We start from the raw sequence: 226,543 nt of genomic DNA on the forward strand, positions 1-226,543 counted from the left end.
GCGGAAGCATGCCCGGCCCACCGGCCGCACCGCTTCGCCGTGGGCGAAGCGACAAGTGCGTCCGGCGATTCCAAAGTCTTGCAGATTTGCCAGGCAAATCTGCGGGAGGGTTGGCTGAAACGGGCCGCCTGCTCGACCGGCCGGCTTGGCCGTAGAGACGGGCTACGACACGCGCCGGCCGGTCGACCATCCGACTCCGTTTGAGCCAACAGAATGCTTCAATCTAACCCGGAAAGGCTCTCCATAATCAGCGGACCTGATCGAGCAGACGTTTGCATTCCAGGAGGTCGTAGAGCGCCTCCTGAAGCAGCGCCCTGTCTTCCTTGCCGACGCTCGATTTGCCGATCGAGACCTCCGGCTGCTCGTCGTCGCCGGCGACGAAATTGAAGAACCGGCGGGTGATCGGCGGCTTGGCGCGGCCGACAATCTGATCCTCCTCCGCCATGCCGACACGCGGTTCCCCGGCGCCCATCTCCTGCGCACCCGAGGCAAGCGCCTCGACGCTGGCGAGATCACCGTGGCCGACCGAGATGACGAACTTGTTGCCGTTGGTCTTCAGAAGCTTCTGCACGCCCTTGATCGTATAGCCGTGATCATAGAGCAAATGCCGGATGCCCTTGAGGAGGTCGACGTCCTCCGGCCGGTAGTAGCGACGGCCGCCACCTCGTTTCATCGGCTTTATCTGGGGAAACCGTGTCTCCCAAAAGCGCAGCACATGCTGCGGCAGATCAAGATCGTCTGCGACTTCGCTGATGGTGCGAAAGGCATCGGGGCTCTTGTCCAACGTCATATGCTACGCAACCTCGCAGGCTCGATCCAACAGCGACTCACCATATTTCAAAGGTTTGGCGTCGACAATTCAAGTCATGTCTCGACGTTGCGCACAGGGGATCGACCAGTGCGAGAAAAAACACCGCTCCAAGAGGAGGAAGGCTGATCTCAGGGAGCCGGATTCTGCGGCTTCAGCTTGATCTTGCGGGCGACATGCGCCTTGAGGATGCGCGTCTTCAGCACGTTCGAAGCCTTGAAAGTCATCACCCGGCGCGGAGAGATCGGAACCTCCTCGCCGGTCTTCGGATTGCGGCCGATCCGCTCGTTCTTATCGCGAACCTGGAAGGTGGCGAAGGAGGAAAGCTTGACGGTTTCGCCACGCACAATGGCATTGCAGATTTCGTCGATGACGGTTTCCACAAGTTCAGCGGATTCGGTCCGGGAAAGACCAACCTTGCGGAAAACGGATTCCGCCAGGTCTGCTCGCGTCACTGTTTTTCCGGTCATGGTTTCCCCGCCCATTACAAAATATTTTTTGAAAGCGAACGAAGAGTATTTGTCTTGCGCCTCACGGTCAAGCTCTTGTTCGCCGCCAGTTTTTTAGGATTCGTGCTTACCAGCGCAGCAGAACAGCGCCCCAGGTGAAGCCGCCGCCCATCGCTTCGAGCATCACGAGGTCGCCCTTTTTGATCCGGCCGTCGCCGGCGGCGGTCGCAAGCGCGAGCGGGATCGAGGCGGCCGAGGTATTGCCGTGCAGGTCGACGGTGACGACGACCTTGTCCGCATCGATGTTCAGTTTCTTCGCCGAACCGTCGATGATGCGTCGATTGGCCTGGTGCGGCACCAGCCAGTCGAGGTCTTCGGCCGTTGTCCCGGTCGAATCGAAAGCGGCCTGAATGACATCGGTGATCATGCCGACGGCATATTTGAAGACTTCGCGGCCTTCCATACGCAGCTTGCCGACGCTGCCCGTCGTCGACGGTCCACCATCGACATAAAGCTTGTCCTTGTGCGAACCGTCGGAGCGCAGATGCGCGGTCAGCACGCCGCGATCGGCAGACGTGCCCTCACCTTCTGCCGCCTCGAGCACGATCGCGCCGGCGCCATCGCCGAAAAGCACGCAGGTGGTGCGATCGTTCCAGTCGAGAATGCGCGAAAAAGTCTCGGCACCGATGACGAGAACGCGCTTTGCAAGGCCGCCGCGGATATAGGCGTCGGCGGTCGTGACCGCATAGACGAAGCCGGTGCAGACGGCCTGGACGTCGAAGGCAAAGCCGTGGCTCATGCCGAGACGGTTCTGGATGTTGACCGAGGTGGCCGGAAAGGTGTTGTCCGGCGTCGAGGTGGCGCAGATGATAAGATCGATATCGGCAGGCGTCAGGCCGCCATTGGCAAGCGCCGCACGCGCGGCGGCTTCGCCAAGCGAGGCCGTCGTCTCGTCGTCGCCGGCCACGTAACGCTGGCGGATGCCGGTGCGCTGGACGATCCATTCGTCCGACGTATCGACGATAGCCTCCATATCACTGTTGGTCATCACGCGTTTCGGAAGTGCGGCTCCGAACCCGCGAACCACTGAACGGATCATATTCGATTGAACCCCATAGCTCATGCCGCTTCCGGGCCAATGGGAGGCAGCCGCTTGGCATGATATTTCTTAAGATCGTTTTCTATTTTCTGATTGAGGCCGTTCTTAGCCATGTCGTAGCCGACCTCGATGGCAGCGGCGATGCCTTCGGCATTCGCCCCGCCGTGGCTCTTGATGACGATGCCGTTCAGGCCGAGAAACACGCCGCCATTGACCTTGCTTGGGTCGAGCTTCTCACGAAGCATATCGAAGGCGCTCTTGGCGAAGAGATAGCCGATACGGGCGAGCAGTGTGCGCGACATGGCGGCACGCAGATATTCGGCGATCTGCTTTGCGGTGCCTTCGGCCGTCTTCAGCGCGATATTGCCAGAGAAGCCTTCGGTGACCACGACGTCGACCGTGCCCTTGCCGAGGTCGTTACCCTCGACGAAGCCGGAATATTCGAGCGAATCGATATTCGCCTCCCGCAACAGCCGGCCGGCCTCCTTGACCTCTTCCTGGCCTTTCACCTCTTCGACACCAACGTTCAGAAGACCGATCGTCGGGCGTTCGATCTCGAAAAGCGCGCGCGCCATGGCGCCGCCCATCAGGGCAAAATCCATCAGTTGCTGTGCATCGGCGCCGATCGTCGCACCGACATCGAGCACGATGCTCTCGCCCTTCAGCGTCGGCCAGATCGCCGCGATCGCCGGGCGCTCGATATTGGCCATCGTGCGAAGACAGAATTTCGCCATCGCCATCAGTGCGCCGGTATTGCCGGCCGAAACGGCGACATCGGCATCGCCCGTCTTCACCGCCTCGATCGAGCGCCACATGGTCGAGACATAGCGGCCGCGGCGCAGCGCCTGGCTCGGCTTCTCTTCCATGCTGACAGCAAGCTCACAGTCGTGAAAGACTGATTTTTCCTTGAGTTTCGGGAACTTGGCGAGAACGGAATCGCACTGTTCCTTAAGACCGTAGAAAACGAAGGAAATATCCGGATGCCGGTCCAGCGCCTTGGCGGCGCCGGGGATGACAACCTGGGGACCAAAGTCGCCACCCATGAGGTCGAGAGATATTCTGATCACGCGTCCCTGATCCTTCTTTTCGCCGAGGGGCGAAATTTCGGCCAAAATACCGGTTTTGGCGTCGCATACAACTGAATTATGTCAAATGCCAGAGGTGCTTCAGTCCTTTTTCCAGTCCTTGAGGACCGCGAAAGCGGAGGGCTTTTTATCGTTCTCGCCGCTATCCTCGATATGGCCCTTGAACTCGACACCCTCCTTGCGGGGATAGGGATCAATGGCGAGCGCGGCGAATTCGGCAACCACCTCGCCGGCATCGATCGTGTCGCCGACAAAGGCCTCGGGCAGGTCGGGACCGTCGGGATCGAGCAGCATCTCGCCGGCGTCGTTGCCGGGCTGGCGGGCAAGCTTGGAACCCTCGGGCACGAAGATCTGCTCGAAACTTTCGTCGATCACGGCTTCGACCGGTTCCAGCGTCACGACGCAGGACTGGACGATCTTCGCCTGTACGCGGCCCTTGACACGCACGCCGTCGCGTTTCCAGCGGGCGATCTGCAGATCGGCGCTGAGATCGTCGACGGAGACAACGCTCCAGGCCTCGGCAAGCGCCTTCAACTCGCTGGCATCGGCCTCGATATGAACCTCGACGGGATTGGCCGAGATGTGGCCGACCTTGACGCGATAGGAGAAGGGAACATCGTCCCGATCGTTCTTCATCGTTTCCTCCTTCAGGCGACCGGCGGCAGCGTTGCCGAACCGCTGGCGATCAGCTCCTCCGGAACGGCGGACAGATGGGATTCTGCGGCCATCATCCAGCTGGCCAGGCCGGACATATCCGCCGGTGTCTCGGTTTCCGGGTGGATATTGCGCATCAATGCAAGCGCCAGCGCCTCGGCGTCGCCGGCGTCCATCGCCTTCGAATAGGTTTCGAGCCGGCCATAGAACATGCCCGCGAGCTTCTTCATGCGTTTCGGCACGCTGTTGTCGCCGATGCCGAGCTCGCGGATCGAATAGTCGATGTCCTGAAAGAAGGCATCGACGATCTCCTGAGCAATCTCCTGGCCGCTGACGGCCGAGGCGCGCGTGCGGCGAAAAAACAGAATCATCACGATCGACAGCATTTCGAAGCGGCCCATGACCGTATCCGGTACATCGAGCTGCTCGTAGAGATCGGGCATGCGCGCGGCTGCGGTCAGCGTCGCATATTGCCTGTCGACGATCGCCTGATTGTTGTTTTTCTTGCGGAAGAGCCCGAGGATCATTGTTTTTTCCGGAAATGCCTCATTCTTCACGCCGGCTAGCGTCCGGCCTTGTTGCATGATTTCGAAAGCTGGTTTACCGAAGCAGGCGCGAATTGCAATGCCGTTCGTGGCCTGCTTCGGGACGACGCCTTCGAGCCGCCAGCGAAGCGAATTCGGGAAACTCGACCCGGAATGGCCACAATGGTTTTGCAGGAGGAAAGCGTGCAAGGCACAAAATGGCTGCTATCGACACCCAAGGGAGTAGATGTCGTTGAAGAAACGGTATTTCAAGTCTGACATGAAATTCTTCAGCAGCGCGGCCATTGCCTTCATAATCGCCTCCACATCAGCTCTTTCAGGCTGCCAGACCGGCACCGTGCTCAACGGCGGCTATGTCGTCGATCAGCAGTCGCTCAATCTCGTTCCGGAAGGTTCCAGCCGCGAACAGGTCCTGCTCTCGCTCGGCACGCCATCGACGACGGCGACCTTCGACGGCGAGGTCTTCTATTATATTTCACAGCGGCGCACGCGCGCCGTCGCCTTCCAGAAGCTGAAGGTCGTCGACCAGACCGTTCTGGCCATCTATTTCGACAAGGACGGCGTCGTCACCCGCCGCGCCAACTACACACTGCAGGACGGCAAGGTCTTCGATACGGTCTCGCGCGTCACGCCGACCGGCGGCAAGGAACTCACCTTCCTGCAGCAGATGCTCTCCGGCGGCAGCGCAGCAAGTGCTGCCCGCAGCCTGTTCGGCGGCGGCGCCGGCGGCACGCCGCAAAATCCGAGCAGCCTGCGCTGATCGGACAGATTTCCAACAAAAACCCGCCGGATCGCTCCGGCGGGTTTTTATATGTTCGGGGTAGCATCCGCGGCGCACCGCGGTGCTTGGACCATCAACCGGCGAGAACGGCCAGCAACAGCAGCGCGACGATATTGGTGATCTTGATTGCCGGGTTGACGGCGGGGCCGGCTGTATCCTTGTAGGGATCGCCGACGGTATCGCCGGTGACGGAGGCCTTGTGTGCATCCGAGCCCTTCATGTGACGCACGCCGTCCTTGTCGACGAATCCGTCCTCGAAGCTCTTCTTGGCATTGTCCCAGGCGCCGCCGCCCGAGGTCATCGAGATGGCGACGAAGAGACCGTTGATGATGACGCCGAGCAGCGATGCGCCGAGGGCGGCAAAGGCCGAGGCCTTCGAGCCGGAGATAAGAAGCACACCGAAATATACGACGACGGGGGCGAGCACCGGCAGCAGCGAAGGCACGATCATCTCGCGGATGGCGGCCTTGGTCAGCAAGTCGACGGCCTTGCCGTAATCCGGCTTTTCCGTGCCTTGCATGATGCCGGGCTTCATCTTGAACTGCCGGCGAACCTCCTCGACGATCGAGCCGGCGGCGCGGCCGACGGCTGTCATGGCGATGCCGCCGAACAGATAGGGAATCAGGCCGCCGAAAAGCAGGCCGGCGACGACGTAAGGGTTCGACAGCTCGAACGAGATTTCGCCTATATTGGCGAAATAGGGATATTGGTCGCCATGAGCCGCGAAATACCGCAGGTCGTTGGCGTAGGCGGCAAAAAGCACCAGTGCGCCGAGACCGGCCGAACCGATCGCGTAGCCCTTGGTGACCGCTTTGGTGGTGTTGCCGACGGCGTCGAGCGCGTCGGTCGACTTGCGCACTTCCGGCGGCAGATGGGACATTTCGGCGATGCCGCCGGCATTGTCGGTGACCGGACCGAAGGCATCGAGGGCGACGATCATACCGGCGAGGCCGAGCATGGCGGTGACGGCGATACCGGTGCCGAAAAGGCCGCCGAGCTGATAGGTGGCCAGAATACCGCCGACGATGACTATGGCCGGCAGAGCGGTCGATTCGAGCGAGACTGCCAAGCCCTGGATGACGTTGGTGCCGTGACCGGTCACCGAAGACTGGGCGATCGAAACGACGGGGCGTTTGCCGGTGCCGGTATAGTATTCGGTAATGACGACGATCAGCGCGGTGACGACGAGGCCGACGAGACCGCAGACGAAGAGGTTGGTACCGGTGACGTCGGCGCCGGCGACCGTGCCAAGCGAGCCCCAGCCGACGGTCAGCGAGGTGGCGGCGCCGAGACCGACAATCGACAGCAGGCCGGTGACGATGAGGCCCTTGTACAGCGCACCCATGATCGAGCCGTTCGAGCCGAGCTTGACGAAGAACGTGCCGATGATCGAGGTGATGATACAGGCAGCGCAGATCGCCAGCGGATAGACCATTGCTGATTGAAGGATCGGCGCGCCGGCAAAGAAGATCGCGGCGAGAACCATGGTGGCGACGACGGAGACGGCATAGGTCTCGAACAGGTCGGCCGCCATGCCGGCGCAGTCGCCGACATTGTCGCCGACGTTATCGGCAATCGTCGCCGGGTTGCGCGGATCATCTTCGGGGATACCGGCCTCCACCTTGCCGACGAGGTCGCCGCCGACATCGGCGCCCTTGGTGAAGATGCCGCCCCCGAGACGGGCGAAGATCGAGATCAGCGAGGCGCCGAAGCCGAGCGCCACCAGCGCGTCGATGACTTCGCGCGAGCCGCTCTCGTGTCCGAGCCCGACTGTCAATATCGTATAGTAGATGGAGACGCCGAGCAGCGCGAGGCCCGCCACCAGCATGCCGGTGATGGCGCCCGACTTGAAGGCGATGTCGAGACCGGCGGAAAGGCTGGCGGACGCCGCCTGGGCGGTGCGCACGTTGGCGCGGACGGAGACGTGCATGCCGATGAAACCGGCAGCACCTGACAGAACGGCGCCGATCAGGAAACCGACGGCGGCAGTGGCGGAGAGAAGCAGCCAGGCTGCGATGAAAACAACGACGCCGACAAGCGCAATGGTTCTATATTGACGCGTCAGGTAGGCTTGGGCGCCCTCGCGGATGTAGCCCGCGATCTCCTGCATCCGGCTGTTGCCCTGATCGGCGGCAAGCACCGACCGGGTTGCCCAGGCGGCATAGACCACCGAGAGCAGACCGGATGCGATTACGCATAAAAGAATGGTCATTTCGCTCTTTCCTCCCATAGGCCGGAGCTCACTCCTTCTCCGGCAGATACGCCGCCGACTCGCCTTCCTCTCCACAGAAATGCACAGCTAAGCGGTGCGGAGATTGCGTGGTCGATCACGTGGCGTCAAGCCCGCAAAGGCCGAAAACCATTGCGGTACGAAGAAAGACGTAGGGAGATTGTTCGGCGGCTAAAGAGTTACTTCTTCGCCTCGCCGCGGACCTGCTTGGCGATGCGGTCGAGCACGGCATTAACGAGCTTCGGCTCGTCGTCATCGAAAAAGGCTCGAGCGATCTCGACATATTCGGTGACGATGACCGCCACCGGGACGTCCTTGCGATCGAGGAGTTCGAAAACGCCGGCACGCAGGATGGCCCGCACCGTGCTATCGAGGCGCGACAGCGCCCAATCATCCTGCAATGCCGCGGCAATCAGGGGGTCGAGACGAACCTGATCACGCACGACGCCGGAGACGATGGAGCGGAACCAGGCGGCATCGGCCTTCAGATAGGTGGCGCCGTCGAGTTCCTGACCGAGGCGGTGCGCCTCGTATTCGGCGACGATTTCCAGAACGCCGGTGCCGCCGACATCCATCTGATAAAGCGCCTGAACGGCCGCCAGGCGGGCAGCGCCCCGCTGGTTCGCAGTCTTGACCGGCCGTTCCGTCTTGTCGTCGTTCATTCGTTATGCACCCAGTTTCTGCTTCAGCGCGATCATCGTCAGAGCCGCGCGGGCGGCAAACCCGCCCTTGTCCTTGTCCGAACGGCGGGCGCGCGCCCAAGCTTGTTCGTCATTTTCGACGGTCAGGATGCCGTTGCCGATGGCAAGGGATTCGCTGACCGTGAGATCCATCAGCGCGCGCGAGGATTCGTTCGATACGATATCGAAATGATAGGTCTCGCCGCGAATGACCATGCCGAGAGCGACATAGCCGTCATAATGCGTGCCGCCATTGTCGTCCCCATCGAGCGCCATGGCAATCGCTGCCGGAATTTCCAACGCGCCGGGAACGGTGACAACCTCATAGGTGGCGCCGGCTTGTTCGAGCGCAAAGGTCGCGCCTTCGAGCAGCGCGTCGGCCATGTCGTCATAGAAGCGGGCCTCGACGATCAAAATATGGGGAGCGGTCTCTCTCGACATTGTTTACCTTCGGTTGGCGGGACTTTTTCCACTCGACAGCCCGCGGTCAAAACATGCCTTCATCAGAATGGCAAGCACTTTCGGCCAGTGCTGCAAAAGCGAAAGAGGAAATATCGACAGCGGGATAGCCGCACCATCCCTGCCGAGCCTGCCAAGCCTTCGAAATCCGCTTTTCCGGGGGCGTGGAAAACGGCAATTCGAAGGCGGTTTTCATGAAGAATTTTTAATTCTTTTTCAGGTACTTATCCCATTGAATCGCGAAAGTGACAACGCCAATTCCATCTCGTGACGCAGACGATCCCCTGCACGACAGCCGACCGTCAAAGCAGATGAAAGGATTAAATCATGAACCGCGTTGTCACAATAACCATCGCCGCAGCCCTCTCCTCACTCGCTTTTGCCGGCGTCAGTCGGGCCGAGAGCTTCAGAATGAACTCCGCCCAGGGCATCGAGCAGACGCTCAGGACCTTCCGGGGCAATGACTTCAATGTCGAGCAGGTCCGAAACTGGCACAATCTCGACGACGAGACGACAGGTCCGCGCTCGGCCCCGGAACGTTCCGGCCAGGCGATACACGGAATCCAGGCCTCGATCCATGCCAACAGATCGCTTGCACACCGTCTGAACAATGAGGGCGTCGATGTACGCAACATCGTCAACGCCGAACAGGCGGCGGACGGAAGCGTGACCTTCTACGTCCGCTGAGATCACAACCTGTTGCAAGCTCGAAGCATGGGCGGCGTTCTCCTCTCCGCCCATGCCGAGGATTTTCCCGGGTCAGCGCGCGATTGCCATTGAATTTTCCGGCAAGATGATAGCTTCTCTTCCTGCAACAGGAGGACATCATGGCGGCGGAATCGAAAGCGATCATCAATATCGCTGATCTCAAGCTCGACCACTGGAAACAGGGCGAGTTCTACGAAGGCGCCGACGTCTCGTTCGGCGCGCTGCTCGGCCTTGCGGGCCTCGGCATCAGCTACAATGAGGTGCCATCCGGCAAATCGAGCTGCCCTTTCCACAATCACCACGTCGAAGACGAGTTGTTCTACGTGATCGCAGGCACCGGCGAATACCGCTTCGGCAGCGAGCGCCATCCGGTCCGGGCGGGCGACGTACTCGGCGCACCCGCGGGCGGGCCGGAAACGGCGCATCAGCTTATCAATACCGGCACAACCACGCTCGTCTATCTCGGCATTTCGACGATGGCGAAAACCGAAATCGTCGAATATCCCGATTCCGGAAAGTTCCTTGCCAAGACCAACAGGGAGGCGACAGAAACCGGGCGCTTCCGCCATATCGGAAAGACTGAAGGCGATCTCGACTATTGGGACGGCGAGCCCGGCGCCTGAACGCGATTTCCCCAAGGACCTATCGTGATCGACATCCCCACCCTAGAAACGGAGCGGCTGACGCTTCGCCCTCACCGCCTCGACGATTTCGAGGCGCATGCGGCGCTGTGGGCGGATGAAACTGTCGTTCGCTTCATTACCGGCGTGCCGTCGACGCGCGAGCAGAGCTGGAGCCGCATGCTGCGCATCGCCGGCATGTGGCACCATATGGGTTTCGGCTTTCTGGCCATCGTGGAAAAGGAAAGCGGCAGGTTCATCGGCGAAGCTGGTTTCCTCGAAGCCCGGCGCGATATGGAACCGTCGATCGAGGGAACGATGGAGATCGGCTGGGCGCTGTTGCCCGCAGCCCACGGCCGCGGTTATGCCACAGAGGCGCTGACGGCTCTGATCGGCTGGGCCGAGGCGCATTTTCCGGGACAGCCGATGAGCTGCATCATCAGTCCCGAGAACTACGCCTCGCTGCGGGTCGCGGCCAAGCTCGGTTTCCGCGAGACCACGCGCACGCAGTACAACGGCGAGATCATTCAGTTTTCGCGTTAGGGAATTCAGCCAAGCGGGGAACGCAACGCAGAGAGTCCACCGCGCAGGCCCAATGCTCGTGGAACGCGGAGTTGCGAATGCCCGAGGGCGTGCCACCTTTCTCCCAGCAATCATTTATCTATCTGGCGAGATCCGCGGCGTCTTTTGCCGATTTTGCCTGTCCTTCCGCGCAAGCCTCGCGTAACGCCCGAGTTCTATGGTGATGGCAAGCCGTCTGCTTCGGTCCTCCGGCGAGGCGATCACCGCTTTCGCCGGCTGAGGCTGGAGAAAAGCGTTTCAAGGGGAGAAACATTTGCCGCGCGTGTCGATCTGTATACCGGCCTACAAGCCTGATTTCTTTGAACTCACCCTGAAGAGTGCAATCGCGCAAAGCTATACGGATGTCGAGATCATCGTCTCGGACGATTGCCCGACGGACGCCATCGAGGCAATCTGTTCACGGTATTCCAGCCTCATTACTTATAGCCGCAATCCCCATCCCGGCGAATACACCAATATCATGAGGCTCGCCGGTCTCGCCGAGGGCGAATACATCAAATTTCTGTTCGATGACGACGTGCTTAGCCCTTTCTGCGTGCAGTTTCTTCTTGAAGCGCTGGAGGCAACGCGCGGCAGAGGGACGAAACTTGCCTTTTCACCGCGGCATGTGATCGACGAGAGGAACAATTTCATCAACCTGATCAACCATTTCCAGGTTGCCCAGGGTTTAAAGGTCATCGAAGGCCGGGATTTCATCCGCTTGACAGCCATGCATCACCTCAACCTTATCGGCGAATATTCGACCGTGATGATGCGCAAGGCGGACTGCTTCGATGAGAACGGCGAGTTCCGGCTTTTCAGACCGGAAAACGGTATCTTCCGCGGCCTTCTTGATCTCTCAGGCTGGATGGAGCTCGCCAAGGAAGGCGCATTCGTCGCCCATCCGCACCCGCTTTCCTATTTCCGGCAACATTCCAATTCCAAATCAAACCATACCACGAACCCGATCTTCATCTACGCCATCATCTTTTACGAAGACATTCTGAATTATGCGCACGCCAACGGCTTCCTCAGCCCGCAGGATTTGCCGGTCTCCTATCGCAATCTGATCAATGTCTACCAGTATTGGCGCGCCGCCTTTCCGGAACTTGAGGCGAGGATCGCTCGCCTGAGCACACTGCTTGATGATACCGGGCGATGGAGCGCGTAGCGGTTTGGGGCCGCTCGATTCCGGAGAGCTTCGCGGTACCCGCAGGTTTCGCACAATTCTCACGATTTAATTGATGGTCGACATGGAGCGATCATGCAGGCAGAGGATTTCAAATGATGCAGTTGATGGATGCTACAATGGCGGGTATCAGCGGACGCGAGCAGATCGTGCAGGCGTCTTTTTCCGTCGTCGTCCCCGCCTTCAACGCATCAAACGTCATTGGGCGATGCCTGCAGAGCCTATTAAGTCAGCAGGGGCAGACGGCATTTGAAATTATTGTCGTCGACGATTGCTCGGCGGACGACACGATCGCTAAAGCCGAAGAGATAGCTCGTGGGCATAATAACGTTAGTGTCCTGCGCCTCGACGGCAACGGCGGACCCGGTATCGCCAGGAATGCAGGGGTACTCAGAGCAAAAGGCGAATGGATTTGCTTTGTCGATGCCGACGACGTCGTCGAGAACAACTTTCTGGAGATGCTTCAAGCATCCGTCGAAGACCTCACGGATATCCTCGCGTTCAACTCCAGCCTTCATGACGCAGAAACCGGCAATAGCCTGAAAGCCAGCATCCGCGAGGATCTCGCCCGAGTCGAGGGCGCCGACAGGCTGGCGGATTATCTTCAGGATCGCGTTGATCGATCAGTCATCTTCCATCTGTTCCGCCGCCGTTTCCTCCTCGACAACAACATCATGTTCCGCGGCGGCCTTCACGAGGACGTCGATTACATGTTTCACGCGCTGATGCGCGCGCGTTCGGTCAAGAGTCTCGACCGGCAGATCTACCGCAAGCTCGATACACAGGGCTCAATCGTCAATTCTCTCAGCACCCGTCACGTCGACGGCTTCTTCGATGCGCTCGACGCCATGCATGCGCTCGTGGCGGACACGCCTATGTGGCCTGACCTGAAAAATCCTTTCCTGACGGGCATCATCAACGTGACCGCGTCTCGCCTGCTCAGGCTGCTGCCCGGCAAGGTGGTCAAGCTCGAGGATGCCGGCAAGATCCTCTCCACGCTTCACGACCGTGTCGTGCGCTCAATGAAGCTTGCCGAGATCGTCTATCCCCTGCCGGTTCCGCCATCCGGCTTCCGCACCAAATACCGGATCACCTTCGATGCCTTCATGAACGGCATGGAAAAAGGCGATACGACCGAAGATATGCTGAAAGTCTTCGCGGAAATCGCGCCGAAGCTCTGGAGCTGCTACGACCTTCATCATTCCATTCTGCTCGGACCCGGCGAGGTGCGCACCTGCTGCAAGCGCTTCACCTATGAAGGCGAGCTGAAAGGCGATGTGGTTCTTTTTGGCGGTAACGGCAAGGACTTCGAGTTCACCTACGGCGATATCAAGCAGGCAAAGGATGCCCTGTTCCTCGAGATCAACCGAGACAACTCAGATGAATGCCGCGGTTGTCCCTTCTTGAGATTCGAGGATTGGGGGCGGCCGCTCAATCAGGGCGTCAAGTATCTTTCCTTCGAGCATCACTCGCTTTGCAACATGCGCTGCACCTATTGCAGCGAGACGTATTTTGGCGGCAAGAAGCCTGCTTATGATGCGGGCGCATTTATTGACACGTTAAAGGATGCCAAGGCCCTCGAGAACATGGAATATATCGTCTGGGGCGGCGGCGAACCGACGGTCGAGCCGCGCTTCGACGAGCTGCTCAGCAAACTGGCTGAGGGCATTTCCAATGTTAAGCAGCGCGTCATCACCAACGCGACAATGTATTCGGAGCCCCTTGCAGACCTTCTCCGGAAGGATCAGGCTCATATCGTTACCAGCATCGACGCCGGAAACAGCAAGAATTTCAACGAGATTCGCAAGTACAAACATTTCGAGCGAGTATTCGAAAACCTCCGCCGCTATGCTGCCTGCTCTTCGCGCAACGTCGTCATAAAATATATTCTCTTGCCGGAAAACAGCTCCTCGGACGAACTCCGGCAATACGCCGACCTGATCGTCGAGAATGGCTTGACCGATTGCAACTTCCAAATCAGCTGCGATTTCAAAACGGATCGCGTGACCGATGAGCAGTTAGTGTCGATCGTAGAACTTCACCATCTGCTGAGAGTTCGCGGCGCGCGTCTCATTTTCCTTGACGATCTCGTCTGGCAGCGGATCTTGACGGTTACGCCGGATACTCTGGAATTGCTGAAATCCAAGTTGGAACCTTCGGTGCTGGAGACGGCATTCGAGCCGGTCCATCCTAAGGGCGTTGTGGTTTGGGGGATTGGCGGACAAGCTCAGATCATTCGCCGCAAGTCGCAGTTCTTCAAAACGAGCAAGATCGCCTATTTCATAGATCCGCGCCCCGAAATGATCGGCCAGAGGCTCGGCGGCATCGAAGTGCGCGCTCCTCATTCGGCCCTGTCGGATGACCTGCCGATCATGATCGGCGCCGTGCAAAGCGCGCCGGAAATCTATGATCAGATTGAGGCCCTCGGCATAAGCCCCCAGCGGATCCTGCAGAAAGTCATCCTGTAGCGCTGAAACACTGATCGAAGCGATTGGAAGTCAACCGCCTCGATCAGCAAGCCTCGGGAAACGCCCGCAGCTTATGATTTTGATCACCGCGTCCGTTTTCGAGTCTTTGAACACCGCAAGCGGATGGAAGAGAGCTGTTAATCTGCAGCTCCAGCGGTTTGATGCGCAACGCCCCTAACTCGTCAGGGGATGTGGGAGGGATTTGAGAATGACCAAGAGAGCATTGCTGGTCGGCAGCAACTTCAGCGCAGTTCCCCTTCTATTTGCCCTGAAGAGGCGCGGCCTGCATATTTCCGTGTGCGGAAACCGGCCGGATGAGCCCTGCCACGCGCATGCGGATCAGTCGCATTTCATCGACTACAGCGATCCGACTGTGTTGCTCTCCCTCGTCGAGAACGGCGATTTCGATTTCATCGTGCCGACCGGCAACGACCTTGCCTATATGTCGACCACCTTCGTCGCCGGAAAGCTCGGATTCCCGCGCTTCGATTCCATGGAAACCGCGACGATCATTCACACGAAGCAGGCGTTCCGCAGCTTCACCGAGCAGTACGATATCCCTGCCCCACGTTCGGTGCGCTTGCATGGCGACTCGCCGGTCGAGACCGGCGAACTGCGCTATCCGCTGCTTGTGAAGCCAAGCGACAGTTTCAGCGGTCGTGGCGTCACGAAGGTTTTCGACAGGACAGAACTTACCGACGCCGTCGCCGACGCCCGGCGCAACTCGCGCGCGGCGGAGATCGTGATAGAGGAATTCGTCGAAGGCAGCCTGCACAGCCATTCCGCCTTCATCAAGGATCAGGAAATCGTCTTCGACGTCTTCGTCGACGAATATTGCACAATCTACCCATACCAGGTCGATTCATCGAATCATCCGTCGCGGCTCTCCGAAACTGTTCGTTCGAAGACGCGTGCCATTATGGCGCGTGTCGTCAAGCTGCTCGGACTGCAGGACGGCCTCATCCATACGCAGTTCCTGTCAAATGGCGACGATGTCTGGATCGTCGAATGCATGCGACGCTGCCCGGGTGACCTTTACGGCTCACTTGTGGATCAGTCTCTCGGCATCGATTATGCCGACCTCGTCATAACGCTGCTGCTGGGCGAGGAATTTTCAGTCAATCCGCGCTTCAAACCGCCGCTGTTTTTTGGGCGCCACACCATCACCTCCGACACGCCCTCGACGCCGTTTTCCTTCTCACATTCCATTCCATCATCCGATGTCCGCATCGCGCAACTCAAGACCACCGGCAAGCCGATGAATTCGGCACCGTTCGACAAGCTGGCCATCCTCTACGCCCGCTTCGAGACGCGAGACGAGATGCTGAAGGTGGTGCCGGATTTCAAGACCTTCATTTCGCTCCAAACGATGCAAGGAGACTTCGCATGAGCCGATCAAGCCAAGGAGTACCGGAAAAGCTGCGCCTCGCGTTTCTGGGCGGCGCCGTCAATTCTGCTGTAGGCCGCGCTCATCGGGATGCAATCGAGCTTGATCAGAAATTCGATCTTGTCGCTGGCTGCTTCAGCCGCCATGAGGAGATCAATCGCGAGACGGCGGAACAGTACCGCATTTCACCGGAGCGCTGCCATGGCGACTTCGATACTTTGCTATCGAAAGAAGCCGGCAACATCGATGCTCTCGTCGTGCTTACGCCGACGCAGCAGCATACGAAGCAGGTTGTCGGCGCACTCGAGGCGGGTATTCCGGTGATCTCGGAAAAGGCTCTTGCCGGTTCGAGCGCCGAGACGCGCACGATCGACAATGCGCGCAGTAATGGGACCTTTTTGGCCGTAACCTACAATTACACGGGATACCCCATGCTCCGCGAAATCCGTGGCATGGTCGAGCATGGTGTTTTCGGCGAATTGCAGCAGATCCATATTGAGATGCCGCAGGAGAGCTTCCTCCGTTTCCGCCGCGACGGGACACCGATGACGCCACAAGATTGGCGCTTGCGCGACGGTCCCGTGCCGACGGTTTCGCTCGATCTCGGCGTTCATGTGCACTCGTTGCTTCATTTTCTTACCCAGCGAGAGCCGGAAGAAGTCTGCGCGACCAGCCAGAGTTTCGGCAACTTCCCGCAGGTGCTCGACAATGTGCAGGCGCTCGTGCGATGCGCCGGCGGCCTGCATTGCAGCATGTGGTACGGCAAGACAGCCCTCGGGCAACGCAACGGCCTGCGTGTGCGGCTCTATGGCTCCAAGGCATCAATCGAATGGCTTCAGGAAACCCCCGAAGTTGCCCATTTCTACGACCGCAACGGCCGCAAGCAGATCCTCGATCGCGCCAGCCCGGATATCATGATCGCCAACGCTAGCCGCTATGAGCGGTTCAAGGCGGGTCATCCTTCGGGCTTCATCGAAGCCTTCGCGAATTATTATGCCGATCTTGCGGACGCCCTCCTGCAGCGCAAGACCAATAGCGCACGCTTGCCCCATCCCTATGTGCTCGGGCTCGATGAGGCGGAAGAAGGACTGCGGCTGCTGGAAGCGATCGAACGCTCGCGGCTGGAAAAGCGCTGGATCGAAATTGAGCCGCGGGGCGTACGGCGCCCTGTGACAGAGCGGCTCGAAATCCAGGCTCCGCAACTGGCACTCTAATCTGTCGTCTACAGGATGAAGAAAACGGCGTGATCGATGGTCACGCCGTTTTCTTGTGAGTTGCCGGCTGCATGCGCGGTTTCGCAATTTCTTGTTTGGCAGGCCCCGCGTTCCAAATCCTGCTGACAAGGGAGGCCGCCTGGCCTATTGGCGAGGGATACCGCATAGCAGATCGTTTCTATCTGCGGTGCGACATGACATCCGGAAGATCGTGTTTTAAACCGACTGGATCAGCCCGCAGACCTTGTCGACGATCTCCATCTCCATGTCCGGATAGATAGGAAGGCAGAGCACCTGTAGTGCTGCTTCGCTTGCGACCGGCAGGTTCGACGGCTGGGCGGAAGGCAGGCTGCGATACATCGAGAAGCTTGAAATCAGCGGATAGAAATAGCGGCGCGGATGAATGCCGTTTTCCTTCAGTAACTCGTAGAGCCCGTCGCGTGAAATGGGATAGCCAGCGCGGACGAGGATCGGGAAATAAGAGAAGTTGGAGACGGTCTCGCCGGAACGGTCCAGGCATTCAATGCCCGCAACGCCGCGGAGCCGCTCGCGGTATGCACCGTCGATGAGCTCCCGCCTTTCGAGTGCAAACTTGATGTATTTCAGCTGCAACAGGCCGAGCGCAGCGTTGAACTCGCTCATCTTGCCGTTCGTGCCCGGCGCCACCACGGTCACTTCATCGACGTAACCGAAGTTCTTCAGCTGGTCGATGCGGGTCTTCGTCTTGATGTCCGGGCAGATGATGGCTCCGCCTTCGAATGTGTTGAAAACCTTCGTCGCATGGAAGCTCAGGATGGAGAGGTCGCCGTGATTGAGAACGCTTCCCCGTTCGTCTTCCACGCCGAAGGCATGGGCGGCATCATAGATGATCTTGAGATTGTAGAGATCGGCGATCTTCTGGATCGCATCGACGTCGCAAGGGTGGCCGTAGCAATGCACCGGCATGATCGCCGTCGTCTGCTGTGTGATCGCCGCCTCGATCTTCGCTGGATCGAGATTGAGGGTCACCGGGTCGATGTCGACGAAGACGGGCTTTAAGCCGTTCCAGAGAAGCGAATGCGAAGTGGCCACGAAGGAATAAGGCGTGGTGATGACTTCGCCCGTGACGCGCAGCGCCTGAAGCGCCGTCAGCAGCGCAACGGTAGCGTTTGAAAAGAGGCTGATGTGCTTCACGCCGAGATGATTGCAGAGCTCCTGCTCAAGTTGCTCATGGAACGGCCCGCCATTGGTCAGGATGCGATTGTTCCAGATCGCTTCAAGCGAAGGAATGAATTCTTCAAGCGGCGGCAGGCTGGGCTTCGTTACGTAGATCTTTTCGTTTTTCATGACGCCGTCCAGGGTTGGGCCCTATCTCGGAAATGGGCCTGGTACGAACATCACGGCTTAACCTGTTGCGAAGCTGACCAGCGAAATTCCTGTCAACAGTGTGGCGCAAGCTTCACGTCCAATAGTCGACCCCCATACGAATGCCGTATCGTGAATCACGAAGACGGCAGCCATTCGCGAAGGACGATACCTTGACGATCAATCAGCCCATTTCTTCTTTGCCGGCCGGTCTTCCTGATCTGGCGCTTCTCACGGAGAAAGCTGCCGGGACGGGATCTGTCATTATCTATCAACCTTATCTCGACCCTTCGCAACGCAGCCAGATCGACGCAGCGGCCATGCCGCTCGATATCTCGTTCAATACGCAGGCCACGACCCGCGAATATGAACTCTTCCGCACCCTGTATCAGCATCACGAGGCGATCGGCCTCGGCGACGACGTATTCTGGGGGCTGCTCTCCAGCAAATTCGAGATGAAGTCGGTGACGAGCTTCCCGTCCTTTGTCACGGAGGCGGAAAAGGCCAGGGCAGAAGGTGCGGACGCCTATCTTTACAATCCGCTGATCGGCCACGCGGCGATCTACAGCAACGTTTGGGAACATTCGCTGCTTGGCGGTCATCCCGGCATGGACCCGATCTTCCTGCATATCCAGAACCTCGGCTATCCGATCGCGCCGCCTCAGGACAAGACTGCCTTCGCGTTCTGCAACTATTTCTGCGGCAACCGGAAATTCTGGTCCGGGTATTTCGCCTTTTGCGAACGCATTCTCGAGTCGCTGGAACACCAAGCGCGCGCCGGCACGCCGGCGGGTACTGCCTATGCCGGCACGGCTCACTATTCGCGCGATGCCAATGCGAAGATGCGCCCCTTCGTGATCGAGCGCCTGCTCGGGCTTTATGTCCAGCAGGCTGCCGCCTCCGGATTGAAAATCGCCGCCTTCGTGCCGGCCCTTGCCGATTTCGAATGGAAATTTGGTATCCGCCTCGGCCGTCTGCTGCATGGGCTCTTCGCCGCCAAGGAAGCCTTTCTGAAGAGCCTTGACGAGGCGCTCCTGACCTCGTGGCAGGAAGGCCGCCAGCCGCTCATCAAGCAGCCGCATCTGATCTGGATGGCTGATGATCCGCCCGCCTGGATGCCGCGCGGCCAGTTCATCGGCGGCCGCGAATTGATGCGCGCCTATGCTCCGCAGGCATCAGGCGCCACCCCGACGCCGCAGCAGCCGATACGGATGGAAAGGCCCGCTATATCAGCCGCGCCGAAAATCGAGCAGCCGCTCCGCAACCCGCTGCAGCCCTTTGCCGGCGGATGGCAGGCGCACAAGGACCGTCACTGCATCTGGATCGTGACGCCCGAAAACTACAATCACAGCCACGCCTTCGACGAAGTCGCGCTCGGCCTGCAAGGCGCCTTCGAGGAACTCGGCGGCTCGGCACCGATCGTCCGCGACATGAACGCGTTCGCAGGCCGTGCGCCGATCATCTACGGCGGCAATCTTCTCCCCGCCGAAATCGCCGCCCATCTGCCGAAGGACAGCGTCATCATCAACCTCGAGCAGGTGTCCGAGGAAAGCAGCTGGATCAATTCGCGCTATATGTCGATCCTGAGGGCGATGCCGGTGCTCGACTACAGCCCGCGCAACCGCGAAAACCTTGCCGCCAAGGGCATCGATCACGCCGGTGTCCTCGAAATCGGTTACAGCGGTTGCCTGAGCCAAATCCAGCACAACCCCGTCAAGGATATCGACGTCCTCTTCTACGGCTCGATGAACGAACGCCGCCACCATATCCTGAAGACGTTGAACGACAGCGGGCTCAAGGTCGCGCATCTCTTTAACATCTATGGTGCGGAACGCGATGCGGCGATTGCCCGCGCCAAGATCGTCATAAACATCCATCATTATGCGAGTGGCGTTTTCGAGATCGTGCGTATTTCCTATCTGCTCGCTAATCGCGTTTGCGTGCTGACGGAAGGTGATAGCCGCGATCCAGACCTCCAGCCCTTTATCGGCGGCTTGGCAATTGAGCGCTATGACGACATGATCGACCGCTGCTACAAGCTGATCGCAGACGCAGACGAGCGCGATGCCACTGCCGCGACTGGCCTTGCGGCCATGCGGAGCCGCTCGCAGGCGGACATGCTGATGAGCGTCATGAAGGCCGCAGAAAAGGTAAGTCATGCGCATTGAGACCGCAGCCATCGAGGGCATTGTTGCAATCACGCCGCCACGCTTCGGCGATCACCGCGGCTACTTCTCCGAGGTATTCAAGGATGCCTGGTTCCGGGAAAATGTGGCCAACGTCACGTTCATCCAGGACAATGAGTCGCTTTCGGCGCAGGCTGGAACCGTCCGGGGGCTGCATTTCCAGATCCCGCCCTTTGCCCAGGGCAAACTGGTGCGCTGCCTTGCCGGTCGGATCATGGATGTCGTCGTCGATATCCGCGAGGGATCGCCGAGCTTCGGCAGATGGCTCTCTCAGGAACTCTCGCCGGAAACTGGCAAGCAGCTCTGGATACCGGCCGGTTTCGCGCACGGATTTGTAACGATCGAGCCGAACAGCGTTATCAGCTACAAGGTAACCGCACCCTACAGCCCGCAGCATGATCGGGGTATCGCGTGGAACGATCCGATGATCGGCATTCGCTGGCCGTTCGATGAGAGAGAGATAGTGTCGTCCGACAAAGACAAGACACTGCCGCGGCTCGCCGATCTGCCAAGCCATTTTTCTTATTCAACACAGCAACCCAAGGATTGATCGTCGATGCGCATACTGGTCACGGGCGGAGCGGGCTTCATCGGATCGGCATTGGTGCGCCATCTTGTCAGCGAGATCGGCGCCGAGGTGCTGAATGTCGACGCACTGACTTATGCCGGCAATATGGCATCGCTGAAATCCATCGAATCGGCGCCGAACTATCAATTCCTGCGCGCCGATATCTGCGACCACGCCAGGATGCAGGAAGCATTCGCGTCCTTCCGCCCTGATATCGTCATGCATCTCGCCGCAGAGAGCCATGTCGACCGCTCGATCTCGGGCGCTGCCGATTTCATTCAGACCAATATCGTCGGCACATTCAGCCTGCTGGATGCCGCGCGGCACTATTGGGACGGGCTGGACGCGCGCAGCAAGAGCGCCTTCCGCTTTCTGCATGTCTCGACGGACGAGGTCTACGGCTCGCTCGGCGACGAGGGCCTCTTCGCGGAGACGACGCCTTACGATCCGTCCTCGCCCTACTCCGCCTCCAAGGCCGCGAGCGACCACCTGGCGGTCGCCTGGCACCGCACCTATGGCCTGCCCGTCGTCGTCTCCAATTGCTCCAACAACTACGGCCCGTTCCATTTCCCGGAAAAGCTCATTCCGCTGATGATCCTGAACGCATTAGAGAGCAAGCCTCTTCCGGTTTACGGCAATGGCGCGAATGTTCGCGACTGGCTCTATGTCGAAGACCACGCCCGCGCGCTTTTCACGATCGCATCCAGAGGACGCCCCGGGGAAAAATACAATGTCGGCGGCCGCAATGAGCGCCGGAACATCGATGTCGTTCATCGCATTTGCGCGATCCTCGACAGCGTCTACGCTGACAAAGCACCTCATGCACATCTGATCGCCAACGTCACGGACAGGCCGGGACACGACGCACGCTATGCGATCGATGCCTCGAAGCTCGAAAGCGAACTCGGCTGGAAGGCGCAAGAGACTTTCGAAACCGGCATCGAGAAGACGGTGCACTGGTACTTGGAAAACGAATGGTGGTGGAGGCCGCTGCGCGAGAACGTCTACTCCGGCGAACGCCTCGGCGTTCTCAAAGGACAATAAGCGATGCGCATTGCCGTCACCGGCAAACAGGGCCAGCTCGTTCAGTCGCTGCTCAGACGTGGCGCCGAAACGGACGTCGACATCAGTGCGGTCGGGCGCCCGGAAATGGACCTCGCGAATCCCACAAGCATTGCGGCCGCCTTCTCGGCTCTGCGCCCAGATCTGATCGTCTCGGCCGCCGCCTATACGGCGGTCGACAAGGCCGAGAGCGAAGCCGAGCTTGCTTTCTCAGTCAACGCGACCGGCGCCGGGGCGGTTGCCGAGGCTGCCGCGCGGATCGAGGTCCCGGTGATCCACATTTCGACGGACTACGTCTTCAGCGGCGACAAGGCCTCCGCATATTCCGAAGAGGATGCCACGGCGCCGATCTCCGTCTATGGGCGTTCGAAACTCGCGGGCGAGAAGGCCGTCGCGGCGGTGAACCCGAACCACGTCATCTTGCGCACTGCCTGGGTCTATTCGCCCTTTGGCACCAATTTCCTGAAAACGATGCTGCGGCTTTCCGAGACGCGCGATCATCTTCGCGTTGTCGCCGATCAGACAGGATGCCCGACCTCGGCACTCGACATCGCCGACGCGATTCTTGCGATCGCAACCCGCATCGTAGCGGATCCTGCGCCATCGCTCCGCGGCACCTTTCACCTGACCGGCAGCGGCGAAGCTAGCTGGGCGGACTTCGCCGAAGAGATATTCGCGGAGCTTCATAAATCCGGCGGCAAAAAGGTCGAGGTCGAACGCATCCCGACGGCGGATTATCCGACGGCGGCGATGCGTCCCGCCAATTCGCGTCTCAGCGGCGACAAGCTCGCCAGAACATATGGAATCCGACTCCCGGAGTGGAAGCAGTCCATGATGGTGGTCATGCAAGACCTTTTGAATAAAGGTCTTTAAGGAGATTGGCATGAAGGGAATTATCCTCGCCGGCGGCACAGGCACACGTCTGCATCCGATCACAGAGGCCGTCTCGAAACAGTTGATGCCGGTCTACGACAAGCCGATGATCTACTATCCGCTGACGACGCTTATGCTCGCCGGCATCAGGGAGTTGCTGATCATCACCACGCCTCACGACGTCGAAGCCTTCAAGCGCCTTCTCGGCGACGGCTCGCAATGGGGAATTTCGCTGAACTATGCCGTACAGCCGAGCCCGGACGGCCTCGCCCAGGCGTTCATCATCGGCGCCGACTTCGTGCACGGCGACAGCTCGGCACTCGTTCTCGGCGACAACATCTTCTACGGGCACGGCTTGCCGGAAATCATGAAATCTGGCACGAGTCGTCGCGAAGGCGCGACAGTTTTCGCCTATCATGTCACCGATCCGGAACGCTATGGCGTCGTCGGCTTCGACGAAAAGATGAATGCGCTGTCGATCGAGGAGAAGCCGAAGGAGCCAAAATCGAACTGGGCGGTGACCGGCCTCTATTTCTACGACCAGCAGGTGGTCGATATCGCCGCCAACCTGAAGCCGTCACCGCGCGGTGAATTGGAAATCACCGACGTCAACCGCACCTATCTCGAGCGCGGCCAGCTATTCGTGGAGTTGATGGGCCGGGGCTATGCCTGGCTCGACACCGGCACGCCGGACAGCCTGCACGATGCCGCGGGTTTCGTCAGCACCCTGGAGAAACGCCAGGGCTTCAAGATCGCGTGTCCCGAGGAAGTCGCCTGGCGCATGGGTTACATCTCGCAGGCCGAACTCGCCAAGCTCGCGGAGAAGCTCGGCAAGAGTGCCTACGGCCAGTACCTGCGGAAGCTGTCCCCGGATTGGTGAACTGTCTGGCCGACCAGACGCGCTGTCCCTTTCAACCCGCATAACTGCAAAATCGACCGCGATTTTCGCAGTTATGCGTTCGTCCGTATGGATCAGACGTTTCCGGCTTCTCGCGCACTCGGAAATTCCGCCAGCCGGGCAGCGTAACGCGCCATGGTGTCGACTTCGAAATTGACAAAATCGCCGGCCTTGCGCTCACCCCAGGTGGTGACGTCGAGCGTGTGGCGGATGAGCAGGACATCGAAATCGGTGCCGTCGACAGCATTGACGGTCAGCGAAGTGCCGTCCAGTGCGATCGATCCCTTGGGGGCGACGAATTTCGCCAGATGTTCGGGCGCACGCAGGCGATAGCGGGTGGCGTCACCCTCCGATGTCACCGAGAGGATTTCCGCCTTGCCGTCGACATGGCCGGAAACGATGTGGCCGCCGAGCTCGTCGCCGATCTTCAACGACCGCTCGAGATTGATGCGGCTTCCTTCTTGCCAGGTGCCGATCGTCGTCAGCCGCAGCGCTTCTTCCCAAGCTTCCACCTCGAACCAGCGGCCATTGCTGCCTTCATCAGGCAGGCCGGTCACGGTCAGGCAGATGCCGGAATGGCAGATGGATGCACCCATATCGATGGTGGAGGGATCATAAGCGGTCGCGACGCGCAGCTTGATGCCCTCCTTCAGGGGGGAAACGGATTCTACTATACCGACATCGGTGACTATTCCGGTGAACATCAAAGCCCTCTTTCATATTCGTCCAGGCGATCGTCGCCAAAGATTCGCGTGCTCATATGCATGAAACCGGATGGTATGTCGGTTGCCTGCAACGGGGATTCAATACCGCCCTCACCGAGGGCGACAGGCGCCTGATAGAGCTGGATGTGGTCGACAAGACCGGCTTCGAGGAATAGCCGCGCCGTCTTTGCGCCGCCTTCGACCAGAAGCGAAGAAATGCCCCGCGTCGCAAGCGCCGGGAGCAAGACCTCGGGGTGATAAGGATTGCAGTAGACAATTTCGACGCCGGCGGCTTCGAGCGCGGTGCGGCGGGAGTCCATGTCGGCGGGGTCAGTGGTCGGCGCCCCAGCATCCGCCCCCAACGGCGAAACCTCTTCCCTCGCCACCACAATCACCGGCACGTCCCGCGCCGTCTGAACCAGCTTGCTCGTCAACGGCAATGCCAGCGCGGGATCAAGGACGATGCGGATCGGCGACTGTGCTTCGAGGCCTGGCGTGCGCACCGTCAAAAGCGGGTCATCTGCTATCGCGGTGCCGATGCCGACGAGGATCGCGTCGGTTTCGGCGCGCAGCGTCTGAACCTCAGCGCGGGCCTCCGGACCTGTGATCGCCACTTGGCCCTTCCCCTCACGGCCGATCATGCCATCGGCGGAAACGGCAAGCTTGAGAGTCACATAGGGGCGGTTCTTCGTTTGGCGGGTGAGATAGCCGGCCAGCGAGCGCCGGCCCTCTGTTTCCAGCACGCCTGGCGTCACCTCGATGCCGGCGTTGCGCAGCATCGCGATGCCGCGGCCCGAGACGCGCGGGTCAGGATCGGTGACGCTGACGACAACGCGGGCAATGCCATAGGCGATCAGCGCCTCTGCGCAAGGTGGCGTCTTACCGTGGTGCGAGCAGGGTTCGAGCGTCACATAAGCGGTGGCGCCACGGGCGAGTTCGCCGGCTTCGGCGAGCGCCTGCGGCTCGGCGTGCGGGCGGCCGCCGAGAGCCGTGACCGCACTGCCGACGACGACGCCGTCACGAACGATCAGGCAGCCGACGGAAGGGTTGGTGGCGGTACGGCCGAGATGCCGGCGCGATAGGCGGATCGCCGCCGCCATGAAACCTTCGTCCTCCGCCGAGACTCTCATGGCTCATCTGTCCAGCGGGTCGCGGGCGATCTTGGCGTTGATTTCGGAAATGACCTTCTCGAAATCCTCGGCAAGCGAGAAATCCCGGTAGACCGAGGCGTAACGCACGAAGCCGACATCGTCGAGGCTCTTCATGGCTTCCAGCACCTGCAAGCCGATTTGCTCGGAGGAGATTTCCGTCTCGCCGGAACTCTCAAGCCGGCGGACGATGCCGGAAACGGCGCGCTCGATGCGATCCCGCTCGACGGGGCGTTTGCGGAGCGCCACTTCGAAGGAGCGCACCAGTTTGTCACGATCGAAGGGCACCTTGCGGCCAGTCTTCTTGATGACCATCAGCTCGCGCAGCTGGACGCGCTCGAAGGTGGTGAAGCGGCCGCCGCAATCCGGACAGATACGCCGCCGGCGGATGGACGTGTTGTCCTCCGCCGGACGCGAATCCTTGACCTGGGTATCTTCCGAACCGCAATAGGGGCAGCGCATCGCTACTCCTTACCCCATGTAGCCATACATGGGGAAGCGGTCTGTGAGGTTGACCACCTTGCCGCGCACGGCGGCTTCAACGGCGGCGTTGCCGTCATCGGAATTGGCGACCTTCAGGCCGTCGAGAACCTCGACGATCAAATTGCCGATCTCGCGGAATTCGGCTTCCTTGAAGCCGCGCGTCGTGCCGGCCGGTGCGCCCAAACGCACGCCTGACGTGACGAAGGGCTTTTCCGGGTCGAAGGGAATGCCGTTCTTGTTGCAGGTGATATAGGCGCGGCCGAGAGCTGCCTCGGCGCGCTTGCCGGTGGCGTTCTTCTTGCGCAGGTCAACGAGCATCAGGTGGTTGTCGGTGCCGCCGGAGACGACGTCGAGGCCGCCTGCGATCAGCGTCTCGGCCAGCGCCCGGGCGTTCTTGACGATCTGAGCGGCGTAATCCTTGAATTCCGGCTGCAGCGCCTCGCCGAAGGCGACGGCCTTGGCAGCGATGATGTGCATCAACGGACCACCCTGCAGGCCCGGGAAGACAGCCGAATTGAACTTCTTGGCGAGATCCTCTTCATTGGTGAGGATGACGCCGCCGCGCGGGCCGCGCAGCGACTTATGCGTCGTCGTCGTCGCGACATGGCAATGCGGGAACGGCGACGGATGCTGGCCACCGGCGACGAGGCCGGCGATGTGAGCCATGTCGACCATCAGATAGGCGCCGACGCTGTCGGCGATCTCGCGGAAGCGCTTCCAGTCCCAGATGCGGGAATAGGCGGTGCCGCCGGCGATGATCAGCTTCGGCTTGTGCTCTTCGGCTTTGCGGGCGACTTCATCCATATCGAGCAGGTTGTCGCCTTCGCGCACGCCGTAGGAAACGACGTTGAACCACTTGCCCGACATGTTGACCGGCGAACCATGCGTCAGGTGGCCGCCCGAATTCAGGTCGAGACCCATGAAGGTGTCACCGGGCTGCAGCAGCGCCAGGAACACGGCTTGGTTCATCTGCGAGCCGGAATTCGGCTGGACGTTGGCGAAATTGACGCCGAACAGCTTCTTGGCGCGCTCGATCGCCAGTTCCTCGGCGATATCGACGAACTGGCAGCCGCCGTAATAACGCTTGCCCGGATAACCCTCGGCATATTTGTTGGTCATGATGGAGCCCTGGGCTTCCAGCACGGCGCGGGAGACGATGTTCTCGGAAGCGATCAGTTCGATCTCGTGCCGTTGGCGACCGAGTTCCTTTCCGATCGCGCCGAAAATTTCCGGATCAACGTCCGCAAGCGAGCGATTGAAGAAGGATTCGGTGGAAGCATTGGTCATGGGCGGGCTCCTCAACTGGAATGCGCTGAGGTATTAGCCTTCCGCCGTGGCAAGGGCAATACGAAGAACGACATTTGCTGAGCAAAGCGCGCGCTCCGGCCATTTTGCGACAGCGCGGCGCCGATGAATGGCGGCCGCATGACGCAGCGCCCTGCCCGGCATAAAAAAACCGCGCCCTCGAGGCGCGGTTCTCAAAATCACGATGCTGAGGTCGCCGCTTACTGAACCGGCTGTTCCATGCCGGCCGTGGTGTCGAGTGCGAGCTCGGCATTGCCGTCCATCTGATAGATGTCGTCGCGAAACTGGACGATGCCGTCGGGCATGCCCCAGGCGGAGATGTAGACGAAATAGACCGGAACTTCGGTGGCGAGCTTGATCGGCGTGTTGACGCCGCTTGCGATCACCTGTTCCATCTGCTGGCGGTTCCAGCCCGGCGTCTCGCGCAGCAACCAGGTCGACAGGTCGCGCACGTTCTGAACGCGGACGCAGCCCGACGATTCGAAACGCATGAGCTTGTTGAACAGGCCCTGCTGCGGCGTGTCGTGCATGTACTCGCCGTTCTTGTTGTAGAAGTTGATCTTCGTCGACGCCATGGCGTTGATCTTGCCCGGGTCCTGGCGAAACATCAGGTTCGGCGCCTCGCCGTTCCAATCGACAGTCTCCGGAGAAACCTCATTGCCCTTGCCGTCGATCAGGCGGATCGCGTTCTTTTCGAGATATGTCGGATCCTTGCGCATCAGCGGCATGATGTCCTTTTCGACGATCGAGCGCGGCGCGGTCCAGTAGGGGTTGAGGATGACTTCGTAGATCTTCGAGTTGACGAGATGCGTCGGTCGGCTCAGACGGCCGACGACCGCGGTGTGGCGCGTCGCAACGCTGCCGTCTTCGACGGCCTCGACATAGGCGGCCGGAATGTTGACCATTAGGTGGCGGCGGCCAAGATCTTCCGGGAAGGTCTGCAGGCGGACCAGATTGGTGTTCAACTGCTGCAGGCGGACATCGGCCGGAATGTTCATCGCCTTCAGCGTGAACTCGCCGAGAACGCCGTCGGACGGCAGGCCGTGACGCGCCTGGAAGCGCTTGACGGCGCCGTCGACATAGGAATCGAAGGCGTTCGACATGCCTGCCTCGCGCGGCAGGTCGCCGGTGATCGCAAGGCGCTGGCGCAGCGCCTGGACGGCGGGAGAGGAAACGCCGAGCTGCAGGCGCTGATCACCGGGATTGACTTCCGGCCAGCCGCCGGCTGCCGCAATCTGCTGATACTGCATGATCGCCTGCTGTGCGCTCGCGACCGATTGGGGACCGAGGATCGGCGTATTGGAAACGACGGCGGTCGCCGTGCGCGAAGCCGCCTTGGCATCGAACTGGTCGTCCCAGTTGCCGCGGCGCGGCGCGTTGATCAGCGTATCGAGCGCCGACTGCGCCAATGCCGGCGCGGCCATAGCGCTGGCGCCAATCGTTGCCGCGGACGCAAGGAAAGCGCGGCGCGAGAGAGCTTCATTTCCGTTTTTCTTCGACATAGTCCCAACCACTGAATGCCGCATGCAAGGAAGCGCGGCGCTTTGCGATATCACTGCGCCGTAACGCAGATCCCTATCCATTCGTTCTCCCGGCACATCGGAAAATCCTGCCCCGCATCACAAGACTGCGATGCGGAAGCCTGAACGTTCCTGGTCCATTGAAAGCGCCGGTTGCTAACCTTCCGCTGCCACACCAATATGGCCAATTCGTGTTGCCGGGACCGCAGATCGCTGCCGATGGCCGAGTCATCACGCAACGAACCATGTGACGAGGTAAATCGTGCCGGTTAATAACGGCTAAAAAACGGCTTGAATACCGGCCCTTACGCTTGCCTGCCATGCGTTGCAAAGATGCCACGCGGGCGCAAACGGCAAAACCGGACGCGCAGGGAACGCATCCGGTTTTCTTCAACCCTGAAAGGAGGTCGAGGGTCTTAGAGGCGATACATGATCGAGTCGTTCCAGAAGCGGTCGAGCCGCTGGAGCAGCTTGTTCATCTGGGTGAACTCGTCGGTGCCGATGCCGCCGACCTTGTCGATCGAGGCGATGTGGCGTTCGTAGAGCTTGGCGACCGTTTCGGCGATGTCCTGGCCGGTGTCGGTCAGGCTGATGCGGACCGAGCGGCGGTCGATGCGGGAGCGCTGGTGGTTGATGAAGCCGAGGTCGACCAGCTTCTTCACGTTGTAGGAAACGTTGGAGCCGAGATAGTAGCCACGGGAGCGCAGCTCGCCGGCGGTCAGCTCGGAATTGCCGATGTTGAAAAGGAGCAGCGCCTGGATGGCGTTGACGTCGCTGCGACCCTGGCGGTCGAACTCGTCCTTGATGACGTCGAGAAGACGGCGATGAAGACGTTCGACCAGATGAAGGGATTCCATGTAAAGATCACGGATGCCCTGATCCTGCTGGTCACGGAAGTTGGATACCGCCTGCGGCTTGATTTTCGTGTTCATATTGACTGCCTCACTGTTTGTTTGGCGGTGTCGTTTTCTTCCCGCCTTGAGTGAGACCCTATCGAATACATATAAAATTCGACTTAAACCGCAGGCTTAATGGAGCCTTACCGGAAACTCCACGTTGTCTCAGGGTAAATCAACACTTACCTGGCGGCGGTGCCGGCGCTTTTCCAGCCAGAGCAACAGGCGGAATATGCAGTAGACCGCGGCGACCATGAGATGCAGCAGAATGATCAGCTTGTTGGGTCCGAAGATATCAGGCAGCAGGCCATACATCAGGATCTGCCCGCCTGCTGCCAGCACCCAGATAACCGGCCCCCAGGAGACGGTAAGCCAGAGGCCGAGGGAGGCGACGGGGAAAAGCACGGCAAGGCTGGTGCTCGCCACCTTCCACGGCAGGTTCAAAAGATCGAAGCGGCCGGCGCCGACCAAGGAATAGCCGACGAGCATCGCCCAATATTGGAGACCGAACCAGAAGCAGGATACGGCCACCAGCCTCAGGAGGAGGATGAAGAGAAGATCCGCCAGCGTGCGTTTCGGTAGTGTCGGGGATTCGGTTTCCATGGCGCAAACATCGGTTCGGGATCGGATCGTTACAAGCAGTTTTTCCGCCGCGGCCAATCGTCCGGTTTGGATTTTCCGGGCGCCATGATAATGAGCGCTCCGATAAATGGAATGGGCCAGGGACAGATATCATGCAAGATAAGACGCATCTCGTCGACGACATCACCGGCCATCGCCGCATGCGGCGCAACCGCAAGGCGGACTGGACGCGCCGGCTGGTGCAGGAGAACCGGCTGACGGTCGACGACCTGATCTGGCCGATCTTCATCGTGCCGGGTTCCGGCATCATCGATCCGATCCCGGCCATGCCCGGCGTCAACCGCATGAGCATCGACAAGGCCGTCGAGGCCGCCCGCGAAGCGGCAGATCTCGGCATTCCGGCGCTGGCGACCTTTCCCAATATCGAGATGGAGCTACGTGACGAGACAGGCTCGAACAGCCTCGAGGCCAACAATCTGATCAATAAGGCCACGGCGGCGATCAAGAAGGCGGTGCCGGAGATCGGTGTCATCACCGACATCGCGCTCGACCCCTTCACCAGCCATGGCCATGACGGCATTCTGAGAGACGGCGAGATCGTCAACGACGAGACGGTCGATCAGGTGGCGCGCGCTGCCGTGATGCAGGCCGATGCTGGCGCCGACATCATCGCGCCGTCGGAGATGATGGACGGGCGCATCGGCGCCATCCGCATGGCGCTCGATGCCGCCGGCCACCAGAGCGTCGGCATCATGAGCTATGCAACGAAATTCGCCTCTGCCTTCTACGGCCCCTATCGCGAGGCGATCTCGACAGGCGGCCTGCTGATAGGCGACAAGAAGACCTATTATATCGACCCGGCCAACGGCACCGAGGCGATCCGCGACGCCGCCCTCGACGTCGAGGAAGGCGCCGACATGCTGATGGTCAAGCCCGGCCTGCCTTATCTCGACATCTGCTGGCGGATGAAGGAGGCCTTCGGCCTGCCGACCTTCGCCTACCAGGTTTCCGGTGAGTATACGCAGATCAAGGCGGCAGCGATGAACGGCTGGATCGACGGCGAGCGGGCGATGCTCGAAACGCTGCTGTCGTTCAAGCGGGCGGGATGCGACGGCATCCTCACCTATTTCGCGGTCGAGGTGGCGAAAATTCTCGCAAAGAGGTGATTTCGGGGCGAATGATTGTATTTCGCCCCGCCGACACCATATCAGCGGCGTCGCTTTTGCGAGAGGAGATCGAGATGAGCTACAACCCCAATCCGCTTTATGCCGCACCGGAGGACTGGCGCGCCTATAGCGGCGTGTTGAGCCGCCGTGTGTTTGCCTTCATGCTCGATTACCTCATCGTGGCGCTGCTGTGCATTCCCGCGGCGATCGTTCTGTTCTTCCTTTCGATCGTCACGCTCGGCCTCGGCTTCTTCCTCTACCCTGCCCTCTTCGTCATCGTCGCCGGCCTTTACTTCGGCCTGACCGTCGGCGGACCGAGCCAGGCTTCGCTCGGCATGCGGGCAATGGGGATTGCGATCGTGCGCGTCGATGGACGGCCGATGGATTTCCTGACGGCGATCGTGCATCTGGCGCTGTTCTGGATCCTCAACTCGGTGCTGACGCCGCTCATCCTGCTTGCCGGCCTGTTTATCGAGCGCAGCCGTCTCATCCACGACCTACTGGTCGGCACGGTGACAGTGCGCACTGCCTGAGATCCTGCTGCCTGGGACCTGGTGGCGGAGACGAAAAAACTCTCCGCCTTCCCTGTACCGGGGATCACGATGCTCCATATCCAAAATTAGAAGACTGAAATGAAGGGCGGAGACCGCCGCGCTGTTGACGTTTTCTATTCTTAGGTCATGCTGTCAGAAAACGGCACTGTCTCGACAAGGAAACTTCCGCGACAAATGAATACGCAGACGACGCCATCCCCGCAGTTTTATCTGACGGCTCCGGCTGCGTGTCCGTATCTGCCGCATGAGATGGAGCGCAAGGTCTTCACCCATCTGGTCGGCCCGCGGGCCGCCGAGATGAACGACATCCTCACCCAGGGCGGGTTCCGCCGCTCGCAGAACATCGCTTACCGCCCGGCCTGCGAATCCTGTCGCGCCTGCGTTTCCGTGCGGATTCTCGCCCAGGAATTCGAACCGACGAAATCGATGAAACGGGTGCTTGCCGCCAATTCCGACGTCATCGCCACCGAATTCGCAGCCCAGCCTTCCAGCGAGCAATATTCACTCTTCCGGCGCTATCTCGATTTCCGCCACCAGCAGGGCGGCATGTCCGACATGACCGTGCTCGATTATGCGATCATGGTGGAAGACACGCATGTGAACACGCGAATCATCGAATACCGCCGGCGCGAGGAAGGCTCCGGGCTGGAGGAGCGGCCGAAGGGCGAACTGCTTGCCGCCGCACTCACCGACACGATGAGCGACGGGCTGTCGATGGTCTATTCCTATTTCAATCCGGCGCTCGAGCGGCGTTCGCTCGGCACATTCATGATTCTCGACCATGTCAGGCGCACGAAAGCGCTCGGCCTGCCGCATGTCTACCTCGGCTACTGGGTTCAGGGTTCACGAAAAATGGACTATAAGACCCGTTTCCAGCCGCAGGAGCATCTCACTCCGCGCGGCTGGGAGCGTTTCGACCCCTCCTCCATGCCCGAAAGCACCCACGATTAGAGCCTTTCCCGGTCAGCTTGGAGCATTCTGTTGGCTCAAACGGAGTCGGATGGTCGACCGGCCGGCGCGCGTCGTAGCCCAGATCTACGGCCAAGCCGGCCGGTCGAGCAGGCGGCCCGTTTCAGCCAACCCTCCCCCAGATTTGCCAGGCAAATCTGCAAGACTAAAAAATCGCCGGACGCACTTGTCGCTTCGCCATGGCGAAGCGGTGCGGCCGGTGGGTCGGGCATCTCTAGCCAGGGCAGAGGCGATCGGCTCGGACGTACTTGGGGGTATGCCCGTCGCCAATCGCTTCTGCCCTGACGAAAACCTGCTCCGGCAGAATGCTTCAAGCTGACCAGCAAAGGCTCTAAATGCTCCCCACCGCTCTTTCCAATCATCGGAAGGGCCTGCTGCTGACGGCGATCGGCGGGCTGGCGCTTTCCATGGATATCCCGCTCGTCCGCCTTGGCGACGGTGACATCTGGTCGATTCTCGGAATGCGGAGCGCAGCAACGGTCGTCGCCACGCTCGTCATATTAGGAGCAATGCGCCTGGTTTCGGGCAAGTGGCCGGTTCTCGTTCCGGGGCGACCCGGTTTGCTCGCCGGTCTGCTCTACGGTCTCTCTTCCCTCACCTTCGTGCTGGCCGTCTTCAATACGGCCACAGCCAATGTCGTCTTCATCGTCGCCTTCAACCCGATGTTCGGAGCTCTTCTTTCCTGGATTTTCCTCAAGGAGAAGCCTCCGGCCGCAACGCTGGTCGCGATGCTGTTCATGATATCAGGCGTCGGATTGATCGTGAGCGAAGGACTTTCCAGCGGCCATGTTTTTGGCGACGCCATGGCGCTTCTCAGCGCGCTCATTCTTGCCGCAGCCATTACGGTCGGGCGTGCCTCTCGCCGGCAAATGGGCTTCGTGCCGCTGCTTGCCGCCATCCTGCCGGCTGTACTCGGCCTCACGCAGGCTCTGCCCTCAGGGCTTGCCATCGTCCATCCCGGCTGGATCCTCTTCAACGGCGCCATCGTGATGCCGGTCGCCTTCTGGTGCCTGGCGACAGGACCACGTTATCTGTCCGCGGCTGAAGTCGGCATGTTCTATCTCTTGGAAACGGTGCTGGCGCCGATCTGGGTCTGGCTGATCTTTGCCGAAACGCCCGCGACCATGACACTCGTCGGCGGCGGCATCCTGACGGCGACAATCGCCGTGCATTCCCTCTGGATGGCGCGACGCAAGAGCGTCAGGCAAGTCTCATGATGTGACGTTGTCGCTTGCCTGGCCCCATGTCATACAACGATGAAGGAGCGACGCGCTTCCCTTGGGACTTCAGCGTGCCGCTCAACCGGTAGCCTTCAACTGCTGCTGTTCCAGTTCCCGGCCGAGGGCTTCGACGACATGCGCCCAGCCTTGCCGCGTTTTCTCCTCGTGTGCGGCCCATTCGGCGCACATTTCGTGGGTCAATGTAAGCCGGCTGCCGCCGCCGAGAGGCTCGATGTCGATTTCGACGCGATCGCAATTGTGGTCGTGCTCCTCGACGGAAAAGCTGAAGACCATGCGTTGCGGGCGCTTCAATTCCAGAAAGACGCCCTGATGAAAGGCGTCGCCGGTCGGGCGGCGGTCAACGACGAAGAAACGGCCGCCGACACGCGGGTCGATGTCGGCACGGATGACATGTCCATCATCGGTCGCAAACAGGAAGCGGCGGGCAATTTCGGGGTTGAGCCAGGCGTCGTAGACCACAGCGGGCGGGGCCTTGTAGGTCTGGCTGACATGCAATTTGATGGTGCTGGCGGGCATCGATTTTCCTCCGGTAGGGGCACGGGCGCCTTCTCGAGGCGCAACGGACCACAGCCGCTCCGTCCGCCCACGCAACCGGCCTTCTCTTATTTTGATAACAGCAATGAGATAGAGAAGTTCCCACGCCCGCCAAGAGCCGAGCGCGGAATTTAATTCGACAGAAAATCAAGGCGTTACGACGGTCCTTTGCGCGCCTGGACAGGTGCGCGGCGCCGTAAAGCCTCAGCCGGCGAATTTGCCGCTGCGCGGGAAGCCCTTCGGCACGGTGCGGCCGGCGCTAGCGCGATCGCCCAGCCATTCGGCCAGCTCGTCCTTGTTCTTCGTGAAGGTGCGGCCGGCGCTGTCTTCCCAGACGAGGCCGTCTGATATTGCGAAGCAGCGGACATCGGAAATGCCGCCATCCTTGTAGCGCTGCAGGCGCACGCCCTTGCCGCGCGACATTTCCGGCACCTGCGCGAGCGGGAAGACCAGCAGCTTGCGGTTCTCGCCGACGACGGCAACATGATCGCCGCTAACCGGCACCAGCAGCTGCGTTTCCTCCGGCAGCGCGACATTCATGATCTGCTTGCCTTTGCGCGTATTGGCGACCAGCTCCGCCTCTGGAACGACGAAACCGTTGCCCGCCGTCGACACGATCAGTTGCTTGCGCGCGGAATCATGGACGAAGGCGGTCAGCACCGCCTGGTCGTTATCCATGTCGACCATGATACGCAACGGCTCGCCGTGGCCGCGTCCGCCCGGCAGCTTGTCACCACCGAGCGTGAAGGCCTTGCCGCCTGTCGTGACGATCAGGATCTTGTCCGTCGTCTGCGCCGGGAAGGCCACCTTCAAGCCGTCCCCTTCCTTGAAGGTCAGCGTCGCGGTGTCGGCGATGTGGCCCTTCAGGGCGCGGATCCAGCCCTTTTCGGATATGACGACCGTGATCGGCTCCTTCTCGATCATCGCCTGCTGGATCGCCTCTTCATCGGCCTCAGGCGCGTCGGCGAACTGGGTGCGGCGGCGGCCGACCTCGGTCGCCTTGGCGAATTTCTTCTTCACCTCGCCGATTTCCCAGGCAACCGTCTGCCACTGCTTGTCGTCCGAGGCAAGCAGCGCCTCGATCTCGCTCTTTTCCTTGGTGAGTTCGTCAAACTCCTTGCGGATCTCGAATTCTTCCAGTTTGCGCAGGGCGCGCAGCCGCATGTTGAGGATCGCTTCGACCTGATTGTCGGTCAGATCCCATCGCGCCATCATGACCGGCTTCGGCTCGTCTTCCTCGCGAATGATCCGGATCACCTCATCGATGTTGAGGTAGGCGATCAACAGACCGCCGAGGATCTCGAGACGCTTGTCGATTGCGGCCAGGCGGAAGCGCGACCGGCGCTGCAGGACTTCGCGACGGTGGTCCAGCCACTCCTTCAGCACATCGTTCAGCGCCATGACTTTGGGGATGCGCCCCATGGACAGAACGTTCATGTTGAGCGGAAAGCGGCTTTCGAGCTCCGTCAGCTTGAACATCGATTCCATCAGGATGGTCGGATCGACGCTGCGGGACTTCGGCGCCAGGACGATGCGAATGTCCTCGGCCGATTCATCGCGGATGTCTTCCAGCAGCGGCAGCTTGCGGGCGATCAGCAGCTCGGCGATCTTCTCGATCAGCCGCGATTTCTGCACCTGAAAGGGAATTTCGGTGATGACGATCTGATAGCCGCCGCGACCGAGATCCTCCGTCTGCCATTTCGCCCGCACGCGAAAACCGCCGCGGCCGGTGCGGTAGCTCTCGATGATGCTGTCGCGGCTGTCGATGATAATGCCGCCTGTGGGGAAATCCGGGCCGGGAATGAATTCGACGAGCTTTTCGATGGTCGCATCGGGATGCTTGATCAGATGCAGGGCGGCGTCGCAAAGCTCATGCGCATTGTGAGACGGGATCGAGGTCGCCATGCCGACGGCGATGCCGGAGGAGCCGTTGGCGAGCAGGTTCGGGAAGGCGCCGGGAAGCACGACCGGCTCGGAATTCGATTCGTCGTAGGTGTCGCGGAAATCGACCGCATCCTGATCGATGCCTTCGAGCAGCAGTTCGGAGACCGCCGTCATCTTCGATTCGGTGTAACGCATGGCGGCGGGGCTGTCGCCGTCTATATTGCCGAAATTGCCCTGGCCGTTGACCAGCGTATAACGCTGCGAGAAATCCTGGGCGAGACGGGCAAGCGCGTCGTAGATCGACTGGTCGCCATGCGGATGGTAGTTACCCATCACTTCGCCGACGATCTTGGCGCATTTTCTGAAGGCCGAAGTAGGCCTCAGCCCCATCTCGTTCATCGCGTAGACGATGCGGCGATGGACAGGCTTCAGCCCGTCGCGCACGTCAGGCAGCGCGCGGTGCATGATGGTCGACAGCGCATAGGCAAGGTAACGCTGCTCGAGCGCCGCCTTGAGGTCGACCGGCTGGATGTTGTCGTCGTCTCCGCCGGAAGGCGGCAAAATCTCTTGTCCCATGGGCCTTGACTAGCCCAGAAGTGGCCGGCGGGCAAGGAATCCGGCCTATTGCAGCTGTGGATGAAGTCTTGGGGGCGACATCAAAGGATGAGACAAACGTTCCGCCGCAATTTGGACTTCGTTTGCCGTTCCCTTCAACAGAAATTTAGAAGTCCGCAAATATAAAGCGGCCCCAATCCGTAGTAGCGTAACTGCAGATTTCCAAACCGCCACACGCCACCAGAGGAATCACCCTTATGAACATTTATCGGACAACGCGGCTGATGCTGTCGGGCGCAGCCTTTTTCTCGCTCGCCGGCTCGGCCTTGGCCCTCGACGGCAATGATCTGCTGAAGAAGCTCAATGCCGCCTATGCCGCACAGGGCGGAACGATTTCGGCTGACGGCGTCGATATCAATGGCACCACCGTGACCTTAAAGAAAGTCAGCATCAAACCGGCCGGCAACGAGAGCTTCGCCATCGGCGAAGTCACCCTGTCCGGCGTGGAGGAAGATGAGGAAGGTGGCTATTACATCGAAGAGGCCGCCTTCCCCGATATCAACACGACGAAAGACGGCGTCACCATGACCGCACAAGAGCTGACGCTCGGCGGCATTTCCATTCCGGCGACAGCCGGCGGCGACAGCCTCGACACAATGATGCTCTACGAAACCGCCCATACCGGCCCGCTGAAGGTGGTCAAGGACGGCGCGGAAGTGTTCTCGCTACTGCAAAGCGACATGAACCTGACGCTGCGCGAGGACGAATCCGGCTTCGATTTCGACGGCGCCTTCAAAAGCATGAAGGCCGACCTCACCAAGGCCGACGATCCGCAGGGCAAGGATGCGATCGAGAAGCTTGCGCTACAGCACGTCCAGGGTGACATCACCATGAAAGGGGCCTGGGAGCTCGGGCCCGGCACGTTCGACGTTTCGGAAATCGCCTTCGACTTCACGAACATCGGCAAGCTCAACCTCGGCTTCAAGATCTCCGGCTATACGATGGCCTTCATGAAATCACTGCAGGATGCGGTGAAGGAATCGGAATCCAATCCGAACACGGAACAGTCGCAGCAGGCGCTCGGCCTTGCCATGCTCGGCCTGATGCAGCAGCTGTCCTTCGAGGGCGCTCACGTGCGCTTCGAAGATGCCTCGATCACCAAGCGGGCGCTCGATTACGCCGGTTCGCAGCAGAACATGTCAGGCAAGCAGATGGCGGATTCGCTGAAGGCGATGACGCCGATCATGCTGGCGCAGCTCAATATCCCGGAACTGCAGAACGCCGTTTCGGCCGCCGTCAACACCTTCCTCGACGACCCCAAGAGCTTGACGGTGAAGGCCGCTCCTGAAAAGCCGGTGCCGTTCCCGACGATCGTCGGCGCCGCGATGGGCGCTCCGAACACGCTGCCGCAGGTGCTCGGCGTCAAGGTTTCGGCCAACGACTGATCGCTCAAATTGCAAGAAAGGGCCCGACAGTTCCGCTGCCGGGCCCTTTCTTGTTTCAAATCAGACGATCCGCGCAAACAAAAGGCCCGGCGTTTGCGGCCGCCGGGCTTTTCCATTCGACGCTGAGCTGAACTCAGTCCTTCTTGACCGGCGGGATCGGCCGGATCGCGAGTTCTCGCAGCTGCGTCGGGGTTGCCGGGGTCGGCGCGCCCATCAGCAGGTCCTGGGCCTGCTGGTTCATCGGGAACAGCGAGATCTCACGCAGGTTCTTGGCGCCGACGAGCAGCATGACGATTCGGTCGATGCCGAAGGCGGCGCCGCCATGCGGAGGCGCGCCGTACTGGAAGGCGCGGTAGAGGCCGCCGAAGCGGTCCTCGACGTCCTGCTGGCTGAGACCGACCTTCTCGAAGGCGGCGACCATGGTTTCCGGCGACTGGTTGCGGATCGAACCCGAGGCGATCTCGAAGCCGTTGCAGACGGCGTCGTACTGGAAGGCCTTGATCGTCAGGGGATCCTGGTTCCTGAGCGCATCGAGGCCACCCTGCGGCATCGAGAACGGGTTGTGGGCGAAATCGACCTTCTTTTCCTCGTCGTTCCATTCGAAGAATGGGAAGTCGACGATCCAGCAGAGCTCGAAGCGGTCGCGGTCGACGAGGTTGAGTTCTTCGCCGGCCTTGGTGCGGGCCTCACCCGCAAACTTGTAGAATTTTTCCGGCTCTCCGGCGACGAAGAAGCACGCGTCGCCGTCGCCAAGACCAAGTTGGGTCCGGATCGCATCGGTGCGCTCCTCGCCGATGTTCTTGGCAAGTGGTCCGGCGCCTTCGAGCTTCTCGCCTTCCTTGCGCCAGAAGATGTAGCCGAGGCCCGGCTGGCCCTGGCTCTGCGCCCAGGCGTTCATGCGGTCGCAGAAAGCACGCGAGCCGCCTGTCTTGGCCGGGATCGCCCAGACCTGGACCTTCGGGTTGGAGGCGATCATGCCGGCGAAGACTTTAAAGCCCGAGCCGGCGAAATGTTCGGTCACCGCTTCCATGACGATCGGGTTGCGCAGATCGGGCTTGTCGGAGCCGTATTTGCGGATCGCCTCGTCATAGGGGATGCGCGGCCATTCCTTGGTGACCGGCTTGCCTTCGGCAAACTCTTCGAACACCTTGGTCATCAGCGGACCCATGGTGTCCCAGACGTCTTCCTGGGTGACGAAGCTCATTTCGAGGTCGAGCTGGTAGAATTCGCCAGGCAAGCGGTCGGCGCGCGGGTCTTCGTCACGGAAGCACGGCGCGATCTGGAAGTAACGGTCGAAACCTGCGACCATGAGCAGTTGCTTGTACTGCTGCGGCGCCTGCGGCAGAGCGTAGAAGGTGCCGGGATGAATACGGCTCGGCACGAGGAAGTCGCGCGCGCCTTCGGGCGAGGAGGCTGTGAGGATCGGCGTGGTATATTCGGTAAAGCCCGCGCCGCCCATTTCACGGCGCATGGCCGAAATCACCTGGGTGCGCTTGACGATGTTTTTGTGCAGGGTTTCGCGGCGAAGATCGAGGAAGCGATACTTGAGGCGAACGTCTTCCGGATAATCAGGCTCACCGAAGACCGGCAGCGGCAATTCCTTGGCGGCGGAGAGCACTTCGATCTCCTGCGCGTAGAGCTCGATCTCGCCGGTCGCCATGTTCTTGTTGACGGTCTCTTCGGTACGGGCTTTGACGAGGCCGTCGATGCGGATGACCCATTCGCCACGCACGGTTTCCGCCGTCTTGAAGGCAGGGCTATCCGGGTCGGCGACGACCTGGGTGATGCCGTAATGGTCGCGAAGGTCGATGAAGAGAACGCCACCATGGTCGCGAACGCGATGGACCCAGCCGGCGATGCGGACGGTCGAGCCGACATCCGTCTTGCGGAGGGCGGCGCATGTGTGGCTGCGGTAGCGATGCATGATCTCAAATCCTGGCATGTGGCTGAAGACGGCAGCAGGGGTTCGAAGACCCTCCCGCGCCGACAAGAAAATCGGGCGGAAAAGCGCATGGACGCTCCGATTTGTCAAGGCTTGGCGCGCCCCGCCCCTGGGTTTGGCATGCGTTTATGGCAAGGCTGCGACCCGCAGGCTGCGGCAGTTTGGCCGCATTTCCCATATTGATGAAGATGCGGCTCAACTTTAAAAGGATCAGCATTCCCATCCTGGAGCCGCCGCATGCCTCTGCTGACCCGCCGCAACCTTCTGAAGGCATCCGCCGTCGCGGGCGCATATGGCGCAGGCATGGCCATTGCGGGCAAATTCGGACTGGCCGAGGCGGCGTCGGAACCGCAGCTGCTGACGGCTGTGAAAACCGAGGCCATCCTGACCGAGGCGAGTCCGACTCGGGATGTCATGAGCTGGGGCCATGACGGCATGCCGCCGGTTCTGAGAATGACCAAGGGGCGGCCCTACGCGGCAAGGCTGAAGAACGGACTCGATGAGCCGACGACGATCCATTGGCACGGGCTTCGTATCGACAACCGCATGGATGGCGTGCCCTTCGTGACGCAGCCCTATATCTATACCGGCGACAGCTTCGACTATGCCTTCACGCCGCCCGATGCCGGCACCTTCTGGTACCATCCGCATTGCAACACGCTGACGCAGATGGGACATGGCATGACCGGCATGCTCGTCGTCGAGGATCCGGCTGATCCGGAATTCGATGCCGAGGTGTTGCTCAATCTGCGCGACTGGCGTCTCGGAGGCGACGGGCAGTTCATCGCGCCCTTCCGGCCGCGCGACGCTGCCAAGAGCGGCACCTACGGCACGGTGCGCACGGCCAACTGGCGCCAGGAGCCGCAATATGACGCCCCGGCCGGCGGGTTGGCGCGGCTGCGCATTGCCATCACCGACGTGACGCGCATCTTCTTGCTGAAGATGGCGGGCGCAGATGCGACCGTCATCGCAATCGACGGCAATCCGGTGCCGAAACGCTTCCCCCTCGACCTCCTGCAGATCGGGCCGGGCCAGCGGCTCGATCTTGTGGTGCGCATGCCGGACGATGAAGGCGCCGTCGCGACACTGGAAGACATTCGCGGCACGGCGCCGAAGACGATCGCCAGCCTGCGTGCGGTCGGGGCATCGCTGAAGCGCGACATCGGCGATCTCGGGCCTCTTGGCCAGAATCCTGTTCCGAAGGCCGATCTTTCCGTTGCCGAACAGATCCCGCTGGTCTTGAGCGCCACTGCGGAAAATGCCGCCGTGGAAAGCATCTGCGGCACGCTCGGCTACAGCTTCTGGGCGATCAACAAGGTGCCGTGGCCCGGAGACACGCCCGATCCGACGGCGCCGCTGGCGGAACTGAAGCTCGGCAGAAGCTATGTCTTCAACCTCGAGAACACCACGCCGCACGCGCATCCGATCCATCTGCACGGGATGAGTTTCACGGTGATCTCCTCCTCGGCGCGGGAGGCGATGCCGCTGGTGTCCGACACCTACCTCGTCCAGCCGGACGAGAAAGTGCAATTGGCTTTTGTCGCCGACAATCCCGGCGACTGGGTGCTGCATTGCCACATCATCGAGCATCAGAAGACGGGAATGACCAGCTATATCAGAGTGAGCTGAAGCATTCCCTGTGCCTCAGTTTGGACGTGATTCTTCTTCAGCAATGCTTGAAGCGTATGCTGTTGTATTGACATATCGAAGCGAAAGGAGAAGGAAGGTTCAACCAACCTTTTCCTTGCGAATGAAATGATATGATCGAAACCACCGCCGATTTGGCGGCCGCCTGCAAAGAGCTGGCCAAGTCCGACTTCATCACCATCGACACCGAATTCCTGCGTGAGACGACGTTCTGGCCGGAGCTCTGCCTGATCCAGATGGCAAGCCCGACATTGGAAGTACTCGTCGACCCGCTGGCGAAGGGCATCGATCTCGCTCCCTTCTTCGAGCTGATGGCGGACACCAAGGTGTTGAAAGTCTTTCACGCGGCGCGTCAGGACATCGAAATCATCTTCAATCGCGGCAATCTCATTCCGCATCCGATCTTCGACACGCAGGTCGCCGCCATGGTCTGCGGTTTCGGCGACAGCGTCTCCTATGACCAGCTGGTCAGCCGCATCAAGAACGTCCATATCGACAAGTCGTCGCGCTTCACCGACTGGAGCCGCCGGCCGCTCTCCGAAAAGCAGCTGGAATATGCGCTGGCCGACGTCACCCATCTGCGCGACGTCTACCTGTCGCTGAAGGCGGAACTCGATCGCGAAGGCCGCACGTCGTGGCTGCGCGAGGAAATGGACATTCTCGAGGCGCGCGAGACCTACGACATGCATCCCGACGACGCCTGGCAGCGTCTGAAGATGCGCCTGCGCAAGCCGCAGGAGCTGGCAATCCTGAAATACGTCGCCGCCTGGCGTGAGCGCGAGGCGCGGGCCCGTAACGTGCCGCGTTCGCGCGTTTTGAAGGACGATGCGATCTATGAGATCGCCCAGCAGCAACCCAGGGATTCCGAAGCGCTCGGCCGCCTGCGCACCATTCCGAAGGGCTGGGAGCGTTCGGCCGCCGGGACGGCAGTCGTCGAAGCGGTCAATGCGGCGCTCGCCCTTCCGAAAGCCGAGATGCCGCATGTGCCACGTCAGGCACAGGCCCCGGAGGGCGCAGCTGCCGCCGTCGAACTCTTAAAGGTGCTGCTGAAGCTGATCTCGGAAAAACATGGGGTGGCGCCGAAGGTGATCGCCAACAGCGAGGATCTCGACAAGATTGCCGCCGATGGCGAGAAGGCCGATGTCGCTGCCCTGCACGGCTGGCGGCGCGATCTTTTCGGCGAGCCGGCGCTGCAGCTGATCCAGGGCCAGATCGGATTGCGATTCGCCGGCCGGAAGGTTGAAACCGTCGCACTCTGACACCAAATCGAATTCGCTCAACGCCATTTTCCCAACCGAAAACAATGGCGGAGACACTGCGAAGCGAAGGGCGCGGCATGCGGGAAATTTCTCCGACGCAGAACTGGATCCTGATCGTCATCGTTCTCGCGGCGAGCGGCGTCGTCTATGATTCGATGTTCTATTCGGAGCAGACGCCGGTCGTCGGGGCGATCTTCGCGCTGTTCATCGGCATGCCGATCATTGCCTTCGAGCGCAAGGTGCTGTTCCGCGGACTCTACAGACGCATCCAGAAGCTACCGACCTTCGCCTTCATCATAACCGAACTGGCGATCTACGAAATTCTGATGAGCATTGGCTTTGCCTGCGCCGGGCTGCTGCTTCGCTCGGTCGGCGTGCTGAAGCCGACGTCGCTCCTCGATCTCGTCATCATGCCGTTCGACGTCTTCCTTTATGCACTTGTCGTCTGCTTGGCGCTGATCTTCATCCTGCGCGTGCGCGAACTGCTCGGCCGCGAAGTATTCACCAGCATGCTCATCAGCCGCTATCGCAATCCGGTCAAGGAAGAGCGGGTCTTCCTGTTCATCGATCTCGTCGATTCGACGGCTTTTGCCGAAAAACACGGCGACCTCAGGGCGCAGCAGCTGCTGAGCTCGCTGTTTGCGACTTTCGCCGAGCCGGTCAGACGCCACAAGGGCATGATCAACGACTATGTCGGCGATGCGGCGATCATTACCTGGCCGCTGGCCCGCGGCGTCAAGGATGCGCGCTGCGTTCGCTGCATCTTCGATATCCTCGCCGATATCGAAGCCAATGCCGCCGGCTGGCGGAAAAATTACGGCCAGGTGCCGAAGCTTCACGTTGCACTTCATGGCGGCGAGATCATCACGGCGGAAGTCGGCGTCGACCACCACAAGATCAGCTATTTTGGCGATACGGTGAATACGACCGCCCGGCTGGAGACGCTCTGCCGCAGCCTGAACCGGCAGGTGCTGATCTCCGCGGAACTGGCCCGGCGCATGACCTTTCCCGATGACATTTCCTGCGAGGATCTCGGGATCCATGCCGTCAAGGGACGCGGCCAGGCACTCGGCGTCATGGCGCTGTCCTCGCGTGCGGTGACCGTTCTGAACACGCCCGCAGTCGTTCTGCACGGCTGAGCAAGTCCATTTATCACCCGTCACCAAAGCTTCACCCAACCGTCAATTCGCTGACACGGAAGCCCTGTTAAGCGGAAGCCATTCGCATCCGTCCATGGGGATATTATGAAGAACGTCCTTTTTGCTTCCATATCGCTTTTCATCCTGATTGCCGGCCCCGTTTCGGCCGACCAGCAGCAGTTCCCGGCCAAGCTCACCGGCCAGGCGATCCTGCCAGCCAATACCATGGTTCCGGCTCCGGCCGACGCCCCCGAATTTCTCAAGCATTCCGGCAAGTTCACGACGCCGGACCGCAAGCGCAGCGAAGCTCTCGGCGCCGTTCCAGGCAAGGACGGCGCGCGCGTGACCGACCTCAAGCTTCCGTTCGACGGCCAGCCGATCCAAGGTTTCTCAGGCATCAAGACGATGGCTGACGGGACCTTCTGGACGCTCTCCGACAACGGCTTCGGTTCGAAAGCCAACTCTTCCGACTCCATGCTGTTCCTGCATCAGATGAAGTTCGACTGGACTGCCAACAAGGCTGAGGTCGTCAAGAACCTCTTCCTCTCCGATCCAAACAAGATCGCCCCGTTCCCGCTCGTGCTCGAAGGCACGGAAAAGCGTTACCTTACCGGCGCCGACTTCGACATCGAATCGATCCAGCCGGATGCCGACGGCTTCTGGCTGGGCGACGAGTTCGGTCCCTATCTCCTCAAGGTCGATACCGAAGGTCGCCTGACGGACGTGATCCCGACGATGCTCGACGGCAAGCCGGTGCTTTCGCCCGACAACCCGCTGATCCAGCTGCCTGGCAATCCGGCCGCCAAGATGCCGGTCTTCAACCTGAAGCGCTCCGGCGGCTTCGAAGGCCTTGCCATGTCGAAGGACGGATCCAAGCTCTACGGCCTGCTCGAAGGCGCCATCTACGAGGATGACGGCACGATGGAAACGGCTGACGGCCATACGGCCATCCGCGTCATAGAATTCGACGCTGGCTCCAAGAAGTGGACAGGCCGCAGCTGGCTTTATCCATTCGAAGACAAGGGTGTATCGATCGGGGATTTCAACATGCTCGACGACTCCACCGCTCTCGTCATCGAGCGCGACAGCGGCGCCGGCACCAGCGACAAGGCCTGCTCCGACCCGAAGCAGCCGAAGCCGGATTGCTTCGAAGCTCCGGCGGTGCTGAAGCGCGTCTACAAGATCGAATTCAACGACGCCAACCTCGGCAAGGCCGTCCGCAAGATCGGTTACATCGATCTCCTTGATATTCAGGACCCCGACAACAAGAAGCAGGCCGGCAGCAAGGATGGCGTCTATGACATGCCGTTCGTCACCATCGAAAACGTCGACCGCGTCGACGCCACCCACATCATCATCGGCAATGACAACAACCTGCCCTTCTCGGCCGGCCGCGCTGTCGACAAGGCCGACAATAACGAGTTCAGCCTGCTCGAGGTTGGCGAGTTTTTGAACGCGAAGTGAGCAGAAAACCCTGAGGACATCCGGAGGGTGGTGCGGTCAGCGCCGCCCTTTTGCGTATGGCACTACTTCGACCTCCCTCATTCCTGTGCTCGTCACAGGAATGAGGGAGGTCGAACGGTCCGCACCGCGGGAAGAGCCCGCGGAAAGAATGCCTCTCTACTCGAACCGAAACGCCAGCCTCTTGTTCGTCAACCGCGACAGCTGCTGCAGGCGGCCGTCCAGGCGCTCGCCGGCGAAATCGCGGTATTCCGGCGGCACGACGAATTCGAGGTCGAAGTCCGGATTCGACGATTTGCGGAAGGTCAGGTGCTTGACGATGCCGGGCATGGAGGCCGAGAAGAGATAGACGACGCGCAGCATGCCGCCGAGCAGTTTGGCGCGGTCGATGAACTGAGGGGTGGCGATCTGCGCCAGCGGACCGGTGGCGCCGTCGTCGTGCAGGCCCTCGAAACGGTAATAATTGGTGAGCGCGATGAAGGCGCGGCCGGGATGGCTGATGCCGACGAAGGAGGAGTGGGCGATGACGTTCAGTGCCTGCAGGCCACGATAATCAGGATGGGCGCGCCAGCTGATATCGGCAAGCAGGCAGGCGGCCTGACGATAGCGGCTTTCCTCTTCGGTTTCCTGGACGCCGAACAAGGGCATCATGCGGCCGGTCCATTCCGCCAGTTCGCGGGCATGCTCGGGCGAACGGGCACGCAGGATCGCTAGTTCGCCAGCGGCAGCCAACAACGGATCGGCGCGGCGCTCGGCCTCAGACAGCAGCGAATAGAGATAACCCTCGCGCACGCCCTGTGCCGAGAAGGAGATCACGGACGGCTTCATGACGCTCAAGACTTCCTTCATGGCGATGGCGCCGAAAGGCAGCAGCGAACGGCGATGCTTCGAGACGGCCTGGAGGGCCGGTTCCTTGGAATCGCGCGCGGTCACCACCTGATCGAGGAACAGCATCATCGCTTCGAGGGATACCTCATAGCCCTGCATCATATGCAGCGGATAATGGGTGATCTCCATGTGCAGCTTGGCGATATTTCGCCAGGTGCCGCCGACGGCATAGAAGGTGCGCCCCTCGCCTTTCGCCAGGAGTTTTGCCGTCTTCACCTGCTTGCGGGCAAAAGTTCGCGCCTTGGAGAGCGAGCCGCCGGCATATTCCGACAGGCGCAGACCGCCGAGCGGCAGCGTAATGCCCTTGCCGACCTCCTTGCCCTTGATGTCGATCAGTTCAAGAGAACCACCGCCGAGGTCGCCGGCAATGCCGTCAGGATTGAAGAAGCCACTGATGATGCCGAGCGAGGCGAAACGAGCCTCCTCCTCACCTGAAAGCACCCGGATGTGGCGCTGCAGGATCGTCTCCGCCTGATGGATGAAGTCGGGGCCGTTGCTCGCCTCGCGGGCGGCGGCCGTCGCCAGCACATACATGGTGGCGGCCCGCGCCTGATCGGACAGGGCCTTGAAACGGTGGAGCGCTGCCAGAGCCCGGGCGACGCTCTCTTCATCCATCTTGCCGGTGATGGCTATGCCCTTGCCGAGGCCGCAGAGGACCTTTTCGTTGAAGAGGATCGTAGGCGAACGGGACAGGCCTTCGTAAACGACAAGACGAATGGAATTCGATCCGATGTCGACGACGGAGACCGGGGCGATCCCTGGAAGGCGCCCCTGGGCTTCAGATTCAACCATATGGTCCAGTTTTACTTGTTGTTGCGGCCTTCGAGCAGGCCGGCGATCAGTTTCGGCGCGCTTGATTTCAGAGCTTCACCACGGCCTGACAGGCTCGGATTGGTCATGAAATACTGCTGCGCATTGAACGGCTCCTCGCCCCTGCGCACTTCCATGCGCCGCGACGTACCGTCGGGCAATATCTCGTAGCTTTGTTGATTGTCAATCACGTTGCCGAGCATAATCTGTGACAAGACCTGCTCATGAACAGTCGGATTCGTCAACGGAACCATGGTCTCGACGCGGCGGTCGAGATTTCTCGGCATCATGTCGGCAGAACCGATGTAGACCAGCGCCTTGTCCGACGGCAGGCCATAGCCGTTGCCGAAGCAGAAGATGCGGCTGTGTTCGAGGAAGCGGCCGACGATTGATTTGACGCGGATCTTCTCCGAGAGACCGGGCAGCTGCGGACGCAGGCAGCAGATGCCGCGCACGACGAGATCGATTTCGACGCCGGCATGGCTGGCGCGATAGAGCGCATCGATGATGTCGGGGTCGACAAGCGAGTTCATCTTCATCCAGATCGCCGCCGGCGCGCCGTTCCTGGCATGCTGAATCTCTTCCTCGATGTGACGCAGGATGCGCGAGCGCAACGTATAGGGCGAGACGGCGAGCTGCATGCCCTCTTCAGGTTCGCCATAGCCGGTGATGAAGTTGAAGATATTCGCCATGTCGTGGGCAATGACGGGATTGCAGGTGAAATAGGAGAGATCCGTATAGATCTTGGCGGTGATCGGGTGGTAGTTGCCGGTTCCCAAGTGACAATAGGTCCTGAGCTTCCCTTCCTCGCGGCGGACGATCATCGACATCTTGGCGTGGGTCTTGAGCTCGATGAAGCCGAAGACGACCTGCACGCCGGCGCGCTCGAGATCGCGCGCCCAGCGGATATTCGCCTCTTCGTCGAAGCGGGCCTTGAGCTCCACCAGCGCCGTCACCGACTTGCCGGCCTCGGCGGCGTCGACCAGAGCGCGGACGATCGGGCTGTCGTTCGAGGTGCGGTAAAGCGTCTGCTTTATCGCCAGAACGTCAGGATCGCGCGCAGCCTGGAGAAGGAACTGGACCACCACGTCGAAGGATTCATAAGGGTGATGGACGACCATGTCCTTCTCGCGGATCGCGGCGAAGCAGTCGCCGGCATGTTCGCGGACACGCTCGGGAAATCGCGCATTGTAGGGCTGAAACCTGAGATCGTCGCGCGGCGCCTTGGTGATCTCCGACAGAGTGTTCAGCGCCAGGAGCCCCGGCAGAACGGCGACGCGATTTTCGGGGATGCTGAGCGCCTGCACGACGAACTGACGCAGCGAGGCCGGCATTTCCGAATCGGTCTCGATGCGGATGACCTTGCCGCGACGGCGGCGCTTGAGTGCCGTTTCGAAGAAGCGCACGAGATCCTCGGCCTCTTCCTCGACTTCGATATCACTGTCGCGGATGACGCGGAACGTACCGGAGCCCTGCACCTCGTAACCCGGGTAGAGCCTATGGATGAAGATGTTCGCGACGTCTTCCAGCGTGATGTAGCGGATCGTGTTTCCATCGTCGGGCAGCCGGACGAAGCGGTCGAGCGCCGGCGGCAGGCGCAGCAGCGCCGTCATCGGCTCGCGGCCGTTCTTGCTGACGAGCTGCAGGCCGATCGAGAAGCCAAGATTGGGGATGAAGGGGAACGGATGGGCCGGATCGATGGACAGCGGCGTCAGCACCGGGAAGATCGCCTGTTCGAATTCGGAGGCGAGCCACTGGCGGTCTGCATCGCTCAAGGCGCCCGGGCGCACGATCAGAATGTCTTCCTTGGCGAGGTACTGCTGCAGCACAGCGAGCGAAGCCTGCTGCTCCATCTGCAGATGGTCGATCTCCTGCAGGATCGAATCGAGCTGTTCGGCCGGTGTCTTGCCGTCGGGGCTGCGGATAGCGATGTTCTGGCGCACCTGGCCCTCGAGGCCGGCGACGCGCACCATGAAGAACTCGTCGAGGTTGGCCGCCGAGATCGACAGGAAGCGGACGCGCTCGAGCAGCGGATGTTCGGTATTCAGCGTCTCTTCCAGGACACGGCGGTTGAACTGCAGCCAGGAGAATTCGCGGTTGATGAAGCGCTCGGGGCTTGCCAGCAACTCGTCCAGCGGGGGGATATTGTCGTTGGTTTCCGGAGTGAGTTCCTGATGTTCTGCGACTGCGCTGTCCATGGTCGGCTTACCCCGTTTTCAATCGCGATGGCAATTATATCAGTTTCACGACGGAACTGTGACAGTCAATCGGCCGGCTCCGAATTTCCCAATTCATTCAATACTTCAGCGGCAAGAGTGCGGGTGATTTTCGTGCCCCGCGACAGGGCCAGCCGGTCGAGCCGTTCGACGATTGTCTGGGCCGCGTTCAGCGACCGCTCCATCCGGTTGACGATATAGAGCACGAGTTTGTCATCTATATAAAGCTGCCGGTCGGCGAAGAGCTTGACGATCACCTGCGACAACAGGGCTTCATCCGGCTCGCCGATCTCGACGACGGTGGCGGCCTTGAGGCGAGAGCGCAGATCCGGCAGCAGAACCGGCCACGACATCGGCCAGAGACGGCTTGTCATCAGCAGGCTGGTGCCGTTTTCGCGCACGCTGTTGATGACATGGAAGAGCGTGTTGTCGTCGAAGCCGAGACGATCGGCATCCTCGAACAGGACAGGGCCGTTCGCCGCCCTGACCGCGGCATTGGAACCGGCCTTGGGGTGAATGATCTCCGCTCCGCTGTGTTCTCTCCAGATGCCGGCCAAGTGCGATTTTCCCGAGCCGACCGGGCCGGCAAGGATAACGACCGGCGACGCCCATGCGGGCCACGCATCGACGATCGAGACGGCGGCGGCGAGACGCTCCGAGATCAGGAGATCGTCGCGCCCGCTTGCGGCATCATGCGAAAACACCAGCGGCAGCTGCTCTTCGGCCTTGCGCTTCGGATCAGCGTTCTTCACGTCATTCATTGGGTACTGATTTCGTCTTCCGGGCGTGGCCGTCTGCTGACCCGCCAAAATAAAGATCGCTCTGAAGGTAACGCGAAAGCGCGAAGCGGACAAGGACGCCGACGGCGGCGGCAGCCGGCACGGCGACCAGAAGCCCGACGAAGCCGAAGAGCGCGCCGAAGGCAAACAGTGCAAACATCAGCCAGACCGGATGCAGGCCGACGCTGGAGCCGACGAGCTTCGGCTGCAGGATGTTGCCTTCGAAAAACTGGCCGCTGAAGAAGACGACGAGCACAAGTCCGATCCAGGGATAATCCGGCCAGAACTGCACGATTGCCACGCCAACGGCAAGAACGAGGCCGACCAGCGAGCCGACATAGGGAATGAAACTGATCATGCCGGCGAAGAGGCCGATCAGCAGGCCGAAGTTCAGCCCGACGAGGGAAAGGCCGGCGGCATAATAGATGCCGAGGATAAGGCAGAGGGAGCCCTGACCGCGGATGAAGCCGGCGATCGCCTGATCGATCTCGCTGGCGATCTGGCGGACATCGCTGACGTAATCGCGCGGGATCCACTGGTCGACCTTGGCGACCATGCGGTCCCAATCGAGCAGGATATAGAAAGCGACGACGGGAGTGACGACGAGCAGCGAGATGACGTCGACAATCGCCTTGCCGGAATTCCAGATCTGCGCGAAGAGTCCCGTCAGGAACCCCATGCCTTCGGAGAGGATGCCGGAGAAATTATCCTTGATCGTGCCGACTTGGCTCCTGATCCACGGCGGCAGCAGCGAATGCTGCGACTGGGCGATGAATTTCTGCAGCTGGCTGATATAACTCGGCAAGCGCTCGGCGAAATCGTTGAACTGGCTGATCAGCACGGGAATGAGGATCATCAGCGCCAGCGCAAAGACGATGACAAAGGCGATCAGAATGCCGACCGTCGCCATCAAGCGGCTGAGGCCCAGGCGCTCCAGCCGGTCGGCGACGGGATCGAGGAAATAAGCGATCGCCATGCCGGCGATGAACGGCAAGAGGATCGAGCTGAAGACATAGAGAAAGGCGATGAAGAAGACGAGCACGGCCAGCCAGAAGAAGATCTGGCGCTTCAGACTGTTGCCGCTGACATGCTGTGGCATTGCTTCCCCATTTCGCTCGCCGCCGCCGAACGCCGCCTCTTGTCCGACGCGGCCATTCAGCACATAGGATGCAGGCGCAAAGATGGTCAACCCTGTCACGCCAAATCCCGGAAAGGCCGATTAAAGACATGGGAAATTGGAGGCTTTTGCCATGCGACGCTTGCATAAAGGCCCCTGTCATGCAATTGCGACCGGCAGATGACGCGGCGCGTCTGCCGCCTGGAAATAGCCATCGGAGACCAGCATGAGCCAGTCTGGAAAAAACGGCCTGACCTATAGCGATGCGGGCGTCGACATCGATGCCGGCAACCTCCTCGTCGAGAAGATCAAGCCGGCAGTGCGCTCGACGCGTCGGCCGGGCGCTGACGGCGAGATCGGCGGCTTCGGCGGGCTCTTCGATCTCAAGGCGGCGGGCTTTACCGATCCGGTTCTCGTCGCCGCCAATGACGGCGTCGGCACCAAGCTGAAGATCGCGATCGACGCCGATTACCACGACACCGTCGGCATCGACCTCGTCGCCATGTGCGTCAACGACCTCGTGGTCCAGGGCGCCGAGCCACTGTTCTTCCTCGATTATTTCGCAACCGGCAAGCTCGATCCCGACCAGGGTGCGGCGATCGTCGGCGGCATTGCCGCCGGCTGCCGCGAGGCAGGCTGCGCGCTGATCGGCGGCGAGACGGCCGAAATGCCCGGCATGTATTCCTCCGGCGACTATGATCTCGCCGGTTTTGCGGTCGGTGCGGCCGAACGCGGCAAGCTGCTGCCGTCAGGCGATATTGCCGAGGGCGACGTGATCCTCGGCCTTGCCTCCTCCGGCGTTCATTCCAACGGCTTTTCGCTTGTGCGCAAGATCGTCGAACTGTCCGGCCTCGGCTGGGACGCGCCGGCGCCCTTTGCCGAAGGCAAGAAGCTTGGCGAAGCGCTGCTCGAGCCGACCCGCATCTATGTGAAGCCCCTTCTGAAGGCGATCCGCGAGACCGGCGCGCTGAAGGCGCTCGCCCACATCACCGGCGGCGGCTTCCCCGAGAATATTCCGCGCGTGCTGCCGAGGCATCTGGCGGCCGAGATCGATCTCAATGCCGTCAACGTGCCGCCGGTCTTCTCGTGGCTCGCCAAAACCGGCGGCGTCGAAGCCAAGGAAATGCTGCGCACCTTCAACTGCGGCATCGGCATGATCGTCGTTGTCGCTGGGGAAAATGTCGCCGCGGTATCGAAGGTGCTCGAAGCCGAAGGCGAAAAGGTTATCACGCTCGGCCGGATGATTGCGCGCGACGAAGGCGCTGCCGGCACGGTCTACAAGGGCACGCTTGCCATATGAGCATGAAGCGCAAACGCGTCGTCGTCTTCATATCAGGCAGTGGCTCCAACATGATGGCGCTGGTTGCGGCGGCCAAGGCCACCGACTACCCTGCCGAGATCGTCGGCGTGATCTCGGACAAGGCGGATGCCGGTGGACTTGCCAAGGCGGCGGCCGAAGGCATCGCCACCTTCGCCTTCCCCCGCAAGGACTACGCCAGCAAGGAAGCGCACGAGGCGGCGATCTTTTCCGCGCTCGACACGCTCTCCCCCGATATCCTTTGCCTCGCAGGCTACATGCGGCTGCTGACGGCGACCTTCATCCAGCGTTATGAAGGCCGGATGCTCAACATCCACCCTTCCCTGCTGCCGCTGTTTCCAGGGCTGCACACGCATCAGCGCGCCATCGACGCCGGCATGCGCATCGCAGGCTGCACGGTGCATTTTGTCACCGAAGGCATGGATGAGGGACCGACGATCGGCCAGGCCGCCGTTCCGGTTTTTTCCGCCGACACCGCCGAAAGCCTGGCCGCACGGGTGCTGACCGTCGAGCATCAGATCTATCCGAGGGCGCTGCGGCTCTTTGCCGAGGGGCGTGTGGCGATGGAGGGCGGCAAGGCCGTTGGCTTCGAGGCTTCAACGGCGGCGCCTAAGGCCCAGCTGATTTCGCTGATCGGCGACTGCGGTTAGATATCGGTATTGCTGGTTCTCCCCCCGAACCATCGCTTGGTCAGCAGAACCATATTTCCAATGATGACGTAGGACGACAAAAACAACATCGGAAGGTGGATCGCAACCGAGCCGTAACTTCCCCTCTCGCACAGCGTCACTGTCGATGATTCACTTAGAACAATCCTGGCTCCACCCCACATGGCAGCAAATGGATAGCTAAAAAATATGACACATATTGTAATAAAGATAAATATACCTCTGTCATGGACACAACAGAAAATTACCGAAATAAATGAGATAATGAGAAGAGCCAAACCGGGATATTTGTATACCAAGACAATGGCCTTCAACAAAGAAGCAACCGACTTTTCGCATTCTATATACTCTCCACCTACATAGACATACGAAATTCCGTATTGGTTATCGTAGTAAATCGATATGATGAATACAGATATCGTCCCAATTCCACTCAAAACGAGCGGCAGGAGCCCCCATTCCTTGTGTAGCAACCGTGGCTCAGATGACATCTTGATTCCCCATCCTTGCCAGTCTTGTTCCGGAGAAATGTGATAGTCGGGCACCGCCGATGAGAAAGCTCGCCTCGGAGGTATCTCGTCATCGACGTTCAAACCTGCAGCTAAGCCGCCAGCGCCCGCAATGGATGCAGGGTGCCGTCGCTATACACGAACTGGCCGGCGCGGAAGGTGGCGCGGATGCGGTTGATCTCGCCCCGCTCGACGACGACCAGATCGGCGCGCTGACCGATGGCGATTTCGCCGCGATCGGAGAGTCCTGCCGAGCGGGCCGCGTTGCCGGTCGCCATGGCGACGGCGGCCGGCAGGCCGCCTTCCACCGTGTCGGCGAGCTTGAAGATGCCGGGTACGAAGGCGGCCGGGTGATAATCGGCGGCGATGACGCCGAGCAGGCCGGCCCTGGCGGCATCGAGCGCGCTGAGATTGCCCGACATCGACTGGCCGCGCAGCGCGTTCGGCGCGCCCATCAGCGTCCAGAGGCCGCGGCGGCGCGCTTCTTCGGCCGCGGGTGCGGTGACCGGAAACTCGCTGATGGTGACGCCGAGATCGTGCATTTCTGCGACCTTCTCGACGCTGTCGTCGTCATGCGAGGCGAGCGACAGCTTGTGCTTCAGCGACAGCGCGACGATCTCCCGCAGCTGGGCCTCGATGTCAGGATTGCTGCGCATGGCGATGCGCTTGGCGACGATCTCAGCGGCCATCTCCTCGGAGATGGCGCGGCGCTCGGAAATGCTGAGGATATAGCTCTGCAGGTTGTTGTACTGGCCCTGGCCCGGCGTGTGGTCCGTCAGCGAAACCATGTCGATCTGGTGGGCATTCAGCAGGCGCTCGAGCGCAGGTGCTGCGCCGACATTGGTGATTTCATAGCGGGCGTGAACGCGGTGGTCGATCAGCAGATCGTTACGCAGACGGTTGATGCCCTCGATCACCGCCGAAGTCGTCTCCAGCGAGCGGACATGGCCGTAGACGCTTTCGGTGGCGAAGGAGACCGCGGCAAAGGCGGTGGTCACACCGGCAGCGGCAAGTTTCTTGTCGAGCTCGTGGATGCCGAAATCGATCGGCATCGTCGCGTTCGGCCGCGGCGCGATCTCGCGCTCGATCATGTCGCCGTGCAGGTCGACGAAGCCCGGCATCAGCAGCCGCCCGCCGCCATCGATCGCAGCCCCGGCAACCGGCTCCGGCCGGATTTCGGCGATGGCGCCGTCCTCAACAAGCACGGAACCTTCGCTCACCACCTCGTCTGGGAGAACGAGGGTGAAATTGCTGAGCCACATGGGCTTTCTCCTGACTGCATCCGATGATCGACAAACCGCAGCGGATAGAACCGCTTCGTGACAAACGTATGAATTTTCGAGCGCTGGCGGCTCAATGCCGGAGCCATCATGGGCAATCGAAAGATCACCCCTGACGGCTCGCCCCATTATCCGATCCTATCCCGGTTCAACGCGGCCCATTGCAAAAGCATGATCGTCTTGGCGTCGAAAATCTCGCCGGTCTCTATCATCCGGGCGGCTTCGTCGAGAGGAATTTCCAGAACCTCGATGTCCTCATGCTCCTCGTCCAGCCCGCCGCCTTCGGCCACGCGGTCGGCGGTGTCGATCAGGGCTGCGAAGACGTGGACGACTTCGCTGATTGCGCCCGGCGACATGTAGCATTTGAATAGGAAGCGCGCCTCACGCAGGCGATAGCCGGTCTCCTCCATCGCCTCACGGCGGATCGCCTGTTCGGGATGGTCATCGTCGAGCAGGCCGGCCGGCACTTCGATCACCCAGGCGGGGTCGCCGTTGAGATGCACGGCAAGACGGAACTGGCGGACAAGGACGACGAGATCGCGTTTCGGATCATAAAGTAGAATGCAGGCGGCCGGCGTGCGGTGGTAGACCTCCCGCTTCAACCGCTGGGTCGCGCCGTTACGGTCGATATAGTCGAGCAGATAGCTGGCGAGCCGCGTCCACCCATTCGACAGCGTTTCCTCGCTGACAATCCTTACCCGTGATTTCGGCTGCATCATGCTGCGTCCTTGCGAAGCCAGACCTTGTTGTCGTGAACGGCCGCTCCGCCATAGGGCGCGACCGGGTCGGCGCCCGTCAGGACGTTGATGCCCTCGCCGTCGACATGCGCCTTGTTCGGCCAGAGGCCCTCGGCGATCAGCACGCCCGGCTTCACCTCGGTGGTGATACGGGCATGGATGCGGAGATCACCGCGGCTGTTGCCGATGCGGATGAGATCGCCATGGGCGACACCGTTGGCTTCGGCATCGACAGGATTGATCATCACCTCGGGACGGCCTTCTTTCTGACGAGACGTCTTGGTCTCCGAAAAGCTCGAATTCAGGAAGTTGCGCGCCGGCGACGTGGCGAGACGGAAGGGATGCTCTGGATCGGCAACTTCGATGATATCGACCTGATCGGGGAAGGGCGGCAGTTCGGCATGCGGCCCGAGCGCGCCGATTGCGGCCGGCGGCTTGTTCGGCGCCGGCTGGTTGATCCAGTCGGGGCGGAAATGGAACCTGCCGTCCGGATGGGCAAAGCCGTTCAGGAAATGGGCGTCCTCGAAAGCCGGCTGGCGATCGAACCATTTGTGTTCGAGGAAATGGTCGTAGTCCGGCAGGTCGCTCGATTGGAGGATGCGGTCGATCATCTCGCGGGCGGTAAGGCCGAAACCGGGGCGATCGGCGACGCCGAGGCGGCTTGCCAGCTCCTCGATCACGAAGAGATTGGTGCGCACGGTCGGTGGCGGCTCGACCAGCTTCGGTCCCAGCAGAATATGGTTCTGGCCGCCGGCTCGATAGATATCGTCATGCTCGACGAACATGGTCGCCGGGATGACGATATCGGCGACCTCGGCCGTTTCGGTGATGAACTGCTCGTGGACGGCGACGAAGAGATCGTCGCGGGCGAACCCGCGCCTGACGAGGCGCTGCTCGGGAGCAATGTTGGCGGGATTGGTGTTCTGGATCAGCATCGCCGTCACCGGGCCGCGATGGCGCAGCGCCACCGGATCGCCGGTCAGCACGCGGCCGATCTGCGACTGATCGAGCATGCGGATATCGCCGTCCTTCATCGACCGGCCGGTCAGTTCCGCATTGTTCATGCGGAAGATATCGCTGTTCGAATGGAAGGCGCCACCGCCCTCATATTGCCAGGAGCCGAGAACGGTGGCGACCGAGGCGGCCGCATGCATGGCGACCGCGCCGTTGCGCTGGCGGGTGAAACCGTAGCCGAGGCGGAAGAAGGTCTTCTTCGTCATGCCGACGAGGCGGGCAAAGGCCTCGATCTCCTCGACCGACAGGCCGGTGATGGCAGCGGCCCATTGGGGCGTCTTCGTCTTCAGATGCGCTTCCAGACCTTCGGGATCGTCGGCATATCTCGCCATGTAGTCACGATCGGCATAGCCGTCGCGGAAGGCGATGTGCATTGTGGCGCAGGCGAGCGCGGCATCAGTGCCCGGCTTGACGATCAGAGCCATATCGGCCTGCTTCATAGTCGGGTTGTCGTAGATATCGATGACGACGATTTTGGCGCCGCGCTCCTTGCGCGACCTGATGGCATGGGTCATCACGTTGACCTGGGTCGAGACGGCATTGGTGCCCCAAATGACGACGCAATCGGTGCGGCCCATCTCGCGCGGATCAGGCCCGCGGAGCACGCCGGTCGCCATGGTGAAGCCGGTCCAGGCCGGGTTGGTGCAGATCGACGAGAAAAAGCCGGAATAGCGCTTGGCGTGACGCAGGCGATCGATCGAATCGCGCTGCACCCAGCCCATGGTGCCGGCATAGAAATAGGGCCAGACCGCCTCGCTGCCGTCCCTCGCCTCGGCCTTCACGAAGGCTTCGGCGATTTCATCCAGCGCATCGTCCCAGGAAATCTGCTGCCACTGCCCTGCCCCCTTGGGGCCAGCGCGGCGCAAGGGGTGCATCAGCCGGTCGGGATGGTAGAGTCGCTCGGCATACCGGGCGACCTTGGCGCAGATGACGCCCGAGGTGTAGGAATGGTCGCCGGCGCCGCGCACGCGGCCAATGCGGCCGTCCTCCGATATCTCAACCTCCAGCGCGCAAGTGGAGGGACAGTCGTGCGGACAGGCCGTGTGGCCGATCTTGCTGCCCAGCTTCGGGGATTTGGCGTTGATGGGGGTCGCAATGTTCATGGCATTTGTATATGCCAAGGCCTGCATGGCCAAAAGCCAGAAAAACTCCCCATGATACGAATTCATACGGGCATCAGCGAAAATGAACTACCGCCATATCTACCACGCGGGCAATTTTGCCGATGTGTTGAAACATGCCGTGCTGGCGCGGCTGATCCGCTACATGCAGAAGAAGGAAGGCGCCTTCCGCGTGCTCGACACGCATGCCGGCATCGGCCTCTACGACCTCTCCTCCGAGGAAGCGCAGAAAACCGGCGAGTGGCAGGCTGGCATCGGCAAATTAATCGTGGCCGAACTCGGGCCTCAGGTCTCCGAGCTGCTGGAGCCCTACCTCTCGGCCATCCGCGAACTCAATCCCGAGGATGGCATCCGCTTCTATCCGGGCTCGCCGAAACTTGCGCGCATGCTGTTCCGGCCGCAGGACCGGCTGTCGGCGATGGAGCTGCATCCCGAGGATTACGCCCGCCTGCACCGGCTATTCGAGGGCGATCACCATGCCCGCATCACCGAACTCGACGGCTGGCTGGCGCTCGGCGCGCATCTGCCGCCGAAGGAGAAACGCGGCATTGTGCTCATCGATCCGCCCTTCGAGGAAGAGGACGAATATCAGCGCCTCGCCGCCGGGCTGGAAAAGGCCTATCGCCGCTTTCCCGGCGGCACCTATTGCCTTTGGTACCCGTTGAAGAAGGGCGCGCCGATCAAGGAATTCCACGAGACTCTGCAGGCGCTCGACATCCCGAAGATGCTTTGCGCCGAACTCAGCGTGCGCAGCGACCGCGGCATTACCGGACTGACCGGCTCCGGCCTCGTCATCGTCAATCCGCCCTTTACCTTGAAGGATGAGCTGCACCAGATGCTGCCGGCGCTGAAGGACCATCTGGCGCAGGACCGTTTCGCCTCGCACCGCGCCTTCTGGTTGCGCGGTGAGAACAAGATGGTCAAGGCCGATTGACCGGGCAACCGGCTTCGGAAATAGTCGGCACCGCAGCTCCACAGTCTCGCCAGGTGCCCCATGAAACTTCTCTGCTCGCCCGCCTCGCCCTACTCCAGCAAGGTGCGCATGGCCGCGCATTTTCTGAGCATCGAACTGGATGCCATCCGGGTCGACACCAACACCGGGCCGGCGATCCTCGTGGACAACAATCCGCTCGGCAAGATCCCGACGCTTCTGACCGATGACGGGACCTCGATCTTCGACAGCGTGGCGATCATGCATTATTTCGACCGGCTGACGGAAGGCGGGCTCTATCCTGCCAAGAAAAGCAAGCGGACGGATGCGGAAGTGCTCGAAGCGCTCTGCGACGGCATTTGCGACTGCCTGCTCACGATCGTCTACGAGCGCCGCTTCCGTGACGAGGAGAAGGTTCACCAGCCCTGGATCGACCGGCAATGGAAGAAGGTGACGGCCGGACTCGCCCATCTCGGCGCCAAGCCGCCAAAAACAGGCAAGAAGCTCAATGGCGGACATTTCGCGCTGGCCGCCACGCTCGACTATCTCGACCTGCGTTTTAAAGACCAGTGGGAAGCCGAGCATGCGCCGCTGATCGACTGGCTGGCTGAGTTCGAAAAGAAATTCCCGGCTCATCGCGAGCTCAAGGCCAGCGCCTGATCCGGAGCCGAAACGGAGCGCCTGCAAACCATGAGCGGACAGCAAAAAGCCGGGCGATGAGCCCGGCTTCTGCATGTTCGGAAGGGTCAATCGGCTTAGAACTTGACGCCGATACCGAGCTTGACGCTGTTCTCGTCGTAACCGCGCGAGAAGCTGCCGGAGTCGAGGTCGTAGTCCTTGCTCTGGTAGTCGGTGTAGCGATATTCGAGGCGGGTCGTGATGTTGTTGGTCACGAAGGCTTCGACACCGGCGCCGACCGTATAGCCGTAGTTCGTCTTGCTTTCGTCCGAGGTGCCGTCGGAAACCTTGACATTGCCGAGGGCAAGACCAGCCGTACCGTAGAGCAGGAAGGGATTCATGTCGTAGCCGACTCGGCCGCGGACGGAGCCGTTCCAACCATACTTGTTCTTGACGCCGCCCGAGGAGACGTCATCGCCGCTGTAGCCAAGATCGGATTCAACGCCGTAAACGATCTGGCCTGCTTGCCAGTTGTAACCGGTGAAGACCTGGCCGCCGAAACCGTAGGTGTGGCGATCGGAACCGAAGTCACCCATGTTGTAGGTGCCGGCGCCGCCGAGATAGAAGCCTTCCCAGTTGCCGGCCGGCTTGACCGGGGCGTCCTGGGCGACCGGTGCTTCCGGAACCTGGTCGACGGCATCAGCCGCCTGAGCTGCCGAAACGCCCGCGATTGCAAAAGCAGAGGCCATGAGGCCAGCAATGAGTACACGCATACTTTTCTCCTTTCAGTCCCGCGCCGCTTTCATCTGTCTATCAGCGAAGCATTGGCGGGGAAATTGCCAGATGTCCCTTCCGGATCGAGACTGAAATTGGAACTGAAATGCGGATTTGAAAGAGCCAAATTGTGATATCATTGTGGCTGCCGGATGGCGGAAATTCGATGTTGCTTGAGAGCAACATAGGTTTCATTAACCCTACCTAATGGTTAAACTTAAAATACTTATTTTAAGAAATCACATTATTAAATAATACATAGAATATCCCAACCGCAGATGCAACCGTGGCTGCCTATTTATATAATCTCCGCCCGCCCTTATATAGGCTGCACACAGACTCGCGGGATCAGAAGGCAAGATTTTGAACCACAAAAGACTTCGCTCAGCCCTGATAACGGGGGCGGCCAAGAGAATAGGCCGGGCAATCGCCGAAGACCTTGCTGCAAATGGCTTTTCCGTTGCGATCCACGCCAACAGCTCCCTCCGCGAAGCGGAAGAGCTGGCGGCGGAATTGCGGCGAAAGGGACAAAGGGCGGCCGCATTGCAGGCCGACCTTACCGATATCGGCGAAGCGGGCGAACTGATCGCGAAGGCGTCGGAAGCGCTCGGGCCTCTCGATCTGCTCGTCAATAATGCGTCGGTCTTCCAGCATGATTCCGCACGTAGTTTCAACGCCGACACATGGGCGCTGCACTTCGACCTGCATGTGCGTGCGCCGTCGATCCTTTCGGCAGCCTTCGCGCAGCAGGTGCCAGCTCAGGCAGCGGGGATGATCGTCAACATCATTGATCAGCGGGTCTGGGCACTGAGGCCCAGCTTCTACTCCTATACGCTCTCCAAGTCCGCGCTGTGGACGGCAACGCAGACGCTCGCCCAGGCATTGGCGCCACGTATTCGCGTCAATGCGATCGGCCCCGGCCCCTCGATGCCGAGCGAGCGGCAGTCACTGGAGGACTTCCAAGCGCAGGTCTCAGCCCTTATCCTGCAGCGAGGGCCGGCACTGGAAGAATTCGGACAAACGATTCGCTTCCTTTACGACACGCCCTCGATCACCGGCCAGATGATTGCCCTCGACGGCGGCCAGCACCTTGCCTGGCAGACGCCCGATGTGGCGGAGATTAAGGAATGAACGGACGAAAGCTGCCTGATGGCGGCGTTCTCTACGACGATACGGATGAGAGCGAAGACGAAATCGAGGTGGAAGGCGAGGTTTCCGCCGCCCCTCTGGCGGCTGCGGTCGACTGGAATGCCGGCAGCCTCAACGAGACCGGGCTTGTCGGCGCCGAATTGATCGGCGAATTCGTCAAGCGGCTGCCGAACAGCCCCGGCGTCTATCGCATGTTCAACGCCGAAGGCGATGTGCTCTATGTCGGCAAGGCGCGCAGCCTGAAGAAGCGCGTCGCCAACTACGCCGTCGGCCGTGTACATTCCAACCGCATCGCCCAGATGGTCCGCCAGACGGCGAATATGGAATTCGTGACGACGCGCACGGAAACCGAAGCGCTGCTCTTGGAAGCGAATCTGATCAAGCGCTTGCGGCCGCGCTTTAACGTGCTGCTGCGCGACGACAAGTCGTTTCCCTATATTCTCATTACTGGGGATCACCGGGCGCCGGCCATCTTCAAGCATCGCGGCGCCAGGGCGCGGAAGGGCGACTATTTCGGGCCTTTCGCTTCGGCCGGCGCGGTCGGACGCACGATCAATTCGTTGCAGCGGGCCTTCCTGATCCGCACCTGCACTGACAGCGTCTTCGAAACGCGCACGCGGCCGTGCCTGCTCTACCAGATCAAGCGCTGTTCGGGGCCTTGTACGCATGAGGTCAGCGATGCCGGTTACGCCGAGTTGGTGCAGGAGGCCAAGGATTTCCTGTCCGGGAAGAGCCAGAAGGTGAAGTCGCACATGGCCGAAGCCATGAACCAGGCGGCCGAGGATCTCGATTTTGAGCGGGCGGCGATCTATCGCGACCGTCTGGCCGCTCTGTCGCATGTGCAAAGCCACCAGGGTATCAATCCGGCCGGTGTCGAAGAGGCCGACGTTTTCGCCATCCATCATGAAGGCGGCGTCTCCTGCATCCAGGTTTTCTTCTTCCGCACCGGGCAGAACTGGGGCAACCGCGCCTATTTCCCGAAGGCCGACCCGCAGCTTTCAAGCGCCGAAGTGCTGAATGCCTTTCTCGCGCAGTTCTATGACGACAAGCCGGTGCCGAAGCAGATCATGCTGTCGGAAACGGTCGAGGAACTGGAACTTCTCGCCGCGGCCCTCAGCGAAAAGGCCGGCCACAAGGTTTCCATCCTCGTGCCGCAGCGCGGCGAGAAGCGCGATCTCGTCGAGCATGTGGTCGGCAATGCGCGCGAAGCGCATGGGCGAAAGCTTGCCGAGACGGCGTCGCAGTCGCGGCTGCTCGAAGGATTCAAGGAAACCTTCGGGCTCGCCTATGCGCCGCAGCGCATCGAGATCTACGACAACTCGCATATCATGGGCACCAACGCCGTCGGCGGCATGGTGGTGGCGGGGCCGGAAGGCTTCGTGAAGAACCAATACCGCAAGTTCAACATCAAATCGACCGACATCACTCCCGGCGACGACTTCGGAATGATGAAGGAGGTGATGACGCGGCGCTTCTCGCGGCTGATCAAGGAGGAAGGTATTCCCGATCGGACGGCGCAGGCAGCAGCTGCCGACGCCGCCGACATGCCCTTCCCCGCCTGGCCGGATGTGATCCTCATCGACGGCGGCCAGGGGCAGATGACGGCGGTGCGCGCCATCCTGGCCGAGCTCGGCATCACCGACAGCGTGACGGCGATCGGCGTCGCCAAGGGTGTCGACCGCGACGCCGGGCGGGAGCGCTTCTTTGCGCCGGGACGCGAGAGTTTCACATTGCCGCCGCGCGATCCGGTGCTCTATTTCATCCAGCGCATGCGCGACGAAGCGCACCGGTTCGCGATCGGCTCGCACCGGGTGCGGCGAAAGAAGGAAATGGTCAAGAACCCACTCGACGAGATCGGCGGCATCGGCCCGTCACGCAAACGCGCGCTGCTCCAGCATTTCGGCACGGCGAAGGCGGTTTCGCGTGCCGCTTTGTCCGACCTCATGGCGGTGGAAGGTATTTCGGAAGCCGTGGCAAAGCAGGTCTATAACCATTTCCACGACGACGCCGCGAAATAAGCGGCGGCCGTCGCAAATTCCACGCAATGGCGGTGAAAAGACAGAAAGAATGTTGACGGTCGCCGGCCAAAGCCGTCATCTACATCGACCCGAAAATCGGAATCGGTTTTCGTAAAGACGCGGCGCGGCAGCGGCGCTTCAATTCAGAGAAACGATCCATGGCATCGCGTGCGTACAGCCTTCCCAACCTTTTGACTTACGGCCGCATCCTCGCCGTGCCGCTGATCGTTCTCTGCTTCTTCGTCGAGGGCAGGCTGTCGATCAGCAATACGGCGCGCTGGGTAGCGCTGTGGATCTTCATCATCGCCTCAATCACCGATTTTCTCGACGGCTATCTCGCGCGCATCTGGAACCAGACGTCGAATATCGGCCGGATGCTCGATCCGATCGCCGACAAGCTGCTGGTCGCCTCGATCCTCCTGCTTGTCGCGGCCGACCAGACCATCGCCGGCTGGTCGATCTGGGCGGCAATCATCATTCTCTGCCGTGAGATCCTGGTTTCCGGCCTGCGCGAATATCTGGCGGCGCTGAAGGTCAGCGTGCCGGTGACACGGATCGCCAAGTGGAAGACGACGCTGCAGCTCGTCGCCATCGCCTTCCTGCTTGCCGGCCCGGCCGGCGACGAGATCTTCCCCTATACGACGCAGACCGGCATCGCGCTCTTGTGGATCGCGGCACTGCTGACCATCTATACCGGCTACGACTATTTCCGTGCCGGGCTGAAACATATCGTGGATGACGAGGAATGACGCGGCTTGTCTATTTCGCCTGGGTGCGCGAGCGCATCGGCAAGGGTGATGAGGAGATCGACCTCCCCTCCTCCGTCGTCACCGTCGCCGATCTTCTAAATCATTTGAAGACGTTGGGCGAGGAATATGAAGCCGCACTTCAATATCCCGAGGTGATCCGCGTGGCGCTCGACATGGAGCATGTTGAGCATGACGAGCCGATCGGCGCCGCACGCGAGATTGGGATTTTTCCGCCGATGACGGGGGGGTGATTGCCGCCCCGTCGGGCTTTGGAAGCATACAATGGCTAGGACTGCGCCTTCGTTTCTCTCCCTCATTCTTGTCCTCGGGCTTGACCCGAGGACAAGAATGAGGGAGTGCTGCGTACCGGTGACCTTCCAAATTGACGGAGGTCTGTGAGGTGACCACCCCCACCATCCGCGTCCAGCGCGAGGACTTCGACCTGCAGGCCGAGGTCGACCGGCTCTCTAAGCACAAGCCCGGCATCGGCGCCGTCGTGACCTTCTTCGGCCTATGCCGCGATGAAGGCGGCACGCTGGCCGCCCTCGAGCTCGAGCATTATCCCGGCATGGCCGAAGCCGAAATGACCCGCATCGGCGAGCTTGCCATCGCCCGTTTCGGGCTACTCGGCCTCACCGCCATTCACCGCTATGGCAAGATCGCCGCTGGCGAGAATATCGTGCTCGTCGTCGCAGCCGCGCCGCATCGGCAAGCGGCGTTCGACGGCGCCAATTTCGTCATGGATTTCCTGAAGACCGCAGCCCCCTTCTGGAAGAAGGAACACGGCAAGGATGGCGCCGCCGGCGACTGGGTCGCGGCGAAAGACGCCGACGATGCCGCGCGCGACAAGTGGAAATAAGTTAGAGAACCACGCGTTCCCTGCGGCTCATGACCAGAAGCAGGACCAGCAGCGAGAAGATCACTAGGTCTCGCCAGACGAAGGCGCCATAGGCGCCCCACATGGTTTCGATGACGGCAAGCCCGGCAGCACCGCCTGCCGAACGCAGCGGATCGGAATAGCCGCCGACGGCTGCGATCAGCAGTACCTTGAGCCCGAACATCAGGCCCGCGCCGAAATCCATCGAACCGTAGTAAAAGGTGGCGAGGATGCCGCAGAGGGTGGCGACGAGCGCGGCTGCCGCATAGGCGACAAGGAAGACAAGGCTGGCGCTGGTGCCGCAGAGCTCGGCGGCCAGCGGATCGTCGGTGACGGCGCGCCAGAGGCGGCCCCAGGCCGTGCGCCTGAGGATCAGCGCACCGATCGCGACGATGGCCGACATCAACGCCGTGTCGATCAGCTGGATATAGGTGAGCGTCACCTTGAACGGACCGTCGCTCCAGAAGACGACGACGTCGTTCAGGAACGGCGGCAGCCAGATCGCCCTTGTATCGGCTGCAAGGCGCGCGCTTTCCATCAACACGATCATGATGCCGAGGGCGGCAACGATCACGGTATTCGGCGATTTGCTGGCGAGCGGCAGCATGATCGAGCGGCCGATCCAGATGCCCGCCGCCAGCGAATAGACAATCGCGGCGCAGGCGCCGATGGCAAGGGCGGCCGGCAGCACCAGCCAGAACCTGACATAGGCGAGCTCGGTAAAGAGCAACAGGATCTGGCCCGAGAAGGCGAAGATCGCCCCATAAGTGATGTCGGCCCGCTTGGTCACGCCGAAGGCAACGGCATAACCGAAGGCGAGCGCGGCATAGAGGGCGGCAAGCGGCACCGCATTCGCCAGCTGCTGCAGAAGATAGGCCATTCCGAGAACTCCGCGTCAGCAAATTATAACTGGTAAAACCTATTTCGCCAGTTATAATTTCATCATGAGCTTTTCCTGGACCCCTCACCGTTTTGCCGGCGGCGCGCTGGCGCTGGATGTCGCCAACAGCGTCGTGCTGCGCGACGACCCAAAGCGGCGGATCGACCGCTTCGCGAGCCGCGAGCAGATGCGGAACTTCCCGCGCGCCGCCGCCGAATTCTGCGCCGAACGGGCCTTGTTCGGCGAGATCGCACCGCTGGCAGCACAAGACGAGGCCGATTTCTTCGCGCTGAGGGAAGCGATCGACCTCTATTTCCGCAAGCGTATACTGGACGGCAGCGACAACCAATTGCTGGCCGGGCTACTGGAAGCGGTGGCCAATATCTTGCGTGGAACCAATCCCGGCAATCTGGCCGCGGCGACCGCCCATTCGGCGCTCAGGCTGATTGCCATGCCGGATCCCGAGCGCATGAAGATCTGCGGCAATTGCGGCTGGCTGTTCATCGACCGCAGCAAGAACAGGAGCCGCGCCTGGTGCGACATGGCGGTCTGCGGCAACCGCGCCAAGGCGAACCGTCACTATCGCCGCAAGAAGGAGGAGACGCCATGAGAAAACATCTGATCGTAGCGGCGGCTGCCACGGGGCTTCTGCTTTCCGCCTGCCAGCGTCAGGCCGAAAACCTCGTCGAAGTCACCGGCCACCTCTTCGTCTTCAACTATCGGGTGGCGAGCGCCACCTATCTGCTGACGCTGAAGAAGACAGGCCCGATCCCTGATGGCTCGGTCATCATCGCCGAATTCGAAAACCCCGTGGGCGGCGCGCCGCTGATATTGAACCAGAAAATCTACCCGATCGACGACAAGATCGCGCTGCAGAGCGAAAACCTGCACTGCGTGCGCAAGGACCGCCCCTATTCGGTGAATGTCCGGCTGGTCGACAAGGACGGCAAGGTGCTTCAGCAATTGAAGACTGAGTTCCGCTCCGACCTCGACCAAACCGTACTGCCGAGCAAGCCGCTCGTCGTCGGCGCGCTTTATGACAAGAACCCGGAAGTCTTCAAGCCTGACGGCAGCGTCGATTTCTCGAACACCGACAAGTGTCCATCATAGAAAAAGCCGGAGCGACACCCCGGCTTTCAAGAGTCAATTCAAGGTATTGCGAGGCAATGCCGAAGCGCGGCCTCAGCCGACGATTTCGGTGTCGGAGAACCAGTACTTGATTTCCTGGGCAGCCGTTTCCGGGGCATCGGAGCCATGCACGGAGTTTTCGCCGATCGACAGCGCATGGACCTTGCGGATCGTGCCTTCGTCAGCGTTGGCCGGGTTGGTCGCGCCCATGATTTCGCGGTTCTTGAGGATCGCGCCTTCGCCTTCCAGAACCTGGACGACGGTTGGACCGGAGGTCATGCCTTCGACGAGTTCGCCGAAGAAGGGGCGATCCTTGTGAACGGCGTAGAAGCCTTCAGCTTCGCGGCGGCTCATCCAGACACGCTTGGAGGCGACGACGCGCAGGCCGGCATCTTCGAGCATCTTGGTGATGGCGCCCGTCAGGTTGCGCTTGGTTGCGTCCGGCTTGATCATCGAGAAGGTGCGTTCAATCGCCATAGTCAGATCCTCTGTTTTCTCGGGAAAAGTGGGCGGTCTTTACCCGCCCCAACGCCCGAAAACAAGGGGTCGGCGGCAATTTCACGCCGCTGTCACAGTCCTGCCGCGGCTTTCGTGAAGATCGAGGCAGCGTTCGAACCAGGCGACGACGGGATCGTCGGCGGCCAGCATGGCCAGCCCTGCGGACACGCGCAGCCATTGCAGCGCGCCGAAGACGATATAATCGGCAAAGAGCGGCGATTGCCCGCCGATGAAGGGCTGGAACTTCAGCATGTGACGGAGCGGCTCCAGCTTGGCGCCGAAGGCAGCCTTCTCCGCCTCGCTGTCGGCAGCAAAGACTTCCAGCGGCTTGCCGAGTCTGACCTCGCGGCTCTGACGAAAGTACGCCTTGTCCCCTTCGTCCAGGATCGCGTGGATATCGAGAAGGGCGATCCGCATGATCGCCGGGTGGATGATCATCTGCGAATAGCCCTCGACCATGCGCGACACCGCCTTGCCGCCCTCGCCATTGAACAGCGACGGCCGCTCCGGATATGCCTCTTCGAGATAGAGCGCGATGGCAAAACTGTCCGAGATCAGCCGGCCGTTATCGTCGAGCACGGGCAGGGTCGACGAGACGCCGCCGCCGATTTCGCGGATGCGGGCATAGGTTGTGGGGAGCTCCTCGAAATCGAGCCTCTTATGCGCGAGCGCCATCACCGCCTTCCAGCAATGGGGCGAAAAGAAGCGCCGTTCGTCGGCGCCGCAGAGGGAATAGAGGGCTCTGGTCATGATAATCCTTTCGAGGTCTGATCTGCCTGCATTCGACGACAGAAAGCGAGCGTGATCAAATCAGGAAATTTCATGGCGCCATCACTCGGATTACTTGGGAAACCGGCTAGACTGCTCCAGCAACGTCAGGGGAAATATATGCTTAGACATTTCAGGATGTTCGCGGCCTATAACCGCTGGGCCAATGCCCAAGTCTATGAGGCTGCGGCCGAACTCAGCGAGACGGAATTCCGCAGGGACCGCGGCGCCTTCTTCGGCTCGCTGCATCGCACGCTCAATCACCTGCTCGTCGCCGACCGGATATGGATGAGGCGTTTCACCGGCATCGGCGAAGCGCCGGCGACTCTCGATGCCGTGCTTTTCGAAGAGCTGGATGCGCTTGCCGCCGCGCGCAAGGCGGAGGACGAGCGCATCATTGCCTGGACAAGTACGCTCGATGAGGCGAGCCTTGCCGGTGACTTCACCTATGCCCCGGTGACGGAGCCGATCCGGATCACTCAGCCACTGTCGAGCGCGCTCGCGCACCTTTTCAATCACCAGACGCATCACCGCGGCCAGTGCCATATGACGCTGACGGCGTTGGGCAAACCGAGCCTCGGGCTGGACCTTATCTACTTTCTGCGCGGCGAAGGCCGCGAGTGGATGTGAGGCAGCCGTCTCCATCAAGACTGAATTAACCGCCTTTGCCGGTTCCCATCGCCAATCCGGCGCTTCCCTTCGTAAATTCAGCCTCTCTTAAAAGCTTGCGAGCATAGCAGACGTGAGAGTAATGAGACCGGGCGCGAGGGGTTCGTCATGCAGAATGCAAGTACAAAGGCACTGGTGGCGCGCGAGCCTGTACGCCCAGGGTCAATGACGGATATCCAGAAGATCGCCCAGCACATGGCGCGGCTCAACGTCGCCGCACTGCCACGCAACTACGAACTCTTTCATGAGGCGATCATCGGGCACAATCCTGGTCTTGCGCAGGATATCGCGGCGCTCGGATCGCAGCCGCAGCAGTCGATGCTCGACGAACTCGGGCTGAAATACCGCCTCGTCGGCCATTGCGGGCTGGCGGGCGAGACGTCGCGCAACGAGGCCAGCCGGACGCTGCGCGCGGTGGCGGAAAGGCTTGCCGAAGGATTGCGGCACAGAGACGCCTTTGCTCGCGCCTGCGGCACGATCCTGAGATCTGTCGGTGGTCACGAGGACCAGAGCCTTGCCGCCTTCATCGGCGAGGTCGATTACCTCTCCGCCTCGCTTGCAACGGTGATGTCGGCGGAGATGGAAATCGGCGCCAGACTGCAGGACGACATCAACAGGCTGGAAACGTTGGAGCGCGGCATTTCGGCGATGCAATCGGCCACCGTCGCCGACAAGATTACCGGCCTTGCAAACCGCATCGCGCTGAACCGGCAGATCACCGAACTCTACGAACGTGAAGAGGGTGCCGCCGGCAGCGCGCTGATCATGGTCGATATCGACGATTTCACCGAGTTCAACGACAGATACGGCACTCAGGCAGGCAACAAGCTCTTGAAGAAGCTTGCCGCGCTCTTTCGGAAGTCGGTGAAGAAGAACGACTTCGTCGCCCGCACAGAGGCCGACGAATTCGCCTTGCTGTTTGCCAATGTCGGCATGCAGGATGCGATTGCTATCGCCGAGCGCCTGCGCGCCTCCGTCGAAGAAAATCTCGTCTTCGCCACCTCCGACAAGGGTGATAGCGGCAGACTGACCATCTCGGTCGGCCTGGCGCTCAGCGCCGGTGCGGCAACACCGGGACAGCTCCAGGCCAACGCCCGCGTCGCGCTGCTTGCCGCGCAATCGAACCGCCGCCTGCCGGTCCAGGCTTTCGGCCGCTCAGGCGTTTGAGTGCTGTCGGCGCGGACGAGCGAGCTCGCCGGGGGACGAGCGTGTTCGCCCGGACGAGCAAGCTCGCCGGGGGATAAGCGGTCTTGCCTTGGCGGGCAGTTTCGGCCAAAACGCCGGCCATGATCACGATTACCGACATTTCCGCCCGCATCGCCGGACGCCTGCTTCTCGACAATGCCAGCGTTTCGTTGCCTTCGGGCACGAAGGCGGGGCTGGTCGGGCGCAATGGCGCCGGCAAATCCACGCTGTTTCGCGTCATCACCGGCGATCTCGGTTCGGAGACCGGGGCGGTGTCGATCCCGAAGGCGGCGCGTATCGGTCAGGTGGCCCAGGAAGCGCCGGGAACCGAGGATTCCTTGATCGAGATCGTGCTTGCGGCCGATAAGGAACGGGCGGCCCTGCTTGCCGAAGCGGAAACGGCAAGCGACCCGCATCGCATCGCTGAAATCCAGATGCGCCTCGTCGATATCGATGCGCATTCGGCCGAAGCGCGGGCTGCGAGCATCCTTGCCGGTCTCGGCTTTGACCAGGCGGCGCAAGCCCGCCCCGCCTCCTCCTTCTCCGGTGGGTGGCGCATGCGCGTAGCGCTCGCCGCCGTACTGTTTGCCGAGCCGGACCTGCTTCTGCTCGACGAGCCGACAAACTACCTCGATCTCGAAGGCACGATGTGGCTGGAGGACTATATCCGCCGTTATCCGCATACGGTCATCATCATCAGCCACGACCGCGATCTCCTGAACAATGCGGTCAACTCCATCGTTCATCTCGATCAGAAAAAACTCACCTTCTACCGCGGCAACTACGACCAGTTCGAGCGGCAGAAGGCTGAGGCCGACGAGCTGCAGACGAAGGCAAAGGCAAAAAACGAGGCGGCGCGCAAACATCTGCAGAGCTTCATCGATCGCTTCAAGGCCAAGGCTTCCAAGGCCCGGCAGGCACAGTCGCGCGTCAAGGCGCTCGAGCGCATGGGAACGGTCGCCGCCGTGATCGAGGACCATGTGCAGCCGATAACCTTCCCCGAGCCGGAGAAGCAGCCCGCCTCGCCGATCGTCGCAATCCAGGGCGGCGCCGTCGGCTACGAACCCGGCAAGCCGATCCTGAAGAACCTCAACCTGCGCATCGACAACGACGATCGCATCGCCCTGCTCGGCTCGAATGGCAACGGCAAGTCGACCTTCGCCAAGTTCATCTCAGGGCGATTGTCGCCGGAGAGTGGCGAAGTAAAGGTTGCGCCGAGCCTGAAGATCGGTTTTTTCGCCCAGCATCAGCTCGACGACCTGATCCCCGAGCAGTCGGCGGTAGAACATGTGCGCCGGCTGATGCCGGCCGAACCGGAGGCCAAGGTGCGCGCCCGCGTTGCGCAGATGGGGCTGGCGACCGAAAAGATGGCTACCGCCGCCAAAGACCTTTCCGGCGGCGAGAAGGCACGTCTGCTGATGGGGCTTGCCGCCTTCCATGCGCCGAACCTGCTCATTCTCGACGAGCCGACCAACCATCTCGACATCGACAGCCGCCGTGCCCTCATCGAGGCGCTGAACGATTATGACGGTGCAGTCATCCTGATTTCGCACGACCGCCACCTGATCGAGGCAACCGTCGACCGGCTGTGGCTGGTCAACGGCGGCACTGTCACCACCTTCGAAGGCGACATGGACGAATACCGCGACCTCATCGTTAGTTCCGGTAAGAAAAAAGAAGAGAGGCCGCAGACCAGCGACGATACGACCTCGAAGGCCGACCAGCGCAAGCTCAATGCCGAAAGGCGCGCCTCGCTGACGCCGCTGAAGAAAAAGATCAACGAAATCGAATCCTTGACGGCGAAGCTGGAGAAACAGATTCAGGCTCTTGATGCGGAGCTTGCGGATCCTGTTCTCTATGAGAAGACGCCTGCCAAAGCCGCGGAAAAGGCAAAACAGCGTGGCGAGGCAGCGGCAAAACTGACTGCTGCCGAGGAAGAGTGGCTGATGCTGTCAACCGAATATGAAGAGGCAATGGGAGGCTAGCCACAGTCTTTTGGGAAACGCGGCGGAGCGCGGCGTCACCACAATTTCTGCCGATCTCAACCGATCGTTAACCATAATTCGAAAGGTTGTCTCAACATTCATTACTGATTTGTTGAGCCCTTTCCATGCATCGATTTTTCGTTCTTTCCTGCATCGCCCTTGCGGCCGCCCTCTCCGCCTGCAGCACGACCAGACAAGCCCCCGACACCTCGATCAAAACCGCCTCGGTGATTGCGCCGGAGGGACGGACGTTTTCCGGCAAGCGCTCCGAGGATGATGAAGCGCCGCGCATGACCGGTTGGCACCATCTGGCCGGGCGGACGCTGGAGGTTTCCTCGCTTGCCGATCTCAAGCTGCAGGACAAGGAAGTGATCCTGAGCTTCGACGATGGCCCGATCCTCGGCCGGACGAACAAGGTGCTGGCGATCCTCGACCAGTTCGGCGTCAAGGGTGCCTTCATGATGGTCGGCGAGATGGCCGAGATGTATCCCGCGCTGGCGCGCAAGGTGGCGATGGACGGCAATGCGATCGGCAGTCACACCTATGACCACGCCAACCTGAGTTCGCTCGATTTCGACGCGGCGATGGCCGAGGTGATCAAGGGCGAATTGGCGGTGACCAAGGCGACGGGAACCGACGTCGCCTTCTTCCGCTTCCCCTATCTTGCCGAAAGCCACAGACTGCGTGCCGCGATCGCCATGCGCGATATGGTGGTCATGGATGTCGATATCGACAGCAAGGACTATTTCGCCACAACGCCGCTCTCCGTGACTCAGCGGACGATGGCCCTGCTGCACAAGCGCGGCCGCGGCATCATCCTGATGCACGACATCCATAAACGTACGGTAACCATGCTGCCGACTCTGCTTTCGGATCTCGAAGCCGAGGGCTACAATGTCGTGACGCTGAAATTCAAGAAGCCGGAGGCGCCAAGCAACCTCGTCGCCTCGGCCGATCTGGTGATGACCCGCTAAGGCGGCTTGCCAAGCCGGGACCGGCTGCCTAGATCTGGGCGACGTCAATGCACGCGGCAGGTCAGCTATGAACCTTCACCTCGAAACGGACGATGATCCGCGCACCCGCCAATTCATCACCGAACACAATGCGCTCTCCGACACGGTATTGAGAACGCCGCAATTTGCCGAAGATCGTGAGGCGATCAAGGCGCTGATCGAGCGGCAGGACAGGCTGATCGTGCCGATGCGCCGCGGCGGTTGGCTGTTCGATTTCCGGCAGAGCAAGGACAATCCGCTCGGGGTCTGGCTGCGCCTGGCAGCCGGCCAGCAGCCGTTGCCGGAGGCCGATTGGGAGCCAGTCTTCGATCTCGACGCCTTCTGTCTGGACGAAGGCAGGCGCTGGAGCTGGCGCGGCGCTGTCACCTGCCCGTGGGAGCCGACGCGCGTTCTGCTGATGCTTTCGGACGGCGGCTCAGACCTCATCCGCCTGCTCGAATTCGACGCCGAGGGCAAACAGATCGTGAAGGGCGGTTTCGACACGCCCGCCGCGCGGTCGCATGCCACCTGGCTGAGCCGCGATGAGATCTGTTATTTCGGCTCGATCGACCGATTTTCGGCCACCCGCTCGGGATGGCCGCGCGTCGGGCGGCGGTTGAAGCGCGGGCAGCGGCCGGAAGATGCCGCCATCATGTTCGAAGCCGCCGATGAGGATGTGTATGGCTTCAATCTCGTTATCGACCCTGCCCTATTTGGCGCTTCGGCGAATGCCGGGCTGATCGACATTTTCGTCACCAGCCACGAAATCGGCGTGGCCAGCGCTTTCCTCATTGCCGATGATGGCGGGCAACGGCGCATCGATCTGCCCAAGGAGGCAGATTTTCAGTTCAATCATAATCATTGCCTCTGGCGGGCAAAGACCGATGAGCGCGTTGCGACCGGCAGCCTCGTGCTGCAATCCTTCGATCCCGCCTCACGGGCGCTGCTCGGGCCGGAACGGATCCTGTTTCAGCCTGGCGAGGGCCAGTCTATTTCGCAGATGATGCTGATGCGCGAATGGTGCGTGTTCATCGTTTCCGACCGGCTGCGCCCGCGTCTTCTGGTGCTCGACCTGACAAAGCCCGATGCCGAACAGCGGGAAATCGTGCTGCCGGCGGAGATGCAGACGGCTTATGTCAGGCCGCTCCATGCGGATCTGCATCTTGGCGACGACACACTCCACATCGTCGGCCAGGGTTTCCTGCAGCCGCCGACCTGCTACCGCCTCGAACTCTCCGATCGCAGCAGAGAGCCGGAGCCGATCTTCATCGCGGCAGCGCCGAGCTATTTCGATGCGACCGATATGTCGTCGGAACTGCTGGAGGCTGTGTCCGAGGACGGAACCAGGGTCGTCTACCAACTGGTGCTGCCGCGACAGTGGACCAAGGGAGCGCTGCCGGTGCTGATCTACGGTTATGGTGGCTTCGATGTCTCGCTATCGCCGAATTACTCCGGTGTAATCGGCCGCTGGCTGGAGCAAGGCGGCGCCTATGTGCAGGCCTATATCCGCGGCGGCGGTGAATTTGGCCCTGACTGGTATCGCAGCGCCAAGCGGCAGGGGCGAGACCGGGCCTTTGCCGATTTCGTCGCCATCGCCCGCGATCTCGTCGCTCGCGGCTACACCGTGCCATCGCGGATTGCCTGCCAGGGCGGCAGCAATGGCGGCCTGCTGACGGGTGTGATGCTGACGCGCTACCCGCACGATTTCGGCGCGGTCTGGTGCCAGGTGCCGGTGCTCGACATGACACGCTTCCACCTGTTCAGCGCCGGCCAGGCGTGGATGGACGAATATGGCGATCCGGAGACGCCAGCGGACCGGGAGTTCATGCTCGGCTATTCGCCGCTTCACAATATCAGGCCGGCCGGCGAGGTCACTTATCCGCCGATCTATATTGAAAGCTCCAGCAATGACGATCGCGTGCATCCCTCGCACGCACGCCGTTTTGCCGCGAGGCTGGAGGAAGAAGGACATCAGCTGCTCTTCCACGAATTCGGCTTGGGCGGGCATGGCGGCGACGGCAGTTCCGAGGAGCGCGCCGCCCGCGCGGCGATGGGTTACAGCTTCCTTCGCGAGACCATCATGCAATAGGTAGAGGAGCAGAGCTTGTCGGCGCTCTTCTTTCTGCTACAAGAGGCCTAATAAATCATACTTTTCATACAGACACGAGCGAAACACCATGTCCCCTATCAATCTCGCCATCGTCGGCGTCGGCAAGATCGTCCGCGACCAGCACCTTCCTTCCATCGCCAAGAACCCGGATTTCAAGCTCGTCGCCACGGCAAGCCGTCACGGCACGGTCGAAGGCATCAACAGTTACATCACGATCGACGCGATGCTCGACGCCGAGCCTTCGATCGATGCCGTTTCGCTCTGCATGCCGCCGCAGTACCGCTATGAAGCCGCCTATAAGGCGCTCGTTGCCGGCAAGCATGTCTTCCTTGAAAAGCCGCCGGGTGCAACACTGAGCGAAGTGGCCGACCTCGAGGCGCTGGCGAACAAGCAAGGGGCGTCGCTCTTTGCCAGCTGGCATTCACGTTATGCGCCGGCCGTCGAAGCCGCCAAAGCGTTTCTTGCCTCGACGACGATCAAAAGCGTGCATGTGATCTGGAAAGAGGATGTCCGCCACTGGCATCCGAACCAGGACTGGATCTGGCAGGCCGGCGGCCTCGGCGTTTTCGATCCCGGCATCAATGCGCTGTCGATCGTCACCCATATCCTGCCGCGGCAGGTCTTCATCACCGGGGCTGTGCTCGAATTCCCGGAAAATCGTGATGCGCCGATCGCCGCCGACATTCACTTCCGCGATGCCGACGGCCTGCCGGTTCATGCCGAATTCGACTGGCGCCAGACCGGCAAGCAGAGCTGGGACATCGTCGCGGAAACGGCAGCCGGCCAAATGGTGCTCTCCGAGGGCGGCGCTAAGCTTTCCATCGACGGTAAGCTGACATTCGCCGAACCGGAACAGGAATATCCCTCGCTCTATCGCCGCTTCGCCGAAATCATCAAGGCGGGCAAATCGGATGTCGATCTCGCCCCCCTGCGCCACGTCGCCGACGCCTTCATGCTCGGCAAGCGGAAATTTGTTGACGCTTTCCACGACTGAGTGATTGGGCGGTCCTTGCCTGTCGGCTCCGACGGCAGGCACCCGCTCAGGCCTTCTTCTCCCACCGCCCTTCCGGTGTCTGCTGCCAATAGGTGAGGTTATGCCCCTCGCCTTTCAGTTTCTTCCATTGTGCGCGGGCAGCTTCCAGTTGCTCCTGGTCGTGGCCGTCGAACATGAAGACGACGCGCTCATAGGCATCGGCCGGCGGCGGCTCGGCGCCGTCGACAATGAAACGAACCGTCGCCGCATTGGCATTGTCCGACGTGACCGTCAAAAGCACCGGCTGGTTTTCGGCGAAATCAGCCGTGTCGATCCCATGCGGCAGGAAACTCTCCTCGCGAAACGTCCAAAGATGCGCATCGAGTGCATCGCGCCGCGCGGCCTCGCTCGTCTGGACGACGACGCGCCAGCCGCGCTCGATGCTTTTGTCGAGGAGCGGCGGAAGCGCGTCTTCCAGCCTGGTTTCGGTCAGATGATAAAAGAGAATGTCGGTCATCGGGATTCATGATGGGCGCGAACGAGCTCGTCGAGCAGGCGCACCCCGAAACCGGAACCCCAGGACTGGTTGATCTCATCCTGCGGCGAACCCATCGCCGTGCCGGCAATGTCGAGGTGCGCCCAGGGCGTGTCCTGCACGAAGCGTTTGAGGAAATGCGCCGCGGTGATCGAGCCGGCCTGACGGCCGCCGGTGTTCTTCATGTCGGCGAATTTGCTGTCGATCAGCTTGTCATAATCCTTGCCGAGCGGCATGCGCCAGAGTTTCTCGTTTGTGGAAAGGCCGGCCGCCGTCAGCTGGGCGGAAAGCTGGTCGTCATTGGAGAACAGGCCGGCATGCACGTTGCCAAGCGCCACGACGATTGCGCCGGTCAAGGTGGCCAGATTGATCATGAACTGCGGCTTGAAGCGATCATTGCAATACCAGAGCGCATCGCAAAGGACGAGGCGGCCTTCGGCATCGGTGTTGATCACCTCGATTGTCTGGCCGGACATTGAGGTGACGATGTCGCCCGGACGCTGGGCGTTGCCATCGGGCATATTCTCGACCAGGCCGATGATGCCGACGGCGTTGACGGCCGCCTTGCGGGAAGCGAGCACGTGCATCAGGCCGGTCACGGCTGCGGCACCGCCCATATCGCCCTTCATGTCCTCCATGCCGGCGGCCGGCTTGATCGAAATGCCGCCGGTATCGAAGACGACGCCCTTGCCGACGAAGGCGACGGGACGGTCCTTGCTCTTGCCACCCTTCCACTGCATGACCGCCAGACGCGGCGGGCGCACGGAGCCCTGAGCGACGCCGAGCAGCGCGCCCATGCCGAGACGGCGCATTTCCTTCTCGGTCAGGATTTCCACCTCGACGCCGAGCTTTTCCAGCTCCTTCGCCCTGGCGGCGAATTCGACAGGTCCAAGCGCGTTCGGCGGTTCATTGACAAGGTCACGGGCGAGATTGACGCCGCCGGCGATCGCTTCGGAATCGGAAAACGCCTTTTTGGCGCCGGCCGCATCGGTGGTGATGATCGTCACCCTGACCGATTTTGCCGGCTTCTCCTCGTCGTCGTTCTTCTTTGTCTTGTAGGCATCGAAGCTATAGGCGCGCAGCAGCATGCCAAGCGCGAAATCGGCGGCGGCGCGTGCGTTCGTCTCAAGGCCGGGCACGTCGATGAAGATGGCGGCCTTGTCAGTATTCTTGATTTTCGATGCCGCAGCACCGCCGGCCTTCAGCCAGTCATGGGCGGCGAGTTCGCCGGCCTTGCCAAGCCCGATGACGACGATGCGATCGACGGGTGCGCCTTCCGGGGCCACAATATCGAGCGCAGCCGTGGATTTCGCGGAGAATCGGGCGATCTTCGCAGCCTTGGCGATCACGCCTGCCGGATCAGCCGTTTCGGCGCCTGCGGCGCTGCCGGCCTCGGCAGTCTTCAACAGGATCGCCAGCCCGCCATTGAGCTTTGCCGACTTCGAGAATGAAATTTCGAACTTTACTGACATGTCTTCTCCGCTGGGATTCTTGAAATCCGTCCCAGGCGGATAATTTCGCGTTTGGCGGGTCTGTCAATGGCTCGCGACTATTGTTATGGTCGCCCGCGGCTGTCCAGGCCCTCATGTTTTCGTCAGTTTTGCAGATATTCGCGTTGACAGTTTTTTCGAAAAATCGATGGCGGAGACCGGTGATCCGCCTGCCGAAAACGACTTTCGGTGCATTCCTGCTTCTGTTCTGGGCGTGGTGGGCGCTGCTTGCCATCTTTCGCGCCTTCCCTGGAATAGACATTTATTTTTCCCAGCTTTTTTTCGTGGGCGCAGATTGTGACGCGACTGCCGCTGCCGGGAGCATCTGCGGCGGCTTTCCTTATCGCGACTCGGGGAATTTCGACCTGCTGCGAACCATCTTCTTCCGCCTGCCCTACGTCGTGGCGATCGTCATGGCGTGGAAATTGATCGAATGTTACCAGCAGCACGGCGCGACCTTCAACGCCGAGCGGGCGCGCAAGCTCAAAGTCGCACTCGGAACGATGCTGATCGGGCCGGTGCTGCTCGTCAATGTTATCCTGAAGGAACATTGGGGTCGGCCGCGGCCGGTGCAGACGGATATTTTCGGCGGGAGCCTGCATTTTGTCGAGGCAGGCTCGCTTGCCGGCAAATGCGTGTCGAACTGCTCCTTCGTCTCCGGCGAGGCGGCGAGCGCTGGATGGCTGTTCTGCCTTCTGCTCTTCGTGCCGAAATCGATGCGTTACGCGCTGGTTCCGCCCGTCGCCGCGATCTCGATCCTGACGCCAGCCTTGCGGCTATCCTTCGGCGCGCATTATCTTTCCGACGTGACGCTCGGATGGCTCTCCTCGCTTGTCGTCTTCGCGGCGCTGCTGGCGTTAACTGAGTCGCAACAGGACCAAAAAAATTCTGAAATTTGAATGAATTTTTGACACCTGCTTGTCGCAAAAGCGCGACAAAGAGCGTAGAGGGATTCTCCTGCAAGCCGTTTGGGCGTGCAGGTGCTTTCAAGGGCCGGCATGAAACTACTCGAGACATACATATTGCGGCGCGTCGGCCAGATGTTTCTCGTGGCGCTCCTGCCCGTGCTGGCGATCATCTGGACGACACAGGTTTTGCAGCGCATTAACCTCGTCACCGACAGCGGCCAGTCGATCGGCTCGTTCGCCAAGCTCGCGACGATGATCCTGCCGTCGATCATTCCCGTGGTGCTGCCCTTCGCCCTCGTCATCGCCATCACCCAGACGCTGACGACGATGAACAACGATTCCGAGCTAACCGTCATCGACGCAGCCGGCGCACGGCGCAGCATTCTGGTCCGGCCGATCCTGCTGCTTGCCGCCATCATCAGCGTCTTTTCCTTCTTCGTCGACAATATCGTCGAGCCACGGGCAAAGACCGTGGCGCGTCAGATGATCGCCGAAACCTACGCCGATCTCCTCTCCTCGGTCATCGAGGAAAAGACCTTCCGCAAGCTCGACGAGGGTCTCTATGTGCAGATCTCGCAGCGCCTGGCCGGGCGCATGCTGAAGGGCCTGTTCGTCGCCGACGAGCGGGACCCGGCCTACGAGCTCATCTATTACGCCAAGGAAGGCGCTGTCGACGATACCGGCACGACGCTGATCATGCACGACGGCGAGGTGCATCGCAAAACGCCCGACGGCAACGTCTCGGTCATCAATTTCGATTCCTATTCTTTCGACCTCTCCGACATGACGGAGAGCCGCGGGCAGGCGACGCTGAAAGCCAGCGACCGTGACCTGTGGTTCCTGTTCAATCCGGATCCGAACGACAAGGACTATACGATCCGCCCGCAGAGCTACCGCGCCGAACTGCATCGACGGCTGACGGACTGGATCCTGCCCGTCGTCTTTGCATTGTTCTCACTGGCGATCGCCGGCGATGCGCGCTCGCACCGGGAAGCGCGGCTGCATCCAATGGTGAGCGCGCTCGGCTATGCTTTTGCGCTACGATGGGCTGCCTTCTACGCCGCGAACCAAATCGACACCGATCCGGAATATATCGCAGTTCTCTACGCCATTCCGATCGTCAGCAGCCTCGTCTCGATCATCTTCCTCGGCCTACACAAGCGGCTGGTCATGCCTTCGTTCGTCTGGGACCGGATATCGGCTTCCTGGAGACGGATGCAAGAAAGACTGCTTACCGCGACCAGCAGGTCCGGCGGGGGCACGGCCCAATGATGTTCGGGACATTGTCGCGTTATTTCTTTCGCCGTTACCTGGCGACGACCTGCTGGTTTCTGATCGGCGTGTCGGCGATCGCCTTCCTCCTTGATTTCAGCGAGACGGCGGGACGCATGTCCGGCCTGCCTGGCTACACGATCGGCGGCGGCATCGTGATGACCGCCGTGCGCCTGCCGCTCATCCTGCAGCAGACAATCCCCTTCGTCGCCCTCTTCGTCGGCATGACGGTGCTGATCGGGCTCAATCGGAAATATGAGCTCGTGGTCACGCGTGCGGCAGGCATCTCTGTCTGGCAATTCATGTTTCCCTTCATCGCCGGCTCAATTGCGCTCGGCGTGCTGACGATGACGGCGCTCAACCCGCTTGCCGCCTGGGGACAGCGCCAGGCGCTGCTGGTCGAGTCCGACTGGCGTGGCGAAAACGCAGTTCTGCGCAAGGCGCCGCAGATCCCATGGCTGCGCCAGATCAGCGGCCGCGACGATGTCATCATTGGCGCCCAGACGGTCCAGGAGAACGGAACCAAGCTGGTCGACGCCGTATTGATCCATTTCGATTCAAGCGGCCGAGTCATTCTGAGACAGGATGCCGCCACGGCAAAGTTGGAAGATGGTTACTGGCAGCTTAACGGCGTCGTCGAGCGCAAGCCTGGCGAAATCCCGCTGCGCAAAGCTTCGGTCCAACTTCGCACCAATCTGAAACAGGATTTCGTTCAGGAGCGGCTGACAGCGCCGGAAACAATTGGTTTCTTTGACCTTTCCAATCGCATTGCAGCGGCAAAGTCCTTCGGCATCTCGACCAAGGCATTGGAGACGCAATTCAACTCTCTGTTGTCTCAGCCATTGCTGCTGGTGGCCATGACTCTCATTGCTGCAACAGTGTCCCTAAAATTTAGCCGGTTCAACCAATCCCGCTCCGTGATTCTGGGTGGAATCCTGTCAGGCTTCATGCTTTATGTCATCACCGTGCTTGTTAAAGCATTCGGAAGCAGTGGAGTCGTGCCTCCCTTCGTGGCGACGTGGATACCGGTCGTCGTCGCGTTGGCCTTGGGCGCGACTATTTTGCTTCATCAGGAGGACGGCTAGTGGCGGTAGGCGACCGCAAGTACTTTAGTAAACAGTTGGTTGCCCTGCTTGTCGGTGCGGCTCTATGTTCCTATTTCGGCAGTGCCCCGGCCTCCTATGGCCAGGCCAGCACGCCTGAACAAAATATCGAGAATAAGATTCCCGAAGGGGCCAAGCTTCTGCTTTCGGCCAATGAACTCGTCTATAACCGTGACGCCGAACTCGTGTCGGCGATCGGCGGCGTGCAGATCAACTATGGCGGCTATAAAATGGTCGCACAGAAGGTCGAGTACAACCAGAAGACTGGCCGGATGATGGCGCTCGGCAATGTCGAACTCGTCAGTCCGGACGGCAACCGCATCTATGCCGACAACCTAGACGTGACCGACAATTTCGCCGACGGGTTCCTGAACTCGCTGCGCATCGAAACCGCCGACAATACGCGTATCGTCGCCGAAAGCGGCGAGCGGGTCGGCGGCACGAAGATGATTCTTAACAAGGGCGTCTATACCGCCTGCCTTCCCTGCGCCGAAGATCCGAAGCGCGCACCGTTCTGGCAGGTCAAGGCAAAGCGCGTGATCCAGAACGGCGAGACCCATACGATCCGTCTGGAGCGGGCGCGTTTCGAGCTGCTCGGCTACCCGATTGCCTTCGTGCCGTTCATCGAGGTTCCCGACAATACGGTGAAGCGTAAGTCCGGCTTCCTGTTCCCGACGATGAGCCTGTCGCAGAACCTCGGCTTCGGTCTTTCCATTCCTTATTATTATGTGATCTCGCCGAGCATGGATGCGACGGTCACGGCGACCGGCTACACGGCCCAGGGCTTCCTCGTCGAAGGCGAATTCCGTCAGCGCTTCGAGAACGGCACGCATATCCTGCGCGTCGCCGGCATCAACCAGGCAAAGCCGGGCAATTTCAGCTCGGGCACCAGCGATGCCGAAGCCGAGCAGCGCGCCATGGTGGCGTCAAAGGCGGAATTCCGCATCAATCCGCGCTGGACGTTCGGCTGGGACGTCATGGTGCAGAGCGACAATAATTTCTCGAAGACCTACAAACTGCGCGGCTTGAGCGGCACGGATCGCACGAACCAGATCTACCTGACGGGGCTCGGGAAACGGAATTATTTCGACATGCGGGCGTTTTATTTCGACGTCCAGGATGCCGACCGGACGAACACGGCCGAAAAACAGCAGGCCATCGTCTATCCCGCGCTTGATTATCACTATGTCGCGCCTCAGCCGCTTGCAGGCGGCGAACTTTCTGCGGACGTCAATTTGACGAATATTTCGCGCACACACGACGACTTCTATACTGTCGACGGATTCGACCGCTTCCGCGGCCTGAAGGGCCAGACTTCGCGCCTGACCGCCGAACTTCAATGGAAACGCACCTATGTCACGCCGACCGGTCTGGTGATCACGCCGCTTCTGGCCGCGCGCGGCGACGCTTTCGCGCTGAACATGAACGACCCGACCGGTTACGCCGGCAATTATCTTGACGACGAATCCGCCACCCGCTCGATGCTCACCGCCGGGCTGGAGATGCGGTATCCGATCCTGATGACGACTGATAACAGCACGCATATTCTGGAGCCGATCGTCCAAATCTATGCACGCCCCGACGAGCAGCTCGCCGGCCGGCTGCCGAACGAGGATGCACAAAGTTTCGTTTTCGATGCCACCTCGCTCTTCGACCGCGATAAATTCTCAGGTTACGACCGCGTCGAGGGCGGCACTCGCGCCAATGTCGGCTTCCAATATACCGGGACGTTTGACAGCGGTTACAAGCTGCACGGCATTTTTGGCCAGTCTTATCAGATTGCCGGCCAGAATTCGTTCGCGACCGATGACCTCGTCAATGTCGGCGCGGATTCGGGCCTCGAAACCGATCGCTCCGACTATGTCGGCCTCGGCGGCGTCGAAACACCCTATGGTGTTTCCGTTGCGGCCTCCTACCGGCTCGACGAGAAGGATTTCGAGTTTCGCCGTGGCGACCTGACGACAGGCTACCAGAACGACACCTTCCAGACGCAGGTGACCTACACGCATCTCAGCGCCCAGCCGGCCTATGGCTTCGCCGAGGACAACGACGAGATCCAGACCAGCAGCAGAGTCAAGTTCAAGGACTATTGGTCGATCTTCGGCGGCATCGCGTGGGATCTGAACAACGATGTGATCAGCCGCCGGACGCTCGGCCTTTCCTATGAGGACGAATGCACGATCTTCACGATCGCCTATACGGATAGCAGGGATTCCGACGACGAGTCGGCAAGCGACTGGACGATTGGCGCGCGGCTGACGTTCCGCACGCTCGGCGACATCAAGATCGGCTCCGACACTCTCTCCAACTAGCGGGCGGACGGCGTAATCATGGCCTCAAGTCATTCTTTCGCCGTAAGCCTGTGCAGGACATTGCCGCCAGTCGATATCAGAGGCATAGGAGTTTCGCGCCGCCACGGAAGCGATTTCCGCGTGTCTCGCACTGTGGTAAGGACGCCGCGATCAACCTCTCGCGGCGCAATTGGGAGGTCAACAGATGATTGACGCAAAAAAAGCCATAACCGCCTTTCTCGCCGGCGCAGCGATTGCCTTGCTGACGGGCCTTGCTGGCCCGGCGCTTGCAGCAAGCGGAGTCCAGGCCGTGGTGAACGGCACAGCCATCACCAGCGGCGATGTCGCCAAGCGTCAGGCCTTCCTGCGCCTGCAGCATACCAAGGCCGACGCCAAGACCGCCACGGAGCAATTGATCGACGAGACGCTCAAGCGCCAGGAGGTCGCCCGCGTCCATATGTCGGTTTCGCAGCAAGACGTCGATGCGTCTTTCGCGCGCTTTTCGGCCGGCAACAAACTTTCCGTGGAACAGATGTCGCAGATTCTCGATCGCGCCGGCGTCGGCGTCGACCATTTCAAAGGCTTCATCGCCGTGCAGATGAGCTGGCCGCGCGTCGTCAATGCGCGCTACGGCTCGACCTCGCGGCTGTCGAACTATGATCTCGTCTCGCGCATGATGCAGAACAACAAGCAAAAGCCGGTAACAACGGAATATATGCTGCAGCAGATCATCTTCGTCATTCCCGAGGCCAAGCGCGGCGCCGTCACCGGCAAGCGCAAGGGCGAGGCCGAGGCATCGCGCTCAAAATTTCCTGGCTGTGATCAGGCAAAGACCTTTGCCGCGACAATGCGCGATGTTTCCGTGCGTGACCTCGGCCGCATGCTCGCTCCCGAGATCCCGCCGGACTGGAAACCTCTGGTCGAGCAGGCCAAGGGCAACACCACAGGCACCCGCGTCACCGAGAAGGGCGTCGAATATCTGGCGATCTGCAGCCAGCGCCAGGTCTCCGACGACCAGGCCGCCGAAATGGTCTTCCGCCAGGAGGACCTCGACAAGTCCAAGGCCGGCAAGAATGGCCCGCCGGAAAACGAAAACAGCAAGAAATACCTGGACGAACTGCGCAAGAAGGCGCAGATCGCCTATCGCTGACCGACGATGGCGATACCCTTTTCACGACCGCTTGCGCTGAGCCAGGGCGATCCCGCCGGCATCGGACCGGATATCACCCTGATGGCTTGGCTCCGGCGGCGTGAAATCGGGCTTCCGCCTTTTTTCCTTATCGGCGATCCGGATGTCTTGGCTCTGCGGGCCCGCCAGCTCAATCTGGCGGTTTCCATTCGTGAGATCGACACGGCGGGCGAGGCCACCGGCATATTTGCCGATGCGCTGCCCGTCATGAGCGTCCCGGCCGGCATTGAGGTGGTGCCCGGCGAGCCGCATGCGGCAACGGCGAAGGGCACGATCGCGGCGATCGAGAAAGCAGTCTCGCTTGTCATCGGCGGCGAGGCACTCGCAGTCGTCACCAATCCGATCGCCAAGGCCGTGCTCTACGAGGCGGGTTTCCGGTTTCCCGGCCATACCGAATTTCTCGCCGATCTTGCCGCCAGGGCGACCGGCAGTCCGGTGACGCCGGTCATGATGTTGTCGGGACCGAAAGTCAGGGCCATTCCCGTTACCATCCACATTCCTGTCCGCGATGTGCCGCAAGCACTGACCGGCGAACTGATCATCGAAACCTGCCGGATTGCCGATGTGGATCTCAGGCAGCGTTTCGGAATCGACGCGCCGCGGCTTGCCGTCGCCGGCCTCAACCCGCATGCCGGTGAAGGCGGAGCGATCGGCTCGGAGGATGAGGACATCATCCGCCCGTCGATCGAGCAGCTGCGTGACGAGGGTATCGATGCGATCGGCCCCCTGCCCGCCGATACGATGTTCCATGACGAGGCGCGGGCGCGATATGATGTCGCCATCTGCATGTATCACGATCAGGCGCTGATCCCCGCCAAGGCCCTCGGTTTCGATGACAGCGTCAACGTCACGCTCGGACTTCCCTTCGTGCGAACCTCGCCGGATCACGGCACCGCTTTCGGCATCGCCGGCAAGGGACTGGCGCGTGAGCAGAGCTTGGTTGCGGCACTGAAGCTTGCCGCCCAGCTCGGCCGCACCGCCGAAGGCCGCCGCTGATGGCAGCACTCGATGGCCTGCCGCCGCTTCGCGACGTCATTCAGCGTCACGGCCTCGATGCGCGCAAGGCGCTCGGGCAGAACTTCCTGCTCGACCTCAACCTTACGCAGAAGGTCGCCCGCACGGCAGGCGCGCTCGAAGAGACCACCGTTTTCGAGGTCGGCCCCGGTCCCGGCGGGCTGACCCGCGCGATTCTGGCGCTCGGCGCCAAGAAGGTCATTGCCATCGAGCGGGACGCGCGCTGCCTGCCGGCGCTTGCCGAGATCGCCGATCGCTATCCCGGCCGCCTGGACGTCATCGAAGGCGATGCGCTGAAGACGGATTTCGAATCATTGGCGCCGGAAGGCCCCGTCAAGATCATCGCCAACCTACCTTATAATGTCGGGACGCAACTGCTGGTCAACTGGCTGCTGCCGAGGGCCTGGCCGCCATTCTGGCAGTCGCTGACGCTGATGTTTCAGAAGGAAGTCGGCGCGCGGATCGTCGCCGGCGAGGACGACGACCATTACGGCCGTCTCGGCGTGCTTTGTGGCTGGCGAACGGAGGCACGCATGGCCTTCGACGTACCGCCGCAAGCCTTCACGCCGCCGCCGAAGGTAACTTCGACAGTGGTGCATCTTGTTCCCAGGGCGAACCCCATCCCCTGCGCTGTCGCCAATCTGGAAAAAGTAACGCAGGCCGCCTTCGGCCAGCGCCGCAAGATGCTGCGCCAGAGCCTGAAGCCACTCGGCGGCGAAAGCCTGCTCATCAAGGCGGGAATCGATCCGGCGCGACGGGCGGAGACCCTTTCAGTCGAAGAATTCTGCCTTCTCGCAAATAGCCTTTAGCGCCACATCTGCTGTTGGATGCAGAAGGACGCGCCTTAGGTCTAAGGCCGTCCTTTCGCACTGGCGATCGGACGCCAGGCTTGATGAGGCGCACTTTGCTTGCAGATCGCCTGGGCAAGAAAGCCGCGCATCGCATCGCCGAAGGGCGGCCGCATCATATGCTTCGCCTCCACCATCTTACTCCGGTGATAAACGGCGCGCGGATGCGAGAAGGCGAGGAAACCGCGGTCTGGGCGACTCCTCCTCAAACACAGAAGTCAGTTCTTTCAGCGACCTATACACCAACTCGCTTCGCGATATTACCGCAGAAAGTTACTCTGCAACGTTGCGCTTTGCCTGATGTCCCGACGCGCGACACTGTCTGAAAGTCTTGCCAGAGCCGCAGGGGCAAAGGTCGCTGGTACGCCGTTGCAGCCGACCGATCAGCGGCAACAGAATGGTCTTAGGCAAAAATGTGGCAATTGCTATTGTTATCTTCGCCGAAAACCCGGGAACTACGAACCCGCGGCCGGCCTTAAATCCGTGCCAGGCCTTTTCCGCGACGTATTCCGCGCTGACCTTAGGCAAAATCTTGAACAAGGCGGCGCGGCCTGCACCTGAGCTACGGAGAAACTCAGTCGCCACAGGGCCTGGGGTAACGCAAGTCACGGTGACGCCCGTTCCGCGAAGCTCTTCATTCAGCGATGTTGAAAAGGAACGCACGAAGCTCTTGCTGGCATAATAAAGCGCCATGTTTGGGCCCGGCAAATAGCCGGCGACAGACCCGAGGTTGATCACTCCGCCCCTTCCTCTCGCCGCCATCGCAGGCAGAAATCGCAGTGTCAGTTCTGTCAATGCGCGAATATTGAGATCCACGATGCCCAACTGGTCGGATCTCGGGATGATCGTCGCTGCGCCACGTATGCCGTAGCCAGCGTTATTGACGAGCACATCACAAAACAAACCGCTCTCGTCAAGAAACATTTCCAGCCGCTGGGATGCCCCAGGTGCGGCAAGGTCCAGCTCGAGTGTCACAGCGTTACCGCCGGCTGCTCGTACGTCCGCCGCTGCCGCCGCCAATCCTTCGCCTGAGCGGGCAAGAAGAACAACGGTGGCGCTCTCGCCTGCTGCGATCTTCGCTATCGCGCGACCTATACCTCGCGACGCGCCAGTGACAACGACGCTTGGTTGAGGATTTTTATCCACTTTCATTGTTATTCCCGCGAGGATTCGTTGACACATCCGCGTCTTGAGCAGGTGCGCTTACCTCGTTAGCGATCTCCCCATTGAGGATCGCCTCGAAGCGTTGCAAAGCTCGTGCGACGATCGCGCCATCCATGACCCGGTGATCGTAAAGGATGCGGACTGTGACGGTTGCGTCCTCGCTGATCGGCCCATAATTGAGTAAAGTGGTCAACGGCGTCAGGGGATTTAATGATTCCGCTCCCAGCCCTGAATAGACCGAAAACTGAAAAGTGCCGAAAAAGCGCGGCCGCTGCCGACCGAGATTGAGCCCGATCCACATAATAAACCAGCGAAGCGGCGCCGGAAGCCGAGCGAATTTCAGACTGCGGCGGAATTGCTTGATCTCCGTGACTGGTCGTGTACGTGCGTCCCGGATCAGTGCATCGAGTTCGGCGATGGACTTGCGTTCGGGGCGCCGGATGGGACACAAAAGGACGATACGCTCACCCTCGTATTCGCGCTCATGGGCCACCGACGCCACACTTTCGGGATATTCGTAGAACTGAGGCCGTGGGAGCTTCACATAGGCGCGGCGGAATTCGGGAACTTCAAGGGCAAGAAGCCCATAACCTTTTATGAAGAGCGCCGTCCATGAGGGACGCTCCGGCCGAGCTCGCCGTGCTGCCACCAATGGAGCAAGGTTCATTTGCCGCTGTACGGTCACCCTCGGCACGCGAATCGAGAATCGCATCAGGTCTCCGACAAGACGCCTAGCTGCCGAAAGCTTGATCGGTTTGCCCCGCATGAAGTTCACTCAATAGAGATAGGGGATGATGCGCTTGGTCCTGTCCATGTAATCGCGATACTGCGGGCCGAAGAATTCGATCATCATCTTCTCTTCTCTATGCACTCTCAGGAAGAACAGGAATGCGAAACCGATCAGTCCCGCCATTCCGACAAACCAATTTGCCAGCAAGCATGCTTGGCCGAGCGCCATCAGCAGGAATGACGTGTACATCGGGTGGCGTATGACGCTGTATGGGCCAGTCGATATCAGCTTGTGCTCCTCGCGGATCTCCAGCGAAATCGACCAGTTTCTGCCAAGTTCCTTATGCGTTCGGCGGAAAATCCATATCCCCGCGGCGTAGACGATTGTGCCCAGCGCAAGGACCCAGCCGGCCAATGGATAGTCAAAGTGAGCTGGAAATCCCGAAAAGACATATATGCCTGGAATGACTGCGAGACCGATGATAGCGGCGACAAGACCAAAGCTGTCCCGCGCGGACCGTCTATTGTTGACTATCGCATTGCGCTTGGCGCGCCTCGCGGCCGGCCGGCGGACGAAGTACCAAGCGATGATTCCCAGTACCCAAATCGTCTTACCAAGCGTAATCAGCGAAAGGCTCACAGGGATCACCCACTACGTTGCGGGCCGCTGATCGCAGAAAACGTGTCGGGCAAACAGCCCAATCGCCCATACGCCAACGAGCAAACAGAACGCAAGCTTACCCAGCGCAGGCGACCTAGGCAAGACGCCGACGCGCTCAGCCCGTATTCATTTCTCTAAGCTGAGTAATGTATTGTTGTGGTCTGAGCCAAATGCCGGGAGTTTTGTATCCCATGTGGCGAGCGATTTGCCCGGTCCAGGCGTTGCAATTATTGACGGTCGCCTCCCAGGTTTTGGACGTAGCCTGTAGCTTGCGAATGTAGGCGACAACATTGCTGTATTCCACCGGGCTGAGCAGCACACGCCAACTTGCAGATCGATATTGCTCTTCAAGATCCCCATCGGTCCACCCGGTCGAAGCCGGGACGGGCACGAAATGGCCAAGCACATAGTCGGCCGGACTGTGAGAAGCCGGGGCAAGTCCTGCCACCTCTGGATTGATCATGTTGCCGCTCTGGTCCAACTTGCCGAAAACCACATAAGTGTGGCCGTAACTCAACGCATATCTCGAGCGAAATTCGATGAAATACTGATTCCCTACAACCCTACCGGTTGTTGCGGCAGCGTTCTTACTGACGGATGTAAAGCGCGGTTGTTGAGGCTTATCTGTTCCTTGGCAAGAGACCAGCACACCTACCATCAGAATCGCCAGCCACGAGCGACCATTTCCAAAGAGCATCAATACGCTCCATTTGCTTGCCCTGCCACGCAGGCCGGAAATTACCGACCACTCTTGAACGTCGAGCATCGAAAACCGACGAGCAAGCCTGACGGATTTAAAGGAGGGAAGGACTATGTCAGCCCTCCCCTACTTAAATCGCATTTACTTATAGACAGCCGCAGCGGGCGGCGGCGCCTTACCTTTTCCCTTGCCAATGGTCCCGCAGGCACTCAGATTGGCAACAGCAAGCACTGCAAAGATCACGACTACGATTCTGCTCATCAAGAAGTCCTCTGCTAGTCTGGAGTGGCTATCAACAAAACGAATCAAAGTTTAGCGGCAAACCGGTTCCTGACTAGTGCATAAAGAACACAATCTGCAACTTCGCTACATTAGCAGCTTGAAATGCGAATAGCCAACCCTTCAGTTCAGATGGTTAACGTCGTCAAATTACCACTACCCGAGTACCCACCGGGACGCGATTGAAGAGATCAACGATGTTTGCGTTGGTCATCCGTATGCAACCATTTGAAACAGCCTGACCGATCGACCAGGGCTCGTTCGTCCCGTGCACGCGGAACAAGGTGTCTTGCCCGCCCTGATAAAGATATAGCGCCGCAGCGCCAAGCGGATTAAGCGGTCCACCGGGAACGCCGTTGGCATATTGTGCCAGTCGCGGCTTGCGCCGCATCATGTCCTCGGTCGGCCTCCAAGATGGCCACTCCGCTTTCCGCCCAATGATTGCTTCGCCCTTGAAGCTTAAACCTTCCTGACCGACAGCAATACCATAGCGTGTCGCCCGTCCGCCGGACTCTACGTAGTAGAGAAATCGTTCCCTGGTGTTAACTATGACAGTACCTGGCGCTTCCCACCCGTAGTAAGCTACCTCCTGTTTGCGATAGCGCGGATCTTGATCGGGATTACCAGCGAAGACTGACCTTATCGTCCAATCTTCCGGAGCGCCACATCCAGAAACTATAGTTGCCAGTCCACCCAAGATGATTGCCCGGCGCGTAATGTGGTCTATCCCCATTTCCACCTGCTGCCTTCTTATTCTCTCTCCGCAAGCTATCATTGCAGAATACAGTGGCCATGCCAAGTGATGGTCCTGTAACAGCATTTTGAGAATTATAGGTTATTCGCTTGCGATGTGTTGTTATCTTCTCAATGAAGTGCGATGAGCCTCACGTCGCGGTGACAAGGACCAGCAGATGAAACTTGGCCTTCAGGGAAAGATTGCGGTTGTGACCGGCGGAGCTTCAGGAATAGGGGCCGCAATCTGCCGACAGCTTGGCAGCGAAGGTGTGGCCGTGGTGATCGCCGATATCAACCTGGCTGGGGCAAGCCGCGTTGCACAAGAGGTTCGCTTGGAAGGTGGCATCGCCTTCCCCTTCTTTGCCGACGTCACCGATCCCCTTTCGGTGGAGCAATTGATGGCCTTCGCTGAAGCGGAAGGCGGCGGGATCGATCTGGCCGTCAACAACGCGGGAATTCGCGGCCCCCACAAAGCGACGAGAGACTATCCGATCGAGGAGTGGCATCGGGTGATCAAGGTCAATCTCGATGGGGTCTTTTACTGCATGAAAAGCGAGATCGCAGCGATGATGGCGCGCGGCGGCGGAGCAATTGTCAATGTTTCATCCATTTTAGGCGCTGTTGGCTTACCGTTAACATCAGCTTACACAGCCGCCAAACACGGCGTACTCGGACTGACAAAAGCCGCAGCCCTTGAATATGCCAGGTTTGGAATCCGCCTGAACGTTGTCGGGCCGGGCTGGATCGAAACGCCGTTGCTGACAGAACAACAGGAACTTCCGATGCAGAAAAAAATCGAGTCCCTCCAACCGATGGGTCGGCGCGGCAAACCCGAGGAGGTTGCAGCCCTCGTCTGCTTCCTTCTCTCCGAGCAGGCGAGTTTCATCACAGGTAGCTACCATGCGGTCGATGGAGCCTACACCGCGCACTAAGTGCAAAGGCCGCTAGCAACAGCCTCGGCCACAACCTGATTGTTGGGCCGTAGGGGCCGCGACGGCTGTTGAATCGATCGCCCAGGCCTACTGCGATGTTTCGGGCCGTCGGTGCAACGCCGCACGCATTCCAGGGTCGATCTGCGGGAGGAAGAAGGATACTCATGTCAGGCCGAAGGCATTCCTTTCTGCTGGCTTGATGAGAAGCGCTTTACTTGCGGATCGCTTCGGCCAGAAAGCGGCGCATCGCCTCGCCGAAGGGTGGCCGCATCATATGTTCCGCCTCAACCATCTTGCTCTGGTGGTAGACGGCGCGCGGATGCGAGAAGGCGAGGAAACCGAACTTGCCATGATAGGCGCCCATGCCGGAATGACCGACGCCACCGAACGGGAGGCCTTCAGCCGTAACATGGCTCATGCAATCGTTTATGGTCACGCCGCCGGAGGTCGTATTGTCAAGCACACGACGCTCCTCTTCGCCATCCTGGCTGAAGTAATAAAGGGCGAGCGGCCGCGGCCGGGCGTTGATGCGATCGATAACGTCGGCGACATCGCGATAGGGAAGAACCGGCAGAACCGGCCCGAAGATTTCCTCCTGCAGCGCGCGCATGTCGTCGCTGGGCTCGAGGATCAGGGTCGGCGGCATGCGGTGGGCCGGTTGCTGGGAGAGGTTCTCTCCTGCCGGATTGATTTCGACGACGCGGGCGCCCTTGGCCCTGGCGTCGTCGACCAGGCCCTGCACGCGGTCATAATGACGGGCATTGACGATCGAAGTGTAATCAGGATTGTCCTTCAGCGTCGGATACATCGCACCGACCGCCGCGACCGCATGTTCGACAAAGGCTTCGACGCTTTCCTCAGGCACGTAGACATGATCCGGAGCCAGGCAGATCTGGCCGGCGTTCAGCGTCTTGACGGTCATGACACGGCGCGCCGCGTCTGCGATATTGGCCGAACGGCCGACGATGACGGGCGACTTGCCGCCGAGTTCGAGCGTCAGAGGCGTGAGGTTTTCCGCCGCGGCCCGCATGACCTGATGGGCAATCGCCGTGCCGCCGGTGAAGATCAGATGGTCGAAGGCGAGCGAGGTGAAAGCGGTGCCGGTCGCCGGTCCGCCCTGCACCACCGCAATTTCCGTTTCGTCGAAGGAGCGGGCAACGAGTTCGGCCATCAGCGCGGCCGAAGCCGGCGTCACCTCCGACGGCTTGATCATGGCTCGGTTGCCGGCGGCGAGAATGCCCGCAAGCGGGGCAAGGGCGAGCTGATACGGGAAATTCCAGGGGCTCAGGATGCCGACCACCCCCTTCGGCTGATAGACTACCTCGGCAACAGCGTCCGGGAACAATGCCTCGTGCTGCTCGGGTCTCAGCCATTCTGCAAGATGAGCCTTGGCATATTTGAGCGAACCGACGCAGGTGAAGACGTCGAGAAGCAGGCTCGCCTCGACGCTGCGACTTCCGAAATCCTCCGAGAGAGCCGCCGCAATGGCATCCTTATGATCGACGAGAAGGGCGACGACACGGTCGATGCGATTAATGCGGGTCCCGATATCAGGCGGCCCCTCCTTGAGGAAGGACGCCCGTTGCCGGGCAAGCAGCGCCTTCATGGCGTCAGCACTGTTATCGGTGGCGATTGGGGTGACGGTGTTCATTGGTTCCTCCCTTAAAACGATGTCAGGCGGCCGGCTGGCGCACGACCGGTTTCAGCACAACGCCTCTTTCCGAGTCCTCCACCGCGCGGTTGATGTCGGCGAAATCGTAGAAGCTGACGAGCCTGTCGAACGGGAAGCGCCCTTGGCGATGAAGGTCGATCAACAAGGGGATCAGCACGTCGGGATTGGAATCGCCCTCGACGATGCCGCGCACCCGGCGTCCGCCGGACAGGATATGGGTGAGATCGAGCGTCAACGTTGCACCGTGAGGCGAGGCCCCGACGATGCCGCATGTGCCGCGCGGCGCCAACACCCGCACGCACTGGTCGATGACGGCGGGCACACCGGAGGCATCGATCGAATAGTCGACGCCAGCACCGGTCAGCGCCATGATCGCGGCGGCCGCGTCGCACGCCTTGCCATTGACGATGTCGGTCGCCCCGAGTTCCGCTGCAAGCGCCAGCCGCGTCTCGTTGACGTCGACGGCGATGATCCGTGACGCACCGACGACCCGCGCCGCCATCACGGCGGCCAGACCAACAGAGCCCATGCCGAAAACTGCAAGTATTTTTCCAGGCTTGACGCTGAGGGCATTCATCACCGCGCCGGCGCCGGTCTGGATACCGCAGGCGAGCGGGCCAAGCAGCGCCAGATCCGCATCTCTCGGCACTTTCACGATATTGCGTTCATGGCAGAGCGCGTGGCTTGCGAAGGACGATTGTCCGAAAATGTTGCCATGAATACGCTCTCCTTCGCATGAGAGCCCGCTCGAACCGTCGGCGCGCGCACCGAAGAAGTTGCGCGGGAAGAACTCGTGGCAGTAGGTTTCTTCATGATCGTTGCAGCTCGGGCAATGACCGCAGGAATTGAAGGTCATAACCACGTGATCGCCCGGGACCACCTTGGCAACGCCCGGCCCGACACGTTCGACGATGCCGGCGCCCTCGTGGCCGAGCACGACCGGCTGCGGCACCAGCAGATGCTGGTCCCGCATGACGATATCGGTATGGCAAACGCCGGTCGCTATGACGCGAACCAGGATTTCCCCCTCGCGCGGCTCCTCCAGATCGAGACTTTCCAATGAAAACGGCATATGCGGCGCACGCGCCACCGCGGCATGAATCTTCATTCTATCCCCCTCCCGAGATCAATCCGCGCCCTCAGCCGCGCTTGTAGGCGCCGAGCCCCGGCTGATAGGTCTTGTCGTCGAGGAACTGCTTCAGCCCCTCATCGCGCCCTTTGGTCTTGTCGAGAAACAACATCTGCTCCAACTTGGCGTAGATGTAATCGTCGGCGAGATCCCACGGCAGGTTGCGCACCCGCTTATAGGTGTCCTTGGCGGCCTTCAGCGTCACCGGGTTCTTTTCGAGCAGGCTCGCGCAAATCTTGCGAACCCGGTTTTCGAGCTCGGCGAGCGGCACGGCCTCGTTGACGAGACCCATTTCGGCAGCCTTGCGCCCGCCGAAGAGTTCGCCGGTCATGATGTAGTAGAGGGCGTCGCGATGGCGCATCACCTCGGCCACCGCACGGGTGACATTGCCACCCGGCAAGATGCCCCAATTGATCTCGGAAAGGCCGAAATTCGCCTCCTCGGCGGCGATGGCAAGGTCGCAGGAAACGAGCGGTGTGAAGGCGCCGCCGAAGCACCAGCCATTGACCATGGCGATCGTCGGCTTTTCGAAATACATCAGCCGACCCCACCAGCCGCCGGACTGGCGCCGCGCCTTCAATGTGGCATCGCGCGGCTTGTCGTCATTGTCGCGAAAGTATTCCTTGAGATCCATTCCGGCGGACCAGGACTCGCCGGCGCCGCGCAGGACGAGCACGCCGCAGCGCTCATCGCCCTCGAGCTCGTCGAGCACCTCCAGCATCCGTGCATTCAAGGCCGGATTCATCGCATTGCGCTTTTCCGGTCGGTTGAGAGTCACGAAAGCGATGCCGTTATCGAACTCGACCAGAACCGGCGATTGGTCTTCAGTCATGAGGTCACTCCATTGGTTTCGGCGTGATTGCCGAGGGCCGTTTCATCAGGCCTGTCGTTGACGGGTTTCGTCGGCATGAAGCTGGCGCAGAACATGTTTCTGCACCTTGCCGGAGGCGGTGCGGGGAACGGCTTCGACGAAGAGGATGTGCGCCGGGCGCTTGAAGGCGGCGAGCTTCGCCGCGCAATGGCCGGCAATCGCCTCGCCCGTCACCACGGCACCCGGCCGCAGCACGACATAGGCAACGCCGCATTCTCCCCACCTGTTGTCGGGAAAGCCGACGACCGCGACGTCGAGGATATCGGGATGGCTTGCGAGTACGGCCTCGACTTCGGCCGGATAGACATTCTCACCGCCGCTGATATACATATCCTTCAGCCGGTCGACGATGCGATAGAAGCCGTTTGCTTCGCACCGGCCGAGATCGCCGGTACGGTACCAGCCATCGGTGAAGGCGGCGGCGGTTTCCGCAGGCTTGTTCCAGTAGCCCGGCGTCACCGCCGGTCCACGCAGCCAGAGTTCGCCGATCTCGCCGCGGCCAACGTCGTGGCCACCCTCGCCGACAATGCGGATGTCGACCAATGGTGCGGGAAGACCGACGCTGCCAAGATTGTCCTGCACCGCGCGCCGGTCGATCGGCACATGCAGCACCGTTCCGGCCTCGCTCATGCCGTAACCGTTGACCAGTACAACGCCGTCATCGAGATAGCTTTCGATCAGCGCCTGCGTCAGCGGCGCGCCGCCGACGAAGAGCGCCTGCAGGCCAGAGAGAGCCGCGGCGCTATAGGCGGGATCGTTGCGCAGAGCGAGGGCGATCTGCGGCACGGCGAAATAATGGGTGACGGCACGCTCACGCAAGACGGCCAGCGTGCGCGCCGGAGTGAAGCGGTCGCAGATGACGAGCGTACCACCCAGCATCAATGTGGTTCGAGCCACGGCAATGAGCCCGATCGTGTGGAAGAACGGCAGATCGCACAAAGCGACCGATGCCGGCCCGATCTCTCCGACGAAGGAAAAATTGATGGCGGCAAAGAAAGCATTGCGGCCGGTAATGACGACGCCCTTCGGCCGCCCTGTCGTGCCCGAGGTGTAGAGAAGGACGCACGCCCGATCGGCATCTCCGGACACCGGATCGGCGGAGGCGCTCGCCTCGATGCGGCCCGCAAGCCCGGCTGGGCCATCTGCCGTCGAGATCACCGCCATGTCAGGATCGGTATCGGCAAGGGTCGCCGCAACAGCCGAAAACTCCTCGTCGCAGACCAGGAGCGCCGGCGCGCAATCGGCAAGGATCGGCAGCAGTTCGGCGGCGCCGAGACGCCAGTTGAGCGGCACATAAACGGCGCCGACGCGCTGGCAGGCAAAAGCCAGCACGATCGAATCGATCGAGTTGCGCGCCAGCATGGCGATCCGCGCCCCGTCCCGGCGCGCTCCGAGCATATCATCGAGGAAACCGGCGCATCGGGCGATCCGCATATCGAGCTCGGCATAGGTAAGCTCCCGGCCGGTCGCGATCTCGAAGAGGGCCTGTCGATCCGGCGCGACACGGGCGCGGTAAAGGATGGGGTCATCCGCCACCAGTCCGCATTCGACGGACGAAGACTTTCCGGAAAGGCAATGCGCCATTTTTCCTCCCATGCCAGCCGCTCCTCCGCGGCCGACAACTTTGTATGTAACACATACTAATATCTTTTTAGGAGGATGCAAGAGGCTGCTCGCAGCAAATCCATCCACTCCGACAAGCTCTGGGAAATCTTCGGGGCGGATATTGACTAACCTGCTGATTTTGATGGTTATGGCGCCTTGACTGGGCGAGAATGAATAATGGCCGGAAAACCACCGCATGATGATTTTGAGAGCCAGGATGTTCCGGCGACCCCGTCACTCGACGTCGGCCGGCTTGGCAATCTCCTCGGTTTTCATCTGCGTATGGCGCAAGTCGCGATCTACCGCGACTTCGCTGAAACCATGGAGGAGCTGGGGCTGACGCAAAAACAGCTCGCGGTGATGGAACTGCTTGCAGTCAATGCGGGTGCATCACAGATCGACCTTGCCAATACGCTCGGCACCGACCGCGCGACCATGATGGCCCTCGTCAACCGGCTCGCAGGCCGCGACCTCATCGAGCGCCGCCCTTCAGCTACGGACCGGCGCCGCCAGGAACTGCATCTGACGATGGCCGGTCACGCCATGCTCGCGCGGGCGCGCAAGCTGATCGATGCGCACGAACAGCGTTTCATCGACCTGTTTTCGCAAGATGAAATGGATGCTCTGCTGGCTGCGCTGAAGCGGATATATAAGCGCGACTGAAACTCGCTTCCGCCCTTTGCCGGCTTGCCAGAGCAGAACAGGAGCCTTGGCAACTCCGGCGAAGCAATGCGCGCAGACCTAAGGCCAGTCCGCATAACCCGAGGAGAGCATACTGTTTTCCGAGCCGGCGGAAGCGCGGGCGATCTCTCTGTAGCCCGCAGGGGAAAGGCCGGTCCTGCGCTTGAAGAAATGGCTGAAATAGGTCGGGTCGCGGAAGCCGAGGCTGTCGGAGATTTCCTGGATGTTGCGGGCCGAGCGCTCCAATCTCAGCTTTGCCTCCTGCACCACGCGCTCGTGCAGAAGCTGGATCGGCGAGCGGCCGAGCGTCCTTTGACAGATCGAATGCAGCCGGTCGGCGGTGACGCCCAATTCCGCGGCATAGTCGCTGATCGGCCGGTGCTGGCGGAAACCGGCCTCGACCAGCTGGCGATAGCGCTGCAGGATCGATCCAGTTTCGCCCTGCCCACGCGGCTCACTTCTTTCGCCGTCGCTGCCGCGCCACAGCGTCATCAGGATCAGCCTGAGATAGGCCGAGACCACCATCCAGGAGGCCCGGGAGGGATCGCCGAGTTCCCGCACGAAGCCCGAAATCAATGGACCGATTTCGGCCACCAGCAAGGGATCCCGTGCCTCGACCAGCTTGCGCTGCTCGATGAGGAGGCGCAGCGAGTAGGATTCCACCTTGTCGCCGATCGCGTCGACCATGATCTGCGCCGAGGCGCCGATGAGATGGGCGGCACTCCCGGCAGCAATCGACAGATCGCAGCGTGCCTGCGGCGGTAGGAAGGCAAGCAGCGGCCCGTGCAGCGGCCGATCTTCGCCGCTCTCGAAATGAAGCTCGGCGGCGCCTTCGCCGAGAAGCAGGAAATGATGGAAATCGGCATAGAGCCCTTTTTGCAGACGGATGCGCCGATGCGACAGCGACGGCGCGTGCCACTCGCCCCTGGCATAGTGATGAATGCCTCCGTCCGTGGCCAAAGCCGCTCCTCCGCTTCTGTCAAATAGTGCCGCAATCGCCAGATAATGACAATATTAACCCAATAAATCGCATTCCATCCGCCATCGATCGGCGTAACCTTCTCGTCATCAGCCTTTGGGAGGAGGCATTTCATCAGACGCACGAACGCTTAAGCGGCCTCTAGGCCGTCGCGTCCGCTCGTCTTTTCCCGTGGCAATAATGCAGGCGTCAGCACTTGGCGCCAGCATGTGACGAATGGGTGAAACCGTGTTTTCGGCAAAGCTGATGATCAACAACGAGGCGATGGATGCGTCCGAGGGGGCCACCTTCGAACGCATCGATCCGCTGACCGGCGACGTCGCGACGATCGCTTCGGCAGGATCCGTCGCCGACATGAGGCGGGCTGCCAATGCCGCCGCTGCCGCCTTTCCCGATTGGTCGCAGACCGGCCCGGGCGAACGGCGCAGACTGCTCAACGCCGCCGCCGAACTTCTCGATGCCCGTTCGCCGGAACTGATTGCCGCCATGACCGGCGAAACCGGCGCCACGAGGCAATGGGCGGCGATCAATTGCCGGCTCGGCGCCGATATTTTCCGCGAGGCGGCGGCGATGACCACGCAAATTTCGGGTGAACTCATTCCATCGGGCATTCCCGGAAACCTTGCCATGGCGGTGCGCCAGCCGGCCGGCGTCTGCGTCGGCATCGCGCCCTGGAACGCGCCCATTATTCTCGGCACCCGCGCCGTCGCCATGCCGCTTGCCTGTGGCAACACCGTCATCCTGAAAGCCTCCGAACTCTGCCCGAAGACCCACGGCCTGATCGGCGACATCCTCCGCGACGCCGGCTTTCCCCGCGGCGTCGTCAACGTCGTCTCCAATGCGCCGAGCGATGCCGCCGCCGTCGTTGATGCCCTGATCGCCCATCCGGCTGTGCGCCGCATCAACTTCACCGGCTCCACCCGTGTCGGCAGGATCATCGCGGAAAGCGCGGCACGGCATCTGAAGCGCTGCCTGCTCGAACTCGGCGGCAAGGCACCATTCATCGTTCTTGCCGACGCCGATATCGACGAGGCAGTGGGTGCCGCCGCCTTCGGCGCCTTCATGAACCAGGGCCAGATCTGCATGTCCACAGAGCGGATCATCCTGATGGACGAGATCGCCGATAATTTCGTCGGCAAATTCCGGGCGAAGGCCGAGACCCTCGTCGCGGGCCATCCCGGGGACGGCAATACGCCGCTCGGCACGCTGATCAACGCCGAAGCGGCGCGCCGCGTGAAGTCGCTCGTTGAGGATGCCATGCAGAAGGGCGCGGCGCTCGTCTGCGGCGGCCGGCCCAACGGCACGCTGATGGATGCGACCGTCATCGATCACGTGACGCCTGCCATGCGCATCTACCGCGAGGAAAGTTTTGGGCCGGTCGCGGCGATCGTCCGGGTCGGCAGCGTCGACGAGGCGGTGACGGTTGCCAACGACAATGAATACGGGCTCTCGGCGGCGGTTTTCAGCGCCGACATCAATGCGGCGATGGCTGTTGCCATGCGGCTTGAATCCGGCATCTGCCACATCAACGAGGCCACGGTTTCCGACGAGCCGCAAATGCCGTTCGGGGGCGTCAAATCAAGCGGCTACGGCCGCTTCGGCGGCAAGGCCGCAATCGATGAATTCACCGAGCTCAGATGGATCACCATGGCATCGGGAAAACGACACTACCCGATCTGACTTCAGATCGGGATGAACACAGGGAACGGGCTGGGAGGCCCGCATCAGGAGGAGGAACGATTTCATGAACGGCATTTTCCGCAACGGCAAACTCAACGCGGCAACTCTCACCCGCCGCTCTTTCATCGCATCGGCTGCCGCAGGCGGTGCGGCGCTGGCGCTTTCCGGCCGCACGGCTTTTGCCCAAGGCGGTACGCTGAAGGTCGGCTTCATCAGCCCGCGCACCGGCCCTCTCGGCGGCTTCGGCGAGACCGACGGCTATGTGCTGGAACTGGCGCGCAAGGCGCTGGCGAACGGCCTGCAGGCGGGCGGCAAGACCTGGAAGGTGGAGATACTCGACCAGGACACCCAGTCAGATCCCTCCCGCGCCGGGCAACTGGCGAAAGACCTGATCAACAATGAGGCGATCGACCTGATGCTCGCCGTCTCGACGCCCGAAACCATCAATCCGGTGGCCGATGCCTGCGAGGCGGCAGGCATTCCCTGCCTTTCCACGGTCATGCCCTGGGAAGCCTGGTATTTCGGCCGCGGCGCCAAGCCCGGCGCGCCCTCGCCCTTCAAATGGACCTATCATTTCGGCTTCGGCGTCGAAGAGTTCCACAAGGCCTATGTCTCGCAGTGGAGCCTGATCGAGACCAACAAGAAGGTCGGCGTCATGTATCCGAACGATGCCGACGGCAATGCGATCCGCGCCCATCTGGCTCCGGCACTTGCCAAGGCGGGCTTCACCATTGTCGACCCAGGCGCCTATGAAACCGGAACCACCGATTTTTCGGCGCAGATCGCTCTCTTCCGGCAGGAGGGTGTGGAGATCTTCAACTCCTTTCCGATCCCGCCCGATTTCGCCGCCTTCTGGCGTCAGGCGGCACAGCAGGGCCTGACCCAGCAGATCAAGATCTGCCAGGTCGCGAAAACCGGCCTCTTTCCATCCGACATCGAGGCGCTCGGCGATCTCGGCCTCAACATCGGCAGCGCCGCCTACTGGCACAAGGCCTTCCCTTACAAATCGACGCTGACCGGCGTCTCCGGAACCAAACTTGCCGACGGCTATGAAACGGCCAGCGGCAAGCAGTGGACGCAGCAGCTCGGCGCCAGCCTGGCGCTGCTCGATGCCGGCTTCGATGCGCTGAAGGCGAGCACCGACGTCAAGAGCAAGGAGGCGGTCGCCAAGGCGCTCGCCACGCTGAAAACCACGACGATCGCCGGCAAGGTCGACTTCACTAGCGGTCCCGTCGCCAATGTTTCTCCCGGGCCGATCATCGGTACGCAGTGGGTGAAGGCGCCGGAGGGCTCGAAATTCGCGCTCGACTACGTCGTCACCGAAAACGCCACCGATCCCAATGTCCCGGTCGGCGCCAAGCTGACCGCCTACAACGGATAACAGCAGTGCAGAGGCAAGAAGCGCAAAGACGGCCGGGGGAAGCTTTTCTCTCGGCCAAGGGGATCCACAAGCGGTTCGGCGCGCTTGTCGTGCTGGAGAACCTGGATTTCTCCGTGGGCGACGGCGAGGCGGTCGGCATCGTCGGGCCGAACGGCGCGGGCAAGACGACGTTGCTCAGCGTGCTCGCCGGCGCCTCCCCGCCGAGTGCGGGAACCGTCGTCTTCGACGGCGCCGACGTCACCAACCGGACGGCGGCGGAGCGCTGCCGTTCCGGGCTCGTGCGGACGCATCAGATTCCCAAGCCCTTTGGCGGCATGACCACCTTCGAAAATGTCTTCGTCGCCGCCTCGCACGGCAATGCGGCAAGCCGGGACGAGGCCTATGAGCGTGTGGTGGATTCGCTGTCGCTCTGCGGCATGCTCGGCGTGGCTAACCGTTCCGCCGACACGCTCGGCCTGCTCGACCGCAAACGCCTGGAGCTTGCCCGTGCGCTCGCCACGCAGCCGAGGCTGCTGTTGCTCGACGAGATCGGCGGCGGCCTGACCGATGGCGAGGCGAGCGAACTCGTCGAAACCATCCTGGAATTGCGCCGCCGCGGCATCGGCATCGTCTGGATCGAGCATATCGTCCATATCCTGCTGCAGGTGGCGGAACGGCTGATCTGCATGGATGCCGGCCGGATCATCGCCGACGGCGAACCGAAGACTGTCATGAGCGATGCGGAAGTGGTCAAGGCCTATCTTGGAGGGGCGCCCGCATGAGCCTGCTTTCCATCGACAATCTCGACGTCCGCCACGGCCTGCTGCAGGCGGTGCGCGGGGTCAGTTTCGACCTGGCCAAGGGCGAGGTGCTGGCGCTGGTCGGCGCCAATGGCGCCGGCAAGACGACGCTGCTGAGATCGATCGCCGGCGCCCACCTGCCCGCCGCCGGCCGCGTTCTTCTCGGCGATGAAGACCTGGCTGCAGTCCCCTCCCACAAGCGGATCGCCAAGGGCATCGCCCTGGTCCCGGAAGGCCGGCGCCTGTTTGCGCAGATGACCGTCGAAGAGAACCTGCTTCTCGGCAAGAGCTGCGGGCGCAAGGGCGAGTGGAACATCGACCGTGTGCTCGACGCTTTTCCGAACCTGAAACCCCGCCGGCACGCCAAGACCGGGCACCTCTCCGGCGGGGAGCAGCAGGCGACCGCCATCGGCCGGGCGCTGATGAGCAATCCCGATATTCTTCTCTTGGACGAGGTCTCGCTAGGGCTTTCGCCTCTCGTCGTCGACCGCGTCTATACCCAGCTGCAGGCGCTCCTGACTTCGGGAACAACGATCGTGCTGGTCGAGCAGGATCTTGGCCGCGCCATGAGGGTCGCCGGCCGGGTCATCTGCATGCTGGAAGGCCGCATCGTGCTCGACAGGCCGGCAGCCGCCGTCACCCGCGACGAAGTCACCAAGGCCTATTTCGGACTGCACCGGACAGCCGGCGAAAGGAGCGCATCATGATCAACACCCTGATCCAGGGCCTCCTGCTCGGCGGTTATTACGCCGTCATCGCCTGCGGCCTGTCCTTCATGTTCTCCGTCATGCGGATCATCAATCTCGCCCATGGCAGCCTGGCGGTCGCCGCCGCCTACGGGCTGTGGCTGCTCGCCGCCAAAGCCGGCATCCCGCCTTTTGCCGGCCTGCTGATCGTGCTGCCCGTCATGGCGGTGATCGGTTGGCTGCTGCAGCGCTTCATCCTCGAACGCAGCGCCCGCGGCGGCGCGCTGCTGCCGATTCTCACGACCTTCGGCCTGTCGATCGTCATCGACAATCTGCTGTTCGAACAGTTCGGCGCCGACACACGCTCGCTCGCGCCCTTCATCGGTAATCTCTCCTACGCATCCTGGCAGCTGCCCGGCCACATCTTCGTCGGCGAGCTTGCCGTGATGATGATGGTTACGGCGATCCTCATTCTCGGCGGGCTGCAGTTCTTCCTCGGCCGCTTTGCGCTCGGCCGCGCCATTCGCGCCACCGCCGAAGATCCCGATACGGCAGGGCTCGTCGGCATCGATGCGCGCAGGGTGAATGCGGTCGCCACCGCCATTACCATGGTCACGATCGGCATCGCCGGCGCCTTTCTCGGCATGCGGGCGACCTTCAGTCCCTATGCCGGCGGCCCGCAGCTGCTCTTTGCCTTCGAGGCCGCGGTCATCGGCGGAGCGGGATCGCTCTGGGGCACGCTTGCCGGCGGCATCGTCCTCGGCCTTGCCCAATCGCTCGGCGCGCAATTGCATCCCCAGGGCTTCCTGATCGGCGGCCATGCCGTGTTCCTGCTGGTGCTTTTCATCCGGCTGTCCCGCTCCCGCCCGCTGGTTCTCGACAAGATCGCAGCGCTTCTGAAACCCCGCGCCCTCCTCAACCCTCGCGCACGCCATCGGAGCCCGACATGACATTCGTCGCCAACGGAATATCGATCGAGCGCTGGACGACCTCGTCGCGGGTGGCGCTTGGCTCCATGGCCGCGGTGTTTGCGCTGCTGATCCTCGCCCCCGCCGTGCTTGGTGCCGGTGCGATCGACCGGATGACCGCCCTGTTCATCTATGTGATCCTGGCCGCCATGTGGAATGCGCTTGCCGGTTTCGGCGGGCTGGTCTCGGTCGGCCAGCAGGTGTTTTTCGGCCTCGGCGCCTATTTCACCATTCGGCTCGCCGATGCGGGGCTCGATCCCTTCGTCTCGGTCTTTGCCGCGGCGATCGTGATCGGCGCGCTGTCGATCCCGCTTTCGCTGTTCATGCTGCGGCTGAAGGGCGGCGAGTTTGCGATCGGCATGTGGGTCGTGGCCGAACTCGCGCATCTGCTCGTCAATCTCGACCGGCTGATCCAGGGGGAAACGGGAACCTCGCTGATTTCGCTCAACGTCTATGACAGCGGCACGCGGCGGGCGGCGATCTATTGGCTTGCCCTCACGTCCATGGCTGCCTTGCTCGGCGCGCTCTTCATGCTGATGCGCAGCCGCGCGGGTGCGGCGATGCAGGCGACCCGCGACAATGAGGAGGCGGCGGCCTCGGTCGGCGTGCGGGTGACCGCCACCAAGCGGCTGCTCTTCGTACTCGCCGCCTTCGGCATCGCCATCGCCGGCGGCTTGTGGCTGGCGACCGCCACGACCTTCCAGCCGAAAACCTATTTCAGCGTCCAGTGGACGGCCTACATGATCTTCATGGTGCTGGTCGGCGGGATCGGCAGGTTCGAGGGCGCGATCCTCGGCGCCATCCTGTTCTTCGTCATCGAGACTTTCTTCGGCAGCGCCGGCGTCTGGTATCTGATCGGGCTTGGCGCCACCGCGCTGATCTTCTCGCTCTATCTGCCGCGCGGCCTTTGGGGCGAAGTCGAGCGCCGCTTCGATTTCCAGCTTCTGCCCGTCGGCTACCGGCTGAAACTGCCCGGGCCGACGAAAATCAAATGGGAAGAATGAACCTACCTGCTTCCCGTTTTCTTGCGAAAGGTGAAATCCATGCTTTTTGGTAAAACAATCCTGGTGACCGGCGTCGCCTCCGGCATCGGCGCCCGGACGGCGGAACTGGCCGGCCAGATGGGCGCCGAGGTCATCGGCGTCGATGTGCGCGAACCGGCAAATGCAAGTGCCGCCTTCATCAAAGGCGATCTCTCCACGCCATCGGGCGTTGCCGAGATTGTCGCGCAGCTGCCGTCGCGTCTCGATGCGCTCGCCAATGTCGCCGGCCTTTCCGGCAATACCGGCGTCGTCTCGACGCTCGCCGTCAATTTCTACGGGCTGCGCGCCCTGTCGGAAGCCGTGGCACCCCGCCTGCGCGAAGGCGGCGCCATCGTCAACGTCGCCTCGATCGCCGGTTACGGCTGGCGCGCCAATCTCGAGCGGGCCAAATCGCTGACCTCGATCGAAGGCTTTCCAGATGTGGCGGCCGTTGCCGCCGAACATGGCCTCAAGGACGAGCAGGGTTATCCGCTCTCCAAGGAGCTGCTGCTGCTCTGGACCATGCGCGCCGCCCACCAGCCCCTGTTCAAGAACCGCGGCATCCGCGTCAATGCGGTGAGCCCCGGGCCGGTGGAAACGCCGATCCTCAAGCAGTTCCGCGCCGTGCTCGGCGACGCCAGGGTCGACAGCGACATCACCCGCGTCGGCCGCGCCGGCACATCAGCCGATATCGCGCCCGCCGTGCTCTTCCTCTGCTCGGATGGCGGACGCTGGATCAATGGCGCCAATCTTGCCGCCGACGGCGGCCTCGAAGCATCGATCAATGCCGAGGTTCTCGGCTTCTAGTTCTTTCTCAAGGAGACACACGATGAATATTTCCCTGCTCATAAACGGCGCCGACCGGGCCGCCACCAGCGGCCGGACCTATGACCGGATCGACCCCTTCACCGAAAAGCTTGCGAGCCGCGCGGCCGCCGCGAGCCTCGAGGATGTCGCTGCGGCCGTCGACGCCGCTTCCGCCGCCTTCGGCGCCTGGTCGAAGACCGGGCCCGGCCAGCGCCGCGCCATCCTGATGAAGGCCGCCGACATCATGGATTCGAAAGCGGCCGAATTTACCCGGCTGATGATCGAGGAAACCGGCGCCACCGCGCCCTGGGCCGGCTTCAACGTCATGCTCGCCGCCAACATTCTGCGCGAGGCGGGCGCCATGACGACGCAAATTTCAGGCGAAATCATCCCGTCCGACAAACCCGGATCGCTTTCCATGGGCGTTCGCCAGGCGGCCGGCGTGTGCCTCGCAATCGCGCCGTGGAATGCGCCCGTCATCCTCGCCACCCGCGCCATCGCCATGCCGATCGCCTGCGGCAACACCGTCATCCTCAAGGCATCCGAACAATGCCCGGGCACGCACCGGCTGATCGCCACGGCGCTGACCGAAGCCGGCCTGCCGGCCGGCGTCATCAATGTTCTGACCAATGCGCCGGAGGATGCGCCTGAGATCGTCAACGCACTGATCGCCCATCCGGCCGTCAGGCGCGTCAACTTCACCGGCTCGACCAAGGTCGGCAGGATCATTGCCGAGACCTGCGGCAAATATCTCAAGCCCGCCTTGCTCGAGCTCGGCGGCAAGGCGCCGCTGGTCATTCTCGACGACGCCGATATCGACGGCGCCGTCAATGCCGCGATCTTCGGCGCCTTCATGCATCAGGGCCAGATCTGCATGTCGACAGAGCGGATCATCGTCGACACGGCGATCGCCGATCAGTTCGTCGCCAAACTGGTCGCCCGCGCCAGCCAGCTGCCGGCCGGCGACCCGCGCGGCCATGTCGTTCTCGGTTCACTGATCAGCCTCGACGTCGCCAGGAAAATGGAGGAGCTGATCACCGATGCCACCGCCAAGGGCGCAAAACTCGTGGCCGGCGGCAAGCGCTCCGGCACCGTGGTCGAGGCGACGCTGCTCGATCACGTCACCCCCGACATGCGCGTCTATGCGGAGGAATCCTTCGGCCCGGTCAAGCCGATCATTCGCGTCGCCGGCGAGGAGGAAGCAATCCGCATCGCCAACGACACAGAATACGGCCTGTCATCCGCCGTCTTCAGCCGCAACATCCAGCGGGCGATGGCGGTTGCAGCCCGCATCGAATCCGGTATCTGCCACATCAACGGCCCGACGCTGCACGATGAAGCGCAAATGCCCTTCGGCGGCGTCAAGGGCAGCGGCTACGGCCGCTTCGGCGGCAAGGCAGCGATTGCCGAATTCACCGACCTACGCTGGATCACGGTGGAGGATTCTGCCCAGCACTATCCCTTCTGAGGGGGCAGGCGCGCCCAGCGAATTTTCCGAGGTAGCGAGCGCGCCATTTCAATGCCGTGGTAGGTGACCTGGCGCGATGCTGTCTCAAACCTGATGTCAGCGAATTCCAGTGTCGACCTGGCTGTCACCGGCGAGCGCCGCATCAGGACACGAACTCGCGCAATCGGCTCGCTAGAGCGACGGCGTCTCTTCCAGCAATTCGCGGACGAAATCGAACATGCCGTGGCGGCGGTCACGGCGCAGGCGTTCGGCCTTGACGATCGACTGGACGGCGTCGAAGGCGGTGTTGAGATCGTCATTGACGATGACATAATCATATTCGCGCCAGTGGGCAATCTCGGCGCGGCTGTTGGCCAGACGCGTCTGAATGACCGCCTCGGAATCCTCGGCACGGCGATGCAGTCGCGACTGGAGCTCCGTCATGGTCGGCGGCAGCACGAAGATCGAGACGACGTCGGCCGACATCTTCTCCTGTAACTGCTGGGCGCCCTGCCAATCGATATCGAAGAGCATATCGCGACCTTCGGCCATGGCCTGCTCGACCGGCTCGCGCGGCGTACCGTAGAAATTGCCATGCACTTCGGCCCATTCGAGCAGTGCGTCGCTATCGCGCAACCGCTCGAACTCGCGCACGCTTTTGAAATGGTAATGCACGCCTTCGACCTCGCTCGGGCGGCGTTGGCGCGTGGTGACGCTGACGGAGAGGCCGATATGCTTGTCGGTCTCCAGAAGCGTGCGCGCAATTGTGGACTTGCCGGCGCCGGATGGCGACGAAATTACAAGCATCAGACCGCGACGGGCGATCTGTACGGGCGAGGATTTCGCCGGTTTCATGTCCTACTCCAAATTCTGGACCTGCTCGCGGAACTGGTCGATCACGACTTTCAGTTCGATGCCGGCGGCAGTGACCGCCGAGGCATTCGACTTGGAGCAGATGGTATTCGATTCTCGGTTAAATTCCTGTGCAAGGAAGTCCAGCCGGCGCCCGGCAGGCCCGCCTTTCTCCAGGAGATCGCGCGCGGCGGCGATATGTGCCTTCAGGCGATCGATTTCTTCGCGCAGATCCGCCTTCGTCGCCAATAAAGCGGCCTCGGCGTGCAGCCGGTCACGGTCGAGGGCGGCCATGCCGTCCATCAGCAAGGCGACCTGTGCCGCAAGCCTAGCCGCGATCTCAGCCGGCGAACGTGAGGAATCCATCTCGATCGTCCGGGTCAGACCCTCGATCGTCGCGACGTGATCGAGAAGGATGCGGGAGAGCGCCGCCCCTTCCTGTGCGCGCATTGCCTTGAGATCGGCAAGCGCGGCGAGCAGGCCGGCAATAATTTCTGCGTCACGGGCGGCAAGCGCCTCCTCGCCATCCTCGCCTTCACGGAACTCCACGATGCCGCGCACGAGAAGCAGGGTATCGAGCTTCAACGGCGCAGGATCGATCACGTCAACCAGTTGCTCGCGCATGGCAAGCACGGCAGCGAGCGCCTCTTTGTTCAGCACCGCCTCGAAACGGTTCTCGTCGGCAGTGACCGATAGGGATGCCTGCAGGTTGCCGCGGCTGAAGGTTTCGCCGGCAAGGCGGCGGACCTCCGCCTCCATGCGTTCGAGGCCGGGCGGCAGGCGCAGGCGCAGGTCGAAACCCTTGCCATTCACCGAGCGCAGCTCCCATGCCCAGCGCCAGCGGCCGCTCGTTCCCTCGCGCCGCGCAAAACCGGTCATGGACTGCAAAGCCATCCGAGCCTCCCGAAAACTGTCAATTGATCTTCTTTTTCTTCGGCGGCACGACAGTCGCGCCGTTGTCGCCCGGCTGCTCTTCCGGCTGGCCGTCGACGGCGATGTTCGGATCCGAACCCTTGTCGGCCTCGAGCTTGCGCCAGCGCTTGACGTTGGCATTGTGCTCCTCGAGCGTCGCGGCAAAGACGTGGCCGCCGGTGCCGTCGGCGACGAAATAGAGATCCTGGGTCTTCCAAGGGTTGGCAACGGCTTCCAGCGCATCCTTGCCGGGATTGGCGATCGGCGTCGGCGGCAGGCCCTTGATGACATAGGTATTGTAAGGCGTGTCCCGCTTCAGGTCCGACTGGTAGATCGGCCGGTCGGCTGGTTTTCCCTGCCCACCGAACAGCCCATAGATGATCGTCGGATCCGACTGCAGACGCATGCCCTTGCCAAGCCGGTTCAGGAAAACGGAGGCGACATGGGCACGTTCGTCTGGAATACCGGTCTCCTTTTCGACGATCGAAGCGAGGGTCACGAATTCCACTTTGGATCGCAGCGGCAGCGAGGCGTCGCGCTTATCCCAGATCTGATCGACGAGCTTCTGCTGCGCAGCCGCCATTTGCTCGATGATTTCCGAGCGCTTGGTGCCGCGCGAGAATTTGTAGGTGTCCGGACGCAGGCTGCCTTCTGCCGGCAACGCGGCCGGCAGGTCGCCCTCCAGGACCGGATCCTGCAGCATGCGGTCGAACATCTGGCGGACCGTCAGGCCTTCCGGAAAGGACACCGAATAGAGGATGGACTTGCCCGATTTCAGCAGCTCCATGATATCGCTCATGGAGGCTCTCGCCTTGATCTCATATTCGCCGGCCTTCAGGCTCTCGCCGGCGGAAAGATGAGTCGCCGTCAGATATCGGAAAATACGGGCGTCGGAGATGATCGCGTTGCGCTCGAGGTTCGTGGCGATTTCCGCCAGACCCGCACCGTTGCGGACGATGAAATTGGTGTTGGTTTGCAGCGGGCCCGGGCTCTGATAGGTCGAGGTCGCGTAGTAGAAGCCGATGACGGCGAGGACGCAGACCAGCACCGTCATCGTCATGATGAAGTTCAGGAAAAGAACGATCTGGCTGCGGGCGTTCCTGGAGCGTTTCGGCGGCTCCGGAACACGTTCCGGACGCAGGGCTTCGCTCGGCGACTTCGGGATGATCGGTCCCTTCTGCGCCTGGGTGTCGTTGCTCTGGTTCGTCGTATCGCTCACCGGCAATCCTCTATAACTCAGCCCTCATTCCGCTATTTCGCGAAGCAATGCGGCAAAAGCAGGTTCTGCCGCCGTTCAACGAAGCCGCTGCCGGTCGTTGTGCTTTCACCCGGCCTGCTACGACGGTACCCTTATTGTGCGTATCGGCGCAGCACGAGCGATGCATTTGTGCCACCGAATCCGAACGAGTTGGACAGCGCCACATTGATTTCTCGCTCACGCGCCTTGTGCGGAACAAGATCGATCGCCGTTTCGCGTTCGGGATTGTCGAGATTGAGCGTCGGCGGCGCGATATTGTCACGGATGGCAAGTGTCGCGAAGATCGCCTCGATCGCGCCGGCAGCACCGAGAAGGTGTCCCGTCGCCGACTTGGTCGAGGACATGGAGATCTTCGACGCCGCGTTGCCGACCAGGCGCTCGACCGCGCCGAGCTCGATCGTGTCGGCCATGGTCGAAGTACCGTGGGCGTTGATGTAATCGATGTCGGCCGGCGTCAGCCCGGCGCGCTTCAGCGCCATCGCCATGCAGCGGCCGGCACCCTCGCCGTCTTCGGAAGGCGCGGTAATGTGATAGGCGTCACCCGATAGGCCGTAGCCGACGATCTCGGCGTAGATCTTGGCGCCGCGGGCTGTGGCATGCTCCAGCTCTTCGAGCACGACGATGCCGGCGCCCTCGCCCATGACGAAGCCGTCGCGATCGCGGTCATAGGGGCGCGAAGCCTTCTGCGGCTCGTCATTGTGCTGGGTCGACAGCGCCTTGCAGGCGGCAAATCCCGCCAGCGAAATGCGGCTGACGGGAGATTCCGTGCCGCCGGCGACCATGACGTCGGCGTCACCAAGCGCGATCAGCCGCGCGGCATCGCCGATCGCATGCGCGCCCGTCGAGCAGGCGGTGACGACCGAATGATTGGGTCCGCGCAGCTTGTGGCGGATTGAAACCTGGCCGGAAACGAGGTTGATCAGGCGGCCGGGAATGAAGAAGGGGGAGATGCGGCGCGGGCCCTTGTCACGCAAGGTGTAACCCGCCTCGACGATGCCTTCGATGCCGCCGATGCCGGAGCCGATCAACACGCCGGTGGCAATCTGATCCTCATCGGTTTCGGGATGCCACCCGGCATCGGCGAGCGCCATATCGGCGGCGGCCATGCCGAAGATGATGAAGGGATCGACTTTGCGCTGCTCCTTCGGCTCCATCCACTGATCGGCACTGAAGGTGCCGTCGGTACCGTCACCGATCGGGATACGGCAGGCGATCTTGGCGGGAAGGTCGTCGACTTCGAATTCGGTTACAAGACGAGCGCCGTTCTGGCCGGCAAGCAGCCGCGACCACGCCACCTCAGTTCCGCATCCCAAGGGTGATACCATGCCGGTACCGGTGATGACGACACGTCTCATCGCGTGCTTTCCCCCGTCTCTTATGTTCTATGGAGAAATATGCCGAAAAGAAAAGGGCGGACTCCAGGCCCGCCCTTTCTCAAATATATAGGATCAGGCCTGGGCCTTCTCAATAAACTTCACTGCATCACCGACCGTCAGGATCGAGTCGGCTGCGTCGTCAGGAATTTCGACGCCGAATTCTTCTTCGAATGCCATGACAAGTTCGACCGTGTCGAGCGAGTCAGCGCCCAGATCGTCGATAAAGCTGGCGCTCTCGACGACCTTGTCGGCATCAACGCCAAGATGATCAATAACAATTTTCTTTACGCGTTCTGCGATATCGCTCATGTCGGTTTCCTCGACCTTATGTCCTGATCGGAATGCCGTTGCGGCATCCCTACCCTGTTTCAGCCTGCGATGTTTTCAGACATCCTCGGCAAACTCGTTCACCCGGCTTCAGAGATGTCCCAGGCTTGCGAAAAGCCCGCCGGTCCGTCTGCTTTCTCGGGACGACTGTTCACAGTCATTGGCCCGCTTAACATGGTTTAAGCCTGCCGCAAAGCCAGAAAATCAACGCTTCGTGATTGCTCAACATGCTATTGCGGGAAATATCCCCGTGCCAACAGTTTGTCGTTTCAGATCATCGCCATGCCGCCGTTTACGTGCAGCGTCTGGCCTGTCATGTAGGCGGCTTCGGAGGATGCAAGGTAGGCAACAGCCGAAGCGACCTCGCCGCCGGTGCCCATGCGCTTCATCGGGATCGCCCCCATAATCGCTTCCTTCTGCTTGTCGTTCAGCTTGCCGGTCATGGCGCTTTCGATGAAGCCGGGCGCGACGCAGTTGACCGTCACGTTACGGGTGGCAATTTCCTGCGCCAAGGACTTGGTGAAACCGATCATGCCAGCCTTGGAGGCGCAGTAATTGGCCTGGCCCGGATTGCCGGTGACGCCGACGACGGAGGTGATGTTGATGATACGGCCATAGCGGCGGCGCATCATCGGATGCGTCAACTCGCGCGTCAGGCGGAAGGTCGCCGTCAGATTGATCTCGATAACCGCATCCCAGTCCTCGTCGCTCATGCGCACGAACAGGCCGTCCTTCGTGATGCCGGCATTGTTGACGAGGATATCGACACCTTCGAGCTCGGCCTCGGCCTTCTGGCCGAGCGCCTTCACCTCGTCACGGTCCGACAAGTTGGCCGGGAAGATCTTCACGCGCTCGCCGAGCTCGGCCGCCAGCGCTTCCAGCTTCTCGACACGGGTGCCGTGCAGACCGACGATGGCGCCCTGCTTATGAAGAAGGCGAGCGATTTCCTCGCCGATACCGCCCGATGCGCCGGTGACGAGAGCCTTGCGGCCGGAAAGATCGAACATGGAAAGGTTCCTTATATCTGGAGATATCAATCAGGCCATGAGGGCGGCGACGGTCGTGTCGATATCCGAGGGACCATTGACCGAGACGCCGTTGATTGTCTTGTCGATGCGGCGGGCAAGGCCGGTCAGCACTTTGCCGGAACCGAGCTCGTAAAGCGTCGTGACGCCGTTTGCGGCGAACCATTCCACCGTCTCGCGCCAGCGGACCTGGCCGGTCACCTGCTCGACCAGGAGGCTGGCGATCTCGTCGGCGCCGGTCACCGGCGCGGCGCGGACATTGGCGATCAGCGGCACGACCGGATCGGACTTGGCGACCGTTACCAGCGCCGCGCGCATGGCCTCGGCCGCAGGCGCCATCAGCTTGGAATGGAAGGGAGCGGAGACCGGCAGCAGGATGGCGCGCTTGGCGCCCTTGTCGGTCGCAAGCCCGGCGGCCTTTTCGACAGCTGCCTTCTCGCCCGAGATGACGATCTGGCCGCCGCCATTGTCGTTGGCGATCTGGCAGGCGCCGATGGCGGCCGCCTCCTCGCAGGCGGCAACGACATCGGCATGTTCGAGGCCGATGATCGCGGCCATGGCGCCGACGCCGACGGGGACGGCCGTCTGCATGGCATTGCCGCGAATACGCAGCAGCCGCGCCGTATCGGCGAGCGAAAAAGTGCCGGCGGCGCAGAGTGCCGAATATTCGCCGAGCGAGTGGCCGGCGACGTAGGCAACATTGGACTTCAGATCCAGCCCCCTGGCCTGCAGAACACGGACGACGGCGATCGATACCGCCATCAGCGCCGGCTGGGCGTTCGCCGTCAAGGTCAACGTGTCCTCAGGCCCGTTGAACATGACATCGGAAAGCTTTTCACCAAGTGCCTCGTCAACCTCTTCGAAAACGGCGCGGGCTTCGGCGAAATTCTCGGCGAGATCCTTGCCCATGCCGACGGCCTGGCTGCCCTGGCCGGGAAAAGTGAAAGCGATGGTCATGTTCATGTCCCTGACTGTGCCCCTCAAGGCTGTTTTGCCTCCAATTGACATTCTTTCCGGCAGAGTCAAGTGGCGCGCCATTCTCCGCAAAGCCTTTCGCGCCCGCGCAAAAGCCCGGATTTTGCTCTTGCGCTCCGTCAAATCCGGCCTAGATTTGCCCAGACCCTTCCAAGGCTTCCCTCTCTCTCCCAAGGTTTTTCCATGAAGTACAATTCCCTAGGCCGAACCGACATTTCCGTCTCAGAAATCTGCCTCGGCACCATGACTTGGGGCTCGCAGAACAGCGAAGCCGACGCTCATGCGCAGATGGACTACGCCGTCGAGAAGGGCGTGAATTTCTTCGATACCGCCGAACTCTACCCAACCACACCGGTTTCGCCCGAAACACAGGGCTGGACCGAAGACTATATCGGCAGCTGGTTCAGCAAATCGGGCAAGCGTCGAAATATCGTGCTTGCGACCAAGGTCGCCGGCCGCGGCCGCGATTATCTGCGCGGCGGCGAAGGCGCGGATGCAAAGAACATCCGCCAGGCGCTCGAGGCCAGCCTGAAACGGCTGAGGACGGATTACGTCGACCTCTACCAGATCCACTGGCCGAACCGCGGCCATTTCCACTTCCGTCAGAACTGGAGCTACAATCCCTTCACCCAAGATCGAGACAAGGCTGTCGCCAATATGGTCGAGATCCTGGAAACACTGGGCGCGCTGGTGAAGGAAGGCAAGATTCGCGCGATCGGCCTTTCGAACGAAACCACCTGGGGCATCCAGAAATATCTGACGCTCTCAGAACAGAAGGGTCTACCGCGCGTCGCCAGCGTACAGAACGAGTACAATCTGCTCTACCGCCATTTCGACCTCGATCTCGCCGAACTCTCGCATCACGAGGATGTCGGGCTGCTTGCCTATTCGCCGCTCGCCGGCGGTATCCTGACCGGCAAATATGTCGATGGTCTGAGACCGAAGGGTTCGCGCGCGTCGATCAACCCCGATATCGGCGGCCGGTTGCAGCCGCTGCAGGAGCCGGCGACCAAGGCCTATGTGGCGCTCGCAGCCCGGTACGGCCTCAATCCGACAGCCATGGCGCTTGCCTTCTGCCGATCAAGGCCCTTCATGACGTCGGTCATCATCGGCGCGACGTCGATGGAGCAGCTCGATACTGACCTGAGTTCCGTCAATCTCAAGCTGTCGATCGAGGTTTTGGCTGAAATCGAAAAGGTTCACCGCCAGTACCCGATGCCGATGTGAGGCAAACGGACATCCCACAATCGATGCGGCCATTCGTGGTCGGATCCGCTCCCGGCGGAGCGTACATCGCCTGGCCCTCGCACCACGCACTGCAACGACGAGGTCAAGCTCCGGAGGCGATTTCGCTTCTCCGTTCTCGGCATTTCAGCTAGATTTATATAGTGCCGGCAGCGCCGCAGGAGCGCTCACCCCGTGGAACGAAAGCTCGCAGTGATACTTGCCGGCGACGTTGCCGGTTACAGTCGCCTTGTTGCAGCCAACGAGGAAGACGCCCTTGCGACACTCAGTGTCTATGGCGCCACCATCGGTGATCTGGTGCGCGAGCATGGCGGGCGGATTTTCGGCAGCGCCGGAGATAGCATGGTCGCCGAATTCCACAGCGCAGTGCAAGGCGTCCGTGCAGCCGTCGCGATCCAGCGCGCCCTCCATCGCCGAAATGCGGACCTGCCTGTGGATCGACGCATGGAGTTCCGCCTTGGGCTCAACCTCGGCGATGTCGTCGTCTCCGGAGATAACTTGCTTGGCGACGGCGTGAACGTCGCCGCCCGCCTTCAAGAAGTGGCGCTGCCTTCAGGTATCTGTGTTTCCGGTGCTTTGCGGGAGCAGATCGAGGGCAAGCTGGACTTTCCGCTCGTGTCGATGGGCGATCGCACACTGAAAAACATTCCCCGCCCGGTGCCCGTGCATCGGGTTGACTGGAGCCGCGAGGACCCTGTTGAAGCGGGGGTGCTCGGCGGACCACTCAGACTGCCTGACAAACCCTCGATCGCCGTATTACCCTTCGTCAACATGTCCGATGACCCGGAGCAGGAGTTCTTCGCCGATGGCTTGACCGAAGACATCATCACGGCGCTCTCGCTTTATCGCTGGTTTTTCGTCATCGCTCAGAACTCGTCCTTTGTGTTTAAGGGACGCGCGGTTGATGTGAAGCAAATCGGGCGCGATCTCGGCGTGCGCTATATCGTAGAAGGCAGCGTGCGCAGGGTCGGGATGCGTATTCGCGTCACAGGCCAGCTGATCGAGGCGGAAAGCGGCGTGCACCTCTGGGCACAACGCTACGACCGTGAAATCGCCGATATCTTCGCCATTCAGGACGAACTTACCCAAAACGTCGTCGGTGCCATCGAGCCTGAAATCCTTATCGGCGAAAGCCGCCGTGCGTTGCTGCGAACCACGGACAACCTCGATGCCTACGAGAGCCACATGCGCGGCACCTGGCTGCATAACGCACAGGATACGGCCGAGCATTTCAGCGAGGCCATCATCTGGCATCGGCGAGCCATCGAACTCGATCCCAGCTTTGCGCGCGCCCACATGATGTTGGCCCGCTCGCTCTACGCCCGCTGTCTCCGCGGCTTCAGCGACGACGTCGACAGGGACAGTACTGAACTTCGCCTCGAGGCAGAACGTGCTGTCGCGCTCGACCCGCGCGATCCCTACTCTCATTATGTTATGTGCCTCGGCCATTTTGCGGCTCATAACGCTCCAGCCGCGGTCGAGGCGTCCCAGCAGGCGATCGATCTCAACCCCAATTTTGCACTCGCGCACATGGCGCTCGGATGGGCTCGCATTTTCGCCGGCCATTTCGCCGAAGCCTGCGACCCGCTGCACATGGCCCTGCGGCTTAGTCCGCATGACCCCTTTACCTATCTCTTTTTCGACCGACTAGCGTTGTCCCATTACCATCTCAGCAACTACGAGGAGGCTACTCACTATTCCGAACGCGGACTGTCGCTCCGCCGTGCTTATTTCAACCGACTCGTGCTCCTCGCGAGTCTAGGACAGCTCGATCGCCACGACGAAGCGCGGCGGCTAATACCGGAAATTCTAGCACACGCACCGACGGACCTCGAACACTACTGGAAGTTTCTGACACCCTATGTCGCCACCAACCACTACGACCATTTCGTCGACGGTTTACGCAAAGCAGGACTACCTTTGTTGAACTCGCCGCGAGAACAATGCTGACTGTCCCTTGCGTTTCGCGCAAAAATCCGTATAAGCCGCGCTGTTCGTTAACCCGGTCTTCTGGCTGGTGGCTGAACGGAGGGCCGGTTTCCGCTTGGAAATCGTTCGGAACGGAAGCGTTCCAGCCTCCCGTGTCTCCGCTCTCGACCGTCTCGGAAACGCTTTTCTTGCCTGGGCCCGCCCAATCAGGAGCAGTCGTTGAGGCTTAGCCGCCGAATATCGGGTTGAACCAAACGCAAGAAAGGCAAAGCTGTCATGGCTCTTTATGAACATGTATTCCTTGCCCGGCAGGATATTTCCGCTCAGCAGGTCGATGCCCTCGTAGAACAGTACAAGGGTGTGATCGAAGCTAACGGCGGCAAGGTCGGGCGCATCGAAAACTGGGGCCTCAAGTCCCTCACCTATCGCATCAAGAAGAACCGCAAGGCACACTACGCCCTGATGGACATCGATGCACCGGCAGCAGCGATCCAGGAAATGGAACGTCAGATGCGCATCAGCGAAGACGTTCTTCGCTACATGACCATCGCCGTCGAAAAGCACGAAGAAGGCCCGTCTGCCATGCTGCAGAAGCGCGACCGCGACGATCGCGGCCCGCGCGAAGGTGGCGATCGTGGCCCGCGTCGCGAATTCGGCGACCGTCCGCCGCGCCGCGACGGCGATTTCCAGCGTGGCCCGCGTCCGGACCGCGCTCCCCGCGAAGACCGTGCATAAGGAGATATAAGAATGTCTGAAGCTTCCTCCGCACCGGTCCGTCGTCCGTTCCATCGCCGCCGCAAGACCTGCCCGTTCTCCGGCGCAAACGCACCGCGGATCGACTACAAGGACGTACGTCTGCTGCAGCGCTACATTTCCGAGCGCGGCAAGATCGTTCCGTCCCGCATCACGGCCGTTTCCCAGAAGAAGCAGCGCGAACTCGCCCAGGCGATCAAGCGCGCGCGTTTCCTCGGCCTGTTGCCTTACGTCGTCGCCTGATCGGCCGATGTGATGACATTTAAGGGTAGGCATTCGTGCCTTCCCTTCTCCCTTTCGCGATGGGCGCGGATCGGAATTCTTAAAACCCATGTTGAGACGTTTCTGAATTCGATTCAGCAACAGCCTCTAACTGCTTGATGAAGCAGGACAGCGACCTTGAAACGACCGGATCTTAAAACGCTGCTGATCGGCGCACTCGCCGGATTGACCGCCGCCCTGCTGGTGTTGGGCGCGAGCATGCAGCCGTCGTTTTTCAGCGCGCTGCTCTACACGGCCTCGGCGCTGCCGATCCTGATCGTCGGGCTTGGCTGGGGCAATGCCGCCGCGATTTCGGCCGTCGTCACGGGAGCGGCGCTTGGTGCGGTCCTCATCTCCCCGTCTTTCGCGCTCATCATGACGCTGGTGACGCTGCTGCCGGCCGGCTGGCTGAGCCATCTCGCCAATCTCGCGCGTCCCGCCTCCGAACTCGGCGGCCCCGACCATCTGCTTGCCTGGTATCCGCTCTCCGATATCCTGCTGCATCTGTGCGGACTGGTGACGCTTGCCGTCATCGTCATCGGCGTGATGATCGGCTATGGGCCTGATATCACCGATCCGATCGTCGATCTGCTGATCACCTCGGTCAAACAGCAGCAGCCGGAATTCATGCCCGATCCGGCGGCAACCGCGCAGACCAAATCGCTTATCCTGCTGATGCTGCCGGCCGTGCAGGGCGGCATGTGGGTCAGCATGCTGTTTGCCGCCTATTATTTCGCCGTGCGCATCGTCGCCGCATCCGGCCGGGGCCTTCGGCCGCGCGAGGATATTCCTTCGTCGCTGCGCATGAACCGCAATTCGATCTTCATCTTTCTGGCCGGGCTTGCTGCCTGCTTCTTCGGCGGCGTTCCAGCGCTCGTCGGCGCGACCGTGATCGGCACCTTCGGCGCCGGTTTCATGCTCTCCGGCTTCGCCTCGCTGCATTTCCGCACACGTGGAAAGGACTGGCGCATACCGGCCCTCATCCTCTGCTACCTGGCTTCGATGCTCGTGCTGCTGCCAGCTCTCCTCATCCTCGTCCTGGGTCTCAGCGATACGCGCAAGGCGATCGCGCTCACCCCGGCGAAAGATGCCGATACCTCCAAACAATCCGACACGAAAATCTGAGACACAAGAAAGGAACAAGAAAATGGAAGTCATCCTTCTCGAACGCATCTCCAAGCTCGGCCAGATGGGCGAAACCGTAAAGGTTCGCGACGGCTTTGCCCGCAACTACCTGCTGCCGCTCGGCAAGGCGCTGCGCGCCAATGCCGCCAACAAGGCTCGCTTCGAATCCGAGCGCGCGACGCTCGAAGCCCGTAACCTCGAGCGCAAGTCGGAAGCCCAGAAGGTCGCCGACGTTCTCGACGGCAAGTCCTTCATCGTCGTACGCTCCGCCGGCGAAACCGGCCAGCTTTACGGCTCGGTCGCTGCCCGCGACGTTATCGAAGTTCTCGCCGCGGAAGGCTTCAACATCGGCCGCAACCAGGTTCACCTCAACACGCCGATCAAGGCGATCGGCCTGCACAAGGTCGAGCTGCAGCTGCATGCCGAAGTCGAAATCAACATCGAGCTGAACGTTGCCCGTTCTGCCGAAGAGGCAGAGCGTCAGGCCAAGGGCGAAGAACTCACCTCGGTCGACGCGATCTACGGTGTTGACGAAGACGCACTGCGTCCGGAAGATTTCTTCGATCCGGAAGCCGACGGCCTCGACGAAGACGAAGCATAATTCTCGACGGACAGTCCGCGAGAGGGAGAGCCCGGCCACCGCGCCGGGCTTTTTCTTTCCGTGCGTTCCGGGTTCGCGCAGCCGTCGGTCGCCTTTTTAGCGGGGGATACCCGGATGTTTTTGCTGCGTGCCCGATGCCATCGGGCTAACATATCCTTCTCCGGAACGGATGAGCTGAGTCGGCTCCGTACCGTGTCCTGCGGGTGACACTGCCAGTATTTCTGAATTGTGTCGCCCGGGACTGTGGAGAAGTCGAACAATGGGCACAGCGTTCAGGATTTAAGTGAGACGAGCCCCGCTCCTGTCGCAGCCCCTTGATTTTCTCCATCCGGAATTGCAAATCCGGAGTTGGAAAAAGACAGAACGGATGATGATGAACGACGCCGCTCGAAAGATTGCAGCCGTTGCTCCGTCGGAGCAGCATTACCGCGAAGCACCCAACAATATCGAAGCCGAGCAGGCGCTTCTCGGCGCCATCCTGATGAACAACGACGCCTATTACCGGGTGTCGGATTTTCTGAAGCCGATCCACCTCTACGAACCGCTGCACCGGAAGATCTTCGAGGTCGCCGGCGACATCATCCGCATGGGCAAGATCGCCAATCCGGTAACGATCAAGACCTTCCTGAAGGCCGACGAGAAAGTCGGCGACATGACGGTTTCGCAATATCTGGCGAGCCTCGTCAGCAATGCCGTGACCGTGATCAACGCCGAGGATTACGGCCGGGCGATCTATGATCTCGCGCTGCGCCGGGCGCTGATCACCATCGGCGAGGATGTCGTCAATATCGCCTATGACGCGCCGCTCGACATGCCGCCGCAGTCGCAGATCGAAGATACCGAGCGTCGCCTGTTCGAACTCGCGGAAAACGGCCGCTACGACGGCGGCTTCCAGTCCTTCAATGATGCGGTGGCGCTCGCGATCGACATGGCGGCCGTCGCCAAGGAACGCGACGGCGGCCTTTCCGGAATTTCCACCGGCATCCATTCGCTCGATGCCAAGATGGGCGGCCTGCAGCGTTCGGACTTGATCATCCTCGCCGGACGCCCCGGCATGGGCAAGACTTCGCTTGCGACCAACATTGCCTATAACATCGCTGCCGCCTATGAGGGCGAGGTGCAGCCGGACGGCAGCATGAAAGCCAAGAACGGCGGCGTCGTCGGCTTCTACTCGCTCGAAATGTCGTCCGAACAGCTCGCCACCCGTATCATCTCCGAGCAGACGGAAGTCTCCTCCTCGAAGATCCGTCGCGGCGACATCAACGATGCCGATTTCGAAAAGCTCGTCGCCTGCTCGATGATGATGCAGAAAGTGCCGCTCTATATCGACCAGACCGGCGGCATCTCCATCGCCCAGCTTTCAGCGCGGGCGCGCCGCCTCAAGCGCCAGCGCGGCCTCGACGTGCTCGTGGTCGACTACGTGCAGCTGATGACCGGCTCCGGCAAGTCAAGTGACAACCGCGTCCAGGAAATCACCCAGATCACCACCGGTCTCAAGGCGCTCGGCAAGGAGCTCAACGTTCCGATCATCGCGCTGTCGCAGCTGTCGCGTCAGGTCGAAAGCCGCGACGACAAGCGCCCGCAGCTCTCCGATCTTCGTGAATCCGGCTCGATCGAGCAGGACGCCGACGTCGTGCTCTTCGTGTTCCGCGAGGAATATTACGTCAAGAACCAGGAGCCGCGCGATCCTCATGATCCCAAATACCCGGAATGGGAAGCGCTGTTCGACAAGGTGAAGGGCACGGCCGACGTCATCATCGCCAAGCAGCGTCACGGACCGACGGGCACCGTGAAGCTCGCGTTCCAGGCGGAATTCACGCGCTTCGCCGATCTCGCAGATCCTTCCTTCATACAATACGAGGAACATTGACGCGGTTTCCCGCGTCGATTTTCTTCAGAGCCCTGCGGCCCGCAATAATGCAACCGTCGCGACGCCGACCACGACGGTCGCAAGCATCGGCAGGCGGCGTGCGGCGATTGCCGTTGCCGCGCAGGCCAGCGTCTCCGCCCAGCCGGTCGCAAAGGCGGTCGGGGCGATGACGGCCATCAGCACGGCCGGCGGAATGGCCTCGATCGCCGTTGTCCGGCGCTCGTCGGTCTCGACATGCCGGATCAGGATGAGGCCGCTGACGCGGGTGAAGACGGTTGCGGCAGCCATCGTGAGGATGGCGATAAAGGTGTTGAGGTCGAGCGTCATGCCGCCTGCTCCCGCGCCCTGCCCTGCCAGAGGGCCACCGCCAGACCGGCCAGCGCACCAGCGGCGATATACCAGACGCTCGGCACGAAATGGTGGACAGCAACGGAAGCGGCACCGCTTGCAGCAAGGACTGCGCCGGTTTCAGGCCCCTTCCAGAAGCCCATGACGAGCACGACGAAAACGGCCGGAAAGGCGAAGTCGAGGCCGATGACGGCAGGATTGCCGAGAAAGGCGCCGAGCAGTGCGCCTGTCAGCGAAGAGCCGACCCAGGTGAGGTAAAAGGGCATGACGATTCCGGCATACCAGGCGGGTGTCAGCTTCGTGCTGCCGGCCCGGAATTCCGCCATGGCCCAGAGCTCGTCGGCGAGGAAGAGCATGGCGATATAACGTTTGACACCGGTGAAGCACTGCATCTTCGTGCCGATCGACGCGCTCATCAGCACATGGCGGATATTGACGAGCAGGGCGGCGAAGCCGACGCTGACCCAGCTTGCCGGATGCGTCCAGATGTCCATCGCCACGAATTGCGAACCGCCTGCGAAAACAAGCGCGCTCATCAGTGTCGTTTCCAGCGGCGAAAGGCCCTTGGTGGCGGCGACCGCGCCGAAGACGAGACCGATCGGCAAGACGGCGATAACAAGCGGAAAAATGGCACGCATTCCGGCGAGAAATTCGCTGGATGGCCGGCTGTGCTGCAACATGGCAATCTCCTGATCAAGATCGCGGAGGGTTAGCCCAGCCCACCATGGCTGTATTGAACGAAAGTGATCAGCCCAGGCGGAATTGGCCGGGGGTTACCCCCGTGCGCGCCTTGAAATGCCGGGTGAAATGCGCCTGATCGGCAAAACCGCATTCAAGCGCGATATCGGCCGGCATGTGCCCCTGCCGCAGCAGCCGGCGGGCCACCTGCACGCGCCGATCCGTCAGAAATGCGTGCGGCGTGATATGATATTCCTTGCGGAAGGCGCGGATGAGATGAGCGCGGCTCAATCCCGCCACGCCCGCCAGCTCCTCAAGGCCGACATCGCTTTCGAAATTCTCGACCAGGTATTCGCGGGCGCGGGCGACGGCGCTTCGCTCCTGCGTATCGACAGGCACGACAATCGTGCTGCCGTGACGCGCAAAGATCGCTGCCAGCACCGAGAACATGCCTTCATCGGCCTCCAGCGCCCCCGCGCCCCTTTCGAGCGTGCGATGGGCGGCATGAAAAGCATTGGCGAGCTCAGGATCGCGTGGAAGCGCGCCGGCGAAGGACGGCGTCGCGTGGAAGGCCTTGCCAGTGACATCCTCCAGAATATCGACGAACAGCTTCATGTCGGGATAGACCATACGGTAACGGTAGCCTTCACCGCCCGGGGCGCCGTCATGGATGACACCGGGATCGATCAGATAAAGATCGCCCGGCCCGGTTTCCTCCCGCCTGCCGCTGAGGGTGGCAATCTGAGTGCCACTTTCGATCGCGCCGATGCTGAAGGTATCGTGCGCATGCGGCGCATACTCATGCGTGAGAAAGGTGGCGCTCAGGCACTCCATGCCGCGGAAACGGGTATCCCGCCAGAAGCGGGCCGATTCCACATTGGCAAGCGGCATGGCCTCCGCGGCCTCTTTCTGGGATACGTTGTGCATCCGCTAAGATTAGCGCGGAAGCTGGTAGGCGTCTTGAACAAAAGTGATCGGACAAGAGGCAAAGGGTGGTATGTGGACTGCCTGCGCTTTCCCTTGACCACAATCGTCTTTAGACTGGTTCGGGTGGTTACCTTCCATTTCTTCACGGCGATTCATGACAGATTTTCCCATCCCCTTCGAAGACGACGATCTTTTCGCTTCCGCAGGACTGCGGCTGACGGTCGACCTGACCGCGCTGACGGAGAACTGGCGCGACATGGCGCGCCGCTCGGGCGCAGCGCGCGCCGCCGCGGTCGTTAAGGCGGATGCCTACGGCATGGGCATCGAGGATGCCGGCGAAGCGCTCTACCTGGCGGGCGCCCGGGATTTTTTCGTCGCGACCGTCGACGAGGGCGTGACGCTTCGCCTCTATGCGCCGGAGGCGCGCATCTTCGTGCTCTCGGGCATATGGCCGGGAGCCGAACGGCGCTTCTTCGAGAACGATCTTGTGCCGGTGATTTCGTCCGACGAACAACTCGCCTTCTGGATGGCAGTGCTTGCCGATTATGGCGATTATCCCTGCGCGCTGCATGTCGATACCGGCTTCAATCGGCTGGGGCTGCGCATCGACGACGCCATTGCCCTTGCCGACGACGTCTCGCGGCCGGCCAGCTTTGCGCCGGTGCTGGTCATGAGCCACCTCGCCTGCGGCGACGATCCCAGCCATGCCATGAACCGGCAGCAACTCGAATCATTCCGTAGGGTTGCGGCCGCGTATGAAGGCATCGATTCAAGCCTTGCCGCCTCGGCCGGCATCTTTCTCGGCGCAGACTATCACTTCGACCTGACTCGTCCCGGCATTTCGCTCTATGGCGGCGAGGCGGTCTGCGGCATGGCCAACCCGATGCGGCCGGTTGCCACCGCGGAAGCGCGCGTCATCCAGGTTCGCACCGTCGAGGCCGGCGAGACCGTCAGCTACGGGCGAGCGCTGCAGCTTCGCCGTGAAAGCCGGCTGGCGATCGTGTCCGCAGGTTATGCCGATGGTTATATGCGCAGCCAGTCGAGCGGCGGCGTACCGCTGCGCCAGGTGGTGCCGCAGGGCGGGCAAGGCTTCATTGCCGGACACAAGGTGCCGGTCGCGGGCCGGATCACCATGGACCTGACGATCTTCGATATCACCGACCTGCCGGAGAACGCCGTGCGCGCCGGCGATTATGTCGAGCTGTTCGGAACGAACATGCCCCTCGACGACGTGGCGCGGGCGGCGGGCACGATTGGCTACGAGATCCTCACCAGCATGGGGCTGCGCCACGAACGGCGCTACGTCGCCGAGGAATAGGCCTCGCTGTCATCGACTGCTGAGGGCAAGACGCACACCGAGCGCCACGAAAAACGCGCCGAGGCTGCGATCGAGCCATCGTCGGATTTTAGCATTACGCCTGAGCGCATCGGCAAGGCGTCCTCCGAGGAGCACGAGCGGCGGTTCAATGAAGGCGGCGACGGCGATGATGAGTCCGCCATGCAGCATCAGTTGGGCCCATGCCGGCCCTGCCCCCTCGGCAACGAATTGCGGCAGGAATGCCAGGAAGAATATCGCCACTTTCGGATTGAGCAGCGACACCAGGATTCCTTGCCGATAGATCCTTGCGGCCGGGATTTCCTCACCAGTGGCATTGATCAGGCCACCGTCGCCGCTGGCGCGCAGAGCTTGAATGCCCAGCCAGACGAGATAAACGGCACCGAGCCATTTGACCGCAGAGAATGCCAAGGCAGAGGCGGCAAGCACCGCGGAAAGGCCCAATGCCGCCATCAGAACATGCAGGCAGGCGCCTGACCAGACGCCGAACAATGCGGAAAAACCGGCGCTTTTCCCGCCTCTCATCGTATGGCCAAGGATGAAGGCGATGTCTGGGCCTGGCGAGAGGTTCAGCAAAACCGCCGCCGACAGAAATGCAAGCCAATGCGCGAACGAATAGTCGAACATCTTCCACCGTTCCTGATGATCACAGGCGAAAAGCATAGGCACGGCGAAGGCTGATGGGGAAATCATTAGTTTTGATCCATCGCGATAGCCATTATCTCGAGCACGACAATGATTCGATGAAGCATTCGATGGCTTCATTTGTGGAACGCGACTGAAAGAAAGATTGATGGCGAAGGCCAAGACACAATTCATCTGCCAGAATTGCGGCGCGGTTCACAACCGCTGGGCCGGCAAATGCGACAATTGCGGCGAGTGGAACACCATCGTCGAGGAGGACCCGATGGGCGGCATCGGCTCCGGTCCCGGCAAGACGCCGAAGAAGGGCCGGCCGGTGACGCTGACGGCGCTGTCGGGCGAGATCGAGGAGGCGCCGCGCATCCATACCGCCATGTCGGAGCTCGACCGGGCGCTCGGCGGCGGTTTCGTGCGCGGCTCGGCGGTGCTGATCGGCGGCGATCCCGGCATCGGCAAATCGACGCTGCTGATGCAGGCGGCCGCCGCCCTGGCGCGGCGCGGCCACAAGATCATCTATGTCTCCGGCGAGGAGGCGGTGGCGCAGGTCCGGCTGCGGGCGCAGCGGCTTGCCGCGGCCGATACCGATGTGATGCTGGCGGCCGAAACCAATGTCGAGGATATTCTGGCGACGCTTGCCGAGGGCAAACGGCCGGATCTCGTCATCATCGATTCGATCCAGACGCTGTGGAGCGAACTTGCCGACTCCGCACCGGGAACGGTGACGCAGGTGCGCACCGGCGTGCAGTCGATGATCCGTTTCGCCAAACAGACGGGAGCCGCCATGGTGCTCGTCGGGCATGTGACCAAGGACGGGCAGATCGCCGGGCCGCGCGTCGTCGAGCACATGGTCGATGCCGTGCTCTATTTCGAAGGCGATCGCGGCCACCACTACCGCATCCTGCGCACGGTGAAGAACCGCTTCGGACCCACCGATGAGATCGGTGTCTTCGAAATGTCTGACAAAGGCTTACGCGAAGTCGCCAATCCCTCCGAGCTCTTCCTCGGCGAGCGCAACGAAAAATCCCCCGGTGCTGCGGTCTTTGCCGGCATGGAGGGCACCCGTCCGGTGCTCGTCGAGGTGCAGGCGCTGGTGGCGCCGACCTCGCTCGGCACGCCGCGGCGGGCCGTGGTTGGATGGGATTCGGCCCGGCTGTCGATGATCCTGGCGGTGCTGGAGGCTCATTGCGGCGTCAGGCTCGGCCAGCACGACGTTTATCTCAATATCGCCGGCGGCTACCGCATCTCCGAACCGGCGGCCGATCTCGCCGTCGCCTCGGCGCTGGTTTCCTCGCTTGCTGGTATTGCCCTTCCTGCCGATTGCGTCTATTTCGGCGAAGTCAGCCTGTCGGGCGCCATCCGGCCGGTTGCGCACACTGCCCAGCGCCTCAAGGAAGCCGAGAAGCTGGGCTTTTCCGCAGCGCTGCTTCCTTCCGCCTCCGCCGAGCTGCCGAAGGGATCCGGCGGACGATGGAGCGAGGTCGAAAGCCTGCCGGATCTGGTGGCGCGCATCGCCGGGTCGAAGGGAGCGCTGCGTGTGGAAGACGAGGTTTGATCCTTTCATTGCCGGGAATGGTGATGATATAGGAGGCACACGATAAGGCGCGACTCGGCCGCCGAGCGGCAGTCCTGGAGTTGAATTTACATGCCCATTACGATTTTCGACGGTATTGTCATCGGCGTCGTGCTCTTCTCCGCCGTGCTGGCGATGGTCCGCGGCTTTTCGCGGGAGATCCTTTCGATCGCGAGCTGGGGCGGTTCGGCCGCCGCCGCCTATTACCTCTATCCCTACCTGCTCCCCTATGCGAAGAAATATACCGATGACGACCGCATCGCGATCGCCGGTTCGGCAGCCGTCGTCTTCCTGATCGCGCTCATCGTCATCTCCTTCATTACCATGAAGATCGCCGATTTCATCATCGACAGCCGCATCGGCGCCCTCGACCGCACGCTCGGCTTCCTGTTCGGCGCGGCCCGCGGCCTGCTGCTGATGGTGGTCGCCGTCGCCTTCTGGAACTGGCTTGTCGATGTCGACCATCGACCGGCCTGGGTCAACGAAGCCAAGTCGAAGCCCTTCCTGGACTCTATGGTCGTAAAGCTGAAGGCGGTGCTGCCGGAGCAATTCGCCCAGATGATACAGGCGAGCTTCCGTGATAAGATGCAGTCGCCGGCACAGGGCAGCGAAGGCGCCACGCCGCCGGCGGCCGATCAAGCGCCGGCGGAAGACGCGCCTGCAGGCAGCGCGCAGCAGCCGGCGAATTGACGCAGTGTTCAAGAGCTTGACCCGCCGTCCGGCAATTGCCATTTGAGCGGGACGTAAAGTTAAGGTCCGGCCGGGCATTCCAGCTCCGCCGGGCCTCAGCCGTTTCAGAGCCGGAAAACGAGCTTTGAAAGCAAATGTCGTTCAGCATGACGTTATCGGAAAGCTGCCAGGTTTCCGATATATGATATTGGAAATGCCGATCCATTCTTGTGAGAGCAGAGGCCCGCAGAAATGAACCAGTCCCATTCCTTCCCAATCGACGATCCGCTCGACGGAGATACGCTGCATGAAGAATGCGGTGTTTTCGGAATTCTGGGCCATCCCGATGCCGCAGCTCTCACGGCTCTCGGGCTGCATGCCCTGCAGCACCGCGGACAGGAGGCAGCCGGCATCGTCTCCTTCGACGGCAAGCGCTTCTATCAGGAGCGTCATATGGGCCTGGTCGGCGATCACTATACCAATCCGATGACGCTGGCCCGCCTGCCCGGCAGCATAGCGATCGGCCACACGCGCTATTCGACGACAGGCGAAGTGGCGATGCGCAACGTGCAGCCGCTTTTTGCCGAACTGGAGGAAGGCGGCATCGCCATTGCCCATAACGGCAATTTCACCAATGGCCTGACGCTGCGCCGCCAGATCATCGCAACTGGCGCCATCTGTCAATCGACGTCCGATACCGAGGTCGTCCTGCATCTCATCGCCCGGTCGCGCCATGCTTCGACATCCGACCGGTTCATCGACGCCATCCGCCAAATGGAAGGCGGCTATTCGATGCTTGCCATGACCCGCACCAAGCTGATTGCCGCACGCGACCCCACCGGCATCCGCCCGCTTGTCATGGGCGAACTCGACGGCAAGCCGATCTTCTGCTCGGAAACCTGCGCGCTGGACATCATCGGCGCCAAGTTCATCCGCGACGTGGAAAACGGCGAGGTCATCATCTGCGAAATCCAGGCTGACGGCTCGATCAGCGTCGATGCCCGCAAGCCCAGCAAGCCGCAACCGGAGCGTCTCTGCCTGTTCGAATATGTCTATTTCGCCCGTCCGGATTCGGTCGTCGGCGGCCGCAACGTCTATACGACGCGCAAGAACATGGGCATGAACCTCGCCAAGGAATCGCCTGTCGATGCCGATGTCGTCGTGCCGGTGCCGGATGGCGGCACGCCCGCGGCTCTCGGCTATGCGCAGGAAAGCGGCATCCCGTTCGAATACGGCATCATCCGCAACCACTATGTCGGCCGCACCTTCATCGAGCCGACGCAGCAGATCCGCGCCTTCGGCGTCAAGCTGAAGCATTCCGCCAACCGGGCGATGATCGAAGGCAAGCGCGTGGTACTGGTCGACGATTCCATCGTGCGCGGTACGACGTCGCTGAAGATCGTACAGATGATCCGCGAGGCCGGTGCGCGCGAAGTCCATATCCGCGTCGCCAGTCCGATGATCTTTTTCCCGGATTTCTACGGAATCGATACGCCCGACGCCGACAAGCTGCTCGCCAATCAGTATGCCGACGTCGAAGCCATGGCCAAATATATCGGTGCGGATTCGCTTGCCTTCCTGTCGATCAACGGGCTTTACCGCGCCGTCGGCGGCGAGGACCGCAACCCGGCCCGCCCGCAGTTCACCGACCACTACTTCACCGGTGACTATCCGACCCGGCTGCTCGACAAGAACGGCGAATCCATGGGCAACAAGCTTTCGATGCTTGCCAGCAACGGCTGAGCCGCTGCCGCTTTGACTTTCGCTTCCGAGGGGCCTATTGCGCCCCTCACCTTCGCAAGCAAATCCGGAACCGGGCAGATGAACATCAATCTTGAGGGCAGGATCGCACTCGTCACCGGTGCGTCGCGCGGCATCGGCTACTTCACAGCCCTGGAGCTTGCCAAAGCTGGCGCCCATGTCATTGCCTGCGCGCGCACGGTCGGCGGACTGGAGGATCTCGACGATGCGATCAAAGCCGTCGGCGGCAGTGCGACCCTCGTGCCCTTCGACCTTGCCGACATGAACGCGATCGACGCGCTCGGCGGCTCGATCTTCGAGCGCTGGGGCAAGCTCGACATCCTCGTCGCCAATGCCGGCGTGCTCGGCGTCATCTCGCCGATCGGCCATATCGAAGCGAAGGTGTTCGAGAAGGTGATGACCATCAACGTGACGGCGACATGGCGGCTGATCCGCTCGGTCGATCCGCTGCTCGCCCGCTCGGATGCCGGCCGCGCCGTGATCCTCTCCTCGGGCGCGGCCCACAAGTGCAGGCCCTTCTGGGGCGCCTATTCCGCCTCCAAGGCCGCTGTCGAGGCACTGGCCCGGACATGGGCCGGCGAGAGCCAATCGACGCCGCTGCGCATCACCAGCGTCGATCCGGGCGCCACCCGCACGGCGATGCGGGCGCAGGCCGTGCCGGGCGAAGATGCGCAGACGCTGCCGCATCCTTCCGAGGTCGCCAAGGCGATCCTGCCGTTGCTCGGTCCGGGCGTGACAGAGACGGGCAAGCTGTTCATCGTGCGCGAGAACAAGCTCGTCGACTACCGCCTGCCGGAATAAACGGACGCTTCAGTTCGCGGCAACGGCCGGGAACAGATGTGCGAAATCTGTTTCGGCGGGGCATAGGACATTGAGGTCCACTGGTCCCCGGATGCCGTCCAGGGCGCCATTGTCGGCAAATTGCCAGATCGACCAGCGATTGCACCCCTCCTGCGTCGGCTCGTCGAACACGCTTCGCAGCCAGAGGTAGTGCTCGGGGAAGCGGGCCTCATTGCCCTTCAGATATTGATCGAAGAATTCCTGCGTGACGTAGAAGATCGGCTTTTCCGGAAAGATGGCTTTCAGTTCGGTGACGAAGGCATTCACCTCCGTCGCCATCTCATCGACCGTCGGGACCTTGTTGCAATTGCCGACGAATTCCAGATCGATGGCGATAGGCAGGGTGCGCGGCGCCTTCTGCACCGTCGCCAGTACATTCTGCGCCTGTTCCCTGCCCGGGCGGCAGAAGATGAAGAAATGGTAGGCGCCTCTCACCACCCCAGCATCTCCGGCACGCTGCCAGTTCTCGGCAAATCTCGAATCCTTGTGATCGCCGCCTTCGGTCGCCTTCATGATTGCAAAACGCACGTTCGGCTGCGCGGCCACCGTCGTCCAATCAATGTCGCCCTGGTGATGGCTGACATCGATGCCTTGGATTGGATACTGCGATAAGGACGGATAGTTGAAGCGAAGCATGCCGAAATCGTATGCGAAATATGCGGCGGATGCGACCACCAGAATTGCAGCCGCACCGATCGTCCATCGAACAACGCTTGCCACTCATTCCCCCGTGTTTTCAGCAGCTTTTGAAGCGGCTATACGCGATTTGCGCCACGAAAATGGCAGACAAGCCTCAGGGGACGCACGGCATCGGAGAGGTCGTCCAGTTGCCGCCGATCCTTCCTCGCCCCTCTTGACCAAACGTCATTCCCGCGCCATAAAACGCGGCATGAAAACGGTTATCTGCATTATCTGCGGAAAGATTATTCGCTAGCGCACGCGCTGGCCTGGCCGTTTTCGTCTCCCCAATAGTCAAGATGCGAAACGCCCGGCCTGCCGGTCGCGATATTTTTCTGATCGTGCATTTGGGAGAGTGAAATGGGCCGCACGCCGGAACTGAGGCTGTACAACACGCTGACGCGGGAAAAATCGGTCTTCGCGCCGATCGACCCCGACAATGTCCGCATGTATGTCTGCGGCCCGACGGTCTATGATTTCGCCCATATCGGCAATGCCCGGCCGGTCATCGTCTTCGACGTGCTGTTCCGGCTGCTGCGCCATGTCTATGGCAGAGATCACGTCACCTACGCCCGCAACATCACCGACGTCGACGACAAGATCAATGCGCGGGCGCTCAGAGATCATCCGGAGCTGCCGCTGAACGACGCGATCCGCGCGGTCACCGAAAAGACCGAGACACAGTTTCACGCGGATGTCGCCGAACTCGGCTGCCTCGAGCCGAATGTCGAGCCGCGCGCCACCGACAATATCGCCGAGATGATCCAGATCATCGAAAAGCTGATCGGCAACGGGCATGCCTATGTGGCGGCAGGCGAAGTGCTGTTCGACACCAGATCCATGGCCGATTACGGCCAGCTCTCGAAGCGGCCGCTCGACGAACAGCAGGCCGGCGCCCGCGTCGCCGTCGATGCGCACAAGAAGTACCCGGGCGATTTCGTGCTCTGGAAGCTCTCGAGCCACAACGAACCCGGCTGGGAGAGCCCCTGGGGCCGCGGCCGGCCCGGCTGGCATATCGAGTGCTCCGCGATGAGCCGGCGCTACCTCGGCGATGTCTTCGACATTCACGGCGGCGGGCTGGACTTGATCTTCCCGCATCATGAAAACGAGATCGCCCAGTCGCGCTGCGCCCACGGGACCGAGGTGATGGCGAATGTCTGGATGCACAACGGCTTCGTGCAGGTCGAGGGCCGCAAGATGTCGAAATCCGAGGGCAATTTCATCACCATCCACGAGCTGCTGCACACGCAAACCTTCGGCGGCCGCAAATGGCCGGGCGAAGTGCTGCGTCTTGCCATGCTGATGACGCACTACCGCGAGCCGATCGATTTCTCTATCAAACGGCTGGAAGAGGCCGAACGCCTGCTCGCCAAGTGGCCTGCGACGGAAGCCGGCGATGCCGAGCCTGACGAGGCCGTGCTCCATGCCCTTGCCGACGACCTCAATACGGTCGCGGCGGTGCAAGCGCTGCATGCGCTGGCGCAATCCGGCAACGATGCCGTCTTCGCCGCAAGTGCGGCGCTCCTCGGAGTGCTGCCGAAGAAGGTCGAAATCGATGAAGCCTTCGCAGCAGCGGTCGATGCGCTGGTCGCTATGCGTCTCGAAATGCTGAAGGCGAAAAACTTCGCCGAGGCAGACAAGGTTCGCGACGAGCTGACGGCAAAGGGCATCCAGCTGAAGGACGGTAAGGATGTGGTGACCGGCGAGCGGGTGACGACGTGGGAGGTCAAGCGGTGATCGGCGAAGTTGCCGCAAATACCCCTCCCCAACCCCTCCCGACAAGGGTGAGGGGCTGCGATGCCACGCTGCTTCGAAGCAACCTCCCGGCAATCGCAAATATGGGAGGGGTCTTCTCTTTTTTATCGGCATCCTGGCGGAGGGACCTGCCATGACCAAGACCTATACCGGCGGCTGCCAGTGCGGGGCGATCCGTTTCCGCGTCAGCGGCGAACTCAAGGATTCGTCGATTTGTCATTGCCGCATGTGCCAGAAGGCGTTCGGAGCCTATTATGCACCGCTGGTCTCGGTGCGCGGCGCAGACTTTGAGTGGACGCGGGGGGAGCGCAAAAGGTACCGCTCATCGAATTTCGTCGAGCGCGGTTTCTGCGGCGATTGCGGCACGCCGCTGACCTATGAGGCGCCGGACGGAATGGCGATTGCGGCGGGCGCGTTCGACGATCCGTCGCAGCTGCCGCCGACCATTCAATGGGGTCTGGAAGGCAAGATCGGCTTCGTCGATCATCTGCACGAACTGCCGGGAGAACGGACCGAGGCGGATCTGACGGCGGGCTCCTTCCTGCATGAACTGATTTCCCATCAGCACCCCGACCACGATACGCCGGTCTGGCCGCCGGAGGAGCGTGCCTGATGGAAACGGCGAGACAGACCGGCGGATGCCAGTGCGGCGCGGTTCGCTATCGCGCGCTGGGCGAACTGGGTTACCCCCATATCTGCCATTGCCGCATGTGCCAGAAGGCAGCCGGCAATTATTTCCTGCCGCTCGCTGCGGCCAAGCGCGAGCGTTTCCAGCTGACGCGCGGCGAACCGAAGTGGTTCCGCTCCTCCGATCTCGTCCGGCGCGGCTTTTGCGGCGATTGCGGCACGCCGCTGTTTTACGATATTCCGGAAGCGGACTTCATCAACATCGCGCTCGGCTCGCTTGATGAGCCCGATAAGGTCAAGCCCGTGATGCAATCGAACACCGGGCGCAAGGTGTCGTGGTTCCACACACTCGACGGCCTGCCGGTGGAACCAGAGCCTGAAACGCCCGACCGCGAGGAGGCGATCGCGGCAAGTAACCATCAGCACCCGGATCAGGACACTTCCCATTGGCCACTCGGAGAAACACATGACGGATAAGATCAGAACAGGCGGATGCCAGTGCGGCGCCGTGCGCTTCCGCATATCGGGCCAGTTGGGGCGGCCGTCGATCTGCCATTGCCGCATGTGCCAGAAGCAGTTCGGCGGCTTCTTCTCCGCGCTGGTCACAGCACCGGAGGAAGGGATGGAATGGACGCGCGGCGAGCCGAGCTATTTTCAATCCTCGGTCAATATCGATCGCGGCTTCTGCAGCAATTGCGGCACGCCGATGACCTACCGGCATCCAGGTGGGCTGGAGCTTGCGATCGGCACCTTCGACGACCGCAGCGATCTCGCGCCGCAGATCCAGGTCAATTACGAGGCCCGCCTGCCCTGGGTCGAGGAAATCTTCGACGCTCCTGTTTATAAGGACCCGGATTTCTACGCGCGGCAGGAGGCGATCATCTCCTTTCAGCATCCCGACCACGACACCCGGGCGTGGCCCGCGAAAGGCCTGAAAATATGACCGAGGTATTGCGCACGCTCTATCCCGAAATCGAAGCCTATGCCTCCGGCCATCTCGATGTCGGCGACGGCCATGTGATCTACTGGGAACGCTCGGGAACGCCCGGCGCCAAACCAGCCGTCTTCCTGCATGGCGGCCCGGGCGGCGGCATCTCGCCCGCCCACCGCCGGCTTTTCGATCCGGCTCGCTACGACGTCATGCTGTTCGACCAGCGCGGCTGCGGCAAGTCGACGCCGCATGCGGAACTGAATGCCAACACGACCTGGCACCTCGTCGCTGATATCGAGCGGCTGCGCGAAATGGCCGGTGTCGACCGATGGCAGGTGTTTGGCGGCTCCTGGGGCTCGACGCTGGCGCTCGCCTATGCCGAAACGCATCCCGCGCGCGTGTCCGAGCTCATCCTGCGCGGCATCTACACCCTGACGAAGGCCGAGCTCGATTGGTACTACCAGTTCGGCGTCTCGGAAATGTTCCCGGATAAGTGGGAACGCTTCATCGCTCCCATTCCCCCGGAAGAGCGGCATGAAATGATGCATGCCTATCATCGCCGTCTGACGCACGAGGACCGGAACGTGCGCCTTGAGGCCGCGCAAGCCTGGAGCATCTGGGAAGGCGAAACGATCACGCTGCTGCCGGAGCCGGCGACCAGCGGCAAATTCGAGGAGTCGGAATTCGCCTATGCCTTCGCGCGCATCGAGAACCACTTCTTCGTCAATGCCGGCTGGATGGACGAAGGGCAGCTGATCCGGGATGCCGGCCGCATTACGGACATTCCGGGCGTGATCGTGCATGGTCGCTACGATATGCCCTGCCCTGCCAAATATGCCTGGCTGCTACACAAGGCCTGGCCGAAGTCGGAGTTCTACCTGATAGAGGGTGCGGGCCATGCCTATTCGGAGCCGGGGATTCTCGATCGGTTGATCCGGGCGACGGATAAGTTTGCCGGGAAGCCGGACTGATAATTTGGGGCAGCCCCTCACCTTAACCCTCTCCCCGCTCGCGGGGAGAGGGGACGTGCCCAGCGAGACGCTCCGGCATATATCTTCTCCCCCGTCAGAACGGGGAGAAGGGGGCGGCAGCCGGATGAGGGGCAGCATCCGCAGTACAACAACACCCGCTCGCCGGGAGGAAACGACATGAAAGAACGCATCTATCTGTTCGACACGACGCTTCGGGACGGGCAGCAGACGCCCGGCATCGACTTTTCCGTCGAGGACAAGATTGCGATCGCCGACATGCTGGATGAGTTCGGCCTCGATTACGTCGAAGGTGGATATCCCGGCGCCAATCCGACGGACACCGCCTTCTTCAGCGAGAAGCGCACGAGCCAGGCCACCTTCGTCGCCTTCGGCATGACGAAGCGGGCAGGCGTTTCGGTCTCCAACGATCCAGGCATCGCCGGGCTGCTGCAGGCCAAAAGCGACGCTGTCTGTTTCGTCGCCAAGAGCTGGGACTATCATGTCGCGGTGGCGCTCGGCTGCACCAACGAGGAAAACCTCGAATGCATCGCCGAAAGCGTCAAGGCGGCGGTCGGCGCCGGCAAGGAGGCGATCGTCGACTGCGAACATTTCTTCGATGGCTTCAAGGCCAATCCGGCCTATGCGATCGCTTGCGCGAAGACGGCCTATGAAAACGGTGCGCGCTGGATCGTGCTCTGCGACACCAATGGCGGAGCGCAGCCGCCGGAGGTCCGCGCCATCGTCGAAGCGGTGATCGCGTCAGGTGTTCCCGGCCGCTGTCTCGGCATTCACGCTCACAATGACACCGGCCAGGCGGTCGCCAATTCGCTTGCTGCCGTGGAAGCCGGCGTCCGGCAGATCCAGGGCACCTTGAACGGTATCGGCGAGCGCTGCGGCAACGCCAATCTGGTGACGCTGATCCCGACCCTGGCGCTGAAGAGTGCCTACAACAGCCGTTTCGAAACGGCGATCGACGAGGAACGGCTGCTCAACCTCACCCGGCTCTCGCACGCCTTCGATGAGTTGCTCAACCGCTCGCCGGATCACCAAATGCCTTATGTCGGCGCCTCCGCCTTCGCCACCAAGGCCGGCATCCATGCTTCCGCTCTGCTGAAAGATCCGCGCACTTACGAACACGTGCCGCCGGAAAGCGTCGGCAATTTCCGCAAGGTCATGGTGTCGGACCAGGGCGGCAAGGCGAACTTCATCAATGCCCTCAAGCGGCGCGGCATTATCGTCGCCAAGGACGATCCGAAGCTCGATCTCCTGATCTCGATCGTCAAGGAACGTGAATCCATCGGCTATGCCTATGAGGGAGCGGATGCGAGCTTCGAGCTGCTGGCGCGCCGCACGCTCGGTACGATCCCGGAATTCTTCACCATCGAAGGCTTCCGGGTGATGATCGAGCGCCGCTTCGACAGTCTTGGCCGCGTGAAGATCGTTTCGGAGGCGGTGGTCAAGATCACCATCGACGGCCAGACGCTGATGTCGGTTGCCGATGCAGAAGGCCCGGTCAATGCGCTTGACCTCGCACTGCGCAAGGATTTCGGCAAGTATCAGCACGAAATCGACGATCTGGTGCTCGCCGATTTCAAAGTGCGCATCCTGAATGGCGGCACGGAGGCGATCACCCGCGTGCTGATCGAATCCACCGACAGCGACGGCGTGCGCTGGTGGACGGTCGGCGTCTCGGAGAACATCATCGACGCGTCGTTCCAGGCGCTGATGGACTCTGTTATCTACAAGCTGATGAAGAACCGGCAGTTGGCCGGCAGGATCGCGGCGGAATAATCCCATCCCGCCGGTTCGGCTAACCGCGGGCAAACGCCGCCAGTGTCTCGCCCCAGATCCATCGAGGGTCGGTTCAACGAAATGAATTGGCCTATTCACGGCGCTTAAGCTAGGCCGGATCAGAAGAAGAACAAAGATGGAAACACCCGATGTCGACCGATGCATCCGTTCCGTTAATCAAGAACGAAGACAGTCCGCGCGGTTTCGCCTTTGCGCTGACAGCCTATCTGCTCTGGGGCTTCCTGCCCTTCTACATGAAGGCGGTGGCGCATATTCCGCCGGCCGAAGTCATCGCCCACCGCATCGTCTGGTCGCTGCCGCTGGCCGGGATCGTGTTGGTTCTGCTCGGGCGAACAGCCGATATCCGCGCGGCACTGCGCTCGCCGCGCATGCTGGCGATGGGCGCGCTGACCGCGTCGTTGATCACCGTCAACTGGGGCACCTATGTCTGGGCGATCGGCGCCGGCCATTCGCTTGATGCAGCGCTTGGCTATTTCATCAATCCGCTGTTCAGCATTTTCCTCGGTGCGGTGCTGCTCAAGGAGAAGCTGCAGCCGCTGCAGATCGCAGCGATCGCGCTGGCGGCGCTTGCCGTCGCCATTCTCGCATTGGACAGCGGCGGCATTCCATGGGTAGCGGTGACGCTGGCGGTCAGCTGGGGTTTTTATGCCCTGCTCCGCAAGACGCTGCCGCTAGGGCCCAACCAGGGCTTCTTCCTCGAGGTTCTGATTCTCAGCGGGCCGGCGCTCGTCTACATCCTCTATCTCGAATATGGCAGCGGTCTTGGCCATTTTTACCGTACCGGCCTTGCCGACACGTCGTTGCTGCTCGGCTGCGGTGTCGTCACCGCCGTGCCGCTGATGATCTATGCCAACGGCGCCAAACTGCTGAAGCTCTCAACGATCGGCATCATGCAGTATATCGCGCCGACGATGATCTTCCTGATCGCCGTCTTCGCCTTTCACGAGCCGCTCGGCATGGCGCGCATGATCGCTTTCCCGCTGATCTGGGCGGGACTGTTCCTCTATAGCTGGTCGATGCTGAAGGGAAGCCGAGGAAGGGAGTAGCCATCGCGCTTATCGCAAATCCGACCGCCTGGCTCAAAGCCAGGATAGCAGCGCTGTGCGGACGAGGATTCCGGCCAATGCGCTGAAGACGGCGACGCCTGCGACCGAGCGGAGCGCCGGCACCGAAGCGACAAGGATGGAGAGGCCGGGAAGGTCGAGAGGGTTTAGCAGAAATGCGGATCCGTGAATGATTTTCTCAGGCGGAAGGCTCAGTTGCTTGTGGGCGTCGATTAACAGCGTGACCGCTGCGCTCGATCCTGCCAGACACTTTGTGAGGATGAACAGGACATCCTGCTGCGAGGCGCCGAGCAGCTGAAGCAATGGCTGCGCAGCAAACGTGACGGCCGAAAGCGCGCCTGTGCTCTGGGTAAGCCTTACCAGAGCAAGTGAGATCACGAGCATCGGCAGGATCGCAGAAATGACGCCAATGGCATCCGCGCCGCCGCGATTGATCGCAGCCAGCAGATCATGCCTTGCGACGTCGCGGTCATCCGCCCTGTCGCAGGAACAGATCTTTCCGGGCAAGGAACGGCGTCCAACGATCCAACAGGCGAGAGTGGACGCAACGAGCGCTCCGCAAATGCCGTTTAAGATGATCAAACCCGGATCGACCCCGAGGCTTGCGAGCGGAAAACTGGCATTCGCCGGTGCGGCCGCAAGCACCGCGGCAAAGGCGGCGGCAATAAATTTCTCCGATCTTCCTTTGTGCACCATCAACGACAGGGCGGCGACAGGGGCAGCCGAACTGACGAGGCTGAGCTGGATGATTGCCAAGGCCCCGAAACCGTCCAGACCGAAAAGTCGGAAGAGCGGGCTGGCCTTGTCGGCGATCGATCGCAGTGCACTCACGCCCTCGAGGTAGCGCATCAGCGAAAACGTCACGATCATGAGCGGCAGAAAGGTGAATATCGCGATGTCGACGGCACTTCGTCCGGCATCCAAAATGGCGGTGATCAGAATTGTCATGGGAACGACTGGATTGATGGCCGTGAACGCTGCCGGCTTGAGGGAGGACGAGGGCTCCGGATTCGCTACCGGAGCCCCGTCGTTCAGACTCTATTCCGGTTTGAATGCTTCATCGAAGAAGCGGGCGATCTCGGAATAGGCCTGCATGCGGTGGCTCTCCATGAGAGCGAGATGCGTTGCCTCCCCGATTTCTACCCATCGCCTGTAGAAGGCGCCGGTCAGTTGCTCGAAATAGGCCCGAGCCAGGTCAAGCGGAACGTCGATGTCCCATTCGCCGTGCAACAGCAGCACCGGCGCGCGAATCTCGCTCGGCCGATAGTAGGGGTTTCCAGCTCTCCAATAGGTTCGGATGTCCTGGATCGGCCCATTGGTGGCTCGCAGTCTGCCTTGCTCCCTGTCGGCCTGCGACGTCTCCTCCGAGAGGGTCAATTCGGCCCAGAGGTCGAACCAGCCCTCGGGCACAAGACGTTCACGCGCGTATTCGGGTGCGGTGCCCAGCCAGCGCGCCAGGACCGCATGGACCGGAACAAGCCTGTAGGAGCCGAGGGCGCCACCCTGATCGATGGGGATGGGAACGTCACTCAGCCATTGCGGCGCGAGCAGCGCCAGCTTGACGACCTTGTCTGGGTTGCGCGCAGCGTATGCGCCGGCAACGGTACCGCCCCACGACATTGCGAAGACACTGACGGCCCTCAGGCCGCGAAGCCGGAGAACGAAATCGACAGCCGTTGCGAAATCGGCGACGCCGGTGTCGGTGGCGACAAGCGGCGGGTTGAGGTCGGGGTTCGCCTGCATTTCCGGCGGGCGGGTTGATTTTCCATAGCCCCGGACATCAACTGCAAAGACATCGAAGCCGCGAAGAGCGAGGAAGTCGATGAAGGACATCCCGTTGAAGGGTACGTCGTAGAGACTTCCGGACGAGAAGGTCGCCCCATGCACCATCACGATTGTTTTCTCCGCGAGAAAGTCCTCGTGGTCTTTCCTTCGCTTGTTGCGGAGATAGAGCTTGATGCCTTCGGTTCCGCTATTGATGTAATGCTCCTCAAATACGATCTCGCCGCGGTCAAAAGCTGAAGATGCAAGATTGTTCTTAGACATAGGACCACCTGAATTTTTCGCCGTCGTGGGTGACATATCCGGCAGACGAACCGGGGAAATGGGTGGAGAAGTACAGGGCGCGATTATCGGCTGCGAGTTCGAGGATGCGGCGTCTCGACTGGGCAGCCTGATCCAGGAATTCGCAGAAGACCGTGTTGAGGTCGGGCCGCTCCACCTGGATCGGATGGTGTGTGACATCGCCCGCGAAGATTGCCGCTTCATTGTCCGCCTCGAGCAGAACGGACATATGGCCGATGCTGTGGCCAGGCGTCGGCAAGAAGGAAAATCGATCCAGGAAAGGACCGCCTGCGCCGTCGATGACATCGGCAAGCCCCGCCTCGATCACCGGCCGCACGCTGTCTTCATAGACGCCGGCACTCGGAATGTTGACGTCGTTGTGGCTCGCCGTCGACGCGTAATATTCCTGCTCGGCGCGCGGGAAGACGTAACGCGCATTTTTGAAAGTGGGGATCCATCTTCCGTCCTCGAGCACGGTATTCCAACCGGAATGATCAACGTGAAGATGGGTATTTATGACGAAGTCGACGTCTTCGGGCTCTACACCCGCCTGACGCAGCCTGTCGAGAAACGGAATGGTCTGATGGTGAAAGCCGGGATTGCGCGGCCTTTCCTTGTCGTTACCCGAACCAGTATCGATGAGGATGACGTGGTCGGGCGTAGTGACAAGCCAGCTGTGAATGCTCACCACAAGGGCATCGCGGCCCTCTTCCATATCGACGGCGGAAAGCCGCGGCTCGAGGGCCTTGATCTCTTCAGATCCGGCAGCCGGGTAGAGAAACGAGGGCGGGATGTTGTGCAGATACTGCTCCTGCACTTTTCTCACTGTCGCGCCGGCAATACGATATTCCTTTCCAAGATCGCTCATGGAACTTCCTTTCGAGTTGAATTGGAACCGGGGACAGCGCTGTCTGATGCCTATGGACAATAGGGAAGATTCATGCAACGATCAAATCGATGAACGAAATTGTCTCCATCGATCATTTCAATTTGTGGTCTTTCGACCTCAACCTGCTCGTGGCTTTCGACGCGCTCATGAAGGAGCGGAGCGTTACGAAAGCTGCTGTTCGCCTGAAAATCCAGCAGCCTGCCATGAGCCACAATCTCGGCACGCTCCGTACATTGCTTCAGGACGAGCTGTTCGTGCGTGTCGGCCAGGTCATGCAGCCGACCCATCGGGCGCTGCGTTTCGCCGAAGCGGTGGAGCAGATACTCAGCCACACCCAGCAGGCGATCGTAACGCCTGCGACCTTTGAGCCAGGACAAGCCGAGCAGATATTCCGCATCGGCTTTTCCAGTGAGCTTGAGGTGCTGCTTGTGCCGCGTCTCGCCGCTGTGTTGAACGAGATAGCCCCCGGTATCAAAGTGCTTGCGCGAGCGGTCGACCCCGAGCTTGTCCACAAGCTTCTGGACGACAACATCATCGACCTCGGCGTCGGCTGCTATGATGACGGCAACAACAGACATCGGCGGAGCCTGCTGTTCGAGCAATCGCTAATGTGTTGCTACAATCCGAAGCTTCTCGATCTTCCCGAAATTTTGGATCGCGACAGCTATGTCGGGCTCAAGCATGCCCTGGTTTCACAGAAGGACGCCATCGAAGGATGCATCGATGATGCCTTGAAGCGGATCAACGTGCGACTCGACGTGTCGGTGGCTGCGCCGGAATTCCTGACCGTGCTTACCGCTGTCCTCGAAGCGCCCCTGATCGCGACCCTGCCGACCAGAATCGTGAAGCGGTATGCTGGCCTGTTCGGCTTGGCGATAGCCGAAGTTCCCCTCGATCTAGCGGTAAGCCCGATATCGATGGTCTGGTCGGCGGCAAGCGACAATGATCCCGCCAACCGATGGATGCGATCTCAGGTGACGGAGCTTGTTTCCGCCTATAGCTGAATAGAGATAGGCTGGTCAGTGCCAGGGGTTCCTACCCTGCCTACATTTTGGAGATCACCTCGTCCTCGCCCTCGCGATCGGCGGCGAGCTGGGCGGCCTGGGCCATGATTGCCGGAATGATGCCGGCGACGTCGTCGACGACGAGCGGCTGCACCCGATGAGCGGTGTGCAGGAAGCCTTCTTCCGTCATATGGCGCATCAGTTCCATCATCGGATCCCAGAAACCGTTGATATTGGCAAAGACCATCGGCTTTTCATGACGGCCAAGCTGCGCCCAGGTCATGATCTCGACGATCTCCTCCAGCGTGCCGATGCCGCCGGGCAAGGCGACGAAGGCATCGGAACGCTCGAACATCGTATGTTTGCGCGCGTGCATGTCAGGGGTTACAATAAGTTCGTTGAGCTGACCGAGCGAATGGCGAGTCGCTTCCATATCGATCAGAAATTCCGGGATGATACCCGTCACCTGACCACCGCCTGAAAGCACCCCGCTCGCAACCGCGCCCATGATGCCTTTGGTACCTCCGCCATAGACGAGGCGCAGGCCGTATTCGGCGATCTCTCTTCCGAGAGCACGCCCGGCCGCCATGTGGGAAGGATCGCGTCCCGGCCTTGAGCCGCAGTAAACGCAGATGGATCGAATCGGTACAGATTGTTCGGTCATAGGGCAAAACAACTATTCCATTTCAATGCAGTCAAGAAAATTGACTGAAAAGAAGCATGCCGAGCTTGCCAAATTGCGTTGAATGCTTGTGAAAAGCATCGGAAATCGCTAGCAATTTCGGTTACTACGGCAAATTGCCGCCTTGGGAGACATAATGATGAAGAACCGTGCCGGCTTGCTGGCCCTTGCAGTGCTCGTAATCGCAATCCTACTCATGGTATTCTTCGTCATGCCGCGCATCGGCGGCGATGCATCCAAAGTCGGCGACGCCATCAACCAGGCGGGCACGGAGCTCAAGAACACGGTTAACGAAGCGGCAAAGACATCACGCTCTGCCGTGGCCGACTCGGCTGCGGTCGGCGATCAGGTTAGACGCCTTTCGGCCGATGCCGGCATGGCGCTCGGCGAGCTGAAGGCGCTGTTCGCCGACGGCAAAGGCCCAGCCACCGATGTCTTCACAGCCGCCAAAACCAAGGCCATGAATACGCTCACCGCACTTGTCGGCTTCACCGTTCCCGAGGGCATCGATCCTGCAACACAGGCCATTGCCGCCAAGGCCAAGGAAGGCGGTGCCAAGGCGCTCGCCATCGTGCAGTCGCTGCCGGAAAACATCGCCGATGCGCCTGCCGCGATTGCCAAGGCCGAAGCTGCGCTGATCGGCGCGCCGGAGCCAGCCTCTGCCGCGACCGCGGCGGCCGCAAATTCCGGCTCGAAGGTTCCCGCCTTCGACGTCCTGCGCGTCGAGCCTGATGGATCGACCGTCATCGCCGGCTCCGCCGAGCCGAACGGTAAGCTCGAAGTACTCGACGGCGAAAAGGTGGTGACGACGGCCGATGTCGGCCCGAGCGGCGATTTCGCCGCCGTCCTCGACGACCCGCTTCCGGCCGGGGACCACCAGCTCGTGCTCAAGGTGACGGGCAAGGATGGCAAGACCGCTCTCTCCGAAGAAGTCGCCACCGTTTCCGTGCCGAAGGACGGCAATGCCGCCAACCTGCTCGCCATGGTCTCCAAGCCCGGCGCGGCGAGCCGCATCATCACGGCGCCGACGGGCGGCACCGAGGTCGCCGACGCCGCCAATCCATTGGCGCCGGCTGCCGACAAGCCGGCAACCAGCGAGGCTGCGACTGCTCCCGCTGCAGCCGACGCGCCTTCCGCAACAGCAGCACCGACCGGTGAGTTGGCGCTGCAGACGCCCGGTCTGCCCGGCGCCTCCGCCGGTGGGACAGACGCGGCGCCGGCTGTTCCCGGTGCTGGCGAAACCGACAAGGCCACTGCGCCCGATGTGATGGTCAACGCCGTGGAGATCGAGGGCAACAAGATCTTCATTGCGGGCATGGCTCGGGCCCACGCCAAGGTCCTCGGTTATGCCGACGACAGCCTTGTCGGCCAGGACACGGCCGGTCCCGACGGCCATTTCGTCATCGACGGCGTCGCGGCCCTTTCGGTCGGCGATCATAAGATTCGCGTCGACGTCGTCGATCCCGCGGGCAAGGTGATCGTGCGGGCCGCGGTGAACTTCAATCGCCCGGCCGGCGATCAGGTGCGGGTTGCTGCTCAAGCCGGCCCCGCCGATGCAAATGGTGCTTCCTCGATGGTGCCGCTCGACGAAGGTGAACTCGGCAAACTCAAGGCCGAAGCCGGCAAGGCGTTCGGGCTTTTGAAGGGGCTGTTTGCCGATGGCAAGCTGCCCGGCGACGAACAGCTGGCGGCGGCGCGCTCGGCAACGGAATTCGCGCTGCGGTCTGTCGCCGACTTCCGCCCGGCAGCCGATGCGTCCGACAGCTTCAAGCAGGCCTCCGGCTCCTCCTCGCAAACCGCCGCCAAGGCGCTGAAAATGCTGCAGGATCTGCCGAAGGATGCAAAATCGGTCGGCGCCGGGCTCGACGGGTTGGGTGTGATCATCGGTGAACTGACCGACACGCCCGCACCGGCCGCGCCCACCGCAAACGATGCTGCGAGCAATCAGCCGAAGACGATCGAACAGGCGCCGCTGACGGCAAACAATGCGGCGGTCATCATCCGCCGCGGCGACACGCTGTGGCAGATTTCTCGCCGCACCTACGGCCTCGGCGTGCGTTATACAACGATCTACATCGCCAACGAGGACAAGATCGTCGACCCTGATCGCATCCGTCCCGGCCAGATTTTCGGCCTGCCGAAGGATGCGCTGCCGAACGCCGAGGAACTGCACCGCAAACGGCTCTCCAAGCAGCACCTCTAAAAGGTAGCGCCTTAAGCGCAACGCGACATGATGAGACCGGGCGGGAGAAACGCCCGGTCTCACTTTTCCCGGCCCCTGTACGTGTTGCATTCCTCGATCCGACGCCCTATCTGCCGGTGGCGGTTCGGGATTCAGGTAAGCGCGCCAGGCGCGCCCCTGCCCTACGCCTTGCCGGACATCGAAGCAAATCATCCGGACTGGAGACACGGCATGGCAAACGGCAAGACAGTTTCGGAATCACACCTGCTGCGGACGCTATTCAACCTCTGGCCCTATATGTGGCCGGCCGGGCGAACCGACCTCAAGATGCGGGTCGTCTGGGCGTCGGTCTATCTGCTGATCTCCAAGTTCGTCCTGCTGCTCGTCCCTTATTTCTTCAAGTGGTCCACCGATGCACTGAACGGCAGGATGGACCTCGCAGGCGGCGCGGTACCGCCGCTCCTTGCCGGCGCCATCGCCCTCGTCATCGCCTATAACGTCACCAGGCTGATCCAGCTCGGCCTCAACCAGCTGCGCGACGCGCTCTTTGCCAGCGTCGGGCAACATGCGGTGCGCCAGCTCGCCTACAAGACCTTCGTGCACATGCACGAGCTGTCGCTGCGTTTCCATCTGGAGCGAAAGACCGGCGGGCTGTCGCGCATCATCGAGCGCGGCACCAAGGGCATCGAGACGATCGTGCGCTTCACGATCCTCAATTCCGTTCCGACCGTCATCGAATTTTTGTTGACGGCGGTGATCTTCTGGTGGGGCTACGGCTTCTCCTATCTTGCCGTCACCGCCTTTACCGTCTGGGCCTATATCTGGTTTACGATCCGCGCATCCGACTGGCGCATCGCCATCCGCCGCTCGATGAACGACAGCGACACTGACGCCAACACCAAGGCGATCGACTCTCTGCTCAATTTCGAAACCGTCAAATATTTCGGCAACGAGGAGATGGAGGCCAAACGCTTCGACAAGTCGATGGAACGCTACGAGAAAGCGGCGACCGACGTCTGGACGTCGCTCGGCTGGCTGAACTTCGGCCAGGGTGTCATTTTCGGTATCGGCACCACCATCATGCTGGTGCTGTCGGCGCTGGCGGTGCAGCGCGGCGAGCAGACGGTTGGCGATTTCGTCTTCGTCAATTCGATGCTGCTGCAGCTTTCCGCGCCGCTCAATTTCATCGGTTTCGTCTACCGCGAAATCCGCCAGGGTCTGACCGACATCGAGCAGATGTTCGATTTGCTCGAGGTGAAGGCGGAGGTCAAGGATGCCCCCGGCGCGGCCGAGCTTCGGATCCACAAGGGCGCGATCTCCTTCAAGGATGTACACTTCGCTTACGATTCGGCGCGTCCGATCCTGAAAGGCATTTCCTTCGAGGTGCCGGCCGGCAAAACGGTCGCGGTGGTGGGGCCGTCGGGCGCCGGAAAATCGACGCTGTCGCGCCTGCTCTACCGTTTCTACGATATCCAGAGCGGCACCATCACCGTCGACGGCCAGGATATCCGCACCGTGACGCAGAAGAGCCTGCGCTCTCATATCGGCATGGTGCCGCAGGATACCGTGCTGTTCAATGACACGGTCGCCTACAATATCCGCTACGGCCGCACGTCGGCGAGCGATGGCGAGGTGTTTGCGGCGGCCGAGGTGGCGCAGATCGCCCATTTCATCGAGACGCTGCCCGAAGGCTTCGATACCAAGGTTGGCGAGCGCGGGCTCAAGCTTTCCGGCGGCGAGAAACAGCGTGTGGCGATCGCCCGCACCATCCTCAAGGCGCCGCCGATCCTGATCCTCGACGAAGCGACATCGGCCCTCGATACGACGACGGAACGGGAAATCCAGACGGCCCTCGACGTGGTTTCGAAGAACCGGACGACCTTGGTCATCGCCCACCGGCTTTCGACGGTCATCGGCGCGGACGAGATCATCGTGCTCAAAAGCGGCGAGATCGCCGAACGTGGCACGCATGCCGCCCTTCTCGAAAGGAACGGCCTCTATGCCTCGATGTGGAACCGCCAGCGCGAGGCGACGCAGGCGGAGGAGCATCTGAAGCAGGTGCGCGACAGCGACGAGATGGGCGTGATCACGCGGCTTGCCCCGGCAGGCTGAAGCGGGAGGCGGTAGCGTCACCCAGCCACTAACGTAAATGTGGAATCGCTGGAACGATCTTCAGCAATCGTTTTTTTGCGGCACGGCTTATAGGCTGCTGGTGTCTTCCCGAACCTTCAGAATACGGTCTATAAGACCCCATTCAAGCGCTTCCTCCGCCGTCATGAAGCGGTCGCGATCCATCCCGCGCTCAAAGTCGTCGTAGGAACGTCCGCAATGCTCCGCGTAGAGCCGCGTCATGCGTTGCTTGGTCTTTAAAATTTCCTCGGCATGAATCAACATGTCGGAAGCCTGTCCTTGAAAGCCGCCGGAGGGCTGATGAATGAGGATACTGGCATTGGGCAATGCGGCTCTTCCGCCGGGTTCGCCTGCCATCAGCAGGAACGATCCCATTGAACGGGCCGTCCCCATGCAAAGTGTATGTACCGGCGCACGGATGAAGCGCATGGTGTCGTACATGGCCAGGCCGCTGGTCACGCCGCCGCCCGGCGAATTGATATAGAGGTTGATGGGCTTTTTCGGGTTTTCCGCTTCCAGAAACAGCAGTTGCGCGCAGACGAGCGCCGAAACGGTATCGTTCACCTCGCCATTGAGGAAGATAATCCGCTCGCGCAGAAGCCGGGAATAGATATCAAAGGATCGCTCCCCCCGGCTGGACTGTTCTATGACCATAGGGACGAGTTGCATCGCTTCGCGCATCGGCGACCTCCAGACTTTCAGAAGCTAAGGGGAAGGCTCGCCGGGTCAGGCGGCGAGCATGAGAGGCGGGCTGTTGCCGTTCGCCGGCGCTCTTGTCCTTCCATCGAATCTTGCGTCCGTCAGTTGGTGGACGATCCGAAGGCAGGTGCCGCCAATGGCATTCGGGGTGATCGTGAATGTCACAATACTTTCAAGGAAAGGCGGGGTATCGTCACGCAGCTTGTAGCGAACTTCCTGGCCCGGGGTGACGGTGATCGCATCGGGATCAGCCAATGCTTCCTTCGGCAACCATCTTTCCCGAAGTTCAGGAACGGTGACGGCACGCCAGACCTTTTGCGGCGGATCGCCCAAGTCAAACTCCAACTCGACGCCGCTATCCTGCTCCTTGGTCTTCCCTTTGTTCATTGATCCATGTCCTTCAGCAAGACTTTGAGTGCTGCGATACGCTCCGGCCAATAGGCGCGGTATTTTGCGAGCCACTGGGCGATGAGAGCCAACCCATCGGGGTTGACTTCGTAATTCACGAAACGCCCCTGTCGTTCTTCCCTCACGAGCTTTGCACTGCGCAGAACCGCGAGGTGTTGCGACATCGCCGGCTGGCTAATCTCCATGCCCTCGCGCAAGGCACTCGCGTTCATGCTCCCTGCCGCCAGCTTCTCAAAGATCGCACGGCGGGTCGGGTCTGCCAAAGCTCGGAAAAAGTCATTCTCGATCATGCGAACACATAAGCACGTACTTATGCGATTCGCAAGCAATTTCGAGGCAGCTTTCTGTTGCTGCGGAAATCCTAGCCGATGTCCGCATCGGGCCGAAGCCGGTCAAAAGCTACATAGTGGGATCATAAAACCTTAGCGATTCCACATTTACGTTAGTCGATGGGTAGCGTTACCGGCTTTTGTTGTTCAGAACCACGACGGCGGAACCAGGGCCAGGGTCGCAGCATTGCTCAGGAGCTGGTTTTTCGCTAACCAGCAAAAACCGAAAAGCAAGGAGACCGGCAGCCATGAGCCTGTTCAACACGGTTCGCAACACGATCGTGCCCGTGCACAAGGAGGGTTACCCCTTCGTCGCCGCCTTCTTCGTCGCATCGCTGGTGCTGGGCTGGATCTTCAAGCCGCTCTTCTGGATCGGCATGATCTTCACGCTTTGGTGCGCCTATTTCTTCCGTGATCCCGATCGGGTGACCCCGCAGGACGACGATCTCGTGATCTCTCCCGCCGACGGCAAGGTCTCGGCGATCCAGATGGTGACCCCGCCGGCAGAGCTCGACCTCGGCTCCGAGCCGATGCTGCGCATTTCCGTCTTCATGAACGTCTTCAACTGCCATGTGAACCGGGCGCCGATGCGCGGGCGCATCGTCAGCATCAACTACCGCTCCGGCAGCTTCGTCAACGCCGAACTCGACAAGGCGAGCGAGGACAACGAGCGCAACGGGCTGGTGATCGAAACGCGGCACGGCCAGATCGGCGTCGTGCAGATTGCCGGCCTCGTGGCGCGGCGTATTCTTTGCTGGGCAAACACCAACGAGCCGCTGGACGCCGGCGAACGTTTCGGACTGATCCGTTTCGGCTCGCGGCTCGACGTGTTCCTGCCCGCCAGTGCGGCGCCACGCGTCTCGCTCGGTCAGACGGCGATTGCCGGGGAAACCGTCATCGCCGAATTCGCCTCCGCCAAGGGTCCGGTCATCAGCCGCCGCAGCTAAAGCGCGGAACCTCCGCGCCTTTGCCGGAATTGCTCAAGGAACGATTGGAACGCGACATGGAAACACCCTTTCCGCCTTTCGAGCCAAACGGCCCGGATGATTCCGCCCGCGGCCCACGCCTGCGCGAGATTCCGTTCCGCCTCGTCTTTCCGAACCTCATCACCATTCTGGCGATCTGCGCAGGCTTGACCGGCATCCGGCTCGCTTTCGAGAACCGTTACGAACTCGCCGTCGCAATGGTGCTGCTCGCCGCCTTCCTCGACGGCATCGACGGGCGCGTGGCGCGGCTGATGAAGGCGACTTCGAAGTTCGGCGCGCAGATGGATTCGCTTGCCGATATCGTCAATTTCGGCGTTGCGCCTGCTCTCGTCGTCTATGTCTTCGCGCTCGACCAGGCCCGCTCGCTCGGCTGGATCGCCGCGCTGATTTATGCGATCGCCGCCGGCCTTCGCCTTGCTCGCTTCAATGTCATGGCTGAGCGCGAAAACAAGGCGAGCTGGCAATCGGAATATTTCGTCGGAGTTCCCGCGCCGGCCGGCGCCATGCTGGTGCTGCTGCCGGTCTATCTCGGCTTCCTCGGCCTGGCGACGGACCGCACCTTCGCCTATCTCTCTTCGGTCTATACCGTTGCCATCGCCTTCCTGCTCATCAGCCGGCTGCCGGTCTGGTCGGGCAAATCTGAAGGCAACCGCTTGCGGCGCGATCTGGTGCTGCCGATGATGCTCGGTGTTGTGCTCTATGTGGCCCTGCTGATGAGCTACACCTGGGAGGTAATGGTCTTCACCGTTGCCGCCTACCTCGTCTCCCTTCCCTTCGGCGCTCGCAGATGGCGGCGGAAATATGGAACCCTGACGATCGAAGAACCCGGCGTCGGCGACGACGATATCGGCCGGCACATCTGACCTGCGCGCGCTTCCGGATTCTCCCGGGCCACGGAATTGCTTCTCTCCCTGTTGTCGCCTGTTCCCGGACATACGCCCACGCGTCTTCCCGGGGAAAACCGCTCTGCGGTTTTTTTGGAACCGCTACCTTCAGTAAGTATTAACCAACGTAGGCTTCAGTTAAGCCTCGCGAATTATGGTGGGCGTTCACAAATCCTGATAAGCGACGCCGCCGTTTTGTCGCTATTTCCGACGAAAAGCAAAATTACAAAATACCCAGGGAAGCAACACGCAAGGAGAGTATCGTGACTTCGAAGAAGAGCAGTACCGGCGAACAACAGGCGGCCAAGCCAGACCTCGCCGCCAACTATCGCCCGGTCGGCTTGAAGGCCGTTGCCGCCGCATCGCTGATGGCAAAGAACAAGCCGGACAGCGTCAAGAAATCCGCTTGAAGCGCCGAGCTTCGAACAGCAGTCATCCGCGCTTCACGTTCGGTTTCTGGCCCATCCGGCATGGCGTCATCCCAAGACTGCGGCATGGCTCTCGTGACCTGCCTTAAGCATCGCGGGTGAGCCGAACAGCGGCCGTGCCGGAAGCGGCCGGTCCCGCTTTTAGAAAAAGCTGAGCTGGCCGTGATCCGGCCCTTGTTTCGCAGGCGCCTCGAGCGGTGTTTCGACGACGATCAACTCCTGCAGGTCCGGCCCCATATTGGCAACCTTGTCGACCTTGTCGGAAACCGGGATGGCCTCGAAAAAATCGGCCTGAGCAGGCTGCATCAGGTCGACCACCTCGCGCGGTTCCTGCGTCTTGCAATCGAGCCAGCGCGAGAAGTCCTCCGGTTTTATGACGACAGGCATGCGATCGTGGATCGCGGAGACGCCCGCATTGGCTGACGTCGTGAGGATCGCACCAGTATCGACCTCCGAACCGTCGGCCGAAGACCATGTCTCCATCAGTCCCGCGAAGGCGATGACCCCGCCCCGGCGCGGCCTGATCCAATAGGCCTGCGGCTTGCGGCCGCTCTCCTTTGACGGGCGCTGCCATTCGTAAAAACCTGAGGCCGGAATAAGCACGCGTCGATGACGCATCGCCGCCCGAAAGGAGGCCTTGCCGATCGCGGTCTCGGCGCGCGCGTTGATCAGCAGCGGGAAATCCTTCGGGTCCTTGACCCAGCCCGGCGTGAAGCCCCAGCGCACGAGTACGGCGCGCCGGTCGGGCAGGTTGCTGGCCCGCTCCCTGCCCTCGCCTGCGATGACGACGAGGATCGGCTGCGTCGGGGCGATGTTGTAGCGCGCCGGAAAATCGTCGAGATCGAGACCGGAGAAGAAGTTGCGCAGGTCGGCGCTGGAACTTGTCAGGGCGAAACGTCCACACATCGGCCCGTCTTTGCATCCGGCCCGAGTCCGGTCAAGGCGTACTGCATGCTTTTGCGTGACGTGTTTCAGGCTCGCGGCGCAAAGAGGATGACGCTCGCTCCGGCGAGGCAGATCAGTCCGCCGCCGATATCATAACGATCGGGCACGCGGCCTTCGATCAGCCACAGCCAGAAGAGCGAGGCGAGAACATAGATGCCGCCATAGGCTGCGAAGGTTCGACCGGCGGCATCGCTCGGCACCAACGTCAGAAGCCAGGCGAAAAACGCGAGCGAGATCATGCCCGGCGCCAGCCACCAGATGGGCTTTTCAAGCTTCAGCCACGCCCAGAAGGCGAAACAGCCGGCGATCTCGAAAACGGCGGCAAAGGCGTAAATGAGATAGGTCACGCAAAGCCCTTTCGAATATTTTGACTTCTTGTTGCACAGATATCGTTATCTCAGGAACCGCTGCGGAGATTTTTGGGGGTTGTCTCGGGCGCTATCCCACACGAAAATCGGGCAGGGCCCGCAGCCGCGACCCGCAATCATCAGCCCGTCAGATCGAACAGGCCGTCACAGCAAGAGCAGCCATGACCTCCACCGCCAAAGCCGCCTCCTCCGCCATTCTCGAACGCGACGGGCGATTCCTTCTGGTGTTGCGACGCAACCCGCCCTCTGCCGACATGTATGCCTTTCCCGGCGGGCGCGCCGAGCCGGGCGAAACGCCGGAGCAGACGGCGCTGCGGGAGTTCCGCGAGGAAACCGGCATCTCGGCGCATAATCCGCGGCTGTTTTCAACCTATGACCTCAAGACGCATGGGCCAGATGGCAGCATTAGGAGTCATTTCTTCCTGTCAGTCTTTTGCGTCGACGCCGACCGGGAAATGGTGGCGGAAGCCGCCGACGATGCGGCGGCGCTTGGCTGGTATACCGTGGAGGAGATCCGGCGGCTGCCTGTGCCGCAAAGCGTGCTCGAATGCGCGGAACGGCTGGCGGGCGGTGAATAGAAGTGGAAACTTTCAAGGGCGCCTTGTTGCCGTCACGCTCAACGTATCAACTGGAAGCATGATTCCCGTTCGACGCGTTGTCCTGTCTCTGCTCGTGCTTGCCGGCCCTGCCATGGCGCAGGGCAAGAATACGGCGCCTGCGCAGGAGGAGATTGCGCCGCCGGTCGCGACCGTGCCCTATGACGACAAGCTGGCGCGGCTCGCCGAAGTGCTGGGTTCGGTGCATTATCTGAGAACGCTTTGCAAGGCGCCGGGCGGGGATGAGTGGCGGGAAGGCATGAAGCAACTGCTCGATTCGGAGACAGGCAACGAACCGCAGCGCAAGGAAAGGCTCACCGCCGCCTTCAATCGCGGCTACCGAACCTTCGCGTCCGTCTACACGGATTGCACCCCGGCGGCCATCGTGGCAGAAGAGCGCTACCGTAACGAAGGTGCAACACTCGCCACAGAAATTACCTCGCGCTTTGGAAATTGACGTTTAATTAACCTGTTTTCGCATGCGGACGTGTCGTTTTGGGAAAAGGCTGTTAGTGTTATTAACGGTGCAGTAAGACATGAGAAGTTCTGAGGAAAAGACAATGGAAGCAAGCCTCAACGACATCGACGACATGATCGTCCACGAAAAGATGCAGGCGGCTCTGGAGTACCAGAACGAGGCTTGGGCCGACGGCATGGCCGACGGGATCGAACCGGAGATCATTGCTGATGCCGCCATCGCGCATGCCCTGCGCGAAACCATTCGATTGCACGGGGAAAACAGCGCCGAAGCTCTGCTCGATTCGCTGCGCGACCGTATGCTTGCCGGCGAATTTTCCGCCAACCGCACCCTGCAATAATTACTATCAGAGAGTTCGATGCGCATCGGTAAAGAGAAAGTTTCGCGAATTCGGCTCGCGCCGGTGCTGCTTGCGCTGAGCTTTGCCGCCGGCACCGTCCTCCTTGCGCCCTCGGCCTACGCGCTTTCCGAACTCCACAAGATCCCCGGCCAGGCCCCCAGCGACGCGCCGCCCGCACAGGGAAGTGCTGAGGGGCAGAACCAGACCCAGGGCACAACTCCCAGCGTTCCCATGGCGGAGCCGCTGGTCAACAGCCAGAACAATCAGGGCGTTGACAAGACGCCGGGTGCCCAGGACGCATCCAAGCCGGTCGAGGTGATTTACGACATCAATAAGGCGCCCGAGCCGGTTCGAAAAATGCGGCAACAGATCGTCGAGGCCGCCGCCTCCGGCGACCTCGAACGGCTGCGGCCGCTGATGGGCGCTGGCAAAGACCAGACGCAGGTGACGGTGGGCGAAGCGAGCGACGACCCGATCGGCACGCTGAAAGATCTCTCCGGCGATCCCGACGGAGACGAAATTCTCGCCATCATGCTCGACATCGTCTCGACCGGTTTCGTTCATGTCGGCCAGGGCACAGCCGACGACATGTATGTCTGGCCCTATTTTGCAGAGAAGGATCTGAAGTCGCTGACCCCGCCGGAGCGAGTCGAGCTGCTGCGCATCGTCACCGCCGGCGATCTTTCCGACATGCAGGAGTTCGGCGGATATAATTTCTACCGCCTCGGCATTACGCCCGACGGCAAGTGGAAATTCTTCACGGCGGGCGACTGACGCCGCCCCGCGGCATGTCGCATGACCTTGCGATCCGCTTTACGAAGTCATACCTCTGAGCGACGACCAACGCGACAGGTTCCGCCATGCCAGCCGTATTCCTGAAAGACCGCTCACTGCTCTCCGTCGGCGGCGCGGACGCCCAGTCCTTCCTACAGAACCTGATCACCACCGATGTCATTTCCCTGGGCGCGGACGAGGCGCGGCCCGGAGCACTGCTGACACCGCAGGGCAAGATCCTGTTCGACTTCATGGTCTGGCAGGACGGCGTCGGCTATCTGATCGAGACGGATGCCGGCCAGTGCGAAGCGCTGGCGAAGCGGCTGACGATGTACAAGCTGCGGGCCGCCATTACGCTTACGACCGTCGCTGAGAATGGCATTACCGTTTGCTGGGGCGAGGATGCCGATAGCATCGGCGGTGCTCGAGACAGCCGCTTCGCCAAGGCGGGTGTCCCGCTGCGCCGCCGGGCAGGAAGGCATGGCGATGATGCGCCGTCACTCTACGACGCGCTGCGCATCCGCCATGGTATCGTCACCTCAGGATCGGACTTCGCCTTACAGGATGCCTTCCCGCATGACGTGCTGATGGATCTGAATGACGGCCTCTCCTTCAAGAAAGGCTGCTATGTCGGCCAGGAGGTTGTCTCGCGCATGCAGCACCGCGGCACCGCGCGCCGTCGCGTTGTCACCGTGTCCGCCGCAACGACCTTGCCTCAAATGGGCACGCAGATCACGGCCGCCGGCAAGCCGGTGGGGACACTCGGTTCGGTCGAGGGCGGCAGCGGGCTTGCGATCGTGCGAATCGACCGCGCCGGTGCCGCGATGGCGGAAGGCACGCCGCTGCTGGCCGGCCAAACGCCGGTTTCCCTCGCCCTGCCGCCATGGTCCGGGCTTGTCTTCCCCACCAGCGTCGACGAGGCCAGCGCGTGACGGCCAAAGCTCCGCGTGCCTGGCAACGCATGCTGTCCGGGCGCAGGCTCGATCTGCTCGACCCCTCGCCGCTCGATGTCGAACTCATCGATATCGCCCATGGGCTCGCGCGTGTGGCACGCTGGAACGGCCAGACATCAGGCGATCATGCCTTTTCGGTGGCGCAGCACAGCCTCGTCGTCGAAGATATTTTCCGCCGCTTCAACAATGCGCGGCCGGAGGACTGTCTGATGGCGCTGCTCCACGACGCGCCCGAATATGTGATCGGCGACATGATCTCGCCGTTCAAATCCGTTGTCGGCGGCGGCTACAAGGCGGTGGAAATGCGGCTGGAGGCCGCCGTGCATCTGCGCTTCGGCCTGCCGCCGCATCCGTCGGGCGATCTCAAGGACCGGATCAAGAAGGCCGACACGATCGCCGCCTATTTCGAGGCAACAGTCCTTGCCGGTTTCACGCCCGCCGAGGCGCAGAAATTCTTCGGCCAGCCGCGCGGCATCAGCAAGGAGATGCTGATGATCGAACCTTTGCCGGCGCTGGAAGCACAGCGGTTGTTCTGCGAGCGCTTTGCGGCGATCGAGGCCGAGCGGGGGATGGTATCGTGAGCTTCATCGTCGTCTCGCCGCTCTCGCGTATCGCCGAAATGGCGGTGCGCCACAAGGCGGGCGACATGATCAGCCTGATCGCCAAAGAACAGACCTTTCACCGGCCGGGTGTGATCGCCCCCGACCGCCATCTGACGCTTTCGATGAACGACATCGCGTTCAAGGGCACCGGCGGTCTCGTGGCGCCGGACGAAACGCATGTGCAAGCGATCATCGAGTTTGCCGCATCATGGCGGCAGGAGACCCCGCTGCTCATCCATTGCTGGATGGGCGTGTCGCGATCGCCGGCCGCGGCACTCATCGCAGCGTTGTCGATCGCGCCGGATCAGGACGAGGAAGGACTTGCCTGTCGGTTGCGCGCCGCCTCGCCTTTCGCGACGCCGAACGCCCGGCTGATCGAGATCGGCGACACATTGCTTGACCGCGGCGGCCGGCTGGTGGCGGCCGTAAAGGCGATCGGCCGCGGTGCCGACGCCGATGGCAACGCACCCTTCCTGCTTACGATCCGCGACGACGCCTGCAGTTGACGCTGCTGCCGTCCGCTCCATCTTGGCCTCGACCCATGCACAATTCTCAAGGCCTGATCATGGAACAACAAGCAGCCGACGTCCTCCTCGCCACCCGCACGGCACTCAGCCAGGCAAGCGCACTTGCAGTCCAATATTCCTTCTCGATCCTCGGGGCGTTGATCCTGCTCGTCATCGGCTGGACGCTGGCCGGCTTTGTCAGCCGCTGGGCCTATGAGGGCCTGTCGCGCATCCATGGCATCGATGAGACCCTGGCGCGCTTCTTCACCAACGTGGTGCGCTATGCGCTGTTGATCCTGGTGTTCATCACCGTTCTCGGCCAATTCGGCGTCCAGACCGCCTCGATCATCGCCGCCCTCGGTGCAGCCGGCCTGGCGATCGGGCTGGCGCTGCAAGGGACACTGCAGAATATCGCGGCTGGCATCATGCTCCTGATTCTCAGGCCGTTCCGCGTCGGCGAATATATCGAAACCAGCAGCGTGGCCGGCACGGTGCGCGAGATCGGATTGTTCGCCACGGAACTCAGAACCGGCGACGGGCTCTATCGGCTGGCGCCAAATTCGACGCTGTGGAACACGCCGATCACCAACTTCAGTCGTGAACCTACGCGGCAAAACGACCTGAAAATCAGCATTTCTCGTGAGGATGACCTCGATCTGGCGATGGAGACGTTGATGGGCATTGCCAAAGGTAACCCAAGAGTGCTGGCGTCACCGGCACCCCACGTTTTCATCGACAGCCTTGGTGAAAGCACGATATCGCTAACGCTGCGCTACTGGGCAAAGACCGGTGACTGGTGGCAGGTCAGCCGCGACATGGTGAAGCGGGTAAAACTTGCCTTCGATGAAAAGGGCGATCCGACCGCTGTGCGGGACGGTGGAAGTTCCGCGCTAGGAAAAAGGTCCAACGGCACGGCGACGGAAAAGCCGACACGGCAGTGAAACGCTGCAGCGCAGGGGCGCTCGTCGGCCTATTCGACCACGCCGCAGGCTAGTCTTTCCCCGGCGTCACCGGAAGGCTGGCTGCGATAATCGTCGGAATTGGCGTGCACCATCAATGCGCGGCCGCGAATGCCATCTTTCTTGCCATCGAGCGTGACCATGCCGTCGAAGATCTGCGCTCTGAGCACCCCGTCCTGTCCGACATATTGATTGGGCATGTCGCCGGCATGCGGCCCTTTGGCGGCAAGGAGGCCATGTTCGGCCGAGTCCGGGTTGAAATGACCACCTGCCGATTCGTAATGGCTCGCCGCGTCGCAGCGGCCGGTTTCATGAACATGAAAGGCCACCCATTTGTTCGCCGGCAGCCCCGATATCTCCACTTCGATCAGGACGCCGCCATTGGCGGCGGCCGTCAACTGGGCGCGGCCATTTTCCTTGCCGTCCTTGCCGACGAAGTTGGCGACCGCCGTCTGCTTGTCCTGAGCGCTTGCCGGCAATGCAGCCGCCAGCAGGCTCAGGGCGGCGATGAAGCGCATGGCTTTCATGGAGATCTCCTTCCCTCCGGTTGTTCTTCTGAACGTATCAACCCGAAAGGTGTTCCTCTGCGGAGCATCCAAAGAGAAAAGCCGGCCAACGGGCCGGCTTTAGATCACGTGCGCTGTGACAGTGTCAGGCAACGGCGTCGAAATCGAACTGGCCGTAGGTCTTGCGGTAGAGATCGTCGGATTGACTGCCGGTTTCCGACGCGGTCTGCTGCAGCGGATAGGGGACGGCGATGCTGCTTGTCGTGCCGCTATCGTGGGTATCCATCATCAGCGCGATCAGGCTGCCGGAAAATTTGGGCTGAGTCTCGCTGCCCATGTCTTCCTCCAGGAGTTCCTTGATGATGCCGGGCTTCTCATCGGCGGCACGCTCGCCGCGGCTCAACACGCCGTCGCCGTTTAGATCAAGCCGCGAAAGCGTCGCGAGATACGCATATGAAGTGTCTGAAACGGATGTGGTGCGGGTCACACAAACCTCCATTCACCGCCTTTTGCCGGTGGCGTTTCTACGCAATACGGGGTGGGAAATAACTGTTGACTCGGTGGTTAAACTGATTTGCGCAGTGCGTCAATAAGCTGTTAACTTCTCGTTAACAATGGTTGACGGAAATTAACGGAGTGCACTCAGACCCGCGCTCCGCCGGCAGCCCTCCCGGTTTTTCGGCGATTTTCAGCATCGAAACAAGCGTCTGACGGCGTGCACCAGTGCTGCACTGCAACCGAATATTAATCCAGCCGTTCCAAGGTAATCATCCGGCGTCACCCATTATACGTATTCATAAGAACTGATTTCGATGTTTCTCTCAGGAAGGTTTTTCATGTCCGAAATTTTGAGGCACGTTCATCAGACGCGGGCGGCTCTTGCCGTTGCCGTTCTCCAAGACGCTTCCACATGAAGGCCGAGGCGCTTTTCTGGCGGCAATGCACCGAGGCCGTCATGGCCGATGGATCGATCGATGCGCAACGTCTGATGGAGCTGGTGATCGCAACCTATCGCGGCCATGAAAGCGACTATGATGCAATCGAGAGAAGTGCAGAAACCCTTCAAAAGGAAAACCGGACGCTGAGAGGGAACCTGTCGGCGCTCAGCCAGGCATTCGACGGACAGAAAAGACTCTTCGAGAGCGTCCTGAACAACCTGCCGCTCGGCCTCAGCGTCTTTGACGCCAGCCAGCGGCTGACGCTTTACAATCTCCGCTTCCCTCAGCTCTACGGCCTGCCGCCGGAAGATGTCGCCGCGGGCGCGACGATCGACGAACTCATCGGCAAAATGCGCGGCAACGAAAGCGCTGCATCCAAACCCGTCCGGCAGACAGCACGGCCTTCCCCCGTCAAGGCGGGAAGCAGCAGCATCCGCCGGCGCGAATGGCTGATGCATGATGGCCGCATCATTCAAAGCGTGGTGACCATCCTCTCCGACGGCAGCAGCATTGCCATTCATGCCGATATCACCGAGGATCGAAAGGCGGCCCAGCGCATCACCTATCTCGCCCATCACGATCCCCTGACCGGACTTCCCAATCGGATGCATTTCCGCGAGCTGGTTGATGCGACGCTCGGCGAGCGCAAGCCGCACGAGCAGATCGCCCTCGTCCACCTCAATCTCGACCGTTTCAAATCGATCAACAATACGATCGGGGTGTCGGTCGGCGACAAGATCCTGCAGCAGGTCGCGGAGCGGATCCGAGCCTCGGCCGGGTCGGAAAACATGCTGGCGCGCCTTGGTTCGGACGAGTTCGCCATCCTGCAGACGGGCAAGCAGCAGCCGAGAAACGTGACGGCGCTGGCCGACCAAATCCGCCGATCGCTTTCCGAGCCATTCCTGAACGGCGAGAAAAAGGTGACGCTCAGCGTCTCCATGGGTATTGCGATCGCTCCCGAGAACGGCGGGGAAACCGATATCCTGCTGAAAAATGCCGGCGTGGCGCTGTCGCATGCCAAGGCGGACGGACGCAAGCGCGAGCGCTTCTTCACCGGCGAAATGGAAGCGCAGATGCAGTTGCGCCACGCGCTGGAGGCAGATCTTCGAGCCGCCGTCGATAACGAGGAATTCGAATTGCATTACCAGCCGCTCTACGATCTTGCCGAGCGGCGAACCTGCGGTTTCGAAGCATTGATCCGCTGGAACCATCCGGTCCGAGGCCGCGTGCCGCCGATGGATTTCATTCCGCTTGCGGAGGAGGTCGGCCTCGTCGTCGATATCGGCCGCTGGGTTTTGCGGCGGGCCTGCAGGGATGCGGCCCAATGGCCGGAGAGCGTCAAGGTCGCAGTCAATGTTTCGGCGATCCAGTTCCGCAGCGGCAACCTGATGCAGGACGTCAGCGAAGCGCTTGCCGCGGCCGGGCTCTTGGCATCGCGGCTCGAACTGGAAATCACCGAGAGCGTGCTGATGGAGAACCTCAACGAGGTGCTGCCGATCCTGCATGCCCTGAAGGATCGCGGCATCCGCATCTCGATGGACGATTTCGGCACCGGCTACTCCTCGCTGAGCTATCTCTCGAGCTTTCCCTTCGACAAGATCAAGATCGACAAATCCTTCGTCAACGATATCGTCGACAACAAGGAAGCGCATGCGATCATGCGCGCGATCATCCTGCTCGGCGATGCGCTCGGCATGCGCGTGACCGTCGAAGGCGTCGAGACGGCCGCCCAACTGACGCTGCTCGAATGCGAGGAATGCGACGAGATCCAGGGCTATCACATCAGTCCGCCGCGCCCGGTCCGTGACGTACCCCATCTTCTCTCACTGCCGCCGAAGAGCAGCGGCGCGACAGCTTTTCCGACGCTCGAGCGCTGACCTCCCTCGATTGCGACTCGCACGTTAAGCCGCTACAAACCGACTTCGAGATCCCCGGGTTTCGTCGCGGCGTGGGTTCCTGCGAAGCTCTTCGCTTTCGGCCGGCGCTCTTCGACGTTTTTCTTCCGACAAGAGGTGGCGTAATGTTCGAGGCCGAAGCCTTCTCCCCTCATGAAACGCTCGCAGCGGCGCTGGTCGCACACGCGGCCGAGGGCGACGACGGCTCACACGATCTTGCCCATATCCTGCGCGTCTTCAGGAACGCCATGCGCATCCATGCGGGAGAAGGCGGAGATGGGCGGATCCTTGCCGCCGCCGTGCTGCTGCACGACTGCGTCGCCGTCGAGAAGAATTCGCCCTTGCGGGAAAAAGCGTCGGCCTTGGCTGCGGAAAAGGCTTCGGTGATCCTTTCCGAACTCGGCTGGAGCGAAGCGGATATCGAAGCCGCGGCCCACGCCATCACCGCTCACAGTTTTTCCGCCGGGGTGGCGCCGCAGACGCTCGAGGCGAAGATCCTGCAGGATGCCGACCGGCTGGACGCGATCGGCATGGTCGGCGTCGCGCGCTGCTTTTATATCGGCGGACGAATGGGGTCAGGGCTCTACGATCCGTTCGACCCTGCGGCTACGAACCGTCCCCTCGACGACAAGCGTTATGCCATTGACCACTTCCGGACGAAGCTGTTCAGACTGGCGGAGGGATTCCAGACCGAGACCGGCCGCCGGATTGCGGCCGCGCGCGACAAGAGCCTGCGCGATTTTCTCGCGGCGTTCATGGATGAAATCTAGAGAACGAGATTCAGGGAGAAAGCATGCGCATCAGCAACCTCTTCATCTACCCGCTCAAGAGCGCTCGCGCCATCGCGCTACCCGCCGCCGACATTGGCGCCGAGGGGCTTGCCGGCGACCGGCGGGCGATGATCACCGATCCGCAGGGTCACTTCATCACCCAGCGCGAACTGCCGGACCTCGCGCGCATCGCGGTACGCCCGGAACCCGGCGCCTTTCGGCTGCTGATGCAGGGAAAGTCTGAGCTAGCGGTGCCTCTGCCTCGGCATGAAGCCCGCATGGATGTGACCGTATGGAAATCGACCGTCAGCGCCGCCGTCGCCGATCCCGACAGCAACCACCGGCTTTCCGAATGGCTTGGACGCGAGGTGCGGCTGGTTTTTTTCGATGGGCAGGCACGACGGACGGCGAGCGCCGAATGGGCCGGCGAAGGCTCGCCCGTCACCTTTACCGACGGCTACCAGATCCTGGTGACGACGACGGGTTCGTTGAAGGCGCTGAATGCCGATCTCGCCGTTCATGGCGAAGGCGCGGTCGGCATGGAACGTTTCCGTCCGAACATCGTCATCGATATCGACGAGGCCTGGCCGGAGGACCGCTGGGCGGCGATCGAGATCGCCGGCATCCGTTTCGATCTCGTCAAGCCCTGTTCCCGCTGCATCATGACGACGCAGGATCAGTTGACCGGTTCGCGCGAGGTGCCGAACCCGATGCCAGCCATGGGCCGTATCCGCATGTCTGCTGACCGGCGTGTGCCCGGGCCGCTCTTCGGCTGGAACGTCACGCCGCGTGACAGTGGAAGGATCACGATCGGTGACACCGTCAAGATCATTGAAGTGCGGCCGGAAGGCTGGGCACTGAAGGTTCGCGCGCGAGGGTAGGTCCGAATTGCGGAAGGGCTGTTTGAACGGCGCTTTCGTCCGTATACGTCGCGACATCCCCTCATTCCCGTGCTCGTCACAGGAATGAGGGGGCGTGCGTCGCGCCCGCCCCCTACCCGCGCCCGAGTGCGGCGTCGATCGCGACCATGACCTCGGCTGACAGCGGTCCCTTTTCCAGCGCGCCGGCATTTTCCTCCACCTGGGCGACGGTGCGGAAGCCCGGAATGGGGAACGTGCGCGGAGACCTCGCGAGGAGCCAAGCGAGCGCCCCCTGCGTCAGCGTGCGGCCGCCTGACGTCAGGAGATCGCGGACGGCATCGAGCCTTGCGGCAAATTCCGGAGCCATGCGCCCGTCCTTGAAATAAACCATCCAGGGAAGTGCCGCGCCGCGGACATCCTTGGCGCCCACTGCCTTGTCGGCGGTGAACTTGCCGGTCAGGAGCCCCATGGCCAGCGGACCGCGATTGATGGAGATCAGGCCCTTCCCTTCGATCACCGCGATCATCTCCGGCACCGGATCGAAGACGTTCATCGTATGCTGGACCGAGACAAAGCCAGCGCGGCCGGCATGGCGGGCGGCGCGATCCGGATAATCGGTGCTCCAGCCGAATGCGTCGATCTTGCCTTCGGCGCGCAGGGCCTCCAACGTATCGAAGACGGCATCCGACTGTTCCAGCGGAAAATCGTTGATGTGAAACTGCAGCAGATCAAGGCGGTCGCGCTTGAGACGGAGCAGCGATGTCTCGACCGAGCGGCGAATGAAAGCCTCATCGGCGAAGGCGCCGATTGCCTGCTTCGTCTCGGCATCGGTCGCGAAGCCGAATTTGGTGGCGACGACGATATCGTCACGATTGCCGATCGCCCGGCCGAGCACCTCTTCCGAATGGCCAGCGCCGTAGTTCGAAGCGGTGTCGAAGAAGCGGATGCCGAGCGCGATGGCGCGATTAATCGCTTCGACCGATTCATTGTCGTCGACTTCGCCCCAGCCAAGCGGCGTGTCACCAGCGTAGAAAGGGCCGCCGATTGCCCAGCATCCCATGCCGAGGCGCGGGATTTCGCGACCGTTCCAGAGCGTGATCGTCGTCGGTGATGCGGTCTTGGTCAGCATGGGATCCTCCTTGATTGGCAGTCAAGAGATAGGTGCCGCCCATCGGCGGGTAAACCGCCAAATCCGGAGGATGTTTTGCAGCAGTAAAAAACCAGGTCAGGCGGAGACGCCATTCGGACCGGAAAGCGTCCGCGAGGCTGGATCAAGCGCCCTGAGGGCGGCCTGGACGAAACCGTCACGGGCTGCCGCAGCCTCGATGCCGCGCGGCTCGTAAACATGGCGATGCAGGAAGAACCCGGTCAGACGGAACGCGGCTGCAAGGCTGTCGAAGTCCGCCGCATGATTGCCTTCGACGCCGAGGAAGGGCGGCAGGATCAGCATCTTGTCGGCCCACGGCGCGCCGGCGCTGCGGCTGACGGCGCGGCCGGATTTCGGCGAGACATAGGCGAGATCGGAGCGGGCGCCGGTCGCCGCGCATTCGGCAAGATCGAGGCCGAAGCCGAGATCGTTCAGCACCGCCAGCTCGAAACGCACGAAAAGTTCGCCGGCATCAGCCGGGTTATGCAGGTGATCGAGGATCACCTGCAGCGCGTCGAACAGGTGCGGATGCGGGTCTCGCTCCGGCAGCAGCCGCAGCAGAGCGCCCATCGCCTGGACGCCGTAGACGGCTGTCGCCGTTTCCATCAGACGGGCGGCGCGCAGCGTCACGGGCTCGACGCGGAATTCGCCGAGATGTTCGTCAAGCCGGGCGCGCCAGACGACCTCGACGGCATTGCCCGGCTGCAGCACCGGCTGCATGGCGCGGGAGCGACCGGAACGCACCAGACCGAGGTGACGGCCGCGATCACGCGTCATCACCTCGGCGATGACGCTCGTCTCGCCGTGGCGTTTGACGCCCAGAATGATTGCATGGTCCTGCCACTGCATAAAAAGTCCCTGCGGCCGATTACCCTATCGTAGCGCATAAGTCGGGAAACCGGAATCGATTTCCCGAAGGATTGCCCGCAGTTTCAAAGTGATAGCATCTTGCGCGCAGGCGCTCTCAAGCAGATCCCGCTTCCGTCACGGACTGCGTCATGCCGCAGCCGGCAGAAGTCTCTGCAGGAATTCGCGCATCGCCTTTTCGTCGAAAGGCTTCACCAGCAGCGGTATGTGCTGAAGGTCGCACGGGAAGTCACGGATATCGGAATAGCCGCTGACGAATCCGAAGGGAATACCGGCATCAAGAAGATGGCGGGCAAATCCGAAACTCATGCCCTCGCCGAGGTTGACGTCGAGAAGGGCGAAATCATATTTTTCTGCAGCGATGGCAGCCCTTGCCTCATCGAGACTGCCGACAATATCGATGCTGTCGACACCGGCCAGGCGCAAGATATCCTCCGCCTCCATTGCGATGATCAGACTGTCCTCGAGAACCAAAACACGGAGTGCATTCATGATTCCATGCCCCTCGTCAGGCACTTGTCGCAGCGCCCCGGCCTTTTCGCCAACATCATTGCCCTCCGGTGCCCCGCATGGCACGCTATCGGTGAATTCCGCCACCAGTTCTGAGTAAACCATTTTTCTGCCCGGTCGATAAGAATCAAAGTCGGAGGAAAGATGACGGCCGACCTTATTTTCCCAAATGCTAAACCGCATTTAAAAAAGACATAGGCGCTTCGGCTAAATGAAGGGACGCTTGCCCTCTCCAAGCCCCTCCCAGCCGGCGATCGCCATCAATTCCTCACCGTTTTGAACTTCGCAGCCGCGTTCCTGCCAGCGGATCAGACCGCGTTCCCCAAGCTTTCTCAGGGTCTTGTTGGTGTGAACGATGGAAAGACCGAGAGTGTCGGCGATGTGCTGTTGTGTGATGGGGATGAATTTGCGGCCGTCGAAGAGATCGAGCTTCCTGCCGCGCTCATACAGGAAAGCGATGAGATAGGCCGCTCTTTCCAGTGCGGTGCGGCGGCCGATGCTCAGGAGATGCTCGTCCAGTATCCGCTCTTCGCGCGCGGCGATCCAGGTGATGTCGAAGGCGAGCGACGCATGTTTGTTGTAGAGCGTCATCAGCCGGTCACGCTCGAAGACGCAAAGCGAAACGGGTGACAGCGCTTCGATGGAATGCTGCATTTCGCCGGCGATCGTTCCCTGCAGACCGATCAGGTCACCGGGCATGATGTAATTCAGAATCTGGCGGCGACCGTCCTCCAGCATCTTGTAGCGGAAGCCCCAACCGGACAGCACGGTGAAAAGATGAGCGCTGTGGGCGCCCTCAACGAGGATGGTGGAACCGGCATCGACGGCAAGTTCGCCGCGCTTAAAACGCGAAACGAATTCGAGCTCGTCTTGGCTAAATTCCCTGAAATGCGGCAGGGGCCGCAAAGGACATAGCTCGCAAGGAGTCTTGAAGGAATGGATGCGTTTCGAGGTTGCCATGCCTGCCCTGCGGTCGCGCAACGACGGCGCGTCAGGCGCGCCGTCGATGGGGAAATGCTCAAAGCTCGGATTCGTTCCGCAACGAACCGAATTTTTTCCTAAGAAACAAGGCACTGGAGGCTAGCCGATAAAATCGTTGCCATCCTTATTTAGGAAATTCGAGGCCCATTTCGCGGAACCGCTCCGGGTCATCACCCCAGTTTTCGCGAACCTTGACGAAGAGGAAGAGATGGACCGGCTGCTCTAATATTTCCGACAATTCCTTGCGAGAGGCAGTCGAGATCGCCTTGATGGTTTCGCCACCTTTGCCGAGGGCGATCTTTTTCTGGCTGTCACGCTCGACATAGATTACCTGCTCGATCCGCACCGAGCCGTCCTTGCGCTCCTCCCACTTTTCCGTTTCGACATGCGAGGAATATGGAAGCTCCTGGTGCAGGCGCAGAAACAGCTTCTCGCGGGTAATCTCGGCGGCGAGTTGGCGCATGGGAAGATCGGAGATCTGGTCTTCCGGATAGTACCACGGCCCCTCCGGCAAGGTGGTGGCCAGATAATCCATGACGTCGTCGCAGCCGGAACCGGTTTCGGCCGAGATCATGAAGGTGCGCTCGAAAGCAATCTTCTCGTTGGCGCTCGCGGCCAGCGCCAGCAGATCCTCGCGGTTGACGCGGTCGATCTTGTTCAGCACCAGGATCTTCGGCTGCTGGACTTCCTTGAGGCCTTCAAGGATGGCTTCGGCATCACCGCGCAGGCCGCGCTCGCTGTCGATCAGCAGCATGATCAAGTCTGCATCCTTGGCGCCGCCCCAGGCGGATGTCACCATGGCGCGGTCGAGCCGGCGGCGCGGCTTGAAGATGCCGGGCGTATCCATGAAGACGATCTGGGCATTGTCATGGATGGCAATGCCGCGCACGATAGCCCGCGTCGTCTGTACCTTATGGCTGACGATCGAGACCTTGGCGCCGACAAGACGATTGACCAACGTCGATTTGCCGGCATTGGTCGGCCCGATCAGCGCGACGAAGCCCGAATGCGTCGGACCATGGATTTGTGCAGCAGCGTCGGCCGCGATATCTTTTTCTTGAGTCATTGTCCCGTCAGTTTCCGGCAGGCGATTGCTGCCAAATGCCTTCACGCTCGAGCATCTTGGTCGCCGCAACCTGTTCGGCGGCACGCTTCGACCGCTCTACGCCGGTTTCCGGCTTTATGCCAGCAACTTCCACCGTCACCTTGAAGCGCGGATCATGGTCCGGTCCGCTACGTTCATCAACCCGATAGATCGGTGTGACGCCGAATTTCGCGTGTGACCATTCCTGCAGCTCGGTTTTGGCGTCGCGCTTGGCGCCGTCGGCCCTGACCGCCCTGCCTTGCCAATAGCGCAGGATGAACCGGCGGGCGACTTCGAGACCGCCATCGAGATAGATCGCGGCGATCAGGCTCTCGACGACATCGGCGCGCACATTCATCATGCGCTTGCCGGTCAATTTCTTCACATCGGCGCCGGTGCGGATATAGAGATGCAGATTGAGTTCGTCCGCGACCGCGGCACAGGTTTCAGCACTGACGAGCTGGTTGAGGCGAACCGAGAGCTCGCCTTCCCCCGCCGTGCCGAAGGTGCGGAACAGCAGCTCGGCGATGCAGAGCCCGAGCACCCTGTCGCCGAGAAACTCCAAACGTTCGTAATTGCCGCCCTTTTCAGTCCGGGCGCTGGCATGGGTCAGCGCGCGGTCCAGGCGTGCCTTTTCGGCGAAGTCATGGCCGATCAGGCTTTCGAGCTTTGCGCGGTCTGCCGCAGAAAGCGTCTGCGCCTTGCTCATTCAACGACCTTGAAAAGGCGGTCCCATCGCATGTTGGTCGGCCACTTCCAGATTTCGCGGAAAGACGTGTCGTTGCCAAGCGAGAAGAAGATGACGCTGGCGCGACCGACAAGATTTTCAGCCGGCACGAAGCCGACGTCGAAGCGGCTGTCCAGCGAGTTGTCGCGGTTGTCGCCCATCATGAAATAATGGCCTTCCGGCACGATGAATTCGCGGGTGTTATCGCCGCGCGACACCGGCGACTGGTCGAGCGTGTCGTAAGTCTTGCCGTTATCAAGCGTCTCGCGGAATACCGGCACGTCCTCGCCCGGATCGAGCTTGTAGTCCGAGGTGAAACTGCCATCAGCCACCTTCGGAACCGGCTTGCCATTGACGTAGAGAACGCCGTCAGTGACCTGAATATGGTCGCCGGGCAGACCGATGCAGCGCTTGATGTAATCGACATCGGGATTCGGCGGGAAGCGGAAGACGACGATATCGCCGCGCTTCGGATCGGAGCCCAAGATGCGGCCGCTAAACAGATCAGGCGAGAAGGGCAGCGAATACTTCGAATAGCCGTAAGCGAACTTATTGACGAAGATATAATCGCCGACGAGCAGCGTCGGCATCATTGAACCGGACGGAATAGTGAAGGGCTGGAACAGCACGGTTCGAATCACCATCGCCAAAATCAGCGCCTGAATGATGACCTTGATATTTTCCCAGAGGGCGTTCGGCTTGGTATCGACTTTTTCGGACACTCAGTCTTATTCCTTCAAGACGCCGTAAAGGCGCAATTCTTTCTGCCGTTCTCTCTAGCGGCTTCGGCCGGTTGCGGCAATGGCGACAACATTAAAAGCGACGAGAGGTCGCGATCAAACGCTCCCGGGGTCACGATCAAACGCTCCCGGGGTCACGATCAGAGGCTCTCGGGCAACGCCTCAATGATAACGAAGGCCTGCGCCAAGGGATAATCATCGGTTATTGTCAAATGAATGGCGGGCCGATGGCCCGCGGGCAGCATCGATTCCAGGAGCACGGCAGCGGTACCGGTCAACTGCATGGTCGGCTTGCCGCTCGGCAGGTTGACGACGCCCATGTCCTTCCAGAAGACGCCCTGGGCGATGCCGGTGCCGAGCGCCTTGGAACAGGCCTCCTTGGCGGCGAAACGCTTGGCATAGGATGCGGCGCGGTTTGCCCGGCGGTCGGAGCGGGCGCGCTCGATCTCGGTGAAGCAGCGGTGGGTGAAGCGCTCGCCGAAGCGCTCGATCGATTTCTCGACACGACGAATGTCGATCAGATCGCTGCCAATGCCGATGATCATGCCGGAACCTTCCGTCGCCCAAGAATTCTGTACCGGTTCATACGCTCGGTATGTCGCCGGCCGGACCCGCCAGGCGCAGGCGCGCCCGCTCCATCAGCCGCGTTCGGCGGCGGGCCTGAAACCCCTTGACGGTGTAGAACGTCAGCGCATAGAGCGCAACGGCGGTTACGATCCCCGGCGGAATAGCGCCGATCAGCATCGGTTCCAGCACTGGCCTCCACAATTCGGTGAAGTTCAGCTTGTGAAAGAGCGCGGCGAGATCCACCGCCTGACCGGCCAGATGATCCTCACGGCTGAGCAGCAGATGGCCGATCTCCCAGGTGACCCCCCAGATGAAGGGATAGGTCAGCGGATTGCCGAAGGCGGCGCAGCCGAGAGCCGCGGCCACCATATTGCCGGAGAGGAGATAGGTGATGACGAAAGCCATGACGAAATGCACGCCAATGAATGGCGTCCACGAGACAAAGACGCCCGCGGCCACGCCGGCCGCAACCGCATGCGGCGAAGCGCTCAGGCGCAGGATGCGCATTGTCAGGTAACGGATCGGGCGAAGGAAACCTTTTCGGGGCCATAGAAGCTCCCGCATCTTTTCCTTGAAACCCGCAGGCTTGCGACGGCGAAACAACATGTTCGCTATTTAGTGCAGTGCACCGGACCATGACAAGAGCGGCAAATGGCACCGCCCGAAACAGCCCCCTTATCTTTCTTGCAAAGGAGCATCTTCATGCCGAGGGGCGCTCGTCGTACGTAACGTCCCTCACTCGACCAAGTATAAAGGCGGTATCAGCGATTGCGGAACAGACCGCGGTCGACCTGACGCTGACGAAACTCGAGATCGATACGATCCAGCGAGCCGTTCAGATAGGCCATTTCACGTTCCTGTGTGGTCGGAGCGCGAAAGGCGCGAGCGATTTTCCTGATAGGATCAAACATTACCTTGCCTCATCTTCTGTTTACGTTTTCGATGATCAGAAGATAGTCCTGCCAAAGGCTAATTACCACCGCTGCAACATGGACACAGCTATGCGCTCAACGCATTCCTTGCCTTATTGCTGCGCCATGACGATTATAAACCGATCATAAAATGTGCATTTTCGTCGATCAGGTCCCTGGCAGGCTTAACAAAAGCCTACTCATAGAGCCGCCGGACCGTGGCGATGCAATCCAGGTCCTTCATCTGGGCGAGCAACTGGTTGAGCTGGCGCAGATCCCACACCTCGACTTCCAGCATCATCTCGGTGAAGTCGGCTGCCACGCGCACCGTATTCAGCATGCGAATATTGACGTCGAGCCCGGCCACGGTCTGGGCGACCTTGGCAAGCGTGCCGGGCTCATTCAAAGCATTCACCATGATACGCGCCATGAAACGCGACTTGTTGGCCTCGTCAAGATCCCAGCGCACATCGATCCAGCGATCGGGCTGATCGTCGAAACGCTGCAGGCTCGGCGACTGGATCGGATAGATGGTGATGCCCTTGCTCTGATCCATGATGCCGACGATGCGGTCGCCGGGCACGGCGCCGGTCGAGGCGAACTTGACGTCGACATTGCCGGACAGACCGCGGATCGGGCCGACGTCGACATCGGCATCGAGTTCCGAATGGCCGCCTTCGGCGCCGGCCTTGGCTTTGCCGGGAATCTTGAAGATCATGCCTGCGGCGCTGCGGACATTGAACCAGCCGTCGTCGCCGGAAGGCTTGACGGTGACGCGCTCGTCCTGATGGTCGGGATAGACGGCGCGCAGCACGTCGAGTGAGGACATCTCGCCGCGGCCGACGGCGGCGATCGCATCCTCGACATCCTTCTGACCCAGACGGTGCAGTGCCGGTTTCATCGCCTCGCGCGAGAAAATCTTGCCGGCCCGGTTGAAGGTGCGCTCGAGAATGCGGTGACCGAGGCCAGCATATTGTTTGCGGATCGCCATGCGGGTGGCGCGGCGGATGGCGGCCCGCGCCTTGCCGGTGACGACGATCTCCTCCCAGGCGGCGGGCGGGACCTGCACGCCGGAGCGGATGATCTCCACCTCGTCGCCATTCGCAAGCCGCGTCACCAGCGGCATGATGCGGCCGTTTATCTTGGCGCCCACCGTGGTATCGCCGATATTGGTGTGCACCGCATAGGCGAAATCGATCGGGGTGGCGCCACGCGGCAGGGCAATCAGCTTGCCCTTCGGCGTGAAGCAGAAGACCTGATCCTGGAAGAGTTCGAGCTTGGTGTGCTCGAGGAATTCCTCCGGGCTGTCACCTTCGGCGAGCGCCTCGATCGTATGGCGCAGCCAGGAATAGGCATTGGATTCGCGCGAAAGAATGTCGCCATCGGCATTGGTAGCGCCGTCCTTGTAGAGCGTGTGGGCGGCAATGCCGAATTCCGCGATTTCATGCATGCGCTTGGTGCGGATCTGCAGCTCGATGCGCTGGCTGGACGGACCGACGATGGTGGTGTGGAGCGAACGGTAATCGTTCTGCTTCGGTGTCGAGATATAATCCTTGAACCGGCCGGGCACGACGCGCCAGCGCGTATGGACGATGCCAAGCGCCCGGTAACAGGACGGGATGTCCTCGACGATCAGACGGAAGCCGTAGACATCGGAAAGCTGCTCGAACGACAGCGACTTCGATTGCATCTTGCGAAAGACCGAATAGGGCTTCTTCTGCCGGCCCTTGACATAAGCGCTCGTCAGGCCGCTTGCGACCAGGAGGTCGCGCAATTCGGCCTCGATCTTCTTGACGATGCCTTCGTTGCGCTTGGAGAGCTCTTCCAGCCTTTTCGTGACGGTCTCGTAGGCCTCCGGATTCATGTGCCGGAAGGAAAGCTCCTCCAGTTCCTCGCGCATGTCCTGCATGCCCATGCGGCCGGCGAGCGGCGCATAGATTTCCATCGTCTCCTCAGAAATGCGGGCACGCTTGTCGGCCGACATGTGATCGAGGGTGCGCATATTGTGCAGGCGATCGGCAAGCTTGACGAGCAGCACCCGCACGTCATCCGATATGGCGAGCAGCAGCTTGCGCAGGTTTTCCGCCTGCTTGGCCTTCTTGGTGACGAGATCGAGCTTCTTGATCTTCGTCAGCCCCTCGACCAGTCGGCCGATATCCTCGCCGAAGAGCTCGTCGATTTCGGCGCGCGTCGCCGTCGTATCCTCGATCGTGTCATGCAGAAGGGCAACCGCGATCGTCGATTCATCGAGATGCATGTCGGTCAGGATCGCGGCGACCTCAAGCGGATGCGATATGTAGGGATCGCCGCTCGCGCGCTTTTGCTGGCCATGTTTCTGCATGGCGTAAACATAGGCCTTGTTCAGCAGTGCTTCATTGGCATCGGGCTTGTATTGCTGAACCCGCTCCACGAGTTCGTACTGCCGCATCATTCCAAAGCCACTCCGACAAAAACAAAAGCGCGCCAATCAACGATTGGCGCACACATGGGCAATAATATGCCTAAGCAATAAAGGCGCAAGATTGACGATTGGTAATCGTCGCTCTTTTCCGGATCAGATCCGGTCGAGACGCTTAATAATCGTCGCTCTTTTCCGGCGGCACGAGGCCCTCGATACCGGCAAGCAGCTCTTCTTCCGACATCTGGTCGAAAGTGATCGTCTCCGGCAGGTCATCCTGCTCCTCGCTGTCGGCGGCAGCAGCGCCGCCGGCGGCGATCATGCTGGCCGGATCGGGCTCGGGCTCGTCGACTTCGACATGCTTCTGCAGCGAATGGATCAGATCTTCCTTGAGGTCATCGGGCGAAAGCGTCTCGTCGGCGATTTCGCGCAGCGCCACGACAGGATTCTTGTCGTTGTCGCGATCGATGGTGATCGAGGCACCCTGGGAAATCAGCCGGGCGCGGTGGCTGGCGAGCAGAACCAGCTCGAAGCGGTTCTCTACCTTGTCAATGCAATCTTCAACTGTGACACGGGCCATTGCCTGTCCTTTACGGTCGTCATTTCGGGATTAGCACGCCCGATACAATTAAAACCGGGCAAATACAAGTTTTTCGTTCCGGCTCCCCTCGTCTTTATCCGGTGCCGAGCTAAATTTCCATGGAGAATGTGACAATTCCACCAAAGGTTGCTTGGAATATGCGGAACCGTGCCCTAAATCTCTCTTATATGAACAGATGGTAAAGTAAGCATCAGATCAAAAATCACAATAAGCCATTGTATTTATTGAAATTTGATGCCCTGCGAATTTCGATTTCTCTCATTGGAATTGGTAAACGATGTTTGACCCACGCGAAAAAATTGCACTCTTTATTGACGGCGCCAACCTCTACGCTGCATCCAAGAGCCTAGGTTTCGACATAGATTACCGCAAGCTCTTGAAGGCATTCCAGAAACGCGGCTACCTCCTGCGCGCCTACTATTATACGGCTTTGATCGAGGATCAGGAATATTCATCGATCCGTCCTCTGATCGACTGGCTCGACTACAACGGCTACAAAGTCGTCACCAAGCCTGCCAAGGAATTCACCGACTCCATGGGCCGGCGGAAGATCAAGGGCAACATGGACATCGAACTTGCGATCGACGCCATGGAACAGTCCGAAACCGTCGACCATCTCGTCATCTTCTCCGGCGATGGCGATTTCACGAACCTCGTCGAGGCGCTGCAGCGCAGAGGCCGCAAGGTCTCGGTGATCTCGACCATGGCGACGCAGCCGCCGATGATCGCCGACGACCTGCGGCGGCAGGCCGATCATTTCATCGATCTCTTGTCGCTGAAGGCTGAGATCGGTCGCGATCCCGCGGAGCGGGCGCCGCGCCCGGCCGAAGTCGCCCCGGCCAGCGATTTCGAGGACTGATCGAAAACGCCGCGAGCCGATCGGCTGCGGCGTGATGGTCAGCCGTTTTCCTTCAATAAGCGGCTCTTCTGCCGGTTCCAATCGCGCTCCTTCTCGGATTCGCGCTTATCGTGCAATTTCTTGCCCTTGGCGAGTGCCAGCTCCATCTTCGCCCGACCCCGATCGTTGAAATAAATCTTGAGCGGGACCAGCGTCATGCCTTCGCGGTTGACGGCGGAACGCAGACGATGGATTTCACGGCCCGACAGAAGCAGCTTGCGGCGCCGGCGCGGTTCGTGATTGAAGCGGTTCGCCTGCAGATATTCCGGCAGGTAGGAGTTGATCAGCCAGATCTCGCCATCCTCGTCCGACGCATAGGATTCTGCGATATTGGCTTTGCCTTCGCGCAGCGACTTCACCTCCGTGCCCTTCAGCACGAGACCTGCCTCATAAGTATCGATGATCTCGTAGTTGAAGCGGGCCTTGCGGTTTTCGGCCACGACCTTGTTCACCACGCGCTGGCTGCCTTTTGGGGCCATGACGATATTTCCTTCGAGGTTGCGCGAAAAGTCGCGCCCTCATTGCTTGCCCTTTATGTAAGGGAACGATCCGGCCTTGTGAAGACGACCGGTCCCCTCAGTTCAGCAAGCCTGCATGACGCATGGCGGCGTCGATCGCTGCTTCGGTTGCCGGCTCCAGCGTTGAAAGCAGCGGCGAGCGGACATTGCGGCTCATCCGGCCGAGCTTGGAGAGGCCGTATTTGGCGCCGCAGAGACCGGGCTCAAGGAAGATCGCCTTGTGCAGCGGCATCAGCCGGTCCTGATATTCCAGCGCGCGGGCGTATTCGCCGGCCAGCGTCGCGGCCTGAAAATCCGCGCAGAGGCGCGGGGCGACATTGGCCGTCACCGAGATGCAGCCGACGCCGCCATGAGCGTTGAAACCCAGCGCCGTCGCGTCCTCGCCGGACAATTGCCGGAAGTCCTTGCCGCAGGTGATGCGCTGCTCGGAGACACGCTCGATCTTGCCCGTTGCGTCCTTGACGCCGACGATATTGCTGTGCGCCTTGGCGAGAGCACCCATTGTCTCCGGCGTCATGTCGATCACCGAACGGCCGGGGATATTGTAGATATAGATCGGCAGGGCGACGGCCTCGGCAATCGCGGAAAAATGGGCAATCAGACCCTTCTGTGTCGGCTTGTTGTAATAGGGCGTGACGACGAGCACGGCGTCGGCGCCGACCTTTTCGGCATGCTGGGCCAGTTCGACGGCCTCACGCGTATTGTTCGAACCGGCGCCGGCCATGACCGGAACGCGTTTTGCCGCCACTTCGATGCAGAGTTCCACGACCCGCTTGTGCTCGGCATGCGACAGCGTCGGCGATTCGCCAGTCGTGCCGACCGGAACGAGACCGCTGCTGCCTTCCTTGATCTGCCAGTCGACATGGGCGGCGAAGCTCGCTTCATCGATCAGTCCGGCATCGGTGAAGGGGGTGACGAGGGCGGGAATGGACCCGTTGAACATGCAAAGCTCCTCACGACCAAATCCTTGCTTCGGCCGCATTCCATGAATATTTTGCGCACCATAGAGCGCCGAAATCATCGCGACAAGCGCGGAGAGTTCGGTTTAGGGCAAATTCCGATAGCAGATGTGAATGAATTTTACCTGGTACGGTAAGGTTTCGTTAAGATGCCTCCAGCCAAATGGGCAGGGCGTGTTTTCGTTGCGAGATCCCGGATGAAGAAAGCTGTGCTGATTCTGACCGCCTTCGGCTTTGCTGCCGCCGCGTGGGGCAGCCTCGCGTCGCCGCTTCCCGGCGAAAGCATTCCGACGCCTGAGGTCAAGCCGATCGGCTTCGTTCCCGAGACATCGATTCCGGAAGCGCTGACAACCGGCGCCATCCCCCGCAATCCAGCCGTCGCGCCGGTCGCCAATGACTTGAAAACCGGCCTCGATGCGCTTTCCGCCAGGAATCCGCAACTGGCCCTCTCGATCCGCGACAGCCTGCGCGAGGGCACGCTCGACCGCCATATCCTCACCTGGGCGATCGCCGTCTCCGGCTTGAAGGGCGTTCCCTCCTATGAAATTGCCCGTGCCGCGCAGGAGCTCAAGGGATGGCCAGGCCTTTCAAGGCTGCGCGCCTATTCCGAACGAGCGCTCTACGACGAAAACCCCGCCCCGTCAGCGGTGCTCGCCGCCTTCGGCGATACCGCGCCGGAAACGATGCAGGGCGCCGTCATTCTCGGGCGGGCGCTGACTGCGTCAGGCAAGCAGGCGCAGGCGGCAAAATATATCCGCAAGGTCTGGCGCACCGAGGCTCTCGACAAGGCGAGTGAAGACAAGATCCTCCTCGAGTTTTCCGCCCTGCTGACGCCAGCCGATCACAAGGCGCGGATGGACTATCTGATGTATCGTGGCAGGGTGGCGCAGGCCAAGCGCTTCGGCGACATGGGCGAGGCGCAGTCCCTCTACAAGGCCTGGGCCGCCGTCGACGCCAAAGCCGCCAATGCCGGCGCGCTGCTCAATAGCGTCGAGCCGAAATGGCGTGGCGATGCCGGCCTGCTATTCGCGCGCATCGAATATCTGCGCAAGCAGGACAAATATACCGAAGCGGCGGCGCTTCTGGAGAAGATGCCGCGTGAACCGGGCGAACTCGTCAATTCCGGAGAATGGTGGAACGAGCAGCGGATCGTCAGCCGCGGCCTCGTCGATCAGGGACAATTCAAGCCTGCCTACCGCATCGTCGCAAGCTCCGCGGCAACCAGCCCGACTGATATCGTCGAGGCCGAGTTCCATGCCGGATGGTATGCGCTGCGCGGGCTGCAGGACCCGACAACGGCAGAAAAGCATTTCCGCAAGATTCTGGTGACTTCGAACGGTCCCATCTCGGTGTCGCGCGCCTGGTATTGGCTCGGGCGGGCCGCCGAGGCCGGCGGTCCCGGCAACTCCGGCGAATTCTATGGCAAGGCCGCGAATTTTCCCGGCACCTTCTATGGGCAGCTCGCGGCCGAAAGGCTTGGACGCAAGACGCTCAACGTCAGCTATCCCATCCCGAGCGCAGCAGACCGCCAGAGTTTCCAGGCGCGCGAGGCCGTGCAGGCAATCGCCCGGCTTGAGGCAGCCGGACATGGATGGCGGGCCGACATCCTCTATCTCGCGCTCGCCGATCAGCTGCAAAGTCCCGGTGAACTGGCGATCCTTGCGGCGCAGGCCGAGCAATCAGGCAATCATCATCTGTCGCTGCAGGTCGGCAAGATCGCCTATGGCCGCGGCATCGATGTCGCCGCGCTCGCCTTTCCCGTCGGCGTGATCCCGCCGAATGCCAATATCTCCGGCTCCGGCAAGGCCCTCGCCTATGCGATTGCCCGGCAGGAGAGCGCCTTCAATCCGGCCGCCGTTTCGGCGGCGAATGCACGCGGCCTGCTGCAGCTTCTGCCCGGCACGGCCCAGGCGGTGGCCAAGCGCCACAACATCACCTTTTCGAAGGACAAGCTGACTGCCGATGCCGGTTATAATGCGACGCTCGGCGCGCATTATCTCGGCGAGCAGATCGAAGCCTTCGGCGGCTCCTACATCCTCACCTTCATCGCCTATAATGCCGGACCGAAGCGGGTGCCGGAATGGATCGGACGCTACGGCGATCCACGCGGCAGGCCGATCGACGAGATCGTCGACTGGATCGAGCGCATCCCCTTTCCCGAGACGCGTAACTACGTGCAGCGGGTGATGGAGAATTATGAAGTCTACAAGGCCCGCCTTGGCCAATCGACGGATATCGAGCGCGACCTGATCGGCGGACGCAGCGCCTCCTGAACCGTTTGGCGCGGCTTGAAAAGCAGGCTGGTCTTTTGTTTTCCGCATGTCTTTATCGCAAAACCGCTGCGCATTCTTGCGAGACATGCTTTAGAGCCTTTCCGGGTTAGATTGAAGCATTCTGCCGGAGCAGGTTTTCGTCAGGGCAAAGGCGATTGGCGACGGACATACCCCCAGGTACGTCCGAGCCGATCGCCTTTGATCCCGGCGGAAAGATGTCCGGCCCTCCGGCCGCACCGCTTCGCCGTGGCGAAGCGATAAGTGCGTCCGGCGATTCCATGGTCTTGCAGATTTGCCTGGCAATCTGCGGGAGGGTTGGCTGAAACAGGCCGGCTGATCGACCGGCCGGCTTGGCCGTAGAGCTGGGCTACGACGCGCGCCGGCCGGTCGACTATCCGACTCCGTTTGAGCCAACAGAATGCTTCAATCTAACCCGGAAAGGCTCTAGATCTTCGGGATCAGACAGGTCTCGAGGGATGCGATGCCGAACATGGATGAAGGCGAGTTCCAGGAACGATTTTACTCTTCTTCCGATGGGTTGCGGCTTTATGCCCGCGACTACCGGCCCCTGTCGGCGGCAGCCGCCGAACGGCCACCGGTGATCTGCCTGCCCGGCCTGACCCGCAATGCGCGGGACTTTCATCCGCTGGCGCTGCTTCTCTGCCGCGACAAGACAGGCCCGCGCAGGGTGATCGCGCTCGATTCGCGCGGGCGTGGGAATTCCGCATGGGATGAGAACAAGGCCAATTACAATCTCGCCGTCGAGACCGGCGACATCATAGCCGCCTGCGCTGCATTCGGCATCGCGCGGGCGATCTTCATCGGCACGTCGCGTGGCGGACTGATTTTGCATCTGATCGCGGCGACACGGCCGGATCTTCTCGAAGCCGTGGTCCTGAACGATATCGGACCTGCGATCGAGGCTGACGGGCTGGCGCTCATCCGCGACTATCTCAACAGCGGCAGAAAGCCGGCCGACTGGAAAGAGGCGGCCGATATAGCGCAGGAGAATCACGGCGCCTCGTTTACCGCGCTTGCAGCCGAGGACTGGCGCGAGATGGCGCTTGCGCTTTATCGCGACGTCGACGGAAGGCCCGTCGCCGACTTCGATTCGGCGATCGCAGAGGCGCTGAGATCGATCGATTTCAGTCAGCCGCTGCCCGATCTCTGGGCACAATTCGAAAGCCTGAGCCGCTTTCCGCTGATGTTGATCCGCGGCGAAAACTCACCGCTGCTTTCGCAGGAAACCGCGAGCGAAATGGCCCGCCTTCATCCCGGATTGATCCTTCATACCGCCGAGGGGCAAGGACATGCGCCCCTCCTCCATCTCGGTACTATCCCTGCAGCAATTCGCGCTTTTCTCGCCACTTGCCGATAGGTCGATTGGTCGGATTGATGTTCGGAAGGCGCAGGATGCCGGCCTCGAAGAACTTCTGCCGGTCCTCGGGGCGGCGCTCTGTTCCTGGTGCTGGTCGGCGAGGAACATATCCTGGCTGATCGCTCTGCCCTCGCCCAAGGCCGTGCCGATTTCTGAAGGGATAGACATCGAGCTTATGCGAGCTTTCTTGCCGCCACACACAACGCCGATGTCACGGGTGGAGCGAACAGCTCCCCCCCTCGCTGCGTCCATCCACACATTACTCCGGATACTTCCGTGCCCTCGATTCCCGATAGGTCGCTGTATCCGGGTTTAACAAAGCATGCATTTTCTCATCGATGAGCCGCTTGATTTCGAGGGCATATCTCCCAATCTCGAGCTCGTCTCCCTCAGTCTCCACACATCTGTCCCGCCAGAAAAGCATTAGCGACGGCAGTTCCCAGATCAGTAAGGCCAGCTCCTTCCTGCTCGCCTCATCGTAGGATTCTGCATCGATACGACGGATTACCTCTAGCGTCCTGACGGCTGCGATCTTGAGAAACTTCATTTTCCGCATGTTGTAAAACAATCCGTCAGGCCCGAACTCTTCGCCAATGGCCTCACGGATATCGGCTATACCCGCCGCATCTGGTTCCACCTGTTACTCCCGTCAGATTGGAGATCGTTTCGGCAACAAACTGTACAGCCCACCGGCAATAGCTCAAGAGCATTCGACAATGCCATCCCATTACTCCGACTTCCCCTCGATCAGCGCCCCAAACAAGGGCCTGATCAGCCTGCAAGTTGGTGTCATTCACCGCGCAGACGCGCGAAGGCTGGATTCGCGTGACAAGCGTAGGGAGGGAGGTTTGGGGACGCGTCGCCTTTCTCACGACATTCGCGGATCTGAATATCGGATGCGGCACCCGCCGATACCCGAACGGTTTGGGGGCGGCTGCCTGGAATCCTGCGCCACCCCCATCGCCGGCGTGTGTTGGAGGCCCCTCGCCTACACCTCGTAGCTCCCTCAGTTCGGTTCCCGGATGGCATCATCAAGGCCACGCAGCAGCGGGTAAAGGAAATAGGAGATCACGGTCCTGTTGCCCACCTTGATCTCTGTGGACACGGTCATGCCCGGCAGCAGTCTGACCGGCATATCCGAGGCGTTCAGCCTCGTATCCGCAAGCAGGATGCGAGCCTTGAAGAAAGGCGCTGCCGGCTGGCTTGGGGTGGCAGCCTGTTCCTGCTGCTGGCCGGTCATAAACGTGTCCTGGCTGATGGTGCGAACTTCGCCCGACGCGGTGCCGTATTTCTGGAAAGGATAGGCGTCCAGCTTGATGCGAGCCTCCTTACCCACGGCGATGCGGCCGATGTCGCGGGTGTTGATCGACACCTCCGCTTCGAGCGGCACGTTGATCGGCACCAGCGTGACGATCGGTTCGGCTTCACGCACGACGGAGCCGATAGAGCGCTGGGCGAGATCGAGCACGACGGCATCGGCAGGTGCTGTCAGCGACACCATGTTGCGGCGCAGCTCCATCTTCTTCAGTTCCTCGTCGGCCATGTCACGCTGGCCGCGCAGCTCCACCAGCTGTTCCATCGCGGCGCGGCGGAAATCCTCGATGAAGGCCTGGCGGTCGGCTTTCAGCTTGGCAAAGGCATGCGCCGCCTCGTCGGCTTTGCCGCGCACGGCGGTCAGATCGGACTCGACGTCGAGGCGGGCGTCGCGCGAGCCGAGCATGGTGATCAGCGAGCCGCTCTGCTTGTCGTAGAGCCGCGTGCGGGCGCCTTCGATCTGCGAGAGCGTGTCGCGCCTGTCGATGAGCACGGCCTCCTGGTTCTTGGCCGCGGCAAGCGCTGCCGACTGGCCGGCGATCTGCTGCTCGAAATTCTGCAGCTGCGCCGTATAGAAGGCGCGCCGCTGGCCGAAGAGCTGCACCTGCAGCATCTCGTCGGGCGTCGTTCCCGCGATCATCGTGTAGTCGTCTCCGGCTAATTCCGCCTCGATGCGCTTCACCTGGGCGTCGAGTGCCGAGAACTTCGCCTGCTGCTGGTCGACATCGGCCTGACTGAAGGTGGCGTCGAGAGTTGCGAGCGTCTGGCCGGCATGCACCACCTCGCCGGCCTTCACATCGATCGTGCGGATGATCGAGGTTTCGAGCGGCTGGACGACGATGGTCGGCTGGGTGGTGACGAGCTTGCCGGGCGCAATCACCACCTCATCGATATCAGAGACGGAGGCCCAGATGATGATCGCAGCAATCAGCGCCGTCACACAATAGAGCGTCATGCGCGCAACGCGCGGCGGAGCACGTTCCTCGAGCTCGACGGCGTCGGACTGGAATTCGGCAATTGCTGGCGGCAGCGGCGGGCGAGCGACGAGCTGCCCGCCCCTGCCTGGCGGCCCCTTGTCTGAAGGGCCATGGTCTGAGGCACCCTTGTCTGATGGAATTGGCAGGTTCTCGCTGGATTTTCTGACACGCGCGTTCATGCGACCTGCCTCATTTGCTGTGCCCACAGGTGGCGATAGGTCATGCAGCGCGACACCAGCTGATCGTGCCGGCCGATATCGGCGACCTTGCCGCGATCGATGACGAGAATGGCATCGGCATCCACAAGCGTCGAAAGCCGGTGCGAGACGATGACGACGGTGCGCCCGGCAGCGATACGCCTCAGATTCTCGCGGATGATCGCCTCGCTGTCGGGGTCGAGCGCGCTCGTCGCCTCATCGAAGATCAGGAGCTTCGGATCGGTGATCAGCGCGCGCGCAATGGCGAGCCGCTGCTTCTGGCCGCCGGAGAGGTTGGCGGCATTTTCCTCCAGCATTGTGTCGAAGCCGCGCGGCAGCCGCTCGATGAACTCTTCCGCGCCGGCGATGCGTGCGACCTCCATGATTTCCTCGATACTGGCATCCGGCTTGGCGGCGGCGATATTGTCGCGCACCGTGCCGCGAAACAGGAAATTATCCTGCAGCACGACGCCGATGCTGGTTCTGAGATGCACGAGGTCGATTTCGCGGCTGTCATAGCCATCCATGCGCACCAGCCCTTCCTGGCTCTGGTAGAGGCCCTGAATCAGCCGGGTGATGGTCGTCTTGCCCGACCCGCTCTTGCCGACGACGCCGAAGACCGAGCCCGCCGGAATGGCGAAGGACACATTGTCGAGCGCAGGCGCCGCATCGGGAGCATAGCGGAAGGTGACCCTGTCGAATTCGATGCGGCCATGCAGATGCGGTCGCACGCCTCGGCCGCGGCCGGCCTGCTCCGGCCGCTGGTTCATGATCTCGCCGAGCATGCGCACCGAAAGCGCTACTTCCTGATATTCGTGGACCATGGTGACGATCTGCACCAGCGGCCCCGAGACGCGGCCGGCGAGCATGTTGAAGGCAACAAGCGCGCCGATCGTCATCGCGCCGCTGAAGACATCGAGCGCGCCGAGGCCGATAATCGCCACGCTCATCAGCTTTTCCAGAAGCCCGGTCATCGACTGGGCGATGGTGGAGATTTTTTCGACCCGGAAACGCACTGAGATCGACTGCGCCGAATAATCGTCCCACACCTTGCGCTGGCGCGGCTCCAGTGCCAGCGACTTGACGGTGCGCATGCCGTGCACGGTTTCCACCAAGAGGGCCTGCCGGTCGCCTTCGGCCTGGTAAAGCGCCTGCAGGCGGCGCTGGAACGGCCCGACGAGCATCATCACCACCAGCCCGACGAGGGCTGCGAAGCCGAGCACCACGAGCGTCAGCTTGACGCTGTAGAGAAGCAGGATCGGCACGAAGACGAAGAGCGATACGCCGTCGAGAAGCGTCAGGAACAACCGGCCGGTCAGGAATTCGCGGATGCGTCCCGTCTGCTGCATATGCTTGACGAGAACGCCCGCCGAGGCCTGCTCGAAGAGCGCGATCGGCAGGTTGAGCAGATGGCCGAAGGTGCGCGTCGCCACCCGGATGTCGATCCTGTTGGTGGCATAGAGCAGCAGATAACGGCGCAGGAAACTGAAGGTCGCATCGAAAACGAGCGCGACCGCGATACCGACGGTCAGGACCGTCAGCGTCGCATAGCTCTGATGCACGAGCACCTTGTCGATAACGAGCTGGAAGAACATTGGTGTCGTCAGCCCCAGCCCGTAGAGCACGAAGGCTGCAAGCGCCACATCGCGGAAGAAGCTGCGCTGCCGGATGATTTCGGGGACGAACCAGCGGAAGCCGAAGGGCCGGTCCTCATCCGACATGCGATAGTTGCGCTTCAGCAGCACCACCGATCCGAGCCAGGCCTTGGCGAATTGCTCCTCGCTCAGCAGCATGACTTCGGGACGGGTGGCGAGCGGGTCGAGAACGCGGATCCGCTCATCCTCGCCCTCCCCGAGAGCGCCGGCGATGACCACCCAGTTGCCGTTCGAAAGTTCGGCAAGCACCGGGAAAGCCTCGCCGAGCTGGAACATGCCTCGCCAGTCGAGCGTCAGATGCCTGGCCCTCAGGCCGGCATCCTTGGCCATCCGGAGCATTTGCCGCACGGCCACCGGATCGTTGCCGACGGCATAATCGTGTTGCAGTCGCTCAGGCGAAAGATCGACGCCGTGATGACGCGCGACGAGCGCAAGACAATGCAGATTGGTATGCAGAAAACCACTCATGGCCCACCCGAAACACTACGAGACCGAGGCTTTGCCTGTTGTCAGTTGAAATTCGGCGACGCGTTTGAAGCACCCTGCGCCGGCTGGATATCGGTGGCGGCGGCAGCCGACATCTCCCCGATGCGACGAACCGCACCCGCCTCGACCAAACCGCCAAGCGCCTTCTGCATGAGGTCGACCGCATTGGCGAAGGCATCGACAGGCATGATGATGCGCTGGCGGAAAACCGGCTTCGGATTGTTGTTGGCGTCACGATCGGTGGCCGAGAGCGACATCAGGTCGATGCGCACGATCGTTCCCGTGACGGTGATTTCGCCGATACCGTCTGCATAAAGTTCGCTGCTCATTGTTCTCTCCTCTGGTTGATAATCAAAACCTGTTCACCTTTGAGTCGACGCATCGGATTATCCGAAAACCGCTTCACATTTTTCGGTTCGATGCGTGCGTGTCGTGCCGCCATGGCGGAAACGGATCGCGAAGACCGACGGCGGTCTGGGGATCGAAACCCCTCTCCTCCCCAGTCAGGCATTCGTCGAGAGCAATGCGGATGGCGCTCTCATCGAAGCCGGAGCCGATGAAGACCAGTTCCTGGCGGCGGTCGCCCCAGACATCGTCCCAATGCCGGTCGAGCAACTGGCGGAATTGCGGATGGCGCGGCCAGTGCGCGCGCGGCACCGAGGCCCACCAGAAACCCCTGGTACCGATGCGGCATTGGGTGCCGGCGATCGACAGCAGGCCGATCTCGTCCGGTCGGGTCGCCAGCCAGAAATGACCTTTTGCCCTGATGATGCCGGGCAATGGCTGCTCCAGCATGCGGCCCAGCCGTGCCGGATCGAAAGGCCGGCGGCTGCGATAGACGAAGCTTGTTATGCCGTATTCCTCGGTCTCCGGCACATGATCGCCCCAGCCGTAAAGCTCCTTGTGCCAGAGCGGATGGCGCGCGGCCCTGACCTCGCTGAAGAGCCCGGTATCCATGATTGCGCCAAGCGGCACCTGGCCAAAGACCGCCTCGATGACACGGGCATCCGGATTGAGCGCCGCGACGACCCGGCGAACTTCCGCGAGCATTGCGGGCGGCACGTCGCCTGCCTTGTTGATGATGACGACGTCGGCAAATTCGATCTGTTCGACGAGGAGTTCGACGAGCTTGCGCTCGTCGTCTCCATCACGGCTCTGGCCGCGATCGCTCAGAAACTCCGCACTGGCATAATCGGCGAGAAGATTGACCGCGTCGATGACGGAAACCATCGTGTCGAGCCGTGCGACATCGCAGAGTGCTGCTCCACTCTCGTCACGGAAGGAGAAGGTCGCTGCTATCGGCAGGGGCTCAGCGATACCCGTACCCTCGATCAGCAGATAGTCGAAACGGCCGGCGGCGGCGAGGCGGCGGACCTCGCTCAGGAGATCGTCGCGCAATGTGCAACAGATGCAGCCGTTGGTGAGCTCGACCAGGGTTTCGTCCGTCCTAGAGAGGTTGGCGCCGCCGTCACGGACGAGATCGGCATCGATATTCACCTCGCTCATGTCGTTGACGATCACGGCGATCCGGCGTCCCTCGCGATTGTTCAGGACATGATTGAGGACAGTCGTCTTGCCGGCGCCGAGAAACCCCGCCAGGACCATCACCGGAAGTCGATTGTCTGCACCCGTCATCGATACCCCCGCTCGCCTTTACGCCGCGAGCTGCGGTTTGAACGCCACGTCCACATAGTAGTTTGTGCTGTTGTAACTGCTGGTCGGGAACAACCCGCTCGATCCATAAGCGTAGAGACCGTTGTCACCGCTGAGCGCCCTGAGGTCGCCGCTCGTCTTCTCGGTGCTGAAGTAATTGCCCGTCGCCGAGTAATTGCCGTTCGTGCTGTAGGAAACGACATAGGCCGTATCCGCTTCGACCGCGACCTGCTGGGTGAGCGTGGCAGTCTGCCAGCCGCTTGCCGTTTCGTTGCTGAAGGTGATGCTGGCAAGCAGCGTGCCCGAGGCGGTCCAGAGATAACCGTTATGCGGGCCTATATTGTCGGCGCCCTTGTAGAAGCGGAGGCCCGTGACCCAGCCTGCCGTGTCTGCCTGAAATTTCATGCCGAGATTGACCGGCTGATTGTCGTTCACGGAGACGACTGCGGGCGTTTCATTGGCACTGAAGACGTTCTGCTCGCTTGCCTGGGAGTTGACGGCAAGCGAAACCTGGGCGGATGCCGTGCCGCCCTGACCGTCGGCGATGGAATAGCTGAAGCTTGCCGGCCCGGTATATCCTGCCGTCGGCGTGAAGGTGACGGTCTGCGTCTGGCTGTCGTAGGACACCGAACCGTTGACAGCGCCGCTGACGCCGGTGATGACAAGCGGGTCGCCATCGGCGTCGCTGTCATTTGCGAGCAGGTTTGCAGCGGCGATCGACAGAGCCGTATTGGTATAGGTCGTATAGCCGTTGTCATTGGCGGCGACCGGCACCGTATTGCCCGCCGACTGGTTGAAGACGACGTCGACCCAGTAATTCGTCGACTGGTAGCTTGACGTCGGGAAGGTCGAGCCCGATCCGACCGCGTAGACGCCATTGCTGCCTGCAAGCGCCGTCAGCGAGCCGTTGGTATGCGCCGCGTTGAAATAGTTCGAGGTCGCCACATAGGTGCCGGTCGTGTGGTAGGAGGCGACATAGGTCGCACCCGCCGTGATCTGCAGCGGAGTGGCGAAGTTCGCGGTCTGCCAGCCGGAAAGCGACTCGTTGGTGAAGGTGACCGTGGCGACGAGCATGCCATCGGCCCTCCAGATGGAGCCGGTGTGCACACTGGTATCGCCGGCAGCCTTGTAATAGCGGATGCCCGAGATCGTGCCGTTTGAGGAAGCGACGAACTTCATTCCGAGTTCCATCGCCGTATTGTCGTTGAAGCTGCCGCCGCTGGGTCCCTCACTCGCCGTAAACAGTGTCTCGCCGGCCGAACCAGTCTGAACGGTCAGGCTGACATTGCCCTGATCCGTGCCGCCGCGCCCGTCCGACAGCGCATAGGTGAAGCTCGCCGGGCCTGAGTAATCGTTGGCCGCCGTGAAAGTGATGGCGCCGGTCTGCTTGTTGAGAGCGACCGTGCCGTTGACGGCATTGCCGACGGCGGTGATGGTCATCGCATCGCCATTGGGATCGGTATCGTTTGCCAGGAGTGCGGCAATGGAGATGACAAGCGTTCCGTTGTGGCCGATGATCAGCCCGCTGTCGTCGGTCGCGACCGGCTGGCTGTTGGGGCCGGCATCGAAGACCACGTCCACCCAGTAATTGGTACCGCCGGGGTTCTGGCCGGGGAATGTGCCGGCAGTGGTCCCGTAGGCGTAGACGCCGCCTCCATCGACGGCCTTCAGCGCGCCGCTGGCATAGGGCTCGCTGAAATAATTGGCAGTCATCGAGTAGTAGCCGTTGCTGTGATAGGAGGCCACATAGGTCGTGCCGGCCGCAATCTGGATCGGGCTGGAGAACATCACCGTCTGCCAGCCAGAGAGCGATTCACCTGTCGATACGCCGGTCGCCAGCAGTGTCCCGGTGCTGCTCCAGAGGCTGACGACATGTTCGCCGATATTGTAGAAGTCCTTGTAGAAGCGGATCCCCTCCACCGAGCCTGCCGTCGTCGCCTGGAAGCGCAGGCCGAGCTCGACGGAATCGCGATCGACCGCCGTCTCGGTCGCGGGCTTTTCGGCCAGTGTCCAGAGGCCCTGCGTGCCCGGCAGCGTAACGGTGACCTGCTTGCCGGCCGATGGCGCCTCCAGATTGACGCTGTCGTCGACGGCGCGTGACAAGATCGTATAGGTGCCGCTCGCCTGGACGACCCAGTTATAGGTCCAGCTCTCGCGGCCCGTGGCCTTGAACCAGTGCTGGCCGCCGTCGGTGGAAACCTCGACGCCGGCAATGATGCCGCCGCCGAAATCCTGCGCCGTTCCAGTGATCGTCACGTGCTGCCCTTCGAGGAAGCTTGCGCCAACGATGGGCGAGGTAATCGACGAGGTGGGCTTCAGCGTATCGGTCGATTGGGTCGCGAGGATCAGGCTCGCATCGAGCGTCGTCGGCTGGATGCCCATGTCCGCGAACATGTTGACCATCGCCTGCTGCACGTTGCGATCGGTTGGCGTTGCCGGCCCCTGATGCTGATCATTCAGCCCCCAGGACCAGAAGACGGTGCCGGCGCCGAAGACGAGCGCGCCACTTGCCGCCCGATACATGGTCAGGCTGTGGGTCGCCACCGCATCGCCGATCGTGGAACCGTAATCGCGGAGGTAGGTGTTCACCGCGACCGAGGAGAGCGACAGGTCGATCAGTCCAGCCGGACGGAATCCATTCTCGACATCGGAATCCCATTCGTAGCCGAGCAGGTTCTGCACCAGATTGTAGGTTTCACCCTCCTGAAGCTCTGCCACATCGGTATTGCGCCAGAAGCGAAGGTTCGAATAGTCGTAGGGGATGGAGATCGTATCCTGGCGGTAGCTGTCCACCTGGAACATCGTGCCCGTCAGCGAATTCTCCGGCTCCTGCCCCGGATCGGCATAACGCGGATCGCGCCAGGTGCCGGTGCCGACATTGCTCGGGTCCGTGCTCGTGCCGTAGGTCTCCTTGTAGCAGACCATGGTGCGGTAGGCCTGGCCGCTGCCGTCGATGCTGCTTTCCCACCGGACTTTCCAATAAACCTCGTTGCCGCTCCAGAAGGCGAGGTTCACGCCGGCATCGCGCGCGGCCTCCACATTGGTGCGCTGCTCGGCCGACCAGTATTCGTCGTGGCCGACGGACAGAAAGGCATCATGGTTCAGCAGGAGGCTGCCACTGCGCGTAGCATCGACGCCGGAAATATAGGAAACGTCATAGCCGTTCTGCTCCAGCCACTGGATAGCGGAATGCTCGACGCCGAAGACGAAATCGTGCGAGCCGCCGACCGGGCTCGTATTGGTGATGATCGGCCTGTTATAGCTGACTGCAGAGGCGCGGCCGATGGCGGTCAGACCGCAGCTGCAGTTCGGCGGCAGGTAGCCGATCATATCGGCCGGATCGACGGGGACCTCGCCATAATAGAGGCTGGCGCCGCCCCAGGCATTATAGGCCTGCCAGGTCGTGTCCGAGGTCTGGAAGACGATGTTGCTGTGCGAGGAGTCGTCGCGCACGACGAAGGGAATGATGCTGGCATCCTCGGTGCCATCCTCGCGCACCAGCTTGGCAAAATAGACGCCCGAGACGGCGTCGGTGGGGATCTGCCAACTGGCGGACACTGACCAGTTGCCGCAGTCGATGAGACCGAGCGACATATCGACGATCGGATGCGGCTGGATCTGCGCCGTCGTCAACTGCTGCTCGATCGAGTCGACCTTGCGCGCACCAGCCCCGCCGTAATAACCCATTCGGTAGATATCGATGCGGTAATGCGTGGAATCGGTGGCGATCTTGAAATCGACGGTCTGGCCGATATTCGTGCTGATTTCAGTGGCGAAGCCCTGGATGGTGCCGTTGCCGTCGCCCTCCAGACCCCACTCGCTGATCGGGTTGCCCTGCTTCAGGTTTTCGAGTGCGATCCTGTTGAGCGTGACCGCAGCCGGAGCGACCGCCGGTGCGGCCAGCGCTGAAACCGCGCTCGTGTCGGTCGGAGCGTCCTGGCTCGGCTCCACCGAGAGGGATGCTATCGAGGCCTGAAGGCGCAACGAAGTCGTGTCGAGACTGCTGGAATAAGTGACCGGCACAGCCGTCGTGGCGCTTCCGGTGTCGGCATCGCTGGTAATGCCCGTCAGCTCAGGCGCGGCAGGCAGCGTCGCAGCCTCTTCGTACGGATCCGGGGCAAGCACGGTGTCTTGCGATATCGAGGAAGGCGTCTGGAAGACCGTCGCAGCCGACGCCGTCTTCGTGGAGTCTTGTGCCCCGCCATCTGCCTCAGGCGCCGGTATGGCCATCGACGAGGCAGGGGACGATTGCATATCGCCGGATGACATCAGCGAAGCTGTGACTGTGCCGGTGAAAGAGGATTGGACGGTTGCGCTGCCTTGATTGGCAAAGCCGGAAGAACCCTGGGTGCTCGAAGACACTACGGTTGGAGTTCCAAGCAGCGCGGCCCGGCCGGTGATAGCATGAGTGACGCATGGCGTGCCGCCGGCAGCAGTCAGATATTTGCGATTCCGCACATGAAATCTCAGCAAGAGCGGCGTCCCCGTTTCCCGTCGACCAGCATTGGATGACTTCATCCTGCCAGCTTTCGAAACGGAACGTACGACAGCAATCTGGGGTATGTGGGTGGTACCTCCATACGCCCATATGATGATCCTCGCCGCGCACCCGACCGACAGGGCTGCGACGCTGCGGAGAGCGCTCGGCTGGGCGCTGACGCACGTTGAAAAGGAACTCTGGTATTGTTTCGCCGACCCGGCTGAACTGCGCCGTGCTACCAGGCCGGAAACGGATCTTCGAGGACCGACCAGTCCCGCGGATCCGAGCTGGCCAGGCAGTCGTCCAACGCGCTGCGGACGCCTGTCTCGTCCATGTCAACACCAATGAACACCAGTTCCTGCCGACGATCGCCCCAGGCACTGTCCCATCGGCGCTCGATCTGCTGACGAAACTGGTGGTGGCTCGGCCAGTCCTGCCGGGGGACGGCCGCCCACCAAAGCCCCATGGGTTCGCATCGCCGCTGCGCGCCGGCCGCCGACATCAGACCCACGTGACGCGGTCGCGTGGCCAGCCAGAAATGACCTTTGGCGCGGATGACCCCCGGCCAGGGCTCGTCCAAGAATGCTCGAAACCGCATGGGGTCGAAGGGACGCCTCGTGCGATAGACAAAGCTCGACACGCCATATTCCTCCGTCTCCGGAACATGATCACCCGGGCTGTACAGCTCCTTGTGCCATAACGGGTGAGCGGCGGCTTTTGCTTCGTCGAAGAGGCCCGTATTGAGAATGGTTGCAAGAGAAACATTGCCGAAGTCCGTCTCCACCTGGTGCGCATCCGGGTTGAGCGCAGCCACCGTCTTGCGGATTTCCGCTCTTAGCTCCTCGGTCGCGTCCGCGATCTTGTTGATCACGACAACGTCGGCAAACTCGATCTGATCCACCAACAGGTCGATGAGTGTCCGCCGGTCCTCGCCGTCCCGCTGCATGCCGCGGTCGCGAAGCAGATCGGCACTGCTGTAATCAGCCAGGAGGCTGGCGGCATCCACGACGGTCACCATCGTGTCAAGTCTGGCAAAATCGGAGAGCGAAACACCGTTCTCGTCGCGGAAGGAAAAAGTGGCAGCGATGGGGCGCGGCTCGGCAATGCCCGTCCCTTCAATCAGCAGATAGTCGTATCGCCTCTCTTCGGCCAGTCGCCGCACTTCCGTCAGGAGGTCATCGCGCAGGGTGCAGCATATGCAGCCATTGCTGAGCTCGATCAACGTCTCCGTCGTGTGCGAGAGGTTGCAGCCGCTGTCGCGAATGAGATTGGCGTCTATATTCACTTCGCTCATGTCGTTGACGATGACGGCAACACGCAGGCCCTGACGGTTGTTCAGGACGTGACTGAGGAGCGTCGTCTTGCCGGCGCCGAGAAAGCCGGCAAGCACTGTCACCGGGAGCCGCTCGCCCTTGTTCATCGCGGTCCCTTGAATGGGAGCGGAGGCAGCTCCCCTCTCTGCGACCCGCATTTGCGTCGTATAAGCCTCATTCCCGATCCTAACTTTATCCTTTGCATCACGCGACGAGTTGCGGCCGGAAGACGACGTCGGCGTAGTAATTGGTTGAGTTGTAGCTGTTGGTCGGGAAAAGACCTGTGGTGGCGGATCCGCCATAGGCATAGACGCCATTGCCGCTGGCCGGCGCCGTCAACGGACCGTTGGTGACGGCGGTCGTGAAGAAATTGTTGGTCGCCACGTAAGCGCCTGTCGTGTGATAGGAGGCGACATAGGTGGTATTGGCGGCGATGGTGACGGGGTTTGTGAAGTTCACCGTCTGCCAGCCGCTCGCGGTGGTGGTGGTGAAGGTGGCGGTGGCAAGCTTGGTTCCCGTCGTGGTCCAAAGGTCGACGACATTCTGACCGTTGTCATTGGCGCTGCGATAGAACCTGATGCCCGTGACATCCCCGGCAACGTTCGACGTGAACTTGACGCCAAGTTCGAGCTGCTGACCATCGTTGAGGGTCCGGGCCGGCGTACTGGAGGCGGAGAACAGGCTGTAGGTCGTCGGCGCCGTCGACACGGCGATGTTGAAGGTCTCGTTGGCCGCAAGGCCGCCGAGATCAGTCGCCGTCACCTTGATGCCATAGGTGGCCGACGTCGTCGGCGTGCCGGAGAAGGTGCGCGTCGAGGCGTTGAAGGTCAGCCAGGAAGGCAGCGCCGTGCCGTCGGCGGCGGTTGCCGAATAGGTCAGCGTCTCGTTGCTGTCGACATCGGTGAAGGTGGTCGTCGGCAGCGTGAAGGAAAAGGCAGAGCCGACGGTGGCATTCTGGGTCGTCGTCTGGACAGCGAGCACCGGCGCATCGTTGGCGCCATGGATGGTGACGGTCAGGTTTGCCGTAGCGGTGGCCCCGGCGGCATCACGCATCGTGTAGCTGAAGACATCACTCAGCGTGTTGGTGGACAGGCGCAGCGCCTGGACGGCGGTATTGGTCTCGTTGATCGTATAGGTATAGGTGCCCGATGCATTGAGCACGAGACTGCCATAGGTGCCGTTCAGCGATGAGCCGAGCGTGCCTGACGTCGTCCCGAAGCGGACCGCCGTCACGGTCTTGGTATCGCCGGCATCCGGATCGGTGTCGTTGGTCAGCACGTTGCCGCTGGCGGCCACGCCGCCCGAGCCGTTGGCCACCCCGCCCTTCTCGGTCGCATCGCCCGTATCGGCAACCGCCGTCGGCGTCGTATTCCCGGGCACTGACACGGCGATGTTGAAGGTCTCGTTGGCCGCGAGGCCGCCGAGATCAGTCGCCGTCACCTTGATGCCATAGGTGGCCGACGTCGTCGGCGTGCCGGAGAAGGTGCGCGTCGAGGCGTTGAAGGTCAGCCAGGAGGGCAGCGCCGTGCCGTCGGCGGCGGTTGCCGAATAGGTCAGCGTCTCGTTGCTGTCGACATCGGTGAAGGTGGTCGTCGGCAGCGTGAAGGAAAAGGCAGAGCCGACGGTGGCATTCTGGGTCGTCGTCTGGACAGCGAGCACCGGCGCATCGTTGGCGCCATGGATGGTGACGGTCAGGTTTGCCGTAGCGGTGGCCCCGGCGGCATCACGCATCGTGTAGCTGAAGACATCACTCAGCGTGTTGGTGGACAGGCGCAGCGCCTGGACGGCGGTATTGGTCTCGTTGATCGTATAGGTATAGGTGCCCGATGCATTGAGCACGAGACTGCCATAGGTGCCGTTCAGCGATGAGCCGAGCGTGCCTGACGTCGCCCCGAAGCGGACCGCCGTCACGGTCTTGGTATCGCCGGCATCCGGATCGGTGTCGTTGGTCAGCACGTTGCCGCTGGCGGCCACGCCGCCCGAGCCGTTGGCCACCCCGCCCTTCTCGGTCGCATCCCCCGTATCGGCAACCGCCGTCGGCGTCGTATTCGAACTCGACGTGGTAAACATCACATCGACCCAATAGTTCGTCGACTGGAAGGTGGCCGTGGGAAATAGGCTGTTGCTGCCATAGGCATAGACGCCATTGCCGCTGGCCGGCGCCGTGAGCGGACCGCTGGTTACATTTGAGGTGAAGTAGCCGGTGGTCGACGAATAGTGACCGGTATTCGTATGGTAAGATGCAGTGTAGGTTTGTCCAGCCGTCAGCGATACCGGACTGGTGAAATAGGCGGTCTGCCAGCCGCTGGCAGTCTCGTTCGTGAAGGTGAGGGTCGCAATCCGCGTGCCGGTACTCGACCATAGTGAACCGGTATGCGTGCCGGTATCCTGGCTGCCCTTATAAAAACGAATGCCGGTGACCGTACCTGCGACGGAGGTCTGGAATTTGAAGCCAAGTTCAACCGCCGAGGTATCGTTGGTGTTGACGACCGCTGGCGTCGCCGAACCGAAGAGAGAGGTGTAACTCGGCCCGCTGACGGTGACCGTTCGTCCCGCCGAGGGCGTTTCCAGGTTGACGTTATCATCGACTGCGCGAGACCGGATAGTATAGGTGCCCGTGGCTTGCGGCTGCCAGGTATAAGTCCAGTTCTCATCGCCCGTCGCCGGATGCCAGCTCGCCCCGTTGTCGGTCGAAACCTCGACCGCGGCGATGACCCCACCTCCGGTATCGGCAGCGGTGCCGGTAATCGTCACAGTGGATCCAACGGTCGCCGTGGCGGGCACCGTGATGACCGATGTCGGCGCAGTGTGGTCCAACGAAGCGGTTGCGGCGGTGAGTCCGGACTGCAGCGTTCCAGGCTGAATGCCCATGTCGGCAAGCAAATTGACCATTGCCTGCTGCACACGCGGGTCCGTCGGGGTCGCCGTGAGGTCGTGATTGTCGCTGAGCCCCCATGTCCAGTAGACCGTGCCGGCGCCGAATACCAGCGCACCGCTGGGGGCGCGATAGAGGGTCAGATTGTGGGTCGCCGTCGCATTGCCTGTCGTGTTTCCGTAATCGAGCAAGTAGGTGCTGACCGGAAGCGTCGTCGACGACAGCTTCACCAGGCCAGCCGGATCGAAACCGTTATCGGGCGCTTCGTCCCACTCGTAACCGAGATAGTTTTTGGTGAGCGTCGCCGTCTGACCGGGCTGGAGGTTGGCAACGCTCGTATTACGCCAGAAGCGCAGGTTGGCATCATCATAGCCAACGGTGATGGCGCCAAGATTATTGCCGACATCATCGACCTTGAATAACTGGCCGGTCAGCGAATTCTCCGGATTGCCGCCGCCAATGGCCGGTGGGCTGAAGCGTGGATCGCGGAAGGTGCCTGTCCATTGGTCGGAAGGATCGATATCGCCGCCGGCCCATGTCTCCTTGTAGGTGATGAGGGTGCGATAAGGCGTGCCGTCGGCGCTATAGGCGTTGCCCCAGCGGGTACGCCAATAGACCTCGTTGCCGCTCCAGAACATCAGGTTTACGCCCGCGTCGCGCGCAGCCTCGACATTGGTTCTCTGCTGTCCCGACCAGTATTCGTCATGCCCGGCATCGACATAGGTCTTGTGATTGAGCAAGAGGCTGCCATAGCGGTCGGCGTCGACACCCGACAAGTAGGAGACGTCATAGCCGTTCTGTTCCAGCCAGTAGATACCCGCATATTCGGCGCCGAACAGATAGTCCTGGGGACCGGCGTAAGTGCCGACATTGCCGCGGGTGGCAATCGGCCTGTTGTAGCTGACCGCATAGGCGCGGCCGGCGCCCTGCCCCGTCGCAGGCCCGTTGCCGCCATACAAGTTCGCGCCACCCCAGCCATTGTAAGCTTGCCAGGTCTCATCCGCGGTCTGGAAGACGACGTCACTGTGGCTGTCGTCGTCGCGCACGATGAACGGAATGTGGTTAGATCCGGAGGTACCGTCCTGACGCACGAGCTTGGCGATATAGACGCCCGAGACGGCATCATCAGGTACCGTCCACGACGCCGAGACGGCCCAGTTGCCGGCGTCCACTGTGCCGGTCGTGGCATTGCGCAATGGACTGGGCTGAGTCTGCAATCCGGTATGCTGCATGGTCGCGACCTTGCGCGCTCCCATGCCGCCGTAATAGCCGAGCCGATAGATATCGATCCGGTAATTGGTGGAGTTGGTATTGATCTTAAAGCTGATCGTCTTTCCGTTATCGACGCTGATGTCTGTCGCAAACCCCTCGATGTTGGAGCTACCGGCACCGTTGATGCCCCACTCGCTCTCCGGATTGCCCTGCTTCTGGTTTTCCAGCACGATCGCATTGCTGGCAGCCGCCGCCGTGACCGCCAGACTTTGCGTTGTCGATGACCCCTGCATAGAAGGCTTAGGTGGCTTCGTCACAGAGCCGGACAGGATACCTATATCCTTGGATTTTGTTCCCGTTCCCGTCTCTCCCCCGCCTGGCAGGGTTCCATTGGTGAGCGCCACGTCCGACCATGTTGCGGTTCCGCGCCAGCCCGAGAGCGGGGACAGGTCCCGATCGAAAAGCGGATCGCTGATCGAGGCGCCGATGGCCTGCTTGATCGTCGCGACATAGTCAGGTCCTTCGGTCAGCCTGGTCCCCGGCAATTGACCGTCCTGTTGAAGCAGGGCGCCGCCATGGGCCCAATCGAGGATGCGCGTCGGTGAGGTAAAGTAGCCGCACCCGCACACGCCAAAGGGCATGCCGAAGGCCAGCGAATTCGCGCCGGCGTCGTGCGCGGTCGCCTGCCCTGACGGGCTCGATTCGAGAATAACGACCTTGCCCGAATGAGCACGTCCGGCCGCCACCTTAGGAACACCTTCCCCCGAAGCTGTCGATGCCGGGCTTTGCGGCAGATAGGCAGCCAGAGGATCGTCGCCCATGGAGCTCATTCCGGGATAGGAGCTCATTCCGGTATAGGTGCGCTGAAGGGACGATGTCGTCCCGAACGCAACTCCGTCCGCGTGCCACGGGAAACTCGCAAGATTCGGCATAGAACCCGACAGCGCGGCCCCGTCACCGCTTAGAATTCTCATTTCGCTAGGCGTGGCGATCGTGTCGGTTAAGGGCCGCTCGTCGACGTTTTTGTCCGAGTCGCCGTTCACGTGCGCTTTCTGCCCATGATGTTCGTTGAGGGCCGCATCCTTATAGGGATCGTCGACAAGGGTGCCCTGCTTGTGTCCATCGGCGGTTTGCACCAATGCCGCAAGTTGAGCACTATCCCTATGCTTTTCAGCAGGCTTGCGCGGTCTCTCTTTTCCGCCGACGGTGAACCACCGGGGCACCAGCGAGTCCAGGAGGAGTGAGCGCGAAGTCCACCGGCGGGCGTTGCGATACATGGCAGGCACCTCTCGCGAAATTTATAAGATCAAATCTATGAGCGATCGTTTGACACCAGCCTGGAAGTATAGCCGAAAAACAGGCGAGTATATCCTACACCTTTTGCTCTACATGCGGTATCCTTTGGGCAACGGCCGTATCGTATAAACCAATAAAAGTTGAGACCGGCGGGCCGCGGAGCTTCGCTGCGCTCGGTGCAAGGCCCAAGCCGCGGCGGTGGCTTCTTCCACCATCGCCCCATGGCGGCACTGACGCTGGAAACGCCCAAGCAGGAACAACGGAGGTGGTCTGCCGAGCTATGGCAAGAGCCGTCGGGATCGCGGCGTGTTCAATCCGGAACGAGGATGCGATCGCGGTCGTTCGCGGCTAGAACGCCTATTCCTGCGTGCATGAGCTATTGATTTTCCAAGATGATACCTCTCTGAGATATACGCTCCTGCTCGATTTAGACTGAGGCACCCGCCCCCACCTCATCAAAATTGATGAGGCAAAGCAAACGACCTCCACCTTCCTCAAGCCTTCGCCAGACTGCACACTAACAATGCGGCGTCGGACCTACCGGCCGGCGGTCGAACAGCGTGAAGGCATTGGATCAGCATCCGTGCAAGGATGTTTCGCAGGCGAGATATGTGTATGAATTTATCGCACCGCATCCCCAAGCTGCTCTTTCGCACGGCGTATGTCATCAGTGCGTTCGCCTTTCTTGTCGGAGCCGTGTCTCCGGCTCTCGCTGATGGCGCATCCTTGGCACCCCAAACGAAGATCCGTCTGACGATCGTCCAATGGATGCAGTCCAAAGGCCAATACGAACGATGGGATGCACTTGGTGGCGAATACACGGTCTCGGATGAGGGCACGGTTTTCCTGCCCTTTCTCGGATCCCTTTCCGTCGACAATCTTAAAAAGAGTGACCTCACAAACGAAATCGCCAAGCGTCTGCAGGAGAAAATCGGACTGGTTCAGCCACCCGCGGTCACGATCGAAATTCTCGAATATCCGCCAATCTATGTTGTGGGAGACGTAACCACGCCGGGAGAGTATAAGTACCGCCCTGGGCTTACCGTTCTGCAATCCCTAGCGATGAGCGGCGGCCCGTTTCGCTCTAAAACTCCGCTGCAAACGGAGTCGATCAAGCTCGTCGGAGAATTGCGGGAAATAGATCATTCTATCCTGCGCAGCACGGCGAAACTGTCGCGACTCCAGGCGGAGATGGCCGGTGCGAAGGAAATTACCTTCGATCAGGCGGCAGGGGCCGATCAGCAATTTTCCGCTGGGATATACAGCGAGGAGAGGGTCATTTTTCAAGCTCGTGCAAATGCGCTGGAGCGGCAGTCAAAGGCGCTCACGGAATTGCGCGAACTTTTGACCACCGAAATTTCAACTTTGGAAGAGAAACTGGTGGGCGCCGACGATAATATCAAATCAGTCGAGGACCAGCTGACCAGCGTCAAGTCCCTGGTGCAGAAAGGCCTCACGATCTCGTCGAGGCAGTTGGACCTGGAACGGTTGCTGACGACCTACCGTTCCGACAAGCTCGACCTCGTTACCGCCATCATGCGGGGTCGTCAGGCAGTCAGCGAGACAACGCGGAATCTCGAGGGCCTGTCCGACACGCGTCGGAGCGAAGTCGCGGTCGAAGCGCAGGCGGAACGGGCAAATCTCGATCAGCTCAAGATGAAGCGTGAGATGACGCAGAAGCTGCTTATCGATCAACTTGCTGCCGACGACGGCTTGAAAAACCGCAGCGTGGAGCTCCCGATCACTTTTACCGTCAGCCGGCGGAATGAAGGACGAATCGATCAATTCCAAGCCTCAGAAACGACGACACTGGCGCCGGGTGACGTCGTGAGAGTTGTTCGGCCGCAAATTCCGGACGAGCCGTCCGGGCCCACCTCCGATCAATCTGGGGAGATGGAGCCAGAGACGCTCGCAAATCGGACAAGCCAGTGACCTGCGACGAAAGCATGACCAAGGTGAAAGCGGCGGTGAGACCTACGGAGGTGAGATCCCGCCGCCTCGAATATCATGAGCGATATGACGGTCGCAAAAAGACCGCGCGCGCGGTGCATCCCCGAAGCTGCGTTGGGCGCCAGGCCCAGGGTAAAGCGTCGGAGATGCAGCCCGACAGGATAAACGCTGGGGATATCTGATGACGTTGCGCATGATCCCGCCCAGCGGCCAGTCTTATACCCAAATACTGAAGTCGACGATGCTGATGGGCGGTTCCTCGCTGGTGAATGTCGCTCTTAGCATCGTTCGCAACAAAGCCCTGGCTGTTCTGCTCGGGCCGGAAGGGGTGGGGCTTATCGGCCTTTACGGGGCAATCCTCGATATCGCGCAAGCGATAGCTGGTATGGGAGTGAGCAGCAGCGGTGTGCGCCGGGTCGCCGAGGCGGCGGGCGCCGACGACGGAGAGAGGATCGCGCGGTCGGCGACAGCGCTCAGACGCATCTCGCTGGTGCTCGGGCTGCTCGGCGGGCTTTTGCTTGCGGCGTTGGCTCTTCCGGTCTCGAAATTCACTTTCGGCGACTACCAGCACGTCGGCGGCATTGTACTGCTCTCCCTTGCCGTATTCTTTCGCATAGTGTCTACCGGACAGGCCGCTTTGATCCAAGGCTTGCGGGGCATTGCCAATCTGGCCCGCATCAACGTGCTTTCCGGACTCTTCGGCACGATGGTCAGCATCCCGTTGATCTATCTGTTCGGCGAAAAGGCGATTGTACCCTCTCTCGTGGCGATCGCGGCCGTCTCGGTCCTTCCCACCTGGTGGTACAGCAAACACATATCCACGCAGCCACCGCCCATGTCGGTGCGTCAGTTCGGCCGGGAAGCGAAAGCCCTGTTCAGTCTCGGCATGGCGTTCATGGCAAGCGGACTTCTGACGTTCGGCGCCGCCTATGCCATCCGCATCATCGTGCTGAATGAAGGGGGAGTTGTGGCGGCGGGATTATACCAGGCAGCCTGGGCGTTAGGCGGTCTCTACGCCGGTTTCATCCTGCAGGCGATGGGAACAGACTTCTATCCGCGCCTGACCGCAATCGCCGACAACAAGGCCGAGTGCAACCGGCTGGTCAATGAGCAGGCGGAAATCAGCATGCTGCTGGCCGGCCCCGGTCTGATCGCCACTTTGACCCTGGCGCCGCTCGTGATGAGCATGTTCTATTCCGCGGAATTTCATGGGGCTGTGGAGCTCCTGCGCTGGATCTGCCTTGGAATGATGCTCAGGATCGTCGCCTGGCCGATGGGTTTCATCGTGCTCGCGAGGGGCGCGCAGACGATCTTCTTCTGGACGGAGGTCGCAGCAACGCTGATACATGTGGGGCTGGCTTGGCTCTTCGTAGCGAAGCTCGGCACGACTGGAGCCGGCATGGCGTTTTTCGGTCTCTACGTCTGGCATAGTATTCTGATTTACCTGATCGTGCGTCGCCTCACCGGCTTCCGCTGGTCGCGCGCCAATCGCAGGCACGCGCTGCTCTTCCTGCCTGCGTCGGGGATGGTCGTCTCGGCCTTTTTGCTCTTGCCGTCATGGTCGGCCATGGTGATCGGCTGCATCGCCATCGTCGCGACCGGGCTTTACTCGCTGCGCATGTTGGTCGAACTGCTTCCGCCGGAGTCGGTGCCCGCAATCGTCCGAGGATGGATCACGAAATCCGCATGAAAAAAAGCGCGCATCAGAGGATGCACGCTTTCCTGATGTTGTACGACATGCTGGCGTGTGCCGGCGTCAGTTCAGGCAGGTACGGCGTCCGGCTCGGGCTGACGGACGACGCGCCCGGTGCTGGCGTCGGCAAGGGCCTGGCGCAATGCCTCAACGACCCTGACGATATCAACTGGCGTCATCTGCGCATAAAGCGGCAGGATGACGGTCTGCTGCTGCGCCGATATGCTTCGCGTCAGGCTGGTGGCGGCGCGATGAGAGCTTAGGCCGGAATAGGCTCCCTCCAGGTGAATGTTCATCACGCCGCGCCGCGTTGATATCCCCTGATCGAGCAGCGCTTGCATGACTGCGCGCTGGTCGATTTCGTCAGACAATCTCACGCAGAAGCTTTGCCAGTTGCTGCGAGCCCAGCCAGGCTCGGTCGGAATCGACAGGCCTGGGATCGTGGACAGCCCCTCGCAATACTGCAATGCAAGCCGCCTTCGCTCCGCAACCAGCTCCGGCAGCCGCCGTAGTTGCACCCGTCCGACCGCGGCCTGGAGGTCGGTCATACGGTAGTTGTAGCCCAGCTCATCATAATCCTCGAAGATCACCTGTTTGGAGCCGTGGCGGACAGCGTCGGTGACGCTCATGCCATGCTGGCGCCACAGCCGGAATTTTCTGTCATATTCCGGGTCCGCGGTCGTCAGCATGCCGCCATCACCCGTGGTGACGACCTTGCGGGGATGGAATGAGAAGCAGGCAATATCGCCATGCGGTTTGCCGATCTTTTCCCAACGCCCTTCCCACAGAATTTCGCTTCCCGTCGCACAGGCCGCATCCTCGATAACCGGTACCGAATGGCGTTTGCCGATCGCCACGATCGAACGGAGATCGCAGGGCATGCCGAGCTGATGCACGCACAGGATTGCCTTGGTGCGGGGCGTGATTGCCGCTTCGATCAAGCTCGGGTCCATATTGTAACCATCCGGCTCGATATCGACGAAGACGGGCACCGCATTACAGTATCGAACAGCATTCGCGGTTGCGATGAACGAGTGGCTGACGGTGATAACCTCATCGCCAGCGCTGACGCCCACCGCCATCAAGGCTAGATGAAGCGCGGTCGTGCAGTTGGAAACGGCACAAGCGTGCTCGGTGCCGACGAAGGCTGCGAATTCTTTCTCAAATGCCGCGACTTCCGGCCCCTGCGTCACCCATCCCGACAGGATGACACGGCGCGTGGCCTCAGCCTCTTCCTCTCCGAGGACGGGTTTGGCAACGGGGATTGTCGATAACAACGGGCTCATGCAGCCTGACCTCCTGCCGAAGCAGTCTTCGACTGCCACCACATGACAAGGTCACGAAGCCCCTGCTCCATCGAAATTTCCGCCTTGAAGCCCAGAAGCCTTTCGGCCTTGCTGATATCGGCAAGACGACGCGTGACGCCGTTGACGGCGCGCGCCTCTTTGTGTTGCGGCTCGAGTGAGGATCCCATGATGTTGCTCAGCATCCGCGCGAGTTCCAGCAGGCTTATTTCCCTGCCGCTCGCGACGTTGAACACCTCGTCCGTAACGTCGCTCTTTGCCGCCAGCATGTTTGCCCGCGCAATATCGCGTGCATCCACGAAGTCCATCGTCTGGCTGCCGTCCCCATAGACGAGCGGCGGCATTCCGGCCGCCAGGCGTTCCATCCAGCGGATCAGAACTTCCGTATAGGCACCGTAAACGTCCATTCGCGGTCCATAAACGTTGAAATAACGCAGCGCCACATAGCGCAGGCCGTACATTTCCGCGAAACTGCGCAATAGACCCTCGTTGAAGGTCTTGGCCGCGCCGTAGATCGTCCGGTTATTGTAGGGGTGATGCTGTTCGGTCGTCGGGAAGCTTTCAGCAAGCCCCAGCACGGAGGCAGAGGAGGCCGCGACGACCTTCGACACGCCTGCCTTGACCGCAGCTTCAAGGACATTGAACGTGCCCTCGGCCAGAACATCGAAGGCGAGCCGCGGTTCTTCCGCGCATTGCGTGATGCGGATCGCAGCCTGGTGGAAGACGATGTCGACGCCTTCGAAGGTTTTCGCCAGCAGTGCCCTGTCGCGGATATCGCCCTCGATGATGTTGACGGAGCCGCTTGATATTGCCGTGCTGAGATTGTCCCGGCGCCCACGCACGAAATTGTCGAGGACGATGATCTCGCGAGGTTTTTCCAATGCAACAAGATCGGCAATATGCGAACCGATCAGACCGGCACCACCGGTGATGAGCACTCGTTTGTTTCTCATGATCTTCCCTCACGCGACATGTTCGTCATCGGATCATTCTCCGAACGCCAACGGATGAATTTTGCCGGTACACCGGCGGCAACCGAGAACGGCTGGACGTCGGAAACGACGACTGCCCCCGCTCCAACGATCGCCCCCTTCCCGATGGTCACTCCGGGAAGAATGGTCGCATTTGTTCCGATGTCGGCCTCTGCACAGATGCGCACCGGCCTGATTTCAAGATCCGTGCGGATGATCGGCACATCCACCGGCAGTGCCGTGTGGGTCGAGCCAAGCACCTTGGCGCCCGGCCCCCACCCGACAGAATCCTCGATCACCAGGTCGCGCGCGTCGAAATAGGCCATTGGCCCGATCCAGACATTGTCGCCAATGACGCAGGTGCCGTCGTAGCGTCCCTGGATGTAGGCCTGAGCGCCGATGAACACGCCGCTGCCGATTTCGAATGTTTCCGGATGTTTGAAACCGGCGCCGCTGGCAACCTGCAGGCCTTCGCCGCAGTTCCGTGTGATAGCCTGCCAGATGGCTTTGCGCATCAGCGCGTCGACGAACCCGTCGCCCGTCGCGAAACGGCCGTAGAGTTCGATCAGACCGCCACGTCCATATGATTGCCTGAGCTCTTCGGCGAGCCCCGCCTGATAGGCTGGATCTGCCGGCTTCTGGCTACGGCCGTGAACGGCCTGCACGACGCGAGCCTCGCGTGGATTAACTGACATAGGCATACTCCAGCGCAGCCGCGACCTGATCGACGTGCTGCACGGGCATTTCAGGGTAGATCGGCAAGGAGAGGACCTCGCGTGCGGCGGCTTCCGAGACCGGGAAGTCGCCGACCTGGTAACCGAGGTCGGCATGGGCCTTCTGCAAATGAACGGGGATCGGATAGTGCAAACCAGACGGAATGCCCTCTGCTGTGAGCACACGTTGCAGGCCATCGCGATCGTGGCTTCTGATGGCGTAGACATGGTAGACATGCCGCCGCTCCGGCACTTCGACAGGCGTTCGCAAATGCGGCGATCCTGCAAGCAGGGAGGAGTAGCGGCGACCATGCGAACGACGGGCTTCGGTCCAGGCTTCGAGATGCCGGAGCTTGACGCGCAGAATGGCTCCCTGGATGGCGTCCATGCGATAGTTGAAGCCCTTCAGCAGATGGTGATAGCGCTGCTCCTGACCCCAATCCCGCAGCATGCGCATTGTCTTGGCCTGCTCATCGCTGTTCGTGACGGCGATCCCGCCCTCGCCGCAGGCGCCGAGGTTTTTGCCCGGATAGAAGCTGAAGCAGCCAGATGCGCCGATGCTGCCGGCGCGCGCGCCCTTATACCGGGCGCCATGTGCCTGGCAGGCGTCCTCGATGACCGGGATCTGGTGGTGATCAGCGACTTCCATGATGCCATCCATATCGGCCATCTGGCCGTAGAGATGGACGGGAATGATCGCCTTGGTCCGGGAGGTGATCTTCGCCTCGAGCTGAGCCGGATCCATGGTGAGCGTCATCGGCTCGACATCGACGAATACGGGTGTTGCGCCCGTGTAGCAGATCGCCGACACGGTCGCGACGAAGGTGAACGGCACGGTGATGACTTCATCGCCGGGACCGACGCCCGCCGCAAGCAGAGACAGGTGCAGGGCGCTCGTTCCGGTGTTGAGGGCAATTGCATGTTTGACGTTGCAATAGTCGGCGAATTCCTGCTCAAGCCGGATGACTTCCTCGCCCAGGATGTATTGCCCCGAGGCCAGCACGCCGAGCACTGCGGCATCGATTTCGCTCTTGATCGATTGATATTGTGCTTTGAGGTCCAGAAAGGGGATCATGCAATGCGCCTCGCCTCTTCGAGCTCGATGATACGACCGCGCTGGGCGAGCGACCGGCTCGCCGCTTCAAGGATGCGAACGACGCGCAGCCCGGCCTGGCCGTCTGCAATGGGGCGCGAATTCTGCTCGATGCACTCGACGAATTGATCCAGTTCGCGTTTCAATGCCTCGGTCATATCGAGCTTGGGCGCCCACATATCGCCGCTGCGGTAGCCGACCAGCATCTGATGCACCTTCTCGCCGTACGCATCGGAATTGGGGCACATGGTGATGCCCTTGTCATAGACCTTGATTTTTTCACTGGGCTCCAGATCGTCATAGACGATCATCTTGTTGCTGCAGCCGATCAGCGTGCGGCGGACCTTCACCGGGGCCAGCCAATTGACGTGAACGTGGGCGATAAGCTTGCTTTCGAAGAAGAGCGTCAGATAGGCGATGTTCTCCGGCTCGCCGAGCACATGGCTCATGCCCGTCGCTGAAACAGCCACCGGCCTTTCCTGCACGACATGGTCCAGGATAGAGAGATCATGCACGGCGAGGTCCCAGATGACGCTGACATCATGCTGGAAGAGCCCAAGATTGACCCGAACCGAGTCGTAATAATACATGTCGCCGAGGCCGCTTTCGACCAGTTCACGCATCTTTCGGACGGCGCCGGTATGGACGAAGGTATGATCCACGGCCAGCACGAGGCGGCGGCGCGCGGCTTCCTCGACCATCCGTGCGGCTTCGTCCGTCGTCGATGCCATAGGCTTTTCGACGAAGACATGCTTTCCGGCCATCATTGCCTGCATTGCAAGCTTGAAATGCGTCGAGACCGGCGTCGCAATGGCGATTGCATCCACTCTCGGATCGGCCAGAACTTCCTCGAATTTATCGGTGATCGTTATTGCGGGATACCGGCTCTTAACAGCCGCCAACCGTTCGACATTGAGATCACAGACTGAAACGAGGTGGGCGCCGGCCGCTTCCGAGATGTTACGAACCAGATTCGGACCCCAATACCCATATCCGACGACAGCGATACCGATCATTCGATTTCTCCCAACGCAAACATGTCGACCGGTCCGTCATTGACGCGGCCGATCACCCGAGCCGGAACGCCCGCGACGATGGCGCCCTCAGGCACGTCCTTTGTTACAACCGCTCCGGCGCCAACCTGCGCGGCCTCTCCGATGGTCACACCTGGCAGAATGGTGGCGTTGCTGCCGATCGACGCGTGGCGCTTGACCAGCGTCGGGATGAGGACCCAGTCGGCCTCCGTCTGCAGGCTGCCATCCGGATTAATGGCGCGCGGGTAGGTGTCGTTCGTAAACATGACCCCGTGGCCGATGAAGACGCCGTCTTCCAGTGTCACGCCCTCACAGAGGAAGGAATGGCTGGAGATCTTGCAGTCTTTTCCGACCACGACGTTCTTCTGAATCTCGACGAAGGTGCCGATGCGCGTCCTTGCGCCGATCGTGCAGCCATACAGATTCACGAGTTCTCGATGGTAGATGACGCTGCCGTCACCCAGCTTGACATTTGATGCAATCATCCCTGCAAACCCCTACTACTCCCAACAGGGCCCGATTTTTCAGTTGAACAAACAATCGGGCGATTGCGTCCAAGGTTTCAAACCAACAGGACAACTATTTCTCTGCACTCCAAAGAGAATTGTTTTCTTCGCCCGAGTAAAGAAACAAAACGTTTAAGCTTATTCACCTAAAGGCGTACCTACTTATGACGACTTACACCCTGGTTCACGTCCTCCACCAGCATTGGTGGCAAGCTCACACCTTCCGCACCCATTGCCGGGCCTACGCCGGAGACAGTGATTGTTTCCATACATTTAGTGGCTCGTCGCAAAACTGACATGTAACAACAGAGACTATCTTGCAGGAATCCCAGTAAGACCTAAGTCTACACTCAGGCTTATCTTCCCGTTTTCATCCCGTTATAGAAGTTGTGCTGTACTTAGCCTATATTAGCTACTGTAACGTTCCGCGAATTGTGGTATTCGATTCCTACTTTAGAGTTTCCTAAGCCCCCGTATTGAGAGGGGTCGGTACTCGGGTCGTAGTGAAGCGTAACGTGTTAGAGGGAGGGTGAAGCTGTGAATTCAGCACTTATACCGAATTTGGACCTCAGGCAGGAGAACGTAGCTCTTCCCCTTAAGTTAGAAAATAACGAGCACGCACCTGCAAAGTCGGCAAGGCAAACTCATTCGCTTGTTATTCTCGACAATCGTGAGCTCGATCGCCAATGCCTGGCGCAATGCATGGCTGCGCAAAAGGCGGATTTGCAGATCCTGGCCTTTGGATCCATTGAGGAGTGGAAGCAGAAGCGCGACGAATACGCTCCGCTTTCGGCGATCCTTTTGAACGTCGGCGGCAAAAAGGTCGATGAACCGGCCGTTTCGGAGCAAATCCGGAAGCTTTCGTCGGAATTCGCTGCCACACCCCTTATCGTATTGGCTGATAGCGACGATTTCGGCCAAATCGTCAGGGCTCTTGAGTATGGTGCCAAAGGGTTCATACCCGCCTCAGTCAGCGTCAGCGTCTGCATGGAGCTAATCGCGCTGTCGGTGGCAGGAGGAATATTTGTGCCTGCAAGCGCCCTGTTCGCCATGCGTCACCTGCTCGACTCGAGCAACTCGACCGCCCACCCGCTCGCCGGCATATTCACGGATCGTCAGGCAGAAGTGGTGGAGGCGCTCCGACGCGGAAAGGCGAACAAGATCATCGCCTATGAGCTCAATCTCCGAGAAAGCACGGTGAAGGTGCATGTTCGCAATATCATGAAAAAGGTCAAAGCGACGAACAGAACGGAAGTCGTGTTCAAGCTCAACGATCTTTTTCAGAATAATCTTTCGGGCGGGTTAGCAGCACACTGACGGATGCCAATGCGGTCAGCCGATCAGATCCTGCTCCGCATCGCGAGCACATTCTCTCTTAAAACATCTCGGTGGATGCACGGAAATACGCCGAGTCGATGATCTAAAGCGTGCCGCGATCTTTCGGATTCGCGTGTCACGCTTCAGGTCTTTGTTTTCCGCAATTGCATTTTCCCCACAGCTAATTGCCGGTGCCCACAGGATGCTTGGAAAGCGCCGTTCGAATCCTGCGCAACCGCGCTTTCTGCGAATGAGGGATAAGACCCCGCGCAAGATGCCAGAGATATCGGAACTCCGGCAGAGGCGGCACATTTGGCCTCAAGCCATTCAGGCGCAGTTTGATCATCAGGCCGTCGATGCACGAATAGAGTCGCAGGCGCCAGCCAGCACCAGGTTTGAACTGTGGAGGTGCCACTTTCTCGCCACCGCTTGCGCTAAGCGGAGCATGACGAAGAATATTTGCAAGATCTGGCTGCCGGCACCGTTCAAGAATCTCGGCGAACCATCCAAACCACTCGGTGTCGGTTCGGTCGAAAAGCTGATGAATGCTTTTTCGATCCCGGCCATGCCTTCCCAAGGCGACCCCATCGGCTGCGCGAGCGAGCTGCGCGATGACGAGGCGCGCGCGCCTGAATTCGTCATGGGACAGAGATGGATAGAAATCTTGCAGCTTCCGCGCCCGTTCAAACTGGCCTCTGCAAATCAAAGCAAGAAGGAAGTAGGCCCATTCGACCGGATCCGGATCGAGCGCCCCATATTCGATGATGGTCACCTTGACCAGATCCACCAGAAGATCACAGGCGCGGTCGGCGTCGCCCTCCTGTAATGCGCAGATGGCAAGGCGGAATTTCGCTTCGGGCAAGTAGGATACGTAGTCGAGACAGCTGAGGTAGCGGTGCTTGGCCTCCTCCACCCTGCCCTGCTGGAGAAGCAGGTCTCCCTGCTTCAGCAAGGTGCGATCGCATGCTTCCCCGACGATATGGACGCTCTCTTGCTTTGAGATACGCCTGACCTTTGTAAGATCGCCGAAGGGGCCGGACTGGATGATCCTTTCGCCGAACTGCAGGCTCTTGTTCAGCGTGAACCACTGATATACTTGCGGCCTGTGGCTCAACGTATGACGCGAATGGATCAGGCTGAAACCGGCTGTCGTGATACGTCTTAGTTCGTCAGGATGGGCAAAAAGATAGTCCAGTCGCTCGACTACATTGCTGCCGTCAACAAAGACACAGTTCTGCATGTCGACAAAGCCGGCCGCCTCCACGGCTGCCGTGCGTTCTGTCACGAGACAGGCCTTTGCCCCGGGGATCTCAAAATGCTTGCGCACGACCTCGCCGCCCATAGTGCCGCATGTGGGGACGACGAAGCTCGCGTTCAGCGCGCGCGCATAGGCTTCTCCAGATAGGAGCTGGGCGGCCAGCTTGCTCTCATAGGCGTGTTGCGGCGAGACTAGGCAGGGGTAACGGTCGCGGATCGTCGGAAAGACCATCTGTCGCCAGGGATAAAGACCATAGGCCTGACCCGTGAGCGTGACCGGGATGACCTTTTGCTGCCCATAGTCGCGGTAGACTTCGGGATCGATGAAATTTGGCCAGACGAACAGATTCTCCCTCATTGCCGGCATATATTCCGGCGCCATGGTTGCGATCGCGAAATAGGTCTCGATGCCCCAGTGCTCCATATCGGAAAGAAAGCCGGCGCGTCGGTCGCACCACGCATCGGCGTTATGAAGACCGAGCTTCGGAACGGCGAGATGGGTATTGGTGTTTGTGATTTTTATCCGACGTGAGCCATGCGACCGGTAACCGCTTTCAAACAACGTCAGATCCGGTTCGTACCTGTCGCATATCTCTGCATAATCGCAGTCGCGATTAACGACGAAGACATCGAAATGTGTTGCAAGACATTTGACCTGCTGCTGCATGTGCAGCAGCAGGTAACTGGCCGCGTTCGCGTTGGGCTGATGGTCCCATTGAAAAAAAACGAGCCGCGGCTTTCGATGATCGACTTTGCTGTTCATGTCCCTATCGAATGGCTTCAGGAGCATTGAGTTCGACGCCCGGTGACGCCAGATGCGGATAAGCCTCTTGCCAGGAGTGGGCGCTGAGTTTGTTCGTTACTCCGCCAGAAAGCTTCCACTCGAAATAAGCGATCGTCCTCTCAAGCCCCTCGCGAAGGTTCACCTTCGGTTGCCAGCCCAGTTGTTGCGTCGCGCGGCTGATGTCGGGCTTGCGTTGTGTCGGATCGTCAATCGGCAGAGCCTTGTAGACGATGCCGGACTTCGATCCGGTCATTTCGATCACCATTTCTGCCAATTCACGGACCTGGAATTCTCCGGGATTGCCGAGATTGATCGGGCCCGTAACCCCAGCGGGGGCGGCCATCAAACGGATGAAGCCGTCGATCAGGTCGTCCACGTAGCAGAACGACCGAGTTTGCCTGCCGTCGCCGAAGATGGTGATCGGCTCGTTGCGAAGCGCCTGAACGATAAAATTGGAGACGACGCGGCCGTCATTCGTCTGCATCCGGGGACCGTAGGTATTGAAGATCCGCGCCACCCGGATTTCCACGCCATATTGACGATGATAGTCGAAAAACAGCGTCTCGGCACACCGCTTGCCTTCATCATAGCATGCCCGCGGGCCGATGGGACTGACGCTGCCGCGATACTCCTCGGGCTGCGGGTGAACCGCCGGGTCGCCGTAGACCTCGCTCGTCGATGCCTGGAAGATCTTCGCTTTGGTGCGTTTGGCCAGGCCGAGCATATTGATCGCCCCGTGCACATTGGTCTTTACGGTCTGCACGGGATCGTGCTGGTAGTGGACCGGAGATGCCGGGCAGGCAAGGTTGTAGATCTCGTCGACCTCCACATAAAGCGGGAAGGTGATGTCGTGGCGGAGTATCTCAAAACGAGGATCGTCAAGAAGGTGCAGTACGTTATCGCGCGAACCGGTGTAGAAATTGTCCACACAGAGGACGTCGTTGCCCTCTCGCAAAAGCCTTTCGCACAGGAATGATCCCAGAAATCCGGTGCCGCCGGTAACCATGATTCGCTTGTATCCGTGCATTGATGTGCTCCGTTGTTGATGTTTGCCCGCAAGGGTGAAAACCATCTCAGCAAGCTCCCTTGCCTTTCAGAACCGCAGGAATTGTGCTGAGAAGAATGTGCCAGTCGAACCACAGGGACCGATTGTCGATGTAGAACTCGTCGAGTTGCCGCTGCAGTTCGATATCCGCGTTGCTTCGTTCGGATATCTGCCAAAGCCCCGTTAGCCCAGGTGTTACCGAACGCCGCTTGACACGAAACTCGCTATCCATCGCCGAGAGGTGATACTCCGGGAAGGGGCGCGGTCCCACGAAGGACATCTCTCCTGCAATGATGTTCACCAACTGCGGGAGTTCGTCGAAACTCGACGCGCGAAGGACATGCCCGATCACCGGCAGGATGCGCGGGTCCTGCCGAAGCTTGAAGTGGTTCGACCACTCGGCTTGCATGGCCGGATTGTCCCGGAACAAGGTTTCGAGGCGCTGTTCCGCATCTCTGTACATCGTTCTCAGTTTCAGGACGCGCACCGGCTTGCCAGACAAACCTTCCCTGGTGTGTCTGAAGAAGACGGGCCCCGGATCGATGGCATAGATCGCGGCGGCGGCAACCAGAATGCAGGGCATAAGCACCAGCGTCGCAGGGACGGCGATCACGAGATCGAGAACTCGACGAACCAGGTTCGTGCCTGCCGATCTCCCACCGACGGCCAAGCGAACACCGATCTCTCCGCTGACGTCTGCCGGTCGCAATCCGGTTATCTTGAGGTTCGGCGTGTCGGAGAGGAGGATGACTTCGGCGAACTGCCGACGCATCGTTGCCAACTCGGCGATAAATGAACCCGTATCGTCAGCGATCAGGGCAATCGACGGCCCGTTGTCGGGAAATACTTCCGAAGTATCGGGAGAAGAGACTTCCGGCCGAATGCCATAGTGCCAATGCTCGGAGAAATACGCCACAAGCGCAGGGATACGATTGCGGGCACCAATGATCACTGCCGGCTCACCCCAGATACCAAGCCTCCAGGACAGTCCTCGTGCGGCCCCCCGCATAACAGGTTGAACAACCAATCCGAGGCCAAGGAAGCCGATGATCGGAAGCAGCAGTCCTAACCCTTCCGGCAGAAGGATCGCACCAAGCGCTGCGATGACGGCCACCTTGAAGGACGCTGTCGTTCGGCGGCGCAGATGTTCGTGGTCGTGAAGCCGATATCCGGGATAGAGCGCGTTCGATGCATAAAGAACGATTGCTGCCAGTGCTGCGAGGGCGAAAGCGCGCTCCGGCACCATATTCTCCGAACCGTGCGGAAGAAACGGCAGCAGAACAAGATAGGCTATCAGATAGCTTGCGATGTCGCCGGCGACCAGAAATGACGAAGCAGCAAGCCGAGGCAACCTGCGCCTCAATGGAACAGGGATATTCAGCCCTGCCCGCTTGTTGAATTCGGCGGCCGGCGTGGGGCTTGCCACTGATGGGACGGAGTTTGCCGCCTTCCGCAGGTCGGACGTGATTGCTGACGACGCAAATAGGGACATGATCGCTTCACACCTTTGCGGCTGCTGTTTTTGGCGCGCTCGATCCAAAAACCTCGTCTTCGATCGGAAACTTCCGAAGCCCCAGTCTCTGGAATGCTGTCAGTGAGATGAAGGTCGGCACGACGAGCGCGTAGCGCCGCCACAGCCGTCGCGGTTCGCATAAAAGACGAAAGGCCCATTCAAAGCCGCTTCTTTGAATTATCCTCGGAGCCTGCCGCTTGAGGCCGGCGTGGAAATCGAATGCAGCTCCGACACCGATGAGCATCGAAGCTTCGAGACGGTCGCGCATGCGCGCCATCCAGAGTTCCTGCTTGGGACTGCTGAGGCCGACCCAAATAATATCCGCACCCGACCGGTTGAGCCGGTCTGCGATATCAGCCTCCTCTTGCAACGACAGCTTATGAAAAGGCGGTGCATAGGTGCCGGCGATCTGCGCCTGCGGGAATCTTGCGAGAAGGCGCGCCTGCAACTGCTCCAGCGTCTCGGCTGTTGCGCCATAGAGGAAATGGCGCAGACCTTTGGATATTCCGGCCTCGAAAACAGACAACATCAGGTCAGGTCCGTAGACCCTGTCGCTTTCCGAATGGCCAGCACGCTTCAACGCCCATACCAGTGGCATGCCGTCGGGGGTTACGAGGAACGCCCGGTTATGTATCGACCGCAGCTCTGGATCATCTTGACATCGCACGACACCGTGGGCGTCGCGAACGCACACATATTCCCTCCTGCCGTCTTCGATGCCCTTTTGAATAAAACCGGTCGCGCTTTTAAGATTAACTGCCGAAATGCGAACACCAAGGACATTAGTCCATCCCAAAGAGTCCTTTTGTTTAAGAACTGAAGCTTGGATTCTGTCTGCTGTTTGCTTTCTCATGACCTGCGCTTTCGCGATCTAAACTGTCATCAGAATATGCCGGCAGCGCGATTGTCTCCATACTTTCAATTCCAACTATTGGACGTAGAAGACACTTCATATTCCTACGCCTTCGGCCCAGATAAGTTACAATGTTCGAAGTAAGGCGACGTACCCCCAATGCCTGCCACGTTGCTCTTTTTGATGAGTGCGATCCCGAAAGAGCTGTTTGACCTTCACAAAGCCGCGGAAGATAGTCACCCTCGCGTCCAGGCTGGGGTGGTTTGCGCGAATAAAGCGGGGGGAAATGGCCAACCCAATAGGCGAGATGGCTGGCGAGCCTTCAGAGCTGCCCGAGAAAACCAATCAGCTGCAGAAAAACTTGAGTTCTATTGGGAATATCGCCATCAGAGGACACTGAACCCTGATCAGGTGGAACGCTTATGGCTGACTATCAAGCAATGCCGAAGTCGCGAGGTGGGTACTCGGGGCGGGCTCGGCGGCGGCGGGCCGAGCATGGTTTGGATGATAAGACACACCCACAAGGAGCGCGCACACGACGTGGTCGAGCAGTTTCAAGCTGCCATGGCTGAAAGCGCTATGGTCCGTCGCGCCGCCGGTTTCGTTACTCGGGGTGCGACGCCACGCTCCCGATGTCGATCCCGGCCTTCTGAAGATCGCCTAGACTGCCAAACTCTCCTGAAAGCATGATCTCCGGGTGTATCCTGAAGCTCTTGTCGTTCAGATTGCCGCTGTAGCGGTTGCGCGCAAACTGCACCGATCCGAGCTTGTGGTCCGGCACGTAAATGTATGCTGCAAGTCCATTGCCGCTCTCGACCGAGACGATATTGTCCTCAATGCGATTGGGGCCTGCCCAAGGGGGATGCCACCCCCAGCCCGTACCGTCATCGACGCGAAAGGCAGCGCCAGACCCGCCTGTGATGACGTTTCCTGTCACCAGGTTGCTCCAGCCGCCGTTTATGCCGATCGCCGATATGTTATCCGAAAGCGTATTTCCTTCAATGCGCACTCCACTGGCCTTGCCGTCGGTATAGATCGCCCAACTTATAGGAGAAGGCCATTCACTGGTATTTTCGTATCCGGGAGGCCAGAATGTCCCATCGACCCTGTTCATAAGCTGACCTGTTCCGGTGACGAGATTATAGCGAATGCTGCTGTTCAAAGGATCGGCCTGCTCACCCATCATCTTGATGGCGCCGCCATCTGCCGTTTGCTGATTGGCGTTGCGGACCACGTTGTGTTCGATGACCGCATCATGAACTGCGTCCTGAGGTCCCCATAGCGAGCCACCGGCAATACCGAACTGAGCCGCGTTTTCGATGAGATTGTGAGCGATCCTGACATTGTCGGCAGCCTGGAACCATATCCCGGCCGTTTCGAAATAGACCCTGCCGATGTCCTGGATGTGGTTCGACAGGATTGTCGCACCGTCCGATTTGAGGAAAGTGCCGTAGGTCGTGCCAACATAAATCCCGTTGCCGGCCACATCCGCAATCTCGTTGCCGGCAATCAAGACATCCTTGCTCTCGGAAACATGGATGCCGACGCCGACATTGTCGATGGAGTTGCCGAGCAGCCGGACGCCGTCCGCCCGCTCGATCCGTATGGCGCCAAAGCTCCTGGTGTCGGTACCGAACTTGCCGCTACCGCGCGGGTCCCCTTCCCGGAACTGAAGCCCTGATACAACCATCCGGTCGGCTCCATCCAGCCTGAAGAATGTCGGCAGGATACCGGCGACAGCCGTCGAGCTGATTGGCAATCCATCGGCTGGGAGGTAGACGAGTTGCTCCCCAGCGCGGTCATACCACCACTCGCCGGGAACATCGAGCAGGGCCGCCGCCCCGGCAAGGAAATAGCGGCTGCCTTCCGCGGTGAAGAAATAGGCAGTGCCTCTGGTGTTGATGGCCCGGTTGGCGGTATCGATTGAAACCACAGGGAGGGTGTCACTGCCCCATTGGCTGCCGGGGCGAAAACCACCGACAATGTGGGTGACAAGCCCCGCTGTATTTTTGGAGATCGGAAGATCGCCGGCATGGAAACAAAAACGCGTGTTGCCATGCCATATGTCGTCGTCCTCAGCGCACTTGGCCGCAAAAAGCCATCCTTTGCGCGGGTCTCCATCGAGCGGAGCATTGGGAAAGCGGGCCTGCGTCTGGAGCGCCCCGTTGACGAAAAGGTCGCCCAACTCCCTGCCTGGAGGCAGCTTCAGCGACGCCGTCCATCGGCCATCGGCCTGTGCCGTCCAATTGCGTATAAGCGGGCCACCGTGCAGAACCGGCGCTTCGTTGCACCTTGCAGCGATGACCAGGCCCGCGTCGCGGGCGTCGAAGACTATCGGTTCAGCGAGATAATAGTCCCCCTTGCCTATTGCGATCGTGTTTTCGCGGCCCTTCTCACGCGCAGCGTCCCGAGCTCGCTCGATGCTGGCAAAAGGACCATCGGTACGCTGAGGATTGGCTTTGGGAAGACGCCCACTCCAACTGTCTTTGCCATCGGGAGAAACATAGAATACCGCCCGGGGCGCGGATGTGCCCGTCAGTACTTTGCTCAGAGAAGTCCCCTTCAGCCTGTCCGAAAAGGTCGCCGGCGACGCTTCCGCGCAAGTCGCTTCCCTGAGCGCTGCCTGCAGCCTGTCGGGCGCATCTGCGTCCGGACTCACTGCGGCCAGGTTGCTCGGCTGCGGAAAGAGCGAAGCAAGCAGAAAGCTCAAGATCGGTGCGAAGCGCAGCCTGATCAAATCTGCAGCTCCGCCGTTGTGCTGCCTGCCGAGGCCCGCAGTTGCTGGCCGGGAGCCGTCGAAACAACGGGCTCATATAGAGAGAACATGATGATGCCCGACATAAACAGAACGAAAATCGCATCATTCTGGATCAGGAAGATCGTTTCGGTCAGATTCATCACCAAAATCACGACTGTAAAGACATTCAACCAGAGCCAGCCATAATGCGGATCGCGGCATTGGAGGACCGCCCCTTGGCGCAAGGCCTGCAAAAGCATCAGAGCGAACAAGATCATTCCGCTTATTCCGAAGTTCAGCAGCGTGTCGCGGAATCCGTTATGGGCGTGGGGAGCCATCCATTGGATCCTCGACCAGATAATCCAGGCCTCGGGGTTCGCCTCTGTCCAAAAGGCCTGGTAGCCGAAGCCGAGCAGCAGGTGATCGGCGATCTGACCATCGACCAGCTCCCATAAGGGCACTCGGCCCGTCAAAGTGGCATCCTTGCCAAGCGCCTCCAGGAATGGAACCAGGAATTCGTGAAGCAAAAGGAGGAGCCCAACGAACATTTGAACAAAAAACAGGACGAAGACGATGCGGCTGATGCCACCGATCCGCCGCAACAGGGAATAGAACCCGATCAAGCAATAGGCCGATGCCGTCGCAATGATCGCGGTCATCGATCCGGAGGCCACGAGACAGGCCCCGCCCGCGATCAAGAAAAGCAAGGCGGTTCGCCGTAAACCCCGGTTACCGTCAATTAAAACGGCCGTCGACACCAGTATCATCATGGCAGCGTACCAACCGAGACTGTTCTTGTGGATGAATATGCCACGCACGGACCCGTCCATTGGCATGCGAGCGAGACTCGGCGACGCCACGAAGACCAGAAGGCTGAGGACGATGCATGTTCCGAAGGTGGCAAATGCCAGGAGAAGCAACTGCCGTGGTGTGAAGCGTATTGCCAGCACGTAAGCCAGAAGCACTGTAAAGAGCAGGCCGATGGCGCGCCTGAATGTCGTTGATGGGCCCACCGACCAGAAGACGGACACAAACGGCATGGCGACCATCAAGGGGACAAACCAATTTCGCTTGAGCGCCGTTAGAAACAGCGGAAAATTCCTTACCAGCATCAAGAACGTAAAGCCGTATACGGGCAGGCAAAGCAGACGCAATATAGACCTGGCATGATCGCCAAGGGCTCCGTCGGCGTCCGCCAGCATGAGCGGGAAAAGGGCGCCTGTTTGAAGAAAAAGGCAAAAGCCTGCGCCCCAGCACTCTATCGCTCGCCAACTGACGGTCGGCCCATTCGCGGCTCTAAGCATATAGGCTCTCATTATCGGTCCCGATTTGACTGGACAGATGAGAGGCTGTTGGTCGCGGCAATTTGGAAAGACATGGGTCCCCTTTCACAGCTGCGCTGCTTACCAACGAACATCCCGCCACCTCCCTAGTCAACCGACGCAAACGAAGGCGGAGCTAAGCCTAACGCGCGTACCCACCGTCCAAGGACGTTGTTTGGGTTAAGCTCACGGTCTACGCCTCCCCCAAAAGTTGGTGCCTGGGCAAACGGCATTGCCCATAAGAGCAGATGTCACCCGTGACCAATCGCCGGTAGCTTGACGATGAAAACGAACCGCGAAGCACGCCGCGCTAAGCCGCAGTCGGTGGTGAAGTGAGGCAATAATTTCTGGCGCAGCCGGCAGTTGGCAGGTGACGCTCGGAAGGGTTGGGATTTTTATGGTTCTGCGTCATGGTCCTGGTTTCGTATGCATTATAACGGAAGCGTCACGCGTTGTGGTGGTGACCCTACGAGCTCAGGGCGCAAGCCTGATCGCGCGGAATGATGCCTGTCCGCCTCCCATCCCTTTCCATGAAATCGCGTTGCCAAACGAACGAGCGTCCGCAACTCCGGCGTACCGATGTGTCGCGCAGCAACGCGCTTGAGAGGGGGTGTCATGGAGCGGCCGACGATCAGCGTCCTCATCAACAACTACAACTACGGTTGCTTCCTTCCTCGGGCGATCGACAGCGCCCTGCGCCAAAAGGCGTCTAATGCCGAAATCATCGTCGTCGATGACGGCTCGAGCGATCAGTCGCGCTCGGTTCTGGAAGGATATGAAAACCGGGTGAAGGTGCTCTTCCAGGAGAACCGGGGACAGGCCGCCGCCATCAATGCCGCTGTGAAGGCAAGCAGTGGCGAAATCCTCTGTTTTCTCGATGCCGATGACTGGTGGGCGCCGGGCAAGCTGTCGGCAACAGCCGCTGCTTTCCAGTCGAATCCTCATGCATCGCTTGTTTATCACCGACTGCAGCCGACGCAGATCGATGGCTCAATAGCCTTCAAGCCAATTCCTCGGACCTTGTGTTCGGGAGATTTGTCGTCACGGCTTGCGAGATCGGCCGGCTGGTGGCCCTTCCCACTGACATCAGCCATCGCTGTAAGACGTAGCGCGTGGGATGCGGCAGGAGATATTCCCGAACAGTTCCACATTTCCGCCGACGCCTGGCTCGCGGGCCTCTACCCATTTCTGGGGAACGTTGTCGCCTTGTCGGATTCACTCGGATTCTACCGAATTCACAACAATAACTGGTATCGGTCAGTCGATGACGCCGCCATGCTGCGAAAGCGCATGGCCCATTGGCGGACTGTCGTCGAAGTGACGAACCAGTTTCTTTCCGCCCACGATTTAGCGGGAAGGTTGCGTCTGACCGATCACTTTCCGTACCGGGTTGCCTCCGTCAGGCTGGAGGGCGCAGATACACGCACCCGGTTCAGACTTGCTGTTGAAGGGCTTTTTTTCGCCGGAGAACCAAACTTGCTGAGGCGTATGCGTGAGGCATTGCGGACAGCCCGCGACCTTCCTCGACGCGGTCAGGCTGTTGGCTTGTCGGAGTCGGCACGATGAAGGCGCTGATGCTGGTTTCCGAACTCGAAGACTACACCATCTCCTTCGCCAACGGTGTTGCGCAACACCTGCAGGTCGTGCTCGCAGTTCCGCATCGGCGCTATGCCAACCTTGCCTCCGCCTTCGATCCGGCTGTCGATCTGCACCTTTTGGACTGGCCACGGCACCGCTCACTCTCCAACCCCTGGTTCCTGCACCAACTCACGCGTCTCATCCGGACCGAGCGGCCGAACATCATTCACCTTCTGAGCAATTCCACACTCTGGTTGAACTTTGCTGCGCCATTCTGGCGCCCGATCCCTCTGGTGACGACCGTCCACGATGTTGACGTGCATCCCGGCGATTCCGACACCCGCACGCTGCCCGCCTGGGCTCCGCAACTGATGGTGCGGCAATCAGGTCATGTGGTCGTTCATGGTGAGGGGCTGAAACGAATGGTTCTCGAGCGATATTCAAAATCGCCTGATCGCGTCCATGTCCTGTCGCATCCGGCCATTCATCGCTACGCGGAGCTCGCTCGACAGCACAAGCTGACGCGGCGCCACGCAGATGGAACCTTGCGCGTCCTGCTTTTCGGGCGGATATTTGCTTACAAGGGATTGGAGCATCTGGTCCGCGCCGAGGCGATGCTGAAGGACCAGCTCCCCAATCTGCGCATCACGGTCGCCGGCCGCGGCGATGATCCCTGGATCTTCCAGCCCCTAATGGGCGAAGCCGGCCGCTATGATATTCGCAACCGCTTTATCGAGGATATGGAGGTCGCCCAGCTTTTTCTGGATGCCGATATCGTTGTTCTTCCCTACACGGAAGCCTCGCAAAGCGGTGTCCTCAACCTTGCCGCGGCATTTGGCAAACCGGTCATCGTGACCGACGTCGGCGAATTACGCGACACCGTTCTACCAAACGGACTGGGAATGGTGGTTCGGCCAGGGGACGTCGAACAGCTCGCCAGTGCCATCCGGACACTGGCGGAAAACAACGAATTGAGAAGCAGCTTAGGGACCAGCGCGCTCGCCTGGGCCACAGGTCCGAATTCGCCTGAGCAGGTCGGCGCAAAGGCTGCGGCCGTTTATCGTGAGGTGGTCGGAGCATGCGGATGACGGCGCTCACGGAGGGGAATCGGATAGCAGTGCGGAATGCAGCAACGGTCCGCCACTATGTCCCGGGTGGTTGCGAGAACGGCGGCGGAATCGGCAGGCTGGTCGGGTATATATCGAGCACCGCCAGGGAGGCGGGCGAAACGCACCTTGTCACAGATACCAGAGGGCGTCGCTGGTCCCTGGTTACGTCGCCGATGCGCCTGCTCGGCGCCATCTTGATGATGGCCAAGGATCAGATAATTGCTCCGGCACGCATTCACCATATTCATGTCGCGGGTCGCGGCAGCACCGCAAGAAAACTGATCCTCACCGAGGCTGCCCGCCTCCTCGGGTGCTCTCACATATTGCACCTGCACGATTACGACTATGCGAGTGACTTTGCCGCGCGCTCGCCACGTCAACAGATGCTCATACGCCGGATGTTTCAACATGCCGACCAGGTGGTAGCACTGGGTCAGCGCGACCGCATGACGCTGACGACGCTTCTCGGCGTGGACGAGCGCCGCGTGGCCGTCATCCGCAATTGTGTTCCCGACCCCGGGGCGCGCAGTGTTCACGTCGGCAAGATGCCGTTGATCGTCTTTCTCGGCCGATTGAGCGAACGCAAAGGCGTTGGGGAGCTTCTGCTTGCCTTAAGTCATCCGATTATGAAGGAGCTCCAGTGGCGGGCCGTGCTGGCCGGCGACGGACCCGTGGAAGACTACCGACGCCAGGCCGCAGCCCTGGGCCTTTCAAATCTGGTGAAAATGCCGGGCTGGCTCGGCGCCGACGAGGCGCAAGCCTTGTGTGCACGGGCAGATATCCTGGTTCTGCCTTCGCATGCCGAGGGCTTGGCAATGGCTGTGGTCGAAGGGCTCGCCCACGGGCTTGCGGTCGTTACCACGCGCGTCGGTGCGCATGGCGAAGTCATCTCCGACGGTGAAACGGGCGTCTTCGTGCCTGTCGGAGACAAGGATGCCCTGGCTGCGGCGCTGGCGAAACTCGTCAGCGATCCGGAAATCCGCAACCGCCTCTCGGCCAAGGCCCGGGCTCATTATCTCAGCCAGTTCAGTATGAGGGCCTACATGCGATCGCTGGAAAAACTCTACGACGCCGTCTCCGCGCAACCTCAAACGTCGGTTGGTGAACGATGACCATTTCAACTATCCCGCCAGACCGCAACACCTCGCTCTCGTCGATGCGCTACGACCCCCGGTTTCAGGTGGAAACCAGTTCGGACGACTTCGATCTGACATCGGGCTTGCGTCTTATCCGGCGAAGGATGGTGATGATCGTGGCTATCATCACGCTGATGATGGCGATTGCCGCTATCATGGTTTCCGGGTTGAAGCCGAGTTTTCATGCCGAGTCCCGGCTGATTATCCACACGCCTCTGGCGACGAAGCTCGGCCCTGAAGATTCCGGCCGCAACGATCCGCTGGACGCCACATCGGAGACCGAACGACTTCTTTCCAGAAGCATTGCAGAGCGGGTCATCCGCGACCTGAGGCTCGATGAGTGGCCGGAATTCAATCCGGCGCTGCAAGAGACCTCGCTTATCGACAGGATGCGAGCAATGTTGCGCGGTCTGGTCGACAGAGAAAAACCATCCTCGCCGGTACGAGACAGCATCGAGCCAATCATCCCGAATTACTACAAGGCATTGCGCGTATGGCGCGATGGCCAGGGTGACGTTATTCAGATCGGCTTCGATGCGAGCGACCCCCAACTGGCAGCCTCGGTCCCGAACCGGCTCATCAGCATCTATCTCGAAGAGCGGAAGGACAGTCTGCGTGGGCGCCTGGACGCGGCAGAAGAATGGGTTCTGCAGCGCATCGCCGAACAGAAAGACCGTGCTGCGGCGGCACGCGACGCCGCCGACGCGTATCAGAAAACTATGGACGTCGTCTCAAATGACGACGATCAGGTCGAACAGATCAAGTCGATAATGGAGCTGGGCGAGCGACAAACAAAAATCGAACAAGGCCGCGCTGAAGCGAGAGCAACGATATCTGCAATGGAAGCGGCTGACGACCTCTCGCTCGCCCTGCAGAATATGGTTATTCCCGACAGCATTGGCGCAATGCAACGGGAGCTTCGTGCGCAGGAGCAAGATCTCGAGCGCCTTCTCGAGACCTATGGCAACACGGCCGAAGCCGTGGTCGATATGCGCGCGAAGATCCTTAAATCCCGCACCGATCTCAGCCTTGCGGCCGATCGATATCTTCAATCAGTCCGCGCCAGGCTTGCGGCGCTCGATCATGAAGATGACGCGGTCCGGTCGGCCTTGGCGGTTGCTCATGAGAAACGCGCTCGCTCGGCCCTGGCGCAGACGGAACTGGCGCGACTCCAGCGAATGGCTGACAAGGAGCAAACCGCTCTTGATAAGCTCGACGAGCAGCGCCGCGGCTTGGCTGCGCAAGCCATGCTGCCGGGAGCGGAACTGGAAGTTTTGTCACCGGCAGCAGTGCCGCTGGCACCGCAGGGACGCGGACGGCTTTTCTATCTGGTCGGCGCCCTCCTGGCCTCGATATCGATCGCGGTGACGGCCGCTTTTGTGGTCGAGATGCTGGATAACTCGGTCCGCAGCTTCGATCAGATGGCCGGAATGCCTCGCATAGTGCCAGCCGGATTCATCCCACGCCTGAAACGGAGAGACCGGGGGGGGCCATCCATGCTCTTCGGGGACATTCAAGACGGGATGTTTGACGAAGCAATTCGCTCCGTCATAACTTCGCTCAAACAGTCCAACGGTGGAAAGCTGCCTCACAGTATCGTCGTGACGTCAGCTCACAGTGGAGAGGGCAAGTCGCTCGTCGCCAGATCACTGGCAATCGATCTCGCCGCCAACGGCATTCCGGTGCTGCTCGTTGATGGCGACCTCAGACACGGAAATCTCGACTCGTTTTTCAGGTCCGAGCTACAGCAGGGGTTGAATGAATTCCTGTGTGGACAGGCTGGAATCCGGGACATTATCGATCACCATCCGAGCGGCATCGACTTCATTCCGGCCGGCAATGCCACTCTCCATCGGCGCGCCCGCGTGACTGATGCGGCTGACATCGTCTCGATCGCCGCCTCACTGGGCCAAGTCGTCATCTTCGACAGCGCTCCTGTGCTCGCCTCGGCTGATACAATGCATCTGACGGCCTTGGCAGAACGAACGCTCGTGGTCGTTAAATGGGGTAAGACGAGCCGTCGAGCCGTCGAATTCTGCTTGCATCAGCTGAAGACCGCACGCAACGCGGAGCTTTGCGTCGCCATAAACAACGTCAATCCGAAACAACACGCCAGGTACAACTTCAGCGATTCAGAACTGTTTGTGAAGTCCTTGCGGAAATACCACGAATTCACATGAACAACGGCAGCATCACGCCTGGTTCAGCGAAGCAAATACGGAGGGCTGTCGTGAAGAATAAAAACAAGGTTGCGCTTATTACGGGTATAACAGGTCAGGACGGTGCGTATCTGGCCGAGCTTCTCTTGGGGAAGGGCTATATTGTTCACGGCCTCAAGCGACGCTCTTCGTCCTTCAACACCAGCCGCATCGAGCATCTATACGAGGATCCGCACGTCGAGAATCCTCGGTTCATCTTGCATTTCGGGGACATGACCGATTCAACGAATCTCATCCGTGTGATTCAGGAAACGCAGCCGGACGAGATCTATAACCTCGCGGCACAGAGCCACGTTCAAGTCTCCTTCGAGACGCCAGAATATACGGCCAACGCGGATGGAACCGGCACACTTCGACTACTTGAAGCAATTCGCCTCCTGGGACTGACCAGGAAGACGCGCTTCTATCAAGCGTCCACCTCAGAGCTCTACGGCAAAGTTCAGGAAGTCCCGCAAAGCGAAACGACGCCTTTCTACCCTCGATCGCCCTACGCCGCGGCCAAGCTCTACGCCTATTGGATCGTGGTCAATTATCGCGAGGCCTATGGCATGCACGCCTCGAACGGCATCTTGTTCAATCATGAAAGTCCGATCCGCGGCGAGACCTTCGTGACGCGTAAAATCACCCGGGCGGCGGCTGCGATCCATCTTGGACTGCAGGAAAGGCTCTATCTCGGCAATCTGGATGCCAAGCGCGACTGGGGGCATGCGCGCGAATATGTACGCGGGATGTGGCTGATGCTGCAGCAGGACGAACCGGAGGACTATGTCCTTGCGACCGGTGAAACGCACTCGGTCCGTGCCTTTGTCGACAAGGCCTTTGCCAAGGTGGGCATGCCGATTGATTGGCGTGGGACCGGAGTTGAGGAAAAGGGGTATGACAAGTCATCGGGTCGGTGTGTGGTGGAGATTGATCCGGCTTATTTCCGCCCGACTGAAGTTGACCTTCTTATCGGTGATCCAACGAAGGCGCATACGAAGCTTGGCTGGAAACATGAGACCAGTCTTGATCAGCTGGTTACGGAGATGGTCCGCGAGGACCTGAAAGTCATGGCACGAAATGTTCCGACGGTAAGTGTAACCAAAGGTTTTGCCTATGCCTAAGGTGATCTACAGCCTTGCCGGAAAAAGGGTCTATGTCGCGGGGCACCGCGGCATGGTTGGCTCTGCGATCGTGCGCCGTCTTGTTTCCGAGGACTGCGAGATTCTAACCGCCACCCGCGCCGAGGTCGACCTCAGACGGCAGGAGCAGGTAGAGGCCTGGATGAGCAAGAATCGTCCCGACGCTGTCTTCATGGCTGCTGCGCGGGTCGGCGGTATTCTCGCGAACGCTCACTATCCAGCCGATTTCCTTTACGACAACCTGATTCTTGAAGCGAACGTCATCCACGCAGCCCATAGAGCTCAGGTCGAGAAACTGATGTTTCTCGGCTCATCTTGCATCTATCCGAAGTTCGCCGATCAGCCGATCGTCGAGGATTCACTTCTGACGGGATCGCTTGAACCAACGAACGAGTGGTATGCGATCGCCAAAATTGCCGGATTAAAGCTCTGCCTTGCCTATCGCAAACAACACGGCAGGGATTTCATCTCGGCCATGCCTACCAATCTTTATGAACGACAATTTTGACCTCGGATCAAGCCATGTCATGCCGGCACTCATACGCAAGGCGCATGACGCCAAGGTCAACCAGCAGCAAGAGATGTGCATCTGGGGCACTGGCGCACCGCGCCGCGAATTTCTTCATGTTGACGATTGCGCCGACGCCTGCCTCCATCTCATGAAGACCTATTCCGCCGAAAGTCATGTGAACGTAGGTTCTGGCGAAGACATTACCATCCTCGAACTGACACGCCTCGTCTCGGAGGTCGTTGGCTTCGAAGGCAAGATCACGCACGACCTCGCCAAACCAGATGGCACGCCACGTAAACTCCTGAGCGTCGACAAGCTTCGCACTCTCGGCTGGTCTCCGAAGATCGGTCTGAAGGAGGGCATCGCCGACGCCTACCGCTCCTTCCTTGATGGGCATTATCTCGAACGCAGCAACACGAGTTTATCCGGCGACGTGATCGCTCAAAGCGACGTCAGTTGTGAGAGAGCTAAGGCTTCGGCGCTGCACTAACAGGTTTTTGTCTCCGACAGCGCCCATGCTCTCACGGTACGGTGATGCAACCCGTCGCCCCTGATGAATACAGCACGCTCCTGTTTTCCATCTGATGCACTCCGTTATCGCGCAACGACTGCTGACGTCTGCGCGGCAGCTTTGAGCCCCTCGGCACCGGAGCCCCTTTGCGCCAACGCAAAAAGCCCGGCTCGAGAGCCGGGCTTTCCTGATCGACCAAAGTCAGACCAGATTAGAACGAACGCTGCAGGCGGAAGTAGCCCGAGGTAGAGTCGTCAGCGTCTTCCGGATCGAGGTACTGAACCGAAGCCTTGGCGTAGAAGTTGTCGACGATCTGGTAATCAACCGTCAGACCAA

At 60.9% G+C, this 226,543-nt stretch carries 205 protein-coding genes and 3 pseudogenes; 104 read left to right on the plus strand and 104 right to left on the minus strand.

The features are described from left to right. Positions 1-247: 247 nt before the first annotated feature. The 6 genes from HJC04_RS23610 to HJC04_RS23635 all read right to left on the minus strand — a co-directional run bounded on the left by HJC04_RS23610 (position 248) and on the right by HJC04_RS23635 (position 4,679). On the minus strand, positions 248-790 hold the full coding sequence (locus HJC04_RS23610) for a MerR family transcriptional regulator (RefSeq protein ID WP_207608344.1): 543 nt from the start codon (positions 788-790) through the stop codon (positions 248-250). Positions 791-939: 149 nt separating this feature from the next. Continuing rightward, a complete protein-coding gene (locus HJC04_RS23615; protein ID WP_047616420.1) occupies positions 940-1,278 on the minus strand; it encodes an integration host factor subunit alpha in 339 nt (112 codons plus the stop codon). A 106-nt stretch (positions 1,279-1,384) separates the two neighbouring features. Next, positions 1,385-2,356 carry a beta-ketoacyl-ACP synthase III gene (locus HJC04_RS23620; protein ID WP_210631655.1) on the minus strand — a complete coding sequence of 324 codons (972 nt, stop codon included), beginning with the start codon at positions 2,354-2,356 and terminating at the stop codon, positions 1,385-1,387. Between the two features lie 20 nt (positions 2,357-2,376). Further along, a complete protein-coding gene (gene plsX, locus HJC04_RS23625) occupies positions 2,377-3,423 on the minus strand; it encodes a phosphate acyltransferase PlsX (RefSeq protein ID WP_210628347.1) in 1,047 nt (348 codons plus the stop codon). A gap of 99 nt (positions 3,424-3,522) precedes the next feature. Further along, on the minus strand, positions 3,523-4,077 hold the full coding sequence (locus HJC04_RS23630) for a DUF177 domain-containing protein (RefSeq protein WP_210628348.1): 555 nt from the start codon (positions 4,075-4,077) through the stop codon (positions 3,523-3,525). A gap of 11 nt (positions 4,078-4,088) precedes the next feature. Further along, positions 4,089-4,679 (minus strand): ubiquinol-cytochrome C chaperone family protein, encoded by a 591-nt coding sequence (locus HJC04_RS23635; protein ID WP_221147273.1) that lies wholly within the window; start codon positions 4,677-4,679, stop codon positions 4,089-4,091. A gap of 187 nt (positions 4,680-4,866) precedes the next feature. Here HJC04_RS23635 and HJC04_RS23640 point away from each other — a divergent pair, with 187 nt between their 5' ends. Beyond that, the gene (locus HJC04_RS23640) at positions 4,867-5,400 is read left to right on the plus strand and encodes an outer membrane protein assembly factor BamE (RefSeq protein ID WP_210628350.1); all 534 of its coding nucleotides are present in this window, start codon (positions 4,867-4,869) and stop codon (positions 5,398-5,400) included. Between the two features lie 94 nt (positions 5,401-5,494). Here HJC04_RS23640 and HJC04_RS23645 read toward each other — a convergent pair whose 3' ends face one another. The 4 genes from HJC04_RS23645 to HJC04_RS23660 form a co-directional block, all read right to left on the minus strand. Continuing rightward, a complete protein-coding gene (locus HJC04_RS23645) occupies positions 5,495-7,633 on the minus strand; it encodes a sodium-translocating pyrophosphatase (protein ID WP_210628351.1) in 2,139 nt (712 codons plus the stop codon). A 197-nt stretch (positions 7,634-7,830) separates the two neighbouring features. Next, the gene (gene nusB, locus HJC04_RS23650; RefSeq protein ID WP_064706868.1) at positions 7,831-8,313 is read right to left on the minus strand and encodes a transcription antitermination factor NusB; all 483 of its coding nucleotides are present in this window, start codon (positions 8,311-8,313) and stop codon (positions 7,831-7,833) included. 3 nt (positions 8,314-8,316) lie between these two features. Next, the gene (locus HJC04_RS23655; protein ID WP_221147274.1) at positions 8,317-8,772 is read right to left on the minus strand and encodes a 6,7-dimethyl-8-ribityllumazine synthase; all 456 of its coding nucleotides are present in this window, start codon (positions 8,770-8,772) and stop codon (positions 8,317-8,319) included. A 46-nt stretch (positions 8,773-8,818) separates the two neighbouring features. Further along, positions 8,819-8,986, minus strand: a complete 168-nt coding sequence (locus HJC04_RS23660) for a hypothetical protein (RefSeq protein WP_221147275.1) — start codon at positions 8,984-8,986, stop codon at positions 8,819-8,821. Between the two features lie 131 nt (positions 8,987-9,117). On the opposite strand from HJC04_RS23660, the gene HJC04_RS23665 reads away from it, so the two are divergent. The 7 genes from HJC04_RS23665 (at position 9,118) to HJC04_RS23695 (ending at position 16,937) form a co-directional block, all read left to right on the plus strand. Continuing rightward, the gene (locus tag HJC04_RS23665) at positions 9,118-9,477 is read left to right on the plus strand and encodes a hypothetical protein (RefSeq protein ID WP_210628353.1); all 360 of its coding nucleotides are present in this window, start codon (positions 9,118-9,120) and stop codon (positions 9,475-9,477) included. Positions 9,478-9,617: 140 nt separating this feature from the next. Continuing rightward, complete coding sequence (locus HJC04_RS23670) at positions 9,618-10,121, plus strand: cupin domain-containing protein (protein WP_221147276.1); 504 nt, start codon at positions 9,618-9,620, stop codon at positions 10,119-10,121. A gap of 24 nt (positions 10,122-10,145) precedes the next feature. Continuing rightward, complete coding sequence (locus tag HJC04_RS23675) at positions 10,146-10,661, plus strand: GNAT family N-acetyltransferase (RefSeq protein WP_221147277.1); 516 nt, start codon at positions 10,146-10,148, stop codon at positions 10,659-10,661. 292 nt (positions 10,662-10,953) lie between these two features. Beyond that, positions 10,954-11,850, plus strand: a complete 897-nt coding sequence (locus tag HJC04_RS23680) for a glycosyltransferase (protein ID WP_210628356.1) — start codon at positions 10,954-10,956, stop codon at positions 11,848-11,850. 137 nt (positions 11,851-11,987) lie between these two features. Further along, positions 11,988-14,336, plus strand: coding sequence for a glycosyltransferase (locus tag HJC04_RS23685; RefSeq protein WP_259668933.1), 2,349 nt, complete (start codon positions 11,988-11,990; stop codon positions 14,334-14,336). A gap of 208 nt (positions 14,337-14,544) precedes the next feature. After that, complete coding sequence (locus HJC04_RS23690) at positions 14,545-15,726, plus strand: acetyl-CoA carboxylase biotin carboxylase subunit family protein (protein WP_221147279.1); 1,182 nt, start codon at positions 14,545-14,547, stop codon at positions 15,724-15,726. Further along, positions 15,723-16,937, plus strand: a complete 1,215-nt coding sequence (locus HJC04_RS23695) for a Gfo/Idh/MocA family protein (RefSeq protein WP_210628359.1) — start codon at positions 15,723-15,725, stop codon at positions 16,935-16,937. The genes HJC04_RS23690 and HJC04_RS23695 overlap by 4 nt, the downstream gene beginning before the upstream one ends. A gap of 216 nt (positions 16,938-17,153) precedes the next feature. Here the strand turns inward: HJC04_RS23695 and HJC04_RS23700 are convergent, their stop codons facing one another. Next, on the minus strand, positions 17,154-18,263 hold the full coding sequence (locus tag HJC04_RS23700) for a DegT/DnrJ/EryC1/StrS aminotransferase family protein (RefSeq protein ID WP_221147280.1): 1,110 nt from the start codon (positions 18,261-18,263) through the stop codon (positions 17,154-17,156). 191 nt (positions 18,264-18,454) lie between these two features. Between HJC04_RS23700 and HJC04_RS23705 the strand changes: the two genes are divergently transcribed. The 5 genes from HJC04_RS23705 to rfbA are packed head-to-tail and all read left to right on the plus strand — an operon-like array spanning position 18,455 to position 23,850. Continuing rightward, entirely contained in the window at positions 18,455-20,449 is a 1,995-nt protein-coding gene (locus HJC04_RS23705) for a glycosyltransferase family 1 protein (RefSeq protein ID WP_221147281.1), read from the plus strand. Next, complete coding sequence (rfbC, locus tag HJC04_RS23710) at positions 20,439-21,017, plus strand: dTDP-4-dehydrorhamnose 3,5-epimerase (RefSeq protein ID WP_210628362.1); 579 nt, start codon at positions 20,439-20,441, stop codon at positions 21,015-21,017. The genes HJC04_RS23705 and rfbC overlap by 11 nt, the downstream gene beginning before the upstream one ends. Before the next feature lie 6 nt (positions 21,018-21,023). Then, positions 21,024-22,079, plus strand: a complete 1,056-nt coding sequence (gene rfbB, locus HJC04_RS23715; protein ID WP_221147282.1) for a dTDP-glucose 4,6-dehydratase — start codon at positions 21,024-21,026, stop codon at positions 22,077-22,079. Positions 22,080-22,082: 3 nt separating this feature from the next. Next, positions 22,083-22,970, plus strand: a complete 888-nt coding sequence (gene rfbD, locus HJC04_RS23720) for a dTDP-4-dehydrorhamnose reductase (RefSeq protein ID WP_221147283.1) — start codon at positions 22,083-22,085, stop codon at positions 22,968-22,970. 10 nt (positions 22,971-22,980) lie between these two features. Next, positions 22,981-23,850, plus strand: a complete 870-nt coding sequence (gene rfbA / locus HJC04_RS23725) for a glucose-1-phosphate thymidylyltransferase RfbA (protein ID WP_210628365.1) — start codon at positions 22,981-22,983, stop codon at positions 23,848-23,850. A 92-nt stretch (positions 23,851-23,942) separates the two neighbouring features. Here the strand turns inward: rfbA and HJC04_RS23730 are convergent, their stop codons facing one another. The 7 genes from HJC04_RS23730 to HJC04_RS23760 form a co-directional block, all read right to left on the minus strand. Next, on the minus strand, positions 23,943-24,572 hold the full coding sequence (locus tag HJC04_RS23730) for a riboflavin synthase (RefSeq protein WP_221147284.1): 630 nt from the start codon (positions 24,570-24,572) through the stop codon (positions 23,943-23,945). Further along, positions 24,572-25,702, minus strand: a complete 1,131-nt coding sequence (ribD, locus tag HJC04_RS23735) for a bifunctional diaminohydroxyphosphoribosylaminopyrimidine deaminase/5-amino-6-(5-phosphoribosylamino)uracil reductase RibD (RefSeq protein ID WP_221147285.1) — start codon at positions 25,700-25,702, stop codon at positions 24,572-24,574. The genes HJC04_RS23730 and ribD overlap by 1 nt, the downstream gene beginning before the upstream one ends. A 3-nt stretch (positions 25,703-25,705) precedes the next feature. Further along, complete coding sequence (gene nrdR, locus HJC04_RS23740; RefSeq protein WP_003547190.1) at positions 25,706-26,182, minus strand: transcriptional regulator NrdR; 477 nt, start codon at positions 26,180-26,182, stop codon at positions 25,706-25,708. 9 nt (positions 26,183-26,191) lie between these two features. After that, positions 26,192-27,490: a serine hydroxymethyltransferase gene (gene glyA, locus HJC04_RS23745; protein WP_210628368.1), complete on the minus strand. Its 1,299-nt coding sequence runs from the start codon at positions 27,488-27,490 to the stop codon at positions 26,192-26,194. Positions 27,491-27,708: 218 nt separating this feature from the next. Next, on the minus strand, positions 27,709-29,010 hold the full coding sequence (locus HJC04_RS23750; protein ID WP_210628369.1) for a murein L,D-transpeptidase: 1,302 nt from the start codon (positions 29,008-29,010) through the stop codon (positions 27,709-27,711). A 434-nt stretch (positions 29,011-29,444) separates the two neighbouring features. Next, entirely contained in the window at positions 29,445-29,960 is a 516-nt protein-coding gene (gene ldtR, locus HJC04_RS23755; protein WP_210628370.1) for a transcriptional regulator LdtR, read from the minus strand. A 129-nt stretch (positions 29,961-30,089) separates the two neighbouring features. Beyond that, positions 30,090-30,527 carry a DUF6163 family protein gene (locus HJC04_RS23760; RefSeq protein WP_210628371.1) on the minus strand — a complete coding sequence of 146 codons (438 nt, stop codon included), beginning with the start codon at positions 30,525-30,527 and terminating at the stop codon, positions 30,090-30,092. A gap of 131 nt (positions 30,528-30,658) precedes the next feature. Here HJC04_RS23760 and hemB point away from each other — a divergent pair, with 131 nt between their 5' ends. The 4 genes from hemB to HJC04_RS23780 all read left to right on the plus strand — a co-directional run bounded on the left by hemB (position 30,659) and on the right by HJC04_RS23780 (position 34,412). Further along, on the plus strand, positions 30,659-31,672 hold the full coding sequence (hemB, locus tag HJC04_RS23765; protein ID WP_221147286.1) for a porphobilinogen synthase: 1,014 nt from the start codon (positions 30,659-30,661) through the stop codon (positions 31,670-31,672). Between the two features lie 74 nt (positions 31,673-31,746). After that, the gene (locus HJC04_RS23770) at positions 31,747-32,205 is read left to right on the plus strand and encodes an RDD family protein (RefSeq protein WP_221147287.1); all 459 of its coding nucleotides are present in this window, start codon (positions 31,747-31,749) and stop codon (positions 32,203-32,205) included. Between the two features lie 195 nt (positions 32,206-32,400). Beyond that, positions 32,401-33,177 (plus strand): arginyltransferase, encoded by a 777-nt coding sequence (locus tag HJC04_RS23775; protein ID WP_011424835.1) that lies wholly within the window; start codon positions 32,401-32,403, stop codon positions 33,175-33,177. Positions 33,178-33,530: 353 nt separating this feature from the next. After that, positions 33,531-34,412, plus strand: coding sequence for a DMT family transporter (locus HJC04_RS23780; RefSeq protein ID WP_221147288.1), 882 nt, complete (start codon positions 33,531-33,533; stop codon positions 34,410-34,412). Between the two features lie 81 nt (positions 34,413-34,493). Here HJC04_RS23780 and HJC04_RS23785 read toward each other — a convergent pair whose 3' ends face one another. Beyond that, positions 34,494-34,952 (minus strand): SRPBCC domain-containing protein, encoded by a 459-nt coding sequence (locus HJC04_RS23785; RefSeq protein ID WP_184453111.1) that lies wholly within the window; start codon positions 34,950-34,952, stop codon positions 34,494-34,496. Positions 34,953-35,174: 222 nt separating this feature from the next. Beyond that, positions 35,175-37,430 carry a DNA topoisomerase IV subunit A gene (gene parC / locus HJC04_RS23790; RefSeq protein ID WP_221147289.1) on the minus strand — a complete coding sequence of 752 codons (2,256 nt, stop codon included), beginning with the start codon at positions 37,428-37,430 and terminating at the stop codon, positions 35,175-35,177. Positions 37,431-37,666: 236 nt separating this feature from the next. Between parC and HJC04_RS23795 the strand changes: the two genes are divergently transcribed. Further along, positions 37,667-38,854 (plus strand): hypothetical protein, encoded by a 1,188-nt coding sequence (locus HJC04_RS23795; RefSeq protein WP_221147290.1) that lies wholly within the window; start codon positions 37,667-37,669, stop codon positions 38,852-38,854. Positions 38,855-38,987: 133 nt separating this feature from the next. On the opposite strand, the gene aspS is transcribed toward HJC04_RS23795, so the two are convergent. Further along, positions 38,988-40,778 (minus strand): aspartate--tRNA ligase, encoded by a 1,791-nt coding sequence (gene aspS / locus HJC04_RS23800; protein WP_221147291.1) that lies wholly within the window; start codon positions 40,776-40,778, stop codon positions 38,988-38,990. 255 nt (positions 40,779-41,033) lie between these two features. Here aspS and HJC04_RS23805 point away from each other — a divergent pair, with 255 nt between their 5' ends. The 4 genes from HJC04_RS23805 to HJC04_RS23820 all read left to right on the plus strand — a co-directional run bounded on the left by HJC04_RS23805 (position 41,034) and on the right by HJC04_RS23820 (position 46,305). Beyond that, complete coding sequence (locus HJC04_RS23805; protein ID WP_221147292.1) at positions 41,034-42,425, plus strand: multicopper oxidase family protein; 1,392 nt, start codon at positions 41,034-41,036, stop codon at positions 42,423-42,425. A 131-nt stretch (positions 42,426-42,556) separates the two neighbouring features. Beyond that, positions 42,557-43,702 (plus strand): ribonuclease D, encoded by a 1,146-nt coding sequence (rnd, locus tag HJC04_RS23810; protein ID WP_210628379.1) that lies wholly within the window; start codon positions 42,557-42,559, stop codon positions 43,700-43,702. 77 nt (positions 43,703-43,779) lie between these two features. After that, a complete protein-coding gene (locus tag HJC04_RS23815; RefSeq protein ID WP_210628380.1) occupies positions 43,780-44,841 on the plus strand; it encodes an adenylate/guanylate cyclase domain-containing protein in 1,062 nt (353 codons plus the stop codon). Between the two features lie 105 nt (positions 44,842-44,946). Beyond that, the gene (locus tag HJC04_RS23820; RefSeq protein WP_221147293.1) at positions 44,947-46,305 is read left to right on the plus strand and encodes an esterase-like activity of phytase family protein; all 1,359 of its coding nucleotides are present in this window, start codon (positions 44,947-44,949) and stop codon (positions 46,303-46,305) included. A gap of 156 nt (positions 46,306-46,461) precedes the next feature. Here HJC04_RS23820 and ppx read toward each other — a convergent pair whose 3' ends face one another. From ppx to HJC04_RS23840, 4 genes are all read right to left on the minus strand, one after another. After that, a complete protein-coding gene (ppx, locus tag HJC04_RS23825; RefSeq protein WP_221123397.1) occupies positions 46,462-47,982 on the minus strand; it encodes an exopolyphosphatase in 1,521 nt (506 codons plus the stop codon). 11 nt (positions 47,983-47,993) lie between these two features. Further along, entirely contained in the window at positions 47,994-50,198 is a 2,205-nt protein-coding gene (locus HJC04_RS23830) for an RNA degradosome polyphosphate kinase (protein ID WP_221123398.1), read from the minus strand. Between the two features lie 65 nt (positions 50,199-50,263). Beyond that, a complete protein-coding gene (gene hdaA, locus HJC04_RS23835; RefSeq protein ID WP_210628384.1) occupies positions 50,264-50,977 on the minus strand; it encodes a DnaA regulatory inactivator HdaA in 714 nt (237 codons plus the stop codon). Continuing rightward, entirely contained in the window at positions 50,970-52,094 is a 1,125-nt protein-coding gene (locus HJC04_RS23840) for an AI-2E family transporter (RefSeq protein WP_210631656.1), read from the minus strand. The genes hdaA and HJC04_RS23840 overlap by 8 nt, the downstream gene beginning before the upstream one ends. A gap of 244 nt (positions 52,095-52,338) precedes the next feature. Here HJC04_RS23840 and purM point away from each other — a divergent pair, with 244 nt between their 5' ends. Then, complete coding sequence (gene purM / locus HJC04_RS23845) at positions 52,339-53,412, plus strand: phosphoribosylformylglycinamidine cyclo-ligase (RefSeq protein ID WP_221147294.1); 1,074 nt, start codon at positions 52,339-52,341, stop codon at positions 53,410-53,412. Continuing rightward, complete coding sequence (purN, locus tag HJC04_RS23850) at positions 53,409-54,080, plus strand: phosphoribosylglycinamide formyltransferase (RefSeq protein ID WP_210628386.1); 672 nt, start codon at positions 53,409-53,411, stop codon at positions 54,078-54,080. The genes purM and purN overlap by 4 nt, the downstream gene beginning before the upstream one ends. Before the next feature lie 619 nt (positions 54,081-54,699). On the opposite strand, the gene HJC04_RS23855 is transcribed toward purN, so the two are convergent. The 3 genes from HJC04_RS23855 to HJC04_RS23865 all read right to left on the minus strand — a co-directional run bounded on the left by HJC04_RS23855 (position 54,700) and on the right by HJC04_RS23865 (position 58,807). Continuing rightward, positions 54,700-55,869: an alpha-D-ribose 1-methylphosphonate 5-triphosphate diphosphatase gene (locus tag HJC04_RS23855; RefSeq protein ID WP_221147295.1), complete on the minus strand. Its 1,170-nt coding sequence runs from the start codon at positions 55,867-55,869 to the stop codon at positions 54,700-54,702. A gap of 146 nt (positions 55,870-56,015) precedes the next feature. Next, the gene (locus HJC04_RS23860; protein WP_221147296.1) at positions 56,016-56,606 is read right to left on the minus strand and encodes an NUDIX domain-containing protein; all 591 of its coding nucleotides are present in this window, start codon (positions 56,604-56,606) and stop codon (positions 56,016-56,018) included. Further along, entirely contained in the window at positions 56,603-58,807 is a 2,205-nt protein-coding gene (locus HJC04_RS23865) for a molybdopterin-dependent oxidoreductase (protein ID WP_221147297.1), read from the minus strand. The genes HJC04_RS23860 and HJC04_RS23865 overlap by 4 nt, the downstream gene beginning before the upstream one ends. Before the next feature lie 16 nt (positions 58,808-58,823). Between HJC04_RS23865 and HJC04_RS23870 the strand changes: the two genes are divergently transcribed. Together HJC04_RS23870 and HJC04_RS23875 are read left to right on the plus strand one after the other, a co-directional pair. Continuing rightward, positions 58,824-59,693, plus strand: coding sequence for a 23S rRNA (adenine(2030)-N(6))-methyltransferase RlmJ (locus HJC04_RS23870; RefSeq protein WP_210628390.1), 870 nt, complete (start codon positions 58,824-58,826; stop codon positions 59,691-59,693). 60 nt (positions 59,694-59,753) lie between these two features. Beyond that, the gene (locus tag HJC04_RS23875) at positions 59,754-60,350 is read left to right on the plus strand and encodes a glutathione S-transferase (RefSeq protein ID WP_210628391.1); all 597 of its coding nucleotides are present in this window, start codon (positions 59,754-59,756) and stop codon (positions 60,348-60,350) included. A 95-nt stretch (positions 60,351-60,445) separates the two neighbouring features. Here HJC04_RS23875 and HJC04_RS23880 read toward each other — a convergent pair whose 3' ends face one another. Then, positions 60,446-61,081 (minus strand): outer membrane protein, encoded by a 636-nt coding sequence (locus tag HJC04_RS23880; RefSeq protein ID WP_011424814.1) that lies wholly within the window; start codon positions 61,079-61,081, stop codon positions 60,446-60,448. Positions 61,082-61,445: 364 nt separating this feature from the next. Between HJC04_RS23880 and HJC04_RS23885 the strand changes: the two genes are divergently transcribed. The 5 genes from HJC04_RS23885 (at position 61,446) to HJC04_RS23905 (ending at position 65,857) form a co-directional block, all read left to right on the plus strand. Further along, positions 61,446-62,213 carry an SDR family oxidoreductase gene (locus HJC04_RS23885; protein ID WP_210628392.1) on the plus strand — a complete coding sequence of 256 codons (768 nt, stop codon included), beginning with the start codon at positions 61,446-61,448 and terminating at the stop codon, positions 62,211-62,213. Next, a complete protein-coding gene (uvrC, locus tag HJC04_RS23890) occupies positions 62,210-64,249 on the plus strand; it encodes an excinuclease ABC subunit UvrC (protein ID WP_210628393.1) in 2,040 nt (679 codons plus the stop codon). The genes HJC04_RS23885 and uvrC overlap by 4 nt, the downstream gene beginning before the upstream one ends. 158 nt (positions 64,250-64,407) lie before the next feature. Then, positions 64,408-64,998, plus strand: coding sequence for a CDP-diacylglycerol--glycerol-3-phosphate 3-phosphatidyltransferase (pgsA, locus tag HJC04_RS23895; protein ID WP_011424811.1), 591 nt, complete (start codon positions 64,408-64,410; stop codon positions 64,996-64,998). Beyond that, positions 64,995-65,249 (plus strand): molybdopterin converting factor subunit 1, encoded by a 255-nt coding sequence (moaD, locus tag HJC04_RS23900; RefSeq protein WP_221147298.1) that lies wholly within the window; start codon positions 64,995-64,997, stop codon positions 65,247-65,249. The genes pgsA and moaD overlap by 4 nt, the downstream gene beginning before the upstream one ends. 149 nt (positions 65,250-65,398) lie before the next feature. Beyond that, entirely contained in the window at positions 65,399-65,857 is a 459-nt protein-coding gene (locus tag HJC04_RS23905; RefSeq protein WP_221147299.1) for a molybdenum cofactor biosynthesis protein MoaE, read from the plus strand. 1 nt (position 65,858) lies between these two features. Here HJC04_RS23905 and HJC04_RS23910 read toward each other — a convergent pair whose 3' ends face one another. Next, positions 65,859-66,755: a branched-chain amino acid ABC transporter permease gene (locus HJC04_RS23910; RefSeq protein WP_221147300.1), complete on the minus strand. Its 897-nt coding sequence runs from the start codon at positions 66,753-66,755 to the stop codon at positions 65,859-65,861. A gap of 64 nt (positions 66,756-66,819) precedes the next feature. On the opposite strand from HJC04_RS23910, the gene HJC04_RS23915 reads away from it, so the two are divergent. Next, positions 66,820-67,365 carry a CGNR zinc finger domain-containing protein gene (locus HJC04_RS23915; RefSeq protein ID WP_221147301.1) on the plus strand — a complete coding sequence of 182 codons (546 nt, stop codon included), beginning with the start codon at positions 66,820-66,822 and terminating at the stop codon, positions 67,363-67,365. Further along, complete coding sequence (locus tag HJC04_RS23920; RefSeq protein ID WP_221147302.1) at positions 67,362-67,865, plus strand: hypothetical protein; 504 nt, start codon at positions 67,362-67,364, stop codon at positions 67,863-67,865. The genes HJC04_RS23915 and HJC04_RS23920 overlap by 4 nt, the downstream gene beginning before the upstream one ends. A gap of 72 nt (positions 67,866-67,937) precedes the next feature. On the opposite strand, the gene ndk is transcribed toward HJC04_RS23920, so the two are convergent. Both ndk and HJC04_RS23930 read right to left on the minus strand, forming a co-directional pair. Then, positions 67,938-68,360, minus strand: coding sequence for a nucleoside-diphosphate kinase (ndk, locus tag HJC04_RS23925; RefSeq protein WP_004680549.1), 423 nt, complete (start codon positions 68,358-68,360; stop codon positions 67,938-67,940). A gap of 81 nt (positions 68,361-68,441) precedes the next feature. Then, positions 68,442-69,131 carry a glutathione S-transferase family protein gene (locus tag HJC04_RS23930; protein ID WP_210628397.1) on the minus strand — a complete coding sequence of 230 codons (690 nt, stop codon included), beginning with the start codon at positions 69,129-69,131 and terminating at the stop codon, positions 68,442-68,444. 138 nt (positions 69,132-69,269) lie between these two features. Between HJC04_RS23930 and HJC04_RS23935 the strand changes: the two genes are divergently transcribed. From HJC04_RS23935 to HJC04_RS23960, 6 genes are all read left to right on the plus strand, one after another. Then, positions 69,270-69,779, plus strand: a complete 510-nt coding sequence (locus HJC04_RS23935) for a DinB family protein (protein WP_210628398.1) — start codon at positions 69,270-69,272, stop codon at positions 69,777-69,779. 147 nt (positions 69,780-69,926) lie between these two features. Continuing rightward, positions 69,927-70,985, plus strand: coding sequence for a GGDEF domain-containing protein (locus tag HJC04_RS23940; protein ID WP_221147303.1), 1,059 nt, complete (start codon positions 69,927-69,929; stop codon positions 70,983-70,985). Between the two features lie 119 nt (positions 70,986-71,104). Then, positions 71,105-72,988 carry an ABC-F family ATP-binding cassette domain-containing protein gene (locus tag HJC04_RS23945; RefSeq protein ID WP_210628400.1) on the plus strand — a complete coding sequence of 628 codons (1,884 nt, stop codon included), beginning with the start codon at positions 71,105-71,107 and terminating at the stop codon, positions 72,986-72,988. A 125-nt stretch (positions 72,989-73,113) separates the two neighbouring features. After that, on the plus strand, positions 73,114-73,962 hold the full coding sequence (locus HJC04_RS23950; RefSeq protein ID WP_210628401.1) for a polysaccharide deacetylase family protein: 849 nt from the start codon (positions 73,114-73,116) through the stop codon (positions 73,960-73,962). A 67-nt stretch (positions 73,963-74,029) separates the two neighbouring features. After that, positions 74,030-76,069: a prolyl oligopeptidase family serine peptidase gene (locus HJC04_RS23955; protein WP_221147304.1), complete on the plus strand. Its 2,040-nt coding sequence runs from the start codon at positions 74,030-74,032 to the stop codon at positions 76,067-76,069. A gap of 88 nt (positions 76,070-76,157) precedes the next feature. Further along, a complete protein-coding gene (locus HJC04_RS23960; protein WP_210628403.1) occupies positions 76,158-77,084 on the plus strand; it encodes a Gfo/Idh/MocA family protein in 927 nt (308 codons plus the stop codon). Between the two features lie 46 nt (positions 77,085-77,130). On the opposite strand, the gene HJC04_RS23965 is transcribed toward HJC04_RS23960, so the two are convergent. Both HJC04_RS23965 and HJC04_RS23970 read right to left on the minus strand, forming a co-directional pair. Beyond that, positions 77,131-77,580, minus strand: a complete 450-nt coding sequence (locus HJC04_RS23965; RefSeq protein ID WP_210628404.1) for a DNA polymerase III subunit chi — start codon at positions 77,578-77,580, stop codon at positions 77,131-77,133. Then, entirely contained in the window at positions 77,577-79,070 is a 1,494-nt protein-coding gene (locus tag HJC04_RS23970) for a leucyl aminopeptidase (protein ID WP_210628405.1), read from the minus strand. Before HJC04_RS23970 ends, HJC04_RS23965 begins: the two co-directional genes overlap by 4 nt. Before the next feature lie 143 nt (positions 79,071-79,213). Between HJC04_RS23970 and lpxF the strand changes: the two genes are divergently transcribed. The 7 genes from lpxF (at position 79,214) to rsmA (ending at position 87,674) form a co-directional block, all read left to right on the plus strand. Further along, complete coding sequence (gene lpxF, locus HJC04_RS23975; RefSeq protein ID WP_210628406.1) at positions 79,214-79,987, plus strand: phosphatase PAP2 family protein; 774 nt, start codon at positions 79,214-79,216, stop codon at positions 79,985-79,987. Positions 79,988-80,086: 99 nt separating this feature from the next. Then, on the plus strand, positions 80,087-81,268 hold the full coding sequence (gene lptF / locus HJC04_RS23980) for an LPS export ABC transporter permease LptF (RefSeq protein ID WP_210628407.1): 1,182 nt from the start codon (positions 80,087-80,089) through the stop codon (positions 81,266-81,268). Beyond that, positions 81,265-82,353: an LPS export ABC transporter permease LptG gene (gene lptG, locus HJC04_RS23985; RefSeq protein ID WP_210628408.1), complete on the plus strand. Its 1,089-nt coding sequence runs from the start codon at positions 81,265-81,267 to the stop codon at positions 82,351-82,353. The genes lptF and lptG overlap by 4 nt, the downstream gene beginning before the upstream one ends. After that, entirely contained in the window at positions 82,353-84,683 is a 2,331-nt protein-coding gene (locus HJC04_RS23990) for an LPS-assembly protein LptD (RefSeq protein ID WP_210628409.1), read from the plus strand. The genes lptG and HJC04_RS23990 overlap by 1 nt, the downstream gene beginning before the upstream one ends. Positions 84,684-84,867: 184 nt before the next feature. Further along, positions 84,868-85,812 (plus strand): peptidylprolyl isomerase, encoded by a 945-nt coding sequence (locus HJC04_RS23995; RefSeq protein ID WP_210628410.1) that lies wholly within the window; start codon positions 84,868-84,870, stop codon positions 85,810-85,812. 6 nt (positions 85,813-85,818) lie between these two features. After that, positions 85,819-86,847, plus strand: a complete 1,029-nt coding sequence (pdxA, locus tag HJC04_RS24000) for a 4-hydroxythreonine-4-phosphate dehydrogenase PdxA (RefSeq protein ID WP_210628411.1) — start codon at positions 85,819-85,821, stop codon at positions 86,845-86,847. Further along, positions 86,847-87,674, plus strand: coding sequence for a 16S rRNA (adenine(1518)-N(6)/adenine(1519)-N(6))-dimethyltransferase RsmA (rsmA, locus tag HJC04_RS24005; protein ID WP_210628412.1), 828 nt, complete (start codon positions 86,847-86,849; stop codon positions 87,672-87,674). Before pdxA ends, rsmA begins: the two co-directional genes overlap by 1 nt. Positions 87,675-87,715: 41 nt before the next feature. Here rsmA and HJC04_RS32270 read toward each other — a convergent pair. The 7 genes and pseudogenes from HJC04_RS32270 to HJC04_RS24035 all read right to left on the minus strand — a co-directional run. Then, a pseudogene (locus tag HJC04_RS32270) lies at positions 87,716-87,898 on the minus strand (hypothetical protein); the annotation flags it as partial. 88 nt (positions 87,899-87,986) lie between these two features. After that, positions 87,987-88,865 carry an SDR family oxidoreductase gene (locus HJC04_RS24010; protein WP_221147305.1) on the minus strand — a complete coding sequence of 293 codons (879 nt, stop codon included), beginning with the start codon at positions 88,863-88,865 and terminating at the stop codon, positions 87,987-87,989. Beyond that, entirely contained in the window at positions 88,852-89,643 is a 792-nt protein-coding gene (locus HJC04_RS24015) for a hypothetical protein (protein WP_210628414.1), read from the minus strand. Before HJC04_RS24015 ends, HJC04_RS24010 begins: the two co-directional genes overlap by 14 nt. Positions 89,644-89,652: 9 nt before the next feature. After that, positions 89,653-90,246 (minus strand): protein-S-isoprenylcysteine O-methyltransferase, encoded by a 594-nt coding sequence (locus HJC04_RS24020; RefSeq protein WP_210628415.1) that lies wholly within the window; start codon positions 90,244-90,246, stop codon positions 89,653-89,655. A 136-nt stretch (positions 90,247-90,382) separates the two neighbouring features. Continuing rightward, positions 90,383-90,964 (minus strand): hypothetical protein, encoded by a 582-nt coding sequence (locus HJC04_RS24025; RefSeq protein ID WP_210631657.1) that lies wholly within the window; start codon positions 90,962-90,964, stop codon positions 90,383-90,385. Between the two features lie 144 nt (positions 90,965-91,108). Beyond that, positions 91,109-91,228, minus strand: coding sequence for an ABC transporter (locus HJC04_RS24030; protein WP_210628416.1), 120 nt, complete (start codon positions 91,226-91,228; stop codon positions 91,109-91,111). Positions 91,229-91,391: 163 nt separating this feature from the next. Further along, the gene (locus HJC04_RS24035; protein WP_210628417.1) at positions 91,392-91,979 is read right to left on the minus strand and encodes a L,D-transpeptidase; all 588 of its coding nucleotides are present in this window, start codon (positions 91,977-91,979) and stop codon (positions 91,392-91,394) included. A gap of 178 nt (positions 91,980-92,157) precedes the next feature. Between HJC04_RS24035 and HJC04_RS24040 the strand changes: the two genes are divergently transcribed. After that, positions 92,158-92,913 carry an SDR family NAD(P)-dependent oxidoreductase gene (locus HJC04_RS24040; protein WP_210628418.1) on the plus strand — a complete coding sequence of 252 codons (756 nt, stop codon included), beginning with the start codon at positions 92,158-92,160 and terminating at the stop codon, positions 92,911-92,913. A gap of 211 nt (positions 92,914-93,124) precedes the next feature. Here the strand turns inward: HJC04_RS24040 and HJC04_RS24045 are convergent, their stop codons facing one another. From HJC04_RS24045 to HJC04_RS24060, 4 genes are read right to left on the minus strand one after another with little or no spacing between them, the layout of a single operon-like run. Further along, positions 93,125-94,564, minus strand: a complete 1,440-nt coding sequence (locus HJC04_RS24045; RefSeq protein ID WP_221147306.1) for a coniferyl aldehyde dehydrogenase — start codon at positions 94,562-94,564, stop codon at positions 93,125-93,127. A 22-nt stretch (positions 94,565-94,586) separates the two neighbouring features. Next, the gene (locus HJC04_RS24050; RefSeq protein WP_221147307.1) at positions 94,587-95,693 is read right to left on the minus strand and encodes an NAD(P)-dependent alcohol dehydrogenase; all 1,107 of its coding nucleotides are present in this window, start codon (positions 95,691-95,693) and stop codon (positions 94,587-94,589) included. A 31-nt stretch (positions 95,694-95,724) separates the two neighbouring features. Next, positions 95,725-96,546 carry a p-hydroxycinnamoyl CoA hydratase/lyase gene (locus HJC04_RS24055; protein ID WP_210628421.1) on the minus strand — a complete coding sequence of 274 codons (822 nt, stop codon included), beginning with the start codon at positions 96,544-96,546 and terminating at the stop codon, positions 95,725-95,727. Positions 96,547-96,591: 45 nt separating this feature from the next. Beyond that, positions 96,592-98,169, minus strand: a complete 1,578-nt coding sequence (locus HJC04_RS24060) for an AMP-binding protein (protein ID WP_221147339.1) — start codon at positions 98,167-98,169, stop codon at positions 96,592-96,594. A gap of 198 nt (positions 98,170-98,367) precedes the next feature. Here HJC04_RS24060 and HJC04_RS24065 point away from each other — a divergent pair, with 198 nt between their 5' ends. Next, positions 98,368-98,853, plus strand: coding sequence for a MarR family winged helix-turn-helix transcriptional regulator (locus HJC04_RS24065; RefSeq protein ID WP_221147308.1), 486 nt, complete (start codon positions 98,368-98,370; stop codon positions 98,851-98,853). 78 nt (positions 98,854-98,931) lie between these two features. On the opposite strand, the gene HJC04_RS24070 is transcribed toward HJC04_RS24065, so the two are convergent. Then, positions 98,932-99,831 (minus strand): AraC family transcriptional regulator, encoded by a 900-nt coding sequence (locus tag HJC04_RS24070; RefSeq protein WP_221147309.1) that lies wholly within the window; start codon positions 99,829-99,831, stop codon positions 98,932-98,934. Between the two features lie 235 nt (positions 99,832-100,066). Between HJC04_RS24070 and HJC04_RS24075 the strand changes: the two genes are divergently transcribed. From HJC04_RS24075 to HJC04_RS24110, 8 genes are all read left to right on the plus strand, one after another. Further along, positions 100,067-101,530 carry an aldehyde dehydrogenase gene (locus tag HJC04_RS24075; RefSeq protein WP_210628424.1) on the plus strand — a complete coding sequence of 488 codons (1,464 nt, stop codon included), beginning with the start codon at positions 100,067-100,069 and terminating at the stop codon, positions 101,528-101,530. Between the two features lie 64 nt (positions 101,531-101,594). Beyond that, the gene (locus HJC04_RS24080) at positions 101,595-102,911 is read left to right on the plus strand and encodes an ABC transporter substrate-binding protein (protein WP_210628425.1); all 1,317 of its coding nucleotides are present in this window, start codon (positions 101,595-101,597) and stop codon (positions 102,909-102,911) included. Between the two features lie 5 nt (positions 102,912-102,916). Continuing rightward, positions 102,917-103,672, plus strand: coding sequence for an ABC transporter ATP-binding protein (locus HJC04_RS24085; protein ID WP_221147310.1), 756 nt, complete (start codon positions 102,917-102,919; stop codon positions 103,670-103,672). Next, positions 103,669-104,397, plus strand: coding sequence for an ABC transporter ATP-binding protein (locus tag HJC04_RS24090; protein WP_210628427.1), 729 nt, complete (start codon positions 103,669-103,671; stop codon positions 104,395-104,397). The genes HJC04_RS24085 and HJC04_RS24090 overlap by 4 nt, the downstream gene beginning before the upstream one ends. Then, complete coding sequence (locus HJC04_RS24095; protein ID WP_210628428.1) at positions 104,394-105,326, plus strand: branched-chain amino acid ABC transporter permease; 933 nt, start codon at positions 104,394-104,396, stop codon at positions 105,324-105,326. Before HJC04_RS24090 ends, HJC04_RS24095 begins: the two co-directional genes overlap by 4 nt. Continuing rightward, on the plus strand, positions 105,323-106,348 hold the full coding sequence (locus tag HJC04_RS24100) for a branched-chain amino acid ABC transporter permease (protein WP_210628429.1): 1,026 nt from the start codon (positions 105,323-105,325) through the stop codon (positions 106,346-106,348). The genes HJC04_RS24095 and HJC04_RS24100 overlap by 4 nt, the downstream gene beginning before the upstream one ends. A gap of 39 nt (positions 106,349-106,387) precedes the next feature. Next, complete coding sequence (locus HJC04_RS24105; protein WP_210628430.1) at positions 106,388-107,173, plus strand: coniferyl-alcohol dehydrogenase; 786 nt, start codon at positions 106,388-106,390, stop codon at positions 107,171-107,173. Positions 107,174-107,195: 22 nt separating this feature from the next. Beyond that, on the plus strand, positions 107,196-108,641 hold the full coding sequence (locus HJC04_RS24110; RefSeq protein ID WP_210628431.1) for an aldehyde dehydrogenase: 1,446 nt from the start codon (positions 107,196-107,198) through the stop codon (positions 108,639-108,641). A gap of 171 nt (positions 108,642-108,812) precedes the next feature. Here the strand turns inward: HJC04_RS24110 and gmk are convergent, their stop codons facing one another. The 7 genes from gmk to fabD all read right to left on the minus strand — a co-directional run bounded on the left by gmk (position 108,813) and on the right by fabD (position 115,327). Next, positions 108,813-109,475: a guanylate kinase gene (gene gmk, locus HJC04_RS24115; RefSeq protein WP_210628432.1), complete on the minus strand. Its 663-nt coding sequence runs from the start codon at positions 109,473-109,475 to the stop codon at positions 108,813-108,815. A gap of 3 nt (positions 109,476-109,478) precedes the next feature. Then, positions 109,479-110,366 carry a YicC/YloC family endoribonuclease gene (locus tag HJC04_RS24120; RefSeq protein ID WP_221147311.1) on the minus strand — a complete coding sequence of 296 codons (888 nt, stop codon included), beginning with the start codon at positions 110,364-110,366 and terminating at the stop codon, positions 109,479-109,481. Positions 110,367-110,385: 19 nt separating this feature from the next. Beyond that, positions 110,386-111,603, minus strand: a complete 1,218-nt coding sequence (mltG, locus tag HJC04_RS24125) for an endolytic transglycosylase MltG (protein ID WP_221147312.1) — start codon at positions 111,601-111,603, stop codon at positions 110,386-110,388. A 131-nt stretch (positions 111,604-111,734) separates the two neighbouring features. Further along, positions 111,735-112,997, minus strand: a complete 1,263-nt coding sequence (gene fabF / locus HJC04_RS24130) for a beta-ketoacyl-ACP synthase II (RefSeq protein WP_210628435.1) — start codon at positions 112,995-112,997, stop codon at positions 111,735-111,737. Positions 112,998-113,090: 93 nt separating this feature from the next. Next, positions 113,091-113,327: an acyl carrier protein gene (locus tag HJC04_RS24135; protein WP_003547058.1), complete on the minus strand. Its 237-nt coding sequence runs from the start codon at positions 113,325-113,327 to the stop codon at positions 113,091-113,093. 287 nt (positions 113,328-113,614) lie between these two features. Then, entirely contained in the window at positions 113,615-114,352 is a 738-nt protein-coding gene (gene fabG / locus HJC04_RS24140) for a 3-oxoacyl-[acyl-carrier-protein] reductase (protein ID WP_210628436.1), read from the minus strand. Positions 114,353-114,382: 30 nt separating this feature from the next. Continuing rightward, the gene (gene fabD, locus HJC04_RS24145; RefSeq protein ID WP_221147313.1) at positions 114,383-115,327 is read right to left on the minus strand and encodes an ACP S-malonyltransferase; all 945 of its coding nucleotides are present in this window, start codon (positions 115,325-115,327) and stop codon (positions 114,383-114,385) included. Positions 115,328-115,528: 201 nt separating this feature from the next. On the opposite strand from fabD, the gene HJC04_RS24150 reads away from it, so the two are divergent. The 7 genes from HJC04_RS24150 to HJC04_RS24180 all read left to right on the plus strand — a co-directional run bounded on the left by HJC04_RS24150 (position 115,529) and on the right by HJC04_RS24180 (position 123,129). Beyond that, the gene (locus HJC04_RS24150) at positions 115,529-116,572 is read left to right on the plus strand and encodes an aldo/keto reductase (protein WP_221147314.1); all 1,044 of its coding nucleotides are present in this window, start codon (positions 115,529-115,531) and stop codon (positions 116,570-116,572) included. A gap of 192 nt (positions 116,573-116,764) precedes the next feature. After that, a complete protein-coding gene (locus tag HJC04_RS24155; RefSeq protein WP_210628439.1) occupies positions 116,765-118,540 on the plus strand; it encodes an adenylate/guanylate cyclase domain-containing protein in 1,776 nt (591 codons plus the stop codon). 255 nt (positions 118,541-118,795) lie between these two features. After that, positions 118,796-119,254, plus strand: coding sequence for a 30S ribosomal protein S6 (rpsF, locus tag HJC04_RS24160; protein ID WP_004680499.1), 459 nt, complete (start codon positions 118,796-118,798; stop codon positions 119,252-119,254). 12 nt (positions 119,255-119,266) lie between these two features. Further along, positions 119,267-119,515, plus strand: a complete 249-nt coding sequence (gene rpsR / locus HJC04_RS24165; protein ID WP_004680498.1) for a 30S ribosomal protein S18 — start codon at positions 119,267-119,269, stop codon at positions 119,513-119,515. A 156-nt stretch (positions 119,516-119,671) separates the two neighbouring features. Further along, positions 119,672-120,658 carry a DUF2232 domain-containing protein gene (locus HJC04_RS24170; RefSeq protein ID WP_221123408.1) on the plus strand — a complete coding sequence of 329 codons (987 nt, stop codon included), beginning with the start codon at positions 119,672-119,674 and terminating at the stop codon, positions 120,656-120,658. A 22-nt stretch (positions 120,659-120,680) separates the two neighbouring features. Continuing rightward, a complete protein-coding gene (gene rplI / locus HJC04_RS24175) occupies positions 120,681-121,259 on the plus strand; it encodes a 50S ribosomal protein L9 (protein ID WP_210628441.1) in 579 nt (192 codons plus the stop codon). A 373-nt stretch (positions 121,260-121,632) separates the two neighbouring features. Next, the gene (locus tag HJC04_RS24180) at positions 121,633-123,129 is read left to right on the plus strand and encodes a replicative DNA helicase (protein ID WP_011424771.1); all 1,497 of its coding nucleotides are present in this window, start codon (positions 121,633-121,635) and stop codon (positions 123,127-123,129) included. A gap of 24 nt (positions 123,130-123,153) precedes the next feature. Here the strand turns inward: HJC04_RS24180 and HJC04_RS24185 are convergent, their stop codons facing one another. The 3 genes from HJC04_RS24185 to HJC04_RS24195 all read right to left on the minus strand — a co-directional run bounded on the left by HJC04_RS24185 (position 123,154) and on the right by HJC04_RS24195 (position 125,046). Continuing rightward, the gene (locus tag HJC04_RS24185; protein WP_210628442.1) at positions 123,154-123,456 is read right to left on the minus strand and encodes an AzlD family protein; all 303 of its coding nucleotides are present in this window, start codon (positions 123,454-123,456) and stop codon (positions 123,154-123,156) included. Then, complete coding sequence (locus tag HJC04_RS24190; RefSeq protein ID WP_221123409.1) at positions 123,453-124,157, minus strand: AzlC family ABC transporter permease; 705 nt, start codon at positions 124,155-124,157, stop codon at positions 123,453-123,455. The genes HJC04_RS24185 and HJC04_RS24190 overlap by 4 nt, the downstream gene beginning before the upstream one ends. A gap of 67 nt (positions 124,158-124,224) precedes the next feature. Continuing rightward, entirely contained in the window at positions 124,225-125,046 is an 822-nt protein-coding gene (locus HJC04_RS24195) for an AraC family transcriptional regulator (protein WP_210628444.1), read from the minus strand. Between the two features lie 190 nt (positions 125,047-125,236). On the opposite strand from HJC04_RS24195, the gene alr reads away from it, so the two are divergent. After that, a complete protein-coding gene (alr, locus tag HJC04_RS24200) occupies positions 125,237-126,400 on the plus strand; it encodes an alanine racemase (RefSeq protein ID WP_221123410.1) in 1,164 nt (387 codons plus the stop codon). A 9-nt stretch (positions 126,401-126,409) separates the two neighbouring features. Here alr and HJC04_RS24205 read toward each other — a convergent pair whose 3' ends face one another. Further along, positions 126,410-127,045: a LysE family translocator gene (locus HJC04_RS24205; RefSeq protein ID WP_221123425.1), complete on the minus strand. Its 636-nt coding sequence runs from the start codon at positions 127,043-127,045 to the stop codon at positions 126,410-126,412. 166 nt (positions 127,046-127,211) lie between these two features. On the opposite strand from HJC04_RS24205, the gene radA reads away from it, so the two are divergent. The 4 genes from radA to HJC04_RS24225 all read left to right on the plus strand — a co-directional run bounded on the left by radA (position 127,212) and on the right by HJC04_RS24225 (position 131,861). Further along, positions 127,212-128,612 (plus strand): DNA repair protein RadA, encoded by a 1,401-nt coding sequence (gene radA, locus HJC04_RS24210; protein ID WP_210628447.1) that lies wholly within the window; start codon positions 127,212-127,214, stop codon positions 128,610-128,612. Positions 128,613-128,702: 90 nt separating this feature from the next. Continuing rightward, entirely contained in the window at positions 128,703-129,320 is a 618-nt protein-coding gene (locus HJC04_RS24215; protein ID WP_184453256.1) for a CvpA family protein, read from the plus strand. A 231-nt stretch (positions 129,321-129,551) separates the two neighbouring features. Further along, entirely contained in the window at positions 129,552-131,042 is a 1,491-nt protein-coding gene (gene purF, locus HJC04_RS24220) for an amidophosphoribosyltransferase (protein WP_221123411.1), read from the plus strand. Positions 131,043-131,120: 78 nt separating this feature from the next. Continuing rightward, positions 131,121-131,861: an SDR family NAD(P)-dependent oxidoreductase gene (locus HJC04_RS24225; protein ID WP_210628449.1), complete on the plus strand. Its 741-nt coding sequence runs from the start codon at positions 131,121-131,123 to the stop codon at positions 131,859-131,861. Between the two features lie 9 nt (positions 131,862-131,870). Here HJC04_RS24225 and HJC04_RS24230 read toward each other — a convergent pair whose 3' ends face one another. Further along, a complete protein-coding gene (locus HJC04_RS24230; protein ID WP_221123412.1) occupies positions 131,871-132,620 on the minus strand; it encodes a GH25 family lysozyme in 750 nt (249 codons plus the stop codon). 318 nt (positions 132,621-132,938) lie between these two features. Between HJC04_RS24230 and cysS the strand changes: the two genes are divergently transcribed. The 7 genes from cysS (at position 132,939) to rarD (ending at position 139,720) form a co-directional block, all read left to right on the plus strand. Continuing rightward, a complete protein-coding gene (gene cysS, locus HJC04_RS24235; protein ID WP_221123413.1) occupies positions 132,939-134,315 on the plus strand; it encodes a cysteine--tRNA ligase in 1,377 nt (458 codons plus the stop codon). A 151-nt stretch (positions 134,316-134,466) separates the two neighbouring features. Beyond that, positions 134,467-134,946: a GFA family protein gene (locus HJC04_RS24240; RefSeq protein ID WP_221123414.1), complete on the plus strand. Its 480-nt coding sequence runs from the start codon at positions 134,467-134,469 to the stop codon at positions 134,944-134,946. After that, positions 134,946-135,437, plus strand: a complete 492-nt coding sequence (locus HJC04_RS24245; RefSeq protein ID WP_210628453.1) for a GFA family protein — start codon at positions 134,946-134,948, stop codon at positions 135,435-135,437. Before HJC04_RS24240 ends, HJC04_RS24245 begins: the two co-directional genes overlap by 1 nt. Then, positions 135,427-135,903, plus strand: a complete 477-nt coding sequence (locus HJC04_RS24250; RefSeq protein WP_221123415.1) for a GFA family protein — start codon at positions 135,427-135,429, stop codon at positions 135,901-135,903. Before HJC04_RS24245 ends, HJC04_RS24250 begins: the two co-directional genes overlap by 11 nt. Continuing rightward, a complete protein-coding gene (pip, locus tag HJC04_RS24255) occupies positions 135,900-136,862 on the plus strand; it encodes a prolyl aminopeptidase (protein WP_221123416.1) in 963 nt (320 codons plus the stop codon). The genes HJC04_RS24250 and pip overlap by 4 nt, the downstream gene beginning before the upstream one ends. 177 nt (positions 136,863-137,039) lie before the next feature. Next, complete coding sequence (gene cimA / locus HJC04_RS24260; RefSeq protein ID WP_210628456.1) at positions 137,040-138,653, plus strand: citramalate synthase; 1,614 nt, start codon at positions 137,040-137,042, stop codon at positions 138,651-138,653. A gap of 149 nt (positions 138,654-138,802) precedes the next feature. Continuing rightward, on the plus strand, positions 138,803-139,720 hold the full coding sequence (rarD, locus tag HJC04_RS24265; protein ID WP_221123417.1) for an EamA family transporter RarD: 918 nt from the start codon (positions 138,803-138,805) through the stop codon (positions 139,718-139,720). A gap of 33 nt (positions 139,721-139,753) precedes the next feature. Here the strand turns inward: rarD and HJC04_RS24270 are convergent, their stop codons facing one another. From HJC04_RS24270 to HJC04_RS24280, 3 genes are all read right to left on the minus strand, one after another. Continuing rightward, a complete protein-coding gene (locus HJC04_RS24270; RefSeq protein WP_221123418.1) occupies positions 139,754-140,686 on the minus strand; it encodes a hypothetical protein in 933 nt (310 codons plus the stop codon). 90 nt (positions 140,687-140,776) lie between these two features. Beyond that, positions 140,777-141,784: an alpha/beta hydrolase gene (locus HJC04_RS24275; protein ID WP_221123419.1), complete on the minus strand. Its 1,008-nt coding sequence runs from the start codon at positions 141,782-141,784 to the stop codon at positions 140,777-140,779. Next, complete coding sequence (locus HJC04_RS24280) at positions 141,777-142,670, minus strand: MBL fold metallo-hydrolase (RefSeq protein ID WP_221123420.1); 894 nt, start codon at positions 142,668-142,670, stop codon at positions 141,777-141,779. Before HJC04_RS24280 ends, HJC04_RS24275 begins: the two co-directional genes overlap by 8 nt. An 89-nt stretch (positions 142,671-142,759) precedes the next feature. Between HJC04_RS24280 and HJC04_RS24285 the strand changes: the two genes are divergently transcribed. After that, positions 142,760-143,695, plus strand: a complete 936-nt coding sequence (locus HJC04_RS24285) for a LysR family transcriptional regulator (RefSeq protein WP_210628461.1) — start codon at positions 142,760-142,762, stop codon at positions 143,693-143,695. 40 nt (positions 143,696-143,735) lie between these two features. Here the strand turns inward: HJC04_RS24285 and HJC04_RS24290 are convergent, their stop codons facing one another. Next, the gene (locus tag HJC04_RS24290) at positions 143,736-144,359 is read right to left on the minus strand and encodes a TIGR00730 family Rossman fold protein (protein WP_221123421.1); all 624 of its coding nucleotides are present in this window, start codon (positions 144,357-144,359) and stop codon (positions 143,736-143,738) included. A gap of 154 nt (positions 144,360-144,513) precedes the next feature. Between HJC04_RS24290 and HJC04_RS24295 the strand changes: the two genes are divergently transcribed. Further along, the gene (locus HJC04_RS24295; RefSeq protein WP_221123422.1) at positions 144,514-146,580 is read left to right on the plus strand and encodes a LysM peptidoglycan-binding domain-containing protein; all 2,067 of its coding nucleotides are present in this window, start codon (positions 144,514-144,516) and stop codon (positions 146,578-146,580) included. 210 nt (positions 146,581-146,790) lie between these two features. Then, entirely contained in the window at positions 146,791-148,671 is a 1,881-nt protein-coding gene (locus HJC04_RS24300) for an ABC transporter ATP-binding protein/permease (protein WP_210628464.1), read from the plus strand. Between the two features lie 87 nt (positions 148,672-148,758). Here HJC04_RS24300 and HJC04_RS24305 read toward each other — a convergent pair whose 3' ends face one another. The 3 genes from HJC04_RS24305 to HJC04_RS24315 are packed head-to-tail and all read right to left on the minus strand — an operon-like array spanning position 148,759 to position 150,086. Continuing rightward, a complete protein-coding gene (locus HJC04_RS24305; RefSeq protein WP_210628465.1) occupies positions 148,759-149,370 on the minus strand; it encodes an ATP-dependent Clp protease proteolytic subunit in 612 nt (203 codons plus the stop codon). 45 nt (positions 149,371-149,415) lie between these two features. After that, a complete protein-coding gene (locus HJC04_RS24310; protein WP_210628466.1) occupies positions 149,416-149,775 on the minus strand; it encodes an SRPBCC domain-containing protein in 360 nt (119 codons plus the stop codon). Continuing rightward, the gene (locus HJC04_RS24315) at positions 149,772-150,086 is read right to left on the minus strand and encodes a helix-turn-helix transcriptional regulator (RefSeq protein ID WP_184453300.1); all 315 of its coding nucleotides are present in this window, start codon (positions 150,084-150,086) and stop codon (positions 149,772-149,774) included. Before HJC04_RS24315 ends, HJC04_RS24310 begins: the two co-directional genes overlap by 4 nt. A 182-nt stretch (positions 150,087-150,268) precedes the next feature. On the opposite strand from HJC04_RS24315, the gene HJC04_RS24320 reads away from it, so the two are divergent. From HJC04_RS24320 to HJC04_RS24330, 3 genes are all read left to right on the plus strand, one after another. After that, positions 150,269-151,072 (plus strand): phosphatidylserine decarboxylase, encoded by an 804-nt coding sequence (locus HJC04_RS24320; RefSeq protein WP_259665395.1) that lies wholly within the window; start codon positions 150,269-150,271, stop codon positions 151,070-151,072. Between the two features lie 56 nt (positions 151,073-151,128). Beyond that, positions 151,129-151,974: a CDP-diacylglycerol--serine O-phosphatidyltransferase gene (gene pssA, locus HJC04_RS24325; protein ID WP_064801555.1), complete on the plus strand. Its 846-nt coding sequence runs from the start codon at positions 151,129-151,131 to the stop codon at positions 151,972-151,974. Between the two features lie 284 nt (positions 151,975-152,258). Further along, positions 152,259-152,405, plus strand: a complete 147-nt coding sequence (locus HJC04_RS24330) for a hypothetical protein (RefSeq protein WP_164517774.1) — start codon at positions 152,259-152,261, stop codon at positions 152,403-152,405. 159 nt (positions 152,406-152,564) lie between these two features. Here HJC04_RS24330 and HJC04_RS24335 read toward each other — a convergent pair whose 3' ends face one another. Both HJC04_RS24335 and HJC04_RS24340 read right to left on the minus strand, forming a co-directional pair. Then, positions 152,565-153,329, minus strand: coding sequence for an SOS response-associated peptidase (locus HJC04_RS24335; RefSeq protein WP_221147315.1), 765 nt, complete (start codon positions 153,327-153,329; stop codon positions 152,565-152,567). 65 nt (positions 153,330-153,394) lie between these two features. Continuing rightward, positions 153,395-153,715 carry a YnfA family protein gene (locus tag HJC04_RS24340; RefSeq protein ID WP_210628470.1) on the minus strand — a complete coding sequence of 107 codons (321 nt, stop codon included), beginning with the start codon at positions 153,713-153,715 and terminating at the stop codon, positions 153,395-153,397. A gap of 182 nt (positions 153,716-153,897) precedes the next feature. On the opposite strand from HJC04_RS24340, the gene HJC04_RS24345 reads away from it, so the two are divergent. The 8 genes from HJC04_RS24345 (at position 153,898) to HJC04_RS24380 (ending at position 158,926) form a co-directional block, all read left to right on the plus strand. Further along, complete coding sequence (locus HJC04_RS24345) at positions 153,898-154,314, plus strand: NUDIX hydrolase (RefSeq protein ID WP_085859061.1); 417 nt, start codon at positions 153,898-153,900, stop codon at positions 154,312-154,314. Between the two features lie 58 nt (positions 154,315-154,372). Next, the gene (locus HJC04_RS24350; protein WP_210628472.1) at positions 154,373-154,789 is read left to right on the plus strand and encodes a TIGR02301 family protein; all 417 of its coding nucleotides are present in this window, start codon (positions 154,373-154,375) and stop codon (positions 154,787-154,789) included. A gap of 103 nt (positions 154,790-154,892) precedes the next feature. Continuing rightward, on the plus strand, positions 154,893-155,150 hold the full coding sequence (locus HJC04_RS24355) for a hypothetical protein (RefSeq protein ID WP_020920882.1): 258 nt from the start codon (positions 154,893-154,895) through the stop codon (positions 155,148-155,150). Positions 155,151-155,168: 18 nt separating this feature from the next. Further along, positions 155,169-155,924: a hypothetical protein gene (locus HJC04_RS24360; protein WP_221147316.1), complete on the plus strand. Its 756-nt coding sequence runs from the start codon at positions 155,169-155,171 to the stop codon at positions 155,922-155,924. 86 nt (positions 155,925-156,010) lie between these two features. After that, a complete protein-coding gene (locus tag HJC04_RS24365; RefSeq protein WP_221147317.1) occupies positions 156,011-156,856 on the plus strand; it encodes a folate-binding protein YgfZ in 846 nt (281 codons plus the stop codon). A 29-nt stretch (positions 156,857-156,885) separates the two neighbouring features. Beyond that, the gene (locus HJC04_RS24370) at positions 156,886-157,458 is read left to right on the plus strand and encodes an HD family hydrolase (protein WP_210631660.1); all 573 of its coding nucleotides are present in this window, start codon (positions 156,886-156,888) and stop codon (positions 157,456-157,458) included. Continuing rightward, the gene (locus HJC04_RS24375) at positions 157,455-157,985 is read left to right on the plus strand and encodes a tyrosine phosphatase family protein (RefSeq protein ID WP_210628475.1); all 531 of its coding nucleotides are present in this window, start codon (positions 157,455-157,457) and stop codon (positions 157,983-157,985) included. The genes HJC04_RS24370 and HJC04_RS24375 overlap by 4 nt, the downstream gene beginning before the upstream one ends. Before the next feature lie 59 nt (positions 157,986-158,044). Continuing rightward, entirely contained in the window at positions 158,045-158,926 is an 882-nt protein-coding gene (locus tag HJC04_RS24380) for a mechanosensitive ion channel family protein (RefSeq protein ID WP_210628476.1), read from the plus strand. Positions 158,927-158,955: 29 nt separating this feature from the next. On the opposite strand, the gene HJC04_RS24385 is transcribed toward HJC04_RS24380, so the two are convergent. Both HJC04_RS24385 and HJC04_RS24390 read right to left on the minus strand, forming a co-directional pair. After that, positions 158,956-159,471 carry a superoxide dismutase family protein gene (locus HJC04_RS24385; protein WP_210628477.1) on the minus strand — a complete coding sequence of 172 codons (516 nt, stop codon included), beginning with the start codon at positions 159,469-159,471 and terminating at the stop codon, positions 158,956-158,958. Positions 159,472-159,595: 124 nt separating this feature from the next. Next, a complete protein-coding gene (locus HJC04_RS24390) occupies positions 159,596-159,949 on the minus strand; it encodes a hypothetical protein (protein WP_210628478.1) in 354 nt (117 codons plus the stop codon). Between the two features lie 411 nt (positions 159,950-160,360). On the opposite strand from HJC04_RS24390, the gene HJC04_RS24395 reads away from it, so the two are divergent. The 3 genes from HJC04_RS24395 to HJC04_RS24405 all read left to right on the plus strand — a co-directional run bounded on the left by HJC04_RS24395 (position 160,361) and on the right by HJC04_RS24405 (position 163,934). Further along, entirely contained in the window at positions 160,361-162,265 is a 1,905-nt protein-coding gene (locus HJC04_RS24395; RefSeq protein ID WP_210628479.1) for a bifunctional diguanylate cyclase/phosphodiesterase, read from the plus strand. A 143-nt stretch (positions 162,266-162,408) separates the two neighbouring features. Next, positions 162,409-163,053, plus strand: coding sequence for an HD domain-containing protein (locus HJC04_RS24400; RefSeq protein ID WP_210628480.1), 645 nt, complete (start codon positions 162,409-162,411; stop codon positions 163,051-163,053). 23 nt (positions 163,054-163,076) lie between these two features. After that, on the plus strand, positions 163,077-163,934 hold the full coding sequence (locus HJC04_RS24405; protein WP_221147318.1) for an MOSC domain-containing protein: 858 nt from the start codon (positions 163,077-163,079) through the stop codon (positions 163,932-163,934). Between the two features lie 112 nt (positions 163,935-164,046). Here the strand turns inward: HJC04_RS24405 and HJC04_RS24410 are convergent, their stop codons facing one another. The 12 genes from HJC04_RS24410 to rpoZ all read right to left on the minus strand — a co-directional run bounded on the left by HJC04_RS24410 (position 164,047) and on the right by rpoZ (position 174,425). Further along, positions 164,047-165,042 carry an aldo/keto reductase gene (locus tag HJC04_RS24410; RefSeq protein ID WP_221147319.1) on the minus strand — a complete coding sequence of 332 codons (996 nt, stop codon included), beginning with the start codon at positions 165,040-165,042 and terminating at the stop codon, positions 164,047-164,049. Positions 165,043-165,138: 96 nt separating this feature from the next. Beyond that, positions 165,139-165,909, minus strand: a complete 771-nt coding sequence (gene recO / locus HJC04_RS24415) for a DNA repair protein RecO (RefSeq protein WP_221147320.1) — start codon at positions 165,907-165,909, stop codon at positions 165,139-165,141. A gap of 147 nt (positions 165,910-166,056) precedes the next feature. Further along, on the minus strand, positions 166,057-166,542 hold the full coding sequence (locus HJC04_RS24420; RefSeq protein ID WP_210628484.1) for a hypothetical protein: 486 nt from the start codon (positions 166,540-166,542) through the stop codon (positions 166,057-166,059). Between the two features lie 102 nt (positions 166,543-166,644). Next, entirely contained in the window at positions 166,645-167,397 is a 753-nt protein-coding gene (locus tag HJC04_RS24425) for a Crp/Fnr family transcriptional regulator (RefSeq protein WP_221103849.1), read from the minus strand. 145 nt (positions 167,398-167,542) lie between these two features. Beyond that, positions 167,543-168,484, minus strand: a complete 942-nt coding sequence (gene era, locus HJC04_RS24430; RefSeq protein ID WP_210628486.1) for a GTPase Era — start codon at positions 168,482-168,484, stop codon at positions 167,543-167,545. Positions 168,485-168,491: 7 nt separating this feature from the next. Then, positions 168,492-169,211 carry a ribonuclease III gene (gene rnc / locus HJC04_RS24435; protein ID WP_064706760.1) on the minus strand — a complete coding sequence of 240 codons (720 nt, stop codon included), beginning with the start codon at positions 169,209-169,211 and terminating at the stop codon, positions 168,492-168,494. Continuing rightward, on the minus strand, positions 169,208-169,951 hold the full coding sequence (lepB, locus tag HJC04_RS24440) for a signal peptidase I (protein ID WP_210628487.1): 744 nt from the start codon (positions 169,949-169,951) through the stop codon (positions 169,208-169,210). Before lepB ends, rnc begins: the two co-directional genes overlap by 4 nt. 158 nt (positions 169,952-170,109) lie before the next feature. Continuing rightward, complete coding sequence (gene acpS, locus HJC04_RS24445) at positions 170,110-170,514, minus strand: holo-ACP synthase (protein ID WP_210628488.1); 405 nt, start codon at positions 170,512-170,514, stop codon at positions 170,110-170,112. Positions 170,515-170,551: 37 nt separating this feature from the next. Continuing rightward, on the minus strand, positions 170,552-171,142 hold the full coding sequence (locus tag HJC04_RS24450; RefSeq protein ID WP_210628489.1) for a DUF2062 domain-containing protein: 591 nt from the start codon (positions 171,140-171,142) through the stop codon (positions 170,552-170,554). 155 nt (positions 171,143-171,297) lie between these two features. After that, the gene (locus HJC04_RS24455) at positions 171,298-171,447 is read right to left on the minus strand and encodes a DUF3563 family protein (RefSeq protein ID WP_064706756.1); all 150 of its coding nucleotides are present in this window, start codon (positions 171,445-171,447) and stop codon (positions 171,298-171,300) included. Between the two features lie 196 nt (positions 171,448-171,643). Continuing rightward, entirely contained in the window at positions 171,644-173,878 is a 2,235-nt protein-coding gene (locus HJC04_RS24460; protein WP_064801517.1) for a bifunctional (p)ppGpp synthetase/guanosine-3',5'-bis(diphosphate) 3'-pyrophosphohydrolase, read from the minus strand. A 142-nt stretch (positions 173,879-174,020) separates the two neighbouring features. Further along, a complete protein-coding gene (gene rpoZ / locus HJC04_RS24465) occupies positions 174,021-174,425 on the minus strand; it encodes a DNA-directed RNA polymerase subunit omega (protein ID WP_011424719.1) in 405 nt (134 codons plus the stop codon). A gap of 298 nt (positions 174,426-174,723) precedes the next feature. On the opposite strand from rpoZ, the gene HJC04_RS24470 reads away from it, so the two are divergent. Further along, positions 174,724-175,305, plus strand: coding sequence for an NYN domain-containing protein (locus HJC04_RS24470; RefSeq protein ID WP_003578261.1), 582 nt, complete (start codon positions 174,724-174,726; stop codon positions 175,303-175,305). A gap of 38 nt (positions 175,306-175,343) precedes the next feature. On the opposite strand, the gene smpB is transcribed toward HJC04_RS24470, so the two are convergent. Both smpB and dapA read right to left on the minus strand, forming a co-directional pair. Then, positions 175,344-175,823 (minus strand): SsrA-binding protein SmpB, encoded by a 480-nt coding sequence (gene smpB, locus HJC04_RS24475; protein ID WP_210628490.1) that lies wholly within the window; start codon positions 175,821-175,823, stop codon positions 175,344-175,346. Positions 175,824-175,920: 97 nt separating this feature from the next. Further along, a complete protein-coding gene (gene dapA, locus HJC04_RS24480; protein WP_085859039.1) occupies positions 175,921-176,805 on the minus strand; it encodes a 4-hydroxy-tetrahydrodipicolinate synthase in 885 nt (294 codons plus the stop codon). A 213-nt stretch (positions 176,806-177,018) separates the two neighbouring features. Between dapA and HJC04_RS24485 the strand changes: the two genes are divergently transcribed. Then, entirely contained in the window at positions 177,019-179,094 is a 2,076-nt protein-coding gene (locus tag HJC04_RS24485; protein WP_210628491.1) for a lytic transglycosylase domain-containing protein, read from the plus strand. Positions 179,095-179,575: 481 nt separating this feature from the next. Beyond that, on the plus strand, positions 179,576-180,472 hold the full coding sequence (locus HJC04_RS24490) for an alpha/beta fold hydrolase (RefSeq protein WP_221147321.1): 897 nt from the start codon (positions 179,576-179,578) through the stop codon (positions 180,470-180,472). A gap of 259 nt (positions 180,473-180,731) precedes the next feature. Here the strand turns inward: HJC04_RS24490 and HJC04_RS24495 are convergent, their stop codons facing one another. From HJC04_RS24495 to HJC04_RS24530, 8 genes are all read right to left on the minus strand, one after another. After that, positions 180,732-181,109: a hypothetical protein gene (locus HJC04_RS24495; protein WP_221147322.1), complete on the minus strand. Its 378-nt coding sequence runs from the start codon at positions 181,107-181,109 to the stop codon at positions 180,732-180,734. A 369-nt stretch (positions 181,110-181,478) separates the two neighbouring features. Further along, positions 181,479-182,942 (minus strand): HlyD family type I secretion periplasmic adaptor subunit, encoded by a 1,464-nt coding sequence (locus HJC04_RS24500; RefSeq protein WP_221147323.1) that lies wholly within the window; start codon positions 182,940-182,942, stop codon positions 181,479-181,481. Beyond that, positions 182,939-185,083, minus strand: coding sequence for a peptidase domain-containing ABC transporter (locus tag HJC04_RS24505; protein ID WP_221147324.1), 2,145 nt, complete (start codon positions 185,081-185,083; stop codon positions 182,939-182,941). The genes HJC04_RS24500 and HJC04_RS24505 overlap by 4 nt, the downstream gene beginning before the upstream one ends. A gap of 41 nt (positions 185,084-185,124) precedes the next feature. After that, positions 185,125-185,430 carry a hypothetical protein gene (locus tag HJC04_RS24510; RefSeq protein WP_210628495.1) on the minus strand — a complete coding sequence of 102 codons (306 nt, stop codon included), beginning with the start codon at positions 185,428-185,430 and terminating at the stop codon, positions 185,125-185,127. Between the two features lie 73 nt (positions 185,431-185,503). Beyond that, positions 185,504-186,736 carry a GTP-binding protein gene (locus HJC04_RS24515; RefSeq protein ID WP_210628496.1) on the minus strand — a complete coding sequence of 411 codons (1,233 nt, stop codon included), beginning with the start codon at positions 186,734-186,736 and terminating at the stop codon, positions 185,504-185,506. Between the two features lie 18 nt (positions 186,737-186,754). After that, entirely contained in the window at positions 186,755-191,272 is a 4,518-nt protein-coding gene (locus tag HJC04_RS24520; protein ID WP_221147325.1) for a DUF4082 domain-containing protein, read from the minus strand. A gap of 197 nt (positions 191,273-191,469) precedes the next feature. Further along, positions 191,470-192,654 carry a GTP-binding protein gene (locus HJC04_RS24525; RefSeq protein ID WP_210628498.1) on the minus strand — a complete coding sequence of 395 codons (1,185 nt, stop codon included), beginning with the start codon at positions 192,652-192,654 and terminating at the stop codon, positions 191,470-191,472. Between the two features lie 97 nt (positions 192,655-192,751). After that, entirely contained in the window at positions 192,752-197,911 is a 5,160-nt protein-coding gene (locus tag HJC04_RS24530; protein WP_221147326.1) for a DUF4082 domain-containing protein, read from the minus strand. 634 nt (positions 197,912-198,545) lie between these two features. Here HJC04_RS24530 and HJC04_RS24535 point away from each other — a divergent pair. Together HJC04_RS24535 and HJC04_RS24540 are read left to right on the plus strand one after the other, a co-directional pair. Beyond that, the gene (locus tag HJC04_RS24535) at positions 198,546-199,862 is read left to right on the plus strand and encodes a polysaccharide biosynthesis/export family protein (protein ID WP_221147327.1); all 1,317 of its coding nucleotides are present in this window, start codon (positions 198,546-198,548) and stop codon (positions 199,860-199,862) included. Positions 199,863-200,061: 199 nt separating this feature from the next. After that, complete coding sequence (locus HJC04_RS24540) at positions 200,062-201,570, plus strand: O-antigen translocase (protein ID WP_221147328.1); 1,509 nt, start codon at positions 200,062-200,064, stop codon at positions 201,568-201,570. A 71-nt stretch (positions 201,571-201,641) separates the two neighbouring features. Here the strand turns inward: HJC04_RS24540 and HJC04_RS24545 are convergent, their stop codons facing one another. From HJC04_RS24545 to HJC04_RS24570, 6 genes are read right to left on the minus strand one after another with little or no spacing between them, the layout of a single operon-like run. Then, on the minus strand, positions 201,642-202,859 hold the full coding sequence (locus tag HJC04_RS24545; protein ID WP_221147329.1) for a DegT/DnrJ/EryC1/StrS aminotransferase family protein: 1,218 nt from the start codon (positions 202,857-202,859) through the stop codon (positions 201,642-201,644). Further along, positions 202,856-203,830: an NAD-dependent epimerase/dehydratase family protein gene (locus HJC04_RS24550; RefSeq protein ID WP_221147330.1), complete on the minus strand. Its 975-nt coding sequence runs from the start codon at positions 203,828-203,830 to the stop codon at positions 202,856-202,858. The genes HJC04_RS24545 and HJC04_RS24550 overlap by 4 nt, the downstream gene beginning before the upstream one ends. Then, positions 203,827-204,543: a DapH/DapD/GlmU-related protein gene (locus HJC04_RS24555; protein WP_221147331.1), complete on the minus strand. Its 717-nt coding sequence runs from the start codon at positions 204,541-204,543 to the stop codon at positions 203,827-203,829. Before HJC04_RS24555 ends, HJC04_RS24550 begins: the two co-directional genes overlap by 4 nt. Beyond that, complete coding sequence (locus HJC04_RS24560) at positions 204,533-205,636, minus strand: DegT/DnrJ/EryC1/StrS aminotransferase family protein (RefSeq protein ID WP_221147332.1); 1,104 nt, start codon at positions 205,634-205,636, stop codon at positions 204,533-204,535. The genes HJC04_RS24555 and HJC04_RS24560 overlap by 11 nt, the downstream gene beginning before the upstream one ends. Next, positions 205,633-206,670, minus strand: coding sequence for a Gfo/Idh/MocA family protein (locus HJC04_RS24565; protein WP_210628506.1), 1,038 nt, complete (start codon positions 206,668-206,670; stop codon positions 205,633-205,635). The genes HJC04_RS24560 and HJC04_RS24565 overlap by 4 nt, the downstream gene beginning before the upstream one ends. Further along, positions 206,667-207,173, minus strand: coding sequence for an acyltransferase (locus tag HJC04_RS24570; RefSeq protein WP_221147333.1), 507 nt, complete (start codon positions 207,171-207,173; stop codon positions 206,667-206,669). The genes HJC04_RS24565 and HJC04_RS24570 overlap by 4 nt, the downstream gene beginning before the upstream one ends. 558 nt (positions 207,174-207,731) lie before the next feature. On the opposite strand from HJC04_RS24570, the gene HJC04_RS24575 reads away from it, so the two are divergent. Then, positions 207,732-208,511, plus strand: a complete 780-nt coding sequence (locus HJC04_RS24575; protein WP_210628508.1) for a response regulator transcription factor — start codon at positions 207,732-207,734, stop codon at positions 208,509-208,511. Between the two features lie 181 nt (positions 208,512-208,692). Here HJC04_RS24575 and HJC04_RS24580 read toward each other — a convergent pair whose 3' ends face one another. From HJC04_RS24580 to HJC04_RS24605, 6 genes are all read right to left on the minus strand, one after another. Beyond that, entirely contained in the window at positions 208,693-210,531 is a 1,839-nt protein-coding gene (locus HJC04_RS24580; protein WP_221147334.1) for a glycosyltransferase, read from the minus strand. A 4-nt stretch (positions 210,532-210,535) separates the two neighbouring features. Continuing rightward, entirely contained in the window at positions 210,536-211,579 is a 1,044-nt protein-coding gene (locus tag HJC04_RS24585; RefSeq protein ID WP_210631661.1) for a UDP-glucuronic acid decarboxylase family protein, read from the minus strand. 46 nt (positions 211,580-211,625) lie between these two features. Further along, the gene (locus tag HJC04_RS24590) at positions 211,626-213,089 is read right to left on the minus strand and encodes a sugar transferase (protein ID WP_221147340.1); all 1,464 of its coding nucleotides are present in this window, start codon (positions 213,087-213,089) and stop codon (positions 211,626-211,628) included. 7 nt (positions 213,090-213,096) lie between these two features. Then, the gene (locus HJC04_RS24595) at positions 213,097-213,963 is read right to left on the minus strand and encodes a WecB/TagA/CpsF family glycosyltransferase (protein WP_210628510.1); all 867 of its coding nucleotides are present in this window, start codon (positions 213,961-213,963) and stop codon (positions 213,097-213,099) included. Between the two features lie 604 nt (positions 213,964-214,567). After that, positions 214,568-216,697: a right-handed parallel beta-helix repeat-containing protein gene (locus tag HJC04_RS24600; protein WP_221147341.1), complete on the minus strand. Its 2,130-nt coding sequence runs from the start codon at positions 216,695-216,697 to the stop codon at positions 214,568-214,570. Continuing rightward, complete coding sequence (locus tag HJC04_RS24605) at positions 216,697-218,016, minus strand: O-antigen ligase (RefSeq protein ID WP_221147335.1); 1,320 nt, start codon at positions 218,014-218,016, stop codon at positions 216,697-216,699. Before HJC04_RS24605 ends, HJC04_RS24600 begins: the two co-directional genes overlap by 1 nt. A 621-nt stretch (positions 218,017-218,637) precedes the next feature. Here HJC04_RS24605 and HJC04_RS24610 point away from each other — a divergent pair. The 6 genes and pseudogenes from HJC04_RS24610 to HJC04_RS32275 form a co-directional block, all read left to right on the plus strand. Then, entirely contained in the window at positions 218,638-219,588 is a 951-nt protein-coding gene (locus tag HJC04_RS24610) for a glycosyltransferase (RefSeq protein WP_210628512.1), read from the plus strand. Next, positions 219,585-220,688, plus strand: coding sequence for a glycosyltransferase family 4 protein (locus HJC04_RS24615; RefSeq protein ID WP_210628513.1), 1,104 nt, complete (start codon positions 219,585-219,587; stop codon positions 220,686-220,688). Before HJC04_RS24610 ends, HJC04_RS24615 begins: the two co-directional genes overlap by 4 nt. After that, entirely contained in the window at positions 220,679-221,821 is a 1,143-nt protein-coding gene (locus tag HJC04_RS24620) for a glycosyltransferase family 4 protein (protein WP_221147336.1), read from the plus strand. Before HJC04_RS24615 ends, HJC04_RS24620 begins: the two co-directional genes overlap by 10 nt. Beyond that, on the plus strand, positions 221,818-224,025 hold the full coding sequence (locus tag HJC04_RS24625; protein ID WP_221147337.1) for a polysaccharide biosynthesis tyrosine autokinase: 2,208 nt from the start codon (positions 221,818-221,820) through the stop codon (positions 224,023-224,025). The genes HJC04_RS24620 and HJC04_RS24625 overlap by 4 nt, the downstream gene beginning before the upstream one ends. Before the next feature lie 50 nt (positions 224,026-224,075). Continuing rightward, the gene (gene gmd / locus HJC04_RS24630) at positions 224,076-225,167 is read left to right on the plus strand and encodes a GDP-mannose 4,6-dehydratase (RefSeq protein WP_221147338.1); all 1,092 of its coding nucleotides are present in this window, start codon (positions 224,076-224,078) and stop codon (positions 225,165-225,167) included. Between the two features lie 52 nt (positions 225,168-225,219). Continuing rightward, positions 225,220-225,823 (plus strand): annotated as a pseudogene (locus HJC04_RS32275) (NAD-dependent epimerase/dehydratase family protein); the annotation flags it as partial. Positions 225,824-226,418: 595 nt separating this feature from the next. Here the strand turns inward: HJC04_RS32275 and HJC04_RS24640 are convergent. Then, positions 226,419-226,543, minus strand: a pseudogene (locus HJC04_RS24640) (porin); the annotation flags it as partial.

Source organism: Rhizobium sp. NLR8a (assembly GCF_019685235.1).
Lineage (GTDB): Bacteria > Pseudomonadota > Alphaproteobacteria > Rhizobiales > Rhizobiaceae > Rhizobium.

Bases quoted from the DNA above. Each gene is read 5' to 3' on its own strand.
- HJC04_RS24080 (WP_210628425.1), top strand. From the start codon at position 101,595: ATGAACGGCATTTTCCGCAACGGCAAACTCAACGCGGCAACTCTCACC.
- rpsF (WP_004680499.1), top strand. From the start codon at position 118,796: ATGGCTCTTTATGAACATGTATTCCTTGCCCGGCAGGATATTTCCGCT.
- nrdR (WP_003547190.1), bottom strand. From the start codon at position 26,182: ATGCGCTGCCCCTATTGCGGTTCGGAAGATACCCAGGTCAAGGATTCG.
- HJC04_RS23930 (WP_210628397.1), bottom strand. From the start codon at position 69,131: ATGACCAGAGCCCTCTATTCCCTCTGCGGCGCCGACGAACGGCGCTTC.
- lptG (WP_210628408.1), top strand. From the start codon at position 81,265: ATGATGTTCGGGACATTGTCGCGTTATTTCTTTCGCCGTTACCTGGCG.
- HJC04_RS24295 (WP_221123422.1), top strand. From the start codon at position 144,514: ATGATGAAGAACCGTGCCGGCTTGCTGGCCCTTGCAGTGCTCGTAATC.
- recO (WP_221147320.1), bottom strand. From the start codon at position 165,909: ATGCAGTGGCAGGACCATGCAATCATTCTGGGCGTCAAACGCCACGGC.
- HJC04_RS24240 (WP_221123414.1), top strand. From the start codon at position 134,467: ATGACCAAGACCTATACCGGCGGCTGCCAGTGCGGGGCGATCCGTTTC.
- ndk (WP_004680549.1), bottom strand. From the start codon at position 68,360: ATGGCGATTGAACGCACCTTCTCGATGATCAAGCCGGACGCAACCAAG.
- HJC04_RS23965 (WP_210628404.1), bottom strand. From the start codon at position 77,580: ATGACCGACATTCTCTTTTATCATCTGACCGAAACCAGGCTGGAAGAC.
- HJC04_RS24290 (WP_221123421.1), bottom strand. From the start codon at position 144,359: ATGACCGAACAATCTGTACCGATTCGATCCATCTGCGTTTACTGCGGC.
- HJC04_RS23620 (WP_210631655.1), bottom strand. From the start codon at position 2,356: ATGATCCGTTCAGTGGTTCGCGGGTTCGGAGCCGCACTTCCGAAACGC.
- HJC04_RS24565 (WP_210628506.1), bottom strand. From the start codon at position 206,670: ATGATCGGTATCGCTGTCGTCGGATATGGGTATTGGGGTCCGAATCTG.
- purM (WP_221147294.1), top strand. From the start codon at position 52,339: ATGAGCCAGTCTGGAAAAAACGGCCTGACCTATAGCGATGCGGGCGTC.
- HJC04_RS23910 (WP_221147300.1), bottom strand. From the start codon at position 66,755: ATGGCCTATCTTCTGCAGCAGCTGGCGAATGCGGTGCCGCTTGCCGCC.
- fabF (WP_210628435.1), bottom strand. From the start codon at position 112,997: ATGAGACGTGTCGTCATCACCGGTACCGGCATGGTATCACCCTTGGGA.
- HJC04_RS24245 (WP_210628453.1), top strand. From the start codon at position 134,946: ATGGAAACGGCGAGACAGACCGGCGGATGCCAGTGCGGCGCGGTTCGC.
- HJC04_RS24090 (WP_210628427.1), top strand. From the start codon at position 103,669: ATGAGCCTGCTTTCCATCGACAATCTCGACGTCCGCCACGGCCTGCTG.
- HJC04_RS23780 (WP_221147288.1), top strand. From the start codon at position 33,531: ATGCTCCCCACCGCTCTTTCCAATCATCGGAAGGGCCTGCTGCTGACG.
- HJC04_RS24595 (WP_210628510.1), bottom strand. From the start codon at position 213,963: ATGAGAAAGCAAACAGCAGACAGAATCCAAGCTTCAGTTCTTAAACAA.
- HJC04_RS24550 (WP_221147330.1), bottom strand. From the start codon at position 203,830: ATGAGAAACAAACGAGTGCTCATCACCGGTGGTGCCGGTCTGATCGGT.
- rnc (WP_064706760.1), bottom strand. From the start codon at position 169,211: ATGAGCAAGGCGCAGACGCTTTCTGCGGCAGACCGCGCAAAGCTCGAA.
- HJC04_RS24360 (WP_221147316.1), top strand. From the start codon at position 155,169: ATGCGCATCGGTAAAGAGAAAGTTTCGCGAATTCGGCTCGCGCCGGTG.
- HJC04_RS24625 (WP_221147337.1), top strand. From the start codon at position 221,818: ATGACCATTTCAACTATCCCGCCAGACCGCAACACCTCGCTCTCGTCG.
- HJC04_RS24380 (WP_210628476.1), top strand. From the start codon at position 158,045: ATGGAACAACAAGCAGCCGACGTCCTCCTCGCCACCCGCACGGCACTC.
- HJC04_RS23950 (WP_210628401.1), top strand. From the start codon at position 73,114: ATGCATCGATTTTTCGTTCTTTCCTGCATCGCCCTTGCGGCCGCCCTC.
- HJC04_RS24095 (WP_210628428.1), top strand. From the start codon at position 104,394: ATGATCAACACCCTGATCCAGGGCCTCCTGCTCGGCGGTTATTACGCC.
- HJC04_RS24605 (WP_221147335.1), bottom strand. From the start codon at position 218,016: ATGAGAGCCTATATGCTTAGAGCCGCGAATGGGCCGACCGTCAGTTGG.
- HJC04_RS23615 (WP_047616420.1), bottom strand. From the start codon at position 1,278: ATGACCGGAAAAACAGTGACGCGAGCAGACCTGGCGGAATCCGTTTTC.
- HJC04_RS23610 (WP_207608344.1), bottom strand. From the start codon at position 790: ATGACGTTGGACAAGAGCCCCGATGCCTTTCGCACCATCAGCGAAGTC.
- HJC04_RS24185 (WP_210628442.1), bottom strand. From the start codon at position 123,456: ATGACGCTCGACCTCAACACCTTTATCGCCATCCTCACGATGGCTGCC.
- HJC04_RS24310 (WP_210628466.1), bottom strand. From the start codon at position 149,775: ATGAACAAAGGGAAGACCAAGGAGCAGGATAGCGGCGTCGAGTTGGAG.
- HJC04_RS23785 (WP_184453111.1), bottom strand. From the start codon at position 34,952: ATGCCCGCCAGCACCATCAAATTGCATGTCAGCCAGACCTACAAGGCC.
- HJC04_RS24065 (WP_221147308.1), top strand. From the start codon at position 98,368: ATGGCCGGAAAACCACCGCATGATGATTTTGAGAGCCAGGATGTTCCG.
- moaD (WP_221147298.1), top strand. From the start codon at position 64,995: ATGACGCGGCTTGTCTATTTCGCCTGGGTGCGCGAGCGCATCGGCAAG.
- HJC04_RS23865 (WP_221147297.1), bottom strand. From the start codon at position 58,807: ATGAATTCGTATCATGGGGAGTTTTTCTGGCTTTTGGCCATGCAGGCC.
- HJC04_RS23955 (WP_221147304.1), top strand. From the start codon at position 74,030: ATGAACCTTCACCTCGAAACGGACGATGATCCGCGCACCCGCCAATTC.
- radA (WP_210628447.1), top strand. From the start codon at position 127,212: ATGGCGAAGGCCAAGACACAATTCATCTGCCAGAATTGCGGCGCGGTT.
- pssA (WP_064801555.1), top strand. From the start codon at position 151,129: ATGGAAACACCCTTTCCGCCTTTCGAGCCAAACGGCCCGGATGATTCC.
- ldtR (WP_210628370.1), bottom strand. From the start codon at position 29,960: ATGAACACGAAAATCAAGCCGCAGGCGGTATCCAACTTCCGTGACCAG.
- HJC04_RS24195 (WP_210628444.1), bottom strand. From the start codon at position 125,046: ATGCCGCTTGCCAATGTGGAATCGGCCCGCTTCTGGCGGGATACCCGT.
- HJC04_RS23870 (WP_210628390.1), top strand. From the start codon at position 58,824: ATGAACTACCGCCATATCTACCACGCGGGCAATTTTGCCGATGTGTTG.
- HJC04_RS23700 (WP_221147280.1), bottom strand. From the start codon at position 18,263: ATGAAAAACGAAAAGATCTACGTAACGAAGCCCAGCCTGCCGCCGCTT.
- HJC04_RS23875 (WP_210628391.1), top strand. From the start codon at position 59,754: ATGAAACTTCTCTGCTCGCCCGCCTCGCCCTACTCCAGCAAGGTGCGC.
- HJC04_RS24425 (WP_221103849.1), bottom strand. From the start codon at position 167,397: ATGGCAACCTCGAAACGCATCCATTCCTTCAAGACTCCTTGCGAGCTA.
- aspS (WP_221147291.1), bottom strand. From the start codon at position 40,778: ATGCATCGCTACCGCAGCCACACATGCGCCGCCCTCCGCAAGACGGAT.
- HJC04_RS24490 (WP_221147321.1), top strand. From the start codon at position 179,576: ATGCCGAACATGGATGAAGGCGAGTTCCAGGAACGATTTTACTCTTCT.
- HJC04_RS24055 (WP_210628421.1), bottom strand. From the start codon at position 96,546: ATGACTGAAGACCAATCGCCGGTTCTGGTCGAGTTCGATAACGGCATC.
- cimA (WP_210628456.1), top strand. From the start codon at position 137,040: ATGAAAGAACGCATCTATCTGTTCGACACGACGCTTCGGGACGGGCAG.
- HJC04_RS24385 (WP_210628477.1), bottom strand. From the start codon at position 159,471: ATGAAAGCCATGCGCTTCATCGCCGCCCTGAGCCTGCTGGCGGCTGCA.
- fabG (WP_210628436.1), bottom strand. From the start codon at position 114,352: ATGTTCGATCTTTCCGGCCGCAAGGCTCTCGTCACCGGCGCATCGGGC.
- HJC04_RS23960 (WP_210628403.1), top strand. From the start codon at position 76,158: ATGTCCCCTATCAATCTCGCCATCGTCGGCGTCGGCAAGATCGTCCGC.
- HJC04_RS24610 (WP_210628512.1), top strand. From the start codon at position 218,638: ATGGAGCGGCCGACGATCAGCGTCCTCATCAACAACTACAACTACGGT.
- HJC04_RS24225 (WP_210628449.1), top strand. From the start codon at position 131,121: ATGAACATCAATCTTGAGGGCAGGATCGCACTCGTCACCGGTGCGTCG.
- HJC04_RS24035 (WP_210628417.1), bottom strand. From the start codon at position 91,979: ATGGGGATAGACCACATTACGCGCCGGGCAATCATCTTGGGTGGACTG.
- alr (WP_221123410.1), top strand. From the start codon at position 125,237: ATGACAGATTTTCCCATCCCCTTCGAAGACGACGATCTTTTCGCTTCC.
- HJC04_RS24350 (WP_210628472.1), top strand. From the start codon at position 154,373: ATGATTCCCGTTCGACGCGTTGTCCTGTCTCTGCTCGTGCTTGCCGGC.
- HJC04_RS24250 (WP_221123415.1), top strand. From the start codon at position 135,427: ATGACGGATAAGATCAGAACAGGCGGATGCCAGTGCGGCGCCGTGCGC.
- HJC04_RS23640 (WP_210628350.1), top strand. From the start codon at position 4,867: ATGTCGTTGAAGAAACGGTATTTCAAGTCTGACATGAAATTCTTCAGC.
- HJC04_RS24120 (WP_221147311.1), bottom strand. From the start codon at position 110,366: ATGGCTTTGCAGTCCATGACCGGTTTTGCGCGGCGCGAGGGAACGAGC.
- purN (WP_210628386.1), top strand. From the start codon at position 53,409: ATGAGCATGAAGCGCAAACGCGTCGTCGTCTTCATATCAGGCAGTGGC.
- HJC04_RS23770 (WP_221147287.1), top strand. From the start codon at position 31,747: ATGAGCTACAACCCCAATCCGCTTTATGCCGCACCGGAGGACTGGCGC.
- HJC04_RS24585 (WP_210631661.1), bottom strand. From the start codon at position 211,579: ATGCACGGATACAAGCGAATCATGGTTACCGGCGGCACCGGATTTCTG.
- HJC04_RS24620 (WP_221147336.1), top strand. From the start codon at position 220,679: ATGCGGATGACGGCGCTCACGGAGGGGAATCGGATAGCAGTGCGGAAT.
- HJC04_RS23880 (WP_011424814.1), bottom strand. From the start codon at position 61,081: ATGCGTGTACTCATTGCTGGCCTCATGGCCTCTGCTTTTGCAATCGCG.
- rfbC (WP_210628362.1), top strand. From the start codon at position 20,439: ATGCGCATTGAGACCGCAGCCATCGAGGGCATTGTTGCAATCACGCCG.
- HJC04_RS24590 (WP_221147340.1), bottom strand. From the start codon at position 213,089: ATGTCCCTATTTGCGTCGTCAGCAATCACGTCCGACCTGCGGAAGGCG.
- HJC04_RS24030 (WP_210628416.1), bottom strand. From the start codon at position 91,228: ATGAGCAGAATCGTAGTCGTGATCTTTGCAGTGCTTGCTGTTGCCAAT.
- gmk (WP_210628432.1), bottom strand. From the start codon at position 109,475: ATGAAACCGGCGAAATCCTCGCCCGTACAGATCGCCCGTCGCGGTCTG.
- rarD (WP_221123417.1), top strand. From the start codon at position 138,803: ATGTCGACCGATGCATCCGTTCCGTTAATCAAGAACGAAGACAGTCCG.
- pdxA (WP_210628411.1), top strand. From the start codon at position 85,819: ATGGCGATACCCTTTTCACGACCGCTTGCGCTGAGCCAGGGCGATCCC.
- HJC04_RS23750 (WP_210628369.1), bottom strand. From the start codon at position 29,010: ATGTCGAAGAAAAACGGAAATGAAGCTCTCTCGCGCCGCGCTTTCCTT.
- HJC04_RS24135 (WP_003547058.1), bottom strand. From the start codon at position 113,327: ATGAGCGATATCGCAGAACGCGTAAAGAAAATTGTTATTGATCATCTT.
- HJC04_RS24100 (WP_210628429.1), top strand. From the start codon at position 105,323: ATGACATTCGTCGCCAACGGAATATCGATCGAGCGCTGGACGACCTCG.
- HJC04_RS24555 (WP_221147331.1), bottom strand. From the start codon at position 204,543: ATGTCAGTTAATCCACGCGAGGCTCGCGTCGTGCAGGCCGTTCACGGC.
- rsmA (WP_210628412.1), top strand. From the start codon at position 86,847: ATGGCAGCACTCGATGGCCTGCCGCCGCTTCGCGACGTCATTCAGCGT.
- HJC04_RS24485 (WP_210628491.1), top strand. From the start codon at position 177,019: ATGAAGAAAGCTGTGCTGATTCTGACCGCCTTCGGCTTTGCTGCCGCC.
- uvrC (WP_210628393.1), top strand. From the start codon at position 62,210: ATGAACGGACGAAAGCTGCCTGATGGCGGCGTTCTCTACGACGATACG.
- HJC04_RS24535 (WP_221147327.1), top strand. From the start codon at position 198,546: ATGAATTTATCGCACCGCATCCCCAAGCTGCTCTTTCGCACGGCGTAT.
- HJC04_RS24015 (WP_210628414.1), bottom strand. From the start codon at position 89,643: ATGCGGGGCAAACCGATCAAGCTTTCGGCAGCTAGGCGTCTTGTCGGA.
- ppx (WP_221123397.1), bottom strand. From the start codon at position 47,982: ATGGTTGAATCTGAAGCCCAGGGGCGCCTTCCAGGGATCGCCCCGGTC.
- HJC04_RS23635 (WP_221147273.1), bottom strand. From the start codon at position 4,679: ATGCAACAAGGCCGGACGCTAGCCGGCGTGAAGAATGAGGCATTTCCG.
- HJC04_RS23665 (WP_210628353.1), top strand. From the start codon at position 9,118: ATGAACCGCGTTGTCACAATAACCATCGCCGCAGCCCTCTCCTCACTC.
- HJC04_RS24515 (WP_210628496.1), bottom strand. From the start codon at position 186,736: ATGACGGGTGCAGACAATCGACTTCCGGTGATGGTCCTGGCGGGGTTT.
- HJC04_RS24560 (WP_221147332.1), bottom strand. From the start codon at position 205,636: ATGATCCCCTTTCTGGACCTCAAAGCACAATATCAATCGATCAAGAGC.
- HJC04_RS24365 (WP_221147317.1), top strand. From the start codon at position 156,011: ATGCCAGCCGTATTCCTGAAAGACCGCTCACTGCTCTCCGTCGGCGGC.
- HJC04_RS24335 (WP_221147315.1), bottom strand. From the start codon at position 153,329: ATGTGTGGACGTTTCGCCCTGACAAGTTCCAGCGCCGACCTGCGCAAC.
- HJC04_RS23940 (WP_221147303.1), top strand. From the start codon at position 69,927: ATGCAGAATGCAAGTACAAAGGCACTGGTGGCGCGCGAGCCTGTACGC.
- rfbA (WP_210628365.1), top strand. From the start codon at position 22,981: ATGAAGGGAATTATCCTCGCCGGCGGCACAGGCACACGTCTGCATCCG.
- HJC04_RS23820 (WP_221147293.1), top strand. From the start codon at position 44,947: ATGAAGAACGTCCTTTTTGCTTCCATATCGCTTTTCATCCTGATTGCC.
- HJC04_RS23855 (WP_221147295.1), bottom strand. From the start codon at position 55,869: ATGTGGCTCAGCAATTTCACCCTCGTTCTCCCAGACGAGGTGGTGAGC.
- HJC04_RS23670 (WP_221147276.1), top strand. From the start codon at position 9,618: ATGGCGGCGGAATCGAAAGCGATCATCAATATCGCTGATCTCAAGCTC.
- HJC04_RS24075 (WP_210628424.1), top strand. From the start codon at position 100,067: ATGGGTGAAACCGTGTTTTCGGCAAAGCTGATGATCAACAACGAGGCG.
- HJC04_RS24275 (WP_221123419.1), bottom strand. From the start codon at position 141,784: ATGTCTAAGAACAATCTTGCATCTTCAGCTTTTGACCGCGGCGAGATC.
- HJC04_RS24060 (WP_221147339.1), bottom strand. From the start codon at position 98,169: ATGGCGCATTGCCTTTCCGGAAAGTCTTCGTCCGTCGAATGCGGACTG.
- HJC04_RS24455 (WP_064706756.1), bottom strand. From the start codon at position 171,447: ATGTTTGATCCTATCAGGAAAATCGCTCGCGCCTTTCGCGCTCCGACC.
- HJC04_RS23920 (WP_221147302.1), top strand. From the start codon at position 67,362: ATGAGAAAACATCTGATCGTAGCGGCGGCTGCCACGGGGCTTCTGCTT.
- HJC04_RS23995 (WP_210628410.1), top strand. From the start codon at position 84,868: ATGATTGACGCAAAAAAAGCCATAACCGCCTTTCTCGCCGGCGCAGCG.
- HJC04_RS23690 (WP_221147279.1), top strand. From the start codon at position 14,545: ATGACCAAGAGAGCATTGCTGGTCGGCAGCAACTTCAGCGCAGTTCCC.
- HJC04_RS24500 (WP_221147323.1), bottom strand. From the start codon at position 182,942: ATGAACGCGCGTGTCAGAAAATCCAGCGAGAACCTGCCAATTCCATCA.
- HJC04_RS24510 (WP_210628495.1), bottom strand. From the start codon at position 185,430: ATGAGCAGCGAACTTTATGCAGACGGTATCGGCGAAATCACCGTCACG.
- rnd (WP_210628379.1), top strand. From the start codon at position 42,557: ATGATCGAAACCACCGCCGATTTGGCGGCCGCCTGCAAAGAGCTGGCC.
- HJC04_RS24400 (WP_210628480.1), top strand. From the start codon at position 162,409: ATGTTCGAGGCCGAAGCCTTCTCCCCTCATGAAACGCTCGCAGCGGCG.
- HJC04_RS24180 (WP_011424771.1), top strand. From the start codon at position 121,633: ATGAACGACGCCGCTCGAAAGATTGCAGCCGTTGCTCCGTCGGAGCAG.
- pgsA (WP_011424811.1), top strand. From the start codon at position 64,408: ATGGCATCGCGTGCGTACAGCCTTCCCAACCTTTTGACTTACGGCCGC.
- HJC04_RS23685 (WP_259668933.1), top strand. From the start codon at position 11,988: ATGGCGGGTATCAGCGGACGCGAGCAGATCGTGCAGGCGTCTTTTTCC.
- HJC04_RS24045 (WP_221147306.1), bottom strand. From the start codon at position 94,564: ATGAACACCGTCACCCCAATCGCCACCGATAACAGTGCTGACGCCATG.
- HJC04_RS24270 (WP_221123418.1), bottom strand. From the start codon at position 140,686: ATGACAATTCTGATCACCGCCATTTTGGATGCCGGACGAAGTGCCGTC.
- HJC04_RS23830 (WP_221123398.1), bottom strand. From the start codon at position 50,198: ATGGACAGCGCAGTCGCAGAACATCAGGAACTCACTCCGGAAACCAAC.
- HJC04_RS23945 (WP_210628400.1), top strand. From the start codon at position 71,105: ATGATCACGATTACCGACATTTCCGCCCGCATCGCCGGACGCCTGCTT.
- HJC04_RS23660 (WP_221147275.1), bottom strand. From the start codon at position 8,986: ATGAAAACCGCCTTCGAATTGCCGTTTTCCACGCCCCCGGAAAAGCGG.
- HJC04_RS23645 (WP_210628351.1), bottom strand. From the start codon at position 7,633: ATGACCATTCTTTTATGCGTAATCGCATCCGGTCTGCTCTCGGTGGTC.
- HJC04_RS23805 (WP_221147292.1), top strand. From the start codon at position 41,034: ATGCCTCTGCTGACCCGCCGCAACCTTCTGAAGGCATCCGCCGTCGCG.
- HJC04_RS24025 (WP_210631657.1), bottom strand. From the start codon at position 90,964: ATGCTCTTTGGAAATGGTCGCTCGTGGCTGGCGATTCTGATGGTAGGT.
- HJC04_RS24110 (WP_210628431.1), top strand. From the start codon at position 107,196: ATGAATATTTCCCTGCTCATAAACGGCGCCGACCGGGCCGCCACCAGC.
- HJC04_RS24420 (WP_210628484.1), bottom strand. From the start codon at position 166,542: ATGGTTTACTCAGAACTGGTGGCGGAATTCACCGATAGCGTGCCATGC.
- HJC04_RS23760 (WP_210628371.1), bottom strand. From the start codon at position 30,527: ATGGAAACCGAATCCCCGACACTACCGAAACGCACGCTGGCGGATCTT.
- ribD (WP_221147285.1), bottom strand. From the start codon at position 25,702: ATGAGAGTCTCGGCGGAGGACGAAGGTTTCATGGCGGCGGCGATCCGC.
- nusB (WP_064706868.1), bottom strand. From the start codon at position 8,313: ATGAACGACGACAAGACGGAACGGCCGGTCAAGACTGCGAACCAGCGG.
- HJC04_RS24520 (WP_221147325.1), bottom strand. From the start codon at position 191,272: ATGAAGTCATCCAATGCTGGTCGACGGGAAACGGGGACGCCGCTCTTG.
- HJC04_RS24460 (WP_064801517.1), bottom strand. From the start codon at position 173,878: ATGATGCGGCAGTACGAACTCGTGGAGCGGGTTCAGCAATACAAGCCC.
- hdaA (WP_210628384.1), bottom strand. From the start codon at position 50,977: ATGAATGACGTGAAGAACGCTGATCCGAAGCGCAAGGCCGAAGAGCAG.
- HJC04_RS24405 (WP_221147318.1), top strand. From the start codon at position 163,077: ATGCGCATCAGCAACCTCTTCATCTACCCGCTCAAGAGCGCTCGCGCC.
- HJC04_RS24450 (WP_210628489.1), bottom strand. From the start codon at position 171,142: ATGTTGTTTCGCCGTCGCAAGCCTGCGGGTTTCAAGGAAAAGATGCGG.
- HJC04_RS24315 (WP_184453300.1), bottom strand. From the start codon at position 150,086: ATGATCGAGAATGACTTTTTCCGAGCTTTGGCAGACCCGACCCGCCGT.
- rplI (WP_210628441.1), top strand. From the start codon at position 120,681: ATGGAAGTCATCCTTCTCGAACGCATCTCCAAGCTCGGCCAGATGGGC.
- HJC04_RS24285 (WP_210628461.1), top strand. From the start codon at position 142,760: ATGAACGAAATTGTCTCCATCGATCATTTCAATTTGTGGTCTTTCGAC.
- HJC04_RS23970 (WP_210628405.1), bottom strand. From the start codon at position 79,070: ATGTCAGTAAAGTTCGAAATTTCATTCTCGAAGTCGGCAAAGCTCAAT.
- glyA (WP_210628368.1), bottom strand. From the start codon at position 27,490: ATGACCAATGCTTCCACCGAATCCTTCTTCAATCGCTCGCTTGCGGAC.
- HJC04_RS23775 (WP_011424835.1), top strand. From the start codon at position 32,401: ATGAATACGCAGACGACGCCATCCCCGCAGTTTTATCTGACGGCTCCG.
- HJC04_RS23860 (WP_221147296.1), bottom strand. From the start codon at position 56,606: ATGATGCAGCCGAAATCACGGGTAAGGATTGTCAGCGAGGAAACGCTG.
- acpS (WP_210628488.1), bottom strand. From the start codon at position 170,514: ATGATCATCGGCATTGGCAGCGATCTGATCGACATTCGTCGTGTCGAG.
- HJC04_RS24305 (WP_210628465.1), bottom strand. From the start codon at position 149,370: ATGCGCGAAGCGATGCAACTCGTCCCTATGGTCATAGAACAGTCCAGC.
- HJC04_RS24390 (WP_210628478.1), bottom strand. From the start codon at position 159,949: ATGGAGGTTTGTGTGACCCGCACCACATCCGTTTCAGACACTTCATAT.
- HJC04_RS23695 (WP_210628359.1), top strand. From the start codon at position 15,723: ATGAGCCGATCAAGCCAAGGAGTACCGGAAAAGCTGCGCCTCGCGTTT.
- HJC04_RS24505 (WP_221147324.1), bottom strand. From the start codon at position 185,083: ATGAGTGGTTTTCTGCATACCAATCTGCATTGTCTTGCGCTCGTCGCG.
- HJC04_RS24300 (WP_210628464.1), top strand. From the start codon at position 146,791: ATGGCAAACGGCAAGACAGTTTCGGAATCACACCTGCTGCGGACGCTA.
- HJC04_RS23840 (WP_210631656.1), bottom strand. From the start codon at position 52,094: ATGCCACAGCATGTCAGCGGCAACAGTCTGAAGCGCCAGATCTTCTTC.
- HJC04_RS24215 (WP_184453256.1), top strand. From the start codon at position 128,703: ATGCCCATTACGATTTTCGACGGTATTGTCATCGGCGTCGTGCTCTTC.
- parC (WP_221147289.1), bottom strand. From the start codon at position 37,430: ATGGGACAAGAGATTTTGCCGCCTTCCGGCGGAGACGACGACAACATC.
- HJC04_RS24525 (WP_210628498.1), bottom strand. From the start codon at position 192,654: ATGAACAAGGGCGAGCGGCTCCCGGTGACAGTGCTTGCCGGCTTTCTC.
- HJC04_RS24470 (WP_003578261.1), top strand. From the start codon at position 174,724: ATGTTTGACCCACGCGAAAAAATTGCACTCTTTATTGACGGCGCCAAC.
- HJC04_RS23730 (WP_221147284.1), bottom strand. From the start codon at position 24,572: ATGTTCACCGGAATAGTCACCGATGTCGGTATAGTAGAATCCGTTTCC.
- HJC04_RS24370 (WP_210631660.1), top strand. From the start codon at position 156,886: ATGCTGTCCGGGCGCAGGCTCGATCTGCTCGACCCCTCGCCGCTCGAT.
- HJC04_RS23915 (WP_221147301.1), top strand. From the start codon at position 66,820: ATGAGCTTTTCCTGGACCCCTCACCGTTTTGCCGGCGGCGCGCTGGCG.
- rfbB (WP_221147282.1), top strand. From the start codon at position 21,024: ATGCGCATACTGGTCACGGGCGGAGCGGGCTTCATCGGATCGGCATTG.
- pip (WP_221123416.1), top strand. From the start codon at position 135,900: ATGACCGAGGTATTGCGCACGCTCTATCCCGAAATCGAAGCCTATGCC.
- HJC04_RS24395 (WP_210628479.1), top strand. From the start codon at position 160,361: ATGAAGGCCGAGGCGCTTTTCTGGCGGCAATGCACCGAGGCCGTCATG.
- HJC04_RS24105 (WP_210628430.1), top strand. From the start codon at position 106,388: ATGCTTTTTGGTAAAACAATCCTGGTGACCGGCGTCGCCTCCGGCATC.
- rfbD (WP_221147283.1), top strand. From the start codon at position 22,083: ATGCGCATTGCCGTCACCGGCAAACAGGGCCAGCTCGTTCAGTCGCTG.
- HJC04_RS23795 (WP_221147290.1), top strand. From the start codon at position 37,667: ATGAACATTTATCGGACAACGCGGCTGATGCTGTCGGGCGCAGCCTTT.
- HJC04_RS24530 (WP_221147326.1), bottom strand. From the start codon at position 197,911: ATGTATCGCAACGCCCGCCGGTGGACTTCGCGCTCACTCCTCCTGGAC.
- HJC04_RS23935 (WP_210628398.1), top strand. From the start codon at position 69,270: ATGCTTAGACATTTCAGGATGTTCGCGGCCTATAACCGCTGGGCCAAT.
- dapA (WP_085859039.1), bottom strand. From the start codon at position 176,805: ATGTTCAACGGGTCCATTCCCGCCCTCGTCACCCCCTTCACCGATGCC.
- HJC04_RS24205 (WP_221123425.1), bottom strand. From the start codon at position 127,045: ATGTTCGACTATTCGTTCGCGCATTGGCTTGCATTTCTGTCGGCGGCG.
- HJC04_RS24040 (WP_210628418.1), top strand. From the start codon at position 92,158: ATGAAACTTGGCCTTCAGGGAAAGATTGCGGTTGTGACCGGCGGAGCT.
- cysS (WP_221123413.1), top strand. From the start codon at position 132,939: ATGGGCCGCACGCCGGAACTGAGGCTGTACAACACGCTGACGCGGGAA.
- HJC04_RS24150 (WP_221147314.1), top strand. From the start codon at position 115,529: ATGAAGTACAATTCCCTAGGCCGAACCGACATTTCCGTCTCAGAAATC.
- HJC04_RS23655 (WP_221147274.1), bottom strand. From the start codon at position 8,772: ATGTCGAGAGAGACCGCTCCCCATATTTTGATCGTCGAGGCCCGCTTC.
- HJC04_RS24580 (WP_221147334.1), bottom strand. From the start codon at position 210,531: ATGAACAGCAAAGTCGATCATCGAAAGCCGCGGCTCGTTTTTTTTCAA.
- rpsR (WP_004680498.1), top strand. From the start codon at position 119,267: ATGTCTGAAGCTTCCTCCGCACCGGTCCGTCGTCCGTTCCATCGCCGC.
- HJC04_RS24570 (WP_221147333.1), bottom strand. From the start codon at position 207,173: ATGATTGCATCAAATGTCAAGCTGGGTGACGGCAGCGTCATCTACCAT.
- HJC04_RS23815 (WP_210628380.1), top strand. From the start codon at position 43,780: ATGCGGGAAATTTCTCCGACGCAGAACTGGATCCTGATCGTCATCGTT.
- fabD (WP_221147313.1), bottom strand. From the start codon at position 115,327: ATGACCATCGCTTTCACTTTTCCCGGCCAGGGCAGCCAGGCCGTCGGC.
- HJC04_RS24615 (WP_210628513.1), top strand. From the start codon at position 219,585: ATGAAGGCGCTGATGCTGGTTTCCGAACTCGAAGACTACACCATCTCC.
- HJC04_RS24050 (WP_221147307.1), bottom strand. From the start codon at position 95,693: ATGAAGATTCATGCCGCGGTGGCGCGTGCGCCGCATATGCCGTTTTCA.
- HJC04_RS24540 (WP_221147328.1), top strand. From the start codon at position 200,062: ATGACGTTGCGCATGATCCCGCCCAGCGGCCAGTCTTATACCCAAATA.
- HJC04_RS24410 (WP_221147319.1), bottom strand. From the start codon at position 165,042: ATGCTGACCAAGACCGCATCACCGACGACGATCACGCTCTGGAACGGT.
- purF (WP_221123411.1), top strand. From the start codon at position 129,552: ATGAACCAGTCCCATTCCTTCCCAATCGACGATCCGCTCGACGGAGAT.
- smpB (WP_210628490.1), bottom strand. From the start codon at position 175,823: ATGGCCCCAAAAGGCAGCCAGCGCGTGGTGAACAAGGTCGTGGCCGAA.
- lptF (WP_210628407.1), top strand. From the start codon at position 80,087: ATGAAACTACTCGAGACATACATATTGCGGCGCGTCGGCCAGATGTTT.
- era (WP_210628486.1), bottom strand. From the start codon at position 168,484: ATGACTCAAGAAAAAGATATCGCGGCCGACGCTGCTGCACAAATCCAT.
- HJC04_RS24345 (WP_085859061.1), top strand. From the start codon at position 153,898: ATGACCTCCACCGCCAAAGCCGCCTCCTCCGCCATTCTCGAACGCGAC.
- HJC04_RS24545 (WP_221147329.1), bottom strand. From the start codon at position 202,859: ATGAGCCCGTTGTTATCGACAATCCCCGTTGCCAAACCCGTCCTCGGA.
- HJC04_RS24010 (WP_221147305.1), bottom strand. From the start codon at position 88,865: ATGAAAGTGGATAAAAATCCTCAACCAAGCGTCGTTGTCACTGGCGCG.
- HJC04_RS24190 (WP_221123409.1), bottom strand. From the start codon at position 124,157: ATGTTGCAGCACAGCCGGCCATCCAGCGAATTTCTCGCCGGAATGCGT.
- HJC04_RS24280 (WP_221123420.1), bottom strand. From the start codon at position 142,670: ATGAGCGATCTTGGAAAGGAATATCGTATTGCCGGCGCGACAGTGAGA.
- HJC04_RS23630 (WP_210628348.1), bottom strand. From the start codon at position 4,077: ATGAAGAACGATCGGGACGATGTTCCCTTCTCCTATCGCGTCAAGGTC.
- rpoZ (WP_011424719.1), bottom strand. From the start codon at position 174,425: ATGGCCCGTGTCACAGTTGAAGATTGCATTGACAAGGTAGAGAACCGC.
- hemB (WP_221147286.1), top strand. From the start codon at position 30,659: ATGCAAGATAAGACGCATCTCGTCGACGACATCACCGGCCATCGCCGC.
- HJC04_RS24355 (WP_020920882.1), top strand. From the start codon at position 154,893: ATGGAAGCAAGCCTCAACGACATCGACGACATGATCGTCCACGAAAAG.